General features: G+C 48.0%; 237 protein-coding genes, 1 tRNA gene, 4 pseudogenes, 2 riboswitches and 1 other annotated feature (2 of these 245 only partly in view). Of the genes and pseudogenes, 57 read left to right on the forward strand and 185 right to left on the reverse strand.

The annotated features are described in order from the left end of the window. From M3191_RS01695 to M3191_RS01715, 5 genes are all read right to left on the reverse strand, one after another. Positions 1 to 368: the beginning of a polysaccharide deacetylase family protein gene (locus M3191_RS01695; RefSeq protein WP_251697724.1), read on the reverse strand. Its footprint begins 772 nt before the window's first position; only the first 368 of its 1,140 coding nucleotides appear in the window; the start codon lies at positions 366 to 368; its stop codon lies off the left edge, out of view. A 118-nt stretch (positions 369 to 486) separates the two neighbouring features. Further along, on the reverse strand, positions 487 to 1,761 hold the full coding sequence (locus M3191_RS01700; RefSeq protein WP_251697725.1) for an HlyD family efflux transporter periplasmic adaptor subunit: 1,275 nt from the start codon (positions 1,759 to 1,761) through the stop codon (positions 487 to 489). Continuing rightward, positions 1,762 to 2,448 (reverse strand): hypothetical protein, encoded by a 687-nt coding sequence (locus M3191_RS01705; RefSeq protein ID WP_251697726.1) that lies wholly within the window; start codon positions 2,446 to 2,448, stop codon positions 1,762 to 1,764. 463 nt (positions 2,449 to 2,911) lie between these two features. Continuing rightward, positions 2,912 to 3,355, reverse strand: a complete 444-nt coding sequence (locus M3191_RS01710; RefSeq protein WP_251697727.1) for a transcriptional regulator — start codon at positions 3,353 to 3,355, stop codon at positions 2,912 to 2,914. An 87-nt stretch (positions 3,356 to 3,442) separates the two neighbouring features. After that, a complete protein-coding gene (locus M3191_RS01715) occupies positions 3,443 to 3,760 on the reverse strand; it encodes a hypothetical protein (protein WP_251697728.1) in 318 nt (105 codons plus the stop codon). A gap of 118 nt (positions 3,761 to 3,878) precedes the next feature. Here M3191_RS01715 and M3191_RS01720 point away from each other — a divergent pair, with 118 nt between their 5' ends. Both M3191_RS01720 and M3191_RS01725 read left to right on the forward strand, forming a co-directional pair. Then, entirely contained in the window at positions 3,879 to 5,456 is a 1,578-nt protein-coding gene (locus M3191_RS01720) for a hypothetical protein (protein WP_251697729.1), read from the forward strand. Then, complete coding sequence (locus M3191_RS01725; RefSeq protein WP_251697730.1) at positions 5,453 to 8,197, forward strand: DEAD/DEAH box helicase; 2,745 nt, start codon at positions 5,453 to 5,455, stop codon at positions 8,195 to 8,197. The genes M3191_RS01720 and M3191_RS01725 overlap by 4 nt, the downstream gene beginning before the upstream one ends. A 39-nt stretch (positions 8,198 to 8,236) precedes the next feature. Here the strand turns inward: M3191_RS01725 and M3191_RS01730 are convergent, their stop codons facing one another. Both M3191_RS01730 and M3191_RS01735 read right to left on the reverse strand, forming a co-directional pair. Next, a complete protein-coding gene (locus tag M3191_RS01730; RefSeq protein ID WP_251697731.1) occupies positions 8,237 to 8,398 on the reverse strand; it encodes a hypothetical protein in 162 nt (53 codons plus the stop codon). Positions 8,399 to 8,680: 282 nt separating this feature from the next. Then, the gene (locus M3191_RS01735) at positions 8,681 to 9,139 is read right to left on the reverse strand and encodes a single-stranded DNA-binding protein (RefSeq protein WP_353056492.1); all 459 of its coding nucleotides are present in this window, start codon (positions 9,137 to 9,139) and stop codon (positions 8,681 to 8,683) included. A gap of 243 nt (positions 9,140 to 9,382) precedes the next feature. Between M3191_RS01735 and M3191_RS01740 the strand changes: the two genes are divergently transcribed. Both M3191_RS01740 and M3191_RS01745 read left to right on the forward strand, forming a co-directional pair. After that, the gene (locus M3191_RS01740) at positions 9,383 to 9,820 is read left to right on the forward strand and encodes a YwpF-like family protein (protein ID WP_251697732.1); all 438 of its coding nucleotides are present in this window, start codon (positions 9,383 to 9,385) and stop codon (positions 9,818 to 9,820) included. A 264-nt stretch (positions 9,821 to 10,084) separates the two neighbouring features. Then, positions 10,085 to 10,249, forward strand: a complete 165-nt coding sequence (locus tag M3191_RS01745) for a hypothetical protein (RefSeq protein ID WP_251697733.1) — start codon at positions 10,085 to 10,087, stop codon at positions 10,247 to 10,249. 60 nt (positions 10,250 to 10,309) lie between these two features. Here M3191_RS01745 and M3191_RS01750 read toward each other — a convergent pair whose 3' ends face one another. The 8 genes from M3191_RS01750 to M3191_RS01785 form a co-directional block, all read right to left on the reverse strand. Beyond that, on the reverse strand, positions 10,310 to 10,660 hold the full coding sequence (locus tag M3191_RS01750) for a hypothetical protein (RefSeq protein WP_251697734.1): 351 nt from the start codon (positions 10,658 to 10,660) through the stop codon (positions 10,310 to 10,312). Between the two features lie 88 nt (positions 10,661 to 10,748). Then, positions 10,749 to 11,141: a hypothetical protein gene (locus M3191_RS01755; RefSeq protein WP_251697735.1), complete on the reverse strand. Its 393-nt coding sequence runs from the start codon at positions 11,139 to 11,141 to the stop codon at positions 10,749 to 10,751. 97 nt (positions 11,142 to 11,238) lie between these two features. Continuing rightward, on the reverse strand, positions 11,239 to 11,682 hold the full coding sequence (gene fabZ / locus M3191_RS01760) for a 3-hydroxyacyl-ACP dehydratase FabZ (RefSeq protein WP_251697736.1): 444 nt from the start codon (positions 11,680 to 11,682) through the stop codon (positions 11,239 to 11,241). A 154-nt stretch (positions 11,683 to 11,836) separates the two neighbouring features. Continuing rightward, positions 11,837 to 12,172 (reverse strand): DNA-directed RNA polymerase subunit beta, encoded by a 336-nt coding sequence (locus M3191_RS01765; RefSeq protein ID WP_353056493.1) that lies wholly within the window; start codon positions 12,170 to 12,172, stop codon positions 11,837 to 11,839. Positions 12,173 to 12,194: 22 nt separating this feature from the next. Further along, a complete protein-coding gene (locus M3191_RS01770) occupies positions 12,195 to 13,031 on the reverse strand; it encodes a flagellar hook-basal body protein (RefSeq protein ID WP_251697737.1) in 837 nt (278 codons plus the stop codon). Positions 13,032 to 13,059: 28 nt separating this feature from the next. Next, the gene (locus tag M3191_RS01775) at positions 13,060 to 13,890 is read right to left on the reverse strand and encodes a flagellar hook-basal body protein (protein WP_251697738.1); all 831 of its coding nucleotides are present in this window, start codon (positions 13,888 to 13,890) and stop codon (positions 13,060 to 13,062) included. Positions 13,891 to 13,956: 66 nt separating this feature from the next. Next, the gene (locus tag M3191_RS01780; protein WP_251698062.1) at positions 13,957 to 14,949 is read right to left on the reverse strand and encodes a rod shape-determining protein; all 993 of its coding nucleotides are present in this window, start codon (positions 14,947 to 14,949) and stop codon (positions 13,957 to 13,959) included. A gap of 366 nt (positions 14,950 to 15,315) precedes the next feature. Continuing rightward, positions 15,316 to 15,585: a sporulation transcriptional regulator SpoIIID gene (locus M3191_RS01785; protein ID WP_251693548.1), complete on the reverse strand. Its 270-nt coding sequence runs from the start codon at positions 15,583 to 15,585 to the stop codon at positions 15,316 to 15,318. Between the two features lie 108 nt (positions 15,586 to 15,693). Between M3191_RS01785 and M3191_RS01790 the strand changes: the two genes are divergently transcribed. Beyond that, positions 15,694 to 15,948, forward strand: coding sequence for a hypothetical protein (locus M3191_RS01790; RefSeq protein WP_251697739.1), 255 nt, complete (start codon positions 15,694 to 15,696; stop codon positions 15,946 to 15,948). 157 nt (positions 15,949 to 16,105) lie between these two features. Here the strand turns inward: M3191_RS01790 and M3191_RS01795 are convergent, their stop codons facing one another. The 26 genes from M3191_RS01795 to prfA all read right to left on the reverse strand — a co-directional run bounded on the left by M3191_RS01795 (position 16,106) and on the right by prfA (position 40,198). Beyond that, complete coding sequence (locus tag M3191_RS01795; protein WP_251697740.1) at positions 16,106 to 16,759, reverse strand: M23 family metallopeptidase; 654 nt, start codon at positions 16,757 to 16,759, stop codon at positions 16,106 to 16,108. A 10-nt stretch (positions 16,760 to 16,769) separates the two neighbouring features. Beyond that, positions 16,770 to 17,768, reverse strand: a complete 999-nt coding sequence (gene spoIID, locus M3191_RS01800) for a stage II sporulation protein D (protein ID WP_251697741.1) — start codon at positions 17,766 to 17,768, stop codon at positions 16,770 to 16,772. Between the two features lie 72 nt (positions 17,769 to 17,840). Then, entirely contained in the window at positions 17,841 to 19,142 is a 1,302-nt protein-coding gene (murA, locus tag M3191_RS01805) for a UDP-N-acetylglucosamine 1-carboxyvinyltransferase (protein WP_251697742.1), read from the reverse strand. 399 nt (positions 19,143 to 19,541) lie between these two features. Then, entirely contained in the window at positions 19,542 to 19,778 is a 237-nt protein-coding gene (locus M3191_RS01810) for a DUF1146 family protein (protein WP_251697743.1), read from the reverse strand. A gap of 516 nt (positions 19,779 to 20,294) precedes the next feature. Further along, positions 20,295 to 20,696, reverse strand: a complete 402-nt coding sequence (locus tag M3191_RS01815) for a F0F1 ATP synthase subunit epsilon (RefSeq protein ID WP_251626247.1) — start codon at positions 20,694 to 20,696, stop codon at positions 20,295 to 20,297. Positions 20,697 to 20,720: 24 nt separating this feature from the next. Continuing rightward, positions 20,721 to 22,136 carry a F0F1 ATP synthase subunit beta gene (gene atpD, locus M3191_RS01820; RefSeq protein ID WP_251697744.1) on the reverse strand — a complete coding sequence of 472 codons (1,416 nt, stop codon included), beginning with the start codon at positions 22,134 to 22,136 and terminating at the stop codon, positions 20,721 to 20,723. Positions 22,137 to 22,174: 38 nt separating this feature from the next. Continuing rightward, entirely contained in the window at positions 22,175 to 23,032 is an 858-nt protein-coding gene (atpG, locus tag M3191_RS01825; protein WP_251697745.1) for an ATP synthase F1 subunit gamma, read from the reverse strand. A gap of 43 nt (positions 23,033 to 23,075) precedes the next feature. Continuing rightward, the gene (gene atpA, locus M3191_RS01830) at positions 23,076 to 24,584 is read right to left on the reverse strand and encodes a F0F1 ATP synthase subunit alpha (protein WP_251697746.1); all 1,509 of its coding nucleotides are present in this window, start codon (positions 24,582 to 24,584) and stop codon (positions 23,076 to 23,078) included. A 23-nt stretch (positions 24,585 to 24,607) separates the two neighbouring features. Next, complete coding sequence (locus M3191_RS01835) at positions 24,608 to 25,147, reverse strand: F0F1 ATP synthase subunit delta (RefSeq protein ID WP_251697747.1); 540 nt, start codon at positions 25,145 to 25,147, stop codon at positions 24,608 to 24,610. After that, positions 25,144 to 25,674, reverse strand: coding sequence for a F0F1 ATP synthase subunit B (atpF, locus tag M3191_RS01840; RefSeq protein ID WP_251698064.1), 531 nt, complete (start codon positions 25,672 to 25,674; stop codon positions 25,144 to 25,146). The genes M3191_RS01835 and atpF overlap by 4 nt, the downstream gene beginning before the upstream one ends. Positions 25,675 to 25,862: 188 nt before the next feature. Beyond that, positions 25,863 to 26,075, reverse strand: a complete 213-nt coding sequence (atpE, locus tag M3191_RS01845) for a F0F1 ATP synthase subunit C (protein ID WP_060209511.1) — start codon at positions 26,073 to 26,075, stop codon at positions 25,863 to 25,865. A 54-nt stretch (positions 26,076 to 26,129) separates the two neighbouring features. Then, complete coding sequence (gene atpB / locus M3191_RS01850; protein WP_251697748.1) at positions 26,130 to 26,840, reverse strand: F0F1 ATP synthase subunit A; 711 nt, start codon at positions 26,838 to 26,840, stop codon at positions 26,130 to 26,132. A 30-nt stretch (positions 26,841 to 26,870) separates the two neighbouring features. Continuing rightward, positions 26,871 to 27,242 (reverse strand): ATP synthase subunit I, encoded by a 372-nt coding sequence (locus M3191_RS01855; RefSeq protein ID WP_251697749.1) that lies wholly within the window; start codon positions 27,240 to 27,242, stop codon positions 26,871 to 26,873. 543 nt (positions 27,243 to 27,785) lie between these two features. After that, positions 27,786 to 28,886: a non-hydrolyzing UDP-N-acetylglucosamine 2-epimerase gene (wecB, locus tag M3191_RS01860; RefSeq protein WP_435368131.1), complete on the reverse strand. Its 1,101-nt coding sequence runs from the start codon at positions 28,884 to 28,886 to the stop codon at positions 27,786 to 27,788. Between the two features lie 67 nt (positions 28,887 to 28,953). Further along, positions 28,954 to 29,583 (reverse strand): uracil phosphoribosyltransferase, encoded by a 630-nt coding sequence (gene upp / locus M3191_RS01865; protein ID WP_251626273.1) that lies wholly within the window; start codon positions 29,581 to 29,583, stop codon positions 28,954 to 28,956. Between the two features lie 532 nt (positions 29,584 to 30,115). Next, positions 30,116 to 31,057, reverse strand: coding sequence for a nuclease-related domain-containing protein (locus M3191_RS01870; protein WP_251697751.1), 942 nt, complete (start codon positions 31,055 to 31,057; stop codon positions 30,116 to 30,118). Positions 31,058 to 31,745: 688 nt separating this feature from the next. Continuing rightward, positions 31,746 to 32,999 (reverse strand): serine hydroxymethyltransferase, encoded by a 1,254-nt coding sequence (gene glyA / locus M3191_RS01875; protein ID WP_251697752.1) that lies wholly within the window; start codon positions 32,997 to 32,999, stop codon positions 31,746 to 31,748. A 44-nt stretch (positions 33,000 to 33,043) separates the two neighbouring features. Continuing rightward, entirely contained in the window at positions 33,044 to 33,607 is a 564-nt protein-coding gene (locus M3191_RS01880) for a TIGR01440 family protein (protein WP_251697753.1), read from the reverse strand. Positions 33,608 to 33,624: 17 nt separating this feature from the next. Then, positions 33,625 to 34,062 (reverse strand): ribose 5-phosphate isomerase B, encoded by a 438-nt coding sequence (gene rpiB / locus M3191_RS01885; protein ID WP_251697754.1) that lies wholly within the window; start codon positions 34,060 to 34,062, stop codon positions 33,625 to 33,627. Positions 34,063 to 34,168: 106 nt separating this feature from the next. Next, positions 34,169 to 35,446 (reverse strand): methyl-accepting chemotaxis protein, encoded by a 1,278-nt coding sequence (locus tag M3191_RS01890; protein WP_251697755.1) that lies wholly within the window; start codon positions 35,444 to 35,446, stop codon positions 34,169 to 34,171. After that, complete coding sequence (locus M3191_RS01895; RefSeq protein WP_251697756.1) at positions 35,443 to 35,889, reverse strand: low molecular weight protein arginine phosphatase; 447 nt, start codon at positions 35,887 to 35,889, stop codon at positions 35,443 to 35,445. Before M3191_RS01895 ends, M3191_RS01890 begins: the two co-directional genes overlap by 4 nt. Positions 35,890 to 35,948: 59 nt before the next feature. Beyond that, positions 35,949 to 36,449, reverse strand: a complete 501-nt coding sequence (locus tag M3191_RS01900) for a manganese efflux pump MntP (RefSeq protein ID WP_251697757.1) — start codon at positions 36,447 to 36,449, stop codon at positions 35,949 to 35,951. A gap of 119 nt (positions 36,450 to 36,568) precedes the next feature. After that, positions 36,569 to 37,606: an L-threonylcarbamoyladenylate synthase gene (locus M3191_RS01905; protein ID WP_251697758.1), complete on the reverse strand. Its 1,038-nt coding sequence runs from the start codon at positions 37,604 to 37,606 to the stop codon at positions 36,569 to 36,571. Between the two features lie 61 nt (positions 37,607 to 37,667). After that, on the reverse strand, positions 37,668 to 38,237 hold the full coding sequence (locus M3191_RS01910) for a stage II sporulation protein R (RefSeq protein WP_251697759.1): 570 nt from the start codon (positions 38,235 to 38,237) through the stop codon (positions 37,668 to 37,670). Positions 38,238 to 38,280: 43 nt separating this feature from the next. After that, complete coding sequence (gene prmC, locus M3191_RS01915) at positions 38,281 to 39,129, reverse strand: peptide chain release factor N(5)-glutamine methyltransferase (protein ID WP_251697760.1); 849 nt, start codon at positions 39,127 to 39,129, stop codon at positions 38,281 to 38,283. Then, positions 39,122 to 40,198, reverse strand: a complete 1,077-nt coding sequence (prfA, locus tag M3191_RS01920) for a peptide chain release factor 1 (RefSeq protein WP_251697761.1) — start codon at positions 40,196 to 40,198, stop codon at positions 39,122 to 39,124. The genes prmC and prfA overlap by 8 nt, the downstream gene beginning before the upstream one ends. 136 nt (positions 40,199 to 40,334) lie before the next feature. On the opposite strand from prfA, the gene M3191_RS01925 reads away from it, so the two are divergent. After that, entirely contained in the window at positions 40,335 to 40,634 is a 300-nt protein-coding gene (locus tag M3191_RS01925) for a hypothetical protein (protein ID WP_251697762.1), read from the forward strand. Positions 40,635 to 40,649: 15 nt separating this feature from the next. Here M3191_RS01925 and M3191_RS01930 read toward each other — a convergent pair whose 3' ends face one another. The 9 genes from M3191_RS01930 to M3191_RS01970 all read right to left on the reverse strand — a co-directional run bounded on the left by M3191_RS01930 (position 40,650) and on the right by M3191_RS01970 (position 49,292). After that, the gene (locus M3191_RS01930; protein WP_251697763.1) at positions 40,650 to 41,663 is read right to left on the reverse strand and encodes a VanW family protein; all 1,014 of its coding nucleotides are present in this window, start codon (positions 41,661 to 41,663) and stop codon (positions 40,650 to 40,652) included. 126 nt (positions 41,664 to 41,789) lie between these two features. After that, positions 41,790 to 42,392, reverse strand: coding sequence for a thymidine kinase (locus tag M3191_RS01935; protein ID WP_251697764.1), 603 nt, complete (start codon positions 42,390 to 42,392; stop codon positions 41,790 to 41,792). Positions 42,393 to 42,677: 285 nt separating this feature from the next. Continuing rightward, entirely contained in the window at positions 42,678 to 42,893 is a 216-nt protein-coding gene (gene rpmE / locus M3191_RS01940) for a 50S ribosomal protein L31 (protein ID WP_251693521.1), read from the reverse strand. Positions 42,894 to 43,148: 255 nt separating this feature from the next. After that, the gene (rho, locus tag M3191_RS01945; RefSeq protein ID WP_251693520.1) at positions 43,149 to 44,432 is read right to left on the reverse strand and encodes a transcription termination factor Rho; all 1,284 of its coding nucleotides are present in this window, start codon (positions 44,430 to 44,432) and stop codon (positions 43,149 to 43,151) included. Between the two features lie 142 nt (positions 44,433 to 44,574). Then, positions 44,575 to 45,540 carry a class II fructose-bisphosphatase gene (glpX, locus tag M3191_RS01950; protein WP_251693519.1) on the reverse strand — a complete coding sequence of 322 codons (966 nt, stop codon included), beginning with the start codon at positions 45,538 to 45,540 and terminating at the stop codon, positions 44,575 to 44,577. A 188-nt stretch (positions 45,541 to 45,728) separates the two neighbouring features. Beyond that, positions 45,729 to 47,006, reverse strand: coding sequence for a UDP-N-acetylglucosamine 1-carboxyvinyltransferase (locus M3191_RS01955; RefSeq protein ID WP_251697765.1), 1,278 nt, complete (start codon positions 47,004 to 47,006; stop codon positions 45,729 to 45,731). 20 nt (positions 47,007 to 47,026) lie between these two features. Beyond that, positions 47,027 to 47,674, reverse strand: coding sequence for a fructose-6-phosphate aldolase (gene fsa / locus M3191_RS01960; RefSeq protein ID WP_251693517.1), 648 nt, complete (start codon positions 47,672 to 47,674; stop codon positions 47,027 to 47,029). Positions 47,675 to 47,932: 258 nt separating this feature from the next. Continuing rightward, positions 47,933 to 48,790 carry a class II fructose-bisphosphate aldolase gene (locus M3191_RS01965; protein WP_251697766.1) on the reverse strand — a complete coding sequence of 286 codons (858 nt, stop codon included), beginning with the start codon at positions 48,788 to 48,790 and terminating at the stop codon, positions 47,933 to 47,935. A 136-nt stretch (positions 48,791 to 48,926) separates the two neighbouring features. Next, positions 48,927 to 49,292 (reverse strand): response regulator, encoded by a 366-nt coding sequence (locus M3191_RS01970; protein ID WP_285846872.1) that lies wholly within the window; start codon positions 49,290 to 49,292, stop codon positions 48,927 to 48,929. Positions 49,293 to 49,440: 148 nt separating this feature from the next. On the opposite strand from M3191_RS01970, the gene M3191_RS01975 reads away from it, so the two are divergent. After that, entirely contained in the window at positions 49,441 to 49,983 is a 543-nt protein-coding gene (locus tag M3191_RS01975; RefSeq protein WP_251697768.1) for a DUF2529 family protein, read from the forward strand. Between the two features lie 360 nt (positions 49,984 to 50,343). Here the strand turns inward: M3191_RS01975 and M3191_RS01980 are convergent, their stop codons facing one another. The 10 genes from M3191_RS01980 to M3191_RS02025 all read right to left on the reverse strand — a co-directional run bounded on the left by M3191_RS01980 (position 50,344) and on the right by M3191_RS02025 (position 64,562). Further along, the gene (locus tag M3191_RS01980; RefSeq protein WP_251697769.1) at positions 50,344 to 51,954 is read right to left on the reverse strand and encodes a CTP synthase; all 1,611 of its coding nucleotides are present in this window, start codon (positions 51,952 to 51,954) and stop codon (positions 50,344 to 50,346) included. Between the two features lie 173 nt (positions 51,955 to 52,127). Beyond that, a complete protein-coding gene (rpoE, locus tag M3191_RS01985; protein ID WP_353056494.1) occupies positions 52,128 to 52,700 on the reverse strand; it encodes a DNA-directed RNA polymerase subunit delta in 573 nt (190 codons plus the stop codon). 66 nt (positions 52,701 to 52,766) lie between these two features. After that, on the reverse strand, positions 52,767 to 52,931 hold the full coding sequence (locus M3191_RS01990) for a hypothetical protein (protein ID WP_251626387.1): 165 nt from the start codon (positions 52,929 to 52,931) through the stop codon (positions 52,767 to 52,769). A 150-nt stretch (positions 52,932 to 53,081) separates the two neighbouring features. Continuing rightward, positions 53,082 to 56,357 carry a fused isobutyryl-CoA mutase/GTPase IcmF gene (gene icmF / locus M3191_RS01995; protein WP_251697770.1) on the reverse strand — a complete coding sequence of 1,092 codons (3,276 nt, stop codon included), beginning with the start codon at positions 56,355 to 56,357 and terminating at the stop codon, positions 53,082 to 53,084. Between the two features lie 341 nt (positions 56,358 to 56,698). Beyond that, positions 56,699 to 57,325: a TetR/AcrR family transcriptional regulator gene (locus M3191_RS02000; protein ID WP_251697771.1), complete on the reverse strand. Its 627-nt coding sequence runs from the start codon at positions 57,323 to 57,325 to the stop codon at positions 56,699 to 56,701. Positions 57,326 to 57,338: 13 nt separating this feature from the next. Further along, positions 57,339 to 58,478: an acyl-CoA dehydrogenase gene (locus tag M3191_RS02005; RefSeq protein WP_251697772.1), complete on the reverse strand. Its 1,140-nt coding sequence runs from the start codon at positions 58,476 to 58,478 to the stop codon at positions 57,339 to 57,341. Positions 58,479 to 58,672: 194 nt separating this feature from the next. After that, complete coding sequence (locus tag M3191_RS02010; protein WP_251697773.1) at positions 58,673 to 59,809, reverse strand: acyl-CoA dehydrogenase; 1,137 nt, start codon at positions 59,807 to 59,809, stop codon at positions 58,673 to 58,675. Between the two features lie 208 nt (positions 59,810 to 60,017). Continuing rightward, the gene (locus tag M3191_RS02015) at positions 60,018 to 60,866 is read right to left on the reverse strand and encodes a 3-hydroxybutyryl-CoA dehydrogenase (protein WP_251697774.1); all 849 of its coding nucleotides are present in this window, start codon (positions 60,864 to 60,866) and stop codon (positions 60,018 to 60,020) included. 173 nt (positions 60,867 to 61,039) lie between these two features. Then, entirely contained in the window at positions 61,040 to 62,233 is a 1,194-nt protein-coding gene (locus M3191_RS02020; RefSeq protein WP_251697775.1) for an acetyl-CoA C-acetyltransferase, read from the reverse strand. Between the two features lie 178 nt (positions 62,234 to 62,411). Next, positions 62,412 to 64,562, reverse strand: coding sequence for a (Fe-S)-binding protein (locus M3191_RS02025; protein ID WP_251697776.1), 2,151 nt, complete (start codon positions 64,560 to 64,562; stop codon positions 62,412 to 62,414). 405 nt (positions 64,563 to 64,967) lie between these two features. Between M3191_RS02025 and M3191_RS02030 the strand changes: the two genes are divergently transcribed. Then, complete coding sequence (locus tag M3191_RS02030; protein ID WP_251697777.1) at positions 64,968 to 65,909, forward strand: alpha/beta hydrolase; 942 nt, start codon at positions 64,968 to 64,970, stop codon at positions 65,907 to 65,909. Between the two features lie 13 nt (positions 65,910 to 65,922). On the opposite strand, the gene M3191_RS02035 is transcribed toward M3191_RS02030, so the two are convergent. The 15 genes from M3191_RS02035 to M3191_RS02105 all read right to left on the reverse strand — a co-directional run bounded on the left by M3191_RS02035 (position 65,923) and on the right by M3191_RS02105 (position 79,247). Beyond that, positions 65,923 to 66,624 (reverse strand): hypothetical protein, encoded by a 702-nt coding sequence (locus M3191_RS02035; RefSeq protein WP_251697778.1) that lies wholly within the window; start codon positions 66,622 to 66,624, stop codon positions 65,923 to 65,925. Further along, positions 66,621 to 67,106, reverse strand: a complete 486-nt coding sequence (locus M3191_RS02040) for an ECF transporter S component (protein WP_251697779.1) — start codon at positions 67,104 to 67,106, stop codon at positions 66,621 to 66,623. Before M3191_RS02040 ends, M3191_RS02035 begins: the two co-directional genes overlap by 4 nt. A gap of 3 nt (positions 67,107 to 67,109) precedes the next feature. Beyond that, positions 67,110 to 67,691 carry a cob(I)yrinic acid a,c-diamide adenosyltransferase gene (locus M3191_RS02045; RefSeq protein ID WP_251697780.1) on the reverse strand — a complete coding sequence of 194 codons (582 nt, stop codon included), beginning with the start codon at positions 67,689 to 67,691 and terminating at the stop codon, positions 67,110 to 67,112. Then, the gene (locus M3191_RS02050) at positions 67,688 to 68,086 is read right to left on the reverse strand and encodes a bifunctional adenosylcobinamide kinase/adenosylcobinamide-phosphate guanylyltransferase (RefSeq protein ID WP_251697781.1); all 399 of its coding nucleotides are present in this window, start codon (positions 68,084 to 68,086) and stop codon (positions 67,688 to 67,690) included. Before M3191_RS02050 ends, M3191_RS02045 begins: the two co-directional genes overlap by 4 nt. Continuing rightward, entirely contained in the window at positions 68,038 to 68,634 is a 597-nt protein-coding gene (locus M3191_RS02055) for a histidine phosphatase family protein (protein WP_251697782.1), read from the reverse strand. Before M3191_RS02055 ends, M3191_RS02050 begins: the two co-directional genes overlap by 49 nt. Next, entirely contained in the window at positions 68,607 to 69,371 is a 765-nt protein-coding gene (cobS, locus tag M3191_RS02060; protein WP_251697783.1) for an adenosylcobinamide-GDP ribazoletransferase, read from the reverse strand. Before cobS ends, M3191_RS02055 begins: the two co-directional genes overlap by 28 nt. Continuing rightward, the gene (locus M3191_RS02065) at positions 69,371 to 70,309 is read right to left on the reverse strand and encodes a cobyric acid synthase (RefSeq protein WP_353056495.1); all 939 of its coding nucleotides are present in this window, start codon (positions 70,307 to 70,309) and stop codon (positions 69,371 to 69,373) included. Before M3191_RS02065 ends, cobS begins: the two co-directional genes overlap by 1 nt. Next, the gene (locus M3191_RS02070) at positions 70,198 to 70,785 is read right to left on the reverse strand and encodes a bifunctional adenosylcobinamide kinase/adenosylcobinamide-phosphate guanylyltransferase (RefSeq protein WP_251697784.1); all 588 of its coding nucleotides are present in this window, start codon (positions 70,783 to 70,785) and stop codon (positions 70,198 to 70,200) included. Before M3191_RS02070 ends, M3191_RS02065 begins: the two co-directional genes overlap by 112 nt. A gap of 359 nt (positions 70,786 to 71,144) precedes the next feature. Further along, on the reverse strand, positions 71,145 to 72,227 hold the full coding sequence (gene cobD / locus M3191_RS02075; RefSeq protein WP_251697785.1) for a threonine-phosphate decarboxylase CobD: 1,083 nt from the start codon (positions 72,225 to 72,227) through the stop codon (positions 71,145 to 71,147). Continuing rightward, positions 72,214 to 73,170, reverse strand: a complete 957-nt coding sequence (gene cbiB, locus M3191_RS02080) for an adenosylcobinamide-phosphate synthase CbiB (protein ID WP_251697786.1) — start codon at positions 73,168 to 73,170, stop codon at positions 72,214 to 72,216. The genes cobD and cbiB overlap by 14 nt, the downstream gene beginning before the upstream one ends. A gap of 37 nt (positions 73,171 to 73,207) precedes the next feature. Next, positions 73,208 to 74,671, reverse strand: a complete 1,464-nt coding sequence (locus tag M3191_RS02085; protein WP_251697787.1) for an adenosylcobinamide amidohydrolase — start codon at positions 74,669 to 74,671, stop codon at positions 73,208 to 73,210. A gap of 1 nt (position 74,672) precedes the next feature. Continuing rightward, positions 74,673 to 75,665, reverse strand: coding sequence for a FecCD family ABC transporter permease (locus M3191_RS02090; protein ID WP_251697788.1), 993 nt, complete (start codon positions 75,663 to 75,665; stop codon positions 74,673 to 74,675). Beyond that, complete coding sequence (locus M3191_RS02095) at positions 75,658 to 76,635, reverse strand: ABC transporter substrate-binding protein (RefSeq protein ID WP_251697789.1); 978 nt, start codon at positions 76,633 to 76,635, stop codon at positions 75,658 to 75,660. Before M3191_RS02095 ends, M3191_RS02090 begins: the two co-directional genes overlap by 8 nt. 126 nt (positions 76,636 to 76,761) lie before the next feature. Beyond that, positions 76,762 to 76,946: riboswitch (cobalamin riboswitch) on the reverse strand. A gap of 211 nt (positions 76,947 to 77,157) precedes the next feature. Beyond that, a complete protein-coding gene (gene argS / locus M3191_RS02100) occupies positions 77,158 to 78,825 on the reverse strand; it encodes an arginine--tRNA ligase (protein WP_251697790.1) in 1,668 nt (555 codons plus the stop codon). After that, positions 78,825 to 79,247, reverse strand: coding sequence for a DUF1934 domain-containing protein (locus M3191_RS02105; protein ID WP_251697791.1), 423 nt, complete (start codon positions 79,245 to 79,247; stop codon positions 78,825 to 78,827). Before M3191_RS02105 ends, argS (M3191_RS02100) begins: the two co-directional genes overlap by 1 nt. Before the next feature lie 172 nt (positions 79,248 to 79,419). Between M3191_RS02105 and M3191_RS02110 the strand changes: the two genes are divergently transcribed. Further along, complete coding sequence (locus M3191_RS02110; protein WP_251697792.1) at positions 79,420 to 81,477, forward strand: transglycosylase domain-containing protein; 2,058 nt, start codon at positions 79,420 to 79,422, stop codon at positions 81,475 to 81,477. Positions 81,478 to 81,819: 342 nt separating this feature from the next. Here M3191_RS02110 and M3191_RS02115 read toward each other — a convergent pair whose 3' ends face one another. Continuing rightward, positions 81,820 to 82,347: a YwhD family protein gene (locus M3191_RS02115; RefSeq protein ID WP_251697793.1), complete on the reverse strand. Its 528-nt coding sequence runs from the start codon at positions 82,345 to 82,347 to the stop codon at positions 81,820 to 81,822. Between the two features lie 68 nt (positions 82,348 to 82,415). On the opposite strand from M3191_RS02115, the gene M3191_RS02120 reads away from it, so the two are divergent. After that, a complete protein-coding gene (locus M3191_RS02120; RefSeq protein ID WP_251697794.1) occupies positions 82,416 to 82,604 on the forward strand; it encodes a 2-hydroxymuconate tautomerase in 189 nt (62 codons plus the stop codon). Between the two features lie 470 nt (positions 82,605 to 83,074). Here M3191_RS02120 and M3191_RS02125 read toward each other — a convergent pair whose 3' ends face one another. Beyond that, positions 83,075 to 83,584 carry a YwgA family protein gene (locus tag M3191_RS02125; RefSeq protein WP_251697795.1) on the reverse strand — a complete coding sequence of 170 codons (510 nt, stop codon included), beginning with the start codon at positions 83,582 to 83,584 and terminating at the stop codon, positions 83,075 to 83,077. A gap of 1 nt (position 83,585) precedes the next feature. Beyond that, positions 83,586 to 84,881, reverse strand: a complete 1,296-nt coding sequence (locus M3191_RS02130) for an HD domain-containing protein (RefSeq protein ID WP_251697796.1) — start codon at positions 84,879 to 84,881, stop codon at positions 83,586 to 83,588. A 187-nt stretch (positions 84,882 to 85,068) separates the two neighbouring features. Between M3191_RS02130 and M3191_RS02135 the strand changes: the two genes are divergently transcribed. Further along, positions 85,069 to 85,704: an RsfA family transcriptional regulator gene (locus tag M3191_RS02135; RefSeq protein ID WP_251697797.1), complete on the forward strand. Its 636-nt coding sequence runs from the start codon at positions 85,069 to 85,071 to the stop codon at positions 85,702 to 85,704. Between the two features lie 175 nt (positions 85,705 to 85,879). Here the strand turns inward: M3191_RS02135 and M3191_RS02140 are convergent, their stop codons facing one another. Next, positions 85,880 to 86,716 (reverse strand): lipoate--protein ligase family protein, encoded by an 837-nt coding sequence (locus tag M3191_RS02140; protein WP_251697798.1) that lies wholly within the window; start codon positions 86,714 to 86,716, stop codon positions 85,880 to 85,882. Positions 86,717 to 86,903: 187 nt separating this feature from the next. Here M3191_RS02140 and hemQ point away from each other — a divergent pair, with 187 nt between their 5' ends. Further along, complete coding sequence (hemQ, locus tag M3191_RS02145; RefSeq protein WP_251697799.1) at positions 86,904 to 87,653, forward strand: hydrogen peroxide-dependent heme synthase; 750 nt, start codon at positions 86,904 to 86,906, stop codon at positions 87,651 to 87,653. Positions 87,654 to 87,843: 190 nt separating this feature from the next. Here the strand turns inward: hemQ and M3191_RS02150 are convergent, their stop codons facing one another. Both M3191_RS02150 and M3191_RS02155 read right to left on the reverse strand, forming a co-directional pair. Beyond that, on the reverse strand, positions 87,844 to 88,617 hold the full coding sequence (locus M3191_RS02150) for an alpha/beta fold hydrolase (protein ID WP_251697800.1): 774 nt from the start codon (positions 88,615 to 88,617) through the stop codon (positions 87,844 to 87,846). Positions 88,618 to 88,971: 354 nt separating this feature from the next. Further along, the gene (locus tag M3191_RS02155; protein WP_251697801.1) at positions 88,972 to 89,823 is read right to left on the reverse strand and encodes an aminopeptidase; all 852 of its coding nucleotides are present in this window, start codon (positions 89,821 to 89,823) and stop codon (positions 88,972 to 88,974) included. Positions 89,824 to 89,977: 154 nt separating this feature from the next. On the opposite strand from M3191_RS02155, the gene M3191_RS02160 reads away from it, so the two are divergent. Together M3191_RS02160 and M3191_RS02165 are read left to right on the forward strand one after the other, a co-directional pair. Beyond that, the gene (locus M3191_RS02160; protein WP_251697802.1) at positions 89,978 to 90,331 is read left to right on the forward strand and encodes a spore coat protein GerQ; all 354 of its coding nucleotides are present in this window, start codon (positions 89,978 to 89,980) and stop codon (positions 90,329 to 90,331) included. Between the two features lie 13 nt (positions 90,332 to 90,344). Further along, positions 90,345 to 90,599, forward strand: a complete 255-nt coding sequence (locus tag M3191_RS02165; RefSeq protein ID WP_251697803.1) for a hypothetical protein — start codon at positions 90,345 to 90,347, stop codon at positions 90,597 to 90,599. Between the two features lie 31 nt (positions 90,600 to 90,630). Here the strand turns inward: M3191_RS02165 and M3191_RS02170 are convergent, their stop codons facing one another. Genes M3191_RS02170 through M3191_RS02190 form a run of 5 tightly spaced genes read right to left on the reverse strand, consistent with a single transcriptional unit; the run spans position 90,631 to position 92,972 of the window. Next, positions 90,631 to 91,011 (reverse strand): DUF423 domain-containing protein, encoded by a 381-nt coding sequence (locus M3191_RS02170; protein ID WP_251697804.1) that lies wholly within the window; start codon positions 91,009 to 91,011, stop codon positions 90,631 to 90,633. 60 nt (positions 91,012 to 91,071) lie between these two features. After that, entirely contained in the window at positions 91,072 to 91,335 is a 264-nt protein-coding gene (locus M3191_RS02175; RefSeq protein WP_251697805.1) for a YwdI family protein, read from the reverse strand. Further along, entirely contained in the window at positions 91,332 to 91,508 is a 177-nt protein-coding gene (locus tag M3191_RS02180; protein ID WP_251697806.1) for a uracil-DNA glycosylase, read from the reverse strand. Before M3191_RS02180 ends, M3191_RS02175 begins: the two co-directional genes overlap by 4 nt. 16 nt (positions 91,509 to 91,524) lie before the next feature. After that, complete coding sequence (locus tag M3191_RS02185) at positions 91,525 to 92,208, reverse strand: uracil-DNA glycosylase (RefSeq protein WP_251697807.1); 684 nt, start codon at positions 92,206 to 92,208, stop codon at positions 91,525 to 91,527. Between the two features lie 5 nt (positions 92,209 to 92,213). Beyond that, positions 92,214 to 92,972: a DUF4230 domain-containing protein gene (locus M3191_RS02190; protein ID WP_251697808.1), complete on the reverse strand. Its 759-nt coding sequence runs from the start codon at positions 92,970 to 92,972 to the stop codon at positions 92,214 to 92,216. A 355-nt stretch (positions 92,973 to 93,327) separates the two neighbouring features. On the opposite strand from M3191_RS02190, the gene thiD reads away from it, so the two are divergent. From thiD to M3191_RS02215, 5 genes are all read left to right on the forward strand, one after another. Further along, positions 93,328 to 94,161, forward strand: a complete 834-nt coding sequence (gene thiD / locus M3191_RS02195) for a bifunctional hydroxymethylpyrimidine kinase/phosphomethylpyrimidine kinase (RefSeq protein WP_251697809.1) — start codon at positions 93,328 to 93,330, stop codon at positions 94,159 to 94,161. Beyond that, positions 94,162 to 94,326 carry a hypothetical protein gene (locus M3191_RS02200; protein ID WP_251697810.1) on the forward strand — a complete coding sequence of 55 codons (165 nt, stop codon included), beginning with the start codon at positions 94,162 to 94,164 and terminating at the stop codon, positions 94,324 to 94,326. It begins immediately after the preceding gene. Between the two features lie 105 nt (positions 94,327 to 94,431). Beyond that, the gene (locus M3191_RS02205; RefSeq protein WP_251697811.1) at positions 94,432 to 94,782 is read left to right on the forward strand and encodes a YojF family protein; all 351 of its coding nucleotides are present in this window, start codon (positions 94,432 to 94,434) and stop codon (positions 94,780 to 94,782) included. 28 nt (positions 94,783 to 94,810) lie between these two features. Then, positions 94,811 to 95,482, forward strand: coding sequence for a bacillithiol biosynthesis deacetylase BshB2 (gene bshB2 / locus M3191_RS02210; RefSeq protein WP_251697812.1), 672 nt, complete (start codon positions 94,811 to 94,813; stop codon positions 95,480 to 95,482). Between the two features lie 171 nt (positions 95,483 to 95,653). Then, complete coding sequence (locus M3191_RS02215) at positions 95,654 to 97,006, forward strand: YjiH family protein (RefSeq protein ID WP_251697813.1); 1,353 nt, start codon at positions 95,654 to 95,656, stop codon at positions 97,004 to 97,006. A 100-nt stretch (positions 97,007 to 97,106) separates the two neighbouring features. Here M3191_RS02215 and M3191_RS02220 read toward each other — a convergent pair whose 3' ends face one another. Then, positions 97,107 to 98,051, reverse strand: a complete 945-nt coding sequence (locus M3191_RS02220; RefSeq protein WP_251697814.1) for an L-threonine 3-dehydrogenase — start codon at positions 98,049 to 98,051, stop codon at positions 97,107 to 97,109. Between the two features lie 190 nt (positions 98,052 to 98,241). Between M3191_RS02220 and M3191_RS02225 the strand changes: the two genes are divergently transcribed. Further along, the gene (locus M3191_RS02225) at positions 98,242 to 98,898 is read left to right on the forward strand and encodes a hypothetical protein (protein ID WP_251697815.1); all 657 of its coding nucleotides are present in this window, start codon (positions 98,242 to 98,244) and stop codon (positions 98,896 to 98,898) included. A gap of 77 nt (positions 98,899 to 98,975) precedes the next feature. Here M3191_RS02225 and M3191_RS02230 read toward each other — a convergent pair whose 3' ends face one another. From M3191_RS02230 to M3191_RS02265, 8 genes are all read right to left on the reverse strand, one after another. Then, on the reverse strand, positions 98,976 to 99,260 hold the full coding sequence (locus M3191_RS02230; RefSeq protein ID WP_251626523.1) for a DUF6958 family protein: 285 nt from the start codon (positions 99,258 to 99,260) through the stop codon (positions 98,976 to 98,978). Between the two features lie 129 nt (positions 99,261 to 99,389). Continuing rightward, positions 99,390 to 100,580: a glycine C-acetyltransferase gene (locus M3191_RS02235; RefSeq protein WP_251697816.1), complete on the reverse strand. Its 1,191-nt coding sequence runs from the start codon at positions 100,578 to 100,580 to the stop codon at positions 99,390 to 99,392. A 72-nt stretch (positions 100,581 to 100,652) separates the two neighbouring features. Further along, positions 100,653 to 101,759, reverse strand: a complete 1,107-nt coding sequence (locus tag M3191_RS02240; protein WP_251697817.1) for a nucleotide kinase — start codon at positions 101,757 to 101,759, stop codon at positions 100,653 to 100,655. A 60-nt stretch (positions 101,760 to 101,819) separates the two neighbouring features. Further along, positions 101,820 to 102,458 (reverse strand): YczE/YyaS/YitT family protein, encoded by a 639-nt coding sequence (locus tag M3191_RS02245; RefSeq protein WP_251697818.1) that lies wholly within the window; start codon positions 102,456 to 102,458, stop codon positions 101,820 to 101,822. Between the two features lie 92 nt (positions 102,459 to 102,550). Then, complete coding sequence (gene ybaK, locus M3191_RS02250; protein ID WP_251697819.1) at positions 102,551 to 103,042, reverse strand: Cys-tRNA(Pro) deacylase; 492 nt, start codon at positions 103,040 to 103,042, stop codon at positions 102,551 to 102,553. 182 nt (positions 103,043 to 103,224) lie between these two features. Next, positions 103,225 to 105,393: a DNA topoisomerase III gene (locus M3191_RS02255; RefSeq protein ID WP_251697820.1), complete on the reverse strand. Its 2,169-nt coding sequence runs from the start codon at positions 105,391 to 105,393 to the stop codon at positions 103,225 to 103,227. Positions 105,394 to 105,902: 509 nt separating this feature from the next. Next, positions 105,903 to 106,466, reverse strand: coding sequence for an NADPH-dependent FMN reductase (locus M3191_RS02260; RefSeq protein ID WP_251697821.1), 564 nt, complete (start codon positions 106,464 to 106,466; stop codon positions 105,903 to 105,905). Between the two features lie 76 nt (positions 106,467 to 106,542). Beyond that, positions 106,543 to 108,477 (reverse strand): cation:proton antiporter, encoded by a 1,935-nt coding sequence (locus tag M3191_RS02265; protein ID WP_251697822.1) that lies wholly within the window; start codon positions 108,475 to 108,477, stop codon positions 106,543 to 106,545. A 114-nt stretch (positions 108,478 to 108,591) separates the two neighbouring features. Here M3191_RS02265 and M3191_RS02270 point away from each other — a divergent pair, with 114 nt between their 5' ends. Further along, positions 108,592 to 109,668 (forward strand): PseG/SpsG family protein, encoded by a 1,077-nt coding sequence (locus tag M3191_RS02270; RefSeq protein ID WP_251697823.1) that lies wholly within the window; start codon positions 108,592 to 108,594, stop codon positions 109,666 to 109,668. Between the two features lie 24 nt (positions 109,669 to 109,692). Then, positions 109,693 to 109,878: an SE1832 family protein gene (locus M3191_RS02275; RefSeq protein ID WP_251697824.1), complete on the forward strand. Its 186-nt coding sequence runs from the start codon at positions 109,693 to 109,695 to the stop codon at positions 109,876 to 109,878. A 56-nt stretch (positions 109,879 to 109,934) separates the two neighbouring features. Here M3191_RS02275 and M3191_RS02280 read toward each other — a convergent pair whose 3' ends face one another. The 3 genes from M3191_RS02280 to M3191_RS02290 all read right to left on the reverse strand — a co-directional run bounded on the left by M3191_RS02280 (position 109,935) and on the right by M3191_RS02290 (position 113,429). Then, positions 109,935 to 111,392, reverse strand: coding sequence for a phospholipase D family protein (locus M3191_RS02280; RefSeq protein WP_251697825.1), 1,458 nt, complete (start codon positions 111,390 to 111,392; stop codon positions 109,935 to 109,937). 107 nt (positions 111,393 to 111,499) lie between these two features. Then, positions 111,500 to 112,045 (reverse strand): RNA polymerase sigma factor, encoded by a 546-nt coding sequence (locus M3191_RS02285; protein ID WP_251697826.1) that lies wholly within the window; start codon positions 112,043 to 112,045, stop codon positions 111,500 to 111,502. Between the two features lie 124 nt (positions 112,046 to 112,169). After that, positions 112,170 to 113,429, reverse strand: a complete 1,260-nt coding sequence (locus tag M3191_RS02290; RefSeq protein ID WP_251697827.1) for a hemolysin family protein — start codon at positions 113,427 to 113,429, stop codon at positions 112,170 to 112,172. Between the two features lie 168 nt (positions 113,430 to 113,597). Here M3191_RS02290 and M3191_RS02295 point away from each other — a divergent pair, with 168 nt between their 5' ends. Further along, positions 113,598 to 114,995 carry a dipeptidase gene (locus M3191_RS02295; RefSeq protein WP_251697828.1) on the forward strand — a complete coding sequence of 466 codons (1,398 nt, stop codon included), beginning with the start codon at positions 113,598 to 113,600 and terminating at the stop codon, positions 114,993 to 114,995. A gap of 388 nt (positions 114,996 to 115,383) precedes the next feature. Here M3191_RS02295 and M3191_RS02300 read toward each other — a convergent pair whose 3' ends face one another. Continuing rightward, positions 115,384 to 115,977, reverse strand: coding sequence for a nitroreductase family protein (locus M3191_RS02300; protein WP_251697829.1), 594 nt, complete (start codon positions 115,975 to 115,977; stop codon positions 115,384 to 115,386). Positions 115,978 to 116,158: 181 nt separating this feature from the next. Here M3191_RS02300 and M3191_RS02305 point away from each other — a divergent pair, with 181 nt between their 5' ends. After that, the gene (locus M3191_RS02305) at positions 116,159 to 117,004 is read left to right on the forward strand and encodes a DegV family protein (protein WP_251697830.1); all 846 of its coding nucleotides are present in this window, start codon (positions 116,159 to 116,161) and stop codon (positions 117,002 to 117,004) included. Between the two features lie 94 nt (positions 117,005 to 117,098). Here the strand turns inward: M3191_RS02305 and M3191_RS02310 are convergent. Beyond that, positions 117,099 to 117,581, reverse strand: a pseudogene (locus tag M3191_RS02310) (amidase domain-containing protein); the annotation flags it as partial. Positions 117,582 to 117,773: 192 nt separating this feature from the next. Next, a complete protein-coding gene (locus M3191_RS02315; protein WP_251697832.1) occupies positions 117,774 to 119,588 on the reverse strand; it encodes a GGDEF domain-containing protein in 1,815 nt (604 codons plus the stop codon). A gap of 182 nt (positions 119,589 to 119,770) precedes the next feature. Between M3191_RS02315 and M3191_RS02320 the strand changes: the two genes are divergently transcribed. Further along, positions 119,771 to 120,736, forward strand: a complete 966-nt coding sequence (locus M3191_RS02320) for a c-type cytochrome (RefSeq protein WP_251697833.1) — start codon at positions 119,771 to 119,773, stop codon at positions 120,734 to 120,736. Positions 120,737 to 120,820: 84 nt separating this feature from the next. Here M3191_RS02320 and M3191_RS02325 read toward each other — a convergent pair. Then, positions 120,821 to 120,994, reverse strand: a pseudogene (locus M3191_RS02325) (alpha/beta fold hydrolase); the annotation flags it as partial. Between the two features lie 278 nt (positions 120,995 to 121,272). On the opposite strand from M3191_RS02325, the gene M3191_RS02330 reads away from it, so the two are divergent. Further along, a complete protein-coding gene (locus M3191_RS02330) occupies positions 121,273 to 121,647 on the forward strand; it encodes a hypothetical protein (protein ID WP_251697834.1) in 375 nt (124 codons plus the stop codon). 30 nt (positions 121,648 to 121,677) lie between these two features. Here the strand turns inward: M3191_RS02330 and M3191_RS02335 are convergent. The 6 genes and pseudogenes from M3191_RS02335 to M3191_RS02360 form a co-directional block, all read right to left on the reverse strand. Further along, a pseudogene (locus M3191_RS02335) lies at positions 121,678 to 122,592 on the reverse strand (NAD(P)-dependent alcohol dehydrogenase). 246 nt (positions 122,593 to 122,838) lie between these two features. Next, positions 122,839 to 123,546 (reverse strand): FAD-dependent oxidoreductase, encoded by a 708-nt coding sequence (locus M3191_RS02340; protein WP_251697835.1) that lies wholly within the window; start codon positions 123,544 to 123,546, stop codon positions 122,839 to 122,841. Then, complete coding sequence (locus M3191_RS02345; RefSeq protein WP_251697836.1) at positions 123,547 to 123,939, reverse strand: SRPBCC family protein; 393 nt, start codon at positions 123,937 to 123,939, stop codon at positions 123,547 to 123,549. Positions 123,940 to 123,942: 3 nt separating this feature from the next. Next, on the reverse strand, positions 123,943 to 124,263 hold the full coding sequence (locus M3191_RS02350; protein WP_251697837.1) for an ArsR/SmtB family transcription factor: 321 nt from the start codon (positions 124,261 to 124,263) through the stop codon (positions 123,943 to 123,945). A 195-nt stretch (positions 124,264 to 124,458) separates the two neighbouring features. Next, positions 124,459 to 124,911, reverse strand: coding sequence for a DUF2691 family protein (locus tag M3191_RS02355; protein WP_251698070.1), 453 nt, complete (start codon positions 124,909 to 124,911; stop codon positions 124,459 to 124,461). Positions 124,912 to 125,021: 110 nt separating this feature from the next. After that, positions 125,022 to 125,576 (reverse strand): DUF6241 domain-containing protein, encoded by a 555-nt coding sequence (locus M3191_RS02360; RefSeq protein WP_251697838.1) that lies wholly within the window; start codon positions 125,574 to 125,576, stop codon positions 125,022 to 125,024. A 221-nt stretch (positions 125,577 to 125,797) separates the two neighbouring features. Here M3191_RS02360 and M3191_RS02365 point away from each other — a divergent pair, with 221 nt between their 5' ends. Together M3191_RS02365 and M3191_RS02370 are read left to right on the forward strand one after the other, a co-directional pair. Further along, positions 125,798 to 126,568, forward strand: coding sequence for a helix-turn-helix domain-containing protein (locus M3191_RS02365; protein WP_251697839.1), 771 nt, complete (start codon positions 125,798 to 125,800; stop codon positions 126,566 to 126,568). Next, positions 126,552 to 127,064 carry a toxin-antitoxin system TumE family protein gene (locus M3191_RS02370; RefSeq protein ID WP_251697840.1) on the forward strand — a complete coding sequence of 171 codons (513 nt, stop codon included), beginning with the start codon at positions 126,552 to 126,554 and terminating at the stop codon, positions 127,062 to 127,064. The genes M3191_RS02365 and M3191_RS02370 overlap by 17 nt, the downstream gene beginning before the upstream one ends. A 162-nt stretch (positions 127,065 to 127,226) precedes the next feature. On the opposite strand, the gene M3191_RS02375 is transcribed toward M3191_RS02370, so the two are convergent. Next, positions 127,227 to 127,299, reverse strand: a tRNA-Ala gene (locus tag M3191_RS02375). Between the two features lie 51 nt (positions 127,300 to 127,350). On the opposite strand from M3191_RS02375, the gene M3191_RS02380 reads away from it, so the two are divergent. Continuing rightward, positions 127,351 to 128,385, forward strand: a complete 1,035-nt coding sequence (locus M3191_RS02380; RefSeq protein ID WP_251697841.1) for a DUF2804 domain-containing protein — start codon at positions 127,351 to 127,353, stop codon at positions 128,383 to 128,385. 44 nt (positions 128,386 to 128,429) lie between these two features. Here M3191_RS02380 and M3191_RS02385 read toward each other — a convergent pair whose 3' ends face one another. Next, the gene (locus tag M3191_RS02385) at positions 128,430 to 128,645 is read right to left on the reverse strand and encodes a hypothetical protein (RefSeq protein WP_251697842.1); all 216 of its coding nucleotides are present in this window, start codon (positions 128,643 to 128,645) and stop codon (positions 128,430 to 128,432) included. 304 nt (positions 128,646 to 128,949) lie between these two features. Between M3191_RS02385 and M3191_RS02390 the strand changes: the two genes are divergently transcribed. After that, positions 128,950 to 129,420, forward strand: a complete 471-nt coding sequence (locus M3191_RS02390) for a YusW family protein (protein WP_251697843.1) — start codon at positions 128,950 to 128,952, stop codon at positions 129,418 to 129,420. A 53-nt stretch (positions 129,421 to 129,473) separates the two neighbouring features. Here the strand turns inward: M3191_RS02390 and M3191_RS02395 are convergent, their stop codons facing one another. The 3 genes from M3191_RS02395 to M3191_RS02405 form a co-directional block, all read right to left on the reverse strand. Beyond that, on the reverse strand, positions 129,474 to 131,303 hold the full coding sequence (locus M3191_RS02395) for an ABC transporter ATP-binding protein (protein ID WP_251697844.1): 1,830 nt from the start codon (positions 131,301 to 131,303) through the stop codon (positions 129,474 to 129,476). Next, complete coding sequence (locus M3191_RS02400; protein ID WP_251697845.1) at positions 131,284 to 133,026, reverse strand: ABC transporter ATP-binding protein; 1,743 nt, start codon at positions 133,024 to 133,026, stop codon at positions 131,284 to 131,286. The genes M3191_RS02395 and M3191_RS02400 overlap by 20 nt, the downstream gene beginning before the upstream one ends. A 180-nt stretch (positions 133,027 to 133,206) precedes the next feature. Next, on the reverse strand, positions 133,207 to 134,130 hold the full coding sequence (locus tag M3191_RS02405) for a DMT family transporter (protein WP_251697846.1): 924 nt from the start codon (positions 134,128 to 134,130) through the stop codon (positions 133,207 to 133,209). A gap of 132 nt (positions 134,131 to 134,262) precedes the next feature. Between M3191_RS02405 and M3191_RS02410 the strand changes: the two genes are divergently transcribed. After that, positions 134,263 to 135,912 carry a sensor domain-containing protein gene (locus tag M3191_RS02410; RefSeq protein WP_251697847.1) on the forward strand — a complete coding sequence of 550 codons (1,650 nt, stop codon included), beginning with the start codon at positions 134,263 to 134,265 and terminating at the stop codon, positions 135,910 to 135,912. Positions 135,913 to 136,134: 222 nt separating this feature from the next. Here M3191_RS02410 and M3191_RS02415 read toward each other — a convergent pair whose 3' ends face one another. Continuing rightward, entirely contained in the window at positions 136,135 to 138,039 is a 1,905-nt protein-coding gene (locus tag M3191_RS02415; RefSeq protein ID WP_251697848.1) for a beta-propeller domain-containing protein, read from the reverse strand. Positions 138,040 to 138,180: 141 nt separating this feature from the next. Here M3191_RS02415 and M3191_RS02420 point away from each other — a divergent pair, with 141 nt between their 5' ends. Together M3191_RS02420 and M3191_RS02425 are read left to right on the forward strand one after the other, a co-directional pair. After that, positions 138,181 to 139,494 (forward strand): short-chain fatty acid transporter, encoded by a 1,314-nt coding sequence (locus M3191_RS02420; RefSeq protein ID WP_251697849.1) that lies wholly within the window; start codon positions 138,181 to 138,183, stop codon positions 139,492 to 139,494. Between the two features lie 386 nt (positions 139,495 to 139,880). Beyond that, a complete protein-coding gene (locus M3191_RS02425) occupies positions 139,881 to 140,762 on the forward strand; it encodes an SDR family oxidoreductase (RefSeq protein ID WP_251697850.1) in 882 nt (293 codons plus the stop codon). Positions 140,763 to 141,187: 425 nt separating this feature from the next. Here the strand turns inward: M3191_RS02425 and M3191_RS02430 are convergent, their stop codons facing one another. The 14 genes and pseudogenes from M3191_RS02430 to M3191_RS02490 form a co-directional block, all read right to left on the reverse strand. Beyond that, entirely contained in the window at positions 141,188 to 143,389 is a 2,202-nt protein-coding gene (locus M3191_RS02430) for a YhgE/Pip domain-containing protein (protein WP_251697851.1), read from the reverse strand. A gap of 69 nt (positions 143,390 to 143,458) precedes the next feature. Further along, positions 143,459 to 144,031 carry a TetR/AcrR family transcriptional regulator gene (locus tag M3191_RS02435; RefSeq protein WP_251697852.1) on the reverse strand — a complete coding sequence of 191 codons (573 nt, stop codon included), beginning with the start codon at positions 144,029 to 144,031 and terminating at the stop codon, positions 143,459 to 143,461. A 97-nt stretch (positions 144,032 to 144,128) separates the two neighbouring features. Then, positions 144,129 to 144,395 (reverse strand): hypothetical protein, encoded by a 267-nt coding sequence (locus M3191_RS02440; RefSeq protein WP_353056496.1) that lies wholly within the window; start codon positions 144,393 to 144,395, stop codon positions 144,129 to 144,131. A 15-nt stretch (positions 144,396 to 144,410) separates the two neighbouring features. Next, a complete protein-coding gene (locus M3191_RS02445; protein ID WP_251697854.1) occupies positions 144,411 to 144,797 on the reverse strand; it encodes an SHOCT-like domain-containing protein in 387 nt (128 codons plus the stop codon). A gap of 12 nt (positions 144,798 to 144,809) precedes the next feature. After that, the gene (locus tag M3191_RS02450) at positions 144,810 to 145,175 is read right to left on the reverse strand and encodes a DUF2089 domain-containing protein (RefSeq protein ID WP_251697855.1); all 366 of its coding nucleotides are present in this window, start codon (positions 145,173 to 145,175) and stop codon (positions 144,810 to 144,812) included. Positions 145,176 to 145,374: 199 nt separating this feature from the next. Then, positions 145,375 to 147,207 carry a ribosomal protection-like ABC-F family protein gene (abc-f, locus tag M3191_RS02455; protein ID WP_251697856.1) on the reverse strand — a complete coding sequence of 611 codons (1,833 nt, stop codon included), beginning with the start codon at positions 147,205 to 147,207 and terminating at the stop codon, positions 145,375 to 145,377. Between the two features lie 114 nt (positions 147,208 to 147,321). Further along, on the reverse strand, positions 147,322 to 147,444 hold the full coding sequence (locus M3191_RS18490) for an RAxF-45 family protein (RefSeq protein ID WP_353056497.1): 123 nt from the start codon (positions 147,442 to 147,444) through the stop codon (positions 147,322 to 147,324). Between the two features lie 70 nt (positions 147,445 to 147,514). Then, positions 147,515 to 148,771 (reverse strand): annotated as a pseudogene (locus tag M3191_RS02460) (serpin family protein). An 84-nt stretch (positions 148,772 to 148,855) separates the two neighbouring features. Further along, positions 148,856 to 149,413: a lysophospholipid acyltransferase family protein gene (locus tag M3191_RS02465; protein WP_251697857.1), complete on the reverse strand. Its 558-nt coding sequence runs from the start codon at positions 149,411 to 149,413 to the stop codon at positions 148,856 to 148,858. A gap of 326 nt (positions 149,414 to 149,739) precedes the next feature. Further along, positions 149,740 to 150,930 carry an acyl-CoA dehydrogenase family protein gene (locus tag M3191_RS02470; protein ID WP_251697858.1) on the reverse strand — a complete coding sequence of 397 codons (1,191 nt, stop codon included), beginning with the start codon at positions 150,928 to 150,930 and terminating at the stop codon, positions 149,740 to 149,742. 28 nt (positions 150,931 to 150,958) lie between these two features. Next, complete coding sequence (locus M3191_RS02475) at positions 150,959 to 152,125, reverse strand: saccharopine dehydrogenase family protein (protein WP_251697859.1); 1,167 nt, start codon at positions 152,123 to 152,125, stop codon at positions 150,959 to 150,961. A gap of 34 nt (positions 152,126 to 152,159) precedes the next feature. After that, on the reverse strand, positions 152,160 to 153,638 hold the full coding sequence (locus M3191_RS02480; RefSeq protein WP_251697860.1) for an aldehyde dehydrogenase family protein: 1,479 nt from the start codon (positions 153,636 to 153,638) through the stop codon (positions 152,160 to 152,162). A 137-nt stretch (positions 153,639 to 153,775) separates the two neighbouring features. Then, complete coding sequence (locus M3191_RS02485) at positions 153,776 to 154,816, reverse strand: YecA family protein (RefSeq protein ID WP_251697861.1); 1,041 nt, start codon at positions 154,814 to 154,816, stop codon at positions 153,776 to 153,778. Positions 154,817 to 154,864: 48 nt separating this feature from the next. After that, positions 154,865 to 156,382: a DHA2 family efflux MFS transporter permease subunit gene (locus M3191_RS02490; protein ID WP_251698072.1), complete on the reverse strand. Its 1,518-nt coding sequence runs from the start codon at positions 156,380 to 156,382 to the stop codon at positions 154,865 to 154,867. A 211-nt stretch (positions 156,383 to 156,593) separates the two neighbouring features. On the opposite strand from M3191_RS02490, the gene M3191_RS02495 reads away from it, so the two are divergent. Both M3191_RS02495 and M3191_RS02500 read left to right on the forward strand, forming a co-directional pair. Beyond that, positions 156,594 to 157,478, forward strand: a complete 885-nt coding sequence (locus M3191_RS02495; protein WP_251697862.1) for a TetR/AcrR family transcriptional regulator — start codon at positions 156,594 to 156,596, stop codon at positions 157,476 to 157,478. 59 nt (positions 157,479 to 157,537) lie between these two features. After that, on the forward strand, positions 157,538 to 158,335 hold the full coding sequence (locus tag M3191_RS02500) for a TIGR00266 family protein (RefSeq protein ID WP_251697863.1): 798 nt from the start codon (positions 157,538 to 157,540) through the stop codon (positions 158,333 to 158,335). A 354-nt stretch (positions 158,336 to 158,689) separates the two neighbouring features. Here the strand turns inward: M3191_RS02500 and M3191_RS02505 are convergent, their stop codons facing one another. The 4 genes from M3191_RS02505 to M3191_RS02520 all read right to left on the reverse strand — a co-directional run bounded on the left by M3191_RS02505 (position 158,690) and on the right by M3191_RS02520 (position 164,055). Beyond that, entirely contained in the window at positions 158,690 to 160,009 is a 1,320-nt protein-coding gene (locus M3191_RS02505) for a YjiH family protein (protein WP_251697864.1), read from the reverse strand. Positions 160,010 to 160,099: 90 nt separating this feature from the next. After that, positions 160,100 to 161,353 carry an imidazolonepropionase gene (gene hutI / locus M3191_RS02510; RefSeq protein ID WP_251697865.1) on the reverse strand — a complete coding sequence of 418 codons (1,254 nt, stop codon included), beginning with the start codon at positions 161,351 to 161,353 and terminating at the stop codon, positions 160,100 to 160,102. Next, positions 161,350 to 163,023, reverse strand: a complete 1,674-nt coding sequence (gene hutU, locus M3191_RS02515) for a urocanate hydratase (protein WP_251697866.1) — start codon at positions 163,021 to 163,023, stop codon at positions 161,350 to 161,352. Before hutU ends, hutI begins: the two co-directional genes overlap by 4 nt. 186 nt (positions 163,024 to 163,209) lie before the next feature. Continuing rightward, a complete protein-coding gene (locus M3191_RS02520; protein WP_251697867.1) occupies positions 163,210 to 164,055 on the reverse strand; it encodes a pyridoxamine kinase in 846 nt (281 codons plus the stop codon). A gap of 189 nt (positions 164,056 to 164,244) precedes the next feature. On the opposite strand from M3191_RS02520, the gene M3191_RS02525 reads away from it, so the two are divergent. Continuing rightward, on the forward strand, positions 164,245 to 164,796 hold the full coding sequence (locus M3191_RS02525; protein ID WP_251697868.1) for an ECF transporter S component: 552 nt from the start codon (positions 164,245 to 164,247) through the stop codon (positions 164,794 to 164,796). Between the two features lie 183 nt (positions 164,797 to 164,979). Here the strand turns inward: M3191_RS02525 and M3191_RS02530 are convergent, their stop codons facing one another. From M3191_RS02530 to M3191_RS02550, 5 genes are all read right to left on the reverse strand, one after another. Further along, the gene (locus M3191_RS02530) at positions 164,980 to 165,465 is read right to left on the reverse strand and encodes a hypothetical protein (protein ID WP_251697869.1); all 486 of its coding nucleotides are present in this window, start codon (positions 165,463 to 165,465) and stop codon (positions 164,980 to 164,982) included. A 158-nt stretch (positions 165,466 to 165,623) separates the two neighbouring features. Beyond that, positions 165,624 to 166,577: an NAD(P)-dependent alcohol dehydrogenase gene (locus tag M3191_RS02535; RefSeq protein WP_251697870.1), complete on the reverse strand. Its 954-nt coding sequence runs from the start codon at positions 166,575 to 166,577 to the stop codon at positions 165,624 to 165,626. Between the two features lie 147 nt (positions 166,578 to 166,724). After that, positions 166,725 to 166,949 (reverse strand): helix-turn-helix transcriptional regulator, encoded by a 225-nt coding sequence (locus tag M3191_RS02540; protein ID WP_251697871.1) that lies wholly within the window; start codon positions 166,947 to 166,949, stop codon positions 166,725 to 166,727. Position 166,950: 1 nt separating this feature from the next. Continuing rightward, positions 166,951 to 167,397: a hypothetical protein gene (locus M3191_RS02545; protein ID WP_251697872.1), complete on the reverse strand. Its 447-nt coding sequence runs from the start codon at positions 167,395 to 167,397 to the stop codon at positions 166,951 to 166,953. Positions 167,398 to 167,665: 268 nt separating this feature from the next. Continuing rightward, positions 167,666 to 169,093, reverse strand: coding sequence for a helix-turn-helix transcriptional regulator (locus M3191_RS02550; protein WP_251697873.1), 1,428 nt, complete (start codon positions 169,091 to 169,093; stop codon positions 167,666 to 167,668). Between the two features lie 79 nt (positions 169,094 to 169,172). Here M3191_RS02550 and hutG point away from each other — a divergent pair, with 79 nt between their 5' ends. Further along, complete coding sequence (hutG, locus tag M3191_RS02555) at positions 169,173 to 170,126, forward strand: formimidoylglutamase (protein WP_251697874.1); 954 nt, start codon at positions 169,173 to 169,175, stop codon at positions 170,124 to 170,126. 71 nt (positions 170,127 to 170,197) lie between these two features. Here hutG and M3191_RS02560 read toward each other — a convergent pair whose 3' ends face one another. The 8 genes from M3191_RS02560 to M3191_RS02595 form a co-directional block, all read right to left on the reverse strand. After that, the gene (locus M3191_RS02560) at positions 170,198 to 171,160 is read right to left on the reverse strand and encodes a 2-hydroxyacid dehydrogenase (protein WP_251697875.1); all 963 of its coding nucleotides are present in this window, start codon (positions 171,158 to 171,160) and stop codon (positions 170,198 to 170,200) included. A gap of 51 nt (positions 171,161 to 171,211) precedes the next feature. Continuing rightward, the gene (locus M3191_RS02565) at positions 171,212 to 171,355 is read right to left on the reverse strand and encodes a hypothetical protein (RefSeq protein WP_251697876.1); all 144 of its coding nucleotides are present in this window, start codon (positions 171,353 to 171,355) and stop codon (positions 171,212 to 171,214) included. A gap of 273 nt (positions 171,356 to 171,628) precedes the next feature. After that, positions 171,629 to 172,639, reverse strand: coding sequence for a GTP 3',8-cyclase MoaA (gene moaA / locus M3191_RS02570; RefSeq protein WP_251697877.1), 1,011 nt, complete (start codon positions 172,637 to 172,639; stop codon positions 171,629 to 171,631). A 5-nt stretch (positions 172,640 to 172,644) separates the two neighbouring features. Continuing rightward, entirely contained in the window at positions 172,645 to 173,217 is a 573-nt protein-coding gene (gene mobA, locus M3191_RS02575) for a molybdenum cofactor guanylyltransferase (RefSeq protein WP_251698074.1), read from the reverse strand. Then, positions 173,217 to 173,450, reverse strand: coding sequence for a molybdopterin converting factor subunit 1 (gene moaD / locus M3191_RS02580; protein ID WP_251697878.1), 234 nt, complete (start codon positions 173,448 to 173,450; stop codon positions 173,217 to 173,219). Before moaD ends, mobA begins: the two co-directional genes overlap by 1 nt. Then, positions 173,447 to 173,893, reverse strand: a complete 447-nt coding sequence (locus tag M3191_RS02585) for a molybdenum cofactor biosynthesis protein MoaE (protein ID WP_251693342.1) — start codon at positions 173,891 to 173,893, stop codon at positions 173,447 to 173,449. The genes moaD and M3191_RS02585 overlap by 4 nt, the downstream gene beginning before the upstream one ends. Next, entirely contained in the window at positions 173,880 to 174,392 is a 513-nt protein-coding gene (mobB, locus tag M3191_RS02590; protein ID WP_251698076.1) for a molybdopterin-guanine dinucleotide biosynthesis protein B, read from the reverse strand. Before mobB ends, M3191_RS02585 begins: the two co-directional genes overlap by 14 nt. Further along, positions 174,389 to 175,645, reverse strand: a complete 1,257-nt coding sequence (locus M3191_RS02595; protein ID WP_251697879.1) for a molybdopterin molybdotransferase MoeA — start codon at positions 175,643 to 175,645, stop codon at positions 174,389 to 174,391. Before M3191_RS02595 ends, mobB begins: the two co-directional genes overlap by 4 nt. A 61-nt stretch (positions 175,646 to 175,706) precedes the next feature. Here M3191_RS02595 and moaC point away from each other — a divergent pair, with 61 nt between their 5' ends. Continuing rightward, positions 175,707 to 176,204, forward strand: coding sequence for a cyclic pyranopterin monophosphate synthase MoaC (gene moaC, locus M3191_RS02600; RefSeq protein WP_251697880.1), 498 nt, complete (start codon positions 175,707 to 175,709; stop codon positions 176,202 to 176,204). Positions 176,205 to 176,380: 176 nt separating this feature from the next. Here moaC and M3191_RS02605 read toward each other — a convergent pair whose 3' ends face one another. The 3 genes from M3191_RS02605 to M3191_RS18645 are packed head-to-tail and all read right to left on the reverse strand — an operon-like array spanning position 176,381 to position 178,037. Then, the gene (locus M3191_RS02605) at positions 176,381 to 176,893 is read right to left on the reverse strand and encodes a MogA/MoaB family molybdenum cofactor biosynthesis protein (protein WP_251697881.1); all 513 of its coding nucleotides are present in this window, start codon (positions 176,891 to 176,893) and stop codon (positions 176,381 to 176,383) included. Between the two features lie 15 nt (positions 176,894 to 176,908). Continuing rightward, a complete protein-coding gene (locus M3191_RS02610; RefSeq protein ID WP_251697882.1) occupies positions 176,909 to 177,928 on the reverse strand; it encodes a ThiF family adenylyltransferase in 1,020 nt (339 codons plus the stop codon). A gap of 1 nt (position 177,929) precedes the next feature. Next, positions 177,930 to 178,037: a PAS domain S-box protein gene (locus tag M3191_RS18645; protein ID WP_353056498.1), complete on the reverse strand. Its 108-nt coding sequence runs from the start codon at positions 178,035 to 178,037 to the stop codon at positions 177,930 to 177,932. A 277-nt stretch (positions 178,038 to 178,314) separates the two neighbouring features. On the opposite strand from M3191_RS18645, the gene M3191_RS02615 reads away from it, so the two are divergent. The 4 genes from M3191_RS02615 to M3191_RS02630 all read left to right on the forward strand — a co-directional run bounded on the left by M3191_RS02615 (position 178,315) and on the right by M3191_RS02630 (position 181,923). Further along, positions 178,315 to 179,322 carry a LytTR family transcriptional regulator DNA-binding domain-containing protein gene (locus M3191_RS02615; RefSeq protein ID WP_251697883.1) on the forward strand — a complete coding sequence of 336 codons (1,008 nt, stop codon included), beginning with the start codon at positions 178,315 to 178,317 and terminating at the stop codon, positions 179,320 to 179,322. Positions 179,323 to 179,570: 248 nt separating this feature from the next. Continuing rightward, positions 179,571 to 180,419: an ABC transporter ATP-binding protein gene (locus tag M3191_RS02620; RefSeq protein ID WP_251697884.1), complete on the forward strand. Its 849-nt coding sequence runs from the start codon at positions 179,571 to 179,573 to the stop codon at positions 180,417 to 180,419. Then, positions 180,416 to 181,123: an ABC transporter permease gene (locus tag M3191_RS02625; protein ID WP_251697885.1), complete on the forward strand. Its 708-nt coding sequence runs from the start codon at positions 180,416 to 180,418 to the stop codon at positions 181,121 to 181,123. The genes M3191_RS02620 and M3191_RS02625 overlap by 4 nt, the downstream gene beginning before the upstream one ends. A 116-nt stretch (positions 181,124 to 181,239) precedes the next feature. Next, positions 181,240 to 181,923, forward strand: a complete 684-nt coding sequence (locus M3191_RS02630; protein WP_251697886.1) for an MOSC domain-containing protein — start codon at positions 181,240 to 181,242, stop codon at positions 181,921 to 181,923. A 47-nt stretch (positions 181,924 to 181,970) separates the two neighbouring features. Here the strand turns inward: M3191_RS02630 and M3191_RS02635 are convergent, their stop codons facing one another. From M3191_RS02635 to M3191_RS02655, 5 genes are all read right to left on the reverse strand, one after another. Continuing rightward, the gene (locus M3191_RS02635) at positions 181,971 to 183,008 is read right to left on the reverse strand and encodes a ribonucleotide-diphosphate reductase subunit beta (protein ID WP_251697887.1); all 1,038 of its coding nucleotides are present in this window, start codon (positions 183,006 to 183,008) and stop codon (positions 181,971 to 181,973) included. After that, positions 182,978 to 183,427, reverse strand: a complete 450-nt coding sequence (locus M3191_RS02640; protein ID WP_251697888.1) for a flavodoxin — start codon at positions 183,425 to 183,427, stop codon at positions 182,978 to 182,980. Before M3191_RS02640 ends, M3191_RS02635 begins: the two co-directional genes overlap by 31 nt. Next, positions 183,412 to 185,634, reverse strand: coding sequence for a ribonucleoside-diphosphate reductase subunit alpha (locus M3191_RS02645; RefSeq protein WP_435368126.1), 2,223 nt, complete (start codon positions 185,632 to 185,634; stop codon positions 183,412 to 183,414). Before M3191_RS02645 ends, M3191_RS02640 begins: the two co-directional genes overlap by 16 nt. A 156-nt stretch (positions 185,635 to 185,790) precedes the next feature. Continuing rightward, a riboswitch (cobalamin riboswitch) is annotated at positions 185,791 to 185,971 on the reverse strand. A 114-nt stretch (positions 185,972 to 186,085) separates the two neighbouring features. Then, positions 186,086 to 187,342, reverse strand: a complete 1,257-nt coding sequence (locus M3191_RS02650) for an erythromycin esterase family protein (RefSeq protein ID WP_251697889.1) — start codon at positions 187,340 to 187,342, stop codon at positions 186,086 to 186,088. A gap of 451 nt (positions 187,343 to 187,793) precedes the next feature. Further along, positions 187,794 to 188,948 (reverse strand): DUF3221 domain-containing protein, encoded by a 1,155-nt coding sequence (locus tag M3191_RS02655; protein WP_251697890.1) that lies wholly within the window; start codon positions 188,946 to 188,948, stop codon positions 187,794 to 187,796. Between the two features lie 97 nt (positions 188,949 to 189,045). Then, positions 189,046 to 189,260, forward strand: a binding site (T-box leader). A gap of 46 nt (positions 189,261 to 189,306) precedes the next feature. Here M3191_RS02655 and argS (M3191_RS02660) point away from each other — a divergent pair. Next, positions 189,307 to 190,971 (forward strand): arginine--tRNA ligase, encoded by a 1,665-nt coding sequence (argS, locus tag M3191_RS02660; RefSeq protein ID WP_251697891.1) that lies wholly within the window; start codon positions 189,307 to 189,309, stop codon positions 190,969 to 190,971. Between the two features lie 58 nt (positions 190,972 to 191,029). Here argS (M3191_RS02660) and M3191_RS02665 read toward each other — a convergent pair whose 3' ends face one another. From M3191_RS02665 to M3191_RS02685, 5 genes are all read right to left on the reverse strand, one after another. Next, positions 191,030 to 192,415, reverse strand: a complete 1,386-nt coding sequence (locus tag M3191_RS02665) for an alanine/glycine:cation symporter family protein (protein ID WP_251697892.1) — start codon at positions 192,413 to 192,415, stop codon at positions 191,030 to 191,032. A gap of 387 nt (positions 192,416 to 192,802) precedes the next feature. After that, positions 192,803 to 194,743, reverse strand: a complete 1,941-nt coding sequence (locus M3191_RS02670; protein ID WP_251697893.1) for an FtsX-like permease family protein — start codon at positions 194,741 to 194,743, stop codon at positions 192,803 to 192,805. After that, a complete protein-coding gene (locus M3191_RS02675) occupies positions 194,721 to 195,497 on the reverse strand; it encodes an ABC transporter ATP-binding protein (protein ID WP_251626759.1) in 777 nt (258 codons plus the stop codon). Before M3191_RS02675 ends, M3191_RS02670 begins: the two co-directional genes overlap by 23 nt. 101 nt (positions 195,498 to 195,598) lie before the next feature. After that, on the reverse strand, positions 195,599 to 196,618 hold the full coding sequence (locus M3191_RS02680; protein WP_251697894.1) for a sensor histidine kinase: 1,020 nt from the start codon (positions 196,616 to 196,618) through the stop codon (positions 195,599 to 195,601). Positions 196,619 to 196,628: 10 nt separating this feature from the next. Next, positions 196,629 to 197,312 carry a response regulator transcription factor gene (locus tag M3191_RS02685; protein WP_285853122.1) on the reverse strand — a complete coding sequence of 228 codons (684 nt, stop codon included), beginning with the start codon at positions 197,310 to 197,312 and terminating at the stop codon, positions 196,629 to 196,631. Positions 197,313 to 197,810: 498 nt separating this feature from the next. Here M3191_RS02685 and M3191_RS02690 point away from each other — a divergent pair, with 498 nt between their 5' ends. Genes M3191_RS02690 through M3191_RS02700 form a run of 3 tightly spaced genes read left to right on the forward strand, consistent with a single transcriptional unit; the run spans position 197,811 to position 200,493 of the window. Next, positions 197,811 to 198,950: a betaine/proline/choline family ABC transporter ATP-binding protein gene (locus M3191_RS02690; RefSeq protein WP_251697895.1), complete on the forward strand. Its 1,140-nt coding sequence runs from the start codon at positions 197,811 to 197,813 to the stop codon at positions 198,948 to 198,950. Continuing rightward, positions 198,947 to 199,603, forward strand: coding sequence for an ABC transporter permease (locus M3191_RS02695; RefSeq protein WP_251626762.1), 657 nt, complete (start codon positions 198,947 to 198,949; stop codon positions 199,601 to 199,603). Before M3191_RS02690 ends, M3191_RS02695 begins: the two co-directional genes overlap by 4 nt. Continuing rightward, the gene (locus M3191_RS02700; RefSeq protein ID WP_251697896.1) at positions 199,603 to 200,493 is read left to right on the forward strand and encodes a glycine betaine ABC transporter substrate-binding protein; all 891 of its coding nucleotides are present in this window, start codon (positions 199,603 to 199,605) and stop codon (positions 200,491 to 200,493) included. The genes M3191_RS02695 and M3191_RS02700 overlap by 1 nt, the downstream gene beginning before the upstream one ends. 377 nt (positions 200,494 to 200,870) lie before the next feature. Here M3191_RS02700 and M3191_RS02705 read toward each other — a convergent pair whose 3' ends face one another. From M3191_RS02705 to M3191_RS02720, 4 genes are all read right to left on the reverse strand, one after another. After that, complete coding sequence (locus M3191_RS02705) at positions 200,871 to 201,749, reverse strand: NERD domain-containing protein (RefSeq protein ID WP_251697897.1); 879 nt, start codon at positions 201,747 to 201,749, stop codon at positions 200,871 to 200,873. Positions 201,750 to 201,920: 171 nt separating this feature from the next. Further along, complete coding sequence (locus M3191_RS02710; RefSeq protein ID WP_251697898.1) at positions 201,921 to 202,280, reverse strand: VOC family protein; 360 nt, start codon at positions 202,278 to 202,280, stop codon at positions 201,921 to 201,923. Further along, positions 202,277 to 203,062 carry a nucleotidyltransferase domain-containing protein gene (locus M3191_RS02715; protein ID WP_251697899.1) on the reverse strand — a complete coding sequence of 262 codons (786 nt, stop codon included), beginning with the start codon at positions 203,060 to 203,062 and terminating at the stop codon, positions 202,277 to 202,279. Before M3191_RS02715 ends, M3191_RS02710 begins: the two co-directional genes overlap by 4 nt. A gap of 11 nt (positions 203,063 to 203,073) precedes the next feature. Next, complete coding sequence (locus M3191_RS02720) at positions 203,074 to 203,601, reverse strand: cysteine hydrolase family protein (RefSeq protein ID WP_251697900.1); 528 nt, start codon at positions 203,599 to 203,601, stop codon at positions 203,074 to 203,076. 134 nt (positions 203,602 to 203,735) lie between these two features. Here M3191_RS02720 and M3191_RS02725 point away from each other — a divergent pair, with 134 nt between their 5' ends. Then, entirely contained in the window at positions 203,736 to 204,305 is a 570-nt protein-coding gene (locus M3191_RS02725) for a uracil-DNA glycosylase (protein ID WP_251697901.1), read from the forward strand. Between the two features lie 81 nt (positions 204,306 to 204,386). Here M3191_RS02725 and M3191_RS02730 read toward each other — a convergent pair whose 3' ends face one another. From M3191_RS02730 to M3191_RS02755, 6 genes are all read right to left on the reverse strand, one after another. After that, positions 204,387 to 204,611 carry a hypothetical protein gene (locus M3191_RS02730; RefSeq protein ID WP_251697902.1) on the reverse strand — a complete coding sequence of 75 codons (225 nt, stop codon included), beginning with the start codon at positions 204,609 to 204,611 and terminating at the stop codon, positions 204,387 to 204,389. 17 nt (positions 204,612 to 204,628) lie between these two features. Beyond that, positions 204,629 to 206,086, reverse strand: a complete 1,458-nt coding sequence (locus M3191_RS02735; RefSeq protein ID WP_251697903.1) for an NCS1 family transporter — start codon at positions 206,084 to 206,086, stop codon at positions 204,629 to 204,631. Between the two features lie 88 nt (positions 206,087 to 206,174). Next, positions 206,175 to 207,437, reverse strand: a complete 1,263-nt coding sequence (gene preA, locus M3191_RS02740) for an NAD-dependent dihydropyrimidine dehydrogenase subunit PreA (RefSeq protein WP_251697904.1) — start codon at positions 207,435 to 207,437, stop codon at positions 206,175 to 206,177. 12 nt (positions 207,438 to 207,449) lie between these two features. Continuing rightward, complete coding sequence (locus M3191_RS02745; RefSeq protein ID WP_251697905.1) at positions 207,450 to 208,793, reverse strand: NAD(P)-dependent oxidoreductase; 1,344 nt, start codon at positions 208,791 to 208,793, stop codon at positions 207,450 to 207,452. 28 nt (positions 208,794 to 208,821) lie between these two features. Then, the gene (gene hydA, locus M3191_RS02750) at positions 208,822 to 210,225 is read right to left on the reverse strand and encodes a dihydropyrimidinase (RefSeq protein ID WP_251697906.1); all 1,404 of its coding nucleotides are present in this window, start codon (positions 210,223 to 210,225) and stop codon (positions 208,822 to 208,824) included. A 49-nt stretch (positions 210,226 to 210,274) separates the two neighbouring features. Then, positions 210,275 to 211,519, reverse strand: coding sequence for a Zn-dependent hydrolase (locus M3191_RS02755; RefSeq protein ID WP_251697907.1), 1,245 nt, complete (start codon positions 211,517 to 211,519; stop codon positions 210,275 to 210,277). 223 nt (positions 211,520 to 211,742) lie between these two features. Between M3191_RS02755 and M3191_RS02760 the strand changes: the two genes are divergently transcribed. The 4 genes from M3191_RS02760 to M3191_RS02775 all read left to right on the forward strand — a co-directional run bounded on the left by M3191_RS02760 (position 211,743) and on the right by M3191_RS02775 (position 215,508). Then, entirely contained in the window at positions 211,743 to 213,110 is a 1,368-nt protein-coding gene (locus M3191_RS02760) for an aspartate aminotransferase family protein (RefSeq protein ID WP_251697908.1), read from the forward strand. Between the two features lie 4 nt (positions 213,111 to 213,114). Beyond that, positions 213,115 to 214,635 (forward strand): CoA-acylating methylmalonate-semialdehyde dehydrogenase, encoded by a 1,521-nt coding sequence (locus tag M3191_RS02765; protein WP_251697909.1) that lies wholly within the window; start codon positions 213,115 to 213,117, stop codon positions 214,633 to 214,635. Between the two features lie 171 nt (positions 214,636 to 214,806). Further along, a complete protein-coding gene (locus M3191_RS02770; protein WP_251697910.1) occupies positions 214,807 to 215,280 on the forward strand; it encodes an SRPBCC family protein in 474 nt (157 codons plus the stop codon). 51 nt (positions 215,281 to 215,331) lie between these two features. Beyond that, positions 215,332 to 215,508 (forward strand): hypothetical protein, encoded by a 177-nt coding sequence (locus M3191_RS02775; protein ID WP_251697911.1) that lies wholly within the window; start codon positions 215,332 to 215,334, stop codon positions 215,506 to 215,508. A gap of 179 nt (positions 215,509 to 215,687) precedes the next feature. Here M3191_RS02775 and M3191_RS02780 read toward each other — a convergent pair whose 3' ends face one another. The 6 genes from M3191_RS02780 to M3191_RS02805 form a co-directional block, all read right to left on the reverse strand. Next, positions 215,688 to 216,458: a class I SAM-dependent methyltransferase gene (locus M3191_RS02780; protein ID WP_251697912.1), complete on the reverse strand. Its 771-nt coding sequence runs from the start codon at positions 216,456 to 216,458 to the stop codon at positions 215,688 to 215,690. Then, on the reverse strand, positions 216,458 to 216,970 hold the full coding sequence (locus M3191_RS02785; RefSeq protein ID WP_251697913.1) for a hypothetical protein: 513 nt from the start codon (positions 216,968 to 216,970) through the stop codon (positions 216,458 to 216,460). The genes M3191_RS02780 and M3191_RS02785 overlap by 1 nt, the downstream gene beginning before the upstream one ends. A gap of 6 nt (positions 216,971 to 216,976) precedes the next feature. Then, the gene (locus M3191_RS02790; protein ID WP_251697914.1) at positions 216,977 to 217,501 is read right to left on the reverse strand and encodes a GrpB family protein; all 525 of its coding nucleotides are present in this window, start codon (positions 217,499 to 217,501) and stop codon (positions 216,977 to 216,979) included. Positions 217,502 to 217,910: 409 nt separating this feature from the next. Beyond that, complete coding sequence (locus tag M3191_RS02795; RefSeq protein WP_251697915.1) at positions 217,911 to 218,447, reverse strand: DinB family protein; 537 nt, start codon at positions 218,445 to 218,447, stop codon at positions 217,911 to 217,913. A 212-nt stretch (positions 218,448 to 218,659) separates the two neighbouring features. After that, positions 218,660 to 219,520 carry a phosphotransferase gene (locus M3191_RS02800; protein WP_251697916.1) on the reverse strand — a complete coding sequence of 287 codons (861 nt, stop codon included), beginning with the start codon at positions 219,518 to 219,520 and terminating at the stop codon, positions 218,660 to 218,662. A 1-nt stretch (position 219,521) separates the two neighbouring features. Continuing rightward, positions 219,522 to 220,022 (reverse strand): GNAT family N-acetyltransferase, encoded by a 501-nt coding sequence (locus M3191_RS02805; protein WP_251697917.1) that lies wholly within the window; start codon positions 220,020 to 220,022, stop codon positions 219,522 to 219,524. Between the two features lie 176 nt (positions 220,023 to 220,198). On the opposite strand from M3191_RS02805, the gene M3191_RS02810 reads away from it, so the two are divergent. From M3191_RS02810 to M3191_RS02830, 5 genes are all read left to right on the forward strand, one after another. Then, on the forward strand, positions 220,199 to 220,558 hold the full coding sequence (locus M3191_RS02810; RefSeq protein ID WP_251697918.1) for a hypothetical protein: 360 nt from the start codon (positions 220,199 to 220,201) through the stop codon (positions 220,556 to 220,558). 72 nt (positions 220,559 to 220,630) lie between these two features. Beyond that, positions 220,631 to 221,374 carry a class I SAM-dependent methyltransferase gene (locus M3191_RS02815; RefSeq protein ID WP_251697919.1) on the forward strand — a complete coding sequence of 248 codons (744 nt, stop codon included), beginning with the start codon at positions 220,631 to 220,633 and terminating at the stop codon, positions 221,372 to 221,374. A 111-nt stretch (positions 221,375 to 221,485) separates the two neighbouring features. After that, a complete protein-coding gene (locus M3191_RS02820; protein ID WP_251697920.1) occupies positions 221,486 to 221,866 on the forward strand; it encodes a hypothetical protein in 381 nt (126 codons plus the stop codon). Between the two features lie 76 nt (positions 221,867 to 221,942). Next, positions 221,943 to 222,143 carry a hypothetical protein gene (locus tag M3191_RS02825; protein ID WP_251697921.1) on the forward strand — a complete coding sequence of 67 codons (201 nt, stop codon included), beginning with the start codon at positions 221,943 to 221,945 and terminating at the stop codon, positions 222,141 to 222,143. Between the two features lie 106 nt (positions 222,144 to 222,249). Then, on the forward strand, positions 222,250 to 223,476 hold the full coding sequence (locus tag M3191_RS02830; RefSeq protein ID WP_251697922.1) for a translocation protein TolB: 1,227 nt from the start codon (positions 222,250 to 222,252) through the stop codon (positions 223,474 to 223,476). Between the two features lie 10 nt (positions 223,477 to 223,486). On the opposite strand, the gene M3191_RS02835 is transcribed toward M3191_RS02830, so the two are convergent. Then, entirely contained in the window at positions 223,487 to 224,044 is a 558-nt protein-coding gene (locus tag M3191_RS02835; RefSeq protein WP_251697923.1) for a carbon monoxide dehydrogenase, read from the reverse strand. Positions 224,045 to 224,184: 140 nt separating this feature from the next. On the opposite strand from M3191_RS02835, the gene M3191_RS02840 reads away from it, so the two are divergent. Further along, positions 224,185 to 224,619 (forward strand): hypothetical protein, encoded by a 435-nt coding sequence (locus M3191_RS02840; protein ID WP_251697924.1) that lies wholly within the window; start codon positions 224,185 to 224,187, stop codon positions 224,617 to 224,619. Positions 224,620 to 224,646: 27 nt separating this feature from the next. Here M3191_RS02840 and M3191_RS02845 read toward each other — a convergent pair whose 3' ends face one another. From M3191_RS02845 to M3191_RS02890, 10 genes are all read right to left on the reverse strand, one after another. Beyond that, entirely contained in the window at positions 224,647 to 225,192 is a 546-nt protein-coding gene (locus tag M3191_RS02845) for an HAD-IIIA family hydrolase (protein ID WP_251697925.1), read from the reverse strand. A gap of 27 nt (positions 225,193 to 225,219) precedes the next feature. Then, the gene (locus tag M3191_RS02850) at positions 225,220 to 225,918 is read right to left on the reverse strand and encodes an SRPBCC domain-containing protein (RefSeq protein WP_251697926.1); all 699 of its coding nucleotides are present in this window, start codon (positions 225,916 to 225,918) and stop codon (positions 225,220 to 225,222) included. Continuing rightward, a complete protein-coding gene (locus M3191_RS02855) occupies positions 225,902 to 226,225 on the reverse strand; it encodes an ArsR/SmtB family transcription factor (RefSeq protein WP_251697927.1) in 324 nt (107 codons plus the stop codon). Before M3191_RS02855 ends, M3191_RS02850 begins: the two co-directional genes overlap by 17 nt. An 82-nt stretch (positions 226,226 to 226,307) precedes the next feature. Further along, positions 226,308 to 226,595, reverse strand: coding sequence for a YciI family protein (locus M3191_RS02860; protein WP_251697928.1), 288 nt, complete (start codon positions 226,593 to 226,595; stop codon positions 226,308 to 226,310). 124 nt (positions 226,596 to 226,719) lie between these two features. Further along, on the reverse strand, positions 226,720 to 227,043 hold the full coding sequence (locus M3191_RS02865; RefSeq protein ID WP_251697929.1) for a hypothetical protein: 324 nt from the start codon (positions 227,041 to 227,043) through the stop codon (positions 226,720 to 226,722). A gap of 146 nt (positions 227,044 to 227,189) precedes the next feature. Then, positions 227,190 to 227,981, reverse strand: a complete 792-nt coding sequence (locus M3191_RS02870; RefSeq protein ID WP_251697930.1) for a dioxygenase — start codon at positions 227,979 to 227,981, stop codon at positions 227,190 to 227,192. Positions 227,982 to 228,008: 27 nt separating this feature from the next. Further along, positions 228,009 to 229,124: a muconate/chloromuconate family cycloisomerase gene (locus tag M3191_RS02875; protein ID WP_251697931.1), complete on the reverse strand. Its 1,116-nt coding sequence runs from the start codon at positions 229,122 to 229,124 to the stop codon at positions 228,009 to 228,011. After that, a complete protein-coding gene (locus M3191_RS02880; RefSeq protein ID WP_435368132.1) occupies positions 229,121 to 229,756 on the reverse strand; it encodes a 3-oxoacid CoA-transferase subunit B in 636 nt (211 codons plus the stop codon). The genes M3191_RS02875 and M3191_RS02880 overlap by 4 nt, the downstream gene beginning before the upstream one ends. Next, on the reverse strand, positions 229,710 to 230,429 hold the full coding sequence (locus tag M3191_RS02885) for a CoA transferase subunit A (RefSeq protein WP_435368133.1): 720 nt from the start codon (positions 230,427 to 230,429) through the stop codon (positions 229,710 to 229,712). The genes M3191_RS02880 and M3191_RS02885 overlap by 47 nt, the downstream gene beginning before the upstream one ends. Continuing rightward, positions 230,419 to 230,686: the 3' portion of a carboxymuconolactone decarboxylase family protein gene (locus M3191_RS02890; protein ID WP_251697934.1), read on the reverse strand. The gene runs 458 nt beyond the window's last position; only the last 268 of its 726 coding nucleotides appear in the window; its start codon lies beyond the right edge, outside the window; the stop codon is at positions 230,419 to 230,421. Before M3191_RS02890 ends, M3191_RS02885 begins: the two co-directional genes overlap by 11 nt.

Consider the following 230,686-nt stretch of genomic DNA (forward strand, 5'->3'; position numbering starts at 1 on the left):
CCTGTTTCACGGGCGATATATTTCACGCTAATGAAGAGCTGGCCGTCAATGGAGGCGATCGGCTTCCATGGCTGGTCCACTCCGTCCAAAGTCGTCGTTCCTGTTGAATGATCGAATATGAATTCTTTCCCTTGTTTTTGGATGATCGTTTTCCCATCTTTTGTTTCAACGGGCAAGTAAAGATAATTCGCGATGTCTTTGAGCGGCACTTTCGTGTCACCGTCGATGACGCGGATGTCCTCGATCGGCAGGATGCGGTCGTGCAGTCCGATGTACCGTTTCCCTTTTTCGGCCGCATTCGCCTTCCCCACTCCTGTGAATAAAATACAAATGATTGCAATCAAACTTATCCAAGTCCATTTCTTCATACGTTTTCCCCGTCTCCCCCCGAATTTTTCCGATTCATTCACTATATTGAAAGAGGGACAGGTATAGAAGTTGGAAAGCAAAAAACCGCCTCTTGGGCGGTTTTTTTCGTGTATGTGTTTATTCCATGAAACCGTATTTCACATAGTTCTTCCAGCCGAATGTTCTCCAGTCGCTTTTCGATGGGAGAACGAGCGGGAGAGGCAGGAACACGTTAGATAGGTTGTCTGTTCCTTCGATGCGGCGATTATAGATGGCGACATCGCCTGTCGCTAGACCTTCCGTGATGACGGCGCGGTTGTTCGTGATAAATGGAACCGTGACGACCGTGTTGACGGCGCGACCTTGTTCATCCAGCTTCCAGACGACGGCGCTGTCTTTCACGAAGGATTCAAGCCAATGGATTTTCACTGAAACGGCTTCCGCTTCATTCACGATTATTGATGCGTTCACGTTCGCGCCGAAAGGCAAGTTGTAAAGTTCCTCGGCCGGCATGATTGTAATTTCATAGAGATCGAGCGGGTTTTCCCGTTCTTTCGGATCGAGCCTATCGTACGCTTCGCGCCATCTGCTGTCAGTCGCAGGCACTTCGGAAACGGTATGGACGGTGCCTTCAATGACCGTCTCCAGATTATTTTCCTGGATGCGGACAGGATCGCCGGCTTCGATTTTCTGCCATTCGTCGAGCTGCACGTACGTCGTGACGAGCTTCCTATCGCTATAAATAGTAGCGGCGAGTGTGAAGCCGTGCTTGTCCACTTTGGAAACCGTTCCGTCCACCGGGCTGATGAGCGCGGGACGGGTGGCGTCCTGGTCGAGCTGCGTTTGGACGACGGTGAGTTCACGAGCGATTTCCGACAGTTCGCGCTCCGCTTCGGCGATAGCTTGGGCGAATGCGCCGTCCTGGTGGACATCGACTTGGACATCGACATTCAATTCGACGTCTTTGTTGCCGGGTGTTTCGGTCGTATTGACGTGGGACGAGTTAGTACGGGTGCTTCTCCGGTCTGATTCGAGGCTAGCAATTGTTGACTCGACTGCACTCCGTTGTTCAAGGAGCCCTTGCTCTTCCGCCTCCCATGCCGCGAGTTGGCTCTCTGCGCGTCCGGTCTGCAGCAACGCGATTTCATCCCCGACCTGAACTGGATTGCCTTCCTTGACGAGCCATGAATCGATTGTCTCCTCGTCGCCGACGTAGACGGTGTAGATGTTTTCAGGCGTGACGAGTCCTTCTTTCGGGAATTCCTCCTCATAGTGCGCGGGAGTCATGCGCTCGTATTTGTGGACATACAATGTTTTTGGAACTGTGCTTTTCTTCGAGAAGAGCACGTGGACGTTAACGGCGATGAAGAGGCTGACGATGATGGCGACGGTGATGCTTAATCGTTTATTCATCTAGAAGCCACCTCCGAATAGTGAGTTGAGGAGGGAATCGAACGGGATGTAGGCGACAGCCGCCGTGATAAGGGCCATTGCGACATGCAGGGCGATCAATATCCATAGATGCTCTTTCCATCTTCCGTCCGCAATGAATCCTCGGATGTATCGGTATTGCAATGTGATGATCAGCGCGCTTGTGACCGTCAATTGGTTCATGAAGAGGATCAGATACCAATTGTCCATGACTGTGACGGCGAGCGGGCCGAATGATAGGAATGATAGGCTAACTGTTTGGCCTTTCATTGCAAAGACGATGAAGAGGATCGCCTTTTCCATGAGCAGCACGCCTGCGATGAGCACTTGCAGCGGGACCAGCTGCCGGTATGGGATTTTCGTCAGTGTCGACAAAATCAATGCGACTCCGAAAATATGGAATGCTATGTATAGGATCGACCAAGCAAGCGTGCCCGCAAGTGATGCGTATCTTGCGATTATGTAGTCCGTCGTTGTCATTGTCGTCATCAATGACGTGAGTGCTTCCGTACCCATTCCCCATATTTCACGGAGTGCGAACAGGGCGATTCCGGCAAGGAAAACGATGAGAAGCCTTCTATTGAAGTGCCGCATCGTTCCCGTTTGCAGCTGGGAGGCGAGCTCATAAGGCCTCGTCAAAAAGTGCCAAAATCGGTAGTCGAAAAACAAGCGCGATCATCCTTTCTGCGGGAATATTTTTGGTGCTATATACATAACTGTATCAAATCTCGTGGATTATTCAATTTTTAGTAGGCATTTTTTGTATGAATGTTGGAGAATTTGACCAGACTAGTGGGAAGTTTATCCCCTTGAAATGCCTTATTTCCCGGGAAATCGACAAAGGAGCGGATTTGGATGAATCAAGACGATAAGCATCGATTTACTATGCATGATTTCTTGTTCGGATTGACCGGTTCCACTGTATTCGTCATTGCGTTGCATTTTTTTACGAGTTGAGTGGGCGATTGAATTGAGCCCTTGATGAGATAATTAAGCCCTTGTGCTTTGCAAGTTACCAAGCAAGCTATGTATACCCTATCATTCTAGTAGTCGAAACCAGTCGGAAGACAAATTAAAAACACTCATCGTCTTTTGGAACGATAAGTGTTTTTTCATGATTTGTTTTTCAATTTCAGTGCATTCCTTCCGTCAGTTGAGTGAATAAGGCACGGTTGTTTGTATCGAGTGCGTAGTCGATCATGCGCAGGCGGTTGTCAGATTCGATTTCTTTCAACAGCTCCGCGGCTTCCCGGACGACTTCTTCCGGTATTTCCAATTTCAAGTTCAGTGTCCCTTCGAGGATCGATGACAGATGCAGATGAAGATCCGAGATGAGAAGCAGCTGGTAGAGCGGAAGCCGGATGAATCGGCTGCCCCGTTGGAAGACGAACACTTCTCCTAGGTTTTCGACTTGCAGGCTCTTCACGTTGACGACGATCTCTTTTCCTTCAGAGGGGACAAATTGGTATACTTCACCGCCTTTGATAATCGAGAAATATTGATAGGCGAACACGAGACGGAGACGAAAGTCCTCTTGGCTAGTGAAAAAAGGCGTCATACGCTGTACTGATAGCATGGTTCTCCCTCCATCATTGAATATTCCGATTATTATTATTCTATCATAGTTGACGATGTTTTGTGAATGATTTGTTTTCTATCTTATTCACTTCCGTTTGGATTGATGATTTTTCTTGCTCGGTCTCATGATGAATTGGATTTCCAGCGGTTCGAAAGGGATTTTCCTTTTCAACAGCTGATTGATGAATTTACTATCCTTATCATTGAAGAAAGTCACTTCATCTGATAGATAATTGACGACAATCGCCTCGGAATTGGGCTCAGGCGCCATGAATGTTTCGGCTGATATGAATCCGCCGCCGTTTCCGTCTTCCACGTAGACATGGTCGATCGATGTGTAGTCTCCCATTAGCAGATTACGTTTTTCATAGACTTTTGGTATATGTAGTAGTAATGTTTCCAATTTGGTTCCCCCTGCCAGTTTTTTGTTTGTCGTTTTCCATACTTTGAATGATATCATTTACGATTGCGGCATGAAAGCCTTATAATAAAGGGAATGCTTTAGTTTAGGGAGTGAGCCGATGCACATGTCAGTGGAACGAGTTTCTTATTTACATGAGCGTGAAATAGATGAATGTATGAACATGATCAAACACTCTTTCCGGCCCGATGTGCAGGGTGAGGCGCATGTCATTCGAAAAGCCGTTTCATTGGTCCGTAAAGGCGCGTTGCATGATTTCCGTTTTTCACAGGACGCCACGGCCATTGAAGTGATGATAGCGGACGAGAAAGAGGAATTTGTCACTCTTTCCCTTTCGATGACGGAAGCGTCTTGCACTTGTGTTGGGGATGATTGGTGCGCACATAAGATTGCGGTTGTCTTCCATCTTTACTCACAGTTCCACTCGTTGACGGAATGGCTGCATGATTGGCAGCGGAGAGAAACGGAACAGATGGCGCTGACCGTTTCGGAGCGGACGCCAGAGGCTTGGAACGACGTGTTGTACAGGCTGGCTTCTCCGCTGCGGGAGATCGGGCCAAGCGATAATCCCAATGTGTTCATCCACGAAAGCTCGTTGATGGACCAGAAAGTGATTCCGCTGTCCCCTTTCGAATATGAATGGAAGCCATTGTTCGAACTGTTTTACCGGCTGCATCTGCTCGAGGCGGGCTGGTCTTTTGCACACGGACACCTCGAGGAGGCAAATCATTTCACGTACCGCCAATGGCAAGTGAAGATGTGGCTCAATGAACAGATCGAGAAGCTGCGCGATATCGGCAAGGCGCTTGGCAAGAATCCGCGGCTGTTTGAGACGGACGCGTTCTACAATGCGTTGAAAAAGCAAGTCCGCGAGTTCGTCCTGCGGAATAAAGGGCTTTTTGAAGTCCGCCTTGAAATCTACGCGATCATGTGGGAGTTCCTGTACAAGGACACGGCTGCACAGGAGAAGGAGCTTGCCTTTCTCCTTGACGATGATTCGGTGGACGCAGCCTTTTTCGCCGCGTATTTCAATTTGACGAAAGGCGATGAAGAGACGCTCGCAAAAATAGCGGAGCGAGCGGGCGGCGAACTTGTCGGCCATTGGCTGCCGCTAGCGGATCTAGCTGCCGAGATGGAAGATCCAGGTTCCCTCTCCGTCATCATGAATACGATTTACCCGCATATCGGCGATTTTTTTGGCCGTATTCCGTTTTCCACGGACCGGTATCATTTTATCCGGAAAATCGACGGATTGCTCGAGGAAGCGGATTTTCCTGAAACGCGCCGTGAAGAGCTTTTCATGATTTACGGGGAAGACGGCGTCAGCGCGTTCGGCGATTTCCTCATCGAGCGGGAGCGTTTCGCCGAATGGGCGGCGCTCATGCACCGGTTCAATGTTCCATATGACGGGCTTGAGCCGGATACGTTGAAGTTCGTCCTCGCGAATGACCCGGCTTCGGTCATGCCGCTGCTCCATACGTATGCGATGCGGTTCATCCAGGAGAAGAACCGGCATAGCTACCGTCGCGCCGTACGGTTGTTCAAAAATATGAAGGCAGGTGCGAAAAAGAGCGGCAAGGCGGATTTCTGGAACCGATATATCGACACCGTTCGCGAGCAGTATCGACGGCTCCGCGCGTTGTCGGAAGAAATGGAAAAGGGGAATTTGAACTTATGACGAAAATGGATACGCTGAATCTCCTCTTCCAATTGGCGATCGAACGGGACGAAGGAGGGCGGTATTCGGTTACCGCGACAGACCCGTCCGGACGTGCGGTTGCCCCGGACAGGCTCTCCTCCTTCCTGTTCTTCAATAATGAACAGGCGTTGTACGGCTTGTTGCCGACGACCGATGAAGAGGCCGTCCATTTGAATACGAATGAATTCCTGCAAGTGTTTGCGGGCAAGACGCATCCTTTCGCTTCGTTTGAGGGCAGTTCGACGAAAGACGAGGCCCATTTATCCGCGTTGCGGGAAGCGGCCCGTTTATGGAATGAACCCGATTTCTGGCAGCATGCGGAGCTGGACGCAGGGACAATCCGATTCGACGAGGAGAAAATCGGGATTTCCGCCCTTTCTTCGATGATTTTGCATGATGCGATTCGCGAAAAAATCGATGCTTCGGCAATGCGGCTCGATCAGTTGCCGGCGCTGCTGCCGCATTTGCGGAAGTACGGTTGGCCTGGCGATTCAGTTTCGACGATTCCGGTCCGGGTCGCTTTCCGTCTGACGGAGCCCGCTGAAGACGGGGATACGGAATGGCTGCTCGAGACGGTTGTCGTCAGCGAACGCGGGACGCATTGGACGCCCGCTGTCCGGAAAGCGAATGCGGAAATCGGCGATGCGCTGCCTGCGAAATGGAAGGATTATGCCGATGAAATCCGGGAGAAGCAGTCCGAAATGGTGTCTTTCCTGCGTTCGGTCGAGGCTGAGCCCGGGAACCGATTTTTGTCGATTGCGATGTCCGATCCGGAAGTGCGGATGTTCATCCAGGAAGATCTGCCTGTGTTCCAGTCGTTCGGGTATGCTGTCATTTTGCCGGCTTGGCTGAAGTCGGTGACGGAGTCGAAGATGCGCGTCCGGACGAGTGCGAGTGTGCAGTCGTATCGGTCCGCCGCCGGTCTTAATGAAGTGCTTTCTTTCGATTGGAACTTTTCGCTTGCCGGGAAGGAGATCGATCAGGACTCGTTCCGCAGGCTGGTGGATGAGAATCGCGAGTATATCCGGTCGGGCGACGAGTGGTTCCATATCGACCCGCTTTGGCTAAAGCGGATCCGCGAGCTGATGGAGCAGGCGGATGCTGGCGAGTGGACGGTGAAGGATCTGCTGTTCCAGGAGATTCCCGAGGAGATCATTCCGGTCGACGAGGATGATGAGTCGGATGATCCCCTTCTGGCGTTTTCGATGAAACAGTCGCTGCGCGAGTATGTCGAAATGGTCTCGAATAAGCAAGGCCTGCCTGACGCGGGTATTCCGGCTGAATTGAAGGCGGAGCTCCGGCCCTATCAAGTCGACGGGTATAATTGGCTCGTCTTCATGCGCGAACATCATTTCGGCGCTGTTTTGGCCGATGATATGGGGCTCGGGAAGACGGTGCAGCTCATTACGTATTTATTGAATGTGCATGCGCGCCCGGAAACGGACTCCCCTTCGCTCATCATCTGCCCGACGAGCGTGCTCGGCAACTGGCAGAAGGAGATCGAGCGATTTGCACCTTCGCTTAAGGTTCATACGCATTACGGTCCGACGCGTGCCCGGGAGGAAGAGTTCGCTGCGCTTTTGAAAGAGCGCAAGCCGGATGTCATTTTGACGACGTACGGCACCGCGACGCAGGACGATGAGACGCTTGGCAACACTGTATTTGCGAGCATTACGCTCGATGAAGCGCAAAACATCAAGAACATGCAGACGAAGCAGTCCCGGGCGATCCGGAAATTGCATGGCGACCATCAGATTGCGTTGACGGGGACGCCGATCGAGAACCGGTTGTCGGAGCTGTGGGCGATTTTCGATTTCATCCATAAAGGGTATTTCGGAAGCTTCCGGACGTTCTCCGAGCAGTTTATCGTTCCGATCGAGCGCGATGATTCGGAGCTTGAGAAGCGCAAATTGCGGGCGAAGATCCGTCCGTTCCTGCTGCGCCGTACGAAGAACGATCCTGATTTGCAGTTGAATCTTCCGAAGAAGCTTGAACAGAATGAGTATTGCCCGTTGACGACGGAGCAGGCTGCGCTCTATGAAAGTTTCATCGAGGACACGAAGTTCAAGTTGGATACGTTGACCGGCTTTGAGCGGAAAGGGCTCATTTTGAAGATGTTGAGCCGCTTGAAGCAGCTTTGCAATCATCCTTCGCTGTTTTTGAAGGAGCCGCATGCGCCTGCTGACCAGATGCTGGAGCGGTCGGTGAAGTTGAACCGGATCGTGTCGATGGCGGCGGACATTGCTTCAAATGGTGAGCAGTGTTTGATATTCACACAGTATATTGGAATGGGCCAGTTGATCCGCCAATGTTTGAGCGAGCTGTATGATATCGATGTGCCGTTCTTGTCGGGCAGCATGCCGAAGGGGCAGCGCGATCATTTGGTCGAGGCGTTCCAGGCCGGTGAATTCCCGGTTTTCATCCTGTCGTTGAAGGCTGGCGGCACAGGGTTGAATTTGACGGCGGCGAACCATGTGCTGCACGCCGATCGCTGGTGGAATCCTGCGGTTGAGAACCAGGCGACGGACCGGGCGTACCGGATCGGCCAGACGAAGTTCGTGCATGTCCATAAGTTTGTGACTGTCGGGACGATTGAAGAGAAGATCGATAAGATGCTTGTCGAGAAAGCGGCGCTGTCCGCGGATTTGATCCAGTCTAGTCAATGGCTGACGGAACTGTCCGATACTGAGTTGGATGATCTTCTTTCATTTGAAAGATAGTTGTGCGGCCTCGGTTTCCTATTGGGAACCGGGGTTTTTTCATGTCCGCTGTGCCGGGCGCCGTGTATGTATAGGGATGACTTTTCTGGCGAACTCCATTTCTTCCAATTCGTTGATCCTTTCATTCATTCCGGCGATGATGCGGATGAGTTGTCCGACTTGCAGTTCCATGCGGATGAGTTGCTGTTCGAATTGTTCCATATGTCTTTCCTCCTCTCGGTTTTGGTTAAGATGCGGCGGGAGCGGTCCCCGCCGCATATGTCGGCAAGATCATTCAGCCTACGCAGCAAGCATTGCGTCTGGCGGACGCGATGCCCCCTGTGGATATGGGAGAATCCCCACCCTTCCATATCCTAATCGCTTTTTCTCCTTCTTACTCACTTAGATATTTTCATTCCAATATTCATTTTTTTGTGTATCCGAACTATTCGGCGGTCCCCCTTTTTTGTCATTTTCGCTGCCCTATGTATCTCCCAATGAAGGTCAATAGATAGGCAGTCCCTCTTTTTCGTCCTGCGGCAGATGGAAGTTCGTGCTGACTTTCTCCTGTGCCGTCTTGCTCTCAATCTCGCCGCTTTGTTGCTCATTTCCTTCAGTCTCTCCGTACAAGTTGTCGTTCGTTCTCCGCTTTGTCGACAGGAAACGGATTTCCTCTCCGATCACTTCGGTCACGAAGACGCGGCTATTGTCTTCGCGTTCGTATGTCCTCGATTGAATCCGTCCGCCGACACCTACCAAAGATCCTTTTCCACAATGTTTCGCCGTGTTTTCCGCCACTTTCCCCCATGCTGTGCAAAGGATGAAATCAGCGTCCACTTCGCCATGCTGGTTCTTGAAATTGCGGTTTACGGCAAGGATGAAGCTTGTCTGCAGTCTCCCTTCCGACAGCCTTCGTAAAATCGGATCTTTTGTCATGCGCCCTACGAGTGCAACTTGGTTCACTTTTCCCCCTCCTTTCTTTCTGTGATGACTTCATCATATGACGGATTGAAAATTGGTGCAAATCAGTAAAACCTGCTTTTGATAGGGTTTTTGGGTAGTTTTATTGGTGGAGAAATGAAGGATGTGGATGTTGGCAAGGGTTTGGAAGTTTTCATTTATACGGGATAATTCGAGCTCGGCTGTTTCTGAAGTTTTTTTCCGACGTATGGTATACTTGATGAAAAAGTGAGCGGGGTGGCGCATTTGAAGACGTTTAAGATGATTTCGGTCGGTATATTGATAGATGATAAGATCCAGGACTTTCCGCTGGTCGACGGCATTATTATCAATCAGGAGAATAGCCACCGGATGTGGATTTTGGAACTTTTCATCGATCAGGAGCATCAGCAATTGTTCGAAGGGTGGAAGGAATCGGCCGAGTTATTGGAAGCGCGCGTCGTCATTTCCTATCCGGAAAACGAGCCCGCGGGATTCCGCGTGGCGGTTGATACGGTGCAGCAGATCGGCGAGCATATTTCGGTATTGTTGAAAGGCCGATTGAAGCGCGCCCGCACCCAGTACGCGGAGCATTTATTGGAGGAATTGATTACCGAGGGGCTGGGCGGCGATGAGCTGCTGAAGCGTTTCGAATCGGATATGCGCGAGCGTCCGCGGTTGAAGAAGGATCGGGAAGAAGCGTGAAGGGAGCTGCCTGTTAGGGCGGCTTTTTTTGATGGCGTTTATGCGTGATTGCGGGGATTTATGCGCGGATATCGCGGTTTATGCGCAGGTGCGGGGCGTTATGCTTGGATAGCGCGGTTTATGAGCGGGTGTGGGGCGTTATGCGCGGATAGCGCGGTTTATGAGCGGGTGCGGGGCGTTATGCGTGGAAAGCGCGATTTATGCGTTGGTGAGGGGATTTATGCGCGGATAGCGGGATTTATGCGCGGGTGCGGGGCGTTATGCGTGGATAGCGCGGTTTATGAGCGGGTGCGGAATTTACGTTTCGCGGATTGGTCCAAGTTTGAAGCTGACTCCTATTCGCGCCAGATGCCTTTGACAAGTACAGCTCTTTTTCAAATGGATGCGGGAGATACTGTTGGACTCGGCCTCATTATGACGCGATTGTAAAAAAAGAAAAACCGCCGGGGGGGTGGCGGTTTTCTTTCGGCTTGCGGTTAGCGGTTGTTGTTACCGGTTACGATTTGTGTCGTTGTCATTTGTTAGGATGTCATCATTCGGTGATGTTGTGTTGTCACCGTTCATGTCTCCGTTGTTACGGTTTCCATCATTGATGATTCCGTTGTTTACACCGTTTCCATCGAGTCCGTTATCGATTCCATCCATGTCCGGTCCTGCGCCGTTGTTAACTCGTGGAGTCGTGTCGTTAAGACCGTTGTCCAGGTTTTCCATCGGCGTTTCGTTGTTGCCTGGAACGTTGTTACCATTGTCGTTGTTGCCGTTGCCGTTGTTGCCTGCGTCGCCACATGCTGTCAAGACAAGTCCGGAAACGAGTACGAACGGTATCGCTTTTTTGAACATGAAAATTCCCTCCTTTCCACAAGCCTCTCTCATACAAATCGTATGATACTTGTAGGTTGGCTAAAAAGGAGGGAACTATCCATACTTTTTATTGTTCTTTTTCGAGCTGATCTTTGAGCAGCGATTCGACGTAGACAGCTTCTGCTTTGCAGTCGTATGTCAAGTGCGTGTCAAGTTTTTCCTGCATGATCTGGATGTTGGCGATCTGCTCTTCGGATGGCGGATCGTTTAAAATGCGCTGGATGACTTCATTGATTCGCTGGGCGAGGTCTTCGTGAAATTTCGGTTCTCTTTTCACGTCGTCCGGAATTGTTGTATACCATAGTGCTTTAGTCGTGATGTATTCGCGCCATGAATCGATGAAGTCCTCGATATCGTACAGCTCTTCGTCCCAGCCAATGTCCGCCATGTATTGCTCGAACGTCTGGGTGATGGAGCGCGTGATGCTACTTTTTATATTTGGAGAAAGATCATTGTACATAATTGGTTGGTACCTCCCACTGTAAACGTGCGTGTGATGCCCATGTCAATATACACACTGCACTTTCATTGTAGCTGACATTTTGCACGTGCGCAAATTATTTTGAAGCTTCTGCCACTGGACCTAATGCGAATGTGATTTCCGTCTCGCAGGCGATTTCGCCGTCGACGGTCGCTACCGCTTTCCCTTTTCCAATGGACCCGCGCATCCGCGTGATTTCGACTTCGAGTCTCAATTGGTCTCCGGGAACGACTTGGCGTTTGAACCGGCAGTTGTCGATGCCTGCAAAGAATGCGAGGCGGCCGCGGTTTTCCTCTTTTTGAAGGATGGCGACTGCGCCGACTTGGGCAAGCGCTTCGACGATCAGGACGCCCGGCATGACCGGGTAGCCTGGAAAGTGGCCGTTGAAAAAGTCTTCGTTGATTGTAACGTTTTTCAGGCCGACGACCCGTTTCCCTTCTTCGATTTCTGTTATCCTATCGACTAAAAGGAAGGGATAGCGATGGGGAATGATTTTTTGAATTTGTTCTGCAGTTAGCATTTCCTTTATCCTCCCGACAATGTATGTAGTTAACTTAATTCAGCAAAAATAAACCACTACAATAAGTGTGTGATTAATGTTATAACACCACGTGCCTTAATTTCTGCAAAGAACGCAGAAATACGGCAAATCGATCCCTTCGCTGATCGATTCTTTACGACTCTTTCCCTTTTATGATATCTAGTATATGGATCCATGTCTCTTTTTTCAGCGCATCAGCAGGCTGGCCGTCGCCGACGTATCCGTAGCCGATGATGGCTCCGAGAATTGCAGCACCCGTGAGCAACAGAAGGACGAGGACAATCCGCAACCAGATCGGCAGCAGACGGATCTGGACCCAAATGCGCCGCTTATCGCTTGTTTCCTCTGTAACTGACTTCTGCTTCTTTTGTTGGTTGCGCTCCATGCGGGACGCGACAATTTGCTGCTCGGTGGAGTCAGTTTGCTTCATATGGTCCCATTGGGGATGTTTTTGTTTGTCATCTATCATTTCGGATTCTCCCTAGCGCGGCTTATCGAATGTTATTGATCAAGCCTAACATTTGATCGGCGAGCGTGACCGTCCGCGCATTGAATTGGTAAGAACGCTGGACATTGATCAGGTCTGTCATCTCTTTTTCGTAATTGACGTTGGATGCTTCAAGCTTCTGGTTTTCCATGCTGATCCGGTTGCGGTTGGCACCGTTCATTTCCGTCAGGATGTCTCCTGCAGCGACGCCGAGTTCCGCCACGTTGTCAGGAAGCGTGAGCAATGTCGAAGAAAGTCGGCTCATCAAGTTCGGGCGTTCCAAAGTCGTGACGCCCATTTGGATTTGCTGTACGTTTCCGTCATTGTTCGTCACTTCAAGGACGCCGCCTGGAAGCATATTGTAATTTTTCACGTTGTCGGCGAAAGTGATCGGCTGACCGGCGCTATTCGCGACAGGATATCCGTCACCGTTGACAAGCATCAGATTGCCGCCTTCAACAGGTGAAACGTAAAAGTTCCCGGCACGGGTGTACACCGTTTGCTCCCCGTCTTCTCCGGGCATGATAAGGTTGAAATATTGCTTCGGTTCGGTCAATGCAAAATCGAGTTCGCGTCCGGTCATCTGCAGAGAGCCGACCGTCCAGTTCATTTTCGCAGGACCGAGCGCAGCACCGACGCCATAGCGGATGCCCGCCGGAGATTGGCGCTGTGCTGTATCGGCTTTATCGTTATTGAATTGTTGGTAAAGCAGTTCATGAAAATTGGCTTCACTCGATTTATACCCGTTTGTCGCCGAATTTGCAAGGTTATTTCCGATGATATCGAATTGGTTCTGCAATTGGTTCATCGTGTTAACTGCCGTCGTCATCGATCGTATCATTCGCTTCGGCCCCTTTCAAAACGCATCATCAGATACGTCCTATTTCGTTCACGGCTTTTTCCATGCTGCGGTCATACGCTTGAAGGATTTTTTGATTCGCTTCGAATGCGCGGTACGCGGCGAGCATGTCCGTCATCGACTTCGCGGCGTCAACGTTGGAGCCTTCCAAAAAGCCTTGTTGGAATGAATATCCGACTCCTGCTACGTTTTGCGCTTCAGGCAAATTAGCGGCGCTTGCAAAGAGGCCGTTCCCTTGCTTCAGGAGGGCGCCGGGCTGTTCCGCGAATGAAACACCGAGAGTCGCAACCGTTTCACCGTTTTGCATAATGTCGCCAGTATCGGAAATGCTGAAGTCGTCATTTTGCAGTTGGATGCGCTGACCGTTCGTATTGAGCACGTAATACCCCATCGGATTCGTCAAGTACCCGGCCGCATCGATTGTGAAATTCCCGTTCTTCGTGTAGAGCTCATTTCCGTTTTCATTTTCAAGCCGGAAAAAGACTGCCCCTGGTTCACCGGTTTCCGCGTCGATCGGCAATCTTCCGTCGAGCAGCGCGATGTCTGTCGTCATGCCCGTTTCACGGAGTGTCCCTTGTGTGAAAAGCGGCATCGTCTCTTGCATGTAAACGCCTGTCGACAGCTCACCGACCGGCGATAAGCCGTTCAGTTGAATGCCCTTTTGCGTCGGGATGCGCTGTGCATTCAAGCTCGACATGAACATTTCCGGAAATGAACGGATGCTTGACTGCTCGGCTTTAAAACCTGGCGTATTGGCGTTCGCGATGTTGTTTGCCAGCATTTCCGTCCTGCGCTGCTGCGCGATCATGCCGGAGCCGACAGTGTAAAATCCACGGAACATAAGGCACCCGCCTCCTTTCATATTTCGTTCTTCTCTTCTATATCGGATGGATCAAAAAGTTTTTAATTAGTAACGGCCTGTTTTGCCGATGTTGTCGAGGAGGATTCCCGTCCCGATCGCCACACAGCTGAGTGGATTATCCGAAATGAATACCGGCACTTTCAATTCCTCTGCGAGCAGCGTGTCAATTCCGTGCAACAGGGCTCCGCCTCCTGTTAAGAAGACGCCTCGGTCGATGATGTCCGCGGATAACTCCGGCGGTGTTTTCTCCAATACGTTTTTCGCGGCTTGGACGATCATGCTGACCGATTCGCTGAGTGCTTCACGTATTTCATCAGATCCGATTGTAATGGTGCGCGGAAGTCCGCTGACCATATCGCGGCCGCGGATGTCCAGCTGTTCCTTCCGGCCGCCCGGAAAGACGGTCGCGATCCCGATCTTGATCGTTTCCGCAGTACGCTCCCCGATGAGCAATTTATATCTTTTCTTGATTGATTGAATGATGTCGTTGTCAAACATGTCGCCAGCGGCCTTGATCGATTCGGACGTGACGATATCGCCCATTGACAGCACTGCGACGTCCGTCGTCCCGCCGCCGATATCGATGACCATATTGCCGCTCGGCTGGAAGATGTCCATGCCGGCGCCGATTGCCGCGACTTTAGGTTCTTCTTCGAGATATACTTTTTTGCCGCCGGATTTCTCCGCCGCATCCTGGATCGCTTTCTGCTCGACATTCGTAATGTTCGTCGGGCAGCAGACGAGGATCCGCGGCTTCGAAAGGAATCCTTTGACATTCAGTTTATTGATAAAATGGCGCAGCATCATTTCCGTCACGTCGAAATCGGCGATGACGCCGTCTTTCATCGGACGGATGGCAATAATGTTGCCCGGAGTCCTTCCTACCATTTTAAACGCTTCCTCACCAACCGCCAATACTTTGTTTGAATGTTTGTCGATTGCTACGACTGCAGGCTCGTCAAGTACGATGCCTTTCCCTTTTACGTGAATCAACACATTCGCAGTCCCTAGGTCGATTCCGATATCCTTTGCAAACATCAATCCCGTTTCCCCTTCCAACTTCAGTTCGGTCGTCCATTCTCCTAACTATAGATTGTACCATAATGACTCTTTAATGAACACAAATAGTGACAGGAATTTTGCATTTATTCATGCAGTTATTTAGGGCTTGCTGAATGGTGTCGACTGGGGGTTTTTTACAGGGTATTTTGGGGAGTCCGTATTTTGACGTTGTTTTTTATGTAGTCCTTTTTCATTCCAATCTAAAAGGCATGGGTGTATTCATTAATTATTTGCGATTAAAATATTTGTTTTTAATCGGCCGGCAGATTGGATTTTTCCCATGCGAAAAGACAGGGTTTCCGCCTTCCTTCAAGGATGGTCGATGGTCCCCGTCTGTTCCCGTTACGTGTTGCGGGCTTTCTTATTTTCATTCATCCATTTCATCCGTGTTGCTTCACCGCCTCTTAAATGTCTGACAGACTTATGATAGGCAAGTACTTTGGCGACTTCTTCGGATAACTCCACATCCACATTCGGCAGTCTCTCCGTCAAATCTTTATGGACCGTGCTTTTCGAATAGCCCGTCGATTTCGCCAGCGCCCGTACGGTAAGTCCTGTGTCCAGCAACATTTTGCCGAGGCGCACGCATCGCCTCCGAATTTGCTCGTGCACGCCCTCTTCCTTTCCTGTCAGCTCCGTTTCTTCCTTTATCTTATGCGGCGACGGCGGCGGTTATGTCAAAGCTTGATTGGAGTGGCGGGGTTATTGTTTTGTAGGGGTGTGGTCGGGTGGTTTTTGGATGCGGGCAAAGCTGTTTTGGACGCGGGACATCCCTCTTTGGACGCGGGCGGAGCTGCTTTGGACGCGGGACTCCACTCTTTGGACGCGGGCGGAGCTGCTTTGGACGCGGGACTCCACTCTTTGGACGCGGGACACTCCTTGTTGGACGTTGGCTTACAATTCGCGCCAAATGCTTTTGGCAATTCAATAGATCTGCTTCCAACTACAATATTAGAGAGAAAGAGTTTTCGGTAGACAAGGAATGAGCCATTTTAGTAATGACGAAAACCTCTATTTGTAAAAGGCATTCAACGCGATTACGTACGACAACTACCTAGAAACTTCCGCGTTTACACATTTGTTTGTAAAAACACAAAAAACCACTCTCGAACCAGAGAGTGGTTTGGTCGGTTTAAAATCCTAGTAATGAGCGCGGGTTGACTGGGTTGCCGTCCTTGTGCACTTCGAAGTGCAGGTGTGTACCGGCTTTCGTGTTCCATTCGTTGCTTGCGGCAGTTGCGAGTGATTGGCCTTGCGTGACTTCATCGCCTTCTTTGACGAGGATGCCGGTCAAGGAGCTGTAGATGGTTGTCATTCCGTTGGCGTGTTCGATAGTGATTTCGCTGCCTTGGAATTCATCGATAACGACTTCTTTCACTGTTCCGCTTAGGGCTGCGATGACTTCGAATGGTTGGTCATTCATCGAGAGCGAAATACCTGTGTTTGTCTTGTACGTTTGGTTGAAGACAAGTAGTGCATTTTCTCGCGACTCTTCATTGGCGTCTGCATCATAGTACTCTTGTATAATCGCCACTTCATCGAGGTGGTCCTCTTTGAACGGGAATTTGAGTACTTCATTTGCAGCATTTGTTTCGACGAGCGGCGGGGCGTTCGGATCAATTGCGACGTCGGCAGTTTCGTTCGGGCCCTTTTGGATGAAGGCATTGTAGCCCCAAATCATGCCGACGAAGACGATCGCGATTCCCGCGTAGATGGCCGGCCAGAACCATCTATTCTTCTGACTCTTATTCTTCTGAGAAGGGGATTTCGGTTTTTCTTCTCGCATTATCATCACCTCACTTGCTATTGTTTGCAAGTGTTGGTGTTTTTAAACATTCAGATTCGTCTACTTCAAATTTTTTTATTGTCGTGCCGGAATAATAGTAGGTCAGTATGTTTTCAGCGGTCCATCCTTTCTGGGCGAAGGCTTCGGCGCCGTATTGGCTCATGCCGACCCCGTGCCCGTATCCCTTCGTCGTGATGAGGACGATTTCGTTTGTGACGTCGTAGGCGATGTCAAAGTCTGTGGAAGCGAGTCCGAGCGCTTCACGCATGTCCCGGCCGCTCATTTCGAAGCCGGTGGAAACCGCTTTTTGCACGCGGCCCGTTTGATTGCGGACGAGCTGGAGGCTTTTGAACTGATCGGCTTTCCAAGTGGATCCGAGCGCTTCATTCCACTGCGCAATCGGCATTTCGATGTGCCGTTCCACTTTCGCTTCGACGACTTCCTCCCCCGGACTTTCCACGCTCTGTAAGTACGGAATCGGGTTGCCGCTGTAGTTTTTCGCAGTCTCAGTCTTCCCATTCGATGTCGAAAAAAACATGGCGGTGATCATTTCATCACCATATACGATCGTGTTCCCTTCGGTTGTTGCTACGATCTCCCGCAGCCTCTTCTCGTTCACCTTGAACTTCTTCCCCCAGCGTTCCTTCCGTTCTGCTGCGGTTTTATATACTTGGGCGGAGACGGTCGCTTCGATCGGCTTCTTGCCGCCATCCGTCGTCCGCAGTACATATGTCCGAGCCGCAATCGCTTGTGCCCTTAAGGCTTCGTCATGGAAGTCGATCGGCATTTCGCCGGCAACGACCCCAACAACATACTCCTCAAGCGGCATAGGCTTGTCCACCCCTTCCACAGTGATAGTGATTGCGCAAGGATCTTCCATTGCCACGTTTTTCTTCGGTTCGACAGTTGTTTTCATGAGGATTGGAATAAAAAATAGTAGTACGATGAATAAAACGGCTAGTAGTTTGTCCATATTCGATTGTATGATGAAGGACCGTATTTCATTCAAAAAAACTGCCCCTCGCCGATATGGCAAGGAGCAGTTTTTGGAGTCTACGAATAAGAGTATGAAGAGTGCTGTTTATACGAGTTGCTTCTCTGCTTCTTTTTTCGCTTCTTCCGTTGAAACGCGTTCGATGTCTGCGCCGAGCGCTTTCAATTTCTTATGGAAATCGACATAGCCACGATCCAGATGATCGAGTTCCGTGACGCGTGTAACGCCTTCCGCAACGAGGCCTGCCAAGATGAGAGCAGCTGCCGCACGCAAGTCTGTAGCCGCAACCTCAGCCCCTTGAAGATTGGATGGTCCTGAGATGATGACCGAGCGTCCTTCAATTTTGACGCTCGCGTTCATGCGGCGGAATTCTTCGACGTGCATGAAGCGGTTTTCAAATACTGTTTCCGTGAGCACTCCTGTTCCGGATGCCCTCAGCATAAGTGCCATCATTTGTGATTGCATGTCTGTCGGGAATCCTGGATGCGGCATCGTTTTCAAGTCGACCGCCTTCAAAGGATGCTTCGCCCGGATGCGTAAGCCTTCGTCCAATTCCGTGATGATAACGCCCATTTCGCCAAGCTTGGAAATCAACGCTGCGTTATGCTCAGGTACTGCGTTTTCGATTGTCACGTCGCCGCCAGTAATTGCTGCTGCGACCATGAATGTACCTGCTTCGATACGGTCCGGAATGATATGGTGAATCGTACCGTGAAGCTTTTCGACACCTTCGATCCGGATTGCATCCGTACCGGCGCCGATCACTCTTCCACCCATTTCATTGATGAAGTTCGCCAAATCGACAATTTCCGGCTCTTTCGCCGCGTTTTCGATAACTGTCGTCCCTTTTGCCAAGGCTGCAGCTGTCATGATATTTTCAGTAGCGCCGACGCTCGGGAAGTCTAGATAGATTTTCGCGCCTTTCAGACCGTTCTCCGCTGTCGCTTCGACATGTCCATGTCCGAATGTAATTTCCGCACCCATCGCTTCGAACCCTTTCAGATGCTGGTCAATCGGCCGTGAGCCGATCGCACATCCGCCTGGCAACGCTACACGTGCAAAACCGTTGCGCGCGAGCAATGGTCCCATAACGAGAATTGACGCACGCATTTTACGTACATAATCAAAATGTGCTTCACTAGCGAGTTTTTCCGTTGAATCAATAATCACTTGCCCTTGAGATGGATCGTAGTCCACCTTCGCATTCAGGCTCTTGACTACTTCGTTAATCGTGGAGACGTCCGACAGATTCGGAACGTCGCGAATGATATTAGGACCATCCGACGCGAGCAATGCAGCCGCCAAGATAGGCAGCACCGCATTTTTAGCGCCTTCCACACGTACGTTTCCGTGAAGAACGCGTCCACCGTTAATAATTATTTTGTCCACAAAAAGTCCCTCCGACTCAGTATTTATAATGATAGCCATAATTGTTCTTTTGATTTTTTTGGTCATAAATTAAACATAAAAACACATACTATTCTACAACGCTCTACATTATTAAACAAGTAACTACAGAGCTATTTTCCCGTCTATCTATAAGATAGTCTATAATATGTACCCATTTGTCGTTTTGTGTTCTTTGATGGTTAGGCATTTGCCAATTGACACTTATGTAATTCCCATAACTTGTCGGAAATTAAACATTATTTTTTAATTTCATGCCATCGCCCCGTTCACATCCGGATGTAGACGCGGCGATGACATGCATACCGTGGCATATGAGTAGTTTTGACTGAGCCATTAGCCTACTGACTATGTACCCGTTTTTCATTCCACCAAACAATGTCAATTGAATAAAGAAGGAATTCTTCCTGACCAATAGGATATGTCCAAAAAGAAATTTGATACGGTCGAACCTATCGCAAAACTCAATAAAATAAAGAGCAATTGCGCTTGAAAAACGTGGTGCTTTTTAATGATTTTTTCTGGCATGATTGCTTGCAGTGCATAAAATGACAGGCCGATGAAGAAAATATGCGAGACAATGGCCAGCATCGGGTTGTGTGCAAATACGTCGTTCATATTCCTGCCTCCTTTTTTGAAAACCGGATTTACATACGTGCGTGCTGCGATTAATTAGCTCGTAGCGGCGAATCATAAGCGCGGGAATGACTTTCTTGAGCGCAGAATCGCAGTGTTGAGCGCGGGACCGACTTTCTTGAGCGCGAGATCGCATTGTTGAGCGCGTAGCCGACTTTCTTGAGCGCAGAATCGCTTTGTTGAGCGCGTAGCCGACTTTCTTGAGCGCAGAATCGCTTTGTTGAGCGCGCAGCCGACTTTCTTGAGCGCAGAATCGCTTTGTTGAGCGCGTGGCCGACTTTCTTGAGCGCGAGATCGCTTTGTTGAGCGCGGGACCGACTTTCTTGAGCACACAATCGCATTGTTGAGCGCGTAGCCGACTTTCTTGAGCGCAGAATCCCATTGTTGAGCGCGACGACGACTTTCTTGAGCGCTGCCCCACTTTTTATAGGCGAGTTTGCAAGCAATAAAACGCGGGCAGAAGAAAGACTCCCTCTGCCCGCCAACCAGTCAAAGCTATTATTTCATTTCGTAAACGTTGATGCGGGTGATGGCCCGTTTTAGGTCGAGTTCCACCAGTTGAGCTTCAAGTTTATCAGCTTTTGCTTGTAGTGCTTGTTCCGCACGCTTCGCTGCGCGTTTGGCGCGGTCGATGTCGATGTCGGAAGCCAATTCAGCATGTTGTGCTAAAACGGTGACAACATCCGGACGAACTTCGATGAACCCGCCATGGACGGCGACATTTACAGTCGAGTTGTCTTTTTTCAGGCGAAGGGCACCGATTTGGAGTGGTGCAACCATTGCGATATGGCCGGGGAGGATCCCGATTTCACCAGATTCCGTGGCGGCAATCACCATATCCGCTTCAGTTTCACTTACAGGTCCGTCGGGAGTGACGATATTGACTTTGATTGTCTTCATTTGTTTCCCTCCTGATCCTGTTTATTAGACCTCTACGCCCATGCTTTTCGCTTTTTCGATGACTTCTTCGATGCGTCCGACGAGGCGGAATGCATCTTCCGGAAGGTGGTCGTAGCGGCCTTCCAAGATTTCTTTGAAGCCTTGGATCGTTTCAGCGACAGGCACGTATGAACCTTTTTGGCCTGTGAACTGCTCGGCAACGTGGAAGTTTTGCGATAGGAAGAATTGGATGCGGCGTGCGCGTCCTACGACAAGTTTGTCGTCTTCGCTAAGCTCGTCCATACCGAGGATCGCGATGATATCTTGTAGTTCACGGTATCGTTGAAGCGTCGATTGTACTTGGCGAGCCACTTCGTAATGCTCTTCGCCTACGATTTCAGGGCTAAGTGCGCGTGAAGTGGAAGCAAGCGGGTCAACCGCCGGGTAGATACCCATTTCTGATAGTTTACGTTCAAGGTTCGTCGTTGCGTCCAAGTGAGCGAATGTCGTAGCCGGAGCCGGGTCCGTATAGTCATCGGCCGGTACGTAGATCGCTTGGATCGATGTAACGGAACCTACGTTAGTTGAAGTGATACGCTCTTGAAGCTGACCCATCTCAGTTGCAAGTGTCGGTTGGTAACCAACGGCAGATGGCATACGGCCTAGAAGTGCGGATACTTCAGATCCCGCTTGAGTGAAGCGGAAGATGTTATCGATGAACAGAAGAACGTCCGCGCCTTGTTCGTCACGGAAATACTCTGCCATTGTCAGACCAGTCAAAGCAACACGCATACGTGCGCCAGGCGGCTCGTTCATTTGTCCGAATACCATCGCCGTTTTGTTGATAACGCCGGAATCCGTCATTTCATAGAACAAGTCGTTCCCTTCACGTGTACGCTCACCAACACCTGCGAATACGGAAATACCGCCGTGTTCTTGTGCGATGTTGTTGATCAATTCCTGGATAAGAACCGTCTTACCTACACCGGCACCACCGAAGAGGCCGATTTTACCACCTTTGATGTATGGTGCAAGCAAGTCGACAACTTTAATACCTGTTTCAAGGATTTCAACATTCGTTGAAAGGTCTTCGAATTGTGGAGCGAGACGGTGGATCGGGTCGCGGCGTTCGGATGCCGGAACTTCCTCTCCAAGGTCGATGATCTCTCCAAGTACGTTGAATACGCGTCCAAGTGTCACATCGCCGACCGGAACCGAAATTGCTGCGCCTGTATCTGTAACAGCAGCGCCACGTTGAAGGCCATCAGTGGATGACATTGCAATCGTGCGCACTGAGTCGTCCCCGAGGTGGAGTGCGACTTCAAGCGTCAACGTTTCAGGTTGTTCGTTCGGACGTTGGATTTGGACCTTCAAAGCATTATAGATTTCCGGAAGCTGGCCGTTTTCGAATTTCACGTCAACGACCGGACCCATAACTTGAAGTATTTGTCCGTTACTCATGCTTTTCCCTCCTGACTTACTTTCCCGTTCAAATTGCTTTATTCGAGAGCGGCAACTCCGCCGACGATTTCTGTAATCTCTTGTGTAATTGCTGCTTGGCGTGCACGGTTGAATTGAAGACTCAATGAATCGATCAACTCACCTGCATTATCCGTAGCAGTCTTCATCGCTGTCATACTGGAAGCATGTTCGCTCGCTTTTCCATCAAGCACTGCTCCGTAGATGAGGCTTTCCGCGTATTGCGGTAGAAGCGTTTCAAGAATCGCTTCCGCGGAAGGCTCAAACTCATACTGGGCAAGCGCTGACGCTGATGAAAGGTCCGTGAGCGGAAGCAATTTCTTTTCCGTCACTTCACTGGAGATGGCGGAGATGAAATGACTGTAGTACAAGTACACTTCATCATATTCGCCTTCTGTGAACATGCCAACAGCTCGGTTCGCGATTGCTTTTATTTCATCGAAAGAAGGGTGGTCCGATACGCCGATGAGGCTTTCAACGACTTCATATCCGAGGCGCTCGAAAAACTCAAGCCCCTTACGTCCGATGGCGACGATTTTCACGTCATCCTTCGATGCGTGGCGTTGCTCGATCGCACGTCTAGCGGTACGGAAGATGTTGGCATTGTAGCCTCCTACGAGACCGCGGTCCGAAGACACGACAATGTAAGCTGTCTTCTTCACCGGCCGGTTGACGAGCATCGGATGTCCGGAGTCGCTCGTCGCGCTTGCGATAGCGCCGACCACTTCCTCGATTTTTTCCATGTAGGGAACGAACGCTTTTGCATTCGATTCTGCACGGGTCAATTTGGAAGCCGACACCAACTGCATCGCTTTCGTAATCTGACTCGTCTTCTTTGTCGATTTAATACGGTTTTCAATATCGCGTAATGATACCACTGGCAATTCACCACCTTATTGTTTAATTAAATCAAAATCCGGATTACTCGGACGGTACGAAGTTCTTCTTGAATGCGTTGATTGCATCTTTCATCACTTCATCAGACGGAAGGTCTTTTGTCGTACGGATATGATCGAACACTTCAGTGTGATTTGACTCGAGCCAGCTTGTGATTTCAGCTTCGAAACGAAGGATATCTTTTACAGCGATGTCGTCTAGAAGTCCGCGTGTCAACGCATAAAGGACGACAACTTGATATTCAACTTTCAATGGCTTGTTCAAGTCTTGTTTCAATATTTCAACTGTGCGCGCTCCGCGGTCAAGCTTGGCTTTCGTCGCTGAATCAAGGGATGATCCGAATGCTGCGAACGCTTCAAGCTCACGGTATGCGGCAAGGTCAAGACGGAGTGTACCCGCAACCTTCTTCATCGCTTTGATTTGCGCGGAACCACCAACACGAGATACGGATAGACCGGCGTTGATCGCTGGACGTACACCCGAGAAGAATAGATCCGACTGCAAGAAGATTTGTCCATCAGTGATGGAGATTACGTTCGTCGGAATGTAAGCGGAGATGTCCCCAGCTTGTGTTTCAACGAATGGAAGTGCAGTGATTGAACCTGCGCCTAATGTATCGTTCAACTTCGCTGCACGCTCGAGTAGACGGCTGTGCAAGTAGAATACGTCACCAGGGTAAGCTTCACGGCCTGGAGGACGGCGAAGTAGCAAGGAAAGTTCACGGTAAGCAGCCGCTTGTTTAGATAGGTCATCGTAGACCACAAGGACGTGCTTGCCTTGGAACATGAATTCTTCCGCCATCGTTACACCAGTGTATGGTGCTAGGAATAGCAATGGAGCCGGTTGTGAAGCGGATGCTGTTACTACGATTGTGTAGTCAAGCGCTCCGTTTTTACGGAGTGTTTCAACAACCCCACGAACTGTGGATTCCTTTTGTCCGATAGCGACATAGATACAAATCATATCTTGGTCAGCTTGGTTCAGAATTGTATCGATTGCGACAGTCGTTTTACCTGTTTGACGGTCACCGATGATCAATTCACGCTGTCCGCGGCCGATCGGCACGAGTGCATCGATCGCCTTGATGCCTGTCTGCAATGGCTCATGAACGGATTTACGTGCCATGACGCCTTGCGCAGGACTTTCGATTGGACGGGTTTTCGTTGTTGCGATCGGGCCCAATCCATCTACCGGCAAGCCGATTGGGTTCACGACGCGTCCAATCAATTCCTCACCGACAGGAACTTCCATAATACGGCCAGTCCGACGTACTTCATCGCCTTCTTTAATATCTGTGTATGGTCCGAGGATAACGATACCTACGTTGTTCGCTTCCAAGTTTTGAGCCATACCCAAGACACCTGTGGAGAACTCAAGAAGCTCTCCGGCCATGACGTTGTCGAGGCCATGAGCAAGAGCGATACCGTCACCGATTTTGATAACCGTACCGACTTCGCTTACTTCCATCTCAGACTGATAGTTTTCAATCTGCTGCTTTATCAGCGTGCTGATTTCTTCAGCTTTGATGCTCATGTATGTCACCCCTCAATTTCAAATTAGGATCCGATCAATTTACGTTGCAGTTTGTCGAGCTTAGCGCTCAAGCTGCTGTCGTAAATCTGATTGCCGATTTGAAGGCGGACGCCCCCGATCAGGCTTGGATCGATGATATTTTCAATGCGTAAAGAATGTTTGCCGATCTTTTTTGCGAAAGTGGCCGAAAGGGCGTTTGTCTCTTGCTCCGTCAACGGGCGCGTCGAGTATACTTTCGCTTCTGCGATTCCTGCAGCATCATCTGCAAGCATCAGGAATTCTTCGAAGACATTTTGCGCTTCATCCATGCGCTTCGCATCGAGTAATACGTATAACGCATTCAATACGAGCGGATTTGCACCTTTGAAAATGCTGCCGATTATTTCCTTCTTCTTTGTTGATGATAATTTCGGAGAATCCAATAGCTCACTAAGGTCTTTATTGTCACGGAACGCCTTCTTCAATTCTCTCATTTCTTCCTGAATCGAACCGGTTTGTCCATGTTGTTGAGATAGTTCGAATAAGGCGAGCGCATAGCGTTTTGCTACGACGGAGTTGCTCATCGGCTTTCGCCTGCCTTCACAATCGTTTCTTCAATCAAAGCACGGTTGTCTTCCTCGGAGATTTCTTTGCCAAGTACTTTGGACGCCGCCATAATTGAAAGCGAAACGAATTCTTCGCGGAGGGCTGCAACTGCTTTTTCCTTCTCTGTCGCGATTTCAAGAGAAGCGGATTCTTTCATCCGGTTCACTTCTGCGCGCGCTGCTGTCATCAGTTCTTCACGTTGTGTTTCACCTTGCTTACGAGCATTTTCAACAATCGATTGTGCGTTTTCACGCGCCTCTTTCAAAAGGGCACGCTGCTCTTCCAAAAGTTTGTGTGATTCCAAGCGGCTTTTTTCAGCTGCTTCGATTTCGTTTGCGATCAATTCAGCACGTTGATCCATAATCCCCATAAGTGGGCCCCATGCGAACTTTTTAAGGAGTACCATGAGGACTGTGAAGAATAGTACTGTGACGATGATGTCGCCTAGATTCAAGCCATTCGGGTTATTCAATGATGACAAAAATCCTCCGCCGTTTGCGGACAATAGGATGAAGGTGTTTCCTAACACGATTGTTTCACTCCCTTCAAGAGCTCATGTCAATTTTCGTTATTATATAGAAAGAACGTCATTATTAATTTCAACTTCAAATTACCATTTCAAACGTCTGTTGATACATAAATGAATGGCGAAGGGCAGTTTGCCGCGTGCTTCGCCATTTTGAATTGGTTTTATTATTTGTTCATTACGATGAACGCGATAACTGTCGCGATGATCGGAAGGGCCTCAACTAACGCTACCCCGATGAACATTGTTGTTTGAAGCATACCGCGAGCTTCTGGTTGACGCGCGATGCCTTCAACTGTTTTTGAAACGATCAAACCGTTACCGATACCTGCTCCAAGTGCACCTAAACCTACTGCAAGTGCTGCTGCTAAAAGACCCATAGTGTATTTTCCTCCTAATAGTTAAATAAATTTTATGATGGTTATTATATATGCTTAATGATCCGTTTGGACTTTATGCGCCATGTAGACCATCGTTAACATAACGAAGATGAATGCTTGGATCGCTCCGATGAAGACTGAGAAGCCTAACCAAGCGAGTGACGGGATCAATGCTCCGATAAGACCGAATGCACTGCCAGCCCCAAGTGTCGCAAGAAGTCCGATGAGGATCTCTCCCGCGAAAATGTTACCGTAAAGACGAAGACCGAGTGTCAACGTGTTTGCAAATTCTTCGATGATCTTAAGTGGTGCCAAGAATGGCATCGGTTGAAGATACGTTTTGAAGTATCCTTTCGCTCCGAGTTGCTTAACGCCATAATAATGGGTTAACACAACTACCATCGCAGCGAGCGTCATCGTAATGACAGGATCCGCTGTCGGTGATTTCCACCAAAGCTCACCTTTCCATTGGACTGCAGCCGGAAGACCGAGCATGTTTGCAACGAAGACGAACATGATTAAGGTGATTCCGAGTACGTGGAAGCGTCCACCTGTTTTCCAGTCCATATTGTTCTTAATGATCCCTTTGACGAAATCCATGATCCATTCCATGAAGTTCTGCATGCCTGTCGGTTTGATTTGCAAATTGCGCGTCGAAAGGACGGCAATAAGGAAAACGACTAGACATGTGACAAAGAGCATGAGGATGTTTGACGGGTTAAAGTGTAATCCGAGGATGTCAAAATCCGGATTTCCATGGTTCACGTTTCGTTCACCTCCCTTATGCGTGTCAGTTTAGAAATGCTTTACGTGGACTACGATTCTGTCTACAAGCAATAGAACGTGTGGAATCATCAGTCCGACCACTGTACCAATCAGATCGAATTTCTGCGGGCTAGACAACGCAATGGCTGCCGCAGCTACTCCGGATCCGAATCGCAATGCGGTTCCAATTGACTTTGTTTCTTTCCCCTTCGAAATGTTCTGATCAAATCTTTCCATTCTACGGACAAGAATCCAGAAATTATACAGTCCGAACAAGGAACCCAAGATTAATCCACCGAAAAACGGTCTGAAGTCACTAAAAGCCCATCCGATGACAAACAGTGCGAGCAAAAAGAAGAGAGCAATTTTCTGCCTATTAAAGATCTGTCGCAATGTATGCATGATGGGTGATTCTCCTGATTCGTATTTTCCGGGTCTGGCGATTTCGAGATGAGGCGAGTGTACAACGGGAGTGCCAAACGGTTTGATCCGTTTCCCTTAGTAGGGTTTGTACTGATAGAGACTCCGAAAAAGGTCGGAACCTGTAGTAATTTGTGAATTGCCGTAAGCAACTGACCACCAGGAGGCGTTGCCATTAAGCACGCTCGTGGAGCCCCTCGTGGAACGGCGCCAATAACGATGATAGAATCGCCTTGAAGCTTGCCATCGAGGCGTTTATCATATGTATGGTTCCCTATCATTCTTACCCTTTGTTAGCATACAATAGGGGCATTTTGATGTCAATTGATTCCCGTGAAATTCTTCACAAAGTCTTCACGTTGTCAAATAATAGACATATTTGCACAATCAATTATGTCATAATGAAGAAATGAGGGATTTCCCTCAGTTTGACCCGATGAAAAAATCCCTCATTAGCTTGATTTCACGTGCTTTAGCAATAAACGTGCATGCATTGTTCAATATGCACAAACGCGTTGGCGCATATCAGTTCGTTAAGGAAAGATATTCCTTTAAAGCGCTGACGATCCGTTCGGATGCATGGCCATCTCCATATGGGTTGGAAGCTTTGGCCATGGCGTTGTATTCCGCTTCGTCTGACAACAGCGTGTCTGTCAAGTTGAAGATTGTGTCTTCGTCGGTTCCGGCAAGTTTCAGCGTGCCCGCTTCAATGCCTTCCGGACGTTCGGTCGTATCACGAAGGACGATGACCGGTTTGCCGAGCGACGGCGCTTCTTCCTGGATGCCGCCTGAATCGGTAAGGATGATGTGCGAGCGCGCCGCGAAGTTGTGGAAATCGACGACTTCAAGAGGTTCGATCAGATGAACCCGCTTGTTCGAGCCAAGGATTTCGTCCGCCACTTCGCGCACGGCCGGATTCATATGCACCGGATAGATGACTTGCGTGTCCGGATGCTTTTCCAGGATCCGTACGATGGCACGGAACATATTGCGCATCGGCTCCCCCAAGTTTTCGCGTCGATGCGCGGTAAGGAGGATGAGCCGGTCTTCCCCGATTTGGTCAAGGATCGGATGGTTATAATCGTCCCGAACCGTCGTCTGAAGTGCGTCAATCGCCGTGTTCCCCGTAATGTAGATCCGGTCTTCCTGTTTACCTTCATTTAATAGGTTCTGCGCAGATTTTTCGGTCGGCGAGAAATGAAGGTCGGCTAGGACGCCTGTCAGCTGGCGGTTCATCTCCTCCGGGTACGGGGAGAACTTATCCCATGTACGGAGTCCCGCCTCGACGTGGCCGACTGCAATCTTATTGTAAAACGCGGCAAGGCCGCCGATGAACGTCGTGGATGTGTCGCCATGAACGAGCACGATGTCAGGCTGCGCCTCTTTCATAATTTGGTCGAGCCCTTCAAGTCCGCGGGTCGCGACGTCGATGAGCGTCTGCCTGTCTTTCATAATGTTCAAATCAAAGTCTGGTGTGATGTTGAATGCATGCAAAACCTGGTCGAGCATTTGACGATGCTGCGCTGTCACCGTGACAATCGATTCGATCTCCTCCGGATGCTTTTGCAGTTCGAGTACGAGCGGCGCCATTTTAATCGCTTCCGGCCGTGTACCGAATATCGTCATCACTTTCCATTTCCGTTTCAATCAATTCACGCCTTCCCCATTATTTCGTTCTTATTTGATCGCGTACTTATTTTGTCCCGAATAGGCGGTCTCCCGCGTCACCGAGTCCTGGAACGATATATCCTTTTTCATTCAGTTTTTCGTCCATTGCGGCAATGTATACGTCGATGTCAGGATGTGCTTCCGTGAACACTTTTACGCCTTCAGGAGCTGCAATCAAGCACATGAAGCGGATGTTTTTCGCACCGCGTTTTTTTAATGAATTCACTGCCTCTACCGCCGTGCCGCCTGTTGCAAGCATCGGGTCGATGAGGATAAATTCACGCTCCGACACGTCGGAAGGAAGCTTTACAAAATACTCAACCGGCTGCAGTGTTTCCGGATCGCGGAACAAGCCGATATGTCCGACTTTCGCTGCCGGAATCAATTTCAAAATGCCATCGACCATGCCGATGCCTGCACGCAGAATAGGGACGATACCCAGTTTCTTGCCTGCCAATACGTTTGATTTTGCTGTCCGGACCGGTGTTTCCACTTCCACTTCCGTCAGCGGAAGGTCGCGGGTGATCTCATACGCCATCAATGTCGCCACTTCGTCGACGAGCTCGCGGAACTCCTTCGTTCCCGTGTTCACGTCACGGATATGAGTCAATTTATGCTGGATCAGCGGGTGATCGAATACATGTACTTTTGCCATTGCTAATCGCTCCTTTTCGGAATGTCCTGTACATTATAACAGAAACGTCTCGGTTTACACATTGGGAATGCGGATATTGTCGGTTATGCGTGGAATTTGTGAGTTATGCGGATTTGCAGCGGTTTATGTGTGGGAATTCTGATTTATGCGTGAGTGGCGGTATTTATGAGCGCGGGTAGGCTTGACGGTGTTGAATTCCGCCTTTCGCGCTGAATGCTTTTGACAAATCAAGTGAACTGCGGGCATGACTTCTTGAGCGTGGGAGTGGACTTGTTGAGCGCGAATTCGATTTCTTGAGCGCGGGAGTGGACTTGTTGAGCGCGAATTCGATTTCTTGAGCGCGGGAGTGGACTTGTTGAGCGCGAATTCGATTCCTTGAGCGCGGGAGTGGACTTGTTGAGCGCGGATTCGATTTCTTGAGCGCGGAAGTGGACTACTGGATTATGCAGGCACCGGCCTTACAAAAGGTGAATAGCTGGATGCGGGATGATTCTTTGCAAGGCCAGGCACCTTGACGCGATTCCAAAAATAATTATTTAATGTAGAACGAGCTGCTACGTTGTCCCATCATTGTTAGGTGGGATTTTTTAAGTAACCTTTTTGCAATGGATCGATCTTCGATTTGGGAAAATGCGCGGAATTGACGATTATTTATTTTATTGTCAATTAGATAGAACCAATCGTCTAATAGGGGGAGATGACAATCTGTTGCGCTATATGAGCACTGCGTACATTGCCATTTCCTCAGATTCCACTTCATTCCATTACGGTTACAACTTGGACAAATGACACCCCGTATTATTTCCTCAGGGGCAATTTGCATGGTTTTTGTTAGGGGGAATGGGTTATATTCCTGATGCTCATTTTTCATCTCGATTGCAATCTTTCTGATTTGATTTTTGCTTACTAATTCTTTTTCGATTGGGTTATTGAATAGTTTTATCGGAAGTTCATGCGTAAAGGCTATTTCAGTTGCAGTTTCCTCTTCAATATATAATTCATTCGTGTATGCAAGCCCAATCATTCCTATGATCGGGATGACAACTCCTCGTTCTTTAAGCCATCCATCTAGGAATATCTTTTTCCGTTCCAGTTCAATGATTGGACTTTGAAGGACTTTTCGGACTCCATTATTGTCTTGGATGAATTGGGTAGGATTTGCCTTGACGGTAATTTTTCCTCCGAGATTTTTTATTTCAAATAGCACTATACCAGCGGGCATGATAAGTATAGAGTCCATTTGGAAGTAGATCCCATTATGCTTTAGGCACACATCATGTAAAAAGCCATGCGGATAGGATGGGCGAAATTCATTTATATGTTTGTCAAAATTCATCTCCCCACCGAATCCCGCTTTCCGTTTTCTTAAGTCTTCTTCAAAACTATTAAAGTTTTTGTTGTTTCTGTCCAATCGATTGATAAGCGACTGCAAACCCAGTAACGACAGTGGTTCACTCCGTTTTTTATATATCATTTTATCACCTCGACGACATTGTATCAGGTCAGTTAAATATTCCCAAACGGGCGGAAATTCGATTTTATGGCGTTTTAGGGGTTTAAAATTAGATTATAGGCAAAATCCGTTGTTTAAAAATGAGATTTCAATTATTAAAGTTTTTTCCGATTTATTGTATTGACTTATTCGGGTAGTTTTGTTAAGTAGATGTTTTGTATTGAACTTGAAGGCTGGTTTCTTGAGCGCGGGAGCGAACTTCTTAAGCGCGAATCCGATTGCTTGAGCGTAGGAGCGGATTTCTTGAGCGCGGGTGCACAAATCTTGAGCGCGGATCCGGTTTCTTGAGCGCGGAAACACAAATCTTGAGCGCGGATACGGTTTCTTGAGCGCGGAAGCACAAATCTTGAGCGCGGATCCGATTTCTTGAGCGCGGGAGCGAACTTCTTAAGCGCGAATCCGATTGCTTGAGCGCGGGAGCGGATTTCTTGAGCGCGGGTGCACAAATCTTGAGCGCGGATTCGGTTTCTTGAGCGCGGAAACACAAACCTTGAGCGCGGAGCGGATTTCTTGAGCGCGGAAACACATATCTTGAGCGCGGATTCGGTTTCTTGAGCGCAGGAGGCAGATTCTTGAGCGCGCCCCCTAATTTAGAATTCAAAAAATCCCCACTCTCGCGCAGAGAGCGGGGACCTCATCAATTACTCAATTATGCATACAGCGGGAACTTATCTGTCAACGCTTTGACGCGCTCGGCCGCTTCTTTTTTCACCGCTTCGTCTTCGTGGTTTTTCAAAAGGTGAGCGATGATGGAGCCGATTTCCTTCATCTCTTCCTCTTTGAAGCCGCGAGTTGTGACGGCTGGAGTTCCGATACGGATGCCGGATGTGACGAATGGGCTTTCCGTGTCGAATGGAATTGTGTTTTTATTGACAGTGATGCCGACTTCATCCAAAACGTGTTCAGCGATTTTGCCTGTGATGTTGAGTGATTTCAAGTTTACGAGCAACAAGTGGTTGTCCGTTCCGCCTGATACGATGTCGACGCCTTCTGCCATCAAGGATTCCGCAAGGGCTGCAGCATTTTTCTTCACTTGCTGGATATGCGATTTAAACTCAGGCTTTTGGGCTTCGCCGAATGCAACCGCTTTTGCAGCGATGACGTGCATCAATGGCCCGCCTTGGATGCCAGGGAAGATCGTTTTGTCGATTTTCTTTCCGAATTCTTCAGCGAATTCCTCGTTGACGAGAATCAATCCGCCGCGTGGGCCCCGCAATGTTTTATGCGTCGTTGATGTGACGAAGTGCGCGTACGGCACCGGGTTCGGATGCTCGCCAACTGCGACGAGGCCCGCGATATGCGCCATGTCTACCATCAAGTATGCACCGACTTCATCGGCGATTTCACGGAATTTCGCGAAGTCGATTTCGCGTGGGTATGCGCTTGCGCCTGCAACGATCAGCTTCGGCTTGTGCTCAAGTGCTTTTTGACGGACGTCTTCGTAATCGATGCGCTCGTCCTCTTTGCTGACGCCGTATTCGACGAAATTGTAAAGCTTACCGGAGAAGTTCACCGGGCTGCCGTGCGTCAAGTGTCCGCCGTGGGAAAGGTTCATGCCGAGGACGGTGTCGCCCGGCTCAAGAATTGTGAAATAGACAGCCATGTTCGCCTGCGCACCGGAGTGGGCTTGGACGTTTGCATAGCCTGCGCCGAAGATTTCTTTCACACGGTCGCGCGCGATGTTTTCAACGACGTCGACGTGCTCGCAGCCGCCGTAGTAGCGTTTGCCAGGATAGCCTTCAGCGTATTTGTTCGTCAAATAAGAGCCTTGCGCTTCCATGACCGCTTCCGTCACAAAGTTTTCGGATGCGATCAATTCGATATTGGCGTTCTGGCGGTTCTTTTCCGCCATGATCGCTTCGTAGACAGCTGTATCTTCACGTTTCACATTGCTTAAATCCATGATTCCATTTCCCCTTTTCTAAGTTAATTTTATCTGCAGATGCATCATTCTTCCACAGGAAGTTTGTAGATCGCCCGCTCGCCGCCGATCAATTTCGGACGGGTTGTCGCCACGGTGACGACTGCATCCCCGATCTTGTCGATGGACGTGCGGAGTGGAACGGCGACCGGCTTCAAATGCATGCCGATGAGCGTCTGGCCGATGTCGATCCCTGCGTTCGCACGGATGGACTCGACGACGACAGCGTCCTCTAAATGCTCGAACGCATATGTGGACATCGATCCGCCCGCATGCACCGCCGGAATGACGGATACGGAGTCGAGATTCGCTTTGTCCGCGGCTTTGCGTTCGATTGTCAAGGCGCGGTTAATATGTTCGCAGCCTTGGAATGCCAACGATAGGTCATGCTTCTTCGCGAATGCCTGCAGCGGTCCGAACAAGGCTTCGGCGACTTCAAGCGCACCGCCTGTACCGATCCGTTTGCCGGCGATTTCGGATGTCGAGCAGCCGACGACGAAGAATGTGCCGGGCGTAAAAGTTGTCTGCTCTTCCATTTCCGATAGAAGCTGTTCAAGCTGAAGCTTCCATAAATTCAATACATCATCCATTGGCTTGCTCACCTCACTTAATTTTCAAGCTCTGATAATTTGGCGACGCGGCGCTCGTGGCGGCCGCCTTCGAATGAAGTGTCCAGCCATGCCGTCGCCACTTCCCTTGCAAGGCCCGGTCCGATGACGCGTTCGCCCATGGCAAGGATATTCGAGTCGTTATGCCCTCTCGTCGCCTTCGCGCTGAAGACGTCGTGGACGAGTGCACAACGGATACCTTTCACTTTGTTCGCAGCGATCGACATGCCGATCCCTGTTCCGCAAATGAGGATGCCCCGGTCGAACTTCCCGCTTGCGACGCCGTCCGCTACCGGTTTGGCGAAATCCGGATAATCGACCGATTCATCGGAGTCCGGACCGAAGTCCTCATAATCCAATCCGAGTTCCGATAATAAGTCCATGATTTCATGGCGCAGACGGTTGCCGCCATGATCCGAAGAGATTGCGATTTTCATTGCGTCCCCTCTTTTCTTAATTTACTCACAAGTCATTTTACCATTGTTCCATAAAAAAACACAGCCCCGGTTGTCTATTTCGGGCTGTGAAATGAATAGCTTCTTCTCATGAACGATCGAATTGGCTGATGACTTTATAGAGGTCTTCGGATTGTTTCTTCAATTGGATTGCCATGATGTCGGTCTGCTCAATCGATTTAACTTGCTCTTCCGTGGCGGCGCGCACTTCTTCCGCGCCAGCCGACGTCTGTTCCGCAATTGCCGCGACTTCCTGCGATTGCAAGGCGGTCGTTTCGATATTGGATAGCTGGTTTTCGACGAGCTCCGAAATTTTGACGACGGATTCGGCCATTCCGTTCACTTTTGATGCCATCGCTTCGACGTTTCCGCTCGTTGCATCGGCTCGGTTCGCTTCGTTTGCTGCCGTACTCACTTGCTTTTCCATTTCCTTCACGACTTTTGAGACGTCTGACTGGATCATTTTCACGAGTTCGTCGATGCTATGCACCGCTTTCGCACTTCCATCCGCCAACACACGGACTTCCTCTGCGACGACCGCGAAGCCTTTTCCATGCTCTCCTGCACGCGCCGCTTCAATGGATGCGTTCAGTGCAAGCAGATTCGTCTGGCCTGCGATGCTGCCGACGAGCTGGACAATATCACCGATCTTCTGTGCATTTTGGTCAAGTTCGCGGATCGTGCCGAGCGACCGCTCGCTTTGATTGGACATGTCCCGGATCCCTTTGACGAGCGCCCGGAACACTTCCGTCGTACGCCCGAGTTCCGCTATCATCTCTTTCGACTGTAAGGATGATTCTTCCGCACGGCTGCTCACTTCAGCGGCAAGCTTCCGGACATCCTCGATCGCCTCCGCCGTTTCCCGAATTGCGACTGCAGAAGCTTCCGCCCCCGAGGAAATCTCCAGTATCGTCGAAGCGACCGAGTCCGCTTGTAACGCTGCACTACTTGTCTCAACCGATAACCGGTCGACCGTCTGTGCCGTTTTCTCGAAATTCGTCTCGATTTCCGTGACAATCGTCCGCAAATTGACGACGAGCTGCTGGAACGCTTCCGCAACGGAGCGGATTTCGTCTGACGACTTCGGCAATGTTATATCTGTGCCGATCTTGCCGTCCGCCACTTCGATCGCCGCCTTCTCCAAGTTCTGCAGCGGCTTCGTCAAAATCGTGCTGAACAATGCCGCCAAAATGCCCGACCAAATTATCCCCATTGCATATGTACTGATTTCAAATACAAACGGTTGGACATCCGGAAAGAACTCCGGCCGGATATAATTGATGAATAAAGCGCTGGTCGAATACGTGATGACTGCAAGCACCGTTACAAATAAAACCATCTTTTTGCGCAAACCGAACTTCTTCATTCCCCATCCTCCGTCAGCTTCAACTTCAATCGCTCGATCAGCTTGTCCAATTCATTGAATGTCGTGCGGTAAGTGGCAAGGCTGCCGCCGTACGGATCATGCACATCCCCGAATTCCCCGGGCGTAGCGTACTCTTTCAACGTAAACGTCTTCTTAGCGGCTTCCGGGAATGAATGCAGCAGCAGCCCCTTATGTGACATCGTCATCGTCAGCACGAGATCCGCCCATTCCAGATCTTCCGCGTTGACTGCGTTGGACACATCCGTGTATGGCATGTCCGCTTCTTCTATAAGCGTCTTTGCGTTCGTTGCAATCGGCAACCCATCAACCGCACTTACCCCCGCCGACCGGACCGTGACGCCCTTTATCCCCTTCGAACGGAGAATCGCCTCCGCCATCGGACTCCTGCATGTATTCCCTGTGCAAATAAAATAAATATTCATTCATAATCACCTACCTTTAGAATACCTGATATCCAATAGGAAAGAAATAGATATTTTCATCAAAAACATGACAATATCCCCATGGTTAATAAAGCCAACCCGGCAATGATGCGAAGCAGTTTGCCGTTTTTAATGCTTAAGAATCTCCCGAAATAAAGTGCCAAGCACGAGAAAATAAACGAAAGGAATCCGGATGCCAAGATGAACAATACTTTATTCAAATGGAGCATACCGAAAGAAACGCTGATCGAAAAAGTGTCCAAGCTGACGGCAAGCGCAATGATGCCCGGGTGGAGCTGCCGTTTCAGCATGCTGTTATCATCGTCGTGCAGAAGCATATGGATGCCGATCAACGCAAGCAGGACGCCCGATAGCAGATGACTCCACACCGAAAACAGCTCGGCGGACCAATCCCCCATGACGAAGCCCGCGAACGGCAGCAAAACATTCAGGAACGTTATCCACAGAGCGAGGACGAGCCTTCCTTTCCGCAACTGTAATAACGATAACACGACGATGACATCGATTGTCGTAACGCTTGCAGCGAATATTTCCAACAATGAATTGACCTCCCAACTTCCGCATCCATCCATCTTATGCGCACGTTTAGGAGGTCATTCATGTCCAATTATCCGTTTTTTATAGAGCCTAGCCTAAGAAAAAGATTATCCGCAATGCATTATCCATCGAACCGTTTTCCATCCGCCGCTTTCAGGAGGCGATTCATGACAGCTTGGCCGACTCCTTCATAATCCGTTTCCGCCGCAAGGATAAGATCGGCATCCGTCAAATCACATTGACGGAGCGCTCCGTATAGATTCACCGCCATTGCCTCATTGTGATGGAGCGGACCTACCGCGAAATACCAATCCGCTACCGTGATGTCGAATTCGTCGGGCCCTATGACCGCAACCCGCTTCCCTTCGGCTTGAAGCTGCTTGACCGCTTCACGGATCGCCGTTTCGTTCCGTCGGATGACGAACAGCGGCGACTCCGGGGCGTAATGCATGTATTTCATGCCAGGTGCACGCGGCGCTTCCTCATCGGCTGCGCCCGGCGACTTGCCTTCAGCGCGGACAGGACCGATCACTTCCTCGATCATTTCGCGCGTCACGCCGCCCGGCCGCAGAATTTCCGGTGGACTCGCGGTCATGTCGAGCACGGTCGATTCGACGCCGACACCTGTGCGGCCGCCGTCGATGATGAGCGGAATCCGTCCATCAAGATCGGTCAGTACATGCGCAGCTTCCGTCGGGCTCGGTTTTCCGCTGCGATTCGCGCTCGGTGCTGCAAGCGGACCGTCAAACGTGCGGAGAAGCTTCAGCGCCACGGGATGATCGGGCATCCGCAACCCGACCGTATCGAAGCCCGGTGTGACATTTTCCGCAATGACACCGGGCTTCTTATGGAAGACTAGCGTCAGCGGACCCGGCCAAAATGCATCCATCAGCTTGCCTGCGTTTTCCAGCACATCCGCCGCATAGTTATCCACATCTTCTTTATTGCCAATATGTACGATGAGCGGGTTGTCGGATGGGCGCCCCTTCGCTTCGAAGATCCGCTGCACGGCAACCGCATCCGTCGCAAGCGCTCCGAGGCCATACACCGTTTCGGTCGGGAACGCGACAACGCCTCCATCTTTCAAAATATCCACAGCCCGTTGATAACTAACCGAGTTATCCATATCGTTATCCACTGAAACAATTTCAGTTTCCAAGGTTTAAACCCCCATTTATACACAGTTTCATCCACTTATCCACAATTGTCGGTGGATAACTTTATTCAAACAACGACTTTATCCACTCCCAAATGAAGAAAGTGACCTTCTCATCGTCTGATTCTTCCACATCTTTGTCAGGAAAACAGACTCTCGGGAATAAAGAACACCACCAATTATCCCCTCGCCCGCTGCCGATCGTTAAAATATACGCGTCATACGGCGCTTGCGGTGTAATGACCAAACCGGAACGCTTCGGCGGGAACAAGGCTGCTGTCCGTTCGAAGCTTACATCCTGCCCATTCGCCATCGATTGCGCGGCCTGTAGAACGGTCGCTTCAATCGCCTTCAAATTATCCACAATCTCGGATTTCGACTTTGCTTGCGAAATCGCTTGATTGATCATCGGCTCGATGACAAGCCGGATTTCTTCTTTCAACTTCTGGTCTGCAGGCGCATTCGAGTGCGCAAGGATCCGGAATCTGATCTCTTCTTCCTGTTCAGCCTGTCCCGTAAATAACAGCAACGCGGATTGGATGAGGAACAGCACGAGAATGAACTCGACTGCCGCCATCACACGCTCCATCCGCTTATTTGGTTTTAGATTCATAATTTCATAGTCTTGCAACATATCGATCCCCTCCTGACCACATTGTCGCCAGGGTTACGGGGTTTTATTCACCAATCTCGCAAAATATCATTCGATCTTTTCCGTTCACATCTTTTACGATAGAAACCCGCGCTTCCGGAAACGCCTTCTGGAACAATTCGCTCACTTGCGGTCCCTGAAGATAACCGATCTCGACACCGATGAGCGATCGGCTTTCCATAAGCGGCGGCAATTGTTGAGCAAGCTTCTTATAGAAGAAAAGCCCGTCATCATCCGCGAAAAGTGCATTATGCGGTTCGAAATCGAGGACGGTCTTCGACATCTGCGGCGATTCTTCCATTGCGATATACGGCGGGTTCGATAGGACGACATCCCATTTCTCCATTTTTATCGGATCCGTCAGATTGCCGAGCCTGAAATCGATGTCAGTTTCGTTTCGTTTGGCATTCCGCTTCGCAACCTCGAGCGCCGCTTCACTGATGTCCGTCGCTGTGACAACTGCTTCGGGCCGTTCTTTTTTGTAGGCAATCGCGATCGCGCCGCTCCCTGTACCGATATCCGCCACGCGGCATTTTCCAGGGATCCTGCGGCTCCGTTCAAGTGCGCCGAGGACAAGCTCCTCTGTTTCAGGGCGCGGGATAAGCACATGTTCATTCACTTCGAACGACAGTCCGTAAAACTGTTCCGTGCCGATAATATGCTGGACGGGCTTGCCCGTAAGCAGCTCCTCGGTTTTATTCCAGAAAGCGGTTTGCTGCTCGGGCGTGAGCGGTTCCCGTAAATCCGCCAGCAAGGTCGCGCCGGATTTTTGTGTCACATGCTCCATGAGCAGCTGCGCGGCATGCGCGTCCAAGTCAATTGAAGCGAGAAGGGATTTCGCTTTATTCAACGCCTCATGGATTTTTTCAGTCATTCTGATCCAAGCTTTCCAACCGTCTTGCCTGGTCCTCGACGTTGAGCGCGTCGATCACTTCATCGAGCTTCCCTTCGATGATCTGGTCGAGTTTTTGGATCGTCAGCCCGATCCGGTGATCCGTCACGCGGTTTTGCGGGAAGTTGTATGTGCGGATCCGTTCGGAGCGGTCGCCCGTCCCGACGGCGGATTTCCGCTTTTCGTCGTATTCGGCTTGCGCTTCCTGCATGAATTTATCGTAAATGCGGGCGCGCAGGACTTTCATCGCCTTCTCTTTATTTTTGATCTGCGATTTTTCATCCTGGCACGAGACGGTGATCCCCGTCGGCAAATGCGTCAGGCGGACGGCGGACATCGTCGTGTTGACGGATTGCCCGCCAGGTCCGGAAGATGCGAATGTGTCGGTGCGGATATCCTTATCATGGATGTCGATTTCGACTTCCTCCGCTTCCGGCAGAACCGCGACAGTGGCGGTCGACGTATGGATCCGGCCGCCCGACTCCGTTTCCGGTACACGCTGGACGCGATGCGCGCCGTTTTCATATTTCAGTTTGGAATACGCGCCATTCCCGTTGATCATAAAAATGATTTCCTTGAAGCCGCCAAGTTCCGTCGGCGAGGAATCCATCACTTCGACTTTCCAATGGTTCATTTCCGCGAACCGGCTGTACATTCTGTACAAGTTGCCCGCGAACAACGCCGCTTCGTCGCCGCCCGCCGCCCCGCGGATTTCCATGATGACGTTTTTGTCATCGTTCGGATCTTTCGGGACAAGCAATAGTTTCAGTCGCTTTTCGAGCGCTTCGATCTGATCATCGAGCTCATCGATCTCCATTTTGACGAGTTCTTTCATTTCATCGTCCAAATGCTCTTCCAGCATTTCCTTCGCATTGTCATACTGCTTTGTCGCGCTTTTATATTCGCGGTACGCATCGACCGTATCCTGTAAATCGGACTGCTCCTTCGAATACGTCCGCAGCTTGGTCATATCGCTCACAATATCCGGATCGCTCAGCAATTCATTCAAACGCTCATATCGATCCTCAACAGCTTGAAGCCTTTCAAACATAGTCATTGCACCTCTTCGTCCTCAGTCTTTTGTATGTTTATTGTACGGGAATAAGGCGCTGAAATACAGTGATTTCTTTGAGGGGGTGGTGTGTTTTGGACGCAGGGCGGCTTGTTTTGATGCGGGAGCCACTCCTTTGGACGTGGGAACAGCTTCTTTGAACGCGGAGCAACCTACTTTGGACGCGGAGCAACCTGCTTTGGACGCGGAAGCCACTCCTTTGGACGCGGAGCAACCTACTTTGGACGCGGAAGCCACTCCTTTGGACGCGGAAGCCACTCCTTTGGACGCGGGAGCCACTCCTTTGGACGCGGGAGCAGCTACTTTGGACGCGGAAGCCACTACTTTGGACGCGGGAGCCACTCCTTTGGACGCGGGAGCAGCTTCTTTGGACGCGGAAGCCACTCCTTTGGACGCGGATCTTGATTCTTCTTGAGCGCAGCATGCCGCTTCACTTAAAAACGTCTACATATTTTTCCGCAGTCGTGATTTCGATCGTTAAAGAATCCTTGCCATAAATGGCTTTGATAAGGAAAGGAGCGCTCGCAGTATTTCGGAATCTGAAGTCCAGGCCGCCGTAGGAGACAGTTGCATCTCTGCCTTTCGGGACGTAGCCGATATCTATTGAATGATGATGTCGTTCGATGTAGTTCACCGGAAGCTGGTCGACGGCGTTGAACAGGGTTGAGGATGTTTGGCAGATCCCCCCGCCGATACCCATGACGCGTTTTTTGTTGATGATCTCGGGGGCTGGCTGGTACCCGTTCGCTTCATCTCGTGGTCCGACGACGGTATTGAAGGAGAATTGATCTCCCTTGCCAACGATGATTTTGTTAATCGCAGCTGCGGAGAGTTCTATGTTTTTATTCCTGCCTGCGTCCGTCGGGTTGAAGTAGGTCGTATATGAAGCGATTGCAACTTCCTCCAAATGTGGGATGTCTTCGGAATCGTAGCCGCTCTCCAATATGTCGATCGGCAGTTCAATCGTACCCCCTGAAGCCGACGCTTCCATTATCCGCTCCACTAATACGCTTTCACGCAATAGGATTAGCGGGTTGCCTTTGACGAGATTTCCATGTTCGTCCAATCTGTCGAGCACCATACGTTGGTCGTATCCAGCTTTTCCATCGATTCCGCGCGCGAGCTCTTTTGCAAATTGTTCAATTTTCACTATGTACGCTGCGATGTCCATTTCATAGCCTAGATCGATTGGGGTTAATGTGTGGATCAGTTTATCGGACGTCGGGTCAATGATATTAATAACTGGGATCGGTACCGGTATGATTTCCGTTTGGGCAACCGGTTGTTTCGTCGATTCTGTTTGCTTTGGGGTTTCTAGTTGTTCTGTAGGTTTTGCTGCGGGTGTTTCTGCACTATCTGTATGTCGTTCGGTCGCCGACTGTTGTTGACAGCCGACCATTCCGATTGAGCATAAGAGAACAAGGAGAACAAGCCATTTTTTCATTTCATCCACCTCCTGTCTTACTAGTGTTGCCATTAGCCATAGTATTCAACGGAAGTGGATAGTGTGTTGGTATTATTCCTGGAATAAAAAAACAGCACGGAGCTTGTCCATGCTGTCTGTTCGGTATTAGTTAATTGCCACGTTGGCGGTAACGCCGTTTGGGACTTCGTGATGCATGCGGCATCTTGCTTCGTATGCTTCGGATGCCCCGACGAGGATGATCGGATCGTCGTAACCTGCGGGTTGTCCGTTGATGAGACGTTGTGTACGGCTTGCGGGCGATCCGCAGACGGTGCAGACGGCCTGCAGTTTTGTGACGTTTTCCGCCACAGCCATAAGCTGCGGCATCGGCCCGAATGGCTCGCCGCGGAAATCCTGGTCGAGTCCTGCGACGATAACGCGGAATCCGCGGTCCGCCAATTCCATGACGACGTCGACGATGCCTTCATCGAAAAATTGGGCTTCGTCAATGGCGATGATGTCGTAAGCATCTTTCACGAATTGTTCAATTTGAGTCGATTCGGCAACGGGCGTAGCGATAACTGTCGTTCCGTTATGGCTGACGACCGCTTCTTCACTATATCGATCATCGATTTCCGGCTTGAACACCGCGATTTTCTGTTTCGCGAATTGCGCGCGGCGTATACGTCTGATCAATTCCTCGGATTTTCCTGAAAACATGCTGCCACAAATCACTTCTATCCAGCCGCCTTGCATTGTTACGTACATATTGGTTCCCCTTTCAATAATCGCTCTATGTAAATGTGTGTTTTTTTCATTGTTGGAATGTCTATCATACATCAAAAAACCATGGAAAGGACGTCTTTTATTTCATGTCAGGATATGTTATGGAGGGATGTTTTGGACGCGGAACACGCCACTTTGGACGCAGTGTGCCTCATTCGTCGCGCCAAATTGATTTCGACAAATAAAGGGGTTAATTTAAAATGAATTCTATTTGTTTTATTCCCAAATTGAAAACCCGCCAAACAACGTTGGCGGGTTGGAAGGTTCTTATTCTTGTCCTTCTTCTTTGAAGCCGTACTTCTTGTTGAAGCGGTCGATACGTCCGTCCGCAGAAGCGAATTTTTGGCGTCCAGTGTAGAATGGGTGGCATTCCGAGCAAACTTCTACGCGGATTTCCTCTTTTACAGATCCTGTTTCGAATGTGTTACCACATGAACAAGTAACTTTTGCAAGTTTGTAGTTAGGATGAATTCCTGCTCTCATCGGTCTCTCTCCTCTCGCCCTGAACCATCTGGAACAGAGATTATTGTAGGGTGTTACATAAGACTGATGCCTTACACGGTCCGTATATGTCAACCGCATATGCAGCAGATGGTCATGAACCATACTCAAGAATTATAACAAATTGGACAGGTACATGCAACTATTTTATTTCGAATGTCACACTGCTATTTCACTTCATAATACCTGCTCGCAAACGCCGTTCTTCGTGACGGCGTTAACTATTTCATTTCAAATTTAAAGAAGACCTTTCCCATTGCGATGGGCTTTCATTTCTTCATTGAGCTTGTCGAAGAATTCCTCGTTCGATTTCGACTGGCGCAGTTTTTTCAGGAAGCGTTCTGCGAAGTCGTGAGCGTCGGAAAATGTTTTTCGGATTGCCCAAAGTTTTTCCAACTGGTCGCTCGGGAGGAGCAGTTCCTCTTTCCGAGTTCCGGAGCGGCGGATGTCGAGTGCAGGGAAAATCCTGCGTTCTGCGAGGCTGCGGTCGAGATGCAGCTCCATATTGCCTGTCCCTTTGAATTCCTCGTAGATGACTTCATCCATACGTGAGCCAGTGTCGATCAAAGCTGTCGCCAGAATCGTCAAGCTGCCGCCTTCTTCAAGGTTTCGCGCCGCACCGAAGAACCGCTTCGGACGGTGGAATGCAGCTGGATCAATACCACCCGACAGTGTACGGCCGCTTGGCGGGATGACAAGGTTATAGGCGCGAGCAAGTCTCGTGATGGAATCCATGAGAATGACAACGTCGCGTTTATGTTCAACTAAGCGCATCGCTCGCTCCAAGACGAGTTCAGCGACTTTGACGTGGTTTTCCGGTACTTCGTCGAATGTCGAGCTGACGACGTCGGCATTGACGGACCGTTCGATGTCCGTCACTTCCTCAGGACGCTCGTCGATAAGGAGGACTATCAGTTCCGCTTCGGGATGATTCGTCGTGATCGCATTGGCGATTTCCTTTAATAGCATTGTTTTACCCGCTTTCGGCGGCGCGACGATAAGTCCACGTTGACCGAATCCGACTGGCGACACCAGGTCCATGATGCGGGTCGACAGTTTCTGCGGTACTGTTTCGAGTTTAATATGACGGTCCGGGTAGAGCGGCGTGAGTCCCGGGAAGTGGACGCGTTCCCGTGCAACTTCCGGGTTTTCGCCGTTGACAGCTTCCACTTGCAAGAGGCCGTAGTAGCGTTCGTTCTCTTTCGGCGGGCGCACTTTCCCAGTCACCTTGTCCCCGTTCCGCAGATCGAATCGTCTGATTTGGGAGGCGGAGATGTAGATGTCTTCAGAGCTCGGCGAGTAATTGATTGGGCGGAGGAATCCGTATCCTTCCGATTGGATGATTTCGAGTACGCCTTCCATGAAGAAGAAACCTTCCTGTTCGGCACGTGTTTTCAGGATGGCGAAGATCAGTTCTTTTTTTGTCAGTTTGCTGTAATAGGAGATTTTGAATTCCTTTGCAAGCTCATATAACTCTTTCAGTGTCATATTTTCCAAGCTGGCGATTGTTAGAATTGACATAGTTTCGTAAGCTCCACTCTTTATTTGATTTTCGTTTGTTAGGGTTTGTTTTCAATAGGGTAGGTGAATCGGACAATAGAAGGATGCCCGGCGGATTGCCGGGCGATGAGGCTTGCTATTATTAATTCAAATAAAAATATAATTAGTCTTCCATCACTAAGTTCGGTTTTTTCTTCAAGCTGTGGCGTCCTTCTACGAAACGGATTGTTCCGGATTTGGAGCGCATGACGAGTGAGTGGGTTTCGCTGTAGCCGCCTTTGAATTGGACGCCGCGCAGCAGTTCGCCGTCTGTCACTCCGGTTGCAGCGAAGATGGCGTCATCGCCTTTTACAAGATCATCCATATAGAGGACTTTGGAGACGTCGATTCCCATTTTTTCACAGCGCAGGCGCTCTTCTTCATTTGAAGGGACGAGACGGCCTTGGATTTCCCCGCCGAGGCATTTGAGTCCGACTGCGGCGATGACGCCTTCAGGAGCTCCGCCGATACCGAACATAATATCTACGCCTGTGTCATCGAATGCTGTATTGATAGCGCCCGCCACGTCTCCATCGTCGATAAGTTTGATACGCGCGCCGGTTGCTCTGATTTCTTCAATTATTTTCGAATGGCGTTCACGGTTCAGGACAGTTGCCACAACTTCATCGATTGATTTGTTTTTCGCTTTAGCGACAGCATGCAGGTTATCCGTGACGGATGCGTCGATATTGATTTTGCCAACCGCTTCGGGTCCGACTGCGATTTTATTCATATACATGTCAGGTGCGTTGAGGAGGTTCCCTTTGTCCGCAATAGCGATGACCGCAAGTGCATTCCAGCCTCCTGATGCGACGATGTTCGTACCTTCCACCGGATCTACTGCAACGTCCACTTCCGGACCTTGGCCCGTTCCGAGCTCTTCTCCGATATAAAGCATCGGCGCTTCATCCATTTCGCCTTCGCCGATTACAACGACCCCTTGCATCGGGATCGTATCGAACACCGTACGCATCGCTTCCGTCGCGGCGTCATCCGCTTCGTTTTTCAAACCGCGCCCCATCCAGCGGGCAGCCGATACAGCCGCTGCCTCTGTTACACGTACTAATTCCATCGATAAACTGCGTTCCATTATGATTGTTCCTCCCGTTTAGCGCATTTCATTATATAGTCTCAAATAAACGCTATTCATTGTCTAGCTTCAGGCGCTAGACGGGTGCCTTAATTTCTGCAAAAACCGCAGAAATACGGCAAATCGAACCCTTCGCAGTTCGATTCACTGTAAGATTCGTTACTAGTATAGCATAGCAACGTTTCACATTAATCAGTGATAGTCGCTTTTTCAGGTACCGTCACTTTCCGGATATCCGCCCCAATGCCGCGGAGTTTCTCGATAAGATCGCTATAGCCACGTTCGATATGTTGGATTTCCTGGATCTCGGTTTCGCCGTCAGCGAGCAGTCCCGCGATGACGAGAGCCGCCCCTGCGCGTAGATCGGATGTACGGACGGTCGCTGCTTGTAGTGGAGTCGGCCCTGAAAGAATGACCGATTGCCCTTCCACTTTTCCGTCGGCATTCATCCGCCGCAGTTCGTCTATTTGCTTGAAACGTGCGGAATAGATTGTGTCCGAAATGACGGAAGATCCGTTCGCCTGCGTCAATAGTACGGAAAATGGCTGTTGAAGATCTGTCGGGAATCCAGGGTAGACGAGTGTCTTTACGTCCACCGCTAGCAGATTCTCCGATTTCGGAATGAAAATATGCTCTTCTCTCTCTTCAACTTTAACGCCCATCTCACGCAGTTTCGCGGTCAACGCTTCGACGTGGAAAGGGATGACGTTATCGATCGTAACGCCATCTCCGACTGCAGCCGCCATGATCATGAACGTGCCTGCCTCGATCCTGTCCGGAATGATCGTATGTTTCGTTCCGTGCAGTTTCTCGACGCCTTCGATGCGGATGACATTCGTTCCCGCACCTTTGATGTTGGCGCCCATATTCGAAAGCAATGTGGCGACATCGATGATTTCGGGTTCTTTCGCCGCGTTTTCGATAATCGTCCGCCCTTTGGCACGGACCGCCGCAAGCATGATGTTGATCGTCGCGCCGACAGAAACGACGTCCAGATAGATTTTCGCGCCGCGCAGTTCATCGGCCCGCAAATAGATGGCGCCGTGTTCGTTCGTCACTTTTGCGCCCAATGCTTCAAAGCCCTTGATATGCTGGTCGATCGGACGGGGACCCAGATGGCAGCCCCCCGGGAGTCCAATTGCGGCATGCTTGAACCGGCCGAGCATGGCGCCCATCATATAATAAGAAGCTCTCAGCTTTTTCACTTTACCATTCGGAAGCGGCATGGCGATCATTTCCGAAGGATCGATCGTCATTTTTCCATCTTCGAATTCCACTTTCCCGCCAATGTCTTCAAGGAGTGCTTGGAGGGTGAGGACGTCAGAGATTTCCGGAAGTCCGTCGATCGTGACAGGTGAATCCGCCAAAATTGATGCCGGGATCAATGCGACTGCACTATTTTTCGCTCCACTTACTTTTATCGTTCCACGTAGAGGGTTGCCGCCTCTGATTTTATAAACGTCCATTTCAGTCTCCTTTAGGCGTTTCACTTGTTCTTTCTTGATTCCCAATCTTCGAGGAATTGCTGGATGCCTTTGTCGGTTAACGGATGGTTGAATAATTGCTTGAGCACGTTGAATGGCGTCGTCGAGATATGCGCTCCTGCAAGCGCCGCGTCTGTAATATGCTGCGGGCTGCGGATGGACGCTGCGATGATTTGCGTATCCATGTCATGGATTGTGAAAATGTCCGCGATTGTGCTGATCAGTTGGATTCCTTCTTGACCGATATCATCAAGTCTGCCGAGGAATGGGGAAACATATGTGGCTCCAGCGCGTGCAGCAAGCAATGCTTGGTTGGCACTGAAAATGAGGGTCACGTTTGTTTTGATGCCTTCTTGAGCGAATACGGAGCACGCTTTCAGACCTTCCGGCGTCATTGGTAGCTTCACCGTGATGTTCGGCGCGATTTTCGCAAGCTCGCGTCCTTCTTCGATCATTCCTTCCGCGTCGAGTGCGATGACTTCAGCGCTGACGGAGCCGGGTACGAGTGATGTGATTTCGCGCAGGCGGTCGTGGAATGAAATATTTTCTTTCGCAACTAAAGATGGATTTGTTGTTACGCCGGAGATGATCCCCCAGCTATGTGCTTCTTTGATTTCTTCGAAGTTTGCCGTATCGATGAAAAATTTCATGTGTATAGTTCCTCCTCTTATGAATGGAAAAGAAGGAGAATGCATCTTGGTTTTCGATGCTTCTCCTATTTGTATGTCAGATAACACAGTTGATTTCCGTTCCGGGCGGACGCTTTCCGGGGGGCGGGCGGTGAGTCTCCTCGGTCGCTGCGCTCCACTGCGGGGTCTCACCTGTCCCGCTTATCCCCCAGGAGTCGCCGCCCTTCACTTCAATCAACAAAATATAACATTCCCTCTTATTTTAGGGTTTTTTTATTATTAAGCTTTTCCTGAGCTGCCGAATTCGCGCATTTTGCTGATGACTGATTTTTTGATTGCATCGCGCATCGGTGCCAAGTATTTACGTGGATCGTAGACGTCCGGGTCTGCGTTCAATGTTTCGCGGACCGCTTTTGTGCCTTCGATCTGGTTTTCAGTGTTGACGTTGATTTTCGCAGTTCCTAGTGAGATGGCGCGTTGGATATCCTTTGTCGGGATGCCTGTTCCGCCATGGAGGACAAGTGGAAGGTCCGATTGGCTTGAGATTTCTTCCATTTCCTTGAATCCTAGGTTCGGTTCGCCTTTGTAAGGGCCGTGAACCGATCCGAGGGCCGGCGCCAAGCAGTCGATGTCCGTGTTGTCGACAAGCTCCTTGCATTCTGCCGGGTCTGCGTAGATGACTCCATCAGCGATGACGTCGTCTTCCTGCCCGCCGACTACGCCGAGTTCAGCTTCAACGGATATGCCTTTTGCATGGGCATATTCCACAACTTCCTTCGTAATTTCAATGTTTTCTGCAAGAGGTTTGGAAGATGCGTCGATCATGACGGATGTGAAGCCCGCGTCGATCGCCTCTTTGCATTTTTCGAAACTGGATCCGTGGTCCAGATGGATAGCGACAGGTACGGTGATGTTGTAATCATGCATCAACCCTTTTACCATGTTGACGACTGTTGTAAACCCGCCCATATAGCGTGCTGCACCTTCGGAAACGCCGAGTATCACCGGTGACTTCTCTTCTTGCGCCGCTTGCAGGATCGCTTGTGTGTATTCAAGGTTGTTCAAGTTGAACTGCCCGATTGCATATCCTTCTTTTTTTCCTTTGATCATCATTTCTTTCATTGAAACAAGTGCCATTGCATTAGCCTCCTCGGATCGTCGAGATGAATTTATTGTTTGAATCGATATTTACCTCTTTTATCATAACAAAAACAGACAGTATTTACTACTGTCTGGGTTGTGGCTGCGGCGCGTCTTCGTTTCTGTATATTTATTATTCTCCACGATGTAAAATTTCTTTGACCGCGTCTCGCACTTCATAAATGTTGAATGGTTTCGTAAAATATTTCTCTGCCCCGTTTTTAATTGCCTCTTCCGTCAGTTCGACTTCCCCGTAGGCTGTCATCATGATGACAGGAATCTGGGGCCAGTCTTTCTTCAGCCTTTTCAGCACTTCCACTCCGTCGATACCCGGCATTTTCATGTCCAGTAATACACAATCGGGTTCTTTCTCGGTAATCAATTGGAGAGCTTCAGCGCCATTTGCGGCCAACCTCGCTTCAAACCCCTCTTTTGTGAATACCTCATTTAATAAAAGTCGTATTCCGGCTTGATCATCGACGATTAGCAAACTCTTCAAAAGGCTCACCCCTTTTTTTTATTGACCCATTAGTTATCAATTTGACAAAAAATTTGAAAACCCTCTTTTTTTTAATTATTATTGTAAAATTGTTTTAATTCAAGAGACCGCACTGGAAAACTTGGTTTTATTCCCGGGAGAAAATATAATGGGTAACGAGGTGGTTGAGATGAAAATATTGACGACACAAATCGGCGGGCTCGTGCAGCGTGCCGGTTCAAATAATGAAGAGGCTGTCGAGGAGACGGCACGGCTGTTGGCCCAGGCGACGATCGGAGAAGGACGCGTCATTTTTGCCGGTTTCGATGAAATGGAAGCTGTCGGATTAAACGCGGTCTTTGCTGCGGAACCGTTCCAGGGTGCAGTCCGTTATGAAGAGGAGATGGAGATCCATTCTGCGGACAGGGTTTGGCTATTTGCCCGTTCAGCAACGGATGAACGAGCACTCCAGTTCGCGCGTGTGCTTGCGCAGAAATTCATTCCATTCGCGGTTGTTGCAGGCGAGAAGGCGACGGAGGACAATGAGCTGGCGGATTTGGCATATACGTATATGGCGACAGGCGTTGTGAGAGGGATTTTACCAGGCGAGGATATCGGCAGCCGGATCGTCCAGCCGAATTTGTTGGCCGCGCTCTTTTTGTATGAGGCGGTCAAGATGGCGTATGACGAGATGGTGAGTGAAGAGGATTAGGTGAGAGACACTTTATGAGCGCGTTGACGAGTTTCTTGAGCGCAAATCCGAAATCTTGAGCGCTTGCCAGGATTCTTGAGCGCATATCCGAATTCCTGAGCGCGTACCGAGATTCTTGAGCGCAAATCCTGATTCTTGAGCGCGTTGCCGAGATTCTTGAGCGCAAATCCGAATTCTTGAGCGCGTACCGAGATTCTTGAGCGCACATCCGGATTCTTGAGCGCGTTGCCGGGTTTCTTGAGCGCTTACCCGAAATCTTGAGCGCGTACCGAGATTCTTGAGCGCCTACTATTCATGTTAATCAAAATAAAAACAGAAACCATCATTTACAGATGGTTTCTGTTTTTTTAGTATCCACTATTACCCTTGATGCGTCAGCGCTGCGCGAATGAATTCGCGGATGAGCGGTGTTGGGCGGGTTGGACGTGATGCGAATTCTGGATGGAATTGAGTTCCGATGAAGAACGGGTGGTCCTTTAACTCAATGATTTCCACGAGATGGCCGTCCGGGCTTTCCCCCGCCACGATCATGCCGGCGTTTTCGAATTGCTCGCGATAGATATTGTTGAATTCGAAGCGGTGGCGGTGGCGTTCGTACACCAATTCGTCGTTATATGCTTCTTGTGCTTTCGTGCCTTCCTTCAATTTACAAGGATGCGCGCCTAGTCTCATACCGCCGGATGCCTGATCGATTTCTGCACTATCTTCGAAATCACGGTTGTTTTCGATGACTGCATTTTCCGTTTCGCTGTCGAATTCGACGGAATGTGCGTCTTTCATTCCAAGGACGTCTCGGGCGAATTCCACTGCTGCAAGCTGCATGCCAAGGCCGACGCCGAAGAACGGAACACCGTTTTCACGTGCATAGCTGATTGCTTCCATTTTGCCTTCGATGCCACGATCCCCGAAGCCGCCTGGAACGAAAATACCGTCCGCATCTTTCAAGACTTCCTCAGCGTTTTCCTTCGTCACCTCTTCGGAATTGATCCAATCGATCTCGATGTCCGTATCGAATTCGTAGCCCGCATGGCGGAATGCTTCCACTCCGGAAATATAAGCGTCTTGCAGCTCAACGTACTTACCGACAAGCGCAATTTTCACTTTCCGCGATAGATTCCTGACGCGGTTCACGAGCTCTTCAATTTCCGTCAAATCCGGTTCCTTCGTTTCGAGGCCGAGGAAATCGACGACGATCTTGTCCATGTTCTGCGCATGCAGTCGGATCGGAACTTCATATAATGTCTCTGCGTCAAGCGCTTCGATCACTTCTTCCGGCTTGATGTTGCAGAAGAGGGCGATTTTGTCCTTCATTTCCTGCGGGACCGGGTATTCGCTTCGGACGACGATCATGTTCGGCTGGATGCCGAGACCGCGCAATTCCTTTACACTATGTTGTGTCGGTTTCGTTTTCATTTCACCGGCAGCGTGCAAATACGGGATAAGCGTGTTGTGGATATACATGACGTCATTTTTACCAAGGTCCGTCTTCATTTGACGGAGCGCTTCAAGATACGGAAGTGATTCGATGTCACCTACGCTTCCGCCGATTTCGGTGATGACGACGTCTGCGTTCGTTTCTTGTCCTGCTCTTTTTATGAGGCTTTTGATTTCATTCGTAATATGAGGGATGACTTGGACCGTCGCCCCATTGTATTCGCCGCGGCGCTCTTTGCGCAGGACGGAGGAGTATACTTTCCCCATTGTGACATTGGAGTATTTATTCAATTTGATGTCGATGAACCGTTCATAGTGACCGATGTCAAGATCGGTTTCAGCACCGTCTTCCGTTACGAAAACTTCACCGTGCTGATATGGGCTCATCATACGTGGGTCCAGATTGATGTAAGGATCAAATTTTTGGTTTGTGACTTGCAGGCCTCTGCTCTTCAGAAGTCTGCCGAGGGATGCGGCATTGATTCCCTTTCCTAAAGATGAGACAACTCCGCCGGTTACAAAGATATATTTAGTCATCTATAGCTCCTCCTTTGTGTTAGGGGTTCGGTTTTGTATGCGAAAAACATCAAAAAACGCTCCACTGTAGTCTATCTACAAGAGGAGCGCTTATACACGGATTCATGTGTCCTTTTTCAAGGAGCCCAAATAGAAGCTTAAATCCTAAACCGTCCGAAGTCAAGTGGAAAGTATCAGAGAAGGTCCTCTTCTTCTTCGTCTTCCTCTTCTTCGTCTTCATCGTCAATTTCCAATTCTTCGTCGGGAACGATTTCGAGGCCTTCTTCATCATCAATCAAATCTTCTTCGATTTCGATGATTTCCTCTTCCTCTTCCTCTTCATCCAACTCTTCTTCGTCTTCATCGAGTTCGTCGAAGCCTTCTGCAAACAACTCGTCCTCGTCGATTTCTTCCTCTTCCTCGTCATCCTCGTCCTCATCGTCATACGCTTTTTTCTTTTTCTTCTTGCGTACTTTGACGACAGGAGCCGTTTCTTCCTCAATCTGATCGACAGGATACCATTCGCGCAATCCCCATTGGTTGTTGTTAATGGCAAGGAATCTTCCATCGATATTCATATCTGTGTAGAATTGGAGGAGCTTGTCCTTCATTTGCTTCTCCGACATTCCAGTCAATTCACGGATTTCAGTCATTAGCTGTTCAAGTGTCAATGCTTCCCGTCGTTCTGTCAATACCGCAAAAGCGATATCGATCATCGATTCTTCCTGCAATTCTTCTTTCGTCAATTCATGTAAATTCAAATTCATCGTACGCACGTCCTTTCTCTGAGCAAAAGCATACTTATCATTATATACAATGAAGTGCCTGTTATGCTACCATCTTCTACTCTTCTTAAAGCGTTGGAATTCTTTGACGCTGAGGAAGCCGAGATATAGGGCGGCGAGCAAGAAAGGAACAGCACCGTAACCTACACCGTATAAGGAAAAGATGAGGATGATGATCACTATGATAATCAATGCATGATGATACAGCTTCATCTCCTCACCTCTTTCCCTTTGTACTATTTATTATACGTGGAAGGAACAGGCAAAATCCACTGTTCGTAGTGATTTTTCGAAATGTTTTTACTGAATGTAATGCCGTTCAAAAAAGAACGCCCTCCTGCAAGAGCGTTCCCTTCCATTTCATTACATATTCCGGCGGTATTGGCCGCCCACTTCGTATAATGCGTTCGTAATTTGGCCTAGGCTAGCGACTTTGACCGTTTCCATCAGCTCTGCGAAGATGTTGCCGCCGGTCACAGCGACTTGCTGCAGTTTCCGCAACGCTTCTTGTGTTGCGTCGCCATGCTTCGATTGGAAGGCGCGCAAATTGGCGATCTGCGTCTCCTTCTCTTCCTTCGTTGCACGGGCGACTTCCATATTGTCGATGTCCTCTTCGGAAGGCGGATTCGGGTTCAAGTACGTGTTGACGCCGATGATCGGCAGTTCGCCCGAGTGCTTCTTCATTTCGTAAAGCATCGATTCTTCCTGGATTTTGCCCCGTTGATACTGCGTCTCCATCGAGCCGAGCACGCCGCCGCGGTCGTTCAGACGGTCGAATTCCTGGAGGACGGATTCTTCGACGAGGTCCGTCAGTTCTTCGATAATGAAAGATCCTTGAAGCGGGTTTTCATTTTTCGATAAACCATGTTCCTTCGTAATGATCATCTGGATCGCCATCGCGCGCCGCACCGATTCTTCCGTCGGTGTCGTGATCGCTTCGTCGTAGGCGTTCGTATGGAGCGAGTTGCAGTTGTCCTGCAATGCCATTAGCGCTTGCAGCGTCGTCCGGATGTCGTTGAAATCAATTTCCTGTGCATGCAAGCTTCGGCCGGATGTCTGCACGTGGTATTTCAGCTTCTGGCTCCGCTCGTTTGCGCCGTATTTCTCGCGCATCGCGACTGCCCAAATGCGACGAGCGACACGCCCGATGACCGTATACTCCGGATCGAGACCGTTCGAGAAGAAGAACGACAAGTTCGGAGCAAAATCATCGATGTTCATTCCACGGCTCAAATAATACTCAACGTATGTGAAGCCGTTCGCGAGTGTGAACGCGAGCTGCGAAATCGGATTGGCGCCCGCTTCCGCGATATGGTAGCCCGAAATCGAGACGGAGTAGTAGTTCCGGACTTTTTGGTCGATAAAATACTGCTGGATGTCGCCCATCATGCGAAGCGCGAATTCCGTCGAGAAGATGCACGTGTTCTGCCCTTGGTCTTCTTTCAGGATATCCGCTTGCACCGTTCCGCGGACGACTTGGAGCGTCGCGTTCCGGACTTCCGTGAATTCCTCGACCGTCAGCACGCGGCCCAGTTCTTCTTCCTTCAGCTTCACTTGCTGGTCAACCGCCGTGTTCATGAACATCGCGAGGATGATCGGCGCAGGACCGTTGATCGTCATCGACACGGACGTCGATGGCGCGCATAGGTCAAAGCCGTCGTACAGCTTCTTCATGTCTTCAAGCGTACAAATGCTGACGCCGGATTCCCCAACTTTCCCGTAGATGTCCGGGCGCTCATCGGGATCCTCACCGTAAAGCGTCACAGAGTCGAATGCCGTCGACAAACGTTTTGCATCGTCATCTTTCGACAGATAATGGAAGCGGCGGTTCGTCCGTTCCGGCGTTCCTTCCCCAGCGAATTGGCGTTTCGGATCTTCGCCTTCCCGTTTGAACGGGAAAACGCCTGCCGTGTATGGGAATGAACCCGGGACGTTCTCTTTGTACACCCAGCGTAGGATCTCGCCGTAGTCCTTGAATTTCGGCAACAACACTTTTGGAATCTTCAACCCTGACAAACTTGTCGTCGTGAGTAGCGTACGAAGCTCCTTATCGCGGATTTTCGTTATGAATTCGTCGCCTGCATATGATTCTTTCAACGTTTCCCAGTTGTTGAGAATCCGCTTTGATTCCGCGGAGAGCTCTTCACGTACACCGTTTGCCAGAGATTCCAGCGAAGCGGTAAGCGCGTTGTCAGGCGATTTTTCATTCACAGCCTCAATCGCGCCCTCAAGCTGGAATAAACGGCGGGCAAGATCGACTTGCTGCGCGGATTTCTTATGGTAGTCGCGGATCGTGCTCGCGATTTCACGTAAATAATGGATGCGGTCGGTCGGGATGATGACGTTCTGCTTTTGCGTCTTCACGAAATCGGTATAGGATGTCTCCCAGTCGAGACCACATTTTTCATTCAGCTTCGCAACGAGCGCAGCGAACAGCGAATTCGTCCCTTTGTCGTTGAATTGGCTCGCAATCGTGCCGTAGACAGGCATCGTGTCGAGGTCCTTATCGAACAGGAGATGGCTCCGTTGGTACTGCTTCTGCACTTGGCTGAGCGCGTCCTCGGATCCTTTCCGCTCGAATTTATTAATGACGATCAGGTCTGCGAAGTCGATCATGTCGATCTTCTCAAGCTGCGTCGGCGCACCGAATTCACTCGTCATGACGTACATCGATACGTCGGACACTTCCGTAATTTGAGCATCGCCCTGCCCGATTCCACTCGTCTCGACGATGATCAGATCGAAGCCAGCCGTTTTCACGACATCGAGCACGTCCTTGATAGCACCCGATAATTCGGAGCGCGATCCGCGTGTCGCGAGGCTTCGCATGAACACGCGCTTATTGAAGATTGCGTTCATCCGGATCCGGTCGCCAAGCAGCGCGCCGCCCGTCTTCTGCTTCGTCGGGTCGATGGACAGGATAGCGACTTTCTTATCCGGCAATTCGCGCAGGAACCGGCGGATCAGTTCATCCGTGAGCGAGCTCTTCCCCGCTCCCCCCGTACCGGTGATTCCGAGGACAGGAGTGTTTCTCGACAGTTCCCTAGCTTTTTCGATTAGTTTAATCGCGGCCGGGTTTTCCTTGTCATACATCTCCTCCGCGTACGTGATCAAGTTGGCAAGCACTTCCGGATTGTCCGTGCCCACTTTTTCAAGATTCCTCATCTCATCTTCCACTTCGGTAAGGAAATCGCATTCCTCCACCATCCGGTTGATCATCCCTTGCAGCCCCATCTTGCGGCCGTCTTCCGGCGAGAAGATCCAAGCGATGCCGTAATCATGCAATTCCTTAATTTCCTTCGGCAAAATAACCCCGCCGCCACCGCCATAAATCCGGATATGCGGAGCCCCTCGTTCTTGTAAAAGATCATGCATGTATTTGAAGTATTCGACATGCCCGCCCTGATACGAAGAAATGGCAATCCCTTGCACATCCTCCTGGATCGCAGCATTCACAACCTCCTCGACAGAACGGTTATGCCCAAGGTGGATCACTTCCGCCCCCGTCGACTGCAAAATACGGCGCATAATATTAATCGAAGCGTCATGCCCATCAAACAAACTCGACGCCGTCACAAAACGAACATGATGCCTCGGCTTATAAATATCCGGTTTAGAAACCTCAACAGTAGTAGTCATCCATCACACACCCCTTAAATTTCTTTATGGTTCTTTGCAGTGCCTCTTTTTTGGTGCCTGTGCAGCACACAATTCAGTTTATTAACTACAATTGTATAAAACAGAACTAACAAGGTGACTATAACGGTCATTTATGCGTCCTTCATTGTATGATTATACATTTAGGAGAATTGTCATAAATGTGTCGTGCACAGGCACCAACACAATTCAGTCTATTAACTACAATTGTATAAAGTAGAGACAGGAAACTGTTTGAATCAGTCTTCATGAGGTTTGAGCCTGTATTTTTATGCCCCTCTTTGAATTGTCATAAATGTGCCTTGCACAGGCACCGCTAAAAATCATTTGTTCCCTATGATTCCTTTGAATAGCTGGTCTGTTTGAACGCTGATGAATTGTTCGATGGTGTAGGTGTCGCGCAATGCCCATCTGCGGAAAGCCCACATTTGTCCTTGGACGACGACGTGATGCGCTGCCATGTCGACCTCTTCCTCACCGATGCGCAGTTCGCCTGAACGGACGCATGCCTGCAACAGGTTCTTGAATAAGGCGACCATTTCCATCTCTTTCTTCAGTACGTATTGAAGCGCGTCCTTCGGCAATGACTTCGATTCCTGGTACATGACGACGAATTCGTCCGACATATCGTCGATCAGGTGGAAATACGAGTCAATCGCCATCCGCATTCCTTCGACATTCCCTTCCTGATCCATCAATGTCGACAGGCGGCTCTGCACTTCATTGTAAATGCTGTCGCAGACGAGATAGAGGACGTCCTCTTTCGTCCGGATGTATTCATAAAGTGTGCCGATACTGAAGCCCGCCGCTTTGGCGATCTCCCTCGTCGTCGCCCGATGGAACCCCTTTTCCTTGAAGAGCTGGACCGCTCCATCGATGATCTGCTTGCGCCTCTTTTCAATCAGGCTTTCATCTTTTACCGACGATTTCACTTCGCGTTTCGCTTGCATAGTGCACCCCCGATTATTTTGTGAGCATGCGGGAGATGACGAGGCGCTGGATTTCCTGCGTTCCTTCGTAGATTTGCGTAATCTTCGCGTCGCGCATGAATCGCTCGACCGGATAGTCCTTCGTATAGCCATATCCGCCATACACTTGAACCGCTTCCGTCGTCACTTTCATCGCCGTATCCCCTGCCATCAGTTTCGCCATCGCGGATGCTTTTCCATACGGCAAGTTGTTTGATTCGAGCCAAGCAGCCTGGTATGTGAGCAAGCGGGAAGCTTCCGTCGCGGTCGCCATATCCGCCAGCTTGAAGCCTACACCTTGGTTCGCCGCAATCGGCTTGCCGAACTGGACGCGCTCCTTCGCATATTCGACCGACGCGTCAAGCGCGCCTTGCGCAATACCGACCGCTTGCGCAGCAATCCCGTTCCGGCCGCCATCCAGTGTCTTCATCGCGATAATAAACCCTTCGCCTTCCGCGCCTAACATGTTCTCCTTCGGCACACGGCAGTTGTCAAACATGATTTCCGTAGTTGGAGATGAACGGATGCCGAGTTTCTTCTCTTTCTTCCCGACCGAGAAGCCCGGGAAGTCCTTCTCGACGATGAATGCGCTCGTACCTTTATGCTTCGATTCCGGATCCGTCACTGCGAACACAATGTAGATGTCCGCAATACCGCCGTTTGTAATGAAAATCTTCGAGCCGTTCAGAACATAGTCGTCGCCATCAAGCTTCGCAGTCGTGCGCATGCCGCCAGCATCGGATCCCGAGCCCGGCTCGGTCAAGCCGTACGCGCCGATTTTCGTTCCTTCCGCCATCGGACGAAGATACTTCTGCTTCTGCTCCTCCGTGCCGAATTTGTATACCGGCCATCCAGCGAGAGAAGTATGAGCGGACAAAGTAACACCTGTGGATGCGCAGACGCGTGACAATTCTTCAACAGCGATGCAATACGCCAGATAGTCGCTGCCGATGCCGCCGTATTCCTCCGGCCAAGGAATCCCCGTCAATCCGAGTTCCGCCATCTTATTCCAAATATCCATATCAAAGCGCTCTTCCTCATCACGCTCCGCAGCGGTCGGCGCAACATCCTTCTCCGCAAAATCACGCACCATTTTCCGAATCATCTCATGCTCTTCCGATAATCTAAAATCCATGTCAACTTCCTCCTCAGGAATCCTGTACGGTGCCTGTGCACCATACAATTCAGTTTATTAACTACAATTGTATTATTTTGAAATGCAATCACTGTTGTAACAACCTTCCACAGCTTTGCATGCGAATTTTTATTCACTTAGTTGAATTGTCATAAATGCACCACGCACAGGCACCCACACAATTCTCACACAATTCACTTGGTGAGGTGTTTGTTGATGACGATGCGTTGGATTTCGCTTGTGCCTTCGTAGATTTGGGTCACTTTGGCGTCGCGGAAGAAGCGCTCGACCGGGTAGTCTTCGGTGTAGCCGTAGCCGCCGAAGATTTGGACGGCTTCGATTGCGTTGTCCATTGCGGTTTGCGATGCGAACAGTTTCGCCATCGATGCTTCTTTGCCGCATGGTTTGCCTTCCGCGCGAAGCTGAGCTGCACGGTAGACAAGCAGCCTTGCCGCTTCGGAAGCTGTCGCCATATCGGCTAGTTTGAAGCCGACACCTTGGTTTGCCGCGATCGGCTTCCCGAATTGTACACGTTCTTTTGCATACGCAGTTGCCGCTTCGAGTGCCGCTTCGCCGATACCAAGTGCCTGCGCTGCGATGCCGATCCTGCCGACATCAAGGTTTGCCATTGCTATTTTGAAGCCTTCCCCTTCTTCGCCAAGGCGGTTTTCCGCGGGCACTTTCATATCTTCAAAAGTGAGCTGAACCGTTCGCGATCCATGAAGACCCATCTTTTCCTCATCTTTTCCGATGATGAGCCCCGGCGTGTCTTTATCGACGATGAAGCCCGTAATGCCGTACGTCCCTTGCGACGGATCGGTCGATGCGAAAACGATATAGACGTCCGCTTCCCCGCCGTTCGTAATGAACATCTTTGAACCGTTCAGTACGTAATGATCGCCTTTGTTTACGGCTTTCGTCTTCAGCGAGCCAGCGTCTGAACCTGCGCCAGCTTCCGTGAGGCAGAACGCGCCCAAATATTCGCCCGATGCCATTTTCGGTAAATAGCGGCTTTTCTGCTCTTCGTTCCCGAAATACATGATCGGGTTCGTGCCGACCGATGTGTGCACGGAGAGGATGACGCCCATGACCGCGCTCACTTTCGACAGCTCGTGAATGGCGATGATATAGGAAACGAAGTCCATCTCCGAACCGCCATATTTCTCAGGGACGGTGATGCCCATCAGGCCGAGCTCGCCCATTTTCGCAAGGATTTCACGCGGAAACTCCCCCGCCTCCATCCGTGGAATGAACGGCTCAATTTCCGACTTCGCAAAGTCCCTCACCATCGTGCGCATCATCTGCTGTTCTTCGGTGAATGTTAAATTCATTGGAATTAACTCCTTTATTAATGAAATTCCTTTTTTTGCGGAAGCCAGTTCATGAATTAATATCAATCCAATCCATGGAGTTATCTATTGAATATGGATAGTTATCTATTGAATCCGGTTTTTTATCTATCGAATATGGTGAGTTATCTATTGAATACGGAAAGTTATCACCATTTCATGACCTTCGAACTAGCGCAATTAAGCAAGATTAATATTCATAGAACCCGCGGCCGGATTTCTTCCCGAGCCAGCCAGCATTGACATATTTCCGAAGTAATGGGCAAGGACGGTACTTCGAGTCGCCGAAGCCTTCGTGGAGCGTTTCCATGATATAAAGACATGTGTCGAGTCCGATGAAGTCCGCCAATTGAAGCGGCCCCATCGGGTGGTTCATGCCTAGCTTCATCACTTCGTCGATCGCTTCCTTCGATGCGACGCCTTCGTACAGCGTGTAGATCGCTTCGTTGATCATCGGCATGAGGACGCGGTTTGCGACGAATCCAGGGAAGTCATTCACTTCGACCGGCGTCTTCGCCAGTTTGTTCGTCATGTCCTCGACCGCTTGATACACTTCGTCTGAAGTCGCAAGTCCGCGGATGATTTCGACGAGTTTCATGACGGGTACCGGGTTCATGAAGTGCATGCCGATGACATTTTCCGGACGGTTTGTCGCCGCCGCGATTTCCGTGATCGGAAGGGATGATGTATTTGTCGCCAGGATTGCATGTTGCGGCGCGATGCCATCCAGTTTCGCGAAGATCGATTTCTTGATCTCCATGTTTTCAACAGCCGCTTCGATGACGATATCGACGTCATTCGCATCCTGCAGATCGAGCGACTTCGTAATACGCCCGAGGACTGCCGTTTTTTCATCTTCCGTCATGCGGCCTTTTTCGACGCCGCGGGAAAGGTTTTTCGTAATAACCGCAAGCCCTTTCGCATAGGACTCCTCTTTAATATCGTTCAACTTCACGTCGAAGCCCGCCTGCGCACACACTTGGGCGATGCCGCCGCCCATCTGCCCCGCTCCGATGACCATCACTTTTTTGATTTCCATAATGAAGTACCTCCGTCTCCGTCAACTAAGATTTGCACTTGCAAACACGCATAAATTCTCTCAAACACGCATAAAACCTTTTAAATCAGCATTAATCGATGAAACTCCGCATAAATCGCTAAATTCGCGCATAAACGGCCGCAACGGCGCATAAACCCACATCTAGCCGCCTATCATTCTTTCCCAACTTCAATCATAATTGCGTCGCCTTGCCCGCCGCCTGAACAGATCGCTGCAATGCCGATGCCGCCGCCGCGCCGTTTCAGTTCATACGCAAGCGTCAGAATGATCCGTGCCCCGCTTGCGCCGATCGGATGTCCGAGTGCGACTGCTCCGCCGTTGACGTTCACTTTTTCAGGGTCGAGCCCAGCGATTTGTGAGCTTGCAAGTGCCACTGCCGCGAAAGCCTCGTTTATTTCAAATAAATCAATGTCCTTCAATCCTTTGCCGGTCTTCTTCAATAACTCATTGATTACTAAGCCCGGTGTCTGCGGGAAGTTCTCCGGCTCGATGGCGACTTCGGCGTGACCGAGAATCACTGCGAGAGGACGCTTCCATTCCTTCAATGCACGCTCTTCATTCATGAGCACAAGCGCGCACGCACCGTCATTGACGCCCGGCGCATTCCCTGCCGTAATCGTGCCGTCATTGCCGAATGCAGGCCGCAATTTCGTAAGCGATTCAAGCGATGTATCACGTCGCGGCGCTTCGTCCGTATCGACTACGACCGGATCGCCTTTCCGCTGAGGGATTTCCACTGCTACAATTTCCTCAGCAAATTTCCCTTCGTCAATCGCGGCATTCGCCCGCTCGTGGCTGCGCAGCGACCATTCGTCCTGCATTTCACGTGTCAATGAAAACTCGCCGGCCGTTTTATTCCCGTACGTACCCATATGGACGCGGTCCGGTGAAAATGAACAGGACAGGCCGTCGTAAATCATGCCGTCCACTAATGGCGCATCGCCCATCTTCAAGCCGAATCGCCCTTTCGGCAAATAGTACGGCGCGTTCGACATCGATTCCATGCCGCCCGCTACGATGACTTCTTCATCTCCGAGTCTAATAAGCTGGTCGCCGAGCGTGACGCTCCGCATGCCGGATGCGCATACTTTATTGACCGTTTCGGTTTTCACGGACCATGGAAGTCCCGCCTTCACCGCCGCCTGCCTTGAGGGAATCTTCCCCTGTCCCGCCTGCAGCACCGTCCCGATGATCACTTCATCGACTTCTTCTTCCTTCACACCCGACCGCTTCAACGCTTCCTTAATGGCGACTGCACCTAGATCGCTTGCCGTTTTTGTGGATAAAGCACCGCCAAACCTGCCAAACGGTGTACGTGCTCCGTCCAAAATGACTGTTCTGCCCATTCCCTTCTCCTCCACTCCATATGATAACGTTTTCATTTCACATAAAGAGCGACGACTGAACGCTCGCTCGGTAACTATTCGAAAAAAAAGGGAGTACACAGACTCCCCTTTTTCACAGGAGCTCATCCGCTCCTAATTTTCTTAATTATATCGTTCTTTCTAAACTCTCGCAATATACTTATTGCATAATCGGTTCTTCTTCCTCGACGACAGCCGGTTGGAAGTCCCCTCCGAAGATGGATCGCTCAAGCAGTTCCGCAATGTCGTACGTGCTCACTTTGTCTTCCACTTCGATCGCTTTCGTTCCGTCCGAAAGCATCGTCAAGCAGTATGGACATCCGGAAGAAATGATGCCCGGGCTCACTTCCATCGCCTGTTCCGTACGCGCAACGTTGACGCGGTGGCCGGTATCCTCTTCCATCCACATGAGTCCGCCGCCCGCTCCACAGCACATGCCGTCCTGGCGGTTTCGCTTCATTTCGACGAGATTGACGCCTGGAATCGCCTTCAGGATTTCACGAGGTGGATCATACACATCGTTGTATCTGCCGAGGTAGCACGAATCATGGAACGTGATCGTTTCATTGATTTCATGGACCGGCTTCAACTTCCCTTGCATGACAAGGTCGTACAGCATTTCGGTATGGTGGACGACTTCCGCCATGAAACCGAAATCCGGATATTCGTTCTTGAAAATATTATATGCATGCGGATCGATTGTGACGATCTTCTTCACGCCCGCTTTTTCAAATTCATCGATATTGGAAGTTGCGAGTTCCTGGAATAAAAACTCATTCCCTAGACGGCGCGGCGTGTCGCCGGAGTTCTTCTCTTTATTCCCAAGAATCGCGAACTTGATGCCCGCTTCATTCATCAGATGCGCGAAAGCAAGCGCGATCTTTTGCGAACGGTTGTCGAACGCGCCCATCGAGCCAACCCAGAAGAGGTATTCGAACTCTTCGTCCGCCTTTTTCAATTCCTTTACAGTCGGAATGTGAAGATCCGGACGGGCATCACGCCAGTTCTCCTTCTCTTTCCGGTTAAGTCCCCACGGATTCCCTTGGCGTTCGATATTCGTCATCGCACGCTGTGCATCCGCGTCCATCTTCCCTTCCGTCATAACGAGATAACGGCGAAGGTCGATGATTTTGTCGACGTGTTCGTTCATGACCGGACATTGGTCTTCACAGTTCCGGCAAGTTGTGCACGCCCAAATTTCCTCTTCGGTAATGACATCGCCGATAAGGGATGGGTTGTAAATATCGTCCATCGTCGCGCCTTCCAATCCGGCAGCAAGCGCGATTTGATTCCCCTTCGTATTTCCGAATGCAAATGTCGGCACCCACGGCTGTTTCTTCGTAACGAGAGCGCCTGTATTCGTCAGGTTATCACGCAGTTTTGTAATCAAATCCATCGGGGACAGCATTTTGCCCGTCCCAGTAGCCGGACACATATTTGTACAGCGTCCACATTCGACGCACGCGTAGAAGTCTATCATCTGTTTCTGTGTGAAGTCGGTGATCTTGCCAACTCCAAGCGCAGGCATATCATCTTCGTCTTCCGCTTCTTCAAGCGCTTCGAAATCGATTGGCGCAAGCTTGCCCCGGCGATCAAATCGCATCATATACGTGTTCACAGGACCTGCAATCAAGTGTGCGTGCTTCGATTGCGGCACATAGACAAGGAATGTGAGCAATGTCAGCAAGTGGATCCACCAGGCGATGAAGAACACGACCGCAGCAGCTGCCGGGCTCATGAAGCTGAAAACGCTTGCAATTGCAGATGCCATAGGCTCTGTCCAAGTTGTTTCATGCCCTTGCCAAATCATGTTCATGCCGTTCGATACAAGTGTCGACACCATGAGCGTACCGATGAAAATGAGGACGAGCCCCGATTTCCAGCCGCGCTTCAAGCGGACGAGCTTTTCAACATAACGGCGTTGGAACGCCCAGACGACCGCCACTAGAATGACAGCTACGACGATTTCCTGGAAGAACGTGAACCCTCCGTAAATCGGTCCGAACGGTAAATGCGAGCCAGGCTTCAGCCCTTTCCAAATGAGGTCGATTGCCCCGAATTGGACGAGCAGGAATCCATAGAAGAACATGACGTGGATGATTCCACTTTTCTTATCCTTCAATAGCTTTTTCTGCCCGAAAACATTCACCCAAACTTCTTTCAGACGGCGCGAAACATTGCTATCGAACTCTTCCTTCCGCCCAAGCTGTATGAATTGGATTCGCGTCCTGATCAAATAGGTGAACAATGCGAGCGCATATGCCACAACCACCAGGAAGAGGATCCAGTTGACTATCAGTAAAGCATCCATCTCTAACTCTCTCCTTCCTTATCGGAACGTTATGAATAGTGTAGTAGAAAATAAGTATTGTGTCGATGATCTATTTCATAGTTTAAGTTATGAATGAGCATTCAGTCAATGAATAATTTTATTTAGGGATAATTTTTAGATCATTTAGAATGGAGGTTTTGGCGGTTCTGGAGCCGTTTTGAGCGCGGATGGCGGAGTTATGAGCGTTAAAACGAGTTCTTGAGCGCAGACCTAGGATTTATGAGCGCAGGTCGGGGGTTTTTGAGCGCGGGAACAGATTTTTGAGCGTTGGAGTATATGCTTTGGACGCGAGGGCACGCACTTTGGTAATAAATTCTTTGATCCAGAATATATTTTACAATATTCATGGTAGTATTTATTTATGGAAAATAAAGGAGTGTGGAAATGAAGACGGACACTATTGTCAAAAACACTTTGTCGATTATCGGCTTTCCTTTCAAATTGACAAATATGCTTATCAATCAAAAAAGGAAGGTTAAAGAAATAGGAGAATTGGTTGAAGTAAACAGCAGGAAAATACATACGATTGTATCCGGAAACAACGACTCAAAACCTACTGTCATACTTGATGCTGGATTAAGTTCCTGCTCGTTTGACTGGTGCTACATTCAGCCGGAAATAGCCAAGTTTGCCCGGGTTCTTTCTTTCGATCGGGCAGGTTACGGTTGGAGCTCCCCTTCAAAAGGTACGAACACTAGTGAAGATGTCGTAGATGACTTAACACTCGTATTAGAGAAACTGGATATCAAACCACCCTATATTCTCGTTGGACATTCATTCGGTGGATTAAACATGAGGCTATTTGCAAGTAAGTATCCCGAAAAAGTGGTGGCGTTAATTTTGATTGACGCAGTCCATGAGAATAGGTATTTAAGCAAGGAATGGGATGATGTACGTAAGAAAGGCCACCAGAAAAACTTGAATTTATTTAGATTGGGGTATATCACTTCCGGGGTCGGGCTTCCTAGATTGTTAAAGCAGCCAGTCGGCAGAAGATATTTACCGGAACCTTTTCAAAAGCCAATCTCCTATATAGGTTATCATCCCAAATCATTCGAAGCAGTTTATAAAGAATTCCTGCACAGCGAGCAATCTGCAATGCAAGTTACCAGCTCCAAACCTTTGTACCAGAACTTGTCTATAAGGATACTAAGCTCCAACAACAGTGATCCGACTTGGATTGAGCACCAACAACTCCTATGCAATTTGTCAAATAACACGAGGCAGATCAAAACAGATAATGGTCATTCTATTCACTTGGAAAATCCAGATCTCGTAATTCACACCATTCAAGAACTATGTGAAGAAGTCGAACTCTCGATATAAAAACAGCCTCCGGTCATCTTTCATTCCGGAAGCTGTTGGTTTCATTTACTTTATAAAGAGGTCCGCTTAACAACTGGCGGGCTTTTTCGATGTCATCCACATTAATGCCGATGAGCACTGATGTCGAAGGACCCGCCGAAGCTCGAATATCTATATCGGCTTCAATCTCAATCTGCAAATTCCCTGTCAGCCTTCTATATTCCGCAAGAATTCCTCCAGATCCGACCGGCCAGATTTTCCGAATCAATCCGCTGGCCATCGCCTCTTTAATTAACCGAAGTGAAGCGATTTCTTCACGCTTATCAAGCACTTCATTCCCGACGAGCGGTGTGCCGTAAACGTACCATTCCAGCTCGCCAACTTCCGGAACGAGCCCCTGTTTGCCGATCATCGTAACCGCGACGGCTGATTGCATGAGCTCCATATTCGTTTCCGTGCTGCCCGTGATTGACGGCAACTCCAGGTTTGATTCCCGGAAAACTTCCTCCACACCTGCCACGTATGCATTCCAGCTATCCGGACCGGTGAAGTTATGAATGAGGACGGAAACCGGATCCGCAAGCGCCGCCCACTGCTCGAGCAATGCGACGCGTGCCGCAAAATAGGCTGTCACCTGATCTGGGACTGCGACAACATCATGCGCCTTCTCCCCGATGCCGCCCGAGTTATCCGTCGTGACGACGAACCCATCGCCAAGCGCGATCGCATTCCTCATCGAACGACTCCGAATCTGCCATCAGCAGCTTTCGCCAGCACCGGCATTACGACCGCCGCCACTACTGCGTTCACAGCCGTTGCTATTAGAATCGCCGGCACCGCTCCGACAAAGAACGCAGGGGAAACAAGGAAATAAAATGGCAGCGGCGCAAGCAACCCGTTCGCAACCACGAAGAAAATCCATTTCCCGGCATGCCTTCCCGCCTTATGTAGACGCGCAAAAACATAAAGGATGATCATCATTTCAATCGCGATAAGGATATGGAACGGACCGAGCGGAAAACCCGCGTACATGGCGGACGCGAGATGGCCCGTCATCGAAGCGATTCCTACAAAGATTGGCGGCAAAAATGAAGCCGCCAGCAACGCCGGTACCGTATCGAGTGCCAGGGAGCCGACGCCGGACGGGATCTTTATGAACCCGCCCACCGCGCAAAGAGCCGCGAATAAAGCAGTCAACGTCATTGTTCTAACATTCATTTGTCAGTCCTCTTTCTTTTTATCCGTCCGGAACACTTTCGCACTGCGCACGTATTCATTATCCGGAACGCCTAGGCGCGCATTGACGATGCGTGCTGCGACGAAAAGATAGTCCGATAGGCGGTTCAAGTATTTTTGCACTGTTGCCGGCACATCTTCCTCCGCCTTCATCAGCGTCACCGTCAATCGTTCCGCGCGGCGCGTTACCGTACGCGCGATATGCAACGTCGCAGCAGCAGGCGATCCGCCCGGCAAAATGAATTTCTCAAGCGGCGGCGCTTCTTCCATCAAGTCGTCGATCCGCTTTTCCAGCACTTCAATCGGCTCTTCGGACAATTTATAATGGCGCTCTTTCATGACATTGGCCAAATCCCCGCCGCCATCGAATAATTCGTTCTGAATAGCTTCCAAATCCACAAGCAGGTCCGCGAACTTATCACCTTCAAGCTCCGTCATTGCCTTGCCTATGAACGAATTCAATTCATCCATCGACCCGTATGCTTCAACGCGGAGGCTGTCCTTGTCGACCCGCCCTCCGATCAGGCTTGTTTTTCCTGTATCCCCGGTTTTCGTGTAGATTTTCATATAATTTCTCCCCTTTTCTTCAATGTTTGTGCAAGTCCATACCAAATCCTCGTTACTTCATCCGCTTCCGCAATCAATCGCTGATACAATCTGCCGCATGCATCGCGAAGTCTTCGCTGTTTCGCGTCCATCGGAACGATTCCCCGTCCGATGTCGGTCAGGATGAATATGACGTCCTTGCCTTCGATTTCATTCAGAATCAATTCCACTGCATCGGCTTCCGGCAGTGGCGTCTGCGCTAGCCAATGCTCGATACGGTCAACTACGACCTTACTTCCGGACGGGATCTCCAATTCTCCGGCGGAACAATCCACCCAAAGATGCGGAACATCAGTGAGCAGCCTTTTCACATAGTCCCTTTTCCCGTTATGGGAACCTCCGATAATGACGTGCATCGTCCGCCCTCCTTCATTTCGTTGTGATTGCTCCATTCAAGCCTCCACACCGACCCATGCGGAATTTGCCATGACCAGAAATCCCGCGGCTCCGGCGAAAATCGGGTGAGCGCGATGCGGATCGGTCCGCCATGCGTGACAGCAACGGCGCCATTCGGCAATGAAACCAATGCTTCCAGCACACGCTTCTCCACGTCCGCTAAACTTTCCCCGCCACGCGGTCTAAACGAATACGGATCATCAATCCAACTCCGGTAGTCCTTATCCTTTTCGAGCTCCGCATACGTTTTCCCTTCAAACTCGCCGAAATGGCATTCACGCAATCTTGCATCCGCTACATAGTTTGCATCGGGCATCAAAAGCGCCCCAGTTTGCATCGCCCTTACGAGATCACTCCCATAGATGACCCCATCCGCAGGAACGATAGATGTCCGAACCGGTTCCTCCACCGGCACAATCGGATCATCTGTCCACCCGATATATTTACGTTCGAGGTTTCCCGCAGTCCGCAAATGCCGTATCAAATACAAATGATGATGGCTAGCCATAACAACACCTCCGTCCCTTCGATGAACGCCCCGCATAAATCACCCGAGACGCCGCCGAAATGCTTCAATGACCAAGTTCTAAACAGGATTGCCGAGCCACACAAAACACCTAGGAGCACGACTGGCACGAGGATGGAATGAAGGACAATGCCAAGCACTGCGGCCATGGCAACCGCCATAATAACCGACCCTATCATTAACTTTCCTACCGACAGCTTCCCTTTGAAGAAATGGGCGATGCCTTTCTCCTTCGCAAGGCGCGTTGTTGAAAAGTAGACGTTCATGCCTGCCCTGGCTAGAAACGGGACGGCAATGAATAGCGGGAGCAATTCGACATTGCGATGAATCAACTCTTCAACTAAAGCGATTTTCACAACAATCAACAAAATGAGCGACATCGCTCCGAACGCGCCGATACGCGGGTCATCCAATATTTCAAGCCGCTTAACACGATCGCGATACGAAAAAAACGCATCACCCGTGTCCGCAAATCCATCCATATGGAGGCCGCCTGTCAATGCAATGCCAGCCACTACGACAAAAACCGCCGCAAGCAGCGAGCCCGTGCCGATGATGTCCACGAACAACACCGCAACGCTGTACATTGCGAGCCCGATAAGCCCCCCGACAAACGGCAGCGAGATATACATCCCCGTCACGTCTTTCCGTTCCATCGGCAGCTCTTTGCGGATCGGGATAGAGGTGAAAAACTGAACCGCCAACATAAATCCGTTCATTAGTCCACCTGCCCCGCGATGACCGACAGGACGAACGGCCAATCGAGATGCGCCTTTACATGTGCGGCCCAAGCGTCGTACACATCCGTTCCGGCGGGCGCCTCGTACATCGGTCGATCCATGTCCTCCTCTTCAATCCCGTGATTCATCTTATGCGGAATGACCCCGACGACGCGAATGCCCGTGTAGGATTCGATAAAGTCGATACCTTCCTGAAATAAAGCAGCGTCTCCGTGGAATTTATTAATGATGATCCCTTTCACGCGCGCCCGGTGTTCAGGCGCCAGCAATTGTAGGGTGCCAACAATCGAAGCAATCGCGCCGCCACGGTCGATATCCGCGACGAGCAGCACAGGCACATTCGCCATGTCTGCCACACGCATATTGACAATTTCCCTATCGTTCAAATTCACTTCCGCAGGACTTCCTGCGCCTTCGATAACGAGGACGTCAAACGATTCCGAGAGCCGATTGAGCGAAGTCTTGATTGCTTGTAAACCGCGGTCGAAAAACTGCTTTCGATATTCCATCCCGTCCACCGCTTCGAACGTCTCCCCGAAAAACCGTACATCGGATTTCATATTGCCTAACGGCTTCAACAAAATCGGGTTCATGTCGATAACCGGCTTCGTCCGTGCGGCTTCCGCCTGCAAAAACTGCGCCCGGCTCATTTCTTCGCCATCTTCAGTCCTGGCGGAAAATCGCGACATATTCTGCGATTTGAATGGGGCGACCCGCATCCCTTCATCCGAAAGCAGCCTGCAAAGCGCCGTGCAGATCATCGTCTTGCCGACATCCGACGCCGTTCCCATCACCATGATCCCTTTCATCGCACAGCCACCCGCCCTTCCTTTTTCCAATAAAGCGGCAGCCCGCAATCCATCTCGATCGCGTCGTCCGCCAGTTTGACGATATGTTGATGGAGCTGTCCAATCCATTCGCTGTACTTCCGTGTCTCTTCATAGGTTGAAGCCGGCTCGTCCAGCACTTCGTTGGAAACGATGATGAAATGCGCTGCTTTTTCCCGGATGGCGGCGACTGTTTCAAAGAGCCGCGCCGCCTTCTTTTCCATGCACCCTGTTATGTGGATGCAGTATGTACTGTTCTGTTCCATGTATAGTTCATTCGCAAGCCACGTCGTTAGACAATCCCAGAGGACGAAATCGTTTGGTTGAATGAACGTTTGTGCGTTGTCGAGCTCAGTCGGCTGTTCAAGCGTCAGCCAATTTTCGTTCACGCGGTCCAATTTATGCTTTTCGATCCGTTGTCGCATTTCCTCATCGACCGCGCGACCGGATGCGATGTAGACGAGTCTGCCTTCAGCGGCGGCAGCCCCCTCGACGAGCAGCTTTTCTGCATATGCGCTCTTCCCGCTTCGGACGCCGCCGCTGATTAAGGTCAGTTTTCCTCCCATGAAATCGACCACCTTTCCTTACTTCCGTCAGTTTTGAGTGTGGATACGGTTTCTTGAGCGCTTTCCCACTGTTCATGAGCGCGGATATGGTTTCTTGAACGCAATTCCACTGATCATGAGCGCGGATTCGGTTTCTTGAGCACGATTCCACTGTTCATGGGCGCAACTACAGTTTCTTGAGCACGATTCCACTGTTCTTGAGCGCGGATATGGTTTCTTGAACGCAATTCCACTGATCATGAGCGCGGATTCGGTTTCTTGAGCGCGGTTCCACTGTTTATGAGCGCAGATTCGGTTTCTTGAGCGCGGTTCCACTGTTCATGAGCGCGGATTCGGTTTCTTGAGCGCTTTCCCACTGTTCATGAGCGCGGATCCGGTTTCTTGAGCGCGCCTGCAAGTTCCCTCCGCAGTTCTTCCATTTCCGCACTGCTTTTCATGCCGATCCGCAGCCAGCGTCCGTCCATTCCGCGGAAGTTTTCGGAATGGCGGAGGACGATGCCTTTCGCGAGCATATCGGTATACAGCTTTCCGGCATCTTCCGGTTTGAAAGATAGGAAGTTTGCTTCCGATTCGGTCACCGTACATCCGAGCTCTCTCAGAAACGCCGACATTTTCTCACGTTCCTCTGCGGCATGGCGAATCGCTGTCTCACGGTACACATCCTCGTCGAGGCAAACCGCCCCGATTGCGGCCGCCAGCCCGTTGACATTCCAATGCGGTGCCATCGATTTTAAAGCCGCTATGACCTCCGGATGCGCAACTGCATACCCGAGGCGGATGCCCGGGATCGCGTACATCTTCGTCATCGACCGGACTACGATGACATGCGGGAAATGTTTCAGTTCGGCAATGAACGATCTTCTTTCATCAACGAAATCGATGAAAGCCTCATCGAGAACCACTTCACAGCCCGCCTCCCCCGCATTCCGGATAAGCGTCAGTAGATCTTCACGATCCGGCAAAACACCCGTCGGATTGTTCGGCGTACAAAGGTACAAAGCATCTGACCGTAAGACCGATTCCAAAATCGCCTCGATCGGCAGCTTGAAGCCGTCCACTTCAGAAGCAAAGATTCGTTCAATCTCCACTCCCTTCGCCTTCAACGTCGCTTCGTATTCCGAAAACGTCGGGTGGACGACGATCGCCCGCTTCCCCCGGTACCGTTCTGCAATGAGCGACAATATTTCCGCCGCACCGTTGCCGGCGAACACCGATGCCTTTGGAACCCCATGATACTCCGCCGTCCTTGACAGGAAAGGCTCGCCGGATGGGTCCGGATAGGCGTGTAATCGCGTCACAAATTCCGGCCACAACTCGATAACAGCCCGCGGAGGTCCCGCCGGATTGCAGTTTTCACTGAAATCCAGTATCCGCGAGGGCGGCGTCATACCGAGCTTTTCATAGACGTGCCGTGGGTTCGCCCCGTGTTCAGGCAATTGCATAAAAAATCACTCCAATGATCGTCATTAGCATCCAGAAGGCGAAAGACACCGCGTGCATTTGCCGGATGGCCGATTTGATGTGCGCCGCTTGCAACGGCTTTAGTCCGGGGCCGATTTCCGGTCGTTCGGAAACGGTTCCCCTGTATGTACTTTTCCCGCCCAGTTTCACGCCGAGCTGCCAAGCAGACGCAGCCTCGAGGTAGCCGCTGTTTGGGCTCGGGTGATTCCTAGCGTCCTTGCTCCAGCCGACAAACCGTTTCCGGAAAGGAATTTCCCCTTCATTCGAAGTGAAAATGAGGATGAAGAAACCCGTTATCCTAGCGGGAATGAAATTCAACACGTCATCAGCCCGCGCTGAAAACTTGCCGAATTCACGGTAGCGGTCATCTTTATAGCCAATCATCGAATCGAGCGTGTTGACGGCTTTGTACATCCATAACCCGGGAGCGCCGAAGAGGAATGCCCAGAACATCGGAGACGTAATGCCGTCTGCTGTATTTTCCGATACCGTTTCGATCGCGCCGCGGGCGATTTCGCTTTCTTGCAACTTGAGGGTGTCGCGGCCGACGATCCATGACAGTTTTGTCCTAGCTTCCTCAAGATCGCCGGCTTCAAGTGGATTGTAGACGTCTAGGGCAGCGTCCCGCAAGCTTTTCTGGGCGAGTCCGATTGCAACGAGAACCGCTTCGACGGCAATCCCGGCAGCAATATGTAGTTCGTAGGCTGACCAGACGATCACAAGCATAATCGCCGTAACAGCGAACACGACAAAGAACATCATTCCCGCGCCTTTCAGTACGCGGGCGCGCCCTTTGTTCAGGACCGCGGTGAGCTTCGAGATGGATGTGCCGATCCAGCGTATAGGATGCGGCCAGTTCGGGGGATCCCCGATGACGCGGTCGAGGACGAACCCGATCGCGATTGCAACAAAATGGGCTTGCATGTTCAATCCTCCGATTTCAGTATATGGTCTTGCGAAATCAGGTCCATCCTTTCGCTTTTTTATACGCACGGATCGCACGGACGGTGCAGTCGTAGACGCCGTGGCCGATCAGTTTTCCAAGTGGGGTGATCGGGCCTGCGTACGGCAGATTCTCGCCTTCCTGCGTCGCTGCGACGAGGAGGCTGTCGGTCGATGTCCCCGTTGCAATTGTGCCGGTGAGCGGATCTTTGACGTTTTCGGTTTGGAGCGCTTTCGTTTTCGCCTCGGTTGCGGTGATCATCGCCTGGATGAACGCCTCTTCGGGCAGCTGGCCGTTGACGATGACCCATGTGTTGATCGTGCCGACTTTTTGCTCACGGTCGAGTGCTTGGGAGACATCGACAGCATTGCTGACGCCCGCTGTCACCATGACGAGGACGGTGCCGAAATCGCCTTCGTATTCGCCGATTTCCGCGTGCTCGGTCGTGACGGCGGTCATCATCCCGACGGTGTCCGCTATCGGGTAACCGTGCTGTTCGAGGTAGGCGGACATTTCCGCTTTGACGTCGTCGCAGTTGTAGTTTTCGTCGACGTGGCGGTTGACGAATGCGCGGTACCAGCCGAGCCCGGCGTTTACGACGGCGGATGAGACGGTTTTCAATGGTTGGTTGACCTGGAATGAAACGCGTTCGGCCGAGACAGTGAAGTGCTCTTTATTGACATTGAACGGTTCGCTTTCCTCCGTTTTCTCCGGCAGAAGCGTCATTTGCGGCTTCGGCAGTTCGGGATGCGGCTGCGTTTTGACTCGCGCGTTATACACTTTGCCGATCATCGTTTCCCTGATGACGTCTTGCGGCTCGCCGATTATGGCAATCTCCCCTTTTTCCATGAGGAGCAGCCGGTCGCAGTAAAGCGAGGCGAGGTTGACGTCATGGAAGACTGAGATGACCGTGACGCCTTTTTCGATGGCATGATTGCGGATCGTGTCGAGCAGTTGCTGCTGGTGGGCGATGTCTAGATGGTTCGTCGGTTCGTCGAGCAGGAGGATCGGTGCCTCTTGCGCGAGCGCCTGTGCGACGAATACCCGCTGCTGTTCGCCGCCTGACAGCAGTTCGATCGCCGTGTCTTTGTAGCGGGTGATGCCCGTGTAGTCTAGCGCCTCGGTCACCGCCCGCTCGTCTTCATCGGACCAGGACGAAAAAAGCCCGGACTGGTGCGGATACCTGCCGAGCGCGACGGTGTCTTTCACGGTATGCGAAAAGGCGTGCGCATGGAGCTGTGGAAGGACGGCAACTTTCTTCGCGAATTGCTTTTGGGAATAAACCGCGGCGTCCTGTCCGTCGATGTTGACGGCTCCTTCTTGCTTCGGCAAGATGCCTGAAATGATTTTCAGCAGCGTTGATTTCCCGCTGCCGTTCGGTCCGAGGATGCCGAGGATTTCCCCTTTATTCACACGGAATGAGATGTTTTTGACGATCGGCTCTTTGCCGTATCCCCCCGCGAGGTTGTCGACTTGCAGCATGTTACATGGCCCCTTTCCTTCTCTGTCTGTAGAAAATGTACGCGAATACCGGCGCACCGATGAACGCTGTAATGACGCCTACCGGCAGTTCAGAAGGCGAGATGATCGTCCGGGCGATGAGATCGCAGATGATGAGCAATGTTGCGCCGTTCATGAACGATAACGTCAGCAGATGCCTATGGTCAGATCCCCACATGAGGCGCGTCATATGCGGGACGACGAGGCCGACGAAGCCTATTGTTCCGGATACCGCGACCGCTGAACCCGTCAGGATAGAACCGCCGATCAGGATCATGAATTTCCGGCGCTTGACGTTGACGCCTAAATGATGGGCGCGTTCCTCGCCGAAGAGCATCGCATTCAATTCCCTGCGGTTCATCCACAGAATGAAAGAACCGATGACGACGAACGGCAGCACCATGACGATATAATTCCAGCCCCGCATCGAGACGCTGCCGAGGAGCCAGCCGATGATCTGCCGCAGTTCTTCACCGGTGAGGGCAATCATGAGCGACAGGATGGAGCTAAGAAATGAACCGAAGATGATTCCGGTGAGGATGATCGTCTCCATTTTCATCGAACGGTCGACGAGCCTTGCGAAGCCGATGACGAGGAACATCGTCAAGGCGGCCCCGGTCATGCTGAAGACAGGTAATGTGTATGTGCCTAGGATTGGAATCGATAAACCGAAAAAGAGTGTCACGACAGCACCGACCGAGGCGCCGGATGACACTCCGAGTGTGTATGGATCCGCGAGCGGGTTTTTCAGCAATCCTTGGAAAGCGGCGCCGGAAATTGCAAGCGATGCGCCGACGAGCCCGGCTAAGATGACGCGGGGCATCCGGATTTTCCATAGGATATTTGAAGCAGTTGTATCCGACGAATCCCAAAATGTGCTGATCGGAATTTTGACGGTTCCAATCGAAACACCGAGCCATACCGCCACTAGAAGCGTGGCGGCGGACACGATGTAGGCAATTGTTGCTTTATTCACCAAACAACTCCGGATAGATGGCTTTTGCCACTTCTTCAAGGCCTAGCGCGAGGCGCGGGCCTGTGCGGCTCGTCAAGTTTTCATCGACTTGGACGACAGCGTCTTCTTTGACAGCTGTAATGTCAGCGAAGCCGTCACGGTTTTTCACGCTTTCGATGATATCCGGTACATAGCTGTACATGACGAGGATGACGTCAGGGTTCTGTTTGACAATCTCCTCCGGGCTGATCATGACCCAGCCGTCTTCTGTAATAACGTTTTCCGCACTAATCATTTCGAGGATTTCCTGCATGAACGTATTTTTACCCGGTGCATAAATTTCAGGTGCATCAGATGTTTCAATGAATACGCGTTTCATGTTCTTTGCCTTGACCTTGTCTGTTTTCGCTAGGACTTCTTCGACTTTCGCTTTCATGTCCTCGACGATTGTTTCAGCTTCTTCCGTTTTACCGGTTGCCTGTCCGATCGTTTTGATCGTTTCATATGTCTGTTCAAAATCCGCCGCATTTTTCACGACGAATACGTTGATGCCTGCATCGCGGAGCTGCTGAAGACCTTCGTCAGATGTGCCGAGCATGGATTCATGGGCGAAGACGATGTCCGGAGTCATCGAGACTATTTTTTCGACATTGAATTCCTGTCCGCCGATTTTCTCTTTCTCCAATGCTTCTTCCGGATAGTTATCCCAGTCGTTGACGCCGACAATTTCATCGTTTAAGCCAAGCGCGAACAGGATTTCCGTATTGCTCGGAATCATGGAGACGATCGTTTCAGGCGCTTTTTCGAGTGTAATGTCATTGCCGACCGCGTCTTTGAGTGTGAGCGGGAATGCCGTTTCCGCCGTTTGCTCTTCCTTCTGTGTATTTTCCGTTGCCGATTTGTTGTCCTTCTCTGCGTTGTCCGTGCCGCATGCCGCGAGCAGAAACGTTGCAAGGATTGCTGTTAGCCAAAGCTGCCAAGTCTTCTTCATTCCGATTTCCTCCTGTTTGTTCCAAATAAAAATCCCCCGTTTTATGGACGGAGGAATGTGTTTAGTAAAAATACAGCGGATGTTGATATGTACGCGCCGATTTCCACCAAACCTATCCTCGTAGGGTACGGGTGACTCATGAAGGCAGGTCTCCTGGCTTATGCTCTTCGCGTACTGCGCCTTCCCGGAAAATATCCAGTGGCATGTTGCAGCTTGCGAGCATGTACAGTGGCGGGACCGCGCCGGAATTGAACCGGCTTCCCTTTTAACCCCGGCGTTGACGGCGGGGCACCTTCATGTTTGGTTATGTAATTATGATTCGAGTTTAATTATACTATAGATTTGTGCGATGTCGAGGGGATGCATTTTCTTCAGTCGTTATTCGCGTTTATGCGTTTTTTAGCAGATTTATGCGTCTTTCCCCGGGTTTATGCTTCTTTCCAGGAATTTATGCGTATTCTCTAGGATTTATGCGCATTTGAGCAAAAAACGCCCCTCCACATTCGGAGGGGCGTTTCATTTTTACATTCTTTCCGGAGCAGCAACGCCAATCAGTTTAAGCGCGTTCGCAATTGTCGTGCGAGTTGCTGTGATCAATGCAAGACGTGCTTCGGACAAGTCGCGGTTGTCCGGATCGAGCACTTTTTCGGCATTGTAGAAGCTGTGGAATTCCGCGGCAAGCTCCTGGATATAGATTGTGATCCGGTGCGGCGAGCGCATTCTTGCTGAATCGCTGACGGCACGCGGGAAGTCGCCGAGTTTTTTCAAGAGCGATAATTCCTTTTCCGTCTGCAATAAATCCACGTGATCCGTCGAAGCCGCAAGATTCTTCTCCTCCGCCTGGCGAAGGATTGATGAAATGCGTGCATGCGCGTATTGCGCGTAGTACACCGGGTTTTCATTCGACTGCGAAATCGCTAAATCCAGATCGAAGTCCATTTGCGAATCCGCGGAGCGCATCGCGAAGAAATAACGGACGGCGTCTAAACCGACTTCTTCGACGAGTTCGCGCAGTGTGACCGCTTTTCCGGTACGCTTGCTCATCTTGAATTTCTCTCCGTCTTTGTACAGCTGCACCATTTGCGCGACTTCCACTTCGAGCGTGTCGCGGTCGTAGCCGAGCGCTTCGATTGCCGCTTTCATCCTCGGAATGTAGCCGTGATGGTCAGCTCCCCAAATGTTGATAAGCTTGTCGAAGCCACGGCGGAGCTTGTCTTCGTGGTACGCGATGTCCGGCGTCAAGTACGTGTACGTGCCGTCATTTTTAATGAGGACGCGGTCTTTATCATCCCCGAATGTCGTCGAACGGAACCACGTAGCGCCGTCCTCTTCATACACATGCCCGTTCGCACGCAATTTATCTAGTGCGACGCCGATTTTCCCGTCCGTATAGAGCGATGTTTCCGAGAACCAGTTATCGAAAGGCACGCGGAAATCTTCCAAGTCCTTCTTCAGCTTCGCCAATTCGAAATCAAGGCCATACTTCCTGAAAAAGTCCTGACGCTCTTTTTCGGGAGTATTCACGTACTGTTTGCCGAACTCCACAGCAAGCTTCTCACCGATATCGATGATGTCCTGTCCCTGGTAGCCATCCTCCGGCATTTCCTTTTCAAGACCTAATGCTTGGAAGTATCGCGCCTCGACTGAAAGGGCCAAATTATTCACTTGATTGCCCGCGTCATTGATGTAATATTCCCGTGATACATCGAAGCCTGCAAAATCGAGGATATTGCACAATGAATCACCGATGGAAGCGCCACGCGCATGTCCCAGGTGCAAGTCGCCCGTCGGATTCGCTGAAACGAATTCGACTTGGACTTTTACGTTCTCGCCATATGTCGAACGGCCGTAATCCGCTCCTTGGGCAAGGACCGTTTTGACGACTTCCCCTAAGTAATCGCTTTTCAGCTTGATGTTGATAAATCCTGGACCCGCAATTTCCATTGATTTAATGGAAGTTGAAGATGTGTCCAAATTTTCGAGAATGGCTTCCGCGATTGCGCGGGGCGGCTTTTTCGCGAGTTTCGTCAATTGCATAGCGATATTCGTCGCGTAGTCGCCGTTCTCTTTGTTTTTCGGCGTTTCTAGAATGATGTTCGGCATTGCCGATTCATCTGCTAGTCCGGAAGCGATAACCGCCTCGCGGAATGCGTCTTTAATTTCCTGTTGGATCTTTTCAACTGCGTTCATTATTGTCCCTCCGTATATGTAATGTTCAGTTCGTGTCTGCCTAGCAATGCGCCTTCTGCATGTAATTCATAGTGGGCTATGAATTTGTCCGCTCCAACTTCCAGCTTCGTCGTCTTCACGAGAAGATCGAAAGTGGCGGGACCGTTGCCGTATGAGCCTGGCCGTATTTCTCCCTGCGTGAACGGCAGGCGCATCTGGACCGCTCCGCTCCGCATGATCAATGCGTCCTGTTCTTCCAATTTCACCGTCGTTTGCACTTGCTGGCCGTTTAGGTCTTCGACAAATCGCAAATAGGTCTTGCCCGCTTTTTCGACCAATGTCCCCTCTGCGTTCAGCTCATGCTTGTCTGCAGCCTGGCCTACATGCCGGATCGTCGATTGGAGCCGGACATCGACGTTTCGTCCTTCTTTGTTTGATTCCACTGTTGCACCGCCCTTGCCGTTCAAAATATCTATTCATTATATCGTGTATCCCCGCACTATTCCAATACATCGCGAATTGTCGGAATCAAATCTATGTTTTTATCGATTTGCCGTTTAACTTTTGCACGCCGGTTCCATACTGACTGCAAAGAACGGTGGGAGAAGGGATTGCATGAGACGGGTCGATTATATAAAGAAAAAGAAAAGACGTAACTTCTTTCGACGGATTGCCCTGCTGATCGTTACCGCGTTGACGGCGTTTTTCACAATGTTCCTCGCTTTGCGTCTTTATGCGCAGATTACGGGGGCACCTTCGTTGAGCGTGCCGAAAGCGAGTGTGTTCCTCGACAAGAACGGACGCCAGATCGGCGATAAGTTTTCCGCGGAACGCCGGTATTGGGTCAGTCTCGATGAAATTTCGCCATTTCTGCTCGACGCAGTGATCGCGACGGAGGACCGCAATTTTTACGAGCACAACGGGTTTGATTATAAACGGATTGCCGGGGCTGTGTTGAAAGACGTGAAGACGATGAGAAAAGCGGAAGGCGCAAGCTCCATCACTATGCAGTATGCCCGGAATTTATTTCTGACACATGAAAAATCGTGGAACCGTAAAATAAAAGAGTCCATCTATGCATATCGGTTGGAAACTTTTTACGACAAGGATGTCATTTTGGAAGGCTATTTGAATACGATCTATTTCGGTCATGGGATGTACGGCGTCGAGGCGGCGAGCAGGTTTTATTTCGCGAAGTCGGCGGAGGAGCTGACACTCGAGGAAGCCGCGCTCATTACGGCGATTGCGAAAGGGCCGGCCGTGTTCGATCCACTCGACAATCCCGAGCGTTCCCGTGAACGTCAACTATTGATCCTTTCCCTTATGGAGAACCAGGGATTCATCACAGAAATTCAGCGGCAGCGCGCGGCGGATGTTGCAGTGGCGCTGAAGACCGAAGACTGGAAGGATATGAAGAGGGTCGCCCCTTATTTTTTGGATGAAGTGTGGCGGGAAGCGGAGCGGATTTTAAGCAAGAAAGGGCGCTATCCGGCTGAAGGCGGTTGGACGATCCGGACGACGCTTGATCCGCATCATCAGCAGACGGCGGAGGAATACATCAAGAAATGGATGCCTGATAGCGGGCTGCAGGTCGGTTTCATGTCGATGGAGACCGAAACCGGAGCGATCACTTCACTCGTTGGCGGAATTGATTATAAAGAGAGCCCATTCAACCGGGTGACGCAGGCGAAGCGGCAGCCAGGATCCGCGATGAAGCCGATCTTGTATGCTGCGGCGCTTGAAGATGGCTATAATCCGCTCACATTCATGTCGACGGAACGTACTATTTTCACGTATGACGAAGGGCGCTCGACGTATGAGCCGAAAAATATCAACGGCAAATTCGCAGGTCATCCAATCTCCCTCGCGCAGGCGATCGCCATCTCGGATAATATTTACGCCGTGAAGACGCTTGAGGATATCGGGTACAAAAAGTTCAATAAAATGGCGGATCGGCTTGGACTCGATGTTAAATTCCAGGAGTCCCCCGCTGTCGCATTGGGCACTTCGACGGTCACTTTGCTGGAAATGACGACCGCGTATGACCGGATTGCGTCAGGCGGACTGGAAGTGGAACCGACGATGATCCTGTCCATTACCGACGCGGATGGGAAAACGGTGTACGAACAGCCGAAGAAGAGTACGAAACGTGTCATGACCGAACAGGATGCATTCGTGCTCACCCATATGTTGACAGGCATGTTCGACCCGGCTTTCAATGATTATTCCGTTTCAACCGGTCTGTCGATGCGCTCCAAACAAAAACGGCCGTATGCAGCAAAATCAGGGACGACCATTTCCGACCAATACTTGATCGGCTACACCCCTTCACTGACTGCGGGAATCTGGACGGGCTATGACGTCGGCCAGCAATTGACGAACTTGGAAGACAAGGCCGCATCGAAGAAAATATGGATCGACTTCATGGAAACGGTCCACGCCGGCAAAACGCCGGAGCCGTTCATTCCCCCGAAAGGCGTCAGCAGTGTCATCGTCGACGTCGAAACCGGGGGCATCGCGGTCAACGAATGTCCGAAGCAACGGCTTATGTATTTGAAGGAAAAAGACATGCCGCAAAAGCTATGCACCGATAAGAACTTGCGCGAACAGCGGAACAACGGCGATGAAGACTCAGGAACGTTCGAACTTTTCCCGTTTTCGTTTTTTGAATAGCCAAAAGCGAAAGCCGTCACGAAGAACGGCTTTTGCGAGCACAAGCGCAGCGTTGCGAGCACGATTTGCCTTATGGTCTAGCGCCCGGAGTCTAGACGATAACAGGCAATCAAAAAAGCTTTGCCCTTCTGAATTGAATCAGTGGGGCAAAGCTTTTTTACCGTCAAATGCGTCCTATCGCATGATGGCTCATCGCTTGGGTTGTAGTGAACCAGCAATTGACAGGGAGTCGCATTGCTCCGGTTGTCCTAGCTTACAATCGCAAGCTGTAATCAGTGTACTTCCTTTTCCGCAGACATTCAACTACCGAAGTCGCGGAAGTCATCACATTTCACAGTTTGTTCATAATTCAGGCGAATCGGCACCGAGATCGATGCGCAATTTCGGTTCGCTGCGGTCCCACATTTCCTTGTTGTGCGTCGAAAGGAAATCTGTGAGGATCTGTTTCGATTTGTCATCCATATGATCGACCATGATGTGCCGCTTCATCGATTTGTCCATTTTATTCACATGATCCGCAAGAACCTTATATCCTCTGCGCTTTTCGCGGTTCACGACCATTTCGCACGCAGTGACGCCTGCATAATACGGGCCTTCCTTATTGAAATCAATCGTTACCCAGACGAGCCAGTACGGTTTTCCGCCTTCCGAATCTTCGCGGTTCGTCGTGAATTTCACGCCTCGTTCCGTATCGCTGCGGGCATGCATCGCACCAATCTCGATGCGCGCTTCCCCTTCTTCGATGTCGATGATGACCGGCGAGACGTTTTCCAATGACAAAGCCCCGATCCCGAATCCTCCATGTCCATCGGTCGGATCATCTTTTATGATGGTGAATCCCATTTTCCGTTTCGGTTTTTCATTCGTCATTCCTATAACCCCTCCCATTCTGCTATTATATACACTATACCCAAATATAGGCGAAAGGGGGAACTAGTATGCCAATTGTAACTGTAAAAATGATTGAGGGCCGCACGGATGAGCAGAAGCGCAATCTCTGTGAAAAAGTGTCAGCAGTCGTTGCTGAAACAACGGGTGCTCCGATTCAAAACGTATCTGTCATCATCGAAGAAATGTCGAAAAATCATTATGCAACCGGAGGCAAGCGCCTGAGCGACACGGAATAATTGGTGCGATGCGAGATTCTCGCATCGTTTTTTGTTTGCTGGGAGGGCTTTGGGCGTGGGGGCGGAGGTCTTGAGCGCGATTCCGATTTCTTGAGCGTGGGGGTGGAGGTCTTGAGCGCGATTCCGATTTCTTGAGCGTGGGGGCGGTGTTCTTGAGCGCGAATCCGAATTCTTGAGCGCGGGGGCGGAGGTCTTGAGCGCGAATCCGAATTCTTGAGCGTGGGGGCGGAGGTCTTGAGCGCGATTCCGATTTCTTGAGCGTGGGGGTGGAGGTCTTGAGCGCGAATCCGAATTCTTGGGCGCGGGGACGGAGTTGTTGAGCGCGAATCCGAATTCTTGAGCGTGGGGGCAGAGTTCTTGAGCGTGGGGGCGGAGGTCTTGAGCGCGGACGGCTTCACATCGGCACTGCCACCTCCCCCGACGCGATTCCAACAAAAAAATCCCCTCATATCAAAGGGGATCTCCATCTATTATGCTACAACCGAACACGCTTGCAGCTCCGCAATAAATTCAAAAGCGTCCTGCATTTCGTCGTCGGTGAAATTCAGTTTGTTTTTCACGATACGGACTTTCTCAATCTGCTCGTCTTTCGGCAAGTAATCGAAATAAAGCAATGTCGACACCAGCTCTAAAAATCGCGAGCTCTTTCCATTCAGGCGATCAATACAGTCCGCAAGTTTTTCATGCGGCGCTGCAGCGGTTTCCAAAAAGCGGCCGCCCTCTTCCGTCACGTTATAACTATATTGAACGTATGAGCCCTTGTCCGTGCAGCTCTCCTTTAAAAAGCCCATTTCGCACAATTCCTCGACCCGGAGCGTCAATTCCTCCGAATAGGGGCCGTACATATGCAACTCGTATTTTTCAGCGAATGGGAAATCCATCTTCTTCGCGATATAGATCATCTTCTGCAACTTCTTCCGCCCGCGAGCTTCCCCCGCCATGGCAATGAATTGCACAATTCTAGCATGTTCCTGCAGCAACCTACTCACCTCTCAACATTTGTAAAATCTTCTCATATAGCGGATTTCCCTCTGACTCCAAAACATCTTCGGGAAAATAAATTTTATGGTCGGTGCGCCGCTTGCCTGAAATGGCATCGACGATTTCCGATGACCGGGACAGCTCGCTCAGCTCGCCGTTCGACATTTGTAAATAGATCGGCACGCGCTCATTTTCCTCGCCGGGCCGGTAGAAGTCATACGGCAAGTCGGACGATGAATCGGTAACCAGATAGTACTCCGGGTCAAGACCTGCTTCCTTGAACAGCCTTTCGAGCTCGCCGATTTTCCGATATTCCTTTGCCGGATCGAACTCGGCATATTGGAACAATCTCCGGTTGAGAAAACGGTCGCACAAGTCCGCCAATATGGCATCCTCTTCCTTGCGCCACCATTGGAAATACGTCATGAGCACGCCTTCGTCCAATGATAGGTACTCCTCGAGGCCGAATGTCCGATCGAAGAACGACTTGAAGTGGACAGGCTCATACTTGAACGGATAGCCAGCAGTATGTAGATGTTTTGCGCGATGCAGGATTTTAATCAGAATGACTTCCGCGCTTCGCGAAACTGGGTGAAAGTAGACTTGCCAATACATTTGGTAGCGGCTCATAATATAATCTTCCACTGCGTGCATTCCGCTAAACTTGATAACTACCTGCTCCTCCGCAGGACGCATGACGCGCAAAATCCGCTCCATATCGAAATGGCCGTACGAAACACCGGTATAGTAGGCGTCCCGCTGCAAATAATCCATCCGGTCCGCATCGATCTGGCTGGAAATGAGGCTGACGGCAAGCTTGTCCGGGTAAGTTTTTCCGATGACATCGGCGACTTGCTGCGGGAAATCAGGCGAGACGCGGCGCAGCACTTCATTCACTTCCGTGTCCCCTGTCAAAATCGCCTGCGTGAATTTCTCGTGGTCAAGTGTGAACACCTTTTCGAACGCATGCGAAAACGGACCGTGGCCGAGGTCATGCAGCAAAGCGGCGCACAGCGTCAACAACCGTTCTTCGTCATTCCATTCCGCCCGTCCGCTGAAGCCGTCGTCAATGATCCGCCTGACAATTTCATAGACGCCGAGCGAGTGCTGGAAGCGGCTATGCTCCGCTCCGTGGAAAACGAGATACGTCGTCCCGAGCTGCCGGATCCTGCGAAGCCGCTGGAATTCCCGCGTCCCGATGACGTCCCATATGACTTTGTCGCGCACATGGATATACCGGTGGACCGGATCCTTGAATACTTTCTCTTCGAAAAGCTTTTCATTCTTATAATCCACTTATTCATCCACCTCCGTCGATGCATTTTCTTAAGTATATCAAAAACCCGGCAAGAGAAAAGAAAGGGTTTCATTGAATTGATTGCAATTATTTTGACCTACGTTTCAGTTTGGATGAATAAAAGGCTTTCACACTGTACACACTGACCGTAAGAAAGAGACTATGAACATGGCAGGAGGCAAGGAGATGGTGAAAGTTAGACAGGATGCTTGGCTTGAGGAAAATGATATTTTATTAGCCGAGACGGTGCTAAGGCACGTCCGGGAAGGCAGTACACAGCTCAGCGCATTTGAAGAGGTCGGAGATGCACTCAACAGAACCGCGGCAGCATGCGGTTTCAGATGGAACGCGGTCGTCCGGCGCGAATACGAAAAAGAACTGGCAGAGGCGAAAAAAGAACGGAAGCAGGCAATGCGGGTTTTGGGCGCGGACTTCAAAAGACGCAGCCAGCAATTATATAGCCCTGTTCAAGGGGTTGATCAGGATGAAAAGATTGCTGTCCCTTTATCGGCCTTATCACTTGATACAGTAATTGCCTATTTAATTCGTCTACACCATACAGGCGGTGGCGACACTGAATCACTCAGATGGAAGCAGACTGCTAAAATGGCAAACGAAAAAGTCGAGTCTCTCCAAAAAGAGATCGACAAACTGCAGCAAGAGAATAAAACACTTCGAAGTGACTACGAACAATTCGTACAAATCATGAACCGGGCACGCCGCCTCGTCACATTGGAAGACGATTCCGATCGCACAGCCCCCGTCTTCACGATGGAGCGGAACGGAAATCTCGTATCCAAAGAACCGCCGATCAATCACTGATCCGGCGGTTTTTTTTGATTAAAATCATGCTAAAAACGCATAAACGCAAATTTCCACGCATAATCCGCTGTAAAAGCTCATAAATCGATGCAAACGCGCATAAATACATTTTCTCACGCATAAATCGCCGCAAACCCTCATAAATCAATCTATCCGCGCATAACCGCGAAAATCTTCAACGGCTTCTCGCAAGCATCTTCTGATTCCGCTCGACAACCCGATTCAAATAAAACAAATAAAGCTCCATCTCCTCAGGCGTGAACCCGCCCATCTGCACTTCATCCTCGGAAAGCGACCGCAACAGCAGCTGGACGCGGATTCCGACTTCATTCACAGAAATCGGCTCGCCGATGAGCTCCGACAGCGACGCCATCACTTCCGGGCGGATATCCGGGTAGGTGAATTTCGTCTGCTCACCTTGCAGACCGGTTTCGTATAAATCGCGGATGAGGCGAGCGCGCTCAGCACCGCTGCCTTCCACGCACAAGTACACTTGGATCGCGACGCCTTGGCGCAATCTGCGCTGTGAAATCCCCGCGAACTTCCTGCCGCCGATACTCAAGTCGTACGAGCCCGGGCAGTAGGATCCGACGATTTCATACGCTTCGATCTGCTCCGCGACTTCCGGGAACAGCATGCGGACGAATTCCACCATCGCCTCATACCCTTCCGGAATATCGATGGACCCTTCCTGCTCGGATAGGACGATGGAAATATTGAGCACGCCGCCATCCAAGACGACGGCGAGACCGCCTGAATTGCGGACGATCACCTTATAGCCGGCTTCCTGGAATAGCGGGAGCGCTTCTTCGATATGCGGCAGCCGGTGATCTTGGATGCCGAGGACGACTGTTTCGTCATGCACCCATGTGCGGACGGTCGGCACGGCCATTTTCTGGCCGACGAGATGACAAAGCGTATCGTCCATCGCGAACGATTCCAATGCGGATCTATTTCTAGCGGTCATCGATTCGTCGATGAAACGCCATTTAGGGAGTTGTAAATTGGACATTCCTTATTCTCCTGATGATCTTTTTACTTTTAGTTTTTCCGCTATAAGCATACAACAGTTCCACGTTCGGGAACAGTCCTGCATTCTTGAAGATTGTATGACTTCTATGCTTAAGAACCGTGTTTTCCTGTCCGTTATGCTACACTATGGGAAGAAGTAAATCACGTTTAAAGGAGTTTGAATTCATATGAACGAAGCAGCAATTACACTCGATGGTTGGTATGTGCTACATGATTTGCGCGCGATGGATTGGGCGTCCTGGAAATTGATTTCTAAAGAGGAACGCAAGGCAGCTATCGACGAGTTCATGGCTTATTTGGATAAACTTCAGCAAGCGGATGACGCGAAGACGGGCAGCCATGCATTTTACACAGTTGTCGGACAGAAAGCGGATTTCATGCTCATGATCCTGCGCCCGACAATCGACGAACTGCAGGAGCTCGAAGCTGAATTCAATAAATTGACGATTGCCGATTATACGATTCCGGCTTATTCCTATGTATCCGTCGTGGAACTGTCCAATTATCTGGCGGGCGAGTCGGATGAAGATCCGTACCAGAACCCGTATGTACGCGGACGTCTATATCCGGAGCTGCCACGCAATCAGTACATCTGTTTCTACCCGATGGACAAGAAGCGTGAAGGCGAAGACAACTGGTATATGCTCAGCATGGACAAGCGCAAGGAATTGATGCGCAGCCATGGCATGATCGGCCGCGGATATGCAGGCAAAGTGAAGCAGATCATTTCAGGCTCTGTCGGCTTCGACGATTTCGAATGGGGCGTCACATTGTTCTCGGATGATGTTCTCCAGTTCAAGAAATTGGTTTACGAAATGCGCTTCGACGAAGTGAGCGCGCGCTACGGCGTATTCGGTTCGTTCTTCATCGGCACGATACTTGATGGAGAGAAGAAGTCATCATTCTTTACAGTTTAATGAAAAGAGCCTCTTGGATGAGGCTCTTTTTTTGTATGCGCGAATTGAGTTATGCGTGATTACAGGCGTTTATGAGCTTTTGGGCCGATTTATGCGTACATATTCGGCGATATGCGTATTTTTAGAAGTTTATGCGTGAATATCCGGATTTATGCGCTTCTGCAGCGATTTATGCGTGTTTAGTTCCCCGTTACTCCAAAAAGTTCGAGACGACTTCGATGAACAGGCGAGGCTGTTCGACATTCGGTGCGTGGCCCGATAATTTGAATTCCAGGAAAACACCAGCCGGAATGAGCTGGGCAGTCTCCTCACCGTATTCAGGCGGATTCAATCCGTCGTGCAAACCGCCAATGACGAGCGCCTCGGCACTGATCCGGTGCAGGTCCTTCCTGAAATCGAATCCTTCCAACGCTTTTGAAGCGACCGCCTGCTCATGCAACGTCAATTGCTCGCTGTTTTCCGCCGTTTCATGCAGCCACTTCCCGACTGCTATCTGGTTATGAAACATGTATTTCGACGCGGCGACCATTTTATCAATAGCAGTCATGCCCTCCATCTCATCAGCATGCCGTTCATAAAGCTCTTCCATTGATGCCTGCTCGCCATGGGATTTCGTCGCGACAAGCACAAGTTTCTTCACCCGTTCGCCGAGTTCAATGGCGACTCCCTGCGCGATGTAACTCCCCATCGACACCCCGATCAGGTGAAATGAATCCAGGCCAAGATGATCGACGAGCGAGACGACATCCTGAATATGGTCCTTCAACTCATATTTCTCCGGTTTTTCAGAATTCCCATGTCCCCGGGCGTCCGGCGCGATGACCCGATACTTTTCTTTGAACTGATCGATCTCATGCCGGAACATTTCACTATTGCTTGTCAAACCATGCAGCAGCACAAGTGGGAAGCCCTCCCCTTCTTCCTGGTAATAAATCTCCGTCCCGTCCGAATTGAATGTCGGCATCTTACCACTCCTCCGTAAAAGCACTCTGCTCATCCATACCCCAAATACGATTTTTAAATAAACCATGATTGGTCAAAGGCATTCGGCGCGACAGGCGGCACTTCATTCACGCATAAATCCCGCGAAACACGCATAACTGCAATTATCCGCGCATAAACGGCCGTAAATACGCATAAAACGCGGAATTCACGCATAAACAGCTGCATCCACGCATAAATGTCTGCATTCGCGCATAAAGTCGATTTCTCACGCATAAGATGCAATTTCCGCGCATAAATTCCTATAATCACGCATAACCCCAATAGAAGATTTTTCCGCAAACAAAAAAGAGCCATCCAAGACGGCCCTCACCTTTCAATTCTTTAACCATTCCACTATATCCGCCTTCAAGTCATTCCCATTCCAAAACGTCAGCGCGGCTTCCTCGCCAATCCGCTCGACAAGTTGTTCAACATAATCAGTACCTAGGATGTAACCGATCCGGTTATAGCCGAAATAAGAGCCACCGGAGAGACGGAACCATTCCTTCTCCTTCACCATATCCCACTCGCCTAAAGCGTCTTCCAAAAATCGCCGTTTCACTTCGGCTTTATTCTCCTCATAGCACTTCACCCATGGCGCGCCTTCGTCATCGAATGAAAGATAGACCGGCTCCTGAAGCCCCGGCACAATCCGCTTCGATAAATACGTGGCGGCGCCTTCCGTGAAAAGCGTCGTCAAGCCATGCCCCCAATCGACAGTGGACCAGTCAATCCCAGCGCGCGAGGCAAGCGCAAAATGCGTGACGTGGCCGATTTCATGCGCAGTGATCACTTTCAAATGGTCGCGTTCCGCAGAAAGCTTTTCAACGGCAAAGTAGATTTCACGCCGATTATCCCTCGTCACAAACGCATTCGAGCCGAACGTACCGACCATCAGTTTGAATGAAAGCTCCAAGCCCAGTCCGAATGTCTGCTCATACTTCTCATCCATCTCTTGAATAACGTCGGGCAAACTCGCAGAAATGGAACGGATGTCGCCGATCTTGCCTCCATATTTACGGAGCGCCGCTGATAGTCGCTCCTCCGTCCTCGGACAATGGATCGGAAAATACTTTTCATAGATTTTCGCATGCTTATTAAGATACGATTCCAAGTCGGCAAGCGTCGGCTGTTCATGGGATTCCCAGAACTCCAAGAACACCGGAATGCTATTTTCAATATGCATGTAAACTCCCCCCTCCCACCAGTATACATATTTTTCAGTCATCATTGAAAGTTCAAAAGCATATGGTGGAATCGAGGGGTTTATCCCGTAGCTTATCGCTTCTCCCCTACTGAACAGGATTGCCCGCAAGTTTAAAAATGAAAGGATGAAAAACATGGTTCAATATTATTATTATCCAGGTTTTCAACAGCAACAAATGCAAATGCCTGCAACGCCGCCACAGATTCCTGCCAGTGACAGTGGAAGACTTCCTTTTCGGGAGCAGTCGTATATCGAAAACATCCTCCGCCTTAACCGCGGCAAACCAGGCGTATTTCATTTCTCCTTCGAACATGCAGTCGAGGCCGGAAAAAACACACTGGCAATCCCCGGGATGGTGGAAGCGGCAGGACGCGACCACGTCATTTTGAGCACAGCTACAGGCAAACGATATCTATTGCCAATGATCTATTTCGACTATGCGGAGTTCAACGAAGAACTGAATTACTTCAACCAACAACCAATGTAAAAAAAGTCTTCCGTTGCCTATTACGGCATCGGGAGACTTATTTTTTGTTCCAGTGCTAAATGAATTTAATGAAGTATTGGAGAGGCATAGAGTTGTTTTGGTCGCGCGGGAGATGACTTTGGACGCGGGACAGCTCGCTTTGGACGCGCGGGGGATCACTTTGGACGCGGAAACGCCGACTTTGGACGCGCGGGAGATCACTTTGGACGCGGGCCACTCAGGGTTCCCCGCCCCTCCCCCACGACGCGATTCAAAAAAAACGGCCTGAAGAACTGTTGCTCTTCAAACCGTTTTCGATGTTATCTTCCGAACTTTACCGCTGCAATGATGAGCATGATCCAGCCCGCGATGAAGGCGACGCCGCCGATTGGGGTGATGGCGCCTAGAATGCCGATGCCGGATAGGCTCAGGATGTAGAGGCTGCCGGAGAAGATGATGATGCCGGCGAGCAGCAAGTAGCCTGCCCATGACAATGCGGTCGACGGCCCGAAGAGCGATGAGCTCATAAGGATGCCGACTGCGATGAGTCCGATTGCGTGGAACATTTGGTATTGGACGGCTGTTTCCCAGATAGCTAGGTACCGTTCGGACAAGCGCTCTTTCAGTGCGTGTGCGCCGAAAGCACCGAGTGCAACGGCAATTGCCGCGTTGACGGCGCCTGCGATGATGAAAAATGGCATATGATTTCCTACTTTCCGCTAGTATAGATTCTCTCTATAAACATTTTCGCCTTACAAAGATTAGAAGTCAAAGATCGATCCGCCATTCGCATCCTCTTCGTCCAGCGGCCTGCCTTCCAATGACGAAATCCGCGGCTTATGGGAGATTGCCATCGTTCTCGGCGTAATGATCGGCTCGTCTTTCTTTTCATTGCTGACGAGCACGACTTGGCAGAGCGCCCGAATCGCTGTCAGCGCCTCGCGGACGGCTTGGTCGTCGTCGGCGGTTTTCGCGTAATTGAGCTGGCGCTGCATTTCCTCGATGATCCGTTCCGTTGAAATCATTGTCTAGCACCCCCTTTCTTCGGTTCGTATTTCATGCATTCCATGCCCGATGAGCGCCTCACAACGATAGACGGTAGTTCACGAGTCTTGAAGCCATATGCCTTGCAGCCACGCGGGCTTTTCGGATCCCATGTTACGAAGAAGTATTGACATTGAAAACAATTTATAGCCATGCGTCCACCTCTTCCCTTACAGCCCGTCTGTCCGGCACCAGTCGATCGGCTTTTCATTCCACTCTTCCAAAATGGCGTTCGCCTTGGAGTACGGCCGACTGCCGAAAAAGCCGCGACTCGCGCTGAGCGGGCTCGGATGGACTGCTTCGACGACGGCGTTTTTATTCAGATCAATCAGCTTTTTCTTCTCCTGCGCAGGGCGCCCCCATAGGATGAAAACGACAGGCTCGTCCCGTTCGGACAAACAGCGGATCACCTCGTCGGTGAACTGCTCCCACCCTTGCTTCCGGTGGGAATGCGCCTCCCCTTCCCGTACTGTCAAAACGGTGTTCAGCATGAGCACGCCCTGCTTCGCCCAGCCTGTAAGCGTCCCCGTTTCCGGAATCCCGCACCCGATATCTGACTGCAATTCCTTGAACATATTCCGCAAGCTCGGCGGAATCCTGACGCCTGGTTTCACCGAAAAACTGAGGCCATGCGCTTGGCCGGGCCCGTGATACGGATCCTGTCCGAGAATAACCACTTTCACGTCCTCGAACGGCGTTAGTTTGAAGGCTGTCCACATATCCTCCATAAGCGGATAGACTGTGTGGCTTTCGTATTCTGTTTTTAGGTAATCGCGAAGCTGCAAGTAATACGGTTGATGGAATTGCTCCGCAAGCACTTCATCCCAATCGTTGCCGAACCTTATTTTCTGCAAGCATCTCACTCCTTGAATTCAATCGTCACTTCGTAGCCCGCGAATGAAAACATTTCCTTCAACGTCTTTTCAGCATTGAATTGTGCCGTCTTGAGCACGCCTTGCCCGGTCGCTTCCTCGATGATGAGGTTCTTCGCTTCGGCAGCCAGTTCGTATGCCTCTTCGATATCCGCCTTTTGACGGAAAGCGCCTTCATAGGAATACACTTCAACTTGGTCGAAATAGATCTCCGCCCCTCCGAGGAAGGTTGCGGCCGGTAATGTAAGCTTCGCGGTCTTGTTTTTTTCATTTATGACTACATCTTTTTCAGTAAGCTTGGACAAATCGACGCCGGCCTTCACCGAGCCCGGAATGACGACGAGCAGCTGGCGCTTCGTCCCCGGCACATTGAGGCCGATGCTTTGGCCAAATAATTGGTTGTCCTGCCGTTCGATGATTACTTTCGTATATGCTTCGGCTGTCGCCATTTCGTTCAATTCTTGTATTTGTTCAAGGAACACGCCTTTCTGTTCCGTGAAGGTGCTCCCTAGTTTTAAAAATTGGAAGGCGATGAACGGAAGTGAAATGACGGCAAGCAGGAGGAGTACGGCCAGCAGGATTGCCGATCGCTTCCACATTGTAAGGAATCTAAATGGCATGCGAGGACGCCAGGATCTCCTCTTCCGACCGAGCGCTTCTTCAACGGTGACAGCGCTCTCGGAATCCGACGCCTTCAATTCTTTCAGCAGTCTTTCAATTTCCTGCAATTTCTTTTTATCTTCCATACCCTTTTTTCACCTTCCTTCGACACTCGTAATCGCATATTTCTACATATAGTTGTACGTTTAGACTAGCCGAAAGTTTCGTAGTGGACAACAGATAAGCATGCAGCAATCAGCCTTTCATTCCACAACCCGCAAATACGCATAAATTCGTCAATCCGCGCATAAAATCATCAATTTACTCATAAACCTCCGCAGACGCGCATAAATCCCCATTTTCGCTCATAAATCCCCGCAATTACGCATAAACGACGATTTTCACGCATAAACCGCCACCTGATTGGAATAATTGTATTCTTTCCTCAATTTGATTAGTATTAACTATGAATGCAATCCAACAAAAAGGAGAAATCCAGCTATGACTATGAAAAAGACTTTAACAATCGCAGGATCAGATACGTCAGGCGGCGCAGGAATTCAGGCCGACCTGAAAACATTTCAAGAGCACGGAACATACGGCATGACAGCTCTAACGGTCGTCGTGACGATGGATCCGGACAATAATTGGAGCCACAACGTCTATTCACTTCCGGTCGATGTATTGAAAGCGCAAATCAAAACAGCTCTTTCGACAGGCATCGACGCGATTAAGACAGGGATGCTCAGCACAGAGGAAGTCATCCAGACCGCGGGCGAGGCGATTGCGGAATCCGGACTCGACCACGTCGTCATCGATCCTGTCATGGTATGTAAAGGCGAAGACGAAGTCCTCAATCCGGGAACTGTCGGCGCGATGGTGGAATACTTGCTTCCGAAGGCGGAAATTGTGACGCCGAACTTGTTCGAGGCAGGCCAGCTGGCAAGCATGAAAACACCTTCGACGATTGAGCAGATGAAATCAGTGGCCGAGAAAATCCATTCGCTCGGCGCACGTAACGTCGTCATCAAAGGCGGCAAGCAGCTTCAGCACGACAAAGCAGCGGATCTGTTTTACGACGGCGAGACATTCACATTGCTCGAAGCGGAAAAAACAGCTACGCACTATAACCATGGCGCGGGCTGCACATTCGCCGCCGCCATCACGGCGAACCTTGCAAATGGCCTCGGCGTGAAAGAAGCGGTCATCGAGGCGAAGAAATTCGTTTCCGCAGCGATCGCAAACGGCTGGAAGTTGAATGAATACGTCGGCCCCGTCATGCACGGCGCTGCGAACCGTGTAGGCGCTCAGGAGATTACGGCTACAGAGATTTAATTGACTGTCCAAAAACCAGAAGAGGATACCCTCTCCTGGTTTTTTATCGTTCATTTCCCGGCGGATATCGATCATTCCCCAAGGTTTATCGATCAATTCAGCGGAGTTATCGTTCATTTCCCAGAAGTTATCGATCATTTCCCAAGAGTTATTGTCATTTCATGACCTTCGACCCACCCGATTCCAACATTGTAAGCACCTCAATCGCATTCATTTACGCTTTTCTATATACTTGTCATATGTGCATTTCGTAAGAAGGAGGATTCATTCATGGAAATCGTGAAACCGGACCAATTGCAGGAATTGCTGAATTCCTTTGCCAATAAAGACGTATACATCCATCTTGAAACGACGAATGGCGCATATGCCGCCCATTTCAAGGAAGGATTTTTCAACGCCGGGGCATTCATCCGGAATGTCGTCGTAAAATATGAACTCGGCAAGGTGGCGGGCGAATCGCCGCATCGGGTCGGCCTGAAGCTTCCTTCGGGTTGGATTTATGCGCAAGGCATCACTCACTATACGGTCGACGAGCACGATCGGCTGCTCATGGCAGGGCTCGATCCGGACGGGAAACTTGCCGTCGCGCTCGAAATAAGCGAAACACCGTTTACATATTAAGCAACTTGATTGTGAAGGAGGCTTTTCGATGATTAAAGAAGAACGCCATGTGCTCGTCATTTTTCCGCACCCGGACGACGAAGCTTTCGGCGTATCGGGTACGATTTCAACATATATCGACATGGGGGTCCCCGTCACGTACGCCTGTTTGACACTGGGCGAAATGGGACGGAATCTTGGCAATCCCCCGTTTGCGAACCGTGAAACACTTCCGCAGATCCGCAAGCAGGAATTGAAGAACGCGGCAGCCGCCATGGGACTGACCGATCTTCGGATGATGGGCTTGCGCGACAAGACAATCGAATTCGAGGACGACGAAAAGATGATCAAGCTCGTCGCCGATTTGATCGAGGACACAAATCCGTCCCTCATCATCACATTCTATCCGGGTCTCTCCGTCCATCCTGACCACGATGCAACAGGACGCGCCGTCGTAGGTGCCGTCGGAAGGATGAAGGAATCCGAACGCCCGACGTTGTATACGATCGCGTTTGCGAATAACACTGCAGAAATACTCGGCGCACCTGACGTCATCCATAATGTCGAAGGTGCGGCGCAGAAAAAGCTCAACACACTGAACGCACACGCTTCCCAAACTGTCTGGATGATGCGTGACATGGAAAAAAGATTGGCCGATAAGGACCCTGAAGCATTGAAATGGCTGCACGAAGAGAAATTTTTCACCTATCGTTGGGAATAGACAAAAACAGCCGCGCCCCGTTGGCAATTGCAACGGGGCCTTTTCATAACTTCACCCGAAGACTGAATAGTTCAATTTCCTTCTATTGTATTTACAACTGGATGAAAACCCGATAGTATGTATGATTATACAAGAATAACGATAATTTATTCATAAAGGGGCAAGAAAGAGTTGAAAAAACATCATTTATCCACATGGCTCTACTTTCTAATTCCATCTATACTAGGCGTCATTTTATTCATGATTCCTCTGAAATTCGGGGAAGAATGGAAAGTTCCGATCGCAAAATTCGCGGATATCCTGTCCGGCTGGCTCGAACCTGCCATGCCGATGACTGCAATGATAATTATTGTAATCGCGGCGCTCGGCTCATTGCTGTATGCCTTCATTCCGCGTTCAAGTTCCAACCCTTCTCTTATGGAGGGATTATTCAAAGTTACGCCGTTCTGGACAGTTACCCGTCTACTTGGTGCTGTATTCGCTATCATGGTCACATTCAAACTTGGGCCTGAAGCAATCTGGAGTGAAAACACAGGCGGCTTGCTTCTCGCACCGGATGGCCTTGTGTCATTCTTATTCACAATCTTCCTTTTCGCAGGTCTTTTATTGCCATTATTATTAAATTTTGGCCTGTTGGAGTTCTTCGGGACGATGATGGTTAAAGTGATGCGTCCTTTATTCAAACTTCCAGGACGCTCTTCCATCGATGCGCTCGCTTCATGGATTGGCGATGGAACGATCGGCGTGCTATTGACGAGCAAGCAATATGAGGACGGGCATTATACACAAAGGGAAGCCGCAATTATCGCGACGACGTTTTCGGTCGTTTCCATTACATTTTCACTTGTCATTATCGACACGGTCGGCATGTCGAACTACTTCCTTCCGTTTTACGGAACAGTGCTGTTGACAGGTCTCATTTTGGCGCTTATCATGCCGAGGATTTATCCGCTCAGAGGCAAGAAATCCGAGTACATAGACGGCCGTCCTTTCACGGGAGACGATGAAAAACTTCCTGAAGGCTATAATGTGTTTAGTCATGGACTCGAAAACGCGCTCGATACCGCTTCGAAGAACCGTTCCGTCGGCAAGATTTTCACCGATGGTATGCGCAATGTGCTCGATATGTGGATCGGCGTTGCACCGGTCGTCATGGCTTTCGGTACAGTAGCGCTCATGCTAGCGGAATATACAGGCATCTTCACGTTTTTAGGGAAGCCATTCGAGCCAATCCTTTCCGTATTGGGCATTCCGGAAGCTGCGGCTGCGGCACAGACGATGGTCGTCGGTTTTGCGGACATGTTCCTGCCGGTCATTTTGGCTGAAGGCTCCATCACTTCGCCAATGACGTTATTCACGATTGCGACGATTTCAGTCGTCCAGCTTATTTACATGTCCGAGGTCGGCGGTTTGATTCTCGGAACGAAAATTCCTATCAATATTTTAGATTTGATCATCATTTTCCTATTGCGTACGTTGATCGCCTTGCCGATCGTTGCAGGCGTAGCACATCTACTGTTTTAATTAACGAAAAGCGGAAACGGCCGCTTAGGCATGGTCGTTGAAGCTAGACAATAACGTAAAAGCCGCTGATCCCTTATCCGGGTCAGCGGCTTTCTTCATGTTACGCTTTCAATTTCTTTTTCAATTTCTCCAGCATATCCGCAGTCATCGCATCCAAATCATACGATGTCTTGAATCCCCACTCGGCGACAGCCGCTGATGGGTCGATGTGATCTGGCCAGCTGTCTGCAATCGCTTGGCGGATCGGATCGACGTTATACGTCAATTCAAATTCCGGAATGTGCTTTTTGATTGATGCTGCGATCTCGCCCGGCTCGAAGCACATCGCGGTCACATTGAACGCATTGCGGTGCATCAATTTCCCAGGATCTGCTTCCATCAGGTCGACGATCGCTTGCAAGGCGTCCGGCATATACATCATATCCATGCACGTGCCTTCTGCAATGAAGGACTCATACTTTCCGTCCGTGATCGCTTTATAATAAATATCCACGGCATAATCGGTCGTTCCCCCGCCCGGCTGCGCCACATAGGATATCAATCCCGGGAAGCGCACACCGCGCGTGTCAAGGCCGAATCGGTGGAAGTAATAATCGCATAATAGCTCACCCGCGACTTTATTGACACCATACATCGTCGTCGGCCGTTGCAATGTGTCTTGCGGTGTATTCAACTTCGGTGTCGAAGGACCGAATGCCCCGATCGAGCTGGGCGTGAAAAATTGCATGTTGAGCTCGCGCGCAGTCTCAAGCGCATTCATAAGCCCACCCATGTTGAGGTTCCACGCAAATAGCGGTTCAGCTTCGGCTTTAGCTGAAAGAAGCGCCGCCATATGCATGATCGTGTCCGCGCCGAAGTCCTTCGCCACGTCGTGCATCATCTTGCCATCCGTCACATCGAGGACTTGGAACGGTCCCGCAATCGGCTCGAGCGGCTGGCGAATATCTGTCGACAACACATTTTCTTCGCCATATTCTTTCTGCAGCTTGCCAATTAATTCCGAACCGATCTGGCCAAGTGCTCCGGTCACCATAATTTTTTTCAATACTGACTCCTCCTACTATTCAAATGCTTTTATGGAAAGGACATAATTTTTTAATAATTGAATAAACCCATTAACATCAACATAAAAAGATTATATTATGTGCGCCTGTAAAACACAACAGCTTTTCCTTCCTTATCAGCTTTTCCCTATATTTTTCTGGTATACTATAGAAAAAACCTTGAGGTGCACAATGTTCAGTAAATATATGAATTTAATTTTAGTCATCATTATTAGTGCCTTGTTGGCGGTGGGATTATTTTTGTCCGGCATGCAGACTTGGCTCGTTTTCACGATTATTATGGCGTTCACATTCATTTTGACGATGGGCTATCCATTCTATATCATCTACAGAACGAGAAGTTTGAAACTGATTGACCGCTATTTGGCCAACCACCGGAGTAAACCGATCTTCAGCTATGCATATGCTTTGGCCCATGGAACGGACAAGGAGATCACCGATTCGTTGAAGAAGATCTTGAAATCTTATCCTCAAGCGGAAGTGCAAGATATCTATAATGCAAATCTGTTAGTGTTCCAGAAGGATTGGAGGCATTTGATCGACACTTCGAAGTCGATGACGACGGCTTTCTACCGTGATTATTATGCGGGTATCGGGTATACAATGAGTAATAATAAGGAGAAGTCTTCCGAATCGCTATCGAAGGTGGGAACGCCGTGGATGGTCCATTCGTTGAAAGCGGTCATCGCCTTGAAGCAGGGACAGGGGGATTTATTCCAAAAAGAAGCGGCGCTGGCGACGAAACATGCAGTCGGCATGCAGCGCTATGTTATTCATCATATGTTGAAGCGGATGGCGGAGGGCGTTCTTCCCGCCGAAGAGGTGTAAGTAGCAGGAGAATAATGGAGAACGCAAAGAAAGCCGATCTTTATCTAAGATTGGCTTTTTTCATCTATAAAAATTGCTTATCCTAAAGACTTCACGAATAATTTACCGTTGAGCATTGAGCATTCCAGCTGGCCTCTCGCATCGAGGTCCGTCACAATCGCTTCCATGTACCACCGATTGTTCCCATCGAACGGCGTCAATCTTTTCAATGTCCTGTTCGACAGTTCCTCGAATGAAATGACGTCAGCTTCGCGGATGATTGTGAGCATTATCTTTTTGATCTTCTCATATCTGAACTTCACAATCGACGCTCCGGCTCTGCCATTCGATTGCAAAAGTTGGACGCTTTCGTTATATCGCATTTGTGGCCCACCTTTTCAAGAGTGTTCTGCTCTCTATCTATTACCCTTTTTGACTAGAATTAATCCTATTTTATCAAAATAAAAAACTGCCGCATCAGCTTTACGCTGATACGACAGTTTTTTTACACTTTATGAAATGACGCCGAGTTCTTTACCTACTTTTTCATAAATAGCAAGCGCGTCATCAAGCATTTCCTTCGTATGAGAAGCGATCGGCATATTGCGTACGCGACCTTTGCCTTTCGGAACGGTCGGGAAGACAATTGACTTCGCGTATACGCCTTCTTCAATCAACCGTTGCGAGAACTGCTGCGTCAGTTTCTCTTCACCGATGATGCATGGCGTGATCGGCGTTTCGGAAACTCCGATGTCGAAGCCTAGTTTTTTGAGGCCTTCCTTTAGATAGTTTCCATTCTCCCAAAGCTTGTCATGCAGCTCCGTCGACTCCGAAATTTTATCCAACGCGCCCATGATGGCCGCAACGTCGCCTGCAGGCAATGCCGTCGAGAATAGAAACGGACGGGAGCGCACTTTCAGCCAGTCGATCAATGCCTGAGTCCCGGCAACATAACCGCCGACAACGCCGATCGCTTTCGATAATGTCCCGATTTGGAAGTCGATCTCTTTTTCGAGGCCGAAATGCTTCACAGTCCCTTTCCCTTTGCCTGTTACGCCGGATCCGTGCGCATCATCGACGTAAGTGATCAAGTCGAATTCCTTCGCGATCTCCACAATTTCAGGAAGCTTCGCGATATTACCGTCCATCGAAAACACGCCGTCCGTAATATACATCAGCTTGCCGTATTGTCCGGACTCCTTCGCTTCTTTCGCTTTCGCACGCAGATCGTCCATGTCCTGGTGCTTCACGCGGATGATTTTCGCACCGGAAAGACGGCAGCCATCGATGATAGAAGCATGGTTCAATTCATCTGAGAGAATGGCGTCCTGTTTAGTCATGACTGCAGAAATCGCCGCCATATTGCAGTTGAAGCCGGATTGGTAGGAAATCGCCGCTTCCGTCCCTTTGAATTCAGCGAGTTTCTTCTCGAGTTCAATATGGATGTCGAGCGTTCCGTTGATTGTCCGGACAGCTCCAGCACCGACGCCGTATTTTTCCGTCGCTGCAATTGCAAGCTTCTTCAAATCATCGTCTGTCGCCAGCCCTAAATAGTTGTTTGAGGAAAGATTGATTAGATCTTTTCCGTTGATTTTAATTACTGGACCATTCGGACCTTCCACCGGGTCGATTACATTGTAGAGGCCTTGGTCGCGCAGTTCCTGTAAATTTTCCTGTAAAAACGCTTCGAGAACTTTTGACAAAATGATCTTCCTTTCAAACGGTTGATGCCCCCATTTTAGCATAAGCGGGCAAAACTCGCAGAAGGAACCGTCTTATACGTCAATCCATTTTGAAAGTTGACGTGTTTTCTCCTCGAAGGATTTCCGGATGATTGCCTGATCGACGACTTCGCGCAGTCTGTTTTCGCTATGTGTATACGCATGCATATAGCCTGTCGCGTCCATGATTTTCTCTTTGTACCTGCCGCTGATTTCACGTATCTTCTCTTCCGCCTCTGCGTCTTCCATGCACATCGAAACGAGATCAAGAATTTCATCCAATGGACTTTCCGGATCATATTCGTGCGGTTGGGTCGCGTCGAACAGGCAAACCGACAGCTCCGGCAACAACAGGATGTCGACGCTTTTCGGATCTAGTCCGCACCAGCCATAGAGGACATCTATCCCCCGGCGCTCTGCCTCCTTGCCGAGCGCCTTCAACATGGTCGATTTCCCCGTTCCGGACAATCCTTTCATGAGGATTCTCCTCTTCGTCCAGCTCGTGATAGAGGGAATGAAATCACGCGACCCGCCCGGCGATAATGAGCCGGCGATCCGATGTGATACTGTCGATTTCTTACGCAGCTTCATTGTGCCAAATAGCTCTTCCTTCAAAGAGACGGTCATTTGCTCATGTTCACTCCACATCATCCTGACGATATTCACTTGCTCCCACTCGTCATGGATCTGCAATGCTTCGGACATGGATTGCATCATTTTGGTAAGTACAAGGTTTGATTCTTCCACAACATCGGCCATTTCAGTCGATCGGCTTTGCAGTTTTTCCTCGTCGTATGCATCATAAAAGCTGATAACGTGGTGGCGGCCGCCGATTTCGGTCGGCTCGAGCGAAACGGGGTGGGATGCTTGGAGAATGAATAAATTAATGTCCTTTACAAATATGGCATCCGTATTGTCAGGCAGGACGGGATTGTTGAAGCGATCCACATCATAGCCCCTTTTGATGAAATGAGCTGCTGCGTCGTTCAAAACATTGGATATCGCATTCGACGGCGGCGCTTTCAGAAAGATCGTTTTGTCAGCGGTGGCAATCAATGTATCGTATTTGTGCGCGACCCCTTGCCCTGTATAGGCTGTCCCCATGTATTCCGTTATTATCCCGTATATGATGACCATCCTTTCCCAATTGACTACTTGCATTTCTACCATATGCCCAGACAATAAAAAAAAGCACGGCTTGTCTGCCTGTGCTTTCATTCTTTATTTACGGAATAAAACCTGTTCGTCTTCCTCGCCGGCAAGTTTTAATAGCAGCTTGCGGCATTGCGGCAATGAATAATGGACAATTTGGCCGAGGAGGAGGGCGATGATAATTGTGCCGACTCCGACCGGTCCGCCTAGTAGCCAGCCCGCGAAGCCGACAATCACTTCATTCATCGTCCGCACCTTTTTCATGCTAATCCCGAGCTTGTCGACAAGGATCAGCATAAGGCTGTCACGTGGGCCTGCACCGACATTCGGCGCGACGTAAATGCCGACGCCGTAAGACATGACAATGACTCCGAGCGTGAAGATGATCACTTGCCCTGTCATCGATTCGAATTCTGGCAGCATCCAGTTGAACAAGTCAATGAATAAGCCGAGCAGGAACATGTTCAGCCAAGTCCCGAGTTTCGGCCATTGTTTCATCATAAGGGAGGTTAACGTGATGAGGGTCAAGCCGCTGATGATGCTCCACGTCCCGATCGTCAGCCCGAAGTGCCGGGATAGGCCAATGTGCAGGACGTCCCACGGGCCGACGCCAAGGCGCTGCCCTTTAATCGTCATTGTAATGCCGAGCGATAATACGATGACGCCGACAATAAAGAATGTCCATCTCCATATAAAAATCTTTTTCATTTGCATTCTTCTTTCTCTGCTACTCCATTGCGGTTAGCTAATTCTGTACTTCACCCATTGTAGCATGTGGCAAGAGGGCATGAAATACTTGGTTAGCCTTTGACAATATCATTGAAAGACGCTTCGGCGATACGGGCCAGGTCCGTCGGGGCCAGCTTCATCTGCAATCCAGGCTTTCCTGCACTGACGACAAACTGCTTCAGTTGTTGGGCAGAAGAATCGATCACGGTCGGATATTTTTTCTTCATGCCGATTGCAGAACACCCCCCACGGACGTACCCTGTCTCTATCGTCAGATCCTTCAACGGCAGCATATCGAGCTTTTTCACACCCGCCGCCTTCGCAGCCTTCTTCAAATCGAGCTCTTCCGCGACCGGTACGATGAAGACGAACAGCTCGCGCGGTCCCGCAATCGTCACGAGCGTCTTGTAGACAGATTCCTCCGCTTGCCCCGTCTTTGCGGCGACCGATACGCCGTCCAACTGGCCATCGTTTGTATCGTATTCCATCAGCTCATACGGCACTTGTTCAGTGTCCAATAGCCGTACCGCGTTCGTCTTCACGGATTTCTTCTGCTTTGCCATAAGTTCACACCTTCTTTCAATCAAAGAAAGGCCGCCATACCGGCGACCCTCTATATAGTAGGCTGTATTATAACCATTTTTCGCATGTGGCAAATCCAGCGAAAGAGCCTCTGTCCGAATATTCAAAGGGTACTTCTAGCTAAGCATTTTCACCTATTTTTACAAGTATATTCAAACTGCCATCACTTCTCGAACATCTTTTTCAAAGCATCCGCCAACGCCGTGTTCACAGGCTCTTCCTCCTGCTTTTTCATGAACTTCTGCACGTCGCGTTTGTCCGCCTTCTTGCCTCCGGACTGCGCGCGGCGTTTTTCAAAGGCGGAAAGTTTTTCCCTATGTCCACATTTACAGACGAAGATCCGTCCGTCCCCTTCGCCGCGCAATTCCAGCTTCTTCTTACAGTTCGGGCAGCGAGCATTCGTCAATTGGGAGACGTTGCGTCGATGGCCGCATTCCCTGTCCTGGCAGACGAGCATCTTGCCGCGCTTACCATTCACTTCAAGCATCGGCTTCCCGCAATCCGGGCACATCTTCCCTGTCACATTATCATGTTTGAACTTCTTATCGTCTGTTTTGATTTCTTTGACGGTCTTCTTCGAGAAGTCCACCATCTCTTTTATGAAAGCTTCTTTTTTCATTTTACCGTTGGCGATTTTCGTCAAGCTTTGCTCCCATTCAGCCGTCAAAGCCGGGGACTTCAAATCTTCGGGAACGAGTTCAAGCAGCTGTCTGCCTTTTGATGTCGTGAAGATATCGTTTCCTTTCTTCTCGATGACGAATGAGCTGAACAGTTTTTCGATAATGTCCGCACGCGTCGCTACCGTGCCGAGACCGCCAGTTTCACCAAGCGTTTTGATCAGATCCTTCGATTCGCCTGCCATGAACTGTGCAGGATTTTCCATCGCTGCAAGCAATGTCCCTTCATTGAAACGTGCTGGCGGTTTCGTCTGCCCATCGGTCATGATGATTGCTCGAATTTTCACCTCGCCGCCTTTCGTGAATGCCGGCAACCTGTCTGTATCTTCCTCTTCTTCGTCCGTGGAATAAACCGCCTTCCATCCTTCGTCCGTGACTGTCCTTCCTTTTGCTTTGAACATCTCCCCGCCCACATCCATCTCAGCAGTCACTTGCTCATAGCGGAACGGACCGAAGAAGACGGCTAGGAACCGCTTGACGATCAGATCATACAGGCGTTGCTCCTTATCTGACAGGTTCTGGTAGATCGGCGTCTCTTCCGTCGGGATGATCGCATGGTGATCGGAAACGCGCTTGTCGTCAATGACACCTTTCTGCGGCTTGATCGAATTCGAGCGCAGCAGGACATTGACCGATTTCCGGTACGGTCCGATGTCGACAGCCTTGATGCGCTCCTTCAACGTCCCTTCCATATCAGACGTCAAATGCTTCGAGTCGGTCCGCGGGTAGGTCACTGCTTTATGCCGTTCATATAGATTTTGAAGAGTCGATAACGTCTCTTTCGCGGACCACGACCAGCGTTTATGCGCTTCCTTCTGCAATTCCGTCAAATCGAATAAAGGAGGAGCCGGCTGTTGCTTCGGCGTCGTCTTCACGTCGATTACCTTTCCGGAATGAACCCCGTCGAGCTTCGTCAATAGTTTTTCAATCGCTTCTTTATTGAACGACTGCGTCTGCCCCGCTTTATCGGACCACGTAAATCTTGCCGTTTCGGTCAACGCCTGCAATCCGTAATACGATTTCGGCTTGAATTCGCGGATTTGCCTTTCCCGCTCCGCGATCATGGCGAGCGTCGGTGTCTGGACGCGCCCCGTCGATAATTGCGCATTGTATTTCACAGTCAAGGCGCGCGTCGCATTGATGCCGACGACCCAGTCGGCTTCTGCACGGGCGACCGCTGCTTCAAATAAGTTCTCGTACTGGCGGCCGTCCTTCAAGTTATTGAACCCGTCCTTGATCGCTTTATCGGTGACGGACGATATCCATAGCCGCTTCACGGGCTTGCGGTTCTTCGCCATTTCCAAAATCCAGCGGGCGACGAGCTCCCCTTCCCGCCCTGCATCTGTCGCGATAATGACTTCGTTCACATCACTGCGACGAAGCTGCGCCTTGACTGCATTGAACTGTTTCGTCGTCTGGCGAATCGGCGTCAGCTTGAAGGGCTCCGGAATAATCGGTAAGTACTCAAGCTTCCATTCCTTAAATTCATTGCCATACCCTTCCGGATCGGCGTGCGTCACAAGATGCCCGAGCGCCCATGTGACGATATATTTTTGGCCTTCTAAAAAGCCGTTTCCTTTTTTATTACAGCCGAGCACCCGCGCGATATCCCGCGCAACGGATGGCTTTTCGGCCAACACTACTGATTTGGACATGAATAAATCCCCTTTCTACATACTTTTATTATAAGGGAGAACGCGTTCCGTTGCATGCTTGGCGGAAGCGGCTCCCTTTGAGCGCGGGACGGCACAACTTGAGCGCGAATTGCCTATCTTGGGCGCGGTACGGACTACCTTGAGCGCGAATTGCCTATCTTGAGCGCGGAACGGACTACCTTGAGCACGAATTGCCTATCTTGAGCGCGGAACGGACTATCTTGAGCGCGAATTGCCTATCTTGAGCGCGGAACGGACTATCTTGAGCGCGAATTGCCTATCTTGAGCGCGGAACGGACTATCTTGAGCGCGAATTGCCTATCTTGAGCGCGGAACGGACTACCTTGAGCGCGGATTGCTAGTCTTGAGCGCGGAACGGACTACCTTGAGCGCATAACACCTCGCTTTGAGCACGCAGCAGCACGCTTTGGACGCGGGACCTTCTCCCATTAAAAAAAGCTGCCATAGAAAGTCGATTTCCGACTTTCTACGGCAGCCACTAATTAAATTCAATTCGTGTCCAATACATCTTTCGATAGATCTTGGCTCATCTCTGTATACTTCGCAAATACCCTTGCCAACTCGCGCAGGCGGTTATGCACATCTTCATCAATGATGCGGTTATCCTGATCGAAATGGCCTGAATGGGTGTAGACGAAATTCGGTGTTACGAGACAGCGGAAGTAATCTAAAATCGGCTTCAGCTGATTTTCAGGAACGAGATGATGCTGGTACGTGCCGCCATTCGCGACGATTGAAACTGGCTTGTAGCGCATTGCATGTGGATGCAGCATGTCGAATGCATTTTTCAACACGCCCGGAATGGAACCTTGGAAGATCGGCGTTGCAATGATATATGCATCCGCCTCTTCAAACTTCCGAACCATTTCCTGCATGTCTTCGTTATATTGTTCCGACGGACGCCCATCGACGAATTGATGATCATAATCCGCCATTTTCATCCGTTCAATTTGGAAATCGCCACTTGCTTCCTTCACATATACCTCGACCGCGTTAAGCACCGCGCCCGTTTTGCTGCCGATAATGGTCCCGTCCACAAACAAAACTTTCACTGGTCCATCCTCCTTAAAGCTGTGTTCACAATGACAATCGTACCATAACATTTAGTACAATTGCCTGAAAATGAGCTTACTTGGAGTTCCCATTCGACTTCGGGGCTTCTCCCGGGATGTCCCGCTTGCCTGTAGAGGGATCTTCGGCGAACATCTCTTCCAATTTTTCATACGGTATTTCCGTGTCTCCATTTTCTTCTTCCAACCGCTCCTTCACCCGCTCGATCGTTTTCGCCGGAGAAGACAAGGCGATCACCGCATCTCCCGCGTTCGCCTGCAATTCAACGTTCGGCGTGAAGAATTCAATGAAGCCGTCAGTACGCAGAATATACAGCAGAATCGACTTATCATCCCGTTCGCGCAAATATTGCGTGTAACTATATTGCTTCGTAATGAGCGTCTTCCGGATGACATGCCCTGCATGCATCCGCTCCTCCAGACTGTAAATCGAGATCGACGGGGAAAATAACGTCTGCCCGCCAATAACCGTGAATGCTTCCACGTCTTTTCCGACGTGGAAGGCCGTTTGAAACAAATGATCCCGTCCCAGATCCGGCTCAAAGTCCGCACAAACATGCGCGTTGTACAGATCCACCTTCGTCATCGCCAGCATATACCGGTAAGGCGTCAAATCGATATGATATTCAACCTGCTCCGACAAGATATCCCCTATATAACTATCAAGTCCGCGCTTTCTTGCATCTGCAAGCGCCGCCCACGACTGATCGATGAGCAGAACTTCATTCCTAGTATCTTTAATTGACTGCGCCAGTTCAGCCGCGAATCGCGTTCCGCCTATGATGGCGACGCCAGATTCGTCCGTCGTTGTCAAATTCAGCTTCCTAGCAATGAACCCGATTGAGAATCCGTGCAGAACGACTGTCGAAAGTACGAGAGCAAACGTCAAGGCAGTGAGCAGCTCCGCATCTTCATAGCCGTTTTCCAGCAATATGGAGGCAAAATAACCCGACACAGTCAGCGCCACGATTCCCCTCGGTGCAATCCAGCCGATCAGCAGTTTTTCACGGATATTCAAATCCGTCCCGATCGTGGAAATCCAGATCGACAATGGCCGGACGACAAATAGCATCGCCGCCACATACAACATGATGGCCGGGTTGAAAATCTCAATTAAGATTTTCGGATCAAGGGACGCGGTCAGCATGACGAATATTCCTGAGATAAGCAGTACAGAAATATTCTCTTTGAAGTGACGCACATCATTCAATGTCGTCAGGCGCATATTCGCCATCTTCATCCCCATCGCCGTAACGGCAAGCAAACCTGTTTCGTGCATGATTTCATCCGCAAAGACAAAGGTGAACAGCACGATGACGAATAGGATCGGCGCCTTCAGAAACTCTGGGATGCTTCCCCGCTCGAAAGCGTTCCCGATGAACAATGCCGCGAACCATCCGAGAAGGACAGCAAACGCGGAAGCCGCGAAGAACAGCAGCAGCGCCTTCAACGTCACTTCGGCATTGATAAATTTAATAAATTCAAACGCAAAGACAGCGAGCAATGCACCGAACGGATCGACGACAATCCCTTCCCATTTCAAGATTGCCGCTGGACGCGGTTTCAACTTCGCCTGTCGTAATAAAGGCAGAATCACTGTTGGGCCGGTCACGATGAACAGCCCTCCGATAATGAAAGCGACCTCCCATGAAAGTCCCGCTAAATAATGCGCCGCCAACGAGCCGGCGATCCAGGCGATGAATGCCCCGATTGTGACAATCCTCCCGACCGGCTTGCTAAAACTTCTTATTTCCCTAACATCCAGATTCAAGCTTCCTTCAAAAAGGATGATCGCGACTGCAAACGTGATGATCGGGCCAAATAGATCCCCCATGCTTTCTTGCGGATTGATCAATCCGAATACCGGACCGACGAGCAATCCCGCGAGTGCCATGACGACGATTGCGGGCATGCGGTATTTCCATGCGATCCATTGGGAAAGCATTCCGATCAAGATGACGAGCATCAAGTCGAACAATAAAGAATCGAACAACGGAAACACCCCGTTTCATTAAGAATAAGTGATAGTTTATCACAATTCCTTTTTCATTCAACGTATTTGTACATAACTCGTTTTTTCCAAACATAGGGTGAAAAGGAGAGTAGTTTGTACACAGGAATAGAAAGGGTGATTCCAATAGAAAACTCAAAAAAGAAAACTGTTGCATTTTACATTGCGAGGTCGGACGGCAAAGGTTCGTACCCTGCGAAAAGGGCATCCGTGCTCGCCAAGGACATCGCGAAAGAAGTGAACGTCCTATTCATCGTCGGTGAAAACTCCCCTTCACCTCCCGATGGCTTCAAATCGATTACGATCGGTAAAAAGGCCAATCTTATACAGACATTGACGCTTATCCGTCCCGACCTCCTCATCCGTGATACAGGCCCTACAGTTTCCGAAGAAGTGGAGAAAATCCGCAATATCATCCCTTCCCTTTTGCATTTCGATGATTTCGGGGACGGAAAGAATCAAGCGGATTTCGTATTTCAGACACTTTTAGAGGAAACAATCGAAGAGCATGCGGAACATATTATTATAGATCGCCAGCTTTTCATTGCCGATCCAACATTAAGATCTGTTGAAAAATCCGGTTTGCGGAAAACTGCCCCGGGTCCCCTCCCCCATCTCGTCATTTCATTCGGCGAAGAGGATGAAGGGAATTTGACATATCGCGCACTCCGGCATGTGTCCCAGCTCCAGATCCCGTTGAAAGTGACCATCCTCGTCGGTGAGTGCTATTCTCATGACGTCAGCACACTCCGGATGATGGCGCTCGGAAGACGCAACACGGTTGTCCAGCAGCCGCCGTACAATATGGCCGAAGTCTACGCGACAGCGGATGTGGTTTTATGCGCATCGGGCTATATGCCTTATGAAGTCGCAGTCATAGGCATCCCGTGCGTCGTGCTCTCCCAGAACGATTTCGAGCTTGGACTTGCATTTCCGAAAGAACAGCACGGATTCGTCCATCTCGGTCTCGGCAGGAAAGTGAAGCAGTCGAATCTGCTGAATGCAATCATGGAGCCGCTGCTGCATGAACCATTGAGAAAACGTTCGATTGAACGCCAACTATCGCTCGGGCTCGGCAACGGGAAAGATAAAATTGTCGAGACAATCCATTATTTATTGGAACACCCGAAACGCGGAGCGGGCGGAAAAGCGCTGTCGGATATGCTACACTGAAGGAAAACGATGGGGGTTTTCCTTATGAATAAACGACAGATCGAATCAGCAATCGCGGAATTGAAAATGGATTATATCAGCTTGCAAGGCGACGTGGAGAAACTGGAATCTACCGGGCACGCGGATTCCGTCCATAAAGCGGAGCAGCGCCTGGCCGCGATGGAAGAAAAATTGGCTGAACTGAACAAACAGCTTGCTGAGCTTTCTTGAATAAAGAAAAGGCTGCCGACGAACGGGATTCCTGTTCGTGGACAGCCTTTTTACGTTTAATAGGTTGTCAGTTTCAGTAATTCCTGAAGGCGGTAGATGCCCCGTTGGAAGAATGTGAATCCATCTTGGTACTCCTTGAAATCGAGTGTGTAGAGAGCATCTTCATTGTTCCAAAGACGGTCGAAATAGTCATCGATTTCAATTGACAGCTCGCTGTCGTTCAACGCGACGACCCTCAAATTCGCTTCGAGGTTGTAATTGTTCAGCGTCCGATCCGTCAAATTTGCAGAGCCGTTCGTTATATACGTTTCCTCCTTCGTCTGGACGACGACGAGCTTCGTATGGTATTGTCCGACGACCGTATTGTACCAACGGACATCAAGCTTCCCATCCGTCTCGTCCATCATCTTCTGAAGAACTGGACGGTTCGGCAAGCCCGACTTCTCATTGCCGAACGAGTTTTCATTCGGATCCAAAATCATTTGGACATGGACGCCACGATTCGACGCATCGACAATCGCCTGCACGATATCGGGCATTGCAATGAAAAACATGCCCATTCGGATTGTATCGCCTGTTTGAGCTGCGGAAATATCACCGAGAAGCGCATCGTGGATCTTCTTTTCCGTCAAGTATTGGACTGCATAATCGCCGCCGTCAGAGTCCTCCTTGGCCTCCACACGCGGCAAGGAGCCGCCATTTGTATAGCGGACAACCGCCTCCTCCGCCTCTAAAATATCGTTCAAAATGCCTGCGCCTTTCACTTTCAAAGCGACATTGCCATGAAGGCCGCTCGCGTCATGCGGATTGCCTGACGTCACGATTGCTGACTTGTCCGTCACCATCGTCTTCCGGTGGTTCGCTTTCACATTCAAAAGGATCATATAGGATCTCAGCGTCATTTTCGGCGCATTACTCGACATCGCATTGGCGATCCAGCCTTCCTTCTCGAAATTCACAAAGCGGAAAATGGTCCGGTACAGCCCCGAATAGATAGGTGTCGAGTCCCGCAAATCATCAAGATTGGTATAGACGACTTCAATGCCAGCGTCCTCCATTTGGCTGAACCATTTCGATTCATAAGAGCCGTAACCAGTATTGAGGGGGTCGGTAATAAAGATGATAGGCATTTTCGGATGCTCTTTTTTCTTTTGAATCAATTTCTCCGTCAGCGTTTCCGAAATGTTGGGAAAGTCGATCTTTTCATCCGTATAATGGTCCATGAGGAAGAAATCAAGGACGATGAACTCCTCCGCCTCGTCAATCATTTTATAGATTTCATCAAAGATGGAGAGCTCATGCACCATCCCATCGCCTTTTTTGTTTTGGGCGTACGTCAGGTCGGTGAGCATCTCAATATCGTCGGTCCAATGGATATCCCCCTTGTAATTCAGATTATCCGGGAGCGGTTTATATGTATGCCAAACAATCACACCTACATATAGGAATGTGAATAATAGGATGGCCATAAGGATGATCCATTTCGGACTCACCCATTTTTTCATTTTTTCCATTCAATCAACCCCGTATTCTACTTGCCATTACAAGTTCCCTTAACTGACTGGTTGCAAACTAAAAAATGCCCCTATTAATTAATAGAGGCATTCCATTCATTATCGGTTTAAGCAGTGACGTATTCCCTCACTGTTGTGTCGTCCATCATTAATTCCTTCAAGTACTTCTTCGCACGGAACAGACGGGATTTCACTGTGCCGATCGATACTTTCATCAACTCCGCGATTTCGATCAACGAATATTGGTAGACGTAAAAGTATTCGATTGTTGTCCGGTATATGCTGTCCAATTCGCCGATTTTCTGCTGCACCATGAGCTGGATGTCATTTTGTTCGATCAATTCGCTCGGTGTCATATTGTCGCTGGGAACCAAATCGAGTATCGGAACGTCCAATGTTTCAGGTTGGTTCATAACGTGTTTGCTTCTTCTGACATCCTTCCGGTAACGGTCGCGGAATGTGTTCATACAGATTGTCGTCAGCCAAGCTTTCATACGGTCTACACTATCCATCTTTCCGCTGTAGCGGACAACCTTGACCCATACGTCTTGCATGAGGTCTTCAGCTTCCTCTTTATTGCGAGTCAATTTCAAACATAAATGATATATGTAACGGCCATATTCGTCGTATAGCTCTGTCAAGTCGATTTTCATGCGATAACTCCTCCGTTTTGTAACTGTTGTCCTCATTATCAAGGAATCTTCCATTACAAACTATCGACTTGTCTTTCACTAAACTTACAAAGTTGTAAGTTTCACTCAAAAAAACACCCCGCAATTAATCTGCGGGATGTTTTTGTTCAATTTCCTGATCATACCGTTTCGTGATTTTCATCTTGACGATGCGGCTGCGATCCATTTCCTCTATTTCGAAGTACAGGTTTTCGTATGTAAAACGTTCCCCTTCCTCGGGTACATGACCGAGCTCTTGCATGACGAATCCACCAATTGTTTCATGGTCTGTCGGCAATTCGACGTCGAGCAGGTCGATGGCATCGACAATTTCAAGTCGGCCATGACAGATGAGCAGGTCCTCGTTCTTTTCATAGACGAGCACTTCTTCATCGAAGTCGGTTTCATCCTCGATATCCTGCCCGATCATCTCTTCGATAATATCCTCTTGTGTGACGATACCAAGCGTTCCGCCGTATTCATCGAGCACGATGGCCATATGTTTTTTATTCGCAAGCATAAGTTTGAACACTTTTTCGACACTTGCTGTCTGGACTACGAATAAAGGCTCTTCATCCATCAAATCGGCAAGCTTCTTATCCGGATGCATGGACCATTCAATCAACGTCTTCGAATAGAAAATCCCAACGACCTTGTCGATGCTTTCCTCGTAAATCGGGTAACGTGTATAGAAGTATTCCAATATCGTATCGCGTACTTCTTCGTACGTCGATTCGATCGGCAGCCCGATCACATCGGTACGGTGTGTTTCCAGGACATCGGAGACGTCTTTTTCCGGAAAATCGAGAACGCCTTTCAACCGGAGCGATTCCTCCTGTTCGAATGTCCCTTCCGTCGAAGCGATGTCCACCATGGAACGGAGCTCTTCCTTCGTCAACGTAGCTTCCGTTACAGCACCTTTCGAAATGATACGAACGAAGATGTTCGTGAATAAAGAGAGGAGAATCGTCAATGGCGTCAACAGTACGACCAGTATCGAAATCGTTGGCGCTACGACGTAGGCAATTCGATCAGCAAACGTCGCTGCAATCGTCTTCGGCAACACTTCCCCGAATACGATGAGCACGACCGTCAAAATCCCTGTCATAACCCCTACTTTTAAACCTCTATCGATTGCAATCATTGTGACGATTGTCGGCATCATAATATTTGCTACGTTGTTTCCTATTAGGATGGCCGTGATCATCCGGTCCGGCTTCGAAATCAAGTTTCTTAGCTTGATCGATTTCGGATCGCCTTGCTCAGCACGCAGCTGAACTTTCATGCGGTTGACCGCAGTAAGGGCCGTCTCACTCCCTGAAAGGAAGAACGACATAAGTAAAAAGAACCCTAGTGCTATAAACAAAAGTGATTCCTCCCGGAGTTTCTGTACTTCAACAGTTCGTTCATTTAGCAACTTTTACATATCATCATAACATACTCATAGCAAATCCGTCCTTTTGAATAACTTGATTCCTATCAACATGATATAATACTTTCATTCACGAAATAATTTTGAAATGAGGGATTCACTATGAGTCAGTTGGAGAAATTAGATACGTACTTCACATCCAAACGTGAAGAGCATTTGGAGCAATTGATAGATTTCCTTCGTATTCCTAGCATCAGTGCTTTGTCAGAGCATAAGTCTGATATGCAGAAAGCAGCTGAATGGTTGAAGGATTCATTCCGCCAGGCGGGGCTTGAAAACCTGTCGATCGATGAGACGGAAGGACATCCCGTCGTCTATGGGGACTGGCTCCATGCGGAGGGCAAACCGACAATCCTGTTTTATGGGCACTACGACGTACAACCCGTCGACCCGTTGAACCTGTGGGAAAGCGGCCCGTTCGAACCGGAAGTACGCGACAATAAATTGTATGCACGCGGGGCGAGTGATGACAAAGGCCAAGTGTTCATGCATATCAAAGCGGTCGAAGCGCTTATGAATGAAAACGGAAGCTTGCCTGTGAACGTCAAATTCATCATTGAAGGTGAAGAGGAAATCGGCAGTCCGAACCTCGAGAAATATATCGAGGAGAATAAAGAGAAATTGGCGGCCGATATTATCGTCATTTCCGACACGGGCATGTACGGACCTGGAAAGCCAGCGATCTGTTACGGATTGCGGGGACTTGCCGGCGTCCAGATTGACGTCAAAGGCGCGAAAGGCGATTTGCATTCAGGCATTTACGGAGGCGGTGTGCAAAATCCAATCCACGCGATTTCGGAAATCCTTGCGTCATTCCATGATAAGGAAGGGACGATTGCGGTCGACGGTTTTTACGAGGATGTACGTCCGTTAGCGGATGAAGAACGTGCTGCGTACGAAGCACTTAACTTCGACGAGGATGCATTGAAGCAGGAAATCGGCGTCGGCGAGCTATTCGGCGAAAAAGGCTATTCGTACTTGGAGCGGACATGGACACGCCCCACTTTGGAAGTCAATGGCGTCTTTGGCGGCTTCTCAGGAGAAGGCATCAAAACCGTATTGCCATCCGAAGCCGGCGCAAAAATCACTTGCCGTCTCGTTCCCGACCAGAATCCGGAGGACATCATCAAGAAATTGAAGGCTCATATCGAAAAGCATAAACCTGCCGGCGTATCGGTGACGGTGAGCGAGTTCGATAAAGGGAAGCCTTTCATCACGCCTTTCGATCATCCAGCCATCCAAGCGGCAGGAAAATCTTATGAGAAAGTATATGATGTGCCGACCGCTTTTACGCGAATGGGCGGGTCGATTCCGATCGTGGCGGCATTCGATGAAATTTTGAATTTACCAGTTGTCCTTATGGGATTCGGCCTGTCGAGCGAGAATTTCCATGCGCCTAACGAGCATTTCCATTTGGAGAACTTCGATAAAGGCTTGCGCGTTATTGGAGATTATTATTATGAGCTAGCGCAGTTTTCGAAGGATGATTTGAAGAAGTAAATAGGATGGGCGGCGGCTTGCTTTGAGCGCGAAGGCTCGAATTTTGAGCGCGAGGCGGCTTGCTTTGGGCGCGAAAGCGAATTCTTGAGCGCAGAGCAGCCTGCCTTGAGCGCGAAAGCGAGTTCTTGAGCGCAGAGCAACTTGCCTTGAGCGCGATAGCGAGTTCTTGAGCGCAGAGCAACTTGCCTTGAGCGCGAAAGCGAGTTCTTGAGCGCAGAGCAGCTTGCCTTGAGCGCGGAAGCGAGTTCTTGAGCGCAGAGCAACTTGCCTTGAGCGCGGAAGCGGAATCTTGAGCGCGGGGCAGCTTGCTTTGAGCGCTGAACTCCTTCATTACAAAAATAGAGCTGTCTCAGAGAGTCATTTGTCGACTTTCTGGACAGCTCTTTTCTTATTCCTCTACCTGTGCGTCTTCCTTGCCATAAAACGTGACGATGTCTTCAAGCGGCGTGCGTACACGGTTTTTTGGAATATCGTCGTAATAGCCGAATTGCAGCATGCTGATGATCCGCTCGCCCGGCTTCACACCTAGCTCTTCACGGAATTTCGGATTGTCGATGAATGGCGGTGTTTTCCAGCACGTCCCGATTCCCTGGTCCCATGCAAGAAGCATCGCATTTTGAATCAACGCGCTTGCCGCTGCAAAATCTTCCATCCTCTCTTTCTGGCGTACATCCTCTTTCACGACGACGAAAACGACGGCGCCGGGAGCGCGGAATTTCTTCATTTGCTTCTCCAAGTCCTCTTCGGACAACTCTTTCCACTTAGGAACGCCATATTCCTTTAGGACATCCTGGAACTTGACGTATTCCTGGTTAGCCGCAACGATGAAGCGCCATGGATTGCGTAAGCCATGGTTCGGCGCCCATCTAGCGTCTTCCAAGACGGACATTATATTTTCAAGATCGACCGGCTGCCCATTAAAGTTTTTAACCGAGCGCCGGTTAATGATTGCTTCTCTTACCGAAAGTGCCTGTTCATTCATAACTATGAACTCCCCTTTGTATCATACTGACGACCATTATACACGATAAGCAAGCGATTAGGGAAATCCTCGTCAGTTTCATTGATCTTCCAAATTATTTAATTCTATTTGTATTCCGTAGGATTACTTTCTATAGTATAGTAATGAAAGAAGCGAATGTTTAGAAAAGGATGACTGCCAAATGAGAAAAAAGCCGATAGCATGGATAACAGACAGTACTGCCTATATTTCAGAAGGACTGAAAAATCACCCTGATTTCTATTCGATTCCGTTGAATATACATTTCGGGGAAGAGCAATTTGTAGATGGTGTCGACCTGACGCCAGCGCAATTATACGAAAATATTAAAAACGCAACAGAGTTTCCAAAGACGTCCCAACCGTCAGCCGGTGAATTTGCCGAGCAGTTCAAAAAAATTGCGGAAAACTATGAGCAAGCAATCGCCATCCACGTCTCAGCCAAGTTGAGCGGCACTCTCTCCTCTTCCATGGCGGGCGCTGATATCGCGGGCTTCCCTATCACCTTCATCGATTCCCTCTCCCTGTCATACGGGATCACCGGGTTGATTGAGAAAGGGATGGAATTGCAAAATGAAGGAGCATCCGTACCGGAAATAAAAGAACAGCTCGAAAAAATGACGTCGACATTGAAGAACTTCATTTACATCGGCCAATTGGAACAGTTGTACAAAGGCGGCCGGATGAGCGGTGTCCAATTTTTCCTCGGCAGCTTGTTGAAAGTGAAGCCGATCATCCAAATCACGTCTGATGGGAGATTAGAAGCAATTGATAAAGTCCGTTCGGAAAAAAAAGCGCTGCAGTATTTAGTCGATAAGGTTGCAGAAGGCCATCCGAAAGGCAAAGGCAATGTGTATTTAATGCAAGGCAATGTACCGGAACAGGCAGAGCAATTGAAAGATTTGATTCTCAGCCAAGTGCCGGGGCTTAGCGTGGAAATCGGCGACATCAGCTCCACCCTCGCCGTTCATGCAGGCGAAGGGACAATCGCCATGTTGTGGTATGACTAAATATAAGCGTTGATCGTACGGAGTCTAAATGAAACAAATGGATAACGTAAAAAAAGACGGAACGCCTGAATGAATGGCTCCGTCTTTTTTCGCTTCACGAGAATTGGTCATTGATTTTAAAAAAGACATACTTCGCATTTTCCCGCCATGCATAGGAGTCTTTATAATCCCATGTCCGATGATACGCATCATACGTATGAGCATTGACAAGAGGCATAGCGCCGTCCTTCGCCGTGACGATCGTTGTATGGTCGAATCGTCCGTCCCCTTGGAAGTCATAGCAAATGACGTCACCGAGATCTAGTTCCTCAGGCGAAGAGACTTGTCGTGCGGTCAATCCCTTCTTGGAACCCGCCAAATACCATCGCATTGAATGTGCAACCGACCAACTGAAGCTCCACGTCCCCCCTTGTAGCCACCAGCCACGTTCACGGTTCGGATACCCATACATCGGCGCCCCGCCAGCGCGCAGACATTGTGAAATAAAACTCGTACAGTCGACATCAAATGAAGGATAGGCCGGATTCCTGCGATTCCACCATTCATCCGCATACCGGACCGCCGCTCCCCGGTTATACAATTTATGAACACCCCCGTGTCTCATCGTATGAAAACGGGCGGTTCGCAATGCACATATAGTGGTTCAGTATCTTCATCTCATAGTAAATAGGTCTAATGGGTACAGTGTTCACACCAGATTTCCGGACAGGTCTACATGAAGCCCTTTAGGATTGAAAGGAATATCATCATAAGAACTTATATCATCTTCTCATCCGTTTACAAGCCCTTCATGCGAAATGGAATCATAGAATGTAAAACGGCTGCCTCCCGCGGCTTTCGATGCATACATCGCCATGTCGCCGTGGTACATCAACTCATCTACAGTATGCGAATCATGAAAATACAAACTGATACCGATGCTAATGCCTACTTGTAGCATGTTGCCATTAATGTGAATCGGCTTCTCTACTTGCTTCATAATGCATTCAGCCATATCGGCAGCCAATTCCCTCGAGGAAAACGGCAACAGCACGACGAATTCATCTCCGCCGAGCCTAGCAAGCAAGCCCTTTTCTCCACATGTCATCGTTAACCGTTTGGCAATCTGTTGAAGAACGATATCCCCTGTCTCATGTCCATATGTATCGTTAATACCTTTAAATCCATTCAAATCCATGAACAGTAATGCATGTGGACTTTCCTTTCCGGCTGACTCCACTGAGTTTTTTAAAACACCCATAAAATAGGGACGATTCTTCATGCCTGTCAGCGAATCATAATAAGCCATAAAATGCAGGCGGTTCTTTGACTCCTGCAACTCATTGAACATCTCTGTCAATTCATGTGACATTTCCTTGAAGTTATCCGTTAACTTGTTGAACTCAACCATTCGACTTGTTGGCCAATTGATATGTGCCAACCCTTTAAGTTTTTTAGGAAGTCCCGTCGTTGTTTCCGAGAGTTTGCTAAAACTACGCATTAAATATACTTTCAAGATAGCTATGAAACCAATTCCTAGAATGATGAACAGCAATAGATTCGCATACTCCAATGCGAATCCCCGTATCTCTTTTTCAAACAGACTGCGTAAAGGGGCTTCTATAACAATACGCATATTATTTCCGTCTTCAACTGTGTACAAATAGCTCGTTTCGTCGATGATTGCAATATCGTCTATGCCACTCGACTTATCAGGCATCCATTTGTAACCGCTTTTCCCCATCTCAATAAAATAGCCTTCGCCATTAATTTTGGCAACAGTGCTTTCCAATGTGGCGGGTGCATTTGTATACACTATCCGATCTTCCTTGCCCATTATGTAGAATTGCAAACTTTGTTCATCCATATTCCCTACCGAAGAATCGATTTTCGCATCTCGAAAAACGCCTTGAAGAGGCAATGCCAATTCCGAGTGCTCATCCCAATCCTGCAAGTCATTTGAAATGATGCTTGCCTGTCTCTCAAGCTGACTGCTTATTGATCGCTCGATTTGATTCTGTGTGTATCTGGCGTCGCCGATTATAAAAAATAAATAGGGAAGAACAATTGCCACGAGAATGATGTGCGAAATTAGGGTCCGGGCTGAATATTCATTCATTTCAACCCTACCGATCCACTTCCGGAGTGGGATGTATGTAAGAATAATTTCAGCCGCAAGGGCACATAGGATATTATTGAGCAATTTGCTGATCAGTGCCAATGCTGCAAACCAACTATCCAAATCACTGAACACATAAATATAAACTGCAAAGACCGGCATTCCAATGATTGACCAATAGAGAAGGACGCTATGAAATTCACCAAAACCGCGATACTTCAGTAGTAAGCCGACCACAGTGATTTCAGTTATGAGTAACACAAAACCAACTATTGAACCGTCACTATACAATCCCACCCCTGCAGTAATCAATGCGGATATGATGCCAATCGGTAAACTATATAATGAAAGGATAATCAGTAGAAAGATTGTCGGCATAAAAAATGTCAGCCCGAAATCTAATAGTACAGGATAGTTATTTGCAAGTATGGACAAAATTAAAAATGCGATATAGAAAAGCACAGACAAATAGTTACGATTAGTCATAAATGGTGACCTCACATTCTAAAAATTACCTACTACATATACAACAGGGCCTACATATTTCCTAATATTCTGAATGGTACTTTCTCACCATTAACCTTTTAGTTAACCCTTCCCCTTATTCCGTTTATTAAACTTCCAATAGGGTAGAGGAAGAATAAACTTAGGAAAAGAGAGGAAGATAGATGAATAGATCTAGTACACTCACTGCCGGATTTTTATTGCTCATATCTCTGGGGGTTATCGTCTTATTGGCAAACCAGCTAAAGATCGACAAATCCCTCACGCAGGAGGGATCGCCAGCTGCAACAGAAGAGAAGAGCGGAGAGATTGCTTATAATCCACCTTCCATCGACGATATTCCCGAAGGACCGATGGGAGATGCGATTTTAAGAGGACGCGAGCTAGTGAATGATACTACCAATGCAGTACGTGCGAAGGCGTCTTCAGTGGAAGATGGGGAAGAGCTTGTAAATGAATTATCATGTACAAGCTGCCACGCAGGAGACGGACTCGATCAAGACACTTCATCTCTTGTAGGCGTTGCGGCAGTTTATCCACAATATAATGAGAGGGCTGACAAAGTCCTTACTCTTGAAGATCGCATTAACGGATGCATGGTGCGCAGCATGAACGGCCAACCATTTGCAGAAGACGACGAGGACTTGAATGCGATGGTCGCTTATTTGGCGTATATTTCTGAAGGAATACCAATAGGGGCAGAGCTTGAATGGCTTGGCAAAAACGATATGAAAGACGTCCCTATACCTGACGTGGAGAATGGCGAAAGAGTGTTCCAACAATCATGTGTCGCCTGCCACGCTTCAGACGGATCAGGCACCGGACCGAATACAGGGCCGGCGCTTTGGGGAGATGGCTCCTTTAACGACGGTGCCGGGATGGCGCGCATGTCAAAAAATGCTGGATTCATCAAAAACAATATGCCGCTCGGCCAGCCGAATTCATTGACGGACCAAGAAGCCGCCGACCTCGCAGCATTCATCCTTTCCCAAGATCGACCTGAATGGAAAGGCCATGACAAAGACTGGCCGAAAGGAAATCGCCCCACAGATGTCATGACGAAGGAGCTTCGCGATCAAGTCAAGGACGGGACTATTGATTGGGAAAAAGTGCTTGGGAAAGATAAATAGCAGGAATGAAAATCGCCCTCAAAATCAGATTGAGGGCGATTTTAATATTGGGGAATCAGTAACATTCCCGGACTTGGGATAGCTTCAATATTCTAAATGAATAAATTGCGCCAACAGCCTGTTGAACTTTTCACGCTCTTCCCAGAAAGCACCATGCCCACTATATTTGAACGGCATTAGCTGCGAATTGGTGATTAATTGATTCATTTCCTTTGCTTGTGAAAACGGAATGACTTTGTCATGGATATCATGAATGATGGCCTTGCTGCCTTTCGGGTTAAGACCTTCAACGTATAAATTCACACCTGGCTCTACGTTCACAAAATATCCGATTACGATTCCTCCGTAAACATAATGACTTCGCCATTAAGATATTCATCTTTGTATGCATATGTGCCCTGCCCATTGACCAGGGCTTGAGCACAAAATCGTATCGTATGGAAAATCACATAGGAATAGTATCTCACTAGATTAAATAAAATGATAAGAGGAAGAAATGAGGTGATTTTATACTAGAGAAACTTAGGAAAATCAACTTGAAAACTGCTGTATTTATGGGGACTATTTTTTACACTTTGACTGTTTGCATCCATGTTCTAATTATTAGCGGCATTATTCCATTCACATGGGTTAATGGCGGACTCTCTGAATCCTTCGCTGCGCAGCTACCAATATCGGTTATCAGTATCTTTATTTCTATTATTGGAGGAGTATTCACTCTGATTGCCGGCAAAAATATTCCACATACGCACAAAAGAGGAATAACCTTCATTTGCTGGCTTTTTGTCGCACTTTGGTCTTTTGGGTTTATACAACAAATGTTTGGAACACCTTTTGAAAAAACAGTTTGCTCATTAATAGTATTGCTTGGAGTCATCTCGAACTTACGTATGGCGATTGAGAGAAGATAGCAGTAATAGGCCGATTACTATGATATCGGTTTATTTTCTCACTTTAATAATTACATTGCCCTTTTTATGCCCTTTTTCGACATAGCGATGAGCCTCTGGAATTTCTTCAAGTCGATATTCTCTATCTATAACCGACTTAATCTCACCTTTTTCGATAAGCTCCTTTAGAAACGTCAGGTCTTCTTTAGTGACCTTTGCAATCCCCTGCCCATCGACTGTTATATATTTACCGTCAGCAACTAATATTTTCTTGCAATTACTTCTTGAGGTTTTTCCAACAGCATCAAAGATGATATCATATAGCATTTCATTTTTTGTGAAATCCTCATTTTTTTAATCAATAACATGATCCGCTCCTAGAGACTTTACTAATTCTATATTTGCCGCACTGCATACCCCAGTAACTTCTGCACCAAAGTACTTTGCAAGCTGAACTGCTGATGTTCCTACAGCCCCTGAGGCGCCGTAAATTAAAACTTTTTTTCCTTTTTCTATGTTTCCTTTTCTAAGGAAATATAAAGCAGTCGTTCCCCCCATAGGAACAGCTGCAGCTTCCTCAAAGGTCATATTGGAGGGTTTTACGGAAATTATTGCATTTTCACGAAGGCAGGTATACTCGGCATGTGCACCTAGACTCATTCCAGTTAATGCAAAAACGTGATCACCTTTTTTGAAAAGCTTTACGTTCTTCCCTACTTGTTCTACTTCTCCCGCTAACTCAACCCCTAAAATAGGTTGTCTTGGTTTTCGAATCCCCAAGACAATTCGCATGGGAAGCCATAATAATAGAGGGCTTTTAAATCCTCGAACCCTAATGTCCCCAGAGGCAACAGTTGTTGCAAAAATTTTAACAAGGACTTCATTCTCGTTAGGACTAGGCTTAGTTACTTCTTTTAGCTGAAGTACATCAGGTGATCCATACCTTGTGCATATCATTGCCTTCATAGATTCCCTCAAATCAAAATGTATTTTTAGTATACTTAGGTTTACGTTGTACAAATTGGAGATATTCGGTTAAAAAAATATTATTACTATGGAAATCCCAATCTAAAGGTCAGATTTGCTGAGGTAACAGGCGCAGAGGGTTGTTCTCTCATTTCCTCTTGTGTAGATGCCCCGCCTTGAAAGCAAATAAAAAAGAACCCCATCAAATGTTGATTTGATAAGGTTCCTTGATTGTGTATAAAGCCGTTAGTACCCAAAAAAGACATCCTTTTTAATGCTCTTTTTCGATATAGAATTGCCTTGTAAATGACCGGAAAGAGTTTCCACCATTGTCTTAGGTCCTGCAATATAGTAGGTACCATTGTTCAGATATAAGCTGGACAGCTTGCTTATCTCTTGTTGTAAATCATTCCTTGAATCAAGGTAAGTTACAGTTACCGAAGTATTGTCAGCAATTTTATCGAGTTCATCTTTATAGACAAATGACCCTTTGCTATCTATATAAAGTAGATGTATTTGTTTTCCGACTCCGTTCCCTTCCGCCTCAATCTGTTTCAGCATCGACCGAAATGGTGTAATCCCAATGCCACCTGCTATTAGGATGGAAGGACTGTCATTTTTTAAATAAAACGACCCTACTGGACCACTCATCCTTATTTTCATGCCCGGTTGCAACTCTAACATCGCCTTCTTGAATTCACTCGGCGTATCACTAATACCAAGTGTTAGTTGAACAACATTTTCCGAGGGAGCAGATGCCAGACTAATTGGCCGCGTTCCATTTTTTATTTTCTTATGAGTGATGGTAAACAACCCATGTTGTCCAGCTTTCCACGTTAAATCCTTCTCTTTCTCAAATAGGAAGGTGTATACATCTTCTGATTCCTTGTAGCTCTTAATGAATACTAAATCCCTCTTTTTAAATATCGCTATTGCATCTTGAAAAAAGCCCATTTACATTTCTCCTAACAGTTTACTCAACTTGTCCACCATACTTGACCAACCATATTTCGCGCCATTGAATGCCGCCTGGTTTTCTTCTTCAAAACCGGTATGTTCAAGATGTAAGTGTGTTGTTTCACCCTCTTGCTTTAACGTCCATGTGACGATTGTATTTATCGGCCCACCAACCCATGTGTACGATAACTTGCGAGGCTCGTCCACTTCCAATACTTCACTCTCTACAACTAAACCGATGGCCTCATTACGAAACTGACATTTGTATCCTACGATCGGTTTGAAATTATTTTCCATCACCCATTTTGCAAGTGTTTCTGAATTCGTCAAGGCATCCCATACTTTATTGATGGGACTCTTAAATTGAAAATCCAATGATAAATCTGCCATTAGTTACTCCTCCAATATATCCTTAAGTATTGCCGCCCTTTCAGTCCAAAATTCCTCATAAAAGGATAACCAATCTTTAACTTCCTGTAAGGGAGCTGCATTTAATCGATACCTTGTTTCTCTGCCGATTTTACGATTCCTCACTAAATCAGCCTCCTTGAGGATAGCCAAATGTTTAGAAACTGCAGTACGCCCCATTTGAAAATGAGCGGTTAATTCGTAAAGCGCCAGCTCCTCTGAACCTGCCAGTAACCTTATTAACTTTCGTCTAGTCGGATCTGCAATCGCTACAAAAACGTCGCGCTCTTGGTCAGTAGTAATCAAAATCCTCCCCTCCTCATGTGGGAATTAGACACTGTTTGGTGTCCTTATAATAAGACACTTAATGGTGTCATGTCAATTCTGTTCTTAAACATAAAAAAAGAGATGATATCGTAAGTTAACTGATACCATCCCCGTTCTTTATTATTCGTTACTGTGCCCCTGGTTATGCTCCACTAGAGGTCAGTTTCTTTTACTCTACATTCCCCAAACATTTGCCACTACCTCTTCCTTTTTAAGGAATCTACTATCTTGATACCCCAAGGTTTCGGCCCGTTCTTTGATTTCCAGGAGGATTCGTTTTTCTCGTGAGTAGACTATCATATATATTGAATCAGTTAATGATAGCCCCAGTTTGCAGGAGCTTTTCATGAAATCCGCTTCATTAGTAATACTTACGACGCTTTCTAAAGTAGGAAAGGCTTTTATGTCCGCAAATATTAAATAGTAATCCTCTTTAGAAATATGCTTCTGGAATGTTTGACCATCCATAATTGCAGCTGATTCAAAAAAGAAGGGTCGATCTAAATATCCTGGACCTGTAAAATATGCCTCTTCCGGGGCTAATGACCAATACCAAGAAGAATCTACAATGCCTTCTAACATCTCATACAATTGTCTACCGTATTCATTTTTTATATAAAGTAACATACCTTCCACTTTTTCATCTCCGCATTATCGTGAGTAACCACTTTACGTTTGGAGCAAATTCAGTTGCGCTCTCGATATAGTAAGAATTGGTTAGTAAGTAACCCCAGTGTTTAATCTGACGTTATATCCACAACTTCAACATTATAATGCTCCTTGATAAACTTAATTTCCTCTTCAGTAGTTAAAATTCCTACTGCTCGACCTTTGTCTCCATTTTGAAGTTCCCACACAAGATTATGATCTATGTCTACCTGTGAGAAATCGTTGTTTTTCCAGCGATTAAGAATAGACAAATATATATCTTGTTTTTTTCTATACCTTATGTTATTTGCTTCGACCACTACAATCAAACGCTCAATTCTTTCTGGTGTCATTAATAATAAATCCCATTTGTCATCGCCATCTGCCCGAATCTTTTGATGGGACATACCATGAATTGCGGTTTGCACATCAAGCTCTGTCATTGAAAATGGAAATTCTTTTTCAACAGGTATTTTTCTCTCTTCTTCAATTTCAAATAGCCCGACCACCCTGTCATAATCACCACTCGGAACATCACGTATTACTTCAATCGTTACATCCTCTTTGGTCAATTGATTACTAATAAGGTATGAGGCTAAGCCCAATACAGCTATACTCAAAACAATTATCTTCTTGTATTTCAATAAATTCACCTCTAATTAATTGTACAGTTGAATAAATTAGCAGGCAAATCAATTGGAATAAAAAGTAATGCCTATAAAGCAGGAATTTACTTACCAACGATTAGGATACGGATTCTTCGGGAATGAATAGGACAAGTGAACAATTCATACTATTTGTTAACTAACAAAATTGACTTTTTGTTAACTTTATCTATAATGGAGGTAAGGGAGAGGTGAAGTATATGAGCCAAGCTGTTTATGAATTGACCGAACAGACGATTGCAGCCGCTTATCAGAAACAAAATAAAAATCTTATTGAAAAAGAGACTGACTTTATCGTTAGTAAAATGATTACAACGATGATAAGTACAAACCATGACAAAATTAAAGGGATTACAATTAGCGACCTAGATTTAAATATTGACAATAATTACTTATTATCTCAAAAGCATATAAATACTCTATATAAATGGCTTGATCGTCTATATACAATGAAAGCACCCGTTTCAGATCTCGATTTTGGAAAAATGAAGGTGGACTTTGAATATTGGTATTATCAGTTAGGTGGTCATGATATTCGGTTCGAATACACAGATGATTATTTATTATCTTCAAGCGAAGTTGCCAACTATTTAAATTTGTCTCGGACCACTATCAATAAATACATCAATCAGGGATTAATTGAAACAGTCAATACAAATTCTCACAAACGGATTCCTTACTTTATTATCGAAGTATGGAAAGATCCTGTCTACTCTATCCGTTTGCAAATGATTGCACAAGAAAAGAAGCTACTGAATCAAACCCCACTTGAACGTCTTAAGGAAATTAACAGCATCATAAGCGATTTACAATTGAAATATTTCGCCAAAACTTCCCAAGAAGCATTCATTCGATATGATGGAGACTCAATGGATGATCCAGCGGATTATTACACTTGGCAAGATCTTGAAGAAGAGAGAGATGAAATCTTAAGTTCTCAAGGGGGACTAGCAGGTGAATTGGAAGAGTAGTACTGGTCAAAGCCGACTGTCCCCTATGGATTTAGAAGATATTATTGAAAAGTATGGAAAATACTTTGAGTCCTATCCAAATATCGATAACAAACCAGCGGGGCAAGATAATGCGATATATCCTCAAATTAATAGTTCTGGTAAAAATAGAATGGATGTACTTTTTCCTTTGCAGAAACATCCAATTCACGGAATAACAGGAATACATGCAATCGAGAAGTACAAAGAAGGCAAAATTATACGTTACCATTATCATTGGAAAATAATATCCCCCAAAATGGGTGTACAAATGAATCATATTTCAGGTTGGGGCAACGATCCTCATAATTCTCCTGGGACCCCAGATAAATTCATCGTAGAAACTGAACCTCATCATCACCATCACGTTCCAGGTGATCGTAGCCAAAGAAAAGCCAGTTATGACGTTCGGACGCTCGAAGATGTATTTGAATTTGTAATTCCTTATTTTATATCCGGCAATGCATATCACCCATGAACCTTTCAGTATTATGTTGAGAATTATATGCTTTCCTTCTTTAATTTAACGAAAAAACCTTCCAAGTTTAATAGCTTTGGAAGGTTTTTGCGTACAGTTGAAGTGGACATAACTCAATTTCGAATTGAAACATTGATACAACATGATTGGTGATTCAAGGGATGGAGCATACCGGGTTCGAACCGGTGACCTTCACACTGCCAGCGTGACACTCTCCCAGCTGAGCTAATGCCCCGTAAATCTGATACAATATAGATTATAACATGTCATAGAAAAAAGACAATAGATGGGGGAGATCTCCTTGCAACATGCTGAAAAAGAACTGAAGGATACGGTGTTTCTGTGCGATCAGAAAGGGATGCTGAATCCCGAGGCGATTGGATTTGCCCGCCGTCCGTTCATTATAAGCAATCTGAAAGGCCATTTCATGCGGAAGAAGAAATGGAATTATTGGTGTGTGTTCGGTGAGGACCTTCTATTTTCAGCGGCGATCAGCCATTTGGATTATGCAGCTGTCTGTTTCGTCTACATGCTCGATTACGAGACGCAGCGCTTCTATGAGAAGCAGGTTGTACTTCCTGTCGGGCGGAGGGTGAAGATGCCTGAAGACGTACTCGGGAGTGTGAAATTCGTCAATGAGCGGATGTCCGTCCAGCTTGTGCATCTGCAAGGAGAAACCCATCTATCTGTGACGATACCTGACTTTGACAATGAAGTGCTCCATGCCGATCTGCATATTACGCATCCGGAAGAGGATGATTCGTTGAACGTCGTCATTCCCCGCAACCGGGATCGGTTCCAGTTCACAGCGAAGCATCATACATTGCCGACCACGGGATTCGTGAAGATCGGGGAGAAACGGTATGATTTCAATCCTGATTACAGTTTTGCAGTTCTCGATTACGGACGTGGTGTCTGGCCGCGCGAGGCGGAGTGGAATTGGGCGATGGCCTCCCAGCGTTCAGGTGGACGAAGGATCGGGCTGAATTTTGGCGGTAAATGGACTGACGGCACGGGCATGACGGAAAATGCGGTGTTTGTGGACGGCGTTATGACGAAACTGCATGAGGATGTCATCTTCACGTACGACAAAGACAATTACATGCATCCTTGGCATATCGGGACAAAGTTTTCCGACGATGTAAATTTGACATTCTCTCCATTTTTCGAACGGATATCGAAGACGAACGCACAGCTCGTCCAAACGAACGTCAACCAACTTGTCGGCTATTTCAACGGGGGCGTCAAGCTGCACGACGGTTCGACGCTCAGAATCCGGCAAATGCTCGGCTCCGCGGAAGACCACCGCGCGAAATGGTAGATAGGAACAACCGGCGAAAGCGCCGGTTGTTTTTTTGTATGGCGTTAAAAGTGGTTATCACCGAATTGACGGGTGTTATCACCGATTCTGACGAGTTTATCACCGTTTCTCGACACGTTATCACCGTTTCTCGACACGTTATCACCGATTCGAACGAGTTTATCACCGGTTCTCGACACGTTACCACCGATTCGAACGAGTTTATCACCGTTTCTCAACACGTTACCACCGATTCGGATTAGTTTATCACCGATTTGCATAAACTCCCCTATTCCCCGACGCCATAAAATAGGTTATCACCGGTCAACAGTACTTTATCACCGCTTGGACGCTGGTTATCACCACTCGGACCATGGTTATCACCGCTTAAACACCTTTTATCACCACTCACACCATCTTTATCACCACTTAACCACAATTCCAGCAGATTTAAATAAATGCATGCGGACAGGTGCCATTCCCACCCCTGACCCATCTCGCGATTCCTCGAAACGCCCTTTGTGTTTAATTTCGCCGAATGAAGGAAATTACTGAACAGAAGACTACAACAGGAGGTTTGCGATCATGAGGAATAATATGAAGGTCGTCATGCTCTTTTTAGCTATCGTGCTCGTCTTGGGCGCGTGCGGAAATGGGGGCAAAAATGCGGATAATCCTAAACGGGAGGATGCTACGCTAATTTATGAAAATGACCAGTCAGGCGACACGTTGAATACAGGGGACGGGTACGGCTTCAATAAGTTCGACTTGGAGATAGAGGTCGATGGGAAAGATGTCATTGACGTGGAGTATGAAGTAGCGAAAGGTCATGAGGCCAAGTATGTGAATAAGTTTGCTAGTTTGAATTTGAGGGATCAGGAAGCTTTCAATAAACTGGATCCGTTTTTCGTGAAAGTAGTGACAGGGAAGAGTATGGACGAAAAAGACGTCATAGCAAAGATTATGGAGTGGTTTGGAATAGACACGTATACGAAGTTCGATTTGGAAATCGACTTTGACGATGGCACGAAGATGGATATTGAAGATCGAAAATGATGATGAACTGAGGAAACCAGGCGAGGAAAATGTTCCCCGCCTGGTTTTTGTGTTCAAATCTTCGAGTCCTTCAACATCGTAAAATAAACCCCTTGTTTTTCGATCAATTCCTCTTGGCTGCCGGATTCGATTAGCTTGCCTTGCCCCATGACGTAGACGGTGTTGGCTTTCCGAACCGTGTTCAGCCTGTGGGCGATGACGAAGCTCGTTCTTCCTTCCATGAGCCGGTCGAGCGCTTCCTGGATTGCAAGTTCGGTGACGGTGTCGATGCTGCTTGTCGCCTCGTCGAGCAATAGCAAGACGGGGTCTGCAACGAGCGCTCTTGCGATGGAGAGCAATTGCTTCTGTCCTTGTGAAATTTCGCCGCCATCCGCTGTCAGTATGGTGTCATACCCGTTTTCGAGCCTTGAGATGAAGCTATGCGCATTCGCCTCTTTTGCAGCCGCAATCACTTCTTCGTCGGTGGCGTCAAGCTTGCCGTACCGGATATTTTCCATGACGGTCGCTTCGAATAAAAATGGATCCTGCAAAACGAATGCCGTCTGGCTCCGCAATGTTTCGCGGGGCAGTTCTTTGATGGGAATCCCGTCAATGAGGATCTGCCCTTCATTCGCTTCATAGAACCGGGCCAGGAGCTGCATGATTGTCGTCTTCCCTGCCCCGGTCGCTCCGACGAAAGCCGCCGTCTCGCCAGGTTTGACGTGGAAGGAGATGTTGTCGACCGTATAGCCGTCCGTGTCGACAGTATAGCCGAATGACACATTCCTGAATTCGACGTCCCCTGCAAGGATTGTGTCAGCATGCTCCGTTGCGTCGTCCTGCTCGATCGGCTCATCCATGATTTTGAAGACGCGTTCCGCTCCTGCGATTGCCGAGAGGACGGTGTTGAATTGGTTGGACAGATCATTGAGCGGCCTCGTGAATTGGCGCGCGTACTCCGAAAAGATGACGATTGTACCAATCGTGACGATTCCGTCCCCCTTCAGTGCAAGCAGTCCCCCGACACCCGCCACGATGGCGAAAGCTGCGTTGTTGAGCATATTCATCACTTTTGGGATGAACCCGGAGTATGTCAGTGCCCAGAAGCCCGTCCGGCGCAGCCGATCGCTCTTTTCCGCAAATTCCTCCATGACACGCTCTTCCTGCGAAAATGCCTTGATGATCCGCTGTCCTGAAATCGTTTCCTCGATCATCCCGTTCAATTGTCCGACTGCTTGCTGCTGCTCCTTGAACAGCAACCCTGTCCGGCGGGTGATCCACCGAATTGCGATGAACATGACAGGAACAATAATCATTGTCAGCAACGTCAAAATCGGGCTGAGGTACAGCATGACTGCGAGCGTCCCTGATAACGTCAAAATGCTTGAGAATACTTGGATGAAAGAAGAGTTCAGCGTCTGGCTGACGTTTTCGATGTCATTCGTCACGCGGCTCATCAATTCGCCATGCTGCCGTTTGTCGAAAAACGTGACGGGCAGCTTTTGCAGATGGGAAAACAGACTTGTCCGCAGCCGAAAAATTGTCTGCTGTGCAATGCCGACCATCCAGAAGCTTTGGAAATAAAGGGCAAGGGATAATCCAGCGTAAATTGCGATCAGCATACCGATTTTTCCGCCCAAGCCATCGAACTCCATCGGGATGATATGCGCATCGATAATTTTCCCAATCAGGAATGGACCGATTAGCGCAAGGGCAGAGCTGACGAGCACGAGGGCAAGCACGAGGATGAGCAGACCCCGCTGTTCATCGACGAGCTTCCAGATCCGGTGAAGCACCGATTTCCAGTCACTCGCGCGCTCTACCTTCTTTCGTCCTGGACCTTTTATGTCTTCTTTCTTTATGATCGGTTCATACCCGAACGGTTTACGAATTGTTCGCAACATCGGCGCCCACCTCCTCTTCCGATTGGGATTCGGCTATTTTCCGGTATAATGGCGACTGCTCCATGAGATCAGCATGGGTACCATATCCGACGACCTTTCCTTCATCTAACAAAAGGATTTGATCCGCACCTTTAGCCGTCTGTACTTTTTGCGTGACGACAAGCATCGTCGCCGCTTCCCCTTTCAGCGCTTCCCACAAGGCATTTTCGGTTTTAACGTCCAATGCGCTCGTGCTGTCGTCGAGGATGAGGATGGAAGGTTTCCGGACAAGTGCCCGGGCAATCGAAAGCCGTTGCTTTTGCCCGCCCGATAGGTTGACCCCTTTCTGTCCGACCCGTGTTCCGTACTTCTGAGGGAATAAATCGATAGATTCATGGATCTGCGCCTTCATCGCCGCTTCGATCAGCTCATCAGGCTCCGCATCGCTGTCCCCCCATGAAAGGTTTTCCAGGATGGATCCCGTGAACAAGATCGATTGCTGTGGAACGAGACCGATCGTATCGCGCAAGTCCTTCAACGCCCACTCCTTCACTTCGATGCCGCCGACGTAGATTTTCCCTTCGGTCGCTTCGAACATGCGGGGAATGAGATTGAGAAGCGTCGATTTCCCCGACCCGGTTGCCCCCATGATGGCGAGCTTCTCCCCAGGTGCCACATGGAAGGACACACTATCCAAAATCGGTGTAGGCTTTCCTTGATAATGGAAAGAAACGTTATCGAAACGGAGATCCCCTTCCAGACTGCCGATACTCGAGCTTTCCATAGTATTTTCTTCAAGATCCTCATCCGCAAGAAGCACTTCCTCCATCCGTTCGGAGGATGCCTTCGCCCGGGATAATGCGCTGATGATGAATGCAAACATCGAAAATGCGCCCGTCATCCGCATTGCATAGTTGACAATTGCAACTAGCTCCCCGACTTGCGCGTTCCCATCTCCAATTTCGATGGCACCGAACCAGAGGACAGCCATCAAGCTGACATTCATGATGAACAGGAGGACAGGCAAAATGAGCTCCATCATACGCATCGCTTTGACGGTGTCTTTCCGGAGGGCCCCCGCTACTTTCGAAAATCGGCTCGCTTCGTACATTCCGCGCAAATAGGCTTTGATGAGACGGACCGCCTGTAGGTTTTCCTGGATGACACGGTTTACCCGGTCGAGCCTGCGTTGCACCGTTGAAAAGTAGCCTACCCCTTTCCTCGCCATTACGAAGAGGAAGATGAGCAGGACCGGCGCACCGATGACGAGGTAGAGTGCCAGTTTCACATTGACGAAAAATGCCATGACCAAGCTTCCGATTACGAGCAGAGGCGCACGCATCATGATCCGCAGCGACATGAACAGGACGTTTTGCACCATCGTTACGTCGCTCGTCATGCGCGTGATCAATCCCGCTGTCGGGAACCGTAAGAAGGTCGCCATGGAAAATGCTTGCACTTGGCGGAATAGCGCTTGCCGCAAGTCGAACGCAAAGCTTTGCGCGGCGTGGGCAGCGAAGAAGGAATTGATTGCACCGGATAAGAATGCAACAAACGCCAGACCCATCATGACGCTTCCCCATGTCCAAATGACGCTGACATCTTCCGCCAATATGCCGTCATCGATAATTTTCTTTATTAATAATGGCTGGATCAGCTCTACCGAAAGTTCGGTCAGCATAAGGAATAAGGCAATGAATATCGGCCATTTATACGGCTTTGCAAAGGAGAAAACTGTTTTCATCTTACCGGACCCCCAAAAAACTCTTTCGTATTACGAATTATTTTTATTGTCACCATTATGACATATGTAGCGATTTCTGTATAGGGCGTATATTGATTAGTCCGGAAGTTCAGATATTGACAAATAGCATTGAGGGGCCTTTTTCAGCATGTAGTTAATTTCAAAAAACCGGAACCCATTTCAGGATTCCGGCAGTATTCCTTCTTCTGTTTTCGCTTTGCTTCCCGCCACTGAAAGCCCAGTTACGCCGAGGAGCATGATTGCGCCTCCGACCATTTGCCAAAGGCCTAACACACTGCCAAACCAGATGGCGGAAATGATTATTGCCGTCAATGGTTCGAAGCTGGAAAGGATGCTTGTTTCCACCGGCGATATATATTTCATGCTGCCAAGGAACAGAAGGAATGCAACCGTTCCGACGATGATGATGAGCAATAGCATGAGGGACAGGTTTACGTCGGCGAGCGCACCAATCTCTTTACCGAACCTCAATATATTCAAAAGAAGGAGCGTGAGTCCCCCTATAAGCATTCCCCACCCTACGGAGAGGAGGACGCCCCATTCATTCATGAGCCGAACTGGATACAGTGTGTAAAATGCGAATGTGAATCCAACGGCGAGTCCGAAGAAGAGCGCTTCCTTCGTCAATGCGAATTCGGAGAGCGTCCCATTCGTCAGAAGGAGGAAGAGGCCAGCCATTGTGACTGCCATTCCGATTACTTGGGATGCCGGCGGGCGCTCCTTTTGCCTAATTGAAACGAAAAGGATGATATAGATCGGCGCCAGGAATTGAAACAGCGTCGCAATGACCGCGTTGCTCGTGTTGATGGAGCCTGCGAATGTAAACTGGACGCCGAGCATTCCGATAATGCCGAAAATGACCATTTGCCGCAGCCATACTTTATGGCGAAGCGGGCGCGTGATATGTACGCCTTTCATTTTCAAAACGAGAAGGAGTCCTAGCCCTGCAAGGACCAGCCGGATGATTAGCATGAAGGAGACCGACATTTTGCCTGTATCCAGAATCCACTCCATCATCGGCCCCGTCGCACCCCAAAGCATAGCCCCGATGATGATCATGAAAATCCCTTTTGCTCTTTCCATATCATTCCACCACCTTTTACAGTTGTTTAGTAACTTCATAGATGTGTTCAATCCGCCATAAAAGATGTACTGTAAATTCACTGAACTTCCTATATAATAAAATACATACGACATCCGAAAGGGGACAAAAAGATGAAATCGGCAAACCAAGCAAATAGAACCGAGCTGCCACTAGTCATGGACAGTCTTGTAGAGTTCTTAATGGTGACCCGTACGGATGGTGAAGGCTTGATTACTTATACGAATCATAACTTCCTAGCTTCAAGCAATTGGACACCAAAACGAATTCTCGGAAAATCCTTTTGGCAAATGTTTTCCGAGGATGAACATAGCCAAGCGCAGGCCCATGCGATATGGAACCGGGTGACGAACGGGAAATCCTGGTTCGGGAGGGTCGAAAAATTGACGCGGCACGGCGAGCCCTATTACGTCCAAATGATGGCAATTCCCATACTTGACGGGGACGGAAAACTCACGTACTGCACGTTTCTAGAACTTGATATCACTGAAGAAGTAGAGCTGAAGGAGAAACTCCAGCAAATCGCCTTTATCGATTTTGAAACAGGATTGATGAGCCGGCATAAATTGGAGACGATGGTCAATGAATATATTGATGAGGACCGGCACTTTTCGTTCGTCTACATAGCAATCGATCACTATTATACACTGAAAGATCTTCAGTCGTATGATTCGGAATCGGTTTTAATCCAACAATTCACGAACCGGCTGAAACGGTTTTTCCAAGGAGATCCGATTGCAAGGGTCGGCGTAAGCCAATTTGTCGTTTTAACGTCCTTCGGGGATTGGTTCGTCCAAGGATTCTTGGAGTTTTTGAAAGAGCAGCCGATCTATGTTGAAAACCACTCATTGCCGTTATCGGTAAGTGGCGGCATCGTGCGCTTCCCCGATGACCAGTCCTCATATTCACATCTGTACAAAGCAGCATTGGCAGCGACAAAAACGATTACCGAGCAAGGCGGCGGACGGATTTCCTCCTTATCCGCGGAGTCCCATAAAGTGTTGAACCGCCGTTCCCTAATCGACAAGAAGATGCTGACGGCGCTTGACCATAACAATTTTCAGGTAGTCTATCAGCCGCAATTGGATATTGCGACGGGCAACGTTCTCGTGTATGAAGCGCTTGTCCGATGGGAGGACGAAGAAATCGGGCATATCCAACCGGATGAACTGATTCCGATTGCGGAAGAGAACGGCTTGATCCACGCGATTGGGGCATATGTCCTCGAGGAGGCGGCCACACTTGCGGTGAAACTGATGGCCGATAAGCCGGATGTCCGAATTTCAGTCAATTCATCCGTGCGGGAATTCGGCGACTCTTCACAAATGAAGGAAAAGCTTACAGGCATTCTGGAGAAGACGAAGTGTCCGGCGGATAAGCTTGAGCTCGAAATCACGGAGAAATTTGCTTTCCAAGCTGAACAGGAACATGCGATTATCCAGCAAATGAAAGCGTTTGAAGAGACGGGCATCCGTTTCATCCTGGATGATTTCGGAACGGGATATGCCTCTTTCCGGTATATGCAACAGTTGCCGATTTCCAAAGTTAAAATCGATAAAGTGTTCATCAATTCCCTGCTGACGATGCCTAAAACACGGCAGCTCGTCGAAGGCATGATCCTATTCAGCAAATCGATGGGTCTCTATGTCGTTGCAGAAGGCGTTGAAACGGAAGAGCAGTTCGAAGCATTGAAGGAAATGGGCGTCGATGCTGTTCAGGGTTATTATATCGGAGGTCCTGTAAAAGGGGCTGATATTTCATAAGGAACGGAGCCGCTAAAGCGCGCTCCGTTTTTTTATGGAATGAAAAGTGCGCCAAAAACGCATAAATCGGTTGAAACGCGCATAAATCGTTGCAGATACGCATAAACCGCTTCAATTACGCATAAAGTCCGCCAATTACGCATAAATCACCACAAACGCGCATAAAACCCGCTAGAACGCATAAAAGCAGAGGACGCCATACGCACGCCCTCTGCTTCCCTATCATTTCATCTGTAACTTGCTAATTTCCTTAAAGGAATCGAGCGAATAACTTTTGACTTCGTCCATGGATAATGTAAACAAGCTTTCACCGCTATACACCAACCGTTGGACCTGTGTTTCCCACTCTTCGTATTGCTGGCCGGATGCTTTCTTTTGCACCAAATCGCCCTTCAACAAGATGCCGCGGTCAGGTGTGATTTCATATACTAACGCTCCAGCACCTGTAAAGTCGACCTCGAACTCCTTCGCCCCTTCTTCATAGATGCTGACCGGGAAGCCGAACAGATTTCTGTTTTTATGCTGGAACAGCGCTTTATGGTCGTATTGAAGTGGTGAGTATGTGCCCCTGCCTCCAATGATTTCTGTATATTTCTCTTTCGGATTATGAAATTCAGTTACGTCGAACAAAGAGATCTTCATCCCTTTCGTCAAGATCAACGGCTCGCCTCCCGACGGATTTTTCTGCGCGACTGTGTCATATCCGAAACCAATCAGGTGATTTTCATCCAATGGGTGCAAATAATTTGAGAACCCCGGTATTTTCAACTCGCCCAACACTTTCGGCTTGGCTGGATCCGCAACATCGATGACGAAAAGAGGGTCAGTTTCCCTGAACGTCACCATATACGCCTTATCCCCCATGAACCGCGCGGAATAGATGCGCTCCCCTTTTGCAAGGCCTTTCACCGAGCCGGTCATCTCCATCTTTTCATTCAAAATATACAGGTGGTTTTTTGACGGGTTTTTATCGTCCCACATATTCCCCTCCGTCATGACAACACGGAAATTTCCTTTGTATTCATCCATCGAGAATTGGTTCAGTATCGTTCCGCTCAACTCCGCAGATTGATAAAACTCAACATCCGTCCCGTCCAGCTTGAATTTGAAGATCCCGGTATCCGCTGTGCCCGGATTCCAGATCATGATTTCAGCCCCACGGGAATTTGTGCTCGTTTCATATTTCAATGCCGTTAAGTAAAGATGGTCTTTCGTCATGTACATCTGGTCGCTGCTTCCGAGAAACCCTTTCGTCTTCAGCTCGGCCGTTTTTGGTGTCGTCAAGTCGATTGCGGCAATGACGGAATAGGAAGGATCCACCGCTCCAGGCAAAATGGAGATATCCTTGAATTCCATGAATTTCTTTTCTTTTTCATTCGAATCAAAGATGCGCGGACGCAGTGCATCGCCTTCGATTTTATTCATCGCCCAAAGGTTCGGGAACACATTTGTCACGAGATAAAGCATGCCGTCCGTCTTCCGGGCACTTTTCAAATAGCCTTCCACTCCGATTTCACGAATGAACGCTGGCTTCTCCGGCTTCTCAATATTGTATAGACGGACAGTCGTCAAGCTGTTCATCGGCATCATTTTATCCATCGCATTTGATTTAACCGTTTTATCCGGATAGCGTTGCATTTTATCCCCGAGCACAATGAGCAAGTCGTCATGTAAAAATAGCTGTGACGGGTAATAGTCGTCATCCGGTTTAATTTCAGCAGCGATTTTCATCTTTTGAGGGTTTCGGATATCGATGATTTTCACGGACGTGCCCGCAAAAATGGAATAGACATATTCGCCGTCCGTTTTCACCATATCCGATTCATCAACGCCTTCAACTTGAATATTCGTCGATGAATGATCACCTCCGCCTACCGCATTCGCTGACTCCGCACTATCCATGGAGGCTTTACTCGAAGACTCTTCAACTGCATCAAACCTTACCGCGACGGACTGCATATCTTTTGCTCTTTTGAAATATGCTTTCAAATCTTCCTCAGAGCTGATCGAATCGATAGAACCATAGGCGGAAACATCCGCCTTCTTCGTGAACATCGCAATGCCCGCAACGACCATAAATAAAATCATCGACATGATCAACCATATTGTCGGTTTCCTCAATTTCATCACCTTTCCTTGTCTGCTTCTTTACTTAGTAGACTTGTTGGAAAGATTTACGTTTCACATTTCGGAAAAAACATTTTTGCGGATCATTTTGAATATGGTAGTCTTATAGAGTGGGTAAAATAACATAGGGGGTATAGGGGAATGAAAACACTTACAAGATGGTCGAATAGGATTATGGAAAGATACTTGCCTGATCCATACATATTCGTTGCCATTCTGACACTGCTTGTCTTTTTGCTCGGTGTCGGACTGACGGATTCGGGTCCGCTCGAAATGACTGGCCACTGGGGGAATGGTTTCTGGGGGCTTCTCGCATTTACAATGCAGATGGTTATCGTATTAGTTGCGGGACATGTATTGGCAAGCAGTCCTTTTTTCAAGAAGATATTGAGTTCATTGGCAGGATTGGCGAAGTCGCCAGGTACAGCGATTCTGCTTGTGACCGTTGTATCGCTCATCGCTTGTTGGATCAACTGGGGATTCGGTCTCGTCATCGGGGCATTGTTCGCTAAGGAAATCGCCAAAAAAGTGACGACTGTCGACTACCGTCTGTTAATTGCAAGCGCTTACTCAGGTTTCATCATCTGGCATGGAGGGCTTGGCGGATCGATTCCATTGTCCATCGCAACCGAGGGTCATCCATATGCCAATATGATGGGTGTCGTTCCAACATCCGAAACGATTTTTTCAACGTATAATCTATTTATTATCGCAGTTCTATTCATAACTTTACCGTTGTTGAACCGTTTCATGATGCCAAAACCGGAAGATACGGTCAGCGTCGATCCGAAATTGTTGGAAGAGGAAATTGAAGTGGTGGAAGCAGAGGAAAAAACGCCTGCTTCACGGCTTGAAAACAGCGTGATCCTTTCCATGCTGATCGGCGCATTGGGTGTCGTGTATCTTGTACAGCACTTTGTCGCGAAAGGGTTCGACTTGAACCTGAATATCGTCAACCTGATTTTCTTCATTCTCGGCATCATTTTCCACGGCACGCCAAAGCGTTTTCTTGCAGCAGTTGCGAATGCAGTCAAGACATCAGGCGGAATCATCATCCAGTTCCCGTTCTACGCAGGGATCATGGGCATGATGGTGGACTCAGAACTAGCGAAAGTCATGTCGCAATGGTTTGTCAGCATCTCAACCGAAGCGACCTTCCCGCTCTTCACATTTTATGCGGCGGGACTCGTTAACTTCTTCGTACCGTCAGGCGGAGGGCAATGGGCTGTACAAGCGCCGGTCATGCTTGATGCGGCTCAAACGCTTGGCGTCAGCTACTCGAAGACTGCGATGGCCATCGCATGGGGCGACGCATGGACGAATATGATCCAGCCGTTCTGGGCATTGCCTGCACTTGCGATTGCAGGCTTGCGCGCAAAGGACATTATGGGCTATTGCGTATTCGTCTTGTTGTTGAGTGGTATTGTCGTGAGTATTGGGCTTTATTTCTTTTAAGTAAACATGCAGCATCCGGAGGGCCTATACGGCGGCTTCGGATGTTTTTCATTTTGAATAAATACCGTTGTTTCACTCCAACTTACCATGGAGTTCTCGTTCTCACATGAAAAGTTCTCGTTTATGCGACAAGAGTTCTCGTCCTACCTCGGAAAGTTCTCATGAACGCGACAGGAGTTCTCGTTCTCCCATGAAAAGTTCTCGTTAACACGACAAAAGTTCTCGTTCTCATACGAAAAGTTCTCGAATGCCGGGAGATTAGCCTCTCCCCGCATTTTTCTACAGGTTTCATTCCAGATAAAAACCGATTTCTCCCCCGCCACGTTTATCAGTCTCCACACAGGGAATATCTCAAATAGATGATTTTTCTAAGGAGGAATACATGAATGCCTGAAGACAAATACGAAAAAAAAGATGAGCAAGTGACACCTCAAACACAAAATCAGCAGCCTGGAATCGAAGCGGAGATGGACCCGCTTCCTATCTATGACGATGAGAATTATAAAGGCTCGGGCAAGTTGAAAGGTAAAAACGCTCTAATCACCGGAGGAGACAGCGGAATTGGGCGGGCCGTCGCAGTCGCATTTGCGAAGGAAGGAGCGAATGTCGCGATCGCCTATTTGGACGAGACCGAGGACGTTGATGCGAATAAAACCGTCGAGCTCATTGAACAATATGGCGGTAAAGCGAAGAAAATTCGTGTCGATATTAGTGAAGAAGAAAATTGCGAGCAGCTAGTCAACGATGTCATCAAGGAATTCGGCAGCTTGAATATTCTCGTCAACAATGCTGGAAAACAGTTTCCGCAGGACGATATCTCCCAAATTTCTGGCGACCAGCTTCGTGAAACGTTCGACACCAATTTCTTCGGACTGTTTTATTTATCAAAAGCGGCGCTGGCCCATATGAAGGAAGGCGATTGCATCATCAACACCTCTTCCGTAACGGCTTATAACGGTTCGCCGGGATTAATCGATTATTCTGCAACGAAAGGCGCCATCACATCATTCACACGCTCCCTCGCCTTGAATTTGGCTACAAAAGGAATCCGCGTCAATGCCGTGGCGCCTGGCCCGATCTGGACGCCATTGATTCCTGCAACATTCGATGCGCAGAAAGTCGAGCAGCACGGAGCGGACACACCTTTGAAACGCCGCGGACAGCCGGCTGAAAATGCACCGGCCTATGTTTTCCTCGCTTCCAACGATTCCAGCTATATGACGGGGCAGACAATCCATGTCGATGGCGGCGATTATGTAGGTTCATGACTTCGGATTCGATTTCTTGAGCGCGGGACGAGGTTTGTTGAGCGCGGGATGATGTTCCTTGAGCGCCGGATGCGATTCTTGAGCGCGAAATGAGATTCTTGAGCGCCGGATGAGATTCTTGAGCGCGAAACGAGATTCTTGAGCGCGGAATGAGATTCTTGAGCGCGGAATGCGAGTCTTGAGCGCGGAATGCGAGTCTTGAGCGCGGAATGAGATTCTTGAGCGCCGGATGAGATTCTTGAGCGCGGAATGAGATTCTTGAGCGCGGAATGAGATTCTTGAGCGCGAAACGAGATTCTTGGGCGCGGAACTTGATTCTTGAGCGCAGAATCACGTTCCTTGAGCGGTCCACGATTCATTGGCGCGCTCAAAGTCCTAACCCATATAAAAAAGCGATTTGCGGGTCTTCCGCAAATCGCTTTTTCTTATGCCTCTACAGTTTCTCTCAAATACCGTTTTTTGAAAATCAATGCAAAATAGCCGAACGTAATCGCGAGACAAGCGACCATGAAAGCGATCAGCACACCGTTGCTAGCCCATAGATGAGCAAGATCGCCCGTAGAGATTGCCGCCTTGAACGCTTGGACGGAATACGTCATCGGCAACAACGTGTTGAACACTTGAAGAGGTTCAGGAATTAATTCCAACGGGAACGTCCCTGCACTCGTCGTCAATTGCAAAATCAAGATGATGATTGCCATGAACCGGCCTGGATCGCCAAACAGCGACACGAGCATCTGCACAATTGCGATGAATGTGTAGCTCGTTATGATCGCTGTCAAAATGAACATCGGCAAGCTGACCGTTTCCATTCCAAGCGCCCCTTTGATGATTCCGACCGCCACTAATGCCTGCACGAGCCCGACAATCGCCAAGACGGAAACTTTGCTCGCCATCCAGCCGAATGCGCCTGTCGGTTTGATCGCCGGTTCGACGAGCGGGAAGACGATCGATAACAGCAATGCCCCAACAAATAATCCTAATGAAAGGAAGTAAGGTGCAAATCCAGTACCGTAGTTCGGTACTTCATTGATGCTCTCTTTTTCAACATCAACCGGAGATGCCGCCATTTCATACGTCTTCTCATTCGGATTCACTTCACTTGCAGTCGCATTCGCCTCAGCGAGCTTCTCCTGCAGCGTCAGCGTTCCTTCATCCAACTCCTTTATGCCATCCGACAACTTCGAAGAGCCGTCCGCAAGCTCCTTCGATTTCGAAGCAAGCGTACCGGTTCCTTCTTTCAACGTACCCGTTCCGGCATTCAGTTCATTCAAGCCAGACGCCAAATCGGTTGAACCTTTTTGCGCTTTCGCGACACCTTCCGATAACTGGTCAAGACCGGATGCCAATGCACCGTTCCCTTGTGCAAGAGCGGAAGCCCCCTCCGACAATGCAGAAGATAATCCGTTCAATTTATCCAATCCTGCGAACGCCTGCTTATGGCCTTCACGCAATTGACCGGCCGCGCCGTTCAACTGGGCAGCTCCATCGCTGAGCGTAGCGGTTCCTGATGAAAGCTCGGACATGCCGCCTGCCAGTTCAGCACTTCCTTGTTGCAGCTGACCTAGTGCCGCCTTCAAACCTGCCTGTTGGTCCTCCGGCAATGATGCTAATACTGGAGCTAGTTTTTCCGACAAATCATCGATACCAGCATTCACGTTTTTCGAGGCGTCCGCAAGTTTGTGCGCAGATCCATTCAATGCAGCTGTTTTATCATTGATTGTCCCGACAACTTGTCCGAACTCTGCTTCCTTTAGCGCAATTTGCGCATAGCTATCCCTTAATTGCTGAACACCAGCAATATAGTCGGCAATACCGCCTTGCAAGTCGGTTGCACCTTCAGTTGCCTGAGCCGCTCCCTTTTGAAGTTCCACAACCCCCGCAGAGAGCGCGCCGATCCCTTTATTCAAATCAGCCGCACCTTTCGCGGCATCCGCAGTCCCCTTCGCCAGACGGTCCGAACCATCCTTCAACGTAATGGTGCTCGACGCCAACGTTTCCAAATACCCTTTTAGATCATCCGCACCTTTCGCAAGTTCGCTTGCGCCATCATGAAGCTTACCGGCACCATCCGCAGCTTCGCCAAACCCGTTGCCCATTTCACTGATGGAATCAAACAACTGCTCCGCATACGTCGATGCGACCTTGTCATTCACTTCCGCCCGGATCCGCTCCATCGCCGTCTCCCCGATCTGGGCAGACAAGAAGTTGAAGCCTTCATTCGGCTTGTACACAATCGTCAATTTTTCCGGATTTTCATCAAGCAATGTCGTTGCGTGCTGCGAGAAGTTCTCCGGTATTTCAATCGCGATATAGTAGTCCTGGTTTTTCAGGCCTTTCTCCGCGTCCGCCTTGGAAACCTCTTGGATATTAAAATTATTTCCTTCCATCAGCTTGTCGACCAATTCATCGCCTAGTGCAAGCTGTTTCCCTTCCAACTCTGCGCCTTCGTCCAAATTAACGATCGCCACAGGCAATTCACTCATATTGGCATATGGATCCCAAAACGCCCATAAGAACATGCCAGCATATAAAACCGGAATGAAAAGGATGGCAATCATCGGTACAAGCATTTTCCTTGTACGGAGAAGCTGCTTCCATTCCGCGAATATCATTGATTTTTTCATTCGTAATTCCTCCGTTTGTACTAATTGACCAAAACCCTCATTCGGTCAATCGTGAATAAAAAAAGAGTCTCAAGCTAAGAGACTTGTAAAAATGGTGCTCCGCAATAAGCCTGCGATCCGTTCTTCGGACAGCTCTTCATTCTCATGGGTTTTGCCCCAATCGACGACAAGCGCCATATATGATTTGAACAGAAGGTATGCAACAAGCTCACTGTCGCAAGGCTTCAATTCACCTTTATCGATTGCAAGTTCAATTTTCGCCCGTATATAAGAGACGATTTCATTTTCAATTTCGGCGAGTACTTCAATGACTGCCGGCGTGCGCAGTTCTTTTCCTTCATCGACCAATTTGGCGTACAATTGGTGCGTCTCCCGGAATTTCAGCATTTGCATGAGCCGGGCGTGGGCGTTCTGCTCGAAAGTAGCACCTTCGACTGTTGCCGCATCTGATGCCACCCGCATCTCTTCAACCATTTGCAGGACAATTGCGTTAAACAGTTCTTCTTTGTTCGCGAAAAATGTATAAATCGTCCCTTTACCGACATTCGCTATTTTGGCGACTTGGTCCATCGTCGTCGCTTTATAGCCGAACAGCGAAAACGACTTGGCGGCTGCCTCCAGGATTTCTTGCCTGCGATCCATTTCTCCACCTCGCTTTTTTGACCATAAATCAATTTTGGTCATCCGGTCATTATACTACTCCTATGTACAACGAATTGCAACAAAAAAAAAGAAGTTATCATAGTTTCACGATAACTTCTGTGCCGTCTTTCGCCTTGACGTTCACTAATCCCAGTCCCCGATGTTTTTTCAATTCAGCAACAATGCCCCTTAATTCCCTCTTATCTATATGGGGAATTTCAAACACTTTTTCCTTGTCTTCAGATTGCTCCCTTATCCATTTGTTAATGAGTTTTTGAAGGCGTTCAGAAGACATGATCAGTATGCCGATTGTTAGGAACGCATACGGGATCGGGATGAATAACCGGACCTTATCCGTTTTCACCTTAACTCTCATCATTTATTCGATGAACACGGAAACTGTATCGCCGTCTGCCGACTTGACGTCAACGATTTGTCCGTCCAATTCATTTTCAATTGCTTCAATGAGTACATCAATATCGATGTCTTTCACGTATTTCTCAGACTGTGGAATGTTCCCCGCAATGTTATGGCCTGCCTTCAGCAGAACTTTGATTAGCTTGATTGGCAGATTGACAGAAACATTGTCGTTATCGGCCGATACGACCCGGATTTTCAATGTCTTATCCGAATATGCAGTCCGCTTGGATGACGGCCCACTCCCCGAATCCCTGTTTTTCAACACTTCAATAAGCTCAGATGCCTTCTCTGCATCGACTTTCCCCTCTTGCACCATCGTCAACACTTTCTCAATTTCCGTTTTCACAATGAATTCCCCCTATTCATCTTTTAACAGTTTTATTGCTTCTTCCGGAGTGATTTCTCCGCTCTCCAACATGGCGACTACTTTTTTCTCGTCCACCTCACTCTTCTTCTTTACCTCATATCCGAGTGAACTGACAACTTCATTCAGTTTGCCTCGGACAGTCGGATACGAAATTCCGAGTTCCTTTTCAACTTCTTTAATATTCCCCCTGCACGCCAAAAACACTTCAACGAAATGGAGCTGTTCCCCCGACAATGCCGCCAACTTGGACAGCTCAAACTCATTTTCGATGGTCGTATGGCATCGGTTGCAATGCAGCTTCGTGATTTTCAGCGTTTCATCGCAGACAGGGCAATGACTAATAACGGGATATGCCATAATTATCTGAATTCCCCTTTCGTAAATCCATCATATCCCATTCATTTTGAAATAGCAAGCATTATATTAAAAATTTTAATTCACATATTAACAATATTAATTACCAAATTAACTATCTTAATTTATGTAAGTAATTTTTCAAAAGTGAAAAGGTGAAAGGATTTTGAACCTTTCACCTTTTGTATTGGTAAGACTTTATTTATGATCCATTTTCAATTAACCATTGTTCATAATAGGCATCCAGTTTGTTCTGTAGTAATTTAATTTCCTCTTCAGTTTCATTCGCTAATTTCAATCGCTCAATTTGGAGTTCCAGCGCAGTGATTTCTTCTTCCACGCTTGATCCCTGTTTCGTTTTCCTCTTTTTGTCGACAGTCTTTTTCTTTGGTAGTTCGATGACTTGCGTTTGTTGCCGCTCATGCCATTTCTGCCTCGCCCAATCGAAAGGACCTTCGAACATCGTCATCTTTCCGTCATCAAGCCATGCCGTACGGGAAAATAATTTATTCAAGAAATACCGGTCATGCGAAACGGCGAGTAGCGTTCCTGGAAAATCCTCTAATGCATCTTCGAGTACTTCACGCGACTCGATGTCCAAATGATTCGTCGGTTCGTCCAAAACGAGGAAGTTCACGTCCTGATGCATCAGCTGTGCAAGCCGCAGTCTTGTACGTTCGCCGCCACTCAAGTCTCCGATCCTTTTGAACACGTCCGGACCGTAAAACATGAATTTCGCGAGTATATGACGTGCTTCGCCTTCCTCTACGCCGACCTCTTTCCGAAAGACATCGAGCAGTCGGGCTTTCGGATTCTCGATGGCAAAATGTTGCGAGAGGAAGCCCACTTTCACACTGCTCCCCAGTTTGCATACTCCCTCGTCAGGAGCAAGTTCACCTAGAAGCATCTTCAAGACCGTCGATTTCCCGCTTCCATTCCTTCCGACAATCGCGGCACGGTCCTTCCAATATACTTGTAAGTCGGCGCCACGCAATAATTCATTGGAACCGAAAGTTTTCGCAGCGTCTTTCATAATGACGACTTCCTTGCCGCTTCTCGTCGCCGCTTCAAAGGACAATGCCATTTTCCGCGGATCGATCAACGGCTTCCGAAGCTTCTCCATCCGTTCCAGCGCACGCTCCATATTCCTCGCTTGCCGATGCAATCCAGCATTCGGCGGATTCGCTTCATTCGCCCATATGCGCAGCCGCTTGATCGCTTCTTTCATTTTCTTGATCTTCTTCTGCTGCTCTTCATAGTCTTGAAATTCCCGCAGGAGGCGCTCTTCTTTTTCCTGTACAAATGCACTGTAATTGCCGTAATACAGGTTCAGCTCCCCATCTTCAAGGTCTGCAATCTTTGTCACGACGTTATCGAGGAAGTAGCGGTCATGCGAAATGATGACAACCGTTCCCGTATAGTCCGTCAAATAGTCCTCCAGCCATTCAACTGCGAATAAATCCAAGTGATTCGTCGGTTCATCAAGAAGTAGCAAGTCCGGTTGAGAGAGCAGAAGTTTTCCTAACATGATTTTCGTCTGTTCCCCGCCGCTCATCTCGGTGAAGTCCTGTTCGACAAACGATTGCAATTGAAGACCGTTGATAATCTTTTCGATTTCTGAATCCATTGCGTAGCCATCACGCCGGACAAACTCATCCTGTAATTGACCGTATCGAAGAAGCAGACGCTCCATGTCTACTGTATCCGGGTTCGATAATTCCATTTCCATTTCGGACAACTGCTGTTGAATGGTTCGTAGTTTTTCGAATGCGCTATGGAGCACGTCATATCCGGTCATCGAATGTTCAAATGAAGGGATTTGCGATAAGTACCCGATTTTGGATTCCTTCTTATAATGGATGCGTCCAGCATCCGGTTGCTCAACAGCTGCAATGAGCTTGAATAATGTCGTCTTCCCGCTTCCGTTCCGTCCCACGACGCCTAGCTTGTCGCCTGTTTTAATTTCTAATGAAAGCTCTTCAAAAATGGTGTTGCCACCTAACATTTTGCTTACTTGTTGTATTGTACATATCATGATTTTCCGCTTCCTCTCTGATTTAACAGCTTAGGAAAGCACAAAAAAGACTGCGCTTAGACGCAGCCTTCCTTAAAAATAGTGTAAGGAATGATGTGCTAAACAGCTGTGTGATTACTGAAATTGTCTAAAAAAGGGCATACGTATCCCGTTAGGCGCAATTTCATGAGTAATCGCACATGAAGTGGCTAAATATTCCAATAAACTTTCATGTGCATACACAGTGTCCAACATCATTCCTCACCTCCGTCCGATTAATAGTAAGAATAGTTTAGCACGGATACTTCATTTGCACAATTGAATATTTCTATATTTCAGGATTTGCGATAAAACCCATGAACAAGATGATTCCTGTTTCCTCGTCCGTAATTACAATGAAAAATGGACGGTTTACATCCATAACGAAAGGAGCGTCCGGGGGTCCAGAAGCGGCTTCCATCTGTATGCCAGTGACCGCGGCCGCTTCCGTTCCTTCTTCATTCACATCGATATATGTTTTTTGCTTCACTTTGCTAATAGCTAGGGAGACATCGCCTTCAACCATCTTGCTGAAATCAGCCCTGTCGGTGAATGCATCTGCCATTCCGAGGGCTTCCAGTGCGCCATTCAGCTCCGTTTCGTATGACAGTTTGAACTTAGGAAGTAGAAGCGTTCCTCTCATGCTTCTGAAATTGGAGCTGAGTTCATCCCATTTGTCAGCCGACAGCGTAGTTTTGATTTCATCGAAGTTTTTCTGCTCATTCGGAAGGATAATGGTCATGCTCATCTCTCCTTTACCATATGGGAGTTTGACCGCCTGAATTTCGTTGTCGACCAAATACATCAGTTTTTCTTCGAGCTTCATGAAAGGAATCTCTTTTTCTTCCACATCCCCCAGTTGGAAATTCCGATTATCTGTATCCTTCTTATCGAATGGGTATTCCCAATCGCCTTTGAAATAAATAGCATTCAGCAACATGACAACAAGATTTTCGTCTAATGGACCATCGACCATGTTATCGATTTTTTCATTTGTCGCCTTTTTCACTCAATCATTGATTTTCTTCGGCGATTCTGTGCTTGCGATATCGATTTCCTCTATTGCCGCATTAAAATAATCCTTCGTCCGCTGAGAAAACTCTTCCTGGAAATTATATTCTTCGTTAAGCCAAATGGAATTGGCGACTTGCAGTTGGATTTCCTTGGAATTCTTATTCAAGATTGTCATGAGGGATGCATTCGCTTTATTCACATCCATCAGATCTATCCCTTCCGCTTGCATGGCGTCTGCGATTCCTTCCTTCGTTACACCGTCTGCGCCGTTATAGACCATCGCCAGGGCCATCAATAGACTCGTCGGGGAAATGAAGAGATTTCCGTTATCATCCGTTTCGATTTCCTTAAGTAATTTGAATCCTAACTCATTGTTTGGAGAAACAATCTTTTCGTAATCTCTTTCACCAAATTCGACACCTTCCGCAATTTGAAGATTACCTTCATTCGACGTTCCACACCCGGCCATAGACAGCATAAGGCTCATTCCGACAAGAGAAGCGGTAATTTTCTGTTTCACATCATTCACCATCCTTGTACACGTAGACTTCTTGCAGATGGAAAAAGTTACATGACCCTAGCATAAACACACTCCCATTTCATTACTTCCGGTCAATCAATTGAGTTCACGTTCTAATCTCTCTGTATAAGTGCTGATTTCTTCCTTACTAGCATTTTCAATCATGAATGGATCGCCAATTGTAATCGTTGCCCTTCTGTTTTTCCATGCATCTTTTAGATTTGACGGACCTTCATATGTAACCGGTACAATCGGCACTTTGGCCAAAGCGGCAATCGTGATGGCTCCTCGTTTTACCGGCGCGTTCTCAGTCTTTCTCGTTCCGCTAGGAAATATCCCAACGACCTCTCCAGATTTCAGAAGTTTTACAGGTATTTTAATGCTGCTCGGTGACGGATTTTCACGATCAACAGGAAAAGCTTTAATGCTCGTTAAGAATGAGGCAAACATCTTCCTTTTAAAAAGCTCCTTCTTCGCCATAAAGTGGATTGGGCGAGGCATTGAAATGCCAAGCGCAATAATCTCCAACCAACCTCGATGTGCACACGTAATTACATATCCCCCACTAGCAGGCAGCTTTTGTGTATTCTTCAATTCGATTTTGGCAATGAAGAAAAAGAAGATTTTCGCCACTGCAGCTGTTAATTTATACATTTCATCCTCCGATTATCATCAAATATAAAAGATTGCTCATAAACCCGGGGAAGTGATCATAAATCGCGAGTCGCGCTCATAAAACACAACAAGTGATCATAAATCACGAAACGCGCTCATAAATCACGACAAGTGATCATAAATCACAAAACGCGCTCATAAAACACAACAAATGATCATAAATCGCGAAACGCGCTCATAAATCCCAACAAGTGATCATAAATCGCGAAACGCGCTCAAAAAATGCGACAAATACTCATAAACGGCGGGCAATCCGTAAAGAAACGCCAATAGCGCTGAGGCTCTTGGCGTTTTCCCTTACCTAATTAGTCAAACGGCCATTCCGGCAGCATATGGCTCAACTTTTTGTCTTCCCTATAGCCTAATACATACTCCGCCTGCATGATCGTATGGATTTCACGCGTCCCCTCATAAATGACCGGCGCTTTCGAGTTGCGCAGGAAGCGGGCGACCGGGTATTCATCCGAATAACCGTAGGCGCCGTGGATTTGGAATGCATCGTCCGCTGCTTTATTCGCGAAATCGCACGCTTGCCATTTCGCCAGGGACGTTTCACGTGTGTTCCGCAGTCCTTTATTCTTCAACTCACCTGCACGGTAGACGAGGAGGCGGCTCATTTGGTAGCCCGCTTCCATGTTGGCGAGCATTTGCTGGACGAGCTGGTGCTTGCCGATCGGTTTGCCGAATGTTTCGCGTTCGTGGCAGTACTTCACACTTTCCTCGAGGCAGCCCATGATCAAACCGACTGCGCCCGCCGCCACCGTGAAGCGTCCGTTGTCGAGTGCTGACATCGCAATTTTGAACCCTTCGCCTTCTTTGCCTAACAAGTTCGCAGCCGGGATGCGCATGTCTTCGAAGAACAATTCTCCCGTATTGCCTGCCCGGATGCCGTATTTCCCTTTAATGGCCTTCGATGAAAAGCCCGGCGTCGTACGCTCGACGATGAATGCGCTGATGCCATGATGCTTCTTCGATTTATCCGTGTAAGCGAAGACAAGGAAATGGTCCGCGACATCACATAAAGAAATCCATGTCTTTTGGCCGTTGATGACATATTCATCGCCATCGCGCACCGCAGTCGTTGCCATCGCTGCAACATCCGAACCAGCGCCTGGTTCCGTCAATCCGAACGCACCGATTTTCTCACCCTTCGCTTGCGGAATCAGAAATTCGCGCTTCTGTTCTTCCGTTCCCCATTGCATGAGCGTCATGGAATTCAAGCCGATATGGACGGAAACCGCTGTCCGGAACGCTGTATCCCCGCGCTCCAACTCTTCACATAAAATAGCGAGAGAATTATAGTCCATCCCGCTCCCGCCATATTGTTCAGGAACACACACACCCATGAATCCCAAGTCCGCGAGCTTCTTCCAAATGGCCGGATCGAATCCGCCCTCCGCATCCCATCGCTGGATATGCGGCATGATTTCTTCATCTACGAATTGACGCGCCGTCTTGCGCAGCATTTGCTGTTCTTCCGTAAACCCAAAATCCAATTCCCACAACCCCTTCCCCGCTCATCGTTTACACATGCGCCTCTTGCGTTCTTACCGTTTCCTCAATGACGACACCGCGTTTTTTCATCGCTTCAATGTATTCAGCGCCCGGAATAATAGTTTCTGGCGGATGGACGCCGCGTTTCGTAATCGTCCCGTTCCCGATCATTTGAGCAACGATTGAAATCGTATTCGCAGTCGCACGGGCCATCGCTGTTTCATTTACCGTCAAATCCTTTTTCGTCACCATGTTATACTCATACGTCGCCGGAATCCCGTGCGCTTCACCGCTCACAATGACTCGAAGCAGGACAGCATCGGATTTATCGCCCAATCGCAATTGCGGCGAAAGCTGTTCACGCATGACATCCCGGACTTTCACTTGCTTATCCCCGACCTTCACTTCATTATCACGTGACAATAAACCTAGGTCGACGAGCAATTGGAACTTTTCGGCATGACCCTTATAGCGGATCGTCTTATACTCCAGCGTCTGTACATCCGGGAACGTCTTCGTGAGCGTTGACGTGCCGCCGGACGTATGGAACGCCTCCATTTCACCGAATTCATCGAAATGGATAGTTTCCACTTCTGATAATGAAGGGACCTCTAGAAGCTGCCCATTGCGGATGACGTGGGACGGATCTGTATAATGATCGAAAACGCCTTCGAGTGAAAACACGACGTTGTAATTAAGCGGAGGCTCCGGCTTTACGGGAATTCCCCCTACATAAAGCTTGATGCTTTCAACTTTGTCGAGCTTGCCCGCGCCGTAGCCCGTCAAGATATTGATCATTCCCGGTGCCACCCCTAGATCCGGAATGATCGTAACCCCTTTCGCCGCCGCTTTATCCGCCAATCCCAGCACAGCATCCGTCGCACCGCCGATATGTCCGCCAAGATCGATGGAATGGACCCCTATTTCCACTGCAATCCGCGCGACCTTCTCATTGAATGTGTAGAATAGCGCATTGATGACGACATCCCCAAGCGCCATCACTTCCTGCAATTGAAGATCATTTGTAGCGTCGAGCTGCAAGAGGTCCAGTTTGTCGGACATGAGCTGCTTCGCGAAATCCTCCGCTGCCTGTAAGTTCAAATCCGCCAAATACACTTTCGTCACTTCATCGCTTTTCACAAGATCCCGAACTGCCTCTTTCCCCATTAAGCCCGCGCCTAATACAACCACTTTCATGTGAACATCCCCTTCATTCCGAAATTACTTCACTTTACTCCGTGTCGATTTGTGCCCGTTGCAGTTTTCCGCTGAAATCGACGTAAATACTCTTCCACTCCGTGAACACATCAAGCGCCGCGACGCCGGAATCTCGGTGGCCATTGCCTGTTCCCTTCGTACCTCCGAATGGAAGATGGATTTCCGCTCCCGTCGTTCCTGCATTGACGTAGACAATTCCTGTGTCAAGATCCCGTTGAGCCCGGAATACTTTATTCACATCCCGCGAAAAGATGGAACTTGACAAGCCATAAACGACGCTGTTGTTCACTTCAATCGCTTCGTCGAGGCTTCCTACTTCAATTAGAGATACAACAGGTCCGAAGATTTCCTCCTGCGCCAAACGGCTATCCCATTTCACGTCCGTGAACAATGTCGGTTCGAAATAATGTCCTTTCGCCATGTCGCCATCCGTCAGCACACTTCCCCCAGCCAACAGTTTCGCGCCTTCTTCTTTTCCGATTTCAACATAGCTTTGAATTTTCTCCAATGCCTTTCCGTTGATGACCGGTCCGATTTTTACGGACTCGTCCAAGCCATCCCCGATTGTCAGATGCTTCATCGATGCCAATAATTTCGTTTCCAACTCTTCCTTAACATCTTTATGCACGATGACCCGGCTACATGCGGTGCAGCGTTGGCCAGCCGTTCCGAACGCACTCCATAGAATCCCCTCCACAGCTAGGTCGATATCTGCATCATCCATGACGATGACGGCATTTTTCCCGCCCATTTCAAGGGACACTTTCTTCAAGTGACGACCGCCTGTTTCCGCGACATGGCGTCCCGTTTCCGTCGATCCCGTGAATGAAATGACTCGGACATCCGGATGCTCGATCATTGCTGTTCCAACTTCAGATCCCGAGCCGAACACGATATTGGCGACTCCGGCAGGAATTCCGACCTCCTCGAAAATCTTCGCCATTTCATACGCCATCATCGGCGTTTCAGTAGCCGGCTTCCAAACAAATGTGTTCCCTGCAACCATTGCCGGAAATGACTTCCACGCTGCAATCGCCACCGGGAAGTTCCACGGCGTGATCAAACCGACGACCCCGATTGGTGCCCGGACGCTCATCGCGAATTTATCCTGCAGCTCGGACGGAACCGTTTCCCCAAACAGCCTGCGCCCTTCCCCGGCCATATAGAACGCCATGTCGATCCCTTCCTGCACTTCCCCGCGGCCTTCCTCGATCACTTTCCCCATTTCCTTCGTTAACACTTGCGCCAAATGCTCTTTTCGTTCCTTCATGAGATTGCCGATTGCATATAAGTAATCCGCCCGCTTCGGTGCAGGAACAAGCGCCCATTTTTTCTGCGCTTCCTTCGCCGCCTTCACAGCCAGATCTACGTCTTCACTTGTCGATAACCGTACTTGCGCCAACTCTTCCCCATTCGACGGATTCGTGACAGCCGTAAAGTTCGCTCCCCCGCTATCCTGCCAGGAACCTCCGATAAAGTTGTTCAATTGCATGTCTTCATTTCCCCTTTCCAACACGAACTTTTTTGCAACCGCTTACAGTCTATTTATTTCGACATTATCCTTTCGAATCCCTTCTTTTCGGAATGAAAAATAAAATCCCGTACAGGGCATCACCTGTACGGGATCATTCATTTTTGGAGCGCTTCCGCGATGTAGGACTTTAATGTTTCGACATTTTTCATCATGGCCGAAACGGATACGCCGAACAGTTTCGCAACGTCCGTCTGTGTAAATTCGGCATCTCCCATTATCCCGGCTTCGTGAGCCGTTTTAAAGAGGGAGGCAGCGAGAACTTCCGGCTTACGTATGATTGGTTCCTCTTGAAGGCAAAAAATCGCAAAAACGAGTTTCACCAAATCTTTCAACGGGTCCTTGACGTTAAATTCACCCAGTTTCGCCAAAGCAATTTCCAACACTTCTAGTTGGGGTTCCGTCATGGATTTTTCAACTTCCGGTACTGCCAGGTCCTCGGAATGAGGCTCGTGTACACGCGATAGCAAAAGTTTATAGACATCCATCATATGTTCATTATAGAAATCAATGTAGTCCGCGAATCCTTCAGATTCCGCCAATTCCATGACCTGCCGCTGGACGGAACCGGACTGATCGGCTACACGGTATAAACCGTTGAGCAAATAGGTATTCGCTGGGGGTTTCCGATCATCGTACAAGGCGATACCGAATAAAATATCCCCTTCCATTAATTCCTTGCTAGGGGACAACGGTAGTATGTATGTATCATTATCCAAGATCTGATTCACAGTCACCGTTTTTTCGGAAATTCCGTTCACTTTCCCAAGCAAAACGACAGGGTCATTCCAATGCTCTAGAAGCCGCCGGGTATCCGACCGTACTGTGCCACTCAACTCCTTCAGCACATGCCTTCTCCATAAGTCGAGCCGAGCGATGAACAAATAATATTCCCCTGTCACCTGTTCAATCTCTTTACTGCTGAAAAATCTGCCGAGACCGGAGCGCCATTCCCTTTCATAGCGGTCATATTCTGCGAATTCAGCGGGGAGACTGATTGCGTTTTCGAAATAGTCGGAGACGATCCGCCTCAGCTCATCATCAACCAACTGCTCATTTGAAATCTCGGACTTCAAAGAGCAGCATCTTTTATATTTCTTCCCGCTTCCACACGGACAAGGAGCATTCCTTCCAATCATTCCGCTCACACCTTTCTACTTAACTATAGCAAAAGACGGTGCAGGAGACTATTCCTGTACCGTCTTTGTTTCTATCGAATCACTCTCAGCCGGTGATTCCTTTTCTTCATACTTCGGAGGACGGACCCTTTTCACAAAGAGAGTGAGGATCAATGCGGCAACGGAAATGAAGGTGGCAATCAAGAAAGAATAATTGATGCCATCTAGCATCGCCTTCAAGCCGATTGCATGCTCCATCGCTGCCATCCCGCCTTTATCGGTCGGGATATTTCCGCTTGCCACTGCATTGTCAAAAAGGGCTTCTCCCGATTTCTCCATCCGCTTCGTCATGATTGTAAGCAATATCGCGGAACCGATCGCCCCGGACACTTGCTGCAATGTATTATTCATCGCCGTGCCGTGAGGGTTTGATTTCATCGGAAGCTGGTTCAAGCCGTTCGTCATGATCGGCATCATGACCATCGACATACCGAACATCCGAACTGTATATAGAGTCATCAAGTAGTAATATCCTGAATCCAATTCAAGTCTACTCAAATAAAACGTCGTAATAACAGTGATCAAAAGTCCGGTGATCGCAAGGACTCGCGCACCGTATTTATCGAATAGGCGGCCAGTGATCGGCGACATGATCCCCATTAGCACCGCGCCCGGAAGCATCAAGATTCCCGCTTCAAACGGTGAAATTCCGCGCACTTCCTGAACATAAAGCGGCGTCAGGATCATCCCGGAAAACATCGCCACCGACAACACAATGGAAATGACGGATGCAAGTGCAAACATCGGGTATTTATAAATTCTGAAGTCCAGCATCGGAACGTCCATCCGCAATTGGCGGATGATGAATGCGATTAGTGATACCGCACCGATGGCAATCGTTCCATAAACGAGCGGATCACCCCATCCTTTTTCTCCCCCGGCCGAGCTGAATCCGTATAACAGTCCGCCGAAACCGATTGTCGATAAAACGAGGGAGAAGACGTCCAACTTCACCGCTGTATTCGGCGTGATATTTTTAAGCTTCCAGAGCGCAAAAACGATTGTCAGAATCGCAAACGGCAACACGATTTCAAAAAGCGTGCGCCATGAATAATGCTCGACAATCCAACCTGACAATGTAGGCCCGATGGCAGGCGCCGTGAACATGACAAGCCCGAACATCCCCATTGCCGCTCCCCTCTTCTCGATCGGGAAGGCAACAAGCATGACGTTCATCAATAACGGCATCATCAAAGCGGAACCCGAAGCCTGGATCATACGTGCCCCGACGAGCATTCCGAAGGTCGGTGCAAAGATGGCAAGAGCCGTCCCGATCGTGAACAACGTCATCGCCGTTAAAAACAGCCGGCGGTTCGTAAATTTCTGGACAAAGAAAGCACTTGCCGGAATCATGATCCCGTTCACAAGCATATAACCGGTCGTCAGCCATTGGACGGCTGAAGGTTTCACCTGAAACTCATTCATAATGACCGGCAACGCAATATTCAATAATGTATTGTTCAAGATTGCTACGAATGCCCCGAAGAATAAAATCGCTATCATTCCATAAGGAGGCTTTTCGTGCATCTTCTTTATATCTATTTCCAAATGAAGACCCCCATTCAAATTCAATCTCTATCTTTACACATTTTCATATTTTATACCGTCAGTCCAAAATAAGCAAATATAGAAACCGTTTTCAATAAAAAATAGTTCTCAACACTGACAAATCAGTAGCGAGCATGGTAAAATTATTTTAGACTCACAGTACAAATTTAAAAAACAAAGGGTGATAGAAATGAACGAACGTAAACGCCAAGTCATGCTATTAGCTAAAAAACTATTTATTGATAAAGGATTTACAGCTACGTCCGTTCAAGACATTTTGGAGGAAGCAAAGATTTCCAAAGGGACATTTTATAATTATTTCACATCCAAAAATGAATGCCTTATGGCCATTTTAGAAGATGCCCATAACGAGTCTGTCATCAGAAGACGCGAACTTCTCGTCGGGCGTGATAAAAAGGATAAAGACATATTAGCCGGGCAGATCCTAGTCCGGATGCAAGTGAACCGGGAACTGAATCTGCTTCCGATTTACGAGGCAGTTTTTTATTCCACTGATGAGGAGCTCCGGAATTTCGTGAAGGCGTACCATCTGAGCGAGTTGAAATGGATTGCCGGTCGCCTCGTCGACGTGTATGGCGAGGAAGCCAAGCCTCATGCCTTTGACTGCTCCGTCATGACGCTCGGGATGATCCAACAACTGAACCACTTCTGGAAAGCCGGCTCATCCAAGGACCCGGACATTGAAAAACTTGTCCACTTCACGTTCCGAAGGATGGACGCGCTCATGTCCGATATGATTAAACAGAAGGACGTACTGCTTGAACAACATTTAATTTCGTCATTAGAAATACCGGCTGGAGATCTGAAAGAAAAACTCCAAGAGGATCTGCTAGTTCTAAAAAAGAAATTGGAACAGGAACAGATTGGAAACTGCGTGGACTACGCAAACTTCCTTCTCTCCGAATTGCAGGCCGAAAATCCTAGAGTATCCCTTTTGGAGGCGGTCGGCCGTTCATTCCGTGAAGATAGCAATGGCAAGATGCTTGCCGATCGTGTAAATGAAGTCATATTCCTACTCTGGAAATATATTGACTCGATTAAAGCAAATTCGTGAAACTTTCGAAGCCTACCGCCGTACAAGTAATCAACAACTAAACTTTTAGGGGGCATTTTATGAACAACCACGAAATCGATTTCAAATTGTACGGAGACGATATGCAATTTGTAGAAGTGGAATTGGATCCAGGCGAAACAGTTGTCGCAGAAGCAGGTTCATTGATGATGATGGAAGACGGAATCGAAATGGAGACAATTTTCGGTGATGGCTCAGGAAATTCCGGCGGAGGCATAATGGGCAAGTTGATGGGAGCAGGAAAACGCCTGATTACAGGAGAAAGTCTATTCATGACGACATTCACGAACGTGGGATCAGGCAAAAAGCACGCCTCTTTCGCAGCACCCTATCCGGGGAAAATCATCCCGATGGATTTAAGCCAATACAACGGCAAGATCGTCTGTCAGAAGGATGCATTTTTAGCTGCAGCAAAAGGGGTTTCTGTCGGGGTTGAATTCCAAAGGAAACTTGGCGTCGGCTTTTTCGGCGGCGAAGGATTCATCATGCAGAAGCTTGAAGGGGACGGCATGGCTTTCGTCCATGCCGGTGGAACGATCATCGAGAAGACCCTTTCTCCTGGCGAAACGCTGCGCGTCGATACAGGTTGCCTCGTCGCCATGACGCAGGACGTCAACTATAATATCGAAATGGTAAAAGGCGTCAAAACAGCATTGTTCGGGGGCGAAGGATTGTTCTTTGCCACGCTGAGAGGACCAGGAAAGGTCTGGGTCCAATCACTGCCATTCTCCAGACTCGCAAGCCGTGTCTTCGCAGCTGCACCACAAACTCCAGGCGGAGGCTCACGTGATGAAGGGAGCATCGCAGGTGGATTGTTCAATATGCTAGGCGGAAAATGAATGAGTAAAACCGGAACGCTGCGGCGTTCCGGTTTTTTATTGTGCAAAAAACGCATAAACTTCTATAAAAACGCATAAATCGCGAAATCGACGCATAAACGCTGCTAGACGTGCATAAATTCATAAATCGACGCATAAACGCTCCCAGATGCGCATAAATTGCCTTTCCCACTCATAACGGATGTCGTATTACTCTACTTTCAAGTAAGTCGATAGTCCCGAAATGACGATAACTTTGTGAAAATGACCGATAACTTGTTTCAACTGACCGATAACTTCTTGGAACTGACCGATAATCCATGGAAATTGATCGATAAAAAGACACCCGGGCTCCCCGGGTGTCTCAATCCTCACCTATAGCAATAAATACGCAATTGGCGTCACAATAATGATTGTCAAGATGACTCGCTGTACCCAGATCGCAATAAGCTGCGGAATGGAGATCGGAATTTCCGTCGAAACGATACACGGCACGACCGCCGAGAAGAAGATGATCGATGAAACCGATACGACCGCAATGACGAACTTGACGACCAATGCCGATTCCACGACTAGCAGCGCCGGCAGGAACATTTCCGCGATGCCGAGCGCACTCGCTTTTGCGACGAGCATCGGCTCCGGCAATTGCAACGCCCATGTGAACGGATAGAAGATGTAGCCGAGCCAGTCGAAAACAGGCGTAAACTCTGCCAAGACGAGTCCTAACAGACCGATCGACAAGATGGAAGGCAGAATCGCCATTGCCATCAATAATCCATCCTTTACGTTCGCCACAATATTTTGCGCGAACGTCGGCGCTTTCGACACAGTTTCCATCGCTTCATTCCAGGCCGCTGCGAAGCGCTTCCCTTCCGGCTTCACTTCCGGCTGCGGCGTTGAGCCTTCGTAATACTCGTTCTTGATTGAACGCAACGGCCATAAGTGGACAGTGATAGCTGTAACAATAAAAGTGACAACCAACGTCGTCCAGAAATACATATTCCACATGCTCATCAAGTCGAGCGTCTTGGCGACGACGACCATGAATGTTGCGGAAACTGTCGAGAATCCTGTCGCAATGATGGCTGCTTCCTTCGCTGTATATTTCCCTTCCTTATACACACGGTTTGTGATTAAAAGCCCCAACGAATACGAGCCAACGAATGAAGCGACGGCATCAATCGCAGACCTGCCTGGTGTCTTCCAAATCGGACGCATGATCGGCTGCACTAAAACACCGACAAATTCCAACAGGCCATACCCGACTAACAAAGCAAGGAACACCGCACCAATTGGAACCAACAATCCTACAGGTATGACTAACTTATTCAATAGGAACGGCCCCATGCTTGGGTCAAAAAGCCATGCCGGCCCGACCTTGAAGACGAGCATGATGCCGACGACCAAGCCGATTACCTTGAAATATGAAAAGACCATATTGACGGTCGATTTTTTCCACGTACCTGAAACGAACGGATACACTGCTCCGGCTAGAATGACGACCAATGCATAATACGGTAAAGCCCCTCCGAAATGCGTTTGAATCCATGTGACGATATGATCGAGCATGATCGAATTCTTTTCACCGATCGTGACCGGAACGAAAAACATGAATGCACCGATTGCGCTGAAGACGAAAAACTTCCACATACCTGGATTCGATCGCGTAGTAACTTTCTCCCCCACTTGTGCCATACCTCTTCCACCCTTCCCCCAATATTCTGTCAAATCTAAATAAATGAAAGCCGTGAATGAAGCGTTACATTGTTCATTCACGGCAAGTCCTTACCCTACGACCATTTCTCCCTTTTTCCAAACCTTATCCACATGGTTCACGCCGAATAAATACTGCAACTCCTGGTAGTTCGAAATATTCCACATGACGACGTCCCCTTGCTTGCCGACTTCGAGCGAACCGACTTTGTCCTCCATCCGGATGGCGCAAGCGGCATTCATCGTTGCCGCGACAAGCGCTTCCGCCGGAGTGAGCCTCATCGAAATGCACGCCAAGTTCATGACGAGCGGCATCGAAGTCGTTGGTGAAGAGCCTGGGTTGCAGTCTGTCGAAATGGCGACAGCAACCCCTTCATCAATCATTTGACGCCCTTTTGCAGCATCTTCGCGTAAGTACAAAGCGGTTGCCGGCAATAAACAAGCAATGACTCCAGCTTCCGCCATTTGCTTGATCCCCTCGTCGGACGCCTTCAACAGATGCTCCGCTGAAATGGCGCCGACTTTCGCCGCTAACTCCGCCCCGCCATACGACTCGATTTCGTCCGCATGGATTTTTGGAATTAACCCAAGTTTCTTCCCGGCCTCCAAAATACGCTCCGACTGTTCCGGCGTGAACACACCGACTTCACAGAACACATCGTTGAACATTGCAAGCTTCTCTTCTGCCACGACAGGAAGCATGTCGTTAATAATACTATTAATATATTCATCTTCATTGCCTTTATATTCTTGCGGAACAGCATGCGCCCCCATGAATGTTGACACAAGGTCGATCGGATGGGTTTCATTCAACCGCTTCGCAGCACGCAGCTGCTTCAGCTCCGTTTCCAAATCGAGTCCATAGCCGCTTTTCCCCTCGACAGTCGTTACACCGTGCTTCAGGAATGAATCGAGTCTGCGCGTAGATTGCTCTACCAGTTCATCTTCCGTCGCTTCACGAGTCATCCGTGTCGTCGCGTGGATTCCGCCGCCTGCGTTCATGATTTCCATATATGTCGCGCCTTCAAGCCTCATTTCGAATTCACGCTCGCGACTGCCTCCATAGACGACATGCGTATGCGGGTCGACGAGTCCCGGTGTGACGAGACGTCCTGTTGCATCGATAATGTCCGCCTCGGACGCACGGTCGCCGAATTGACGCTCCAATTCCTCAGTTGTGCCGATGGCTGCGATGACACCATCTTCAATCCACACACTGCCGTCTTCAATAATCCCTAGTTCGGACATTTCCTTGCACTTACGCGGCTTATTCTCCCCCGCGATTGTCGCTAGTTGTGCTGCATGTTTGATCCAGATTGGTTTCAAAGATTTCCACCTTCCATCATTGGGATGTTAACCCCTTTTTCCTTCGCCGTTTGAATGGCGAGATCGTAGCCCGCGTCGACGTGGCGCGCGATACCCATTCCAGGGTCCGATGTCAAGACACGTTCAAGCCGCGCTTCCGCTTCCTTCGTTCCGTCCGCGACAATGACCATACCCGCGTGTTGGGAATACCCCATGCCAACGCCGCCACCATGATGGACAGATACCCAAGTTGCCCCGCCGACCGCGTTGATCATCGCGTTCAAAATCGGCCAGTCGGAAACAACATCCGAGCCATCCTTCATCGCTTCCGTCTCACGGTTCGGGGAAGCGACTGAACCTGAATCGAGGTGGTCACGTCCGATGACGATCGGCGCACTTAATTCACCGCTTGCGACCATGTCGTTGATGATCTTCCCGAAGCGCGCACGCTCACCATACCCAAGCCAGCAAATTCTTGAAGGCAATCCTTGGAACTGGATTTTCTCCTGCGCCATTTTGATCCAGTTGCAAAGATGCGTATTGTAGCTGAATTCACGTAAAATGACCTCATCCGTCTTCCGGATATCTTCCGGATCCCCTGATAGCGCCACCCAGCGGAAAGGCCCTTTCCCTTCACAGAACTGCGGACGGATATAAGCGGGTACGAATCCAGGGAAATCGAATGCGCGCTCAACGCCCTCGTCCTTCGCCACTTGACGGATATTGTTTCCATAGTCGAACGTGATGGCGCCTTTATCCATCATCTCGACCATTGCAGAAACATGCTTCGCCATGGAAGCTTTCGACCGTTTTACATATTCATCAGGATTCGAAGCGCGTAGCTCCGCCGCCTCTTCAAGCGACATGCCGGATGGAATATAGCCATTCAACGGGTCATGCGCAGACGTCTGGTCTGTAAGTACATCCGGATTGAATCCGCGCGCAATCATTTCAGGCAATACATCCGCCGCATTCCCGAGAAGACCGATCGACAACGCCTTCCCTTCAGCCTTCGCTTCTTCCGCACGACGGATCGCTTCATCTAGAGATTCTGTCTTCACATCTGTATAACGCGTTTCAATACGGCGATCAATCCGTGTTTCATCGACTTCGATACCGATGCAGACGCCGCCTGCCATCGTGACTGCCAGTGGCTGCGCACCACCCATGCCGCCGAGCCCTGCCGTCAACGTAATCGTTCCTTTCAATGACTCCCCGAAATGCTGCTTCGCAAGCTCTGCAAATGTCTCGTACGTCCCTTGGACAATCCCCTGAGACCCGATATAGATCCAGCTGCCGGCCGTCATTTGTCCGTACATCATCAAGCCCTTCTTGTCGAGCTCATGGAATGTGTCCCAATTGGCGTAAGCCGGAACGATATTCGAGTTGGCAATCAATACGCGAGGTGCATCTGTATGTGATTTAAAGATTGCAACCGGTTTACCTGATTGAATCAATAATGTTTCATCATTCTCAAGTTCCTTCAACGAACGGACGATGGCGTCAAAGCTCTCCCAGTTACGCGCCGCCTTCCCGATTCCCCCGTAAACAACAAGTTTCTCAGGATGCTCCGCCACGTCAGGATGCAAATTGTTCATGAGCATCCGAAGCGCCGCCTCTTGTTGCCATCCCTTCGTATTCAATTCCGTACCTCTATATTGAACTACCTTCTCCACTGTATCCGCTTTCATTTTCTGATAACCTCCCTTTCGTTACTATCATTCTATAAGGAAAGTTCAGTTAATTGTTTATGAATTAATTGCAATATTATACTTTGTTTACAATCAGAGTACTAATTTATGAATTATTTTGACGATTATTAATAAAAAGCGAACATTCTCTTGAATTAATCAAGAAACTGCCCGCTTAACTTATTGTTATAGCAACATCCTCAAAAACGATTCGAAATTCACGCCTGCCTCACTTGGAATCTGTTCCTTCGCTGTCGACTCGATGGCAGCACCCAGAAATTTCTCCGCAAGCTCCATTGTCTCCCCAATTTCTTGAACACGCATCATGCCGCCCATAATGACGGATGCAAATAAATCGCCCGTCCCCGAATAGCTCATGCCGTTATATTCCTGAAGACTGTGAAAGGAGCTCAATCCATCGATATACATATTGCCAACATATCTTGTTTCCGAAATAGCCGGCGGATTCAAGCCGGTAATGATGACTTTCGCGTTTGTTGCCGACTGCAACTGCCGGCCTGTCTCTTCAATCGCAAATAAATAATCCTCTTTAGCCCGATAACTCTGCAACTTGTCATATGACATACCTGTCAGCAAACAGCACTCCGTAACGTTCGGCGTAATGATATCCGCACGCTTCGCAAGTTCCTTCATATAGCTAATCAGCTCATCTGTAAAAACGTCATACATCTTTCCCCGATCGCCCATTACCGGATCGACAAGAAGCGTCGTCCCTTCCTTGTAAAACGTATGTAAAAACGAAAAGATGTTTTCAATCTGCTCTTTTCCTGTCACGAAACCCGTATGAATGCCATCAAAAGAAGCGCCCAACTTGCTCCACTCGTCTGTAAAATGATTCATCTTGGATGTCAAATCCTCACAATAATAGCTCGGATACTCTGTCTGCGACGTCAAAATGGCAGTCGGCAGCGGAACCGCCTGTACTCCCATGACAGATAAGACCGGGATGGCCGCTGTGAGCGAGCATTTACCAAAGGATGACATATCTTGGATAACCGCAACTTTTTTCATTAGACTTCCCACCTAACACGTCGATACTTGCCTTTTTTACATCGTACCATAAGAAGGTAGTTGCAAGAATACACGGACCGACAATTTAATCTGACCTCTACCATTTTTACCGATCTGGCACTTTTGTGATGGTCAGCTCTTTAGTAATATTAAGTTAATCAAAAACTATGAAGCGAGGAAAATACGCCTATGCAAAATATACAACGAAGCACTCATTCTGCAACACGGGCAAAAACATTCGATTTGGTGCTTACTGCCGTTCTCTCTACGCTTGTCCTAGTGTCAACCGTATTCATCAATATCAAACTTCCAATCGGTCAAGGCGGCTTGATCCATCTAGGGACCGCTGCACTTTTCATCGTTTCGATTCTTTTCGGACCGAAAAAAGGGGCACTTGCCGGAGCCATTGGAATGGGATTATTCGATATTTTCGGCGGTTGGGCAATTTGGGCGCCTACGACAATCGTTGCCCGTGCTCTGCAAGGCTATATTGTCGGTAGGATCGCTTGGTCAAAAGGCCATCAAGGAGATCATATTTGGCTCAACATCCTAGGTGCCATCGCATCCATTCCGGTCATGCTGGCAGTCTACTTCGTTGGCCAAGGCATCATGTTCGGCAACTGGATCCAACCGTTCGCATCGATCCCGGGTGACCTCATTCAGAACATCGTCGGTCTGCTGATCGCCATCCCATTATGCGTTGCCTTGAAGAAGACACCGTTCTTCCGGAAGAAATTTTAATAAAAGCAGTTGAGAAAAGCGCTAATAGCAAATCAAATAGCAACCAAATTAGCGTATGCTTTAAACACAATTGACAATTGAAAAAGCAAGTTAAAACGCACAGCTCATGAAGTGACCTCATGACGTCTGTGCGTTTTTTTACTTGCTATATTTTACTGATGGTTACACTTTTGTAACACCTTATTATATGCCAGGAATGTAAATCGTCCTTTCCATTCCATTCACTGCACCATGAAAGACATATACTGGCTGATAAAAACCTTTTGAATCCAAATGATAGCCTGTTTCCACGTGATTGATCTTTACATTTTCAATCTGTCTATCATCCATGGCTTGCAGAAACCCGCCTGCCAAAATTTCATTATACGCATCTTTTTCACTCTTCATCTGCACATCGCGCACCTTCTGATAGGTAACTAAATGATTCTCAATCCTCTTGATCGTTTGATCGTTGTAAAACACGACGGAGAGGGAACCGTCCACTAGCTTATCTCCCGCTTCTCTCATATCCATTACCCATTCATATGTACCTACGTCGAGTTTTCGGAATTCAGCTTTTCCCGGAATGGCGATTCCGAACGTCGTCGTCTTTTCTTTTAACGTTTCTTCATCCGTGTCGATTGGCTTATTTCCTTCATTATTTTCTTGCCCGTGAGTAAACCTTTTCAATCTTTCTTGGGAATACTGCTCTTTTATCACAAAAACAAAAAAGCTGAAGCTCAATGAATCTTCAGCACTTCCACCAGTTCTTAATTTGGTTCTATATTATTTATCTGTTTTATTTATGAGAATGTTTATGAAAAGCTAATCCAGATTGGAAATAATTTTTATTCGATTTTAAGAACAACCTTCCCCTTTGTCCGTCCACTTTCAACGTGTCTATGAGCCTCTACAATTTCATTTAAGGGAAAGCACTTTTCAATTACAGGTCTTACTTTTTCTTGTTCCATAAGCACTCGTAACAGGTCCAAATCACTGTCATTTGGTTTTGCAAGATGAATTTTAGCCTTCTTACTACCTATGATAGAGCCTATCATCAATTGAATTGGATGATACTTGGGGTAGAGTGGGTGTTCTGTTATATAAATACCGTTTTCGGTTAGAGAACGCAAACAACTGAAAAAGGTCCTTTTTCCGACAGCATCCAGTATCACATCATATTTTTTTCCGTTGCGAGCGAAATCTTCTTCGGTATAATCAATTACATGATGAGCCCCTAGATTTTTAACCCACTCCAAATTCGAGGTACTACAAACTGCGGTTACTTCAGCTCCTAAATACACAGCAAGCTGAACAGCAAAGTGCCCAACTCCACCCGATGCACCATAGATTAAAACCTTATCGCCTGCTTCTATCTGCCCTACATCTCGCAATGCTTGTAGGGCAGTCTGTGCAGCACATGGTATTGCAGCTGCCTCTTCAAAAGTTGAGTTAATCGGCATAATGGATAGAACATTTTGTCTTGGACAGACATATTCAGCATGGGAGCCGGCACAACTTCCAAAAACATGATCGCCAATTTTGAACTTTTGCACATTTTTTCCTATGGCTTCTACTGTACCCGAAACGTCTATTCCCAAAATTTGAGCTTTAGGCTTTGTAAGACCATTCTCTAATCTGGTAGGAAAATAACCTTTTCGAAATAGATTGTCATATTGATTTACTGAGGCGGAGACCACTTTAATTAATACCTGATCTTCATCTTTGATGAATGGCTTATCAACATCCCCAATCTCCATTACTTCAGGGGAACCGTAGGATTTAAAAATTGCTGCTTTCAACTGTTTAACCTCCTATTATTTATCAAATCATTAGATATCCTTTACAATAAAATTGAACCCGCCTTATAAGGTGTTTACTTGATACCTTGTTGATAACGTCATCTAAAAATAGGAGGTAAGTGCAGATGAACACGAATTGTTTAGTTCCTATTTTTCTATGGTGTCTCCGTAAAAAAACACTTCTTCCAGAGGTAAGTCAAAGGAGTGTGCAATGCGAAAAGCTAGCTCTAAAGATGGGGAATAGTTACCCTTCTCAAGAGCAACAATAGTTTGCCTTGTTACGCCTACCTTGTCAGCTAATTGCTGCTGTGTCATTTCATCATGGTTAAATCGTAATTTTCTAATGTGATTGCCGACAAGACTTTTACCCATATTAGACTCCTCTCCTATAATGATAAAGTCTCGTAACCGAGCCAGTTACATCGGACATAAATCCAAAAGTGATTAGAATAATGAACATCATTTGTGACGGCTGAAAGATGAGGAGAGATCCCATCGCAAGAAGAAACCCTAGGATGAAAACAAAAAACGAATTTCTTGTTGCTCTCAAATTAATAATGTTATCCAGTTCATCCTCAAATGTTGGTTCCTTTTCGCCTGTCGTAATTCGATACACGATGTTAAAGACGATATTGATGATTATGTGGGCAATTATTGAAACTACAAGTAAGCTAAAGACAAAAGACCCCCAAAAACGAAAGGTTTCAAGCGATTCCAGTCCATTTCCGGGAAATTGTGGATACATGTACAAGCAAAATGAGCCAAAAATAACGACTGCACTAACCAAAGACATGATGCTTTTTTTCTCTTGATAAGTCATAGTCCCCCTCCCTCCATGTAAGATAAAGTATGCATGATGTAATACATTATATACACCATGTCAAGTTTACGTTACATCTTTTTTGCGTTGCTCAATTAATACGCGGTATCTCCAATTTGTATGCGAATTGAAGTGTTGATGTGGCAACAAAAAAGGAGACACTAATTCACATGTGAATTGTGTCTCCGAATAGTTTTCTATTTGGTGTTTACTCCCCATCAACCGAACCCGTTATCCTTTCTTCACTGCTTTTTATTCCACTCAACGTCTACCTCATCCTAAACTGATACGGCGTCATTCCCGTCTCCTCTTTGAACCTCCGGCTGAAATACGTGGAATGGGTGAAGCCGGCTGACTTTGACACTTCGGCAATCGGCAAATCAGTCTCTTTCAAAAGACGCTTAGCCTCTTCTATACGGGTTCTCAGCATTGCCACGCTGAAAGACTCGCCCGCTTCCCCTGCATATTTCCTGCTCAACGTACTTTTATGAATTCTCAACTCTTCCGCACATGCCTCCAAGTTCCAAGAAGCGTCCCAATAATTTGCCGCGATCCGTTCCTGCACTTTGTCTGCAAGGGTACTTTTGCCTTCCGTGATACCTTCAGTACTTTGGAGCAGCTCCGCAATGAAGGAGAGGAAAGTCCGGATAATATGGTACATGACCGGCTCACGGATAACCGTTTCGAACAATCCATGGTACGCCTGCTCCACTGCCTGCAACTTCAATGATTTCGAGGTCATATACCGGCGGATTTGCGCGAGAATGCTCGTGAGCCGGACACGGACCATTTCAGGGTCAGGGAATGGCGATTCGAGTGTGAGGAAATCCTGTTCCATCCACTCCCGGATAGACACCACCTGCCGTTTTTCGAGCATCTCCACCCATTCACGCTGCTCAAGCGGTGATAAAAACGGATCCATGTCCCGCCAATGAAGGTCGGCCTGCTCGATCGTCAAAATATCATAGCCATCATAGAATATGCGCTCATGATACTTGCGCATTTTTTTATAGAGCGCCCTGTAAGTTCGATTCTGGCTTTCATCCGCATGCAAATAAACCGTCAGCAAGGCGTCCGATTGACGTTTCCATTGCGCGAAAAAGATTGAATATGCCTCTTGCAGGTCCTGCACATCTTTTAATTGATGGACGACGAGCACAAAATCCGAAAACGGGAAGATGTCATAAGCGGTCGGAAAATCATGCAATTCGAGTTCGCGGACGAGATGGTCGAGCTCCTCCAATCGCGATGGCGCGATTAAACTGAAAAGCACTGGGTGTTCCGGCTTTGTCTCCCCGATGAGAAAGTCCTCGTACGTGACGACCGCCTCCCGCTGTGGGACGGGGCCTTTCAGCTGCGTTCTTTCATTCCGCCAGCGGAAGCGGATTTGTTGGACTTGTTTGACAAGCCGGTCGGGTTGGAACGGCCGAAAGAGAATATCTTCCGCTTTCAGGGAGAGCGCTTTGTAAACCGTTTGGAAAGTCCTTTCGGAGGAAATTCCGAGCCAGATGGCGTGCGGCGGCAGTTCGAATTCCGTTGTCATGATGTAGTTCATGTCGATAATGTAGAGATACGCATCCGTTGAAACGTCCGCCCCCTCTGCAATTTCAACTTCCACGTCATTCCATTGGGATGTGAGCAGCCATTTCAGCCCTTGTGCTTCGAGGGAGTCTTTGATGAGTAGTCGTATTTTCATGCGATCACCTATTTTCGGGATTTGATTTATTGCCATCTAGCATTATACTGAGGGCAAGAAGTCTTTCATTTCAGAAAGGATGATTGTTGTGAATAAAATCAATGAATCTATTTGGACAGGTCGTACTGATGATACAGAAGACCGTGCGAGTTTCCGTTATCATCAAGTTATTGAACTGGCCGATATTGAGCAAGTTTCTGGAGGATGCGCCATCATCGGGTTCGAATGCGAGGAAGGCGTCCGGCGGAATAAAGGTCGATTGGGTGCGGTGGAAGCCCCGAACGCATTGCGCGGCGGGCTCGCGAATCTTCCGTGGCGTTTCTCGGAAAACGCTCGGCTTTTCGACGTCGGCAATATTACTTGCGATGGCGAAGACTTGGAGTCCGCTCAACAACAACTTGGCGAAGCGGTGACCGCGATCCTTTCGAAAGGTGCGGCGCCGATCATACTTGGCGGCGGCCATGAAACGTTATATGGCCATTATTTAGGAGTGCGCGAATCGATTGGCAAGGACGCTACGCTTGGCATCATCAACATCGACGCCCATTTCGATTTGCGTCCGTACGACGAACAGACTTCTTCCGGCACGATGTTCAGGCAGATTTTGGAGCAGGATGAGAATGCAAAGTATTTCGTCGCAGGCATCCAGCGGTCCGGAAACACACAGGAGCTTTTCGACCGGGCAGATTTGCTAGATGTTACATACGTGCATGAAGACGAAATGATTCCCGGGCATCTCGAGAAGCTGATGGAAGCATTGGATGATTTCATCGAGCAGCATGACGCTGTGATGCTGACGTTATGTACGGATGTCTTGAACGCCGCGTTCGCACCAGGCGTCAGCGCTCCTTCTCCATTTGGGCTTGATCCATCCACTGTGCGCGCCATCATCTGGAAAGTGGCTGGGCATGAGAAAACGCGATCTTTCGATATATGCGAAGTAAATCCCGCATTGGATGAAAACGGACGGACTGTGAAGCTTGGCGCTTATCTTGTGAATGAAGCGATTGCGTCATTCTTTGTGAAGGCTTGAATTGCTGAAGGCATTTGGCGCGAGAGAAGCTTGGTCTGTCCAAGTCTTCTTCCCGCGCTTATTTTATTGCCTTATACGACTCGGTTCGTTGGCTCCCTGCCTTCGAGCACATCCGTGATCGCGTTGACATTCAATTTCATCATGGTGAGGCGCGTTTTGACGCTTGCGCTTCCGATATGCGGAACCGCCGTGACGTTCGGCAGCGTGAGCAATGGATGACGGACGGGAACTGGCTCCGTTTCAAATACGTCGAGACCTGCGCCGAAAATCGTTTCGTTTTTTAACGCGTCATAGAGAGCGACTTCATCGACGATGCCTCCGCGTGACACGCTGATGAGGGTTGCTGTTTTCTTCATGAGTGCGAGTTCTCGCTCGCCGATCATCCCTTTCGTCTCTTCCGTGAACGGGGCTAGGATCACCACATGGTCCGCACGTTTTAAGAGGTCGTCAAGTTCAGCGAATTCGGCTTGGTATTCTTTTTCCGCTTCGGGTTTCCGGCTGCGGTTATGGTAGAGCACGTCCATGTTGAACCCCTTAGCTCTGCGCGCAACCGCCTCGCCGATCCGGCCCATGCCAATGATGCCGATCGTGGTTCCGTGCACATCCATGCCGGTGAAGCCCATCGGCGTCCACGACAGCCAGCCACCTTGCCGCAAATCCTTTTCTGCTGTATTGAAGCGGCGCGCCGTGGCGAGCAGTAATCCGAATGCAAGGTCCGCGGTCGTTTCCGTCAACACATCGGGCGTATTCGTCACGATGATTCCCTTCTCCTTCGCCGCTTCTGTATCGATATTGTTGAAGCCGACTGCCAAATTGGAAATCACTTTTAAATTCGTGGCACTTTCCAGCATGTCTTGGTCAATCTTATCTGAAAGCATCGTCCAAAGTGCATCGACTTGCGCAATCTCTTCCCGCAATACGTGTTTTGTAACCGCCACTTCTTCCGAATCCCACATCCGGACAGTGAATTTCTCTTTAAGTGGCGCAACGATTTCTTCCGGCAGCTTTCTTGTAACAAACACAGTCGGTTTCATTCCAGTCCCTCCCGTTTCTCTTTTTATCTATTTTAGCACAATTCAGTCGGTTCATTTTCCGCCTTGTATCAAGTTATCGGTCAGTTGAGCGGAGTTATCGGTCAGTTGAGCGGAGTTATCGGTCATCTCAAGGTAGATATCGGTCATTTTAAAGTTTTTATCGATTACTTCAGCCGACTTATCGGTCATTTTCACATAGTTATCGTCATTTCATGACCTTTGAACTACTTCATTCTTGTTCTCGAACGTCATTGGCATCTCGAAATCTTCGTCTTGGAAAGTTATCGCTCATTTCCCGGTGTATATCAATCATTTCCCGATAGTTATCGATCATTTTAGCCGACTTATCGTTCATTTCCCAAGAGTTATCGATCATTTCCCAAGGCTTATTGTCATTTCATTAATACCTACTCCCACCATGACAAAAAACACCCCGCAAGCCAAAAAGGCTTCAGGGCGTTACTACATTCATCCACCAATATAACTCATATTAATCTTCTTCCGATTTTTCACCGTCTGCTCCGTCCGCTCGTTGGAATACCGGTCCGCACGGCGTCCCCACACACCACTAATGGCGTCAAGTAGCTCTTCATCCGACATGCCGCTGCGGATCAATTCCCTTAAATCGAATCCGGAAGAAGCGAACAAGCAAGTGTACAGCTTTCCATCAGATGAAAGCCTTGCCCTTGTGCAAGTTGAGCAGAACGATTCCGAAACTGATGTGATGAAACCGACTTCCGCGCCGTTGTCCAAATATCTATATCGCTTCGCCACTTCGCCGTAGTACTCCTCTTCGGCCGGCTCCATCTCATATTCGGCGCGAAGCATTTCATAGATTTCTTTCTTCGTCACGACTTTCTCGAAACTCCAACCATTATCATTGCCGACGTCCATGAATTCGATGAAGCGCAATGTGATGCCGCGTTCCTTAAAATACGCCGCCATCGGCAGAATTTCGCTTTCATTCACGCCTTTTTGCACGACCATATTCATTTTGATTGTGAAACCAATCTTCTTCGCTCGATCGATATTCTTCAAAATGAGTTCCGGCTTAATACCTCGCCCGTTCATTTTCCCAAACAGCTCCGGATCAATCGCATCAAGGCTCATATTCAAACGACGAAGGCCCGCGTCATACAGCGGTTGTGCATATTGCCCGAGCAGCACGCCGTTCGTCGTCAGTCCGATATCCTCGATTCCTTCGATCTTTGTCAGCTTCGCAATCAAGTTGGGAAGATCGCGCCGCATTAACGGCTCGCCGCCAGTCAGTCGCAGCTTTTTCACGCCAAGAGATGCAAATAGCTTTGCGAACCGCTCCATTTCCTCAAATGACAAAAGCTTATTTTTCGGCAAAAACACATAATCATCACCGAAAATCTCTTTCGGCATGCAATAGGTGCACCGGAAATTACAGCGATCGGTCACCGAAATCCGTAAGTCCCGGATCGGGCGTCCTAATTTATCTACAATCGGATTCATCTTCGTCAGCTCCTTTCCAGGACATCCGGAGTGTTCGCATTCATGAAAGTCCTGCGGGCATCGTCTTCTGTCAACAATTCGCCTTCAATCCACCGGACTCCATGTTTCTCCTGAACGTCCATGACCCGGCGCTTCCCGTTTTCAAGCGCTTCACGCAAACCTGGAAGCGTACCGGCATCCCAGATTGAAACGAGCGGGTGATATTTTCCGTCCAAAACGACAGCGGTCACGCCAGAACTATGGCACTCGAGCAGCCGACCGACCACATCCGCAGTCATGAACGGCATATCACAAGGCAACACGATATAGTGTTCTGCACACAATTTTTCCATTCCCGACAAGATCCCCGCAATCGGGCCTTCCCCTCTAAACGGCTCAATATCTGTCGTCACATGCATTCCTTCAGGAAAACGTTCCACCAATTCTGGGCGTGTGACAATTATGCTTTCCTCGCAAAACGGCGACAATGCAGTCAACGATACTTCATAAAACGGGCGTCCCTCCCATTCGGCAAAAGCCTTTGGGGAACCGAATCGGCTCGACAATCCACCAGCAAGTACGATTCCCGCGGTTTTCATCACCCGCCACTCACCGGGGGAATGAAAGCACACACATCTCCCGACTCGATGACGTCATCTTTCAATGCGTACTCCTCATTCACCGCCACTTGGACATTGTCCGCGCCAAACCCCGGGTAAGACGTTTCCGCCCAATCCAAAAGCTCTGCAACTGTCATCGAATCGCGGTCCAGCGTTTCTTCCCCTTTTCCAGTAATTTCACGTAATCTCGCGAAATAGTTCACTTTGATCATGCCTGTTCAACTCCCTTTGCAGGATATTTCTTCTGAGCACCGATCCATTCTTCGCCGTCTTCCCAAATTTCCTTCTTCCAGATAGGCACCACTTCTTTAATACGATCAATCGCATATTCATTCGCCTCGTAAGCCGCTTTCCGGTGAGGAGAAGAGACGGCGATGACGACGGCGATATCCGATATTTGCAGTTCCCCGATCCGATGGGCGATCGCAACGCGTACACCCGGCCATTTCGCTTCCATTTCCGCTCCGATTTCCGCCATTTTCTTTTCCGCCATCGGGACATAGGCTTCGTACGATAGGTAAAGCGTCTTCACACCGTGCGTCCACTCCCGAACATTACCGGTAAAGACCGTGACAGCGCCTGCTGAAGGATGAAGCACATAATCCATGTATTTTTGAACTTCTATCGGTGTTTCCACAATTTCATATTGTTTCATCGCCATCTCCCCCTCCAATCCACTTTACAAACCATTCGTCAATCTGCGCCGTTTCCTCGCGCGAATGAATATGAGGACAATCTATCTCAATTTCAGGACACCCGATAACGAGTAGCTTATCTTCCAACTTGCACAATGTATGCCAGTCTTCCGGATCTCTCAGCAAAACGACTTTATTCCCTGTTTCTCTTTTATACCCTTCAATCAATAAAACATCCGGATTGCCCATCGAAGCCATTTCCTTGAGCCTAGCGAAATCCGGCTCTTCATTCCAAATGAATTGAACCGTTCCACCACCCGCTACAAGTGTTGCGTCTGCCCCATTCGCTAAAAATTGCGATGTATCTGTCGAGGCTTCGCTCATGTCCGGCTTCCCGCCATGCCCATGATGCTTCAGCACGGCAACCGACAAACCTTTTTCCTTCAATAAACGGACCCATCTCGCAACTAACGTCGTCTTGCCGCTATTTTTATAGCCGACGACATGGAGCGTTTTCATAGCGTCCACTCGTCGGCGCCCTGCTCGCTGCCGATTAACAGGATATCGACTTCATCCCCCTGGACAAAGCCCCTCGTTCCGCTTGGTAGTACGATCAGGCAGTTCCCTCTTGCAATTGAAGAGACTGCGTTTGATTTATTAAATCCCGCTGGCACTGCTTCAATTCCACCCTCGGTGAATGTCCAAGTGGCGCGGATGAAGCGCGTAAATGGATTTGGCTTCGTGAAGTCCTCCCCCAATTTCGCCGTCATCCTTGGCATATAAGGGGCTGTTTCCCCCATCATCGCAAGGATCGCCGGCCTTGTAAATAGCTCAAACCCTGTGAAGCAGGCGGATGGATTTCCAGAGAGGCCGAATAATAGTTTATTTCCAAGCTGAGCAACGGTCGTCACACTGCCCGGTCGCATTGCCACTTTATTGAATAAAACCTTCGCGCCAAGCCGCTCATAAATCGCAGGCAAATAATCATAATCACCGACAGACACGCCGCCTGTCGTTATAAGTAGATCCGTCTCCGCAATCGCCTGCTCGACAATCGATGTGCAGGCATCCAAGTCATCCGCCGCCATCCCGTACGACTTATAGTCAATGCCCATCCGCTTCAATTGTGCTCGGATCATCGGACCGTTCGAATTCCGGATTTTACCCGGCACAAGTTCATCCGCCACATCAAGCAATTCCGTCCCTGTCGATAAAATACCGGCGACCGGACGTTTCGCAACTTTTACTTCCGCATAGCCGAACGTCGCAAGCAATGCGACTGTTCCAGGATGGATGAGCGAACCCGCTTCAATGAGCAGCTCCCCCTCCTTCGCATCTTCGCCTTTATAAGAGATATTTTCTCCCGCCTCAAACGGTTTCCGCAGCGTGAATCCATCATCCGTTTCCACCGTTTGCTCCAGCATGACGACCGCGTCCGCGTTTTCCGGAATTTGCGCGCCAGTCATGATCCGATATGCTTCCTTTTCACCGATCGGCTTGTCTCCGACGTAACCCGCGCCGATTTCCCCGATGACTGTGAATGAGACCCGGTTATCGCCAGCCGCTCCTTTCGAATCGAGCGACCGGATTGCAAATCCATCATAAGGTGATCGGTCAAAAGGAGGTACATCGTGTTTAGCGATAATTGGCTCGGCAAGGACTCTTCCGTAAGCTTCCTCAAGGCCAATCATTTCCGTTCCTAAAGGTGTTGCGTGCTCCATTACGAGCCGAACCGCCTCCGCGACGGGAATCGGTTTTCTAATTTCCACCATTGCGAACCCTCTCCTATCTTCTGATACACTAAACTTACTATGTTTGAAGGGATTGAATCCAATGTCCGAATTGACACATTTCAACGAGCAGGGGCGCGCCAAGATGGTCGACGTCTCCGACAAGTCGGTGACGACAAGAACCGCTGTCGCCGCTTCTTCGATTGTTGTGAATGAATTGATCCACTCGCAAATTACGGAAGGCACGAATAAAAAAGGTGATGTCTTCGCCGTCGCGCAAGTCGCTGCAGTCATGGCCGCGAAAAACACATCTTCGATCATTCCAATGTGCCACCCACTTGCCCTGACTGGCGTCGATGTCCGCTTCGAATGGCAGATTGATGAATCTGAGCAGCATTACGAAGTGCTCATCGAAGTCGAAGTGAAAACGAAAGGCGTAACCGGTGTCGAAATGGAAGCGTTGACCGCCGCTTCCGCTGCAGCCCTCACGATTTACGATATGTGCAAAGCGGCCGGCAAGGAGATGGTCATCGGCTCGACAATGCTGCTGAAAAAGACTGGCGGGAAAAACGGTGACTTCGATCGGGCGACAATGCGCTGATTCTCCATAGGAAAAAGGTCACTAAATGACGATAACTATTGAGAAGTGACCGATAACTTTGTGAAAATGACCGATAACTTCCCGGAACTGATCGATAACCTTGTGAAAGTGACCGATAACCTCCCGGAACTGACCGATAACTATCGCAAAAAACGTTTCGCCCGACTTCATAACGATTACTTCCGATGCTTCGTCAATTCGTGCACAATATGATGAAGCTCCGGAAGGATCAGTTTTTCCATCGCCAGTTTTACCGCTTTCGACGACCCCGGCAAGGCGAATAGAACCTTCTCTCCAATCGACCCTGCAGTTGCCCGGCTCAACAATGCCTTTGAGCCGACATCTTCCGTATAGCTCAAGAACCTGAACAACTCTCCGAAACCATCAATCGTCTTCGTAAAATACGGCGTCACCGTTTCAATCGTCACATCACGGAAGCCGATTCCAGACCCGCCCGTTATGATAATGGCCTCAACGGCGGGATTGCCAACCAACTCTTCCACGTTACGGGAAATTCCCTCCGACTCATCCGTACAAATCCGATAATCTGCAATATGGTGACCAGCTTCTTCCGCCATCCGAATGATCGTCCCACCGCTTTTATCCGTATCCTTATCCCGCGTATCGCTCACCGTCAAAACGGCGATAGCGATTGACTTTTGCTTTTCATTATCCGTAAGATGCGACAACTCGCCCACCCCCTATCACCCAAAAAATTGATGATACATCTTCCGCCCTTGCTTCATATCTTTCAATCCGTGGATAAGCAGCCTACCGTTTTGGAATAAAACACAGCGGTACCCTTCTGCATGGAATTCCACAAAGAACGGCGTCATCCGGTATTCCGTTCCCAATCGCTCCGCCACTCGCACGCCATCTGCGACAGATAAAGTTCTTCTGCTATCCGGCACAATCTGGACGGTTTCCCTTCCGCAAAGGACTGCATAATGTGTGCCTTCCGGTTGATTCAAGGAAGGATATGTAGGTACTTCTCCACAAGTTTCGCATTGAGTATTCCGAATCCGCGAGATGCCGGCCTCCGCTTGTGTATTATTCCAAACATCAAAGTGCAATAGCTTTGTCATCATCGCGTCATGATTGCCCGTCAGCCACTTCAATGCTTCCGCGGACTGCCTCGCCGCAACGATCTGGACGGCAGGTGCAATAATGCCGGCCGTATCGCATGTTTCATTGACCGACGGGAGGACCGGCAGCAAACAACGGAAACAAGCCGACCGACCCGGGATGAACGGAAAAACAGTGCCCGAACTGCCGACGCATGCGCCGTGAATCCAAGGGATCCCCTTCTTCCAAGCGACATCGTTCATGAGAAGCCTCGTTTCAAAGTTGTCCGTCGCGTCCATGATCAGATCGGCTTCTTCCGCCAGCTCTTCAAGCAATGCACCGTCCACATGATCGAGCACTGTCCGGATGTCAATGTCTATCCGGATCTCTTTCAGCCGACGTTCTGCGGCGACAACTTTCGGCACGCCGTCCAAAGCGTCCTGTTCGGTGAACAATTGCTGCCTTTGCAAATTGGACATTTCCACGTAATCGCGATCCGCGATTGTCAGCTTGCCGACACCTGCCCTGACTAATATCTCGGAGATGGGGGAACCGAGCGCCCCGCAGCCGATGACGAGTACATGTGCTTTTTTCAATCGTTCTTGTCCTTCTTCGCCGATCGGCTTGAAAAGCGTCTGACGCGAATATCTCGTTCCCACCCTAACTATCTCCTTCCAGATTCAATCTTCTGGCTATCATCCAGCTTCGACCGATTACTTCCTCTTCAGTATAGCCTGTAAGTTTAGTAAATGCAGGATTTACTGACAAACTAGCACCTTCATTAACAGATCAGATAACTGCATATTACCGGTCCGACTCATTCTTCACCATCTCCTTAGCATGCTCCCCACGGAAATTCCTTTATCGCTTGCCTCGCGTTATCTGGCGATCTACTATTCAGAATATAGTTCTTTCCAAAATAATTCAATGGGAGGCTCATTCTAAACTTGTTCTTTAATGGTAAGAATTTCAAATGAGGATCCATTCATAATTCTAAAAACTGGTATAATACCTATATAAAATAGAAATAAACGGGGGATGTTGGGTGTCACTTCAATTTATTAACGCAGAGAAACGGATTCATGATTCCGTCGTCTTCCCAGCATTTGATTTGTCGGTCGACGCGGGGAAAGTCGTTGCCGTCTACTCGAGTGTCAATGTCCGCGAGCAGCTGATTGAGCTATTGCTTGAAAAATCAAAGCTGTCGAATGGAGAAATTAGGGTTGGGGAAAGCGGCATTTCAGAAAACAGAACGAAAATCGGATTCTTCTTTCTTCATGGCGGCTTATATGAGCGGCTTTCCATCGAAGAGATGGTCCGTTTTACAAAACAGCTTTATCAATCTGATGAATCTCTCGAAGATATTATTCAGACCGTACAATTGGATTCAAAACGTCATATAAAGATCAAGCAGTTGTCGTATTCCGAGAGAAAACGTGTTCAGCTCGCATGCCTACTTATGCAGAATGCAGAAATCCATATTTTTGAAGAACCAGATCAAAATCTTGACTTGGAATCAAAGCGGATTTTCCTTGCCGTACTTCAGCAGCTGAAGGAAGACGGACGCAGCGCATTCATTTTAACAGGAAATATGGAAAGCGCAGTCACATCTGCCGACGCAATCTTCCGTTTGGATGAAAATGGACTTCATGCCGTTCATACATTATTGGATGAAGATAGAGAAGACTCTTCTTCCGTGTCCGAATCCATGCCTGTCCGTTTCGAAAAGATTCCTACGAAGGTCAATGAAAAAATCGTCTTGTTCGATCCGCCTGAAATCGATTATATCGAAAGCAATGAAGGTCAATCTTTTTTACATATAAAAGGAGAATCATTCCCTTCAGTTTCTACATTGAATGAATTGGAAGCTCGGTTGCTTCCGTTTGGCTTCTTCCGCTGCCACCGTTCGTATATCGTGAATCTGCAGAAAGTGCGGGAAGTCATCACTTGGACGAGGAACAGCTATAGCCTCGTTTTGGATGACGCCGAAAAATCGACAATTCCTTTATCGAAAACGAAAATGGTCGAGCTGAAAGAGATGCTTGGACTATAACTTTGTAGAATATTGTATTATTTCCTCGGAAATATTTTGACAGTATCTGACGATTCAACCCGGGAAATACTCTGTTCATCATTCACGACGGGAAATCCACCTGAAAAAACGGTCCATTCATGTGCGATTTCGCTCTACTCACCCCCTATTAAACTCTTTTCATCCGAAATATGATGTAGCCGATTCCGATTTCACTTATTCTGAAGGTGCAAATAAAAATGAGCGAAACATACGACAGGAGGATGGAAATGGAGAATATTATTGAGGTGAGTAGTTTAGCAAAGGTCTTTGCGAATCAAACAGCGATTGAAAGCGTGGACTTCCAAGTTAAACAGGGTGAGATTTTCGGCTTCCTCGGTCCAAGTGGATCAGGAAAAACAACGACAATCAAAATTTTGACTGGGCAATTAACGCCAACGAGCGGGACAGCAAACGTTTTCGGTGAATCCGTTTCCCAGCTGAAGAAATCGGAATACCGAAGACGGTTTGGCGTGCTGACAGACAATAGCGGGCTATATGGAAGGTTATCAATCTACGATAATTTGAAGCTCTATTGCGATCTTTATGATGTACCCCACTCGAAAATCGACGAAGTGCTTGACGCTGTTAATTTGAAAGAAGAGAAGTCGAAAAAAGTATCTTCCTTATCAAAAGGGATGACACAGCGCGTGACACTTGCGAGGGCTTTGATCCACGAACCGGAATTGCTTTTCCTGGATGAGCCGACGTCCGCTCTCGATCCGACAAATTCACTTCATATCCATGAAGGGCTGCGCGCATTAAACGCAAAAGGAACGACGATTTTCCTCACGACGCATGACATGCACGAAGCAGAAACGCTATGTGACAGGGTTGCTTTCCTAAATAAAGGTAAAATCCAGTTATTGGACACTCCGGATAAATTGAAAAAGAGATACTCCGATTCGACGATTACAGTTGAATTAACAAACGGAGAAAAAGTGATCTTGCCGGCAGGTTCAGAAGGAGCAAATCAATTATTCGAATATATGAATACGGACCAAGTCGTAACAATCCATTCGAACGAACCGACTTTAGGGGATATTTTTGTACAAGTGACAGGGAGGAAATTAGCATGATGATTTCATGGAAACGCGTGAATGCGATATTGCAAAAAGACTTTAAGGATTTCTCACGGAATTTGGCTGTGTCGTCAGTAATTTTCGTCCCGATTATTTTAGGTGCCTTTTACGGGCGAATGGGCGTTGATTCGATTGATACCCATTTTATGCTTGTTAACATGACGTTTGGAATGGTCGCTGCTTTTGTCCAATGCTGTTTAATCGCGGAAGAAAAAGAAAAGAACACGTTGCGCGGACTAATGCTTTCCCCGGCAAGTACGGCTGATATTCTTGGCGGAAAAAGCTTGCTGACGTTCATTATGACGATGGTTGTTGTGTTTTTTACGGTCTACCTGGCTGAATATAAGCCTGCAAACGTCGCAATCATTGCAGCAGCAATTGTTTTATCATCATTCTTCTATATCGCGTTGGGAACATTGCTTGGCCTTTATTCCAAGTCCGTTTTGGAAGCGTCTGTTATTGTAATGCCCGTTATTATCGTCTTTTCACTTGGTTCATTCATTACATTGGTAGTGGAGAAATATCCTATTTTACAAGTGGCAACATACTTGCCGAATATCCAGTTAGTCGAATTAGCTACAAAAGTGGAAGCGGGTGCTGGTTTTGGAGGTGTGCTTGTCGAATTTGCAATCATTTTAGGTTGGGTGATTGCATCGCTCATTCTTACGGTTGTCATCTATCGGAAACGGATGGTGGATTGAGATGAAGCAGGTGCTGAAATTAGTAGCGGGATTCGCAATAGGGGCAATGGCCTTCTTCGTCTACATAGTGTTTTTCAAATAAGTTGAAGTGCTAATTGATAATCGGGGTGAATGACATGGAGCGAATTGAAATTATTTCATTGAATGTTGGTAAACCGCAAGACTTGCAGTTCGGGAAAAAAGACGTGACGACTGGTATAAATAAAAAACCTGTTGCGGTACCTGTTTATCTATCAAAAGTGAATTTCGACGGCGATGGGCAAGGTGATCTCGTCAATCACGGCGGAGTGGATAAAGCAGTATGTGTCTATCCGTACGAGCACTACCCTTACTGGGAAGAGGAACTGGGGAAAACGTTAAACGTGGGTGCGTTCGGAGAAAATTTGACACTCAGAGGATTGACAGAGGATGAAGTTTGCGTCGGCGATTCATTCCAAATCGGCGATGCTGTCGTGCAAGTGAGCCAGCCGCGGCAGCCTTGCTTCAAGCTGTCGCTCATCCATGACCGTAAAGACATACCTCTACTTGTGCAGAATACAGGTTATACAGGATTTTATTTCCGTGTAATGAAGGAAGGAATCGTCTCTCCTTCAGACGAATTGGTGCATATTTCGCGACCTGAACTCGCCATAACGGTATCCGAAGCAAATCGACTCATGCACCATGCGAAAGATGACGTGGACGGCGCACGGAAAATTCTTCAGTTGGATGAATTATCGGCGAGCTGGCGGAAGACATTCAATAAACGGATTGCCGGGGGTGTAATGGATACAAGCGAGCGGCTGACCGGGAATAAATGATAAAAAGAACGCATGGCCGAGTTGAATAGCCTGCGTTCTTTTCATTCTTATAAATCATCAAACCCATTCAAATCGCTCGTTTTCACGTATTGCCGTGACGTCTGCTCAAAGAAATCCGTCTTTGTATCGTCAAAATTGTCGACGTAGGCGCGAATCCATTTCATCGGATTATCCGTAAACTCGGGGTAGATTTCACTTAGTCCAAGCATGCGAAGCATTTTATTCGCACGATACTTCACATAGCCCGCCATTTCATCCAGGTCGATTCCTTCAATTTCCCCAAGCACATAACGACTCCAAATGAGTTCCTGCTCGACGGAATGCCGGAATTGATCATAAATCCACTCCGTGAACGCTTCTGTATTATACTCAGGATTTTCAGCAAGCGCGGCGCGGAATATATCGCTAATCGCTTTCCCGTGCTGCAATTCATCCCTATTGATGTACGAAATCATCGTCGACGTTCCGACCATCTTCTGATGACGCGCAAGATTATAGAAAAATGCAAAGCCGCTATAGAAAAATAAGCCTTCCAGCAACGTCGTATACACCATCGCTTTCAACACCGTTTCAATCGTCGGGTTCTCCGCAAATTCATTATAAATGTCGACAATCCGCGCATTCCTCTTCATAAGAACTTCATCGGTGCGCCCCATTTCAAATGAAACCATCTGCTTGTCGAGCGTCGTCACAGATGACAGGACGTACGCGTAGCTATGGTTATGCTCGCTCTCCTGATCGGCGATGGTCGCCATGATTGATTTCACCGAAGGATCGGTTGCGAAATCTGCAATCTTCATGGCAATTACCGTTTGAGGACCGTCCAACGTCGCAAGCAACCCGATAATTTTGAGGAAAGCTTCCTGTTCGACTTTCGACAAATTCGCAAATTGCTTCACGTCCTGTGTCATATCGACTTCATTCGCCGTCCAAAAAAGGGAGCGGATCCTTTGTCGCAATGTGTAGAAATGAGGGTGGGCAAGATCATTCCAGTTCAGAATGCCGCTCGCTTCCCCGCCGAAAATCGCTGTTGATTTATTTGAATGTGCCGGGTTCAGCACTTTAACGCGTGTAAGTGTTGCCATTGTTGAACTACTCCTTTCGACCATTCGATGACTTTCTTCTCTTGCGTGCCACGAGGGCTTTGTTCAATTGTTAGAGGCTCATATTTTGATTCGTAAAATCTGGCGAGCTTTACGGCAGCTCCGCAAAAAAGCTCATCCCCTCCAAACTGCGTATCCCCGGTCCCAAAAACATACACATTTCTTGGTTTGTAGCCAATATCCGCCACGAAATCCTTCACTTCGTCAGGCGTGGAACCCTTGTCCCATGTGAATGAGCCGATGATCATCGCATCGAATCTGTGTGGATCTGGCACCGGATCGCTCCCAATCCGATGCACAGTTATATCCATCCCTTCCGCCAGCAGCGTCTCCTCCACGATTTCCGCTACTTCCTCTGTATTGCCACTCCACGACGCATAAGCCATCAAGAATGACACCATTCGCACTCCTCGATGTCAGATGCCGTCGATCTCATGTAATACGTCGTTTTCATGCCTGATTTCCACGCTTGCATATGCAAATCGAGGAGGACGGATGCGCGGATATTGTTCGGCACGTAAATATTGAACGAGATTGCCTGGTCGATATGGCGCTGCCTTGCAGCATTCTGCTTGATCGACCAGCGCTGATCGACAATATACGCGGAGCGGCGGTACACGTCATATGTGTTGTGATCGAGGTCCGGCGCAATGACCGGCAGCTTGTAGTCTTTCTTCTCCTCATGATAGAACGGTTTAAATATTGGATCGATTGAAGCCGTGGACCCAGCGATGACAGACGTCGAGCTGTTCGGCGCAACCGCCATCAAATACCCGTTCCGTATGCCGTTCGTCGCTACATCGATCCGCAATTCACGCCATTCCTTCGAGTCGTAGCCCCGTTGTTCGAAATAAACCCCTGTCTGCCAGTCCGATCCTTTAAATAAAGGATAAGCCCCTTTTTCACTCGCCAATTCCATTGATGCCTTGATCGTTAAATAGGCGATTCTTTCGTACAACTCATCCGCAAAGCCGACTGCCTCATCCGATTCCCATTGGATATTCTTCAAAGCGAGCAAATGATGCCAGCCGAACGTCCCGAGTCCAATCCCGCGGTATCGGGCATTCGTCCGTTGCGCCTGGACGACCGGTATTTTATTCAAATCAATAACGTTGTCGAGCATGCGCACTTGAATCGTGATGAGCCGTTCCAATACGTCCGCGGGAACAGCACGTCCTAGATTCACGGACGACAAATTACAAACGACAAAATCGCCCGGTTTGGAGCGTGTTACGACAATATCTTCTTCAAGCGTGACAGACTCGAATTGTGTCGCGCTCTGGTTTTGCGTTACTTCTGTACAGAGATTACTCGAATAAACCATCCCCTCATGCTTATTCGCGTTCGCTCGGTTTACTTCATCACGATAAAACATAAATGGCGTCCCTGTTTCGAGCTGGCTGCGCATGATGCGTTTCATAATTTCAATCGCCGGGACGGTCTCTTTCGTCAGTTCGGGATGGTTGACACATTCCTCGTACTTCACGCGGAACGAACCGGCTCCCTTCGTTTCATCATAATGATCTTCCAATGAATACCCCATTACTGTACGCACTTCATGTGGGTCGAATAAATGCCAATCACCACGGGCTTCGACTTGCTCCATGAAAATATCCGGCAAGCAGACGCCAGTGAAAATATCATGTGCACGCAAGCGATCGTCCCCATTGTTCAGCTTCAGATCAAGAAATGTGAAAATATCTTTATGCCATACATCGAGGTAAACGGCGATTGCTCCTTGACGTTGGCCGAGCTGATCAACGCTGACGGCTGTATTATTCAGCTGCTTAATCCAAGGCAGGACGCCACTCGAAGCCCCTTTGAATCCTCTTATCGAAGAACCGCGCGAACGGACCTTGCCCATGTAAACTCCGATGCCCCCACCATATTTCGATAGATTGGCAATATCGGTATTACTGTCATAGATGCCTTGCAGCGAATCATCGATCGTGTCTATGAAGCAGCTGGACAACTGACCATGGGGTTTGCCCGCGTTTGAAAGCGTTGGCGTCGCCACAGTCATATACAGATTGCTCATCGCCCAATACGCCTCTGCCACTTTCCCGAGACGGTTCTCAGTTTCATTTTGCATGAGCGTCATCGCGATGATGAGCCAACGTTCCTGCGGTAATTCAACAGGATCTTTATTGAAATCAACCGCAACGTACCGGTCCACAAGCGTTTTCAATCCAATATACGTGAACAGCTTGTCCCGCTCCGGTTCTATGATCTCACCAAGCTTCTCCAAATCTTCACGTGAATACTTTTCAATCAAAACAGATGTATACAGGCCACTCTTGACTAGCCGCTCTACATTGTCAGCGAAATCCGTATATGCTTTCGCTCCCCTTACACTTTCCTGGCGGGAATAAACTTCCTGCAAATAGATTCGCGCAGCAACGAATGTCCAGTATGCTGACGCTTCGTCAATATTGCTGAGCGACTCCAAAATCATTGCTTTCGACCAATCGGAGTCAGTCCCTTCAGGGTGCCGCTCCTTCCAGCGCTCACTCGCTATAATGAGCGGTTGAAGCTTGTCCGCTCCGAATTCGGCTTGCAGTTTGTCCATAATACTTGTCGTTTCCGTGATAATCGTCACATCATCCATCTCCTTTAATTTAGGCTTCGCAATGAAAAAAGCGATGAATCCACCTTTTCGGTAGAGTCATCGCTCATGGATTTAGATTAGGAAACAGATCGGGTCCCTCTTGAAAAACGAAAGCAAAAACCCGCTCGCTTCCACCTCTCAACCCCCGAAGAAAGTGTCGCTGGACGATGGACGGCAGGTCTACTGGCTAACGCTTCCTCCTTCCATCTCCCCTTCCCGCGGCATCACGCTGCAGTGGTTTTTGAGACGGTCGTCTGCGTTTACAGTTGCGGGGACAGCTCCGATTTGCGGATTCCCTTTTAAACCGATAACGGTACCATTCCATCGTTCAATACTATATGTTGTGCCTTATGTACAACCATTACCCTAACATGTTGTGTTTCAATCGTAAATAGGTAGAAAGATATTTAATTAGATTCCAAAAAAGAGCCGTACAATCGATGCATGGCTCTTATTTGTTGAATGGTTTCAGCGCATTTGTTTGATCCACAAAAATAAAAGCATCATATCGATTACCAACGCGCGAGGACACATAGTTCCCATATGCTTCAAACTCCGGATTATAGACAACCCCGATAGCGCGATGGCCGATCCATTCATTGAATAAATGACGGTTTTCCTCCGTGAATAGAATCACTTGATCCTCAGGTTTAGCCGCATGCATCTGCCCTTCCCATGAATTGAGAGTGGCTGGTGGCACATTCATCTTTTGGAACGGCTCGCCCCAACTTTCGCCGGCAATGACCGTCCCTTCATACGTCCCAAAACCGATGGCAAATGTTTCTTCCCTGCCATACTTTTCCCGGACGAGCTGACCGACATTGATCATATCGTGCTTGGCCATCGATGTTTCCGACGCATCGCCGACATGGGTATTATGCTCCCAAATGATGATTTTCGCATCGCTTCCGTGATAGTTCAGAATCTCATCGATTGCCTCCACCATATGCATATCGCGTATATTCCACGAGATGGCGTCGTCCTGCATCATTGCGCGATAATATGATTCCCCATTTTTCGCGACTAAAGCATTCATCGTTACATTCAAGTCCTTCTCCTGTTCATTCGAATAAAGATCTTCATGACTGCGGATCGTCGTCAGCAAGTTTGTGACCTCGCGAATGCATTCACCTGTGAAATGGGCTGTCGACAGCGCATAATGCTCCGGCATCCGGTTATACGGCTCAAAACAGGAGAATGCCTTTTTCGCCAACTCCAAATCGGCTTTGTACTGCGGATTCTCTCGGAGAAAGCGAAGCACTTCATCGATGGATTCATAAAGGCTATACATGTCTATACCGTAAAACCCTGTTTTTTTGGCCGCAGCCTTTCCGTCATTGTCACTCTTCAACCATTCGACAAGTTCTTCGACTTCTTCATTCGCCCACATCCACGTTGGCCAGCGATTGAAGGATTGTGCCAGCATTTGGTGAGCGGATTTCCCCTCTTCATCGAACCCTTTCACATAACGGTTGACCGCCTGAGCGGATGGCCAATCTCCCTCAACTGCAATAATAGTGAATCCTTTTTCCTGAATAAGTCGTTTCGATAATGCTGCGCGAACTTTGTAAAACTCTGAAGTTCCATGCGTCGCTTCGCCTAGAAGGACAATCCGTGCATCCCCAATTGCGTCCACAATCGTAGTAAGTGCTTGATCATTCAACGGGAAAGCGTGCTCCCGGATAGCAGACTGTAGTTTTTTCGACAAATCAATCCCTCCTTTGCTGATAGCATACCCAAGGTCGGTGGATGGAAACCGAGGGGGAGGTTTTCTAAGCTGGAAAATGGTTATCACCGAATTGCCAAGGTTAGGTTTATCACCGATTCTCTGATGTTTACCACCGATTCGGAGCACTTTACCACCGATTCTATGACCGTTACCACCGATTCGCATGACTTTACCACCGATTGACAACAATAGGTGGTATTTTGGAACGAATTTCTGCACCTTGTAAATCGAAAATACGTTTATCACCGCTCAGGCACACTTTATCACCACTTAAACAAACGTTATCACCACTCAGCCAAGGTTTATCACCACTTAAACAAACGTTATCACCACTCAGCTAAGGTTTATCACCACTTAGACACCCGTTATCACCGCTCGCCCAATATTCACCATAAAAAACAACCGCCACAAGTGACGGTTGCCCAAACTTCTATTGATCTGCAACTTCCAATGTCCCTTCTCCGTCATCCGGCAGGAGCTTGAATACCCACTTCTTTTCATTCTCATCAAATGAAACTTCTTCGATGACAACATATCCGTTCGACAATCTCTCACCCGCCACTTCTAATGCTTTCGCGACAGCCTGCGACTCGGAAAGCTTCGCACCCGCCGGCTTATAATCCGGCAAGACTTCAACAAACTTCGCGGTCCCTTGTCCAGGATACGATTCAAGAATTGGACCTGATCGTTCTACATTCACACGTTGGCCGGCTTTCAGCTTGTCGGCTTCCGGGAATTTGTAAAACACAACGCTTTCAGTTCCGCCTGCCACAAAAATCCTCCCATCCCCTGCCTCCAATATGAATCCACCTTCCGTAACAGGTTTATCTGTATATGTTTGTTCAGGTGCAATAATGGTTGATTCCCCCGGCTCCGGGACCATCCTTCCATCTTGCTCGATATTGATCGTATGGTCGGCGAACTGCTCCCGTAGCTTCTCTTGCTGCTCCGGTTTCAGGAAATCATGGGTGATTTCAATATTGCCTGTGATGACATCGACATACAGACCGAATGATCCCCGTTCCGATTCTAGTCCTTTCAATGCTTCAGCGACTTCATCCTGCAATTCGTAAAGCTCCTTTTCCGTATGCGGGCTGCGGAATATATAGATCGGTTCCGCTAAGATCTCACCCGCATCCACTTTCGGCTGCAGCAGATCAATCAACTGCTGGACGCGTTCATCCGGCTCCTTTAACCCGATCCACACGCCGGATTGCGCAGCACCCTTCGTCTGAAGCTCGAAGAAGATGACGCCTTCATGATGAATGCCACCCTCGCCGTAAACTTTTTCCACCGCCTGGAAGACAGCGGGCCCTTCAATTGCTTTGACATTCAAATCCTCCACCGTTTCTTTCGTAGGCTCCTCAAACTCAGGGGGCGTTTCAATAGTCGCCCTCTCGTCCCGCTTAGGTGTCTCTTCAACGGTTTGCTTCAATTCAGCAATGATTTCTCGTCCGCTCACTGTTTTCAACGACTTCCATCCACTATCACTATCATCAACCGCACCATTTTTAGAGGATGGGCCAGTTCCACATCCTCCTAGCAGTAATGCACTGGCAAACAGAACTATTAATTTGTTTTTCATTCCAAAACCTCCTACTCATTAAGTTAGACGGATGATTCGTGTGAAAGTTACGCCAATTGCCCATTGACAGCCAATCACCTATTTGATACATTCAACTACAATATCGATGACGAAGAGAGTACTGATTCTTTACTTCCAAAGCGAGCCGGGGTTGGTGGGAGCCTGGCGGAGTGGATTCATGAAGCGCACTTCGGAGATGCTTTTCTGAATGAAGTAGGAGAAGCCGGTGTCTCGCCGTTAGGAGAAAGGGGCCTCTATCTATTGTTAAGAGGCAATTTGAGTGGTACCGCGGAACAAGCTTTCGTCTCATTTATTGAGATGAAGGCTTTTTATTTTACCTAAAAAGGGGTTCGTGAGAATGAAAATGGATATTTTGCAAGCTTTACAGACAGTCAGCCCGGTTCCATTAGAGGAACATATGCTGGAGCGGCCGGCAAATTCAAAGCTAGGCGATTTTGCATTGCCTTGCTTTCCGTTCGCGAAGGCTTTACGGAAATCACCCGTCGCCATTGCGGAAGAAATTGCAGCTTCCGTAGAGCATCCTTCCATCCGAAAAGCAGAAGCCGTCAATGGGTACGTGAATATTTTCCTGAACCGTACTGCTATCACTGATGATATCCTGCGCATGATCCTAGACAAATCCGTCAACTACGGCTCATCCAACGAAGGCAACGACGGAGTAGTGACGATCGATCTATCCTCCCCAAACATCGCAAAACCGTTTTCCATGGGGCATCTCCGCTCCACGGTCATTGGAAATTCCATCGCTTACTTGCTCGAAAAGAACGGCTACAAACCGGTGAAAATCAATTACATCGGTGATTGGGGCACGCAATTCGGGAAACTCCTAACCGCGTACCGGAAATGGGGCAACGAGGAGGAGGTCCGTCAAGAGCCAATCAAGACATTGCTGAGGCTGTATATCCGTTTCCATGAAGAAGCGGAAACAAATCCTTCTTTGAATGACGAAGGTCGCGCGGCATTCAAAGCACTTGAGGACGGCGATGCCGACGCGCTCGCCCTCTGGGAATGGTTCAAAACCGAGTCGTTGAAGGAATTCCAGCGAATTTATGATCTACTAGAGGTCACTTTCGATTCCTATAACGGCGAAGCGTACTACAACGACAAAATGGAGCCAATCGTTCAAGAACTCGAAGATAAAGGTCTATTGGTCGAATCCGATGGCGCCATGGTTGTGGAGCTTGAAGAAGGCATGCCGCCATGTTTGATTAAAAAATCAGATGGAGCGACATTATATGCGACGCGGGATTTGGCAGCTGCCATTGATCGCAAAACCAATTACGACTTCGTCAAATCCATCTACGTCGTCGGGAATGAACAAAGCCTCCACTTTACGCAAGTGAAGCAAGTGCTTGGCAAAATGGGGCATGACTGGGCAAGCGATATCGTGCACGTCCCGTTCGGGCTTATCTTGCAAGGCGGGAAGAAGATGTCGACGCGTAAAGGAAAGATTGTCTTGCTCGAGGAAGTATTGAAGGAAGCAATCAAACTTGCACAGAAAAATATCGAGGAAAAGAACCCGATGCTAGCCAATAAATCCGAAGTGGCAGAAGCTGTCGGTGTCGGCGCCATCCTCTTCAGCGACTTGAAACAGCATCGGAAACATGATATCGAATTCGATCTTGAAACGATGCTCCAGACAGAAGGAGAAACAGGGCCGTACGTCCAATATGCGCATGCGCGGGCGAACTCCATCTTGCGGAAGGCGGGGGCAACGAACTCGGTCGCGATTGACGAAGTGAATGATCACGAATGGGAAACGATCAAGCTGCTCGAACAATTTCCGCACTCCGTCAAACGGGCGGCGGAAGAACTGGACCCTTCCGTCATCGCAAAATATGCGGTCGACCTTGCCCAAGCGTTCAACTCTTTTTACGGGAATGTGCAAGTCCTTTCCGACTCCACAAACAAAGCATACCGGATTGCGCTAACGGAATGTGTCGTCATCGTTTTGAAGGAATCTTTGCGTCTGCTCGGCATGAAGGCGCCCGAGGAAATGTAAACTCAATAAAAAAGCAATCGTCCCACCATTCACTGGCAGGACGATTGCTTTTCACTTCTTATTCTTCCCTCCAACAGTCGGCACCTTTCAGACTAGAATCCGCTTTAAACACAGGATTCTTCCCTTGTTTCCGCTGTTTCGTGTAATCATCCAAAACGCGGAAAGCAACTTTTCCAAGTGCCAAGATGACGAGGAGATTTATAATTGCCATCAAGCCCATGAACAGGTCTGCCATGCTCCAGACGATATCCACTTTTGCGAGCGCACCGAACATGACCATGCCGAGCACCGCAATTCGGTAGACCGTCATCCACGACTTGTGCGTGTTGATGAATTCAATATTTGTTTCACCGTAATAGTAATTCCCGACAATTGAGCTGAACGCGAAGAACATGATCGCAATTGCGACAAAATATGGCGCCCAAGAACCAACGTGTACGGCCATCGAAGATTGCGTCAGCAAAATTCCGCTCTCTTCGCCTTTGTCATAAAGTCCTGCAAGGAGGATGATAAAAGCCGTCGCGGAACAAATGATGATCGTATCGAAAAATACGCCAAGACTTTGAACAAGTCCCTGTTTCGCCGGATGCGTCGCACTCGCCGTCGCCGCAGCGTTCGGCACACTCCCCATACCAGCTTCATTTGAGAACAGACCACGTCGGATACCTTGCATCATGGCAGCCCCGATACCGCCGCCAGCCATTTCCTTAATGCCAAAAGCATGCTCAAAAATGAGGGCAACCATGGCAGGAACTTCCGTGATATTAATAGCGACAACGTATAGCGCAATCAGCAAGTAAAACACCGCCATGATCGGGACAATTGCTTGCGTCACTTTGACAATCCTTTGCACGCCGCCGAAAATGATAATTGCCGTCAAAATGACAAGTAGTAGACCGACCACCCAATAGGGTAGATTGAATACATCATGGAATGACTGGCTGATCGTATTTGATTGAACCGAATTAAAAATAAAACCGAAACACATCGTTAGGAGAATCGCGAAAACGATTCCAAGCTTCCGAAGGCCTAGCGCCTTCTCCATGTAATAGGCAGGCCCTCCGCGGAATGTGTCGCCGTCCCGAACTTTATACACTTGCGCAAGCGCACTTTCAATGAATGCCGTCGCCATGCCGATAATGGCAATGACCCACATCCAGAAGACCGCGCCTGGCCCGCCAATCCCGATGGCAAGCGCTACGCCAGTTACGTTCCCTGTACCGACTCGTGACGCCGCACTAATTGTAAACGCCTGGAACGCCGAGACTCCACGGTTGCCTTCTCTTTTCTCGAAAATGAGTCTGAACATCTCTCCAAATAAACGAAATTGTACAAATTTCGTTCTTATCGTAAAATAAAGACCAATGAGCAATAAAAGCCCAATCAATATATATGTCCAAATAAAATCATTCGCCGGTCCTACCAGCCACTCCACTACGCCCACACTATTCACTCCTTCTCCATCATCATATTTCACTTACTATCCTTACCCATTCGTGTAAAAAACTCACATTTCAGAAATAGAAAAACCGCTGAGCCATCATGGACTCAAACGGTCTAGAAGCTCTTTTCCACTTTTCATGAAAGCGCTTCATATTTACTCTGACTTGATTATTTTATCATCGACTCGGCATTTTTCAACCCATTTATTGAAAAAAAGTATTGAATACCGCCAGAAAATATTGGTTATCACCGACTCTCAGCACTTTACCACCGTTGCTCAGAGTATTACCACCGATTCGGATGGCATTACCACCGTTGCTTAGAGCATTACCACCGATTCGAATGACTTTACCACCGAATCGCCTTTTTTCGTAGGCAATTCGCCCAACTAAAACGCGGCCTTCACCGTTTTCCGGTAATATCCGACCGTCAAAAATGCGAACATGAGATAAATAACCACGTAGATACCCATGGCGATGGATGCCGGCAATGTAATATCGGACATGAACATGAATGACGCGGCTTTTATAGCAAAGATGGAATGCAACAGCCCAATCATCAACGGCACGCCGAAGACGAATACTTGCTTGCGGACGATACCGCGCATAATGTCTTGCGCGGTGAAACCTAGCTGACGCAATGTTGCATAGCTGCTTTTCTCTTGCTCCGCCTCCGTCATTTGCTTAAAGTACAAAATGCTGCCTGTCGAAATGAGGAACACGAGCCCTAAAAATCCAGAGATAAAGATGAATAAACCATTGTTCTCCATCCCCGAAGCGTATTGGGAATAGTAATCAAATCCGTGCTGATCATCTTCCTCATTAATACGCTTGAAAATCGCAGAAGCTTCGGCAAGCTGATCACGGTCAAGAACGTCGATGACATAGGTAGTTGAATTGCGCCATTCGTTTTCGTCATTCAGAAACAGCTCTTTTAATTCCTGATAAAATTCATCTTTCACAACAAGTTGTGTCGCAGCTGCAGAATTTAATACATTTCCTTCGTTCACTTTCACAACTTTCAAGTCAGATTCTATTTCTGCATTTGATAACTTGACATTGAATGGAACTTCCATCGTCTTCAATAACCAATATATACCTGCATCGTATAGATACGTGGCATCGGAATGAGGAATTTGAATATCCACTCCAGCTTGCTGCAATTGTTTGTCGCTTATTATTTTTGCTCCAAACGAATTGGACATCAATTCCGATACACTGCCACCTTCGAATTCACCATCCACTTCTAGCGTTTCAACTGCTGAATACGTATACGTAATCTGTTGCTTATCTAGTTCGCTGATGAATTTTTCGGCAGCACCTTTACCGTCTTCATACCAAAAATCTTCAAATGCAAAATCAAAGGGATAAATGAGACGGACTTCTTTTTCCGTCGAATAATAAAGGGAATACACGCCTGCCAACATTGTCAGCGTCATCGCTGATAATACAGTAATGATCGTCAGTGAATTCGCATTGCCCTTCATCCGATGCATGATCGGCGCAAGCGACAAGCTGTTATACAATCCAAGATGGCCCTTCTTCCTTTTGCGCATCTGATACAGCACCCAGCCGATCGCCACGCGGAACAATAAAAAAGTACCGAGAATTGTCGTAACCAAAACGACGATCATATTGATGAACAGCAAAGCATTCAACATCCGGCCGGATAGCCAGTATCCGAACGCGATGAGGGCTATTCCTAAAATTGCAAGAATGGCTGATCTGATAGCTTTCGGCTTTTTCGGATGCTCGCCGGTCTTCTCGGCATTGAATAGTCCAAGCAACGTGTTGCGGTAGACTGCAACGAGCATTTGCATTGACGTGAGAATGGTGATTCCAAGAAATACAATCACCGTCTGGATGACAGCCGCCGTCGAAAACTCCACTTCGATAAATCCATCAAAGCCGATGAGCTTCATTAGCAATATTAAAAATACGCGTGACACGAGAATCCCTATGCCAATCCCAATCGCTAACGCCCCGGCGCTCAGCAGGGAATTTTCGATAATCAACAGACGGGAGACTGACCCTCTTGTCAGGCCGATCAGTTGATACAGCCCGATTTCACGGCTTCTTCTCTTTAAGAAAATCGCATTTGCATAGACGACGAAAATTCCTGCAATGAATAATAATAGAATTCCTGCCACTTTGAACGCCGCGCCCATGCTGCCGCCAGACCTCTCAACAACCGACGGATCATGCTGCAACGTCGCAAAGACGAAGTACAGAACGACACTTAAAATAAGCGCAAAAAAGTATAAGTAATAATGCTTGATGTTTTTCCGCATGCTGCGGATAACGAGATCAAAGAGCGTCAACGCTGTCACCCCCGAGGACACCTTGGACTTTCAGGATTTCCTGGAAGAAGGCCTGTCTCGTTTTATCGCCGCGGTACAGCTCCGAGTAAATATTGCCGTCCTTCAGGAAGACAACACGGCTGCAGTAGCTCGATGCGACAGGGTCATGCGTCACCATCATGATCGTGACGCCGCGTTGTTTATTGACATCCTCCAATGTTCCGAGCAACGAAGACGCCGATTTCGAATCAAGCGCGCCCGTCGGTTCATCCGCAAAGACCATGGATGGCTTGTTGATGAGTGCACGCGCTGCGGAAGTCCGCTGCTTTTGGCCGCCGGAGATTTCATGTGGATATTTATCTGCTAATTCTTTGATTCCTAAAATATCGGCAATCGAGTTGAATTGATCTTCCGCCACCCGCTTTTTCATTTTGCCGAGTGAAACTGGCAGCAGGATATTTTCCTTCACCGTCAATGTGTCAAGAAGATTGTAATCTTGGAAGATGAAACCTAATTTGTCTCGCCTGAATGCGGATAATTCGCGGTCCTTCATCTTCGAAATATCAGAATCTCCAATAAGAATCGAGCCTTCCGTCGTACGGTCAATTGTCGCTAGAACGTTCAACAGTGTCGTTTTCCCGGCACCTGACGCCCCCATGATGCCGACAAATTCGCCTTCCATCACCCGCAAGTCGATCCCTTTCAATACTTCTTGCACATTTCCGCGAGTTCCGTATGATTTGCGGATATTTTGAGCATGTAATACTGTTTTATATTGATCCATCATTGTACCCTCCCTGTTTGCTATACCTTTATCTTAACGGGTGAACTATTTCCGGTCGTTTGATTTAGATGACAAACAGGTCGGCCAATGTGACATTATTGTCATGTTCGTGTGGCGTCAAACTCGTTTTCGGTGGAAAACGTCATATTCATCGTCGTTCCATTGTCTTTTTCGGAGTGCGCCGACAGTGATATTCCAATCTTCCCAGCCACTTGTTGGGCAAGATACAACCCGAGTCCTGTCGCAGCATTATGCAGCCTTCCCGTGCCCCCGGTGAACCCTTTGTCGAAAATACGGGGCAAATCGTGAGCCGGGATTCCCGGGCCATCGTCTTTTATTGATAAAACCGGATTTCCTCCCTGCGATAGACTAGTTCGAATGCAGATGACGCCTCCTGCCAGACTGTATTTCGCTGCATTCGTCAGCAATTGGCGGATGATGAAGCGGCACCATTTGCTGTCCGTGAGCACTTCCATATCACCTTCGATTTCCACTGCGATATTTTTCTCAATAAACCAAGATCGCAGCTCGTGGATTTCGGGTGTGAGCAACTGTTGCACCTTAATTTTCTCCAATACATAATCCGATTCAAGCGTGGTTAATCGTGAAATATAGAGCTGCCGATCGATAAGCAAATGGACACGCAGCCAATCCGACTCTATTTTACGGATGGCCGGATCTTGACGATTTGCGTCGATTGTCAGTTTCATCGACGTCAACGGCGCCTTCACTTCATGCACCCATGCTGCTGTATAGTCGCTTTCCATAAGGTTTGCGGCCTTCATTTCCGAAAGCTTCTGCAAATGATCATCCGCCACTTGCCGCAACAGATCATTGATTGTTTCGTCACGATTGAAAAGCGGTTCCGGAAGCCCTTCCTGCCAGTCCCTTGAAGGATCTCCAGAAATTTGAAGAAGTTCTTTCTTATATTGCGTCTCCTTTTTGTAGCGCCAGATGAGGAATAAAATGAAAATAGCAACGAGCAGGAGGTTAAGGTAAATGAGAGAGCTTAGCTTCATGGCCAGCCCCTTATCAATTAAAATTAATAAGTCAGTCACCGCAATAGATCCGGCAAACAGGAGTATCCAACTTTTCATATCCTTCAAGTATGCAATGAACATCGTATCCCCCCTACAGGCTGGCCGCCATATAACCCATTCCTTTTTTTGTGAGAATCGCGTCACCGAGTCCGATGTCTGCAAGCTTTTGGCGCAGCCGCGTCACATTCACGGTCAATGTGTTGTCGTTAACGAACCGTTCGTCATCCCAAAGCTTGCGAATCAATTCATCGCGCGAGACAATTTCATCCTTCGCCTGGACAAGCACCGCCAAGATGAAGAATTCATTTTTCGTCAGTTCCACTTCATTTCCATCAAGCCGAATGACACCGCGCTTCATATCAATCATCGCGCCGTTCCACTCAAGCACATCCGCCGGCTCTTTCGTGTATGCATATGTACGACGGAGTGTCGCTTTGATTTTCGCAAGCAGCACATCCGTATGAAACGGCTTCTGAATATAATCATCCGCCCCCATATTCATCGCCATTACCATATCCATCGGATGATCCCGCGATGACAGGAAAATGATCGGCACCTTCGAAACTGCACGGATTTCCCGGCACCAATGGAACCCATCATAGGCGGGTAGCTGGATGTCGAGTATGACCAGATGGGGCTTCGTTTGGATGAAAGCCCCAATCACATCATGAAAATCTTCTGGTCCCGACACTTGAAGCGACCACTGCCCAAGCCTTTCCTTCAGCGAGTCAAATATCGCCCGATCGTCCTCCACTATGAAAACGTTCATCTCCATCCGCTGCACTCCCTTTCGTTAGTTAGTATTATAGTTCATTACCGCTGAAACCGGACACTTCTACGATGGTCGGACTTTCACCGAGGCGGCGAGCGTTATCACCGACTCGCAAGTTTCTGTATTTCCATAGGCAAAAGGAATTATCTTCATAGGTGTTTTCCTTCACTACCGACTCTCGGTACTTCCTCACTTTCTTGGACTAATTCATTAACTACTTTCGGCACTTAATCGCCGAATCAGCTTGGTTTATCATCAACCCGCAAGTTTGCGGAAAGCTACATATTTAGGAGTCTTAAGTCCTGCAAATTACATATACTAAAAACCTACTAAATATCCAATTTCCATTACTTCCATCTCCGAAATATGATATACTAATTAGCAAGACAGACGCACCTGATTGTTCAGGAAGCATAAATGTCTTCTTTTTTTGCCGCCGCTTTATATTTTCATTCCAAATTCAACACATTACAGTTTTGTGAAAAAACATAGGAGGATTATATGCTGAAATTTGAAAACGTAAGTAAAGTCTATGATGACGGGTTCAAGGCTGTTGATTCTGTCAGCTTTGAAATTCCGAAAGGCGAGCTGCTCGTTCTCATCGGTCCGAGTGGTTCAGGTAAATCGACAACGATGAAAATGATTAATCGGATGCAACCGCATACAAGCGGGAAAATTTCGATAAACGGAAAGGATAACAAATCATATGTCGCTTCCGACCTTCGAAGAGGCATCGGCTATGTGATCCAACAGATTGGTTTATTCCCCCACTATACGATCGAAAAGAACATCTCCATCGTTCCTGAATTAAACGGATGGAGCCAGGAAAAAATCAAACCAAGAGTCAACGAACTGCTTGAATTGGTCGGACTTGATCCTAAAATCTACGCAAAACGCTATCCAAAAGAACTCTCCGGGGGACAACAACAGCGCGTTGGTATTGCTCGTGCACTTGCATCCGACCCCGAAATCATCTTAATGGATGAACCGTTCAGCGCATTGGACCCGCTTACAAGGGAGCAATTGCAGGGTGAACTCATTTCATTACAGAAAAAATTGAATAAGACCATCATTTTTGTAACTCATGATATGGACGAGGCACTCAAAATGGGTGACCGCATCGCAATAATGAAAGACGGAAAGCTTCTTCAGTTGGACACTCCAGAGAAATTACTTCACGAACCTGCCCACGGTTTTGTCGAGGAGTTCATTGGCAAGCATCGAATTATCCAAAACCCTGAACTGATGCCGGTTATTGACATCATGTCCGAATCGGTCGTCACATCTCTTCCTCAAAGTTCTCCTGAAAAGGCAATTTCACTTATCCGTCAGAGGAAAATCACGGATCTCATCATTGTGGATGAATCAAAAAATCTGCTAGGCATTGTGTCCGCCTACGATGTCATCAAGAAAGTGAACGACATCCGTACCATTGAAGAACTCATGCAGCCGATCAGCCACATCTTGCAAGACACTGCTTCCGCAAAAGACGCCATCATCATGATGGATGAATCACCGTTCGGCCTGATTCCTATCGTGGATGAAGAGAATAAGGTCGTTGGTCTTGTAACACGTGGTTCGTTGCTATCCGCATTGTCCAGCCAGTGGACGGAAACGGAAGTAGAGGTGGTTGCTATATGAATAATTTATCTATTTGGCAACAATTGACCGAACAATCGCAGATGCGCTGGAGAGAAGTTCTCGAAGCGACATCCGTTCATATTCAGCTTGTGTTCTTTTCGATGTTGATCGCGATCATTCTTGGCGTGTTCCTAGGAATCCTTGTCACCCGAGTTCCAAAACTGACGACACTCGTACTCGGTGGCACAGGCGTCATGCAGACAATTCCAAGTCTCGCCTTGCTCGGATTCATGATCCCTATTTTCGGGATTGGCGTGAAAACGGCGATTGCTGCACTTTTCCTTTATTCGCTGCTGCCGATTGCGCGAAACACGTACGCAGGTATTAGCGACGTCGACCCGGCTACTCGGGAAGCAGCCAAAGGAATGGGCATGACGAGTATGCAAATTCTTTTCAAAGTTGAGCTTCCGCTCGCAATTCCTGTCATCATGGCCGGAATCCGGACAGCTGCAGTCATTAACGTAGGTAACGCTACACTTGCCGCATTTATTGGTGCTGGCGGACTCGGCGATTTCATTTTCCTCGGAATTACGCGTGGAATCGATGGACTGATCCTACTTGGCGCAATCCCGGCCGCACTGCTTGCCATCATTCTAGAAGTGTTCTTCAGCTCGGTTGAGCGCTGGACGACACCGAAAGGATTGAAAGTGTAATGAGGAAAAAGTTAATTTCACTACTGCTCATTGCAGTTGTCGCAAGCATGTTGACCGGATGCATCTTCATTGAAGAAGATTCATTGACGCTCGGTTCACGTAACAATACGGAAAGCATCATTTTGTCCCACGTCATGGGGCAGTTGATTGAGAATAAAACAGATATTAAAGTCATCTATAAAGAAAACCTCGGTGGCTCCAACGTTGTATGGAATGCGATGCTGAACGGCAATATCGACGTCGTTCCTGATTACACAGGGACAATCGTCGTCAACTATTACCATGAGGAGCCAGGCAACGCAGAGGAAACGCTGGAAATGACAAGACGCCTCGTCGGTGAAGACGGCATTATCGCCTTCAACACGTTTGGCTTCAATAACACATACACCCTCGCGTTGGACGAATCAAAAGCGGAAGAACTTGGCGTTGTCACATTCAGTGACTTCGCTGCTCACTCCGAAGATTTCACGTTAGGCGCGGTCTTCGAATTTATCGATCGCCCCGACGGACTCCCCGGCTTCCAGAAGGAATACGGGTTGAAATTCAAGAATGTCAAAGGTATGGACCACGGCATCATGTACCGTTCCATCAATGCAGGCGAAGTCGACGTCATCAACTCCTACACGACAGATGGTCAGCTGCAGGAATTTGACCTGCGTGTATTGGAAGACGACAAATCCTACTTCCCTCCTTACCACGCACTCCCGCTCGTGCGGAAAGAAACGCTGAAAGAGTACCCTGAAATCGAAGCGGTCCTGAAGCAGCTCGAAGGCATGATCGACGAAGAAGCCATGCAAAAAATGAACGCCAAAGTCGACAACGACGGCATGATGGTGGAGAGGGTAGCAGAGGAGTTTTTGGTGGAAGTTGGGTTGATTGAGGCGGAGTGACGGGGAGTGTGCTTGTGAGCGGTTATCACCGACTTTCGGGGCGTTTATCACCGCTTAGCGGCTGTTTATCACCGTTTAGAGTGACTTTATCACCGCTCGGCACAAGTTTATCACCGCTTAGGCACACTTTATCACCGTTCGACCATAATTACCCATAAAAAATGGTTTCTGAACCGACTTTTTAAGGTGATTTGGAAAATGTCAGCTCGAGATGTAGTTATCACCGCTCGGGCGGAGTTTATCACCGTTTAGAGTGACTTTATCACCGCTCGGCACGAGTTTATCACCGCTTAGGCACACTTTATCACCGTTCGACCATTTTTTAGTTGCTCAAAAGCCATAACTCATAAAGAATTCATAGAAAAAAGCGCACAAAATTATGTGCGCTTTTTGCGTTCCGAAAGAAAATGCATCGTGTATGTCCTATTTCGATTCGCCCCCTCTGTATGGAGGCTCATTCCCCGTAGGATTCGATGCGCCGTTTGTTGACGTGCAATATGAAGAAACGCACGACAATCTTTATTGCTCATCTTCCCGCCGAACAACAAAAACCAATCACGAATCGCCTGCTTATGGGCCTCCCTATCCGCATGACCGCATGCTGTACAATGCCAGCTTCTTGAATGTCTCACCATGCCAATAAACCCACACCCCGGACAAACCACACCCGTCCGTATGTCACGCCGTGGAATCGAATAGGTTTCACAAATAGGAGAAGGAATAAAATCGCGATGGGAGTTGCTTAGCTGCGATAATAGGTCGGCGAATGCTTTGTCATCCAACAATGGGGAGGTTGTTGGGAACTTGCGGATGAATGAGGGGACCGCACTTGGAAATAGAATAGGGATGTTTGTGTCAAATACTTCGATGCGTTGCCTTGCATACGCGAGGACGACGGCGCCGTAGACCGGCAATGAAATGTTTCTGCTGTACAGCCAGTCTTGAAACAGTTCGCAATTGCTCTCCAGCTGGGCGATCGGGCTTTTGAACCCGCTCACTTTGCCAGAATCGAGCACGCGAATCAATTGCGGCGGATTTTGGATCACAGTCAGCTCACCTGCAATGTTTTTCACTTCGAATAAAACCGCATACGACGGGGTGATGAAGAGCGTGTCCACTTGAAAATATGTACTGGAAGCTAGCGATAGATCGTGGAAAACGCCATGTTTCATTGAAAACGCATAGCTCTCAAACACTTTGTCCAACACCTGCTCGCCTCCAAATCCCGCTTGGACCGCCGCTTGCTTCGAACTCAAAACAGGGACCGCTTCATGGCGACTCGGCAATCTCCTTATCGCTGCCTCCAGCCCTTCCAGTAAAAGTGGTGCTTGTCTTTCTTTATAAATGAATCATCTCAACTCCTCTACTATTTATTCCGCTTGCACATAGTTTAGCATATTCATTTATTGAAAATCTAATAATACTGACTACTTTTGAATGAACTGCAAATACTCCCACACATTGCCGAACGGATCCTTAAAACTGATATATTTGCCTGGCGGGCAGTCTCCGGGTTCCGCGATAATTAATTCCACATCATGCTCTTTAAGCATTTCAAGAGATTGGTGGATGTCATCACTCTTCAACGTGAGTACTACTCCGGAAGAACTTACATTGTGTGTCACATGCTCCGACTCCTCCAAAACGATGGGCAGCTCTCCATGAACAAGCGTTACAATCTTCGGTCCATACTCTTTGTTCACCTCAAACCCCAATACTTCCGTATAAAATTGAATGGCCTCCTTCATATTCGGCACATGAATGCTAATCACACAAACTTGCGTCATATCAATTCCGCCTGCCCTTTATATTGATCAATCATCCTCCGCAGAAACTTCATCTGCTGACTTTCTTCACTCCACTGCAACCGAATCCACTCATACTCCCTATCCAGCATTCGGCTAATCAAAATAACCGCCCGCGCATGCTTTCCTGGCGTAATGAACTCCAGAATTTCCGTGAGCTCCGATACTACGGACTTCGGCAACGACCGCTCAATCGTTTTCAACCCTAACTTCGCGCGCTCCGGTGCATATCGATAAAGCAGAACCCTCCCCAAATGATGCACAACATTCGTCAGCATCCGAACCGACCAAATGTCATTTCCCCTGGCCTCCGATTTCGAGTATTGGAATAAAAACCATCCCACGTCCATGACATCATCCCGATACTCCTCATCCGACAACGCCAGCCCCTGCGTCTCCATAAATTCATCCATCAAAAGATGCGGATCATACAGCACCTTGAAATGGTCGCCACCGACAAACGTTTCCTTCGTCACCGTGAATAAATCGATATGTAATAAATCATCAAATACCGCGATAATCTGAGGGGCGACGATGAAAATATCATCCATTAAAATAATGTCGCGATACGCCCGCAAATGCTTCACACGCCTAGCAAGGAATTCCTTCTTATCCTCCTCACCAACCAAACAATATAGGTCGACATCCGATTGTGCATCATGCTCTCCTCTTCCCATCGAGCCTTTCAGAAAAACCGCTTGCACAAACGCGTCCTCCTTCAAACTTGCAACAATCTTCTCAACAGCCAACTCCTGCGGCAACATGACCTTCCCCCTTACTTGTACTTTTCCACATACTCCTCATAATCCAACACTTCAATCACATCCGACCAATGCAGCACAGTCCCGACAAAATCCCGAATATCCAAGCCCGGCATCTCGTACGTTTCGTCTGTATTTGCAGTCCCAGTTGCATTCTCAATGAAGGTTACCTTGTAGCCACGGTCAAAAGCAGAAATCGCCGTAAACATACAGCAAAACTCAGTATTGAAGCCAGTTATGAATACATGATCCACTTTTAACTCCTCTAACAGACTCGCCAATTCAGTTTTAAAAAATGAACTTGGCGTCTTCTTTTCCACCACAACTTCCGCAAACCCTTTAACGGAAGGGTGCAGCTCAGAACCTGCCGAGCCCCTATAAAGCGGACTCTCCTCCACGTCATCCAAATGTCGTACGAAAATAACCGGCTTCCCTTTCCCTTTGAAATCCTTAACAATATTTTGAATCAAACCTAATTCTTCCTCAAAGTCTCCAAAATCCACGATTCCATTTTGCACATCAATTACTAACAAAGCTTCCATTCCCTCATCCTCATTTCAATAAATACTCATAAGGACTACTTCTCCATATGGCATATATTTTCCTTTAATTACTTAAAGAAAAGGCATGATTCATCCAGCAAAGGGTATTCTAACCCGTTAGGAGGGTGATATAAATGACGTCATTTTGCCCAGAAATATGGCCGGAAGATCCGACGCCGGCGAGCCAGATTCATTGCGAAGATTGCGGTCTTTATAAGCACGGTACCCGGATGGTGTGGGGAGAGGGAAATCCCCTAGCACCTATCATGGTGATTCTGGATAATCCAGGCGCCCGTGAAGATCGTGAAGGTAATTCAATGGTTTGCGGCACGCGGCAGACATTGCAGCAAGCCGTTCATGAAGTTGGGCTGAATAAAGAGCTAATCTATGTAACGTACATTTTAAAAAGAAGGCCCCTCCGAAAATACGATAAAGAACGGACCCGTGAAATTTGCATGCACCGCCATCTGGATGAACAGCTCAAACTACAAAAACCCGAACTCATCATATGCATGGGCAATGTGGCCGTGCAATCCTTTTTCGAAGATGCGGAAGTCGATGTAAAAGGATTGCGCGGCAGCTGGCATGATGTGAAAGGATATCAAACTACTGTCGCCTACCACCCGCTAGCCGTCAGACGCCGGCCTAATTTGTATAGGTTATTAGTTGAGGATTTAACGCTCGTAAAGGCTGCAATTCAATAAATTTTTCTGGGAATGTTTGCCGATCAGGCTCCATAATTAAGACTCTATTCCAGTACTAGAATAGAGTCTCACCACGTCCTATTAAATCGGCGTCTCTTCTTGCTTCAACGTTTGTTCCAGGAGCTTTGCCGCTAAATACTTTCGCGCCTCGGCAGTCAAGATCTGCAGACAAACATCTTCTTCCTGCCGTTTAAACTCGACAAACATGCCACTTAAGTTTTCTCGGACAGAATGGACCTTAAAGCCACTGGCTATATAGTCATCAACTTGCTTCATTTCATCCAAACTTAACAAATGATCAGACATACATACACCCCGCTTTTCTAGTTAACACCTTTTTCCTCCATCTCCTGCACGACGATATCGTCCCAGTCGTGGCCAACTGTAATTCCTAAATACTCCGCATCACTCGGATTAACCAGTTCAGCTTGCGGGTACTTCTTAAACCACCAATATTTTGCCAACACGTAGTAGACAATCGCCCCAACGAAAAAGCCGACCAATGAAGAATACGTTGGGAACATATTCGCTAACGCTCCACCTATCACCCAAGCAAATAGCCCTGCTAAGTTAAAGCCCTTCAGAAACTTATATTGTCCGTCTAACTCGTACAGATCTTTTACGTTCACACGACGTTTACGGATTAAATAATAATCAGCGAACAAAATCCCAACAATTGCTGTTAAAATACCGCCAATGATTAATAGAACGTTGACCAACACGGCAAACAGATTCCATGGCTGTGCTAAAACCCCGATTACTCCCGCAATGATGACAGCAGCCCAGAATGGCACTTTCGGTCCGCCGATGTTCGAGAAAATCGTTGCTGCAGGAATAACGTTTGCGGATGTGTTTGTTGACCATTGCGCCAATACGATCATCAGCAATAAAACCCCGAGTATAATTCCACTTGCACTATTCTGCAGGGCATTTATCGGATCAGCAGAGGCCGTTGCCATATAAGCCACTGCCCCTATCGTTACGATAAATGTATTTGTAATCGGCATCACGATCAAAGAGCCGACTAACTGTGTTTTATTACGCTTGAACCAATTGCGTTCATTTTTTGGTGCTTTAAAGAAACGTGACAGTGTCGGCATATCAGCTGCCAATGTCGCCCAGAACCCCATGTTCGCCATCATCACAACCATGAAAGCTGTAAAAGCCGCTATCCCTGTTGTCGGAGATTCCACCCAAGCCCACACTTCTTTCCCTTGAACCGTCGCTTGATCAGCAAGCGTAATGTACATCCAGCACGCTATTAAAATAATAACCGGCGCTGCAAAATCCGCAAAGCGCTCAATGGATTTAATGCCGAGTGATGTGTTGAATAATTGTAATGCCGCAAACACAAGGAAACATAAAAACCAATTATTGAATTCGAATAATAAATTCAAAATCCCGTTGATGGCCATCGCGCCAAAATAAGTGTTAAGTCCGAACCAGCAAGCTGCTGTCACTCCGCGGACGAGCGAAGGTATATGCGTGCCGATTGTGCCGAACGGGGCACGCATATACACGGGGAAGGATAAGCCATGCTCAACGCCAATATCACCGATTAACGTCATGAATACACCGATTAATACAGAACCTGCTAACGTCGCTAAAATCACCATCGGCAACGACAAACTCATAATAGCCGAACCGCCAATTGCAAAGGCGGCTAATACGATCGCCATTCCGATCCAAATCACTGCAAAACCAAATGTGCCAACGCTTCTATTTTGATGTGTCACTGGAAGTAAATCCGGGGATTTTAAATAATCTCCGCCATTCGCCATACATTTCTCTCCCTTATAATAGATTTCCAGTTAACGCACAATCAATTCTCTTCTTTCTCACTTCGCACCAGAATTCGGGCTGTTTTTCTCATCGGATAAAATTGCTGATCAGTGATTGACGTTCGTTCCAGGTCATCGGTGGAATCGTGGACTTTCTTTCAACCATTGAAATGGCACCGTCTACCGGGCATACAATCGCGCATAAATTACAGCCAACACAATCCTGTTCACGCACTTTCAACATTGGACGACCACTCTCTGTGTATAGGTCAATGCATTGATGCGACGTATCTTCACACGCGATATGGCACTTATTGCAGTTAATGCAGACATCATTATTAATTTGGGCCACAATATTGTAGTTCAGATCCAAATCACCCCAGTTTGAATAGCGCGGTACGGACTGACCGACCAAATCCATCACCGAAGCAATGCCTTTCCCGTCCAAATAATTATTCAGTCCATCAATCATATCTTCGACAATACTGAATCCGTGGTGCATCGCTGCTGTACAAACTTGTACGCCTGTTGCACCCATCAATAAGAATTCTGCAGCATCCCGCCAGTTTGAAATCCCGCCAATACCTGAAATAGGAACATTGACGAGGGGATTCCGCGCACATTCCGCGACCATATTCAGTGCAATCGGCTTGACGGCGGGCCCGCAATATCCACCATGTGCCCCTTTCCCGCCAACATGCGGCACCGTATTCCATGTATCCAGATCAACACCCGCTAAGCTGTTGATTGTATTAATCATACTTACAGCATCTGCCCCGCCGCGCACTGCCGCTTCTGCCGTCATCGTAATATCCGTTATGTTCGGCGTCAGCTTGACGATAACAGGCGTGCGTGCAACTTCCTTCACCCAGTACGTCTGCTTTTCAACCAACTCAGGGACTTGACCAGAAGCAGATCCCATTCCCCGTTCCGCCATCCCATGCGGACAACCGAAATTTAGCTCTAAGCCATCAACTCCAACAGCTTCTACTTTTTTGACAATCTCATGCCACTTTTCCTGCTGTGGCTCGACCATTAAGGATGCAATAATGGCGTGATTGGGAAACCTCTTTTTCGTTTCAAGAATTTCATTCAGATTAACCTCTAATGGACGGTCTGTAATCAACTCAATATTATTGAAGCCCGCTACTCTTTGGCCGTTGAAGCTGACAGCCGCAAAGCGCGATGACACATTCAAAATCGGTTCGCCCAGTGTTTTCCATACTGCACCGCCCCAACCCGCTTCAAATGCTCGTTGCACTTGATAGCCCGAATTAGTCGGTGGTGCTGATGCTAACCAAAATGGATTCGGTGATTTAATTCCCGCTAAGTCAATTCGTAAGTCTGCCATGTATGATCCCCCCTATGCGATCTCGCTCGGTTTTCTGAAACGCTCATGAATGACGTTCGCAGCATCTTTTCCTTGCTGTGCAGCTGTTACGACCATCGCCTCACCTTGGCCGTTGCCAAACACGACATCCCCGCAGGCAAACACTTTGTCATTCGACGTTTGCATAGTCGTTTCATCAATGTCCACTACTCCGTTCGTATGCTGCAATCCAAACGCTTCAATGAGCGGGACAAAACGCGTTTGTCCGATTGCTTTAATAACTGCGTCCACCTCGATGACAAACTCAGATTTCTCGATTGCTTCAGGTCGTTGTCTGCCGTCTGCTCCTGCCTCTCCAAGCTTCATCTTGACGCATTCAAGGCCCACTACTTTCCCTGCCTCATCACCAATAATTCGCTTCGGCGCTGTCAGCCACTTGAATCCAACGCCATCTTGCTTGGCAAATTCATATTCATATTGGTAGGCAGTCATCTCTTTTTCCGTTCTTCTATAAAGGATGTCAACCTGTTCAGCACCTAGCCGCACAGCACAAGTCGCCCCATCTATAGCTGTGTTGCCAGCACCGATGACCGCAACACGTTTCCCGATCAAGTCCTCTGTCAGTACACCCATTTTCGTGCGCTTTACAAACTCAATCGCGTCATGTACGCCTTCGAGTTCCTCGCCTTCGATGCCGAGGTTAGGTACAGAACCCATTCCAACCGCTAAAATAACACTGTCATATTGCGTTAAAATTTCCTCGGCAGAAATATCCACGCCTACTCTTGTGTTTGTTTTGATTTCCACACCAAGCTTTGCAACTTGAGCCACTTCCCAATCCGCTACTTCATTTGGCAATCTGAAAGACACGATGCCATAAGTGTTCAAGCCACCGGCCTTTGCCTCCGCTTCGAAAATCGTGACACTATAACCGAATCGACTAAGCTCTCGCGCCGCTGACAAGCCAGCCGGACCAGAGCCCACAATCGCGATCCTTTTTCCATTCGGTTCACCTTTTTTAAATAGTTCTACGCCTGTTTCCATCGCCCAGTCAGTTGCATAACGTTGCAATTGTCCTATTTTAATAGGCTTGGTCGATGAATTCAGCACACATGCCCCTTCACATAGTATCTCGGTCGGGCATACCCGCGCGCAGCTTGCACCAATCGGATTGGCGTCCATAATCGTCATGGCAGAACCTTTCATATTGCCGGAAGCAATCTTTTTGATAAAATTCGGAACTTGAATACTTGTTGGACAAGCTGTGATGCAAGGTGCATCGTAACAGTACAGACAGCGATTAGCTTCTTCTATTGCTTCATTCTTCGTCATTCTGCCAGTCATTTCCGCAAAATTACGTTCGAGTTGCGAACTCATTAAACCATTCCCCCTAATGGATTGATGTTCAGACGTTGATCCGTTCTGCAATCGTCTTCTGTGCGGCGCGCTTAATGTAACGGCCACTACCTAATGCACCTACAAATTGTCTGTTTTTAATGACGTATTCACCACGTACAAGTACACTGATGGGTTCTCCGGTCACTTCCCATCCCTCGTACGGGTTGTAATCGACATTCATATGGTGGGTGTCCGCGGATATTTCACGTTTTACCGCAGGATCAAAAATCACGATATCCGCGTCAGAACCAATTGCAATAGTCCCTTTTTGCGGGTATAAACCGAAAATCTTTGCGGCACTTGTCGAAATCATATCAACGAAGTCATGGATGGAAATTCGTCCTTTTGCGACGCCTTCAGAATATAAAATGCTGAAACGGTCTTCGATAAATGGCCCACCATTTGGAATTTTGGAAAAGTCATTCAGCCCTAATCTCTTTTTACCGTTAAAGCTAAATGAACATTGGTCAGAGCCGATTGTTTGCAACTGTTTGGCTTTTAGCGCATTCCATAAATGCTCTTGATGATACTTCGGGCGAAGCGGCGGCGACCACACATATTTCGCTCCTTCGAATCCTGGCTGTGCTAACGCTGACTGATCGAGCGTCAAATAAGGCGGGCATGTTTCCCCATACACGTCATAGCCTTTTTCTCGCGCTGCAATAATTTCATCTAATGCTTCTTTACACGTCACATGGACAACGTAAAGTTTTGCGCCTGCGATATGCGCCAGTTCAATGGCCCGTTTTGTCGCCTCACCTTCTATTTCTGCGGGACGCGTCAGTGCGTGGTAAATTGGTGCTGTCTGGCCGGCTTGCCTCGCCTCCTCTACTAATTCATCAATGACTGAACCATTTTCACAGTGCACCATCACAACAGCACCTATGTCTTTTGCGATTTTAAAGGCTTTGAACAGCGTACGATCTGACGCCTGGAATTCTTTCGCATACGCCATGAACACCTTGACAGATGTAATCCCTTCCCGTTCTAGCAACAAAGGCAACTCCACCTCTGTTTCAGGCGTTAAATCAGTAATCATTAAATGAAAGCCGTAGTCAATTGCTGCATTCCCCTTTGCCTTTTCATGCCACTTTTCCACAGCATCAGCAAGTTTCTTTTCACCCGCTGATAAACAGAAATCTAAAATGGTAGTCGTCCCACCGAAGGCAGCGGCAATTGTACCCGACTTCCAATCATCATCTGTCACCGTGTTGTTGAACGGCATATCCAAATGCGTATGCGGATCAATTCCTCCAGGCATCACGTATTTGCCCGTTGCATCTACAATTTCCGCTCCATCAGCTAATAAGTTTTTGCCGATTTGCACAATCTTACCGTTGTCGATCAAGATATCTGCCTCATACAAATCTGAAGCTGTTGCTATGAGTCCACCTGTAATTAATTTCTTCATACTATCCTCACCTTTCAATTAATGAATGTTAGTCTTATAAGCTAGTTCATTAGTTTAGTGTGTATCTATCGTCCCTACTGAGCTTCGTTTGCAGTGCCAACACGGTTTCCAGTAACACGTCTGCGCCCTTTGCACAGTCTTCATAAGTTGTTTCTTCTTCCTCGCAATGACTTTTCCCGCCGATGCTTGGCACAAAAATCATTGCAGAAGGGATGAAACTCGCAATATACTGCGCATCGTGTCCCGCCCCGCTGAACATCCTATGGGAGGAATAATCAAAGTTATTACATGCCTTTTCCACTTCATTGCAGATAGCTGCATCAAAGAATACTGTATCCCGCCCCCATAGCTTGACCGGTCGAACGCTACAACCGTTTTCCTCTGAGGCTACTCCTGCCAATACCTTCTCCACTTGAACCATTACTTCAGGACATTGATGACGTGAATCGATGGTAAACACTACCTTGTTTGGTATGACTGTATGGATATTAGGCGTCACATGCATACGACCAAACGTGAATACAAGATTTTCGTCGATTTTGCCTAACTGCTCGTGCAAAGACGAAATCAAGCGGGATGCCACAATCATCGGGTCATTTCGCATCGACATTGGCGTCGTGCCAGCGTGATTTGATTCACCTGTTACGGTAATTTCATAGCACACCATGCCTAAAACGCCTTCGACCACTCCAATATTAATTTGCTTTGCAGCTAACACCGGACCTTGTTCAATATGCAGCTCAATATAAGCAAGGGCCTTTGTTAAACGATTTTCTTGCTCACCTTCATAGCCGCTCGCCTGTAATGCCTCTTGGAAGGTGATGCCGTTTTTATCGGTAGAACTCAGCATTTTTTCTCTACTGAACTTGGAAGCAATAACACCAGAACTCATCATCGCCGGATCGAAGCGGGCACCTTCTTCATTCGTAAAATTCACAAGCATTACTGGAATCTCGAGCTCAATGTCGTTATCCTTTAATGTCCGTATGGCCTCTATGCCTGTTAAAATACCTAACACGCCATCAAACCTGCCGCCTTTTTCAACAGAATCCAAATGCGACCCAATTACGATTGGCGGGCAATCTTTTTTCCCCGGCAACGTCGCATAGATATTGCCCATATCATCCGTTTTGATATCCATGCCCAGCTCTTTACAAATTTCACTAAAGCAGTCCCTTGCCAAAACATCCTCTTTTGACAGGGACAGTCGGGTTACTCCCCCATTGGGAGTCGCACCGAACTGACTAAACCGTTCAACTAATGTCTGCAATCGACCCCGATTACATGCATACATATGCAAGTCCTCTCTTTCATAGATATTGAACTACCCAACACTTATAAAAACTATAAAACTAGTGTATTCGGAGGAAACGGATATAAGACTTAAAAAATATGGCCAAGCGCATATTTATGGGATGTTCTTTATATAATAAGGTGCCGTGAGTATAACGCTGCTTTTCTAAAGAAATTGAGTAGTGGATTGATAGCATAGGATAAATGAAGGAGTGTTAAATTCAATGACGAACGTAACAAGTCAAAATTGGCAAGTAAAAGATGAGCAATATGTTTGGCATGCCATGAAGCCGTACAACCCGAATGCTACGTCAATCATTCGGAAATCGGAAGGCGCTTGGGTAACGGATATTGACGGGAAGCGTTACTTGGATGCCATGTCCGGTTTATGGTGCGTGAACGTCGGCTACGGTCGGGAAGAGCTCGCTAAAGCCGCTTATGAACAATTACTGGAAAATGCCTATACACCCCTGTCCGTCGGGCACATCCCTGCCATCCAACTAAGTGAAAAGATTAGCGAATTATTAGGCGATGATTATGTTGTCTTTTACTCCAACAGCGGTTCAGAGGCGAATGAAGCCGCCTTCAAGATCGCACGCCAGTACCATCAACAAAAAGGTGACATCAATCGCTCGAAATTCATCTCACGCTATAGGGCGTACCACGGTAGTACGATGGGGGCGTTAGCGGCAACAGGGCAAGCCCAACGTAAATATAAATACGAGCCGCTAGCACCCGGCTTCATTCATGTTTCACCCCCAGATGCCTACCGTGCAAACGAAGATCATATTACAGAACCGGCTTCTCTGCCGTCTGTTCAGGCAATTGATAATGTCATGACGTGGGAAATGTCCGATACGATTGCAGGCATTATTCTCGAGCCCATTATTACGGGCGGAGGCGTGATTATGCCTCATAAGGACTATTTGCGCGGGGTAAAAGAAGTTTGTGAAAAGCATGGGGCATTGCTCATTGTAGACGAAGTCATTTGCGGTTTCGGTCGTACAGGCAAAGCATTCGGCTTCCAGAACTATGGCATTCAACCGGATATTGTCACAATGGCAAAAGGCTTAACAAGCGCATATATGCCGTTATCAGCAACAGCAGTCCGCCGAGAAATCTACGAGGCTTTTATTGGAAGTGAGGAGTACGACTTTTTCCGGCATGTCAACACATTCGGCGGTTCTCCAGCGGCCTGTGCAGTTGCCCTCAAAAATATTGAGATCTTGGAAAGGGAAAGTTTATTCACCCGCTCAGAAGAAATAGGCGCTATTCTCCTTGCGGAACTGCAAGAACGCTTACAGGATCATCCAAATGTCGGCAATATCCGCGGGAAAGCCTTACTGATTGGGATTGAGCTTGTAAGTGACAAAAACAGCAAAGCCCCACTTGATGTAACTGCTGTCAACAATGTCATTTCCCTATGTAAGGAACAAGGGTTGATCATCGGGAAAAATGGTGTCACGGTAGCAGGTTTCAACAATGTTTTAACACTCGCTCCACCATTAATTATTTCGTTGGCAGAAAAAGATTTGATCGTTGAAAAGCTCACACTTGCATTGCAAGAACTACTGCCACAGAGGGGGAAATGAATGAATGGTTACGAATACAGAGGTAAAAGAACTCGGACATTTTATTAATGGGGAAATCGTAGCTGGTACAAGTGGTCACTTTTCAAGTGTTTTCAATCCAAGTACAGGTGAAGTGATCGCACATGTCCCTCTTGCAACGAAAGAGGAAGTGCAAGGCGCCATTGCAACTGCTCAATCAGCCTTTCCAGCATGGCGCGCTCTATCAGTCGGCAAACGTGTTGATATTGTCATGAAATTTCGGCAATTAATGACTGAACGTATGGATGAGCTCATCGATATCATTTGTACCGAAAGCGGGAAAACAGTCGAGGATGCGAGGGGTGAAATCACACGTGGCCTGGAATCTGTAGACTTAGCCATCAATGCCCCTCACTTAGTAAAAGGCGAGTACTCCGTCAATGTCGGCGGAAATATTAATGCCTATTCGACAAAAGTTCCACTCGGCGTCGTTGCAGCGATTTCCCCATTCAACTTTCCAGTAATGGTGCCGCTTGCTATGACAAGTATGGCGGTCGCAGTCGGCAATTCCGTCATTTTAAAACCTTCCGAGCGTGTACCCTGTTCCGCATTGTTTTTTTCGGAGCTGTGGAAAGAAGCAGGCTTGCCCGATGGCGTTTGGACAGTCATCAATGGTGACAAGGATGCCGTCAACGAACTATTGGAAAACCCCGCCATTGAAGCCATTTCGTTTGTCGGATCCACGCCAGTCGCCGAGTATATTTACAAAACCGGCTCAAAATACGGCAAGCGCGTTACGGCATTAGGCGGCGGTAAAAACAATATGATTGTCATGCCCGATGCAGATCTGGAACAGGCCGCAAACGCATTTTTAGGCGCTGCTTATGGTGCCGCTTCCCAACGCTGTATGGCCATTTCAACAATCATTCCCGTTGGCGAAGAAACAGCGAATAAGCTTGTAGACATACTGGCTGGAAAAATTGCAAAGTTAAAAGTGGGGCCTTACACAGATGCAGACGTTGACTTCGGACCTGTTATTACAAAGCAGTCAAAGGACGCAATCATTGGCTATATCGACCGTAGCCTAGAGGAAGGCGCTACGCTCGTATGCGATGGCCGCAACCCGGACATCGCTAAAAACTCGAACGGCTTCTATCTGGGCCCTACTCTACTCGACAACGTCAAACCCGGCATGGAAATTTATGAGCAAGAAGTATTTGGGCCTGCCCGCAATGTCGTCCGGGTAAATTCTTTAGAGGAAGCAATCGACCTGATCAATGCGCATGAGCTCGGCAATGGTGTGACAATCTTCACGAATAACGGGGCGGCCGCACGCAAATTCACGACAGAAATTGACGTCGGCATGGTCGGAGTAAATGTGCCCATTCCCATTCCAGTCGGTTATCATAACTTTGCTGGCTGGAAACGGTCGAGATTCGGCGAGGGGCATATGTTTGGGCCTGATCATGTCCGCTTCTTCACCAAGACCAAAACCATTTCAGAAAAGTGGTTTGAAGAAAACAGCGAATCTGCGTCAACCTTTGCTTTTCCGAGTAATGATGGCTGAGGATACCAAATGAGCAGACCCATTAGGCCCGATGCCTAGGGTCTGTTTTTCTACGTTCTTTCAGCATCTTCACCTTTCATATTGATTGCAAAGAAGCTAATGGATTTGCATTCTACAGAGGAGTAAATTAGGAGTGAGAAGTCAAATTCCGATTTTCGAAAGGGTAAGATTATGCCAATCATCGAACACGAAATTCACATTAATGCACCTATCCATATCTGTTTTGACCTTGCCAGAAATGTTGATGTCCACACGGAAACAACGGCAAAGACGAAGGAAAAAGCCGTTGCTGGAGTGACGACTGGACTAATGGAAAACGGTGATACGGTCACTTGGGAAGCCGTCCATTTGGGAATTAAACAGAAATTGACTGCAAAGATTATCGCGATGGATCGACCTTATCATTTCACTGATGTCATGGTGAAAGGCGCATCCCATTCTTTTACGCACACACATGAATTCATTGAAAGGGATGCGGGAACGGTTATGAAAGATACCTTTTCGTATAAATCCCCTTTTGGCTTCCTTGGGAAAATGGCAGATCGTTTATTTTTAGAACGATATATGAGAAATTTCATTGCCGATCGGGCGAAAGAATTGAAGAAGATTGCTGAAAGAAATCAGGGGCACATCAAAACGAGCTAACTTGACCATATTAAGAACGCAAATGCAAAAATAATATGGGAGGTTTTCATAATGAAACAAGGTGCACACAGCAATTTATATTCCAATCCGAAGACACCGGGAAATCGGTCGGAAGTAAGAGAAGAGATTTCGATGGAATTGGCTGAGCTTGGCAATCTTCAACCGAATCATGAAAAGATGACACCGAACCATCGGGAGACGGCAGAAAGAGATAAATACAAAGGCTGAGTATAAAAAACCAAGCCGCTTGCGAATCACAGCAAGCGGCTTGATTTTTGTAACATTTATGATGACTTGCCTGTTTTTATGATCACCCACCCGGGGTTATAATCACTCGCCGGGATATATGATCACTCACCGGGATTTATGATCACTCACCGGGGTTTATAGGCGCTTATCGTAAAAAATCAAGCCGTTTTCATCCTACATACATACACCATCGAAACGCTCTCCGCATGCAAGTCATTCTCATCCCAATCGCCATAGACTTGAACAATTTCAAAACCATTTGCCGCTACTAATCGTTCCATTTCTTGTGGGAATGAATAGCGGAGGGAAATGCCATCCTGCTCCTCCGCGATTAACGTATTATCCCGATAAATCCGGCGATGGGTCCGGCAATCCGAGATCTGTGTCAAATGATCATATATATCGCGATGGTTTTCAATCACCTGATTGCCATTTTTATCGACATACTTTTCTACGTATTCATCAACAGCAGAAAGCTCCTTCAATACCGGATTTCGAGTATCGAAAATGAAAACTCCTCCATCCACTAAGTGTTCGTGTACAGATTGGAATAAAGCGTCTTGCGATTCATTCGTTAGAAAGTGCTGAAAGGAATTTCCCGTCATGAAAGCGAGCGAACTTTTCACCGGCAAGTTCAATTTCGTGCAATCTTGCTGCGCAAATTCAATTGTTACTTCCGCTTGTTCAGCTTTCCGTCGAGCCCTTTCCAACATCCCTTCATGCAGATCTATACCAATCATTCGGAATCCGCGTTGCGCCATCGGAATCGTCAATCTACCCGTGCCGCAAGCCAATTCAATTATTGTATAGTCCTGGCTCGCCCATTTTAAGATCAGGCTCAAGTCCTTCTGGTACTTGTCATATAAATAATCATACATTTCAGGATCGGCATATTTTTCGAGGTTTCCTTCAAATATATTTTGGGTCATTAATTTCCTCCTAATAGATTGCTAACAAGCAATTGATTCTTGGCCGGATCATCCCGTACAACGATCAACTTATCCAAATAAGGTTGAAGGCTCCCGTCCAGCTCTTCACGTTTCCCTTCAAACTGTTTCGTCCAGTTATACATGTTCTGCAGCATTTGAAAATCCGGTCTATACGCACACTCTTCTACACCAATCACTTGCCTCACGTGCCTGCTCAAAATCCGGATTTTTCGTTTCCATAAAGGTGGATCCAGCCAAATGATGATGTCAGCCAAGTCCAAAAGGAGGTGATAAGACGGTCGGAATACCCCCTCTGCAATCCAGCTACCCTTTGCATCCATTTGGTGAATGACCTGCACTTGCTCTTCAGGCGTCCGCTTAATCCGCACGCCAGCCACGTTATGGTAAACAACCGAATCCAACTCAACAAAAGGCAAATCCATTTGCTTCGACAATTCCTTTGCGTAGGTCGTTTTCCCACTTGCAACGATGCCCATGATGAAAATCTTCATTTCTCCTCAACTCCGTTTTCGGTTCTCATCCCATTCAATTGCTTCCTGTTCAATGTGAGCCGCTAATTCGGCCTTTCCATTTATGTATGATGCAATATCATAAGGAAATTGCTGCCCTAGCTTCTCTTTCAAATTCCCATATGCCTTCGCCTTCTCGGGATGCGCTCGCAGGAAGTCACGAAATGCAAGATGGCGAAAGATTTCCTGCGAGCCATCCTCGTAAATATGGATGTGATGCGTCCGCTCATCTCCGCCTTTTTGAAAATAACGGCGCCCCGCGATTCCATTTTCGCCCTTCGCTTCGTACCCAATTCCCGCCATCTTTCCGTCATACCGATCGATTTGCAAAATATCTTTCACGATAGGCATAATGTCAATAATCGGCTTTGCGGACAAACCGTGTACAGACGTGCTGCCGATATGGTGGATTTCGATTAATTCCACGCCAAATATCTCCTGCAATTTAGCCGCTTCCGTTTCGAACTCAAGACTCCACCCTTCCGAAAAAGGCATCACTTCCACTTTCCGCATAACACATCTCCGTTCATCTGCTTATTGTCCGTGTTTTTTCATGCCGTAGTTCCTTAGTTGAATAATAATCATATTCATCCACGTAATGATTGGAATGAAAATTAGTAACACCATAATTCCTAAACTTCCAAATAACCCTTGAACGTTTTTAAGGAAATTATAAGCATCAATTTTATAAAGTATTAAAAATGCCGAACCTAACACGACTGCATTTAGTAAGAAAGAAAAAACGACTAACCTTGCACTACTCCATTTCCTAGGCATTACAAGGCATAGATACGTGGAAGCTATTAAAGAGGATAACAAAATGACGATTACAATGGCATTTATAAAAATCCACCCACCTATCTATCGAATATCGCAAAAAGGCTAACAGATTGAATAATTGTTAGCCCCTCAAATTGTCTCGTTATGATCTTTCCGAGGCACTCATCAATTTCTTAATCAACCGTATTTGCCCCCGGTGATTCAATTCATCCTCAAATACATGAAACCATTTGAAGTATTTATTCATAGGCTCTCCCCCCCAATATGGGGCTTGTTCGAATAGCCATGAATCGGGCAATGTCCGGAAGGTGTCGATTGTCTTTTTCCTCGTCTGTTCTAGCTCTTCAAGGTAGAATTCAATTGGATTTCCTTTAATTTGTTCCCGTGCTGTATCGCCAAGTTCAAGTGCCGGGTTTAGCATCTGGATATCTTCTTCCGTGAAATCGCGGTTTTCAAATGTATCAATTTGATATGATTTTTCAACTGACACCATATGGGCGAGCAGCATGCCGATGGAGTTGACCTCGTCGTTAATGAGAAAATCCAGTTGGTCCACTGTTAGACCTTTCACTTCCGCCAATGTTGTCACCCTTGTATATTCCATCATGGATGTCAATTTGCTGAACTCCAAGCTAAAGCCATCTTTTTGGTCGATTATATATAATTCTTGATTGCCCATTATCATTTCCCCCTCCGTTTAAATCAATCTCTATAATCATTAATTTTGGATTCCAACTTCTTGTGTAACGTAGTAATCCACATCCGACTCAAGAAAATCTCTCATAATGGACAACTTCATCATCTTTTCTCTTCCTCCTAGGATTTCAAGAACAAAGATGTCAAATTACCAGTCCATTCACTAGCCTCCACAGTAAACAGATTTTTCTAAATTTAATTGCACTCCTTTAGTTTTTGTTTCCAGTACTCCCATGCCTTCAAATACTCCTCCAAATCATGCGGATGTACCTTTTTACAAATGCCAACCCGAGTATATAACTGAAACACAACTTCTTCGACTAAACGAGACGTATCCATCTCCACATTCTTCAATAAAGCAAATGAAGCAAGCAATGTCTCCATATCCAGATTATCCGGCGAAGAACAAAACGCGTAGGTAAAATCATAGATCACCGGCCCCACCATTGGATCGGGATCAATTACACCGATAAGTTGATTCTGATGAAACACAAAGTTATGTACGCCCGTATCGCCATGGAGCAGATATTTATCCGGTTGTCGCTCATACTCTGCGAGTTGTTCGACAATCTCTTTCATTCGAAGATAATCCTCATACGGCAACAGATCCCCGACATTTTCATAAGCATAGTCCAAGCTTATTCTGTTGAACTCAAACCAGTTTTGCCGAGGTGTTCCTCCTAATCGACCCCACGGCGCTTGCGAATCGAATTTTTCGTAATGATTGAACAGCCCTTCAACAAGAAGCCTCATCCAATCCGCTTTAGTACCCCTATTGACGTGAGTTGTTCCTTCAAAATATTCATAAAGAAAAAAATTCTTTTCTGGATCGACATGATAAACATCAGGCAACAGCCCAATGTCCTCATATGTTTTTAAAAATATCTCGACGACCCCAATATCTGCTGGGTGATCGAATTTTATAATGCAAGAAGGTTTGTCACATACTACTACTGCATACACCTGCCCAGCGGTTGTTCCGCTCGTCAGTTGTTTGATTTCTGCCTGACTTCCTATAATTCCTTTGTTTTTCAGATTACTAATTGTTTGCTTCATATTAAATTCCTTCCCTATACACCTTCTGAAATTTGCAATGTCCGTCCGTTGTCGTTCCGATCAATGTAAACCCATTCTCTTCGTAGTACGCGTATAACTTCGGATTATGAGCGACACAATCAAGCCTAATTGTTTTATATAAAGTTTCATCTATCCAACCCAAAATGTCTTTGCCAATCCCCTTTTTCATATATTCAGGGCGCACAGCCAACCGATGAAGATATAGAACCTCAGAACCTTCTTCTTGCCCCCAAACATGCCGGTCCCATTCACTTTGCTGGGAGTAGAGTGTAAATGCGGCAATAATTTCATCGTCCTGACAGGCAACATAAGTTGCGCTATCTTTTATCGCTTGTCGGATTTCCTCATCTTCCCCACCCTCCAATAGAAATCCCCATTGGTTGATGTCATTCTTTTGCAGCCAAGCAGCAACCTCTTTTAGTACGGCGATGATAGTTGGAGCTTCCTGCTCGGTTGCCTTTCGAATTTCATATGTATTCACCCTATCTCCCCCATTCTATTAATGAATTCTCTTTTCCAAGGGCAAATTCCTTCATTTCAAGTGAAGGTGAAAACCCTTCATTAAAACTTACGTTTGAATTTTTTGGTTTTCCCAGAGATTATATTGAAACTAAAATGGACATTAAACCTCTAATATGAAAAGGAGATAAAAATATTATGAGGAAATTAATTTTATACTTAGCGATAACGGTCTCTTTAATTTTGTTAGCTGCCTGTGCTGATAAGCAAAATGAGGAAAATCATAACCAATCAGATGGTTATACGGAGGTCAGAGAAATCGCTTGGAATTTCGTTAAGGAGAATGGCTGGGCTGAAACTGCAATTGAAAATTGGCAGAGTGCAGAGGTAACAAAAGTGGTTGTTGGTAAAAACTATGATTTATTAAATCAAACATATGAAGGAAAAGAAGCGCTATCTGTTTCCTTTAAAGATAAAGAGAATAGTGTTATCGGTACACCTTTAATACTAATTGACAGCGATACATATAAGGTTATTGGTTATATGCTTAGTGAGTAGATATTCAAATATTTTAATATAAAGGAGAAGAAGCCTTCAACGTCGAATGTATATTCCCATGGAGGGATGAACATGGGAAATGATTCACTATTGTTAAACAAAAAAAGCTGGGATGATGTGGCGCCGCGGTTCTTCGGGCGGAATCCGTTGCCTGAGTACGGGCCGCTTGCGCCCCGGGAAGAGGATTTGAATTTACTTGGCGATGTGGCTGGTTTGAAGGTGTTGGATATCGGTTGCGGCAGCGGACATTCCTTGCAATATATGGATTCTCGGGGTGCCACGGAACTATGGGGAGTGGACCTTTCAAAGACACAGATTGAAACGGCGAAGGAATTGCTAAAGGATAGCAAAGCACCAATTCATTTATTCGAATCGCCAATGGAGGAAAACCCCGGGCTGCCTCTAGCATATTTTGATATCGTCTATTCCATTTATGCGTTAGGTTGGACGACCGATTTACGACAGACGCTCACAAATGTCCACGACTATTTGAAGCCAGGCGGCATTTTCGTTTTCAGCTGGGAGCATCCATTGCACAGCCGTGCAACCTTGGTGGATAAAGTTCTTCATTTCAATAAACCATATCAAGAAGAAGGTGCTTATGATCACGAAGCTTGGCACGCTCCTGCGATCATGCAGCAGTATAAAGTGAGTACATATATCAATATGTTGATTGAATGCGGGTTTGAAATTGAGAAGGTCATTGAGGATGTTTCATTGACGGAGGAAGACCGGGAAAGACATGCGAATAGGTGGTATTCGTATGAGAAAGCGAAGTTGATGCCTACTACTTTGATTATTAAGTGCGGAAAGTAAGGGTAGCCGCATTAACGTGTGGTTGACGCTGCATAGTTTTCAACAAATGGGCCAGATGGTTGTATAGCGCATTTAGAAATAAGGTAAGGGGACTAAGAGGAGGAGATTAAAATGAAACATAAGAATTGGATACTTTCTGGGGTCATTCTTCTTTCCACTACTTTGTTAATGGCTTATGATTTTTTTCCGGAATTGAACGGGTTCTTTCAACTACCAAAACCACTTTTTCTTGGGCTAATTCTGACTTTCTTGTTTGCCGGCTTCTTTATTAATCGTTTTCAAGAAGATTCTTTTCCGAAATCCGATCTGCTGTGGCAAGTAATGCTCACATCTTATTTATTGCTTTTAATTATAGGATTCACCTTACTCGGCGGCGAATCACAGGTAGGAATATCACTGTCCAACCCTTTCCTATGGATTGTTCTTTTGATTACATTTTTTGATATTGCAAAGCAGTATAAGAAGATGAAAACTGCTCATTCGAATTCTTAAATTCGCCATAAAATAACTTTTTCTAAATTTAATAGTCCCTAAAGCACAATGGATTCTATCTATGGGAGAGATTGAAATGCAAGATGAACTAACTGAAAAAGCAAAAGCCGAGCTAGCGGAAAAATTAGGGTTAAGTAAAACGGAATCATTGAAAAGCACCTTGTCTCAAGGCGATTTTGGCTTCAGCATTGACTTTTCTATACTCATTCCAATACTTATACTAGTAGCTCTTCTGTTTATTCATCATAGAAGGAAGAGTAGATTGAAGAAGAATTAAAGATAACTGGCGCATATCCATACATGGATTTGCGCCTATTTTTATTAAGGATAGCTGTTAGCAATGTGGGTAAAATAAGACTTACAACTTTTAGGAGGGATTGACGTTGATAACGCGGATTTTATTACTACTCACTCTCATTTGTTTTCATTTTTCGTCAATCGCAAGTGCAGAAGCCCCGTTAACAGCTGCATTTATCCGTGATCATCAGTTGTGGATCAAAAAAGATGGTCAAGAAATACAACTTACAAAGGACCGTTATGTATATGCTCCGAAATGGTCCTATGACGGTCGCTTCATTGGCTATATTGATGGCGATGAAAAGGGGGAGAAATCGGATTTATTCATTTACGATATGAAGGAAAAAGAAAGTTACCAGAACTATATTAATTCTGCCACGTCGGACTTTAAATGGGCTCCAGATAAAAATCAGATAGCGTACACGGATCACGGTCTATTAAAGGTGACAAAAATGAAGAACGGCCGACCGTCTGGATTTACAAATGTTTCTTTAGGCGTGAGTGGCTTTGAATGGTTTCCGAACGGCAAGGAATTTATTGTTTCCGCATCGTCTAACCTGCTCCCTACTGGATGGAGCCCTATCCCACTTTATAGAATTCCGGTAGATGCACATCTTGAAAAGGATAAAATGAAGCCTTTTTATACGATTCAAACTGAAATTCCCGACTTGTTTGGGGTTGATGCCGATTATTTCAAGTGGAGTTCTGACGGAAAGTGGGTTAGCTTTTTAGTGATTCCTACCGCTTCTTGGTCGATGGACAGTAATACATTAAGTGTTTTATCATCACAAGGAAAACGATTTCAAGCAGTGGGGAAAATGTTAGGATTTAAAGACTGGTTTAAGTGGTCCCCTTCCGCCAATGAACTAGCTTATATATCCGGTGAAGGAAGATTTTTTGTCGAAAACAAGAAAACGACGATTGCTGAAATCCCGATACTTAAAGAACAAAAAGAATACACCCCTAAAGGATTTGTAGACCTCGATTTAGAATGGTACTCAAAGGATTCGGTAATTGTGGCACGTGCGTTAGAGAACTTGGAGTGGAAAGAGGGACCTGTCCCGACTATGTTCACATCACTTTATTCCATAAACATAAGAACAGGAGAACAAAAACAAATCACATTTCCAGGGAAGAATGAAATTGATGAAAATCCTCAAGTTGTCGGACCTTACCTTACTTGGTTGCGGAAGACGGAGGGACAAGATAATGGTGATGTATGGGTGAAAAATACGTTAGATGGACAAGAGCAGATTTGGCTTGAAAATGTGAATTATGCTCCAACGTTTTTTATTCCAAAGAAAACCCCTTAACGTTCAGCATTCAATAAATTGTACATTCATTTTCCCCTTCAATTCCTTTTACAGAATCAGCAATCCGCGCCAGCTTGTCGGGCATCTCCACGACAGATGCCTTTAATGGAACGCTTAACAAGTATTGCAAGTTGTTTTTTTCGAAAACATAAAAATGAACGTTATGGGATTCAATATAGAGGCCTTTACCACCATATTGAAGCACATACTCTTTGCCATCGATTATAAATTTATTATGAGCTGGCCGAATATCAATTGTGAACATGTTTCTTCTCTGGTCTTCATTTACAAACATAATTCTAAGATTGTCATTCAACTTGTAGCGTTTATCTTCATAAAACCTTCCGAATTGATGAGTGAATGAAATCGGTGGCGTCCTTTCGGGCAACTCCACCTTACAGTGGAAATGGTTTTCAAATTCTTTAACTGCCTCTTCAATGGATATATATCCGAATTCTTTATATAACTCATCGAAAGAAGGCGGTGAATTTTGCTCGGCTGCAGAAATTCCTTTATTCGAAAGTAAAATAACGATAACAAGTATCAATTGGTAAAGTTTCTTAGTCATTGTATCATTACCTCCTCTACACTGTTAGCGTTGCTAAAAGGAGCAAAAGTATACAATGAACCTCCCAACTTAAATTTTCCGACCAATAACTGATTTTTTTCTTTTAGTTGGGAATGATAACATCGAGGTGGTTTTGTCATATGAAAATATTAATTACATCAATTATCACTATTTCATTTTTGTTTATTCATTCAACCCAAGGATACGCACAGCCAAATGAATGTCCTGTGTTAAGCGACTTAATGCAAACATCAATCAAGGATAGAAAAGAGGTAATTGAAGCGTTAAATACTCTAATACCAGAAATTTATGGAACGGGTTTAGACGAATATCCTGGAATGTATACTGAGTGGAATGTAGTAACCGCCAAACCTTTTCCCAAGACAGTTGGTTATAAAAATGAAGAAGATTATTTTGGAATGGCAAAAACCTTTTGTGGTAAAGAGATTGCTGAAAGATCATGGCTTGTACGTCTGAATTTCCCTAAAGCACCAGGAGCTGACTTATCCCAAGGGCAAATATTTTTAGCTAAAAGTAAAGAAAAGGGATGGTTTGTCTGGTTTCGATATCATTAACAATATTTCACACAAAAACGCCTATGCCTAGGCGTTTTTCATATTCCCCTTATTCAAAAGCCATATCACAGCATCCAACAGATTTTCAGCAATATAATCCGGCTCTGTGCCAGCCCATTTAGCCCGATATTGAGTTAATGAACTTTCACCCCACCCGGTCAAAACTAGAATTTTCTTCGCACCGACTGCATGCGCTGCTAACATATCCGTTGACCCGACATCTCCGATAAGCGCGGTTTTTGATAGATCTAATCCATGTTTTTTCGCGGCTTCCCGAAGTAGGCCTGGACTTGGTTTATGGCATTCGCATCTTTCCGAGGAGCCGTGCGGGCAGATGAATGCATCATCAAATCCAAAATCCAAGAATTCATCGAAAAAGTCTTTGATGCTCGCCTCGCCTTTGCTGATTCTGTGCTGGTTCGTACAGGCGAATGTCTTGATTCCGTTTTCTTTCAATAGTTGAAGAGCTTCTTTGCTAAAAGGATAAGGAGTGAAATCTCTCGGGTGAATGAAGTGTCCAGTTCCGCCTAATGTTCCATCTCGGTCGATAAAAACCGCTTGTAGCTTATCCACTTGGCACGCCCTTTCAAATGACTTCCATTACTGCACCGTCTGACCATACGGAACAGTCATCAGATCTACCTCCAGATGTTGGCCATCCCTCAATACTTTCAGCTTGATCATTTTGTTAGGCTCTGTTTCTGAAACGATGATTTCCAAATTGTCATAAGCGAGAGTTTCGAAGCTGTTGACATGAGTTATAACATCACCAACTTCAATTAATCCATCTGCAGGGGTATTCGCCTGGATTTTGACTACTTTTGCTCCAGGAATGCCGCTTGGATTTGTCCGATGAAGCACACCAATCCAGCTTCTCCAAAAGCGTGGACGCAAATCTTCCTTTTCTTCATAAATACTTTTCAAGTTCCTCATGAACTGATACGTGCCGAACGCCATATTATCCGCTTGCATCATTTCAAAATCACCCGACCATATGCCCGTATATTCAATCGCCACAACGGATCCACCATCTTGCGGTGTGATCGTCCAAGTAGTCAGTTCCTTGTCTTCCCCTTCAAGGACAAGCTTCCGATGTTCCTCAAGTTCGACAATTGTACCGACATAGCTGACCCCCCAGCCATAATCGAGGCTAACCGTTCCCCCAACACGGATATCCAGCTCGCAATGCCTCGTTTCCCAGCGATTCCGTTCTTCAGGAATCGTCAGCGCTTTCCATACCTTTTCAGGAGAGGCTTTTACATAAATCTCCCTTTTCACTGAATCAATGACTTTCTCCATCGCTTTCTCCCTCCAAATACGTTTTCAACTTCTTCAACTTATTGTCCAAAACGCTTCCGATTTCCTGTTGAAGCTTTTTATACTGGTCCTTGAAATTGTCCCTTTTTAACCTGTAAACACAATACCTCCCATCTTTCCTCTCCGCTATCAAATCCTCTTCGACTAAAATCGAAAGGTGCTTCTTCAAGGCAGGCTGTGAAATGGTAAATTGATCGACCAATTCGGACTGCGTATATTCATTCCTAGACAATAATGTTAGTATTTTTCTTCGTGTCGGATCTGCAATTGCCCGATAAATATCCGTCATGTCTATGCCTCCAAGTCATATAACCATTTGGTTATAAATAAAACATAACAAATAGAATAGCTGAATGTCAATAAAAATCTGACTATTTATTAAAAATGCCCTCCAATGGCTCCCACGGGTAGATTGTCGCTTCAAATTTCTCCTCAATCACAGCAGGGTTATTGTTAGCAAACTGTTGGGCTTCTTTCAAGCTATCCACTTCAAGTATGATCAATCCGCCCGTATGATTCATAAACGGTCCGCCTGCAATCAAAATCCCTTGCGCCAATGCTTCCCTCACATACTCCCGATGTGGAACAAGCCCTTGCTCCCAATGTGGCTTTCCTGTTTTCCATGCTTTACCTGTTGTGAAATGAATGATGAATTTCATACAAGTGCCCCCTCTTCATTCGTTACCATTCTACTTCGACACAACTTCGGATAATACCTCGCGCTCGAAATGATAAAAAGAGCAATGAAGGCGGGTGTAAAAATTGGTTATTATCACTCCACCCTCATTTATCACCGCTTGGCGGCACTTTATTACCGTTCGTGGTGAGTTTATCACCGCTCATCAGCACTTTATCACCGCTTAGACAGTGTTTATCACCATTCGCATAATTGCTCGCCAAAATAAGGGCTATTCTTAGGTTGTCAAAGGCATTTGGCGCGATAAGCGCATCTAGTTGTAAAAAGTATGATTCCGCGCAACCATAATCGCGGCCACACATCGTTATTATCAACATGCCAATTCGCGCCAGATGCCCTTCACAAATCATCATAGACGCTCGATGATAGTTTTGCTCGAATTCGGTTGGATTTTGCTCGAGTTTAGGCATGTTATGCTCGACTTCGGCGGGTTTTTGCTCGAGTTGGAGGGAGTTATGCTCGAGTTTGGGCTCGTTTTGCTTGTTTCGTGACTATAGTCCCGACAAAAAAACAATGCACACAGCCACCCTCGCTGTGTGCATCCCCATCCAATCTATCAACTATAAACAGGCTTATCCTGTAAGCGCAGCTTGAAATCCAACTGGGCTGTGTAGTAATCCGCTGCCAGTCCCTTGTCAGCTCCTTCATGCTTCTCCAATTTCGTAATAAGCGTTCCCCGAACACCATTCGCGACATCGTTGTCCAAGTATTGATTCCCTTCGAAGAACACTTGGGAGATGAGCGGGTCACCGTTTTGCGGCTTGAATAGGAAATGGAGATGTGCCGGTCGGAATGGATGGGAGTCGATCCACGTCAGGAATTTGCCTGTCGGGCCGCCAGTTGGAATCGAGTAGTCGCCCGGTACAACCGTCTGCACTTCGAACTTTCCATTTTCGTCCGTGAACAGCACCGCGCGCAAGTTTTCTGCCGGAATCCCTTCCGCAAATCCTGAGTACTCACCGTTCGCATCTGCCTGCCAAATGTCCACTTTCGTATTTGCCAGCGGGTTGCCGTCTACGTCCGTGACGGTTCCGCTAAAGAAAAACACATCGCCCTTCTCATCTTCGCGCTTCGGCATGACGCCCGGATTTTCGATTTCAGTCGCGTTTTCAAGATAGAACGGCCCGAGGATTGTAGGCTCTGTCCCCTCCACATTTTTATACATTTCCTGAAGAGCGTGCGTTTCGAAGAACACATCCATGAAAAGCGGGATTTCACCAGCACGTCCAAGTTCGTCCGCCCAATTAACGAGCGCCTGGTAGTCATTATGATCGAGCTCATGCTCCCGAATTAATTCCTTAAATTTAACGACCATTCCATTGTAAACATCCACCACTTTTTGATTCATCTCTTCATCCTTTCACTATGTGTTTTATTAGTATTCCCTTGCGTAATGGAAGATCTTTTCTACGTCCATCTCCATGCCATAGCCAGGGCCGCTCGGGACAATCAATTGAAAATCTTCATACACAATCGCATTAGTTGTAATCGTATCCGTGAATAAAAGCGGGCCGAAAAGCTCTGTTCCGTACTTCATTACAGGGATTGTCGAATAGAGATGCGCGGAAATGGCTGTGCCGAGCGACGATTCGATCATCGTTCCGCCGTAAAGCGAAATGCCTGCCGATTCCGCAATTGCCGCCACCTTTTTCGTCGCGGTAAGGCCTCCAACGTTTGCGGGCTTGATGGAAAACACATTCCCCGCACGAGTCTTCGCCACTTGATATACCTCTTCCAATGAACTTAACGACTCATCAGCCATAATCGGCACTTTGAACCTTGTCGTCAGGCGAGCCATTCCTTCTTTATTCCAAGCAGGAAGCGGCTGTTCAATCAAATCAATGCCGCCATCCTCCAGCGCTTCGATGCAATACATCGCTGTCGTCTCCTCCCACGCTTGATTAACATCGACCCGGACACTCGCCGCATCACCGACAGCTTCTTTTATCTTCAACACATGGGCGACATTCCGTTGCGGATCGCCCATGCCGATTTTCAACTTGAAAATATTATGCCGTTTCACATGTAAACATTCCTTCGCCTCTTCAATATCCCTTCGCGTCTCCCCGCTCGCGAGCGTCCAAGCGACAGGCAAAGAAGTATGGATTTGCCCGCCGAACAATTCATGGACAGGGATTCCCTTTTCCTTCGCCGCAAGCTCGACGACCGCCGCTTCAACCGCCGCCTTCGCAAACGTGTTGCCGACGACATGCTGATTGACGATATGCGAAATCGCATCGAAATGGGCTGCATTACGCCCGATGACGAGAGGCTTTATATACTTTTCGATATTCATTTTGATCGCTTCCGGCGTTTCCGCACAATACGAAGCGCCGCCTATCGTCGCAACCTCTCCCCAGCCTTCCAGCCCGCCCTCCCCGGTCACCCGGACGAGGATGATCGTCTGCATGACAATCGTATGCATCGCAAGCTGATGCGGCCGGATCGTCGGAAGGTCGACAATGAGGACATCGAGTGTATGGATGTTCATGAGCTAAACCCTCCCTCGACAAAATCGGCCTCCGTACTTTCCCTCACTTGCTCGAGTGTTGCGCCCGGCATGAGCTCCGTCAGGATCAGCTGTTCATTCACGACGGTGAACACAGCCAACTCCGTAATGATCATATCGACGCTGCGGGTTGATGTGAGCGGGAATGTGCATGTCTTCATCAGTTTGCTATTCCCGTCTTTCGTTAAATGGGAAGTCGTCACGATCACTTTCTTGGCCCCGACAAGCAAGTCCATCGCGCCGCCGACTCCGATAATGCTCTTCCCCGGGATGGCCCAGTTGGCGATGCGACCGGTTTCATCGACTTGCAGGGCGCCGAGGATCGCAACATCGATATGCCCGCCGCGGATCATCCCGAACGATTCCGCACTACTGAAAAACGAAGCACCTACCCGTTCGCCGACCGGCAATTTCCCTGCGTTCACTAAGTTCGGATCCTCTTCCTCCACTTCAGTCACACCTAACAAACCGTTTTCCGTATGAAAGTGGATGAGTTCATCTTCAACGTACTTCGCGACGAGTGTCGGGATGCCGATGCCCAAGTTCACGACAGAAGGGCCTTTCAGTTCACTGGCAGCACGCCTCGCAATCAACTCTTGCACACCGTTTTCGATGGATGACACCTTCCTTCGTCAGGATTTTCTTCGCAACGATAAGCCTGTCGACGAATAGATGGGGTGTGACGATTTCTTCCGCAGACAGCTCTCCGGCTGCCACAATTTCATCCACCTCGGCAATGACGAGATCCGCTGCGGTCGCCATGACCGGGTTAAAATTCCGGGCGGTCTTGTAATAGATGAGATTGCCTAGCGTGTCCGCCTTATGCGCGCGGATAATCGCGACATCCGCTTTCAATGCCTGTTCGAAAACATACGGCTCCCCGTTGATTTCCCTTATTTCTTTCCCCTGCGCGAGCTCCGTTCCGACCCCGGTCCTAGTATAGAAACCGCCGATTCCCGCGCCACCCGCACGCATCGCTTCCGCCAACGTCCCTTGGGGCAGAAGCTGCAGATCGATTTCCCCGCGCTGAAACGCTTCTCCAACTTCCCGGTTGCTCGTAAAATAGGACCCGATCGCTTTTTGGATTTTCCTTTGACGAAGCAGAACGCCAAGTCCTTCCCCCGCTTCACCGAGATTATTGCTGATGATTGTCAGCCCATCGACGTCTTTCCCCGTCAGACCTTCAATTAATGTAAGCGGCGCACCGACGAGTCCGAATCCCCCTACCATGATCGTCATCCCGCTTTTGATTGTAGAAAGGGCATTTTCAACCCGTTCATAAACGATGGCTATGGTAACCGCCCCCTTCCCTCAAGGAGTCGCTCGCCTCGAACCACGCCGGAATTCCCGCCGTCAACAAGCAGAGGAGAGCGACTTCAGCCAATTCCCCTTCGGTCGACCCGGTTGATCGCGCGCGCTCCATCCATTGCCCCGCTTCCATTCCTCGGAGAGCGGTACTATTGATGCCTACCATCAGCAGGGATTTCATTTTCGCACTGACGACTCCGCTTACCAATAGCAAGTCGTCCTGTAGTTCCTCCGGC

It is taken from the genome of Sporosarcina luteola (assembly GCF_023715535.1).
In the GTDB taxonomy this organism is placed as follows: Bacteria; Bacillota; Bacilli; order Bacillales_A; family Planococcaceae; genus Sporosarcina; species Sporosarcina luteola_B.

Coding starts and splice junctions, on each gene's coding strand:
- M3191_RS01700 (WP_251697725.1), bottom strand. CDS start 1,761: ATGAATAAACGATTAAGCATCACCGTCGCCATCATCGTCAGCCTCTTC.
- M3191_RS01710 (WP_251697727.1), bottom strand. CDS start 3,355: ATGCTATCAGTACAGCGTATGACGCCTTTTTTCACTAGCCAAGAGGAC.
- M3191_RS01720 (WP_251697729.1), top strand. CDS start 3,879: ATGCACATGTCAGTGGAACGAGTTTCTTATTTACATGAGCGTGAAATA.
- M3191_RS01725 (WP_251697730.1), top strand. CDS start 5,453: ATGACGAAAATGGATACGCTGAATCTCCTCTTCCAATTGGCGATCGAA.
- M3191_RS01730 (WP_251697731.1), bottom strand. CDS start 8,398: ATGGAACAATTCGAACAGCAACTCATCCGCATGGAACTGCAAGTCGGA.
- M3191_RS01750 (WP_251697734.1), bottom strand. CDS start 10,660: ATGTTCAAAAAAGCGATACCGTTCGTACTCGTTTCCGGACTTGTCTTG.
- M3191_RS01755 (WP_251697735.1), bottom strand. CDS start 11,141: ATGTACAATGATCTTTCTCCAAATATAAAAAGTAGCATCACGCGCTCC.
- fabZ (WP_251697736.1), bottom strand. CDS start 11,682: ATGCTAACTGCAGAACAAATTCAAAAAATCATTCCCCATCGCTATCCC.
- M3191_RS01765 (WP_353056493.1), bottom strand. CDS start 12,172: ATGATAGATGACAAACAAAAACATCCCCAATGGGACCATATGAAGCAA.
- M3191_RS01770 (WP_251697737.1), bottom strand. CDS start 13,031: ATGATACGATCGATGACGACGGCAGTTAACACGATGAACCAATTGCAG.
- M3191_RS01775 (WP_251697738.1), bottom strand. CDS start 13,890: ATGTTCCGTGGATTTTACACTGTCGGCTCCGGCATGATCGCGCAGCAG.
- M3191_RS01780 (WP_251698062.1), bottom strand. CDS start 14,949: ATGTTTGCAAAGGATATCGGAATCGACCTAGGGACTGCGAATGTGTTG.
- M3191_RS01795 (WP_251697740.1), bottom strand. CDS start 16,759: ATGCGAGAAGAAAAACCGAAATCCCCTTCTCAGAAGAATAAGAGTCAG.
- M3191_RS01810 (WP_251697743.1), bottom strand. CDS start 19,778: ATGAACGACGTATTTGCACACAACCCGATGCTGGCCATTGTCTCGCAT.
- M3191_RS01815 (WP_251626247.1), bottom strand. CDS start 20,696: ATGAAGACAATCAAAGTCAATATCGTCACTCCCGACGGACCTGTAAGT.
- atpD (WP_251697744.1), bottom strand. CDS start 22,136: ATGAGTAACGGACAAATACTTCAAGTTATGGGTCCGGTCGTTGACGTG.
- atpA (WP_251697746.1), bottom strand. CDS start 24,584: ATGAGCATCAAAGCTGAAGAAATCAGCACGCTGATAAAGCAGCAGATT.
- M3191_RS01835 (WP_251697747.1), bottom strand. CDS start 25,147: ATGAGCAACTCCGTCGTAGCAAAACGCTATGCGCTCGCCTTATTCGAA.
- atpE (WP_060209511.1), bottom strand. CDS start 26,075: ATGGGTCTTTTAGCAGCAGCACTTGCAGTAGGTTTAGGTGCACTTGGA.
- M3191_RS01855 (WP_251697749.1), bottom strand. CDS start 27,242: ATGCATACATTGCGACAGATCTTTAATAGGCAGAAAATTGCTCTCTTC.
- wecB (WP_435368131.1), bottom strand. CDS start 28,886: ATGACGATATTCGGTACACGGCCGGAAGCGATTAAAATGGCGCCGCTC.
- upp (WP_251626273.1), bottom strand. CDS start 29,583: ATGGCAAAAGTACATGTATTCGATCACCCGCTGATCCAGCATAAATTG.
- M3191_RS01870 (WP_251697751.1), bottom strand. CDS start 31,057: ATGATATATAAAAAACGGAGTGAACCACTGTCGTTACTGGGTTTGCAG.
- glyA (WP_251697752.1), bottom strand. CDS start 32,999: ATGGATTTAAGCAATGTGAAACGTGAAGATACAGCTGTCTACGAAGCG.
- M3191_RS01880 (WP_251697753.1), bottom strand. CDS start 33,607: ATGGATGATGTATTGAATTTATGGAAGCTTCAGCTTGAACAGCTTCTA.
- rpiB (WP_251697754.1), bottom strand. CDS start 34,062: ATGAAAATCGCAATCTCTTCGGATCATGGCGGCAACCGTCTGCGCCAT.
- M3191_RS01890 (WP_251697755.1), bottom strand. CDS start 35,446: ATGAAGAAGTTCGGTTTGCGCAAAAAGATGGTTTTATTTGTAACGGTG.
- M3191_RS01895 (WP_251697756.1), bottom strand. CDS start 35,889: ATGAATATTTATTTTATTTGCACAGGGAATACATGCAGGAGTCCGATG.
- M3191_RS01910 (WP_251697759.1), bottom strand. CDS start 38,237: ATGTTGCAAGACTATGAAATTATGAATCTAAAACCAAATAAGCGGATG.
- prmC (WP_251697760.1), bottom strand. CDS start 39,129: ATGACTGAAAAAATCCATGAGGCGTTGAATAAAGCGAAATCCCTTCTC.
- prfA (WP_251697761.1), bottom strand. CDS start 40,198: ATGTTTGAAAGGCTTCAAGCTGTTGAGGATCGATATGAGCGTTTGAAT.
- M3191_RS01930 (WP_251697763.1), bottom strand. CDS start 41,663: ATGAAAAAATGGCTTGTTCTCCTTGTTCTCTTATGCTCAATCGGAATG.
- M3191_RS01935 (WP_251697764.1), bottom strand. CDS start 42,392: ATGTACGTAACAATGCAAGGCGGCTGGATAGAAGTGATTTGTGGCAGC.
- rpmE (WP_251693521.1), bottom strand. CDS start 42,893: ATGAGAGCAGGAATTCATCCTAACTACAAACTTGCAAAAGTTACTTGT.
- rho (WP_251693520.1), bottom strand. CDS start 44,432: ATGTCAATTCTAACAATCGCCAGCTTGGAAAATATGACACTGAAAGAG.
- glpX (WP_251693519.1), bottom strand. CDS start 45,540: ATGGAACGCAGTTTATCGATGGAATTAGTACGTGTAACAGAGGCAGCG.
- M3191_RS01955 (WP_251697765.1), bottom strand. CDS start 47,006: ATGGACGTTTATAAAATCAGAGGCGGCAACCCTCTACGTGGAACGATA.
- fsa (WP_251693517.1), bottom strand. CDS start 47,674: ATGAAATTTTTCATCGATACGGCAAACTTCGAAGAAATCAAAGAAGCA.
- M3191_RS01965 (WP_251697766.1), bottom strand. CDS start 48,790: ATGGCACTTGTTTCAATGAAAGAAATGATGATCAAAGGAAAAAAAGAA.
- M3191_RS01975 (WP_251697768.1), top strand. CDS start 49,441: ATGGGTAACGAGGTGGTTGAGATGAAAATATTGACGACACAAATCGGC.
- M3191_RS01980 (WP_251697769.1), bottom strand. CDS start 51,954: ATGACTAAATATATCTTTGTAACCGGCGGAGTTGTCTCATCTTTAGGA.
- rpoE (WP_353056494.1), bottom strand. CDS start 52,700: ATGAATTTGAATTTACATGAATTGACGAAAGAAGAATTGCAGGAAGAA.
- M3191_RS01990 (WP_251626387.1), bottom strand. CDS start 52,931: ATGAAGCTGTATCATCATGCATTGATTATCATAGTGATCATCATCCTC.
- icmF (WP_251697770.1), bottom strand. CDS start 56,357: ATGACTACTACTGTTGAGGTTTCTAAACCGGATATTTATAAGCCGAGG.
- M3191_RS02000 (WP_251697771.1), bottom strand. CDS start 57,325: ATGCAAGCGAAACGCGAAGTGAAATCGTCGGTAAAAGATGAAAGCCTG.
- M3191_RS02005 (WP_251697772.1), bottom strand. CDS start 58,478: ATGGATTTTAGATTATCGGAAGAGCATGAGATGATTCGGAAAATGGTG.
- M3191_RS02010 (WP_251697773.1), bottom strand. CDS start 59,809: ATGAATTTAACATTCACCGAAGAACAGCAGATGATGCGCACGATGGTG.
- M3191_RS02015 (WP_251697774.1), bottom strand. CDS start 60,866: ATGGAAATCAAAAAAGTGATGGTCATCGGAGCGGGGCAGATGGGCGGC.
- M3191_RS02020 (WP_251697775.1), bottom strand. CDS start 62,233: ATGGGCAGAACAGTCATTTTGGACGGAGCACGTACACCGTTTGGCAGG.
- M3191_RS02025 (WP_251697776.1), bottom strand. CDS start 64,562: ATGGATGCTTTACTGATAGTCAACTGGATCCTCTTCCTGGTGGTTGTG.
- M3191_RS02030 (WP_251697777.1), top strand. CDS start 64,968: ATGAAGACGGACACTATTGTCAAAAACACTTTGTCGATTATCGGCTTT.
- M3191_RS02035 (WP_251697778.1), bottom strand. CDS start 66,624: ATGAGGAATGCGATCGCGCTTGGCGATGGGTTCGTCGTCACGACGGAT.
- M3191_RS02040 (WP_251697779.1), bottom strand. CDS start 67,106: ATGAATGTTAGAACAATGACGTTGACTGCTTTATTCGCGGCTCTTTGC.
- M3191_RS02045 (WP_251697780.1), bottom strand. CDS start 67,691: ATGAAAATCTACACGAAAACCGGGGATACAGGAAAAACAAGCCTGATC.
- M3191_RS02050 (WP_251697781.1), bottom strand. CDS start 68,086: ATGCACGTCATTATCGGAGGTTCCCATAACGGGAAAAGGGACTATGTG.
- M3191_RS02055 (WP_251697782.1), bottom strand. CDS start 68,634: ATGGCTAGCCATCATCATTTGTATTTGATACGGCATTTGCGGACTGCG.
- cobS (WP_251697783.1), bottom strand. CDS start 69,371: ATGAACGGATTTATGTTGGCGGTTCAGTTTTTCACCTCTATCCCGATC.
- M3191_RS02065 (WP_353056495.1), bottom strand. CDS start 70,309: ATGGATTGGACAGCTCCATCAACATATCGTCAAACTGGCGGACGACGC.
- M3191_RS02070 (WP_251697784.1), bottom strand. CDS start 70,785: ATGGGAGGAAAACTGACCTTAATCAGCGGCGGCGTCCGAAGCGGGAAG.
- cobD (WP_251697785.1), bottom strand. CDS start 72,227: ATGCAATTGCCTGAACACGGGGCGAACCCACGGCACGTCTATGAAAAG.
- cbiB (WP_251697786.1), bottom strand. CDS start 73,170: ATGCAAGCCCATTTTGTTGCAATCGCGATCGGGTTCGTCCTCGACCGC.
- M3191_RS02085 (WP_251697787.1), bottom strand. CDS start 74,671: ATGCTGCAAGTCGACAACCTCGCGGGGGGATACGGCAAAGAGCCGATC.
- M3191_RS02095 (WP_251697789.1), bottom strand. CDS start 76,635: ATGAAGAAGACTTGGCAGCTTTGGCTAACAGCAATCCTTGCAACGTTT.
- argS (WP_251697790.1), bottom strand. CDS start 78,825: ATGAACGCAGTTGAAAAGATCCAACAGGAAATTAAAGACGCATTCCGC.
- M3191_RS02110 (WP_251697792.1), top strand. CDS start 79,420: ATGAGACGGGTCGATTATATAAAGAAAAAGAAAAGACGTAACTTCTTT.
- M3191_RS02115 (WP_251697793.1), bottom strand. CDS start 82,347: ATGACGAATGAAAAACCGAAACGGAAAATGGGATTCACCATCATAAAA.
- M3191_RS02120 (WP_251697794.1), top strand. CDS start 82,416: ATGCCAATTGTAACTGTAAAAATGATTGAGGGCCGCACGGATGAGCAG.
- M3191_RS02135 (WP_251697797.1), top strand. CDS start 85,069: ATGGTGAAAGTTAGACAGGATGCTTGGCTTGAGGAAAATGATATTTTA.
- M3191_RS02140 (WP_251697798.1), bottom strand. CDS start 86,716: ATGTCCAATTTACAACTCCCTAAATGGCGTTTCATCGACGAATCGATG.
- hemQ (WP_251697799.1), top strand. CDS start 86,904: ATGAACGAAGCAGCAATTACACTCGATGGTTGGTATGTGCTACATGAT.
- M3191_RS02150 (WP_251697800.1), bottom strand. CDS start 88,617: ATGCCGACATTCAATTCGGACGGGACGGAGATTTATTACCAGGAAGAA.
- M3191_RS02155 (WP_251697801.1), bottom strand. CDS start 89,823: ATGCATATTGAAAATAGCATTCCGGTGTTCTTGGAGTTCTGGGAATCC.
- M3191_RS02160 (WP_251697802.1), top strand. CDS start 89,978: ATGGTTCAATATTATTATTATCCAGGTTTTCAACAGCAACAAATGCAA.
- M3191_RS02170 (WP_251697804.1), bottom strand. CDS start 91,011: ATGCCATTTTTCATCATCGCAGGCGCCGTCAACGCGGCAATTGCCGTT.
- M3191_RS02175 (WP_251697805.1), bottom strand. CDS start 91,335: ATGATTTCAACGGAACGGATCATCGAGGAAATGCAGCGCCAGCTCAAT.
- M3191_RS02180 (WP_251697806.1), bottom strand. CDS start 91,508: ATGGCTATAAATTGTTTTCAATGTCAATACTTCTTCGTAACATGGGAT.
- M3191_RS02190 (WP_251697808.1), bottom strand. CDS start 92,972: ATGGAAGATAAAAAGAAATTGCAGGAAATTGAAAGACTGCTGAAAGAA.
- thiD (WP_251697809.1), top strand. CDS start 93,328: ATGACTATGAAAAAGACTTTAACAATCGCAGGATCAGATACGTCAGGC.
- M3191_RS02205 (WP_251697811.1), top strand. CDS start 94,432: ATGGAAATCGTGAAACCGGACCAATTGCAGGAATTGCTGAATTCCTTT.
- bshB2 (WP_251697812.1), top strand. CDS start 94,811: ATGATTAAAGAAGAACGCCATGTGCTCGTCATTTTTCCGCACCCGGAC.
- M3191_RS02225 (WP_251697815.1), top strand. CDS start 98,242: ATGTTCAGTAAATATATGAATTTAATTTTAGTCATCATTATTAGTGCC.
- M3191_RS02230 (WP_251626523.1), bottom strand. CDS start 99,260: ATGCGATATAACGAAAGCGTCCAACTTTTGCAATCGAATGGCAGAGCC.
- M3191_RS02240 (WP_251697817.1), bottom strand. CDS start 101,759: ATGCAAGTAGTCAATTGGGAAAGGATGGTCATCATATACGGGATAATA.
- M3191_RS02245 (WP_251697818.1), bottom strand. CDS start 102,458: ATGAAAAAGATTTTTATATGGAGATGGACATTCTTTATTGTCGGCGTC.
- ybaK (WP_251697819.1), bottom strand. CDS start 103,042: ATGGCAAAGCAGAAGAAATCCGTGAAGACGAACGCGGTACGGCTATTG.
- M3191_RS02255 (WP_251697820.1), bottom strand. CDS start 105,393: ATGTCCAAATCAGTAGTGTTGGCCGAAAAGCCATCCGTTGCGCGGGAT.
- M3191_RS02275 (WP_251697824.1), top strand. CDS start 109,693: ATGAATAAACGACAGATCGAATCAGCAATCGCGGAATTGAAAATGGAT.
- M3191_RS02280 (WP_251697825.1), bottom strand. CDS start 111,392: ATGGAAAAAATGAAAAAATGGGTGAGTCCGAAATGGATCATCCTTATG.
- M3191_RS02285 (WP_251697826.1), bottom strand. CDS start 112,045: ATGAAAATCGACTTGACAGAGCTATACGACGAATATGGCCGTTACATA.
- M3191_RS02295 (WP_251697828.1), top strand. CDS start 113,598: ATGAGTCAGTTGGAGAAATTAGATACGTACTTCACATCCAAACGTGAA.
- M3191_RS02300 (WP_251697829.1), bottom strand. CDS start 115,977: ATGAATGAACAGGCACTTTCGGTAAGAGAAGCAATCATTAACCGGCGC.
- M3191_RS02305 (WP_251697830.1), top strand. CDS start 116,159: ATGAGAAAAAAGCCGATAGCATGGATAACAGACAGTACTGCCTATATT.
- M3191_RS02315 (WP_251697832.1), bottom strand. CDS start 119,588: ATGACTAATCGTAACTATTTGTCTGTGCTTTTCTATATCGCATTTTTA.
- M3191_RS02320 (WP_251697833.1), top strand. CDS start 119,771: ATGAATAGATCTAGTACACTCACTGCCGGATTTTTATTGCTCATATCT.
- M3191_RS02340 (WP_251697835.1), bottom strand. CDS start 123,546: ATGGGCTTTTTTCAAGATGCAATAGCGATATTTAAAAAGAGGGATTTA.
- M3191_RS02345 (WP_251697836.1), bottom strand. CDS start 123,939: ATGGCAGATTTATCATTGGATTTTCAATTTAAGAGTCCCATCAATAAA.
- M3191_RS02355 (WP_251698070.1), bottom strand. CDS start 124,911: ATGTTACTTTATATAAAAAATGAATACGGTAGACAATTGTATGAGATG.
- M3191_RS02365 (WP_251697839.1), top strand. CDS start 125,798: ATGAGCCAAGCTGTTTATGAATTGACCGAACAGACGATTGCAGCCGCT.
- M3191_RS02380 (WP_251697841.1), top strand. CDS start 127,351: ATGGGGGAGATCTCCTTGCAACATGCTGAAAAAGAACTGAAGGATACG.
- M3191_RS02385 (WP_251697842.1), bottom strand. CDS start 128,645: ATGCAAATCGGTGATAAACTAATCCGAATCGGTGGTAACGTGTTGAGA.
- M3191_RS02390 (WP_251697843.1), top strand. CDS start 128,950: ATGAGGAATAATATGAAGGTCGTCATGCTCTTTTTAGCTATCGTGCTC.
- M3191_RS02395 (WP_251697844.1), bottom strand. CDS start 131,303: ATGTTGCGAACAATTCGTAAACCGTTCGGGTATGAACCGATCATAAAG.
- M3191_RS02400 (WP_251697845.1), bottom strand. CDS start 133,026: ATGAAAACAGTTTTCTCCTTTGCAAAGCCGTATAAATGGCCGATATTC.
- M3191_RS02405 (WP_251697846.1), bottom strand. CDS start 134,130: ATGGAAAGAGCAAAAGGGATTTTCATGATCATCATCGGGGCTATGCTT.
- M3191_RS02410 (WP_251697847.1), top strand. CDS start 134,263: ATGAAATCGGCAAACCAAGCAAATAGAACCGAGCTGCCACTAGTCATG.
- M3191_RS02415 (WP_251697848.1), bottom strand. CDS start 138,039: ATGAAATTGAGGAAACCGACAATATGGTTGATCATGTCGATGATTTTA.
- M3191_RS02420 (WP_251697849.1), top strand. CDS start 138,181: ATGAAAACACTTACAAGATGGTCGAATAGGATTATGGAAAGATACTTG.
- M3191_RS02425 (WP_251697850.1), top strand. CDS start 139,881: ATGCCTGAAGACAAATACGAAAAAAAAGATGAGCAAGTGACACCTCAA.
- M3191_RS02430 (WP_251697851.1), bottom strand. CDS start 143,389: ATGAAAAAATCAATGATATTCGCGGAATGGAAGCAGCTTCTCCGTACA.
- M3191_RS02435 (WP_251697852.1), bottom strand. CDS start 144,031: ATGGATCGCAGGCAAGAAATCCTGGAGGCAGCCGCCAAGTCGTTTTCG.
- M3191_RS02450 (WP_251697855.1), bottom strand. CDS start 145,175: ATGGCATATCCCGTTATTAGTCATTGCCCTGTCTGCGATGAAACGCTG.
- abc-f (WP_251697856.1), bottom strand. CDS start 147,207: ATGATATGTACAATACAACAAGTAAGCAAAATGTTAGGTGGCAACACC.
- M3191_RS18490 (WP_353056497.1), bottom strand. CDS start 147,444: ATGATGTTGGACACTGTGTATGCACATGAAAGTTTATTGGAATATTTA.
- M3191_RS02465 (WP_251697857.1), bottom strand. CDS start 149,413: ATGTATAAATTAACAGCTGCAGTGGCGAAAATCTTCTTTTTCTTCATT.
- M3191_RS02475 (WP_251697859.1), bottom strand. CDS start 152,125: ATGAAAGTGGTTGTATTAGGCGCGGGCTTAATGGGGAAAGAGGCAGTT.
- M3191_RS02480 (WP_251697860.1), bottom strand. CDS start 153,638: ATGCAATTGAACAACTTTATCGGAGGTTCCTGGCAGGATAGCGGGGGA.
- M3191_RS02485 (WP_251697861.1), bottom strand. CDS start 154,816: ATGATTGGAAGGAATGCTCCTTGTCCGTGTGGAAGCGGGAAGAAATAT.
- M3191_RS02490 (WP_251698072.1), bottom strand. CDS start 156,382: ATGCACGAAAAGCCTCCTTATGGAATGATAGCGATTTTATTCTTCGGG.
- M3191_RS02495 (WP_251697862.1), top strand. CDS start 156,594: ATGAACGAACGTAAACGCCAAGTCATGCTATTAGCTAAAAAACTATTT.
- M3191_RS02500 (WP_251697863.1), top strand. CDS start 157,538: ATGAACAACCACGAAATCGATTTCAAATTGTACGGAGACGATATGCAA.
- M3191_RS02505 (WP_251697864.1), bottom strand. CDS start 160,009: ATGGCACAAGTGGGGGAGAAAGTTACTACGCGATCGAATCCAGGTATG.
- hutU (WP_251697866.1), bottom strand. CDS start 163,023: ATGAAAGCGGATACAGTGGAGAAGGTAGTTCAATATAGAGGTACGGAA.
- M3191_RS02520 (WP_251697867.1), bottom strand. CDS start 164,055: ATGAAAAAAGTTGCGGTTATCCAAGATATGTCATCCTTTGGTAAATGC.
- M3191_RS02525 (WP_251697868.1), top strand. CDS start 164,245: ATGCAAAATATACAACGAAGCACTCATTCTGCAACACGGGCAAAAACA.
- M3191_RS02540 (WP_251697871.1), bottom strand. CDS start 166,949: ATGGGTAAAAGTCTTGTCGGCAATCACATTAGAAAATTACGATTTAAC.
- M3191_RS02545 (WP_251697872.1), bottom strand. CDS start 167,397: ATGACTTATCAAGAGAAAAAAAGCATCATGTCTTTGGTTAGTGCAGTC.
- M3191_RS02550 (WP_251697873.1), bottom strand. CDS start 169,093: ATGAAAATACGACTACTCATCAAAGACTCCCTCGAAGCACAAGGGCTG.
- hutG (WP_251697874.1), top strand. CDS start 169,173: ATGATTGTTGTGAATAAAATCAATGAATCTATTTGGACAGGTCGTACT.
- M3191_RS02560 (WP_251697875.1), bottom strand. CDS start 171,160: ATGAAACCGACTGTGTTTGTTACAAGAAAGCTGCCGGAAGAAATCGTT.
- moaA (WP_251697877.1), bottom strand. CDS start 172,639: ATGAATCCGATTGTAGATAAATTAGGACGCCCGATCCGGGACTTACGG.
- mobA (WP_251698074.1), bottom strand. CDS start 173,217: ATGAAAACCGCGGGAATCGTACTTGCTGGTGGATTGTCGAGCCGATTC.
- moaD (WP_251697878.1), bottom strand. CDS start 173,450: ATGATCAAAGTGAACTATTTCGCGAGATTACGTGAAATTACTGGAAAA.
- M3191_RS02585 (WP_251693342.1), bottom strand. CDS start 173,893: ATGAAACAATATGAAATTGTGGAAACACCGATAGAAGTTCAAAAATAC.
- mobB (WP_251698076.1), bottom strand. CDS start 174,392: ATGAAAACGCTCCATGTCGTCGGCTATAAAAATAGCGGCAAGACGACG.
- M3191_RS02595 (WP_251697879.1), bottom strand. CDS start 175,645: ATGGTGGAAATTAGAAAACCGATTCCCGTCGCGGAGGCGGTTCGGCTC.
- moaC (WP_251697880.1), top strand. CDS start 175,707: ATGTCCGAATTGACACATTTCAACGAGCAGGGGCGCGCCAAGATGGTC.
- M3191_RS02620 (WP_251697884.1), top strand. CDS start 179,571: ATGGAGAATATTATTGAGGTGAGTAGTTTAGCAAAGGTCTTTGCGAAT.
- M3191_RS02625 (WP_251697885.1), top strand. CDS start 180,416: ATGATGATTTCATGGAAACGCGTGAATGCGATATTGCAAAAAGACTTT.
- M3191_RS02630 (WP_251697886.1), top strand. CDS start 181,240: ATGGAGCGAATTGAAATTATTTCATTGAATGTTGGTAAACCGCAAGAC.
- M3191_RS02635 (WP_251697887.1), bottom strand. CDS start 183,008: ATGGCAACACTTACACGCGTTAAAGTGCTGAACCCGGCACATTCAAAT.
- M3191_RS02640 (WP_251697888.1), bottom strand. CDS start 183,427: ATGGTGTCATTCTTGATGGCTTATGCGTCGTGGAGTGGCAATACAGAG.
- M3191_RS02645 (WP_435368126.1), bottom strand. CDS start 185,634: ATGGATGATGTGACGATTATCACGGAAACGACAAGTATTATGGACAAA.
- M3191_RS02655 (WP_251697890.1), bottom strand. CDS start 188,948: ATGAAAAACAAATTAATAGTTCTGTTTGCCAGTGCATTACTGCTAGGA.
- argS (WP_251697891.1), top strand. CDS start 189,307: ATGAAAATGGATATTTTGCAAGCTTTACAGACAGTCAGCCCGGTTCCA.
- M3191_RS02675 (WP_251626759.1), bottom strand. CDS start 195,497: ATGGATCAATATAAAACAGTATTACATGCTCAAAATATCCGCAAATCA.
- M3191_RS02680 (WP_251697894.1), bottom strand. CDS start 196,618: ATGTTCATTGCATACTTGAAGGATATGAAAAGTTGGATACTCCTGTTT.
- M3191_RS02685 (WP_285853122.1), bottom strand. CDS start 197,312: ATGGAGATGAACGTTTTCATAGTGGAGGACGATCGGGCGATATTTGAC.
- M3191_RS02690 (WP_251697895.1), top strand. CDS start 197,811: ATGCTGAAATTTGAAAACGTAAGTAAAGTCTATGATGACGGGTTCAAG.
- M3191_RS02695 (WP_251626762.1), top strand. CDS start 198,947: ATGAATAATTTATCTATTTGGCAACAATTGACCGAACAATCGCAGATG.
- M3191_RS02700 (WP_251697896.1), top strand. CDS start 199,603: ATGAGGAAAAAGTTAATTTCACTACTGCTCATTGCAGTTGTCGCAAGC.
- M3191_RS02710 (WP_251697898.1), bottom strand. CDS start 202,280: ATGACGCAAGTTTGTGTGATTAGCATTCATGTGCCGAATATGAAGGAG.
- M3191_RS02715 (WP_251697899.1), bottom strand. CDS start 203,062: ATGTTGCCGCAGGAGTTGGCTGTTGAGAAGATTGTTGCAAGTTTGAAG.
- M3191_RS02720 (WP_251697900.1), bottom strand. CDS start 203,601: ATGGAAGCTTTGTTAGTAATTGATGTGCAAAATGGAATCGTGGATTTT.
- M3191_RS02725 (WP_251697901.1), top strand. CDS start 203,736: ATGACGTCATTTTGCCCAGAAATATGGCCGGAAGATCCGACGCCGGCG.
- M3191_RS02730 (WP_251697902.1), bottom strand. CDS start 204,611: ATGTCTGATCATTTGTTAAGTTTGGATGAAATGAAGCAAGTTGATGAC.
- M3191_RS02735 (WP_251697903.1), bottom strand. CDS start 206,086: ATGGCGAATGGCGGAGATTATTTAAAATCCCCGGATTTACTTCCAGTG.
- preA (WP_251697904.1), bottom strand. CDS start 207,437: ATGGCAGACTTACGAATTGACTTAGCGGGAATTAAATCACCGAATCCA.
- M3191_RS02745 (WP_251697905.1), bottom strand. CDS start 208,793: ATGAGTTCGCAACTCGAACGTAATTTTGCGGAAATGACTGGCAGAATG.
- hydA (WP_251697906.1), bottom strand. CDS start 210,225: ATGAAGAAATTAATTACAGGTGGACTCATAGCAACAGCTTCAGATTTG.
- M3191_RS02755 (WP_251697907.1), bottom strand. CDS start 211,519: ATGTATGCATGTAATCGGGGTCGATTGCAGACATTAGTTGAACGGTTT.
- M3191_RS02760 (WP_251697908.1), top strand. CDS start 211,743: ATGACGAACGTAACAAGTCAAAATTGGCAAGTAAAAGATGAGCAATAT.
- M3191_RS02765 (WP_251697909.1), top strand. CDS start 213,115: ATGGTTACGAATACAGAGGTAAAAGAACTCGGACATTTTATTAATGGG.
- M3191_RS02770 (WP_251697910.1), top strand. CDS start 214,807: ATGCCAATCATCGAACACGAAATTCACATTAATGCACCTATCCATATC.
- M3191_RS02775 (WP_251697911.1), top strand. CDS start 215,332: ATGAAACAAGGTGCACACAGCAATTTATATTCCAATCCGAAGACACCG.
- M3191_RS02780 (WP_251697912.1), bottom strand. CDS start 216,458: ATGACCCAAAATATATTTGAAGGAAACCTCGAAAAATATGCCGATCCT.
- M3191_RS02785 (WP_251697913.1), bottom strand. CDS start 216,970: ATGAAGATTTTCATCATGGGCATCGTTGCAAGTGGGAAAACGACCTAC.
- M3191_RS02790 (WP_251697914.1), bottom strand. CDS start 217,501: ATGCGGAAAGTGGAAGTGATGCCTTTTTCGGAAGGGTGGAGTCTTGAG.
- M3191_RS02795 (WP_251697915.1), bottom strand. CDS start 218,447: ATGGGCAATCAAGAATTATATATAATCGACCAAAAAGATGGCTTTAGC.
- M3191_RS02800 (WP_251697916.1), bottom strand. CDS start 219,520: ATGAAGCAAACAATTAGTAATCTGAAAAACAAAGGAATTATAGGAAGT.
- M3191_RS02810 (WP_251697918.1), top strand. CDS start 220,199: ATGAGGAAATTAATTTTATACTTAGCGATAACGGTCTCTTTAATTTTG.
- M3191_RS02815 (WP_251697919.1), top strand. CDS start 220,631: ATGGGAAATGATTCACTATTGTTAAACAAAAAAAGCTGGGATGATGTG.
- M3191_RS02820 (WP_251697920.1), top strand. CDS start 221,486: ATGAAACATAAGAATTGGATACTTTCTGGGGTCATTCTTCTTTCCACT.
- M3191_RS02825 (WP_251697921.1), top strand. CDS start 221,943: ATGCAAGATGAACTAACTGAAAAAGCAAAAGCCGAGCTAGCGGAAAAA.
- M3191_RS02835 (WP_251697923.1), bottom strand. CDS start 224,044: ATGACTAAGAAACTTTACCAATTGATACTTGTTATCGTTATTTTACTT.
- M3191_RS02840 (WP_251697924.1), top strand. CDS start 224,185: ATGAAAATATTAATTACATCAATTATCACTATTTCATTTTTGTTTATT.
- M3191_RS02850 (WP_251697926.1), bottom strand. CDS start 225,918: ATGGAGAAAGTCATTGATTCAGTGAAAAGGGAGATTTATGTAAAAGCC.
- M3191_RS02855 (WP_251697927.1), bottom strand. CDS start 226,225: ATGACGGATATTTATCGGGCAATTGCAGATCCGACACGAAGAAAAATA.
- M3191_RS02860 (WP_251697928.1), bottom strand. CDS start 226,595: ATGAAATTCATCATTCATTTCACAACAGGTAAAGCATGGAAAACAGGA.
- M3191_RS02865 (WP_251697929.1), bottom strand. CDS start 227,043: ATGCCTAAACTCGAGCAAAATCCAACCGAATTCGAGCAAAACTATCAT.
- M3191_RS02870 (WP_251697930.1), bottom strand. CDS start 227,981: ATGAATCAAAAAGTGGTGGATGTTTACAATGGAATGGTCGTTAAATTT.
- M3191_RS02875 (WP_251697931.1), bottom strand. CDS start 229,124: ATGAACATCCATACACTCGATGTCCTCATTGTCGACCTTCCGACGATC.